The sequence below is a fragment of the Faecalibacterium sp. IP-3-29 genome (genome assembly GCF_023347335.1).
In the GTDB taxonomy this organism is placed as follows: Bacteria; Bacillota; Clostridia; order Oscillospirales; family Ruminococcaceae; genus Faecalibacterium; species Faecalibacterium duncaniae.
The window spans coordinates 1,032,950-1,260,261 of sequence record NZ_CP094471.1; the positions used below are offsets into that span (position 1 = coordinate 1,032,950).

At 57.3% G+C, this 227,312-nt stretch carries 221 protein-coding genes, 3 tRNA genes, 3 pseudogenes and 1 riboswitch (2 of these 228 running past the window's edge); of the genes and pseudogenes, 164 read left to right on the forward strand and 63 right to left on the reverse strand.

Annotated elements, in window-relative coordinates; translation table 11 throughout:
* From MTP40_RS04935 to MTP40_RS04955, 5 genes are all read left to right on the forward strand, one after another.
* A protein-coding gene (locus MTP40_RS04935; protein ID WP_157774374.1) for a carbohydrate ABC transporter permease crosses the window boundary here: on the forward strand, positions 1-150 show its 3' end. Its footprint begins 648 nt before the window's first position; only the last 150 of its 798 coding nucleotides appear in the window; its start codon lies beyond the left edge, outside the window; its stop codon occupies positions 148-150.
* Complete coding sequence (locus MTP40_RS04940; protein ID WP_249259929.1) at positions 150-890, forward strand: carbohydrate ABC transporter permease; 741 nt, start codon at positions 150-152, stop codon at positions 888-890. The genes MTP40_RS04935 and MTP40_RS04940 overlap by 1 nt, the downstream gene beginning before the upstream one ends.
* A 168-nt stretch (positions 891-1,058) precedes the next feature.
* A complete protein-coding gene (locus tag MTP40_RS04945; protein ID WP_249259930.1) occupies positions 1,059-1,364 on the forward strand; it encodes a type II toxin-antitoxin system RelB/DinJ family antitoxin in 306 nt (101 codons plus the stop codon).
* Entirely contained in the window at positions 1,361-1,681 is a 321-nt protein-coding gene (locus MTP40_RS04950; RefSeq protein WP_112149144.1) for a type II toxin-antitoxin system RelE/ParE family toxin, read from the forward strand. The genes MTP40_RS04945 and MTP40_RS04950 overlap by 4 nt, the downstream gene beginning before the upstream one ends.
* Before the next feature lie 13 nt (positions 1,682-1,694).
* Positions 1,695-3,218 carry a recombinase family protein gene (locus tag MTP40_RS04955; protein WP_249259931.1) on the forward strand — a complete coding sequence of 508 codons (1,524 nt, stop codon included), beginning with the start codon at positions 1,695-1,697 and terminating at the stop codon, positions 3,216-3,218.
* A 324-nt stretch (positions 3,219-3,542) separates the two neighbouring features.
* Here the strand turns inward: MTP40_RS04955 and MTP40_RS04960 are convergent.
* Together MTP40_RS04960 and thiT are read right to left on the reverse strand one after the other, a co-directional pair.
* Positions 3,543-3,618: transfer RNA gene (locus tag MTP40_RS04960), tRNA-Ala, on the reverse strand.
* Positions 3,619-3,763: 145 nt separating this feature from the next.
* Positions 3,764-4,336: an energy-coupled thiamine transporter ThiT gene (gene thiT / locus MTP40_RS04965; RefSeq protein WP_005932129.1), complete on the reverse strand. Its 573-nt coding sequence runs from the start codon at positions 4,334-4,336 to the stop codon at positions 3,764-3,766.
* A gap of 88 nt (positions 4,337-4,424) precedes the next feature.
* Positions 4,425-4,527, reverse strand: a riboswitch (TPP riboswitch).
* 110 nt (positions 4,528-4,637) lie between these two features.
* Between thiT and MTP40_RS04970 the strand changes: the two genes are divergently transcribed.
* Entirely contained in the window at positions 4,638-4,883 is a 246-nt protein-coding gene (locus MTP40_RS04970; RefSeq protein ID WP_005932131.1) for a sporulation transcriptional regulator SpoIIID, read from the forward strand.
* 36 nt (positions 4,884-4,919) lie between these two features.
* Here MTP40_RS04970 and sigG read toward each other — a convergent pair whose 3' ends face one another.
* From sigG to MTP40_RS04985, 3 genes are all read right to left on the reverse strand, one after another.
* Positions 4,920-5,684, reverse strand: coding sequence for an RNA polymerase sporulation sigma factor SigG (gene sigG / locus MTP40_RS04975; protein WP_097770583.1), 765 nt, complete (start codon positions 5,682-5,684; stop codon positions 4,920-4,922).
* 234 nt (positions 5,685-5,918) lie between these two features.
* Positions 5,919-6,620 carry a sigma-70 family RNA polymerase sigma factor gene (locus MTP40_RS04980; RefSeq protein WP_442900441.1) on the reverse strand — a complete coding sequence of 234 codons (702 nt, stop codon included), beginning with the start codon at positions 6,618-6,620 and terminating at the stop codon, positions 5,919-5,921.
* A gap of 164 nt (positions 6,621-6,784) precedes the next feature.
* Positions 6,785-7,693, reverse strand: coding sequence for a sigma-E processing peptidase SpoIIGA (locus MTP40_RS04985; protein ID WP_249259932.1), 909 nt, complete (start codon positions 7,691-7,693; stop codon positions 6,785-6,787).
* 325 nt (positions 7,694-8,018) lie between these two features.
* Between MTP40_RS04985 and MTP40_RS04990 the strand changes: the two genes are divergently transcribed.
* From MTP40_RS04990 to MTP40_RS05020, 7 genes are all read left to right on the forward strand, one after another.
* Positions 8,019-8,095: transfer RNA gene (locus MTP40_RS04990), tRNA-Asn, on the forward strand.
* A gap of 472 nt (positions 8,096-8,567) precedes the next feature.
* Complete coding sequence (locus tag MTP40_RS04995) at positions 8,568-10,925, forward strand: peptidase domain-containing ABC transporter (protein ID WP_249259933.1); 2,358 nt, start codon at positions 8,568-8,570, stop codon at positions 10,923-10,925.
* Between the two features lie 110 nt (positions 10,926-11,035).
* Entirely contained in the window at positions 11,036-11,443 is a 408-nt protein-coding gene (locus MTP40_RS05000) for a microbial anti-inflammatory protein (RefSeq protein WP_249259934.1), read from the forward strand.
* Positions 11,444-11,899: 456 nt separating this feature from the next.
* A complete protein-coding gene (locus MTP40_RS05005) occupies positions 11,900-12,265 on the forward strand; it encodes an endonuclease domain-containing protein (protein WP_097770588.1) in 366 nt (121 codons plus the stop codon).
* 179 nt (positions 12,266-12,444) lie between these two features.
* A complete protein-coding gene (locus tag MTP40_RS05010) occupies positions 12,445-12,900 on the forward strand; it encodes a hypothetical protein (protein WP_154276424.1) in 456 nt (151 codons plus the stop codon).
* Between the two features lies 1 nt (position 12,901).
* Positions 12,902-14,014, forward strand: a complete 1,113-nt coding sequence (locus tag MTP40_RS05015; RefSeq protein ID WP_117477314.1) for an HlyD family secretion protein — start codon at positions 12,902-12,904, stop codon at positions 14,012-14,014.
* A 36-nt stretch (positions 14,015-14,050) separates the two neighbouring features.
* Complete coding sequence (locus tag MTP40_RS05020; protein ID WP_207697840.1) at positions 14,051-15,553, forward strand: Ig-like domain-containing protein; 1,503 nt, start codon at positions 14,051-14,053, stop codon at positions 15,551-15,553.
* Between the two features lie 78 nt (positions 15,554-15,631).
* On the opposite strand, the gene MTP40_RS05025 is transcribed toward MTP40_RS05020, so the two are convergent.
* The gene (locus tag MTP40_RS05025) at positions 15,632-15,892 is read right to left on the reverse strand and encodes a type II toxin-antitoxin system Phd/YefM family antitoxin (RefSeq protein WP_249258069.1); all 261 of its coding nucleotides are present in this window, start codon (positions 15,890-15,892) and stop codon (positions 15,632-15,634) included.
* 144 nt (positions 15,893-16,036) lie between these two features.
* Between MTP40_RS05025 and MTP40_RS05030 the strand changes: the two genes are divergently transcribed.
* Together MTP40_RS05030 and MTP40_RS05035 are read left to right on the forward strand one after the other, a co-directional pair.
* Positions 16,037-17,032, forward strand: a complete 996-nt coding sequence (locus MTP40_RS05030; RefSeq protein WP_005932167.1) for an SPFH domain-containing protein — start codon at positions 16,037-16,039, stop codon at positions 17,030-17,032.
* Positions 17,032-17,232, forward strand: a complete 201-nt coding sequence (locus MTP40_RS05035) for a PTS ascorbate transporter subunit IIC (RefSeq protein WP_005932170.1) — start codon at positions 17,032-17,034, stop codon at positions 17,230-17,232. The genes MTP40_RS05030 and MTP40_RS05035 overlap by 1 nt, the downstream gene beginning before the upstream one ends.
* 147 nt (positions 17,233-17,379) lie before the next feature.
* Here MTP40_RS05035 and MTP40_RS05040 read toward each other — a convergent pair whose 3' ends face one another.
* From MTP40_RS05040 to aroF, 3 genes are all read right to left on the reverse strand, one after another.
* Positions 17,380-18,480 (reverse strand): FAD:protein FMN transferase, encoded by a 1,101-nt coding sequence (locus MTP40_RS05040; RefSeq protein WP_249259935.1) that lies wholly within the window; start codon positions 18,478-18,480, stop codon positions 17,380-17,382.
* Entirely contained in the window at positions 18,477-18,899 is a 423-nt protein-coding gene (locus MTP40_RS05045; RefSeq protein WP_156066302.1) for a DUF3783 domain-containing protein, read from the reverse strand. The genes MTP40_RS05040 and MTP40_RS05045 overlap by 4 nt, the downstream gene beginning before the upstream one ends.
* Positions 18,900-19,015: 116 nt before the next feature.
* The gene (gene aroF / locus MTP40_RS05050; RefSeq protein ID WP_035393988.1) at positions 19,016-20,029 is read right to left on the reverse strand and encodes a 3-deoxy-7-phosphoheptulonate synthase; all 1,014 of its coding nucleotides are present in this window, start codon (positions 20,027-20,029) and stop codon (positions 19,016-19,018) included.
* Positions 20,030-20,240: 211 nt separating this feature from the next.
* Between aroF and ybaK the strand changes: the two genes are divergently transcribed.
* The 22 genes from ybaK to MTP40_RS05160 all read left to right on the forward strand — a co-directional run bounded on the left by ybaK (position 20,241) and on the right by MTP40_RS05160 (position 48,072).
* On the forward strand, positions 20,241-20,723 hold the full coding sequence (gene ybaK, locus MTP40_RS05055; protein WP_249259936.1) for a Cys-tRNA(Pro) deacylase: 483 nt from the start codon (positions 20,241-20,243) through the stop codon (positions 20,721-20,723).
* Between the two features lie 469 nt (positions 20,724-21,192).
* Positions 21,193-21,693 (forward strand): 5-(carboxyamino)imidazole ribonucleotide mutase, encoded by a 501-nt coding sequence (gene purE, locus MTP40_RS05060; protein ID WP_005932189.1) that lies wholly within the window; start codon positions 21,193-21,195, stop codon positions 21,691-21,693.
* 9 nt (positions 21,694-21,702) lie between these two features.
* Complete coding sequence (gene purF / locus MTP40_RS05065) at positions 21,703-23,181, forward strand: amidophosphoribosyltransferase (RefSeq protein ID WP_097772396.1); 1,479 nt, start codon at positions 21,703-21,705, stop codon at positions 23,179-23,181.
* Between the two features lie 4 nt (positions 23,182-23,185).
* On the forward strand, positions 23,186-24,232 hold the full coding sequence (gene purM / locus MTP40_RS05070) for a phosphoribosylformylglycinamidine cyclo-ligase (protein ID WP_249259937.1): 1,047 nt from the start codon (positions 23,186-23,188) through the stop codon (positions 24,230-24,232).
* Complete coding sequence (purN, locus tag MTP40_RS05075; protein WP_242885861.1) at positions 24,226-24,822, forward strand: phosphoribosylglycinamide formyltransferase; 597 nt, start codon at positions 24,226-24,228, stop codon at positions 24,820-24,822. Before purM ends, purN begins: the two co-directional genes overlap by 7 nt.
* Before the next feature lie 122 nt (positions 24,823-24,944).
* Complete coding sequence (locus MTP40_RS05080; protein ID WP_156061558.1) at positions 24,945-25,745, forward strand: IMP cyclohydrolase; 801 nt, start codon at positions 24,945-24,947, stop codon at positions 25,743-25,745.
* A 24-nt stretch (positions 25,746-25,769) separates the two neighbouring features.
* Positions 25,770-26,951 carry a phosphoribosylaminoimidazolecarboxamide formyltransferase gene (locus tag MTP40_RS05085; RefSeq protein WP_117477307.1) on the forward strand — a complete coding sequence of 394 codons (1,182 nt, stop codon included), beginning with the start codon at positions 25,770-25,772 and terminating at the stop codon, positions 26,949-26,951.
* A gap of 203 nt (positions 26,952-27,154) precedes the next feature.
* Positions 27,155-28,456, forward strand: coding sequence for a phosphoribosylamine--glycine ligase (gene purD, locus MTP40_RS05090; RefSeq protein WP_249259938.1), 1,302 nt, complete (start codon positions 27,155-27,157; stop codon positions 28,454-28,456).
* 19 nt (positions 28,457-28,475) lie between these two features.
* Positions 28,476-32,168, forward strand: coding sequence for a phosphoribosylformylglycinamidine synthase (locus MTP40_RS05095; protein WP_249259939.1), 3,693 nt, complete (start codon positions 28,476-28,478; stop codon positions 32,166-32,168).
* Between the two features lie 140 nt (positions 32,169-32,308).
* Positions 32,309-33,754: an adenylosuccinate lyase gene (gene purB / locus MTP40_RS05100; RefSeq protein WP_156075500.1), complete on the forward strand. Its 1,446-nt coding sequence runs from the start codon at positions 32,309-32,311 to the stop codon at positions 33,752-33,754.
* Positions 33,755-33,949: 195 nt separating this feature from the next.
* Positions 33,950-34,657 carry a pseudouridine synthase gene (locus MTP40_RS05105; protein ID WP_207684984.1) on the forward strand — a complete coding sequence of 236 codons (708 nt, stop codon included), beginning with the start codon at positions 33,950-33,952 and terminating at the stop codon, positions 34,655-34,657.
* A gap of 258 nt (positions 34,658-34,915) precedes the next feature.
* Positions 34,916-36,001 (forward strand): PucR family transcriptional regulator, encoded by a 1,086-nt coding sequence (locus MTP40_RS05110; protein ID WP_005932217.1) that lies wholly within the window; start codon positions 34,916-34,918, stop codon positions 35,999-36,001.
* A 104-nt stretch (positions 36,002-36,105) separates the two neighbouring features.
* Complete coding sequence (gene ftsE, locus MTP40_RS05115; protein WP_082210781.1) at positions 36,106-36,837, forward strand: cell division ATP-binding protein FtsE; 732 nt, start codon at positions 36,106-36,108, stop codon at positions 36,835-36,837.
* Positions 36,834-37,742 carry a cell division protein FtsX gene (locus MTP40_RS05120; RefSeq protein ID WP_005932223.1) on the forward strand — a complete coding sequence of 303 codons (909 nt, stop codon included), beginning with the start codon at positions 36,834-36,836 and terminating at the stop codon, positions 37,740-37,742. The genes ftsE and MTP40_RS05120 overlap by 4 nt, the downstream gene beginning before the upstream one ends.
* 18 nt (positions 37,743-37,760) lie before the next feature.
* Positions 37,761-39,068 (forward strand): murein hydrolase activator EnvC family protein, encoded by a 1,308-nt coding sequence (locus MTP40_RS05125; protein WP_179860368.1) that lies wholly within the window; start codon positions 37,761-37,763, stop codon positions 39,066-39,068.
* 157 nt (positions 39,069-39,225) lie between these two features.
* On the forward strand, positions 39,226-40,611 hold the full coding sequence (locus MTP40_RS05130) for a S41 family peptidase (RefSeq protein WP_098922759.1): 1,386 nt from the start codon (positions 39,226-39,228) through the stop codon (positions 40,609-40,611).
* 166 nt (positions 40,612-40,777) lie between these two features.
* A complete protein-coding gene (gene rsmA / locus MTP40_RS05135; RefSeq protein ID WP_249259940.1) occupies positions 40,778-41,632 on the forward strand; it encodes a 16S rRNA (adenine(1518)-N(6)/adenine(1519)-N(6))-dimethyltransferase RsmA in 855 nt (284 codons plus the stop codon).
* A gap of 451 nt (positions 41,633-42,083) precedes the next feature.
* Positions 42,084-44,114, forward strand: a complete 2,031-nt coding sequence (locus MTP40_RS05140; RefSeq protein WP_117505221.1) for a peptide ABC transporter substrate-binding protein — start codon at positions 42,084-42,086, stop codon at positions 44,112-44,114.
* A gap of 54 nt (positions 44,115-44,168) precedes the next feature.
* Positions 44,169-45,119, forward strand: a complete 951-nt coding sequence (locus MTP40_RS05145; protein WP_156070707.1) for an ABC transporter permease — start codon at positions 44,169-44,171, stop codon at positions 45,117-45,119.
* A complete protein-coding gene (locus tag MTP40_RS05150; RefSeq protein WP_097770607.1) occupies positions 45,119-46,060 on the forward strand; it encodes an ABC transporter permease in 942 nt (313 codons plus the stop codon). Before MTP40_RS05145 ends, MTP40_RS05150 begins: the two co-directional genes overlap by 1 nt.
* 22 nt (positions 46,061-46,082) lie before the next feature.
* Positions 46,083-47,138, forward strand: coding sequence for an ABC transporter ATP-binding protein (locus tag MTP40_RS05155; protein ID WP_154276438.1), 1,056 nt, complete (start codon positions 46,083-46,085; stop codon positions 47,136-47,138).
* Positions 47,131-48,072, forward strand: coding sequence for an ATP-binding cassette domain-containing protein (locus tag MTP40_RS05160; protein WP_005932252.1), 942 nt, complete (start codon positions 47,131-47,133; stop codon positions 48,070-48,072). The genes MTP40_RS05155 and MTP40_RS05160 overlap by 8 nt, the downstream gene beginning before the upstream one ends.
* Positions 48,073-48,220: 148 nt before the next feature.
* Here MTP40_RS05160 and MTP40_RS05165 read toward each other — a convergent pair whose 3' ends face one another.
* A complete protein-coding gene (locus MTP40_RS05165; RefSeq protein WP_249259941.1) occupies positions 48,221-50,236 on the reverse strand; it encodes a peptide ABC transporter substrate-binding protein in 2,016 nt (671 codons plus the stop codon).
* A 360-nt stretch (positions 50,237-50,596) separates the two neighbouring features.
* Between MTP40_RS05165 and MTP40_RS05170 the strand changes: the two genes are divergently transcribed.
* The 8 genes from MTP40_RS05170 to MTP40_RS05205 all read left to right on the forward strand — a co-directional run bounded on the left by MTP40_RS05170 (position 50,597) and on the right by MTP40_RS05205 (position 58,883).
* A complete protein-coding gene (locus MTP40_RS05170) occupies positions 50,597-51,019 on the forward strand; it encodes a hypothetical protein (protein ID WP_154276440.1) in 423 nt (140 codons plus the stop codon).
* Between the two features lie 12 nt (positions 51,020-51,031).
* Entirely contained in the window at positions 51,032-53,629 is a 2,598-nt protein-coding gene (locus MTP40_RS05175) for a translation factor GTPase family protein (RefSeq protein ID WP_249259942.1), read from the forward strand.
* 143 nt (positions 53,630-53,772) lie between these two features.
* Positions 53,773-54,663 (forward strand): NAD(P)H-hydrate dehydratase, encoded by an 891-nt coding sequence (locus MTP40_RS05180; protein ID WP_249259943.1) that lies wholly within the window; start codon positions 53,773-53,775, stop codon positions 54,661-54,663.
* A gap of 108 nt (positions 54,664-54,771) precedes the next feature.
* Complete coding sequence (locus tag MTP40_RS05185; RefSeq protein ID WP_249259944.1) at positions 54,772-55,497, forward strand: NAD-dependent protein deacylase; 726 nt, start codon at positions 54,772-54,774, stop codon at positions 55,495-55,497.
* Between the two features lies 1 nt (position 55,498).
* Positions 55,499-56,461, forward strand: coding sequence for a D-2-hydroxyacid dehydrogenase (locus MTP40_RS05190; protein WP_249259945.1), 963 nt, complete (start codon positions 55,499-55,501; stop codon positions 56,459-56,461).
* A gap of 16 nt (positions 56,462-56,477) precedes the next feature.
* Positions 56,478-57,365, forward strand: a complete 888-nt coding sequence (locus MTP40_RS05195) for an aldose 1-epimerase family protein (RefSeq protein ID WP_249259946.1) — start codon at positions 56,478-56,480, stop codon at positions 57,363-57,365.
* Between the two features lie 245 nt (positions 57,366-57,610).
* On the forward strand, positions 57,611-58,741 hold the full coding sequence (locus tag MTP40_RS05200) for a sodium ion-translocating decarboxylase subunit beta (RefSeq protein WP_097770615.1): 1,131 nt from the start codon (positions 57,611-57,613) through the stop codon (positions 58,739-58,741).
* Between the two features lie 13 nt (positions 58,742-58,754).
* Complete coding sequence (locus MTP40_RS05205) at positions 58,755-58,883, forward strand: oxaloacetate decarboxylase (RefSeq protein ID WP_097770616.1); 129 nt, start codon at positions 58,755-58,757, stop codon at positions 58,881-58,883.
* 55 nt (positions 58,884-58,938) lie between these two features.
* On the opposite strand, the gene MTP40_RS05210 is transcribed toward MTP40_RS05205, so the two are convergent.
* Together MTP40_RS05210 and dapF are read right to left on the reverse strand one after the other, a co-directional pair.
* Positions 58,939-60,126 (reverse strand): LL-diaminopimelate aminotransferase, encoded by a 1,188-nt coding sequence (locus MTP40_RS05210; protein ID WP_249259947.1) that lies wholly within the window; start codon positions 60,124-60,126, stop codon positions 58,939-58,941.
* Positions 60,127-60,302: 176 nt separating this feature from the next.
* Positions 60,303-61,142, reverse strand: coding sequence for a diaminopimelate epimerase (dapF, locus tag MTP40_RS05215; RefSeq protein ID WP_117477291.1), 840 nt, complete (start codon positions 61,140-61,142; stop codon positions 60,303-60,305).
* Between the two features lie 287 nt (positions 61,143-61,429).
* Here dapF and acpP point away from each other — a divergent pair, with 287 nt between their 5' ends.
* From acpP to mgtE, 6 genes are all read left to right on the forward strand, one after another.
* Positions 61,430-61,663 carry an acyl carrier protein gene (gene acpP / locus MTP40_RS05220; RefSeq protein ID WP_005932296.1) on the forward strand — a complete coding sequence of 78 codons (234 nt, stop codon included), beginning with the start codon at positions 61,430-61,432 and terminating at the stop codon, positions 61,661-61,663.
* A gap of 133 nt (positions 61,664-61,796) precedes the next feature.
* Positions 61,797-63,236 (forward strand): proline--tRNA ligase, encoded by a 1,440-nt coding sequence (gene proS, locus MTP40_RS05225; RefSeq protein WP_005932298.1) that lies wholly within the window; start codon positions 61,797-61,799, stop codon positions 63,234-63,236.
* A 144-nt stretch (positions 63,237-63,380) separates the two neighbouring features.
* Positions 63,381-63,752: a GntR family transcriptional regulator gene (locus tag MTP40_RS05230; protein ID WP_005932304.1), complete on the forward strand. Its 372-nt coding sequence runs from the start codon at positions 63,381-63,383 to the stop codon at positions 63,750-63,752.
* A 3-nt stretch (positions 63,753-63,755) separates the two neighbouring features.
* A complete protein-coding gene (locus MTP40_RS05235; RefSeq protein ID WP_249259948.1) occupies positions 63,756-64,598 on the forward strand; it encodes an ABC transporter ATP-binding protein in 843 nt (280 codons plus the stop codon).
* Positions 64,595-65,245: an ABC-2 transporter permease gene (locus MTP40_RS05240; RefSeq protein WP_249259949.1), complete on the forward strand. Its 651-nt coding sequence runs from the start codon at positions 64,595-64,597 to the stop codon at positions 65,243-65,245. The genes MTP40_RS05235 and MTP40_RS05240 overlap by 4 nt, the downstream gene beginning before the upstream one ends.
* 299 nt (positions 65,246-65,544) lie before the next feature.
* The gene (gene mgtE, locus MTP40_RS05245) at positions 65,545-66,924 is read left to right on the forward strand and encodes a magnesium transporter (protein WP_442900442.1); all 1,380 of its coding nucleotides are present in this window, start codon (positions 65,545-65,547) and stop codon (positions 66,922-66,924) included.
* 164 nt (positions 66,925-67,088) lie between these two features.
* Here the strand turns inward: mgtE and MTP40_RS14475 are convergent, their stop codons facing one another.
* The 6 genes from MTP40_RS14475 to MTP40_RS05280 all read right to left on the reverse strand — a co-directional run bounded on the left by MTP40_RS14475 (position 67,089) and on the right by MTP40_RS05280 (position 74,971).
* Complete coding sequence (locus tag MTP40_RS14475; protein ID WP_330220933.1) at positions 67,089-68,234, reverse strand: GNAT family N-acetyltransferase; 1,146 nt, start codon at positions 68,232-68,234, stop codon at positions 67,089-67,091.
* Positions 68,235-68,473: 239 nt separating this feature from the next.
* Positions 68,474-68,956, reverse strand: coding sequence for a YhcH/YjgK/YiaL family protein (locus MTP40_RS05260; protein ID WP_097772370.1), 483 nt, complete (start codon positions 68,954-68,956; stop codon positions 68,474-68,476).
* A 3-nt stretch (positions 68,957-68,959) separates the two neighbouring features.
* Positions 68,960-69,865, reverse strand: a complete 906-nt coding sequence (locus MTP40_RS05265) for an SPFH domain-containing protein (protein ID WP_005932322.1) — start codon at positions 69,863-69,865, stop codon at positions 68,960-68,962.
* 16 nt (positions 69,866-69,881) lie between these two features.
* On the reverse strand, positions 69,882-70,331 hold the full coding sequence (locus MTP40_RS05270) for an NfeD family protein (protein WP_005932324.1): 450 nt from the start codon (positions 70,329-70,331) through the stop codon (positions 69,882-69,884).
* A 149-nt stretch (positions 70,332-70,480) separates the two neighbouring features.
* Positions 70,481-72,337, reverse strand: a complete 1,857-nt coding sequence (locus tag MTP40_RS05275) for a glycoside hydrolase family 13 protein (protein WP_156068869.1) — start codon at positions 72,335-72,337, stop codon at positions 70,481-70,483.
* Positions 72,338-72,574: 237 nt separating this feature from the next.
* Positions 72,575-74,971, reverse strand: coding sequence for a glycogen/starch/alpha-glucan phosphorylase (locus MTP40_RS05280; protein ID WP_117535079.1), 2,397 nt, complete (start codon positions 74,969-74,971; stop codon positions 72,575-72,577).
* A gap of 331 nt (positions 74,972-75,302) precedes the next feature.
* Here MTP40_RS05280 and zapA point away from each other — a divergent pair, with 331 nt between their 5' ends.
* The 9 genes from zapA to mgsA all read left to right on the forward strand — a co-directional run bounded on the left by zapA (position 75,303) and on the right by mgsA (position 84,446).
* On the forward strand, positions 75,303-75,692 hold the full coding sequence (gene zapA / locus MTP40_RS05285) for a cell division protein ZapA (RefSeq protein ID WP_156066248.1): 390 nt from the start codon (positions 75,303-75,305) through the stop codon (positions 75,690-75,692).
* Between the two features lie 39 nt (positions 75,693-75,731).
* The gene (locus MTP40_RS05290) at positions 75,732-77,801 is read left to right on the forward strand and encodes a U32 family peptidase (protein WP_156068722.1); all 2,070 of its coding nucleotides are present in this window, start codon (positions 75,732-75,734) and stop codon (positions 77,799-77,801) included.
* Between the two features lie 166 nt (positions 77,802-77,967).
* Positions 77,968-78,414 carry a dUTP diphosphatase gene (gene dut / locus MTP40_RS05295; RefSeq protein ID WP_035394001.1) on the forward strand — a complete coding sequence of 149 codons (447 nt, stop codon included), beginning with the start codon at positions 77,968-77,970 and terminating at the stop codon, positions 78,412-78,414.
* 5 nt (positions 78,415-78,419) lie between these two features.
* On the forward strand, positions 78,420-78,974 hold the full coding sequence (locus MTP40_RS05300) for a Maf family protein (protein ID WP_156066244.1): 555 nt from the start codon (positions 78,420-78,422) through the stop codon (positions 78,972-78,974).
* A gap of 184 nt (positions 78,975-79,158) precedes the next feature.
* Entirely contained in the window at positions 79,159-80,181 is a 1,023-nt protein-coding gene (locus tag MTP40_RS05305; RefSeq protein ID WP_005932353.1) for a rod shape-determining protein, read from the forward strand.
* 66 nt (positions 80,182-80,247) lie between these two features.
* Complete coding sequence (gene mreC, locus MTP40_RS05310; protein WP_249259951.1) at positions 80,248-81,078, forward strand: rod shape-determining protein MreC; 831 nt, start codon at positions 80,248-80,250, stop codon at positions 81,076-81,078.
* 12 nt (positions 81,079-81,090) lie between these two features.
* Positions 81,091-81,624 (forward strand): rod shape-determining protein MreD, encoded by a 534-nt coding sequence (gene mreD / locus MTP40_RS05315; protein ID WP_249259952.1) that lies wholly within the window; start codon positions 81,091-81,093, stop codon positions 81,622-81,624.
* A 26-nt stretch (positions 81,625-81,650) separates the two neighbouring features.
* Positions 81,651-83,879 carry a peptidoglycan D,D-transpeptidase FtsI family protein gene (locus MTP40_RS05320; protein WP_249259953.1) on the forward strand — a complete coding sequence of 743 codons (2,229 nt, stop codon included), beginning with the start codon at positions 81,651-81,653 and terminating at the stop codon, positions 83,877-83,879.
* 162 nt (positions 83,880-84,041) lie between these two features.
* Entirely contained in the window at positions 84,042-84,446 is a 405-nt protein-coding gene (gene mgsA, locus MTP40_RS05325) for a methylglyoxal synthase (RefSeq protein WP_097770635.1), read from the forward strand.
* 78 nt (positions 84,447-84,524) lie between these two features.
* Here mgsA and MTP40_RS05330 read toward each other — a convergent pair whose 3' ends face one another.
* The 4 genes from MTP40_RS05330 to MTP40_RS05345 all read right to left on the reverse strand — a co-directional run bounded on the left by MTP40_RS05330 (position 84,525) and on the right by MTP40_RS05345 (position 87,772).
* Positions 84,525-85,037 (reverse strand): nitroreductase family protein, encoded by a 513-nt coding sequence (locus tag MTP40_RS05330; protein ID WP_249259954.1) that lies wholly within the window; start codon positions 85,035-85,037, stop codon positions 84,525-84,527.
* Between the two features lie 96 nt (positions 85,038-85,133).
* On the reverse strand, positions 85,134-86,030 hold the full coding sequence (locus tag MTP40_RS05335) for a hypothetical protein (protein ID WP_249259955.1): 897 nt from the start codon (positions 86,028-86,030) through the stop codon (positions 85,134-85,136).
* A gap of 2 nt (positions 86,031-86,032) precedes the next feature.
* Positions 86,033-86,824 carry a DUF975 family protein gene (locus tag MTP40_RS05340; RefSeq protein WP_249259956.1) on the reverse strand — a complete coding sequence of 264 codons (792 nt, stop codon included), beginning with the start codon at positions 86,822-86,824 and terminating at the stop codon, positions 86,033-86,035.
* 117 nt (positions 86,825-86,941) lie between these two features.
* Entirely contained in the window at positions 86,942-87,772 is an 831-nt protein-coding gene (locus MTP40_RS05345) for an AraC family transcriptional regulator (RefSeq protein ID WP_249259957.1), read from the reverse strand.
* A gap of 216 nt (positions 87,773-87,988) precedes the next feature.
* On the opposite strand from MTP40_RS05345, the gene MTP40_RS05350 reads away from it, so the two are divergent.
* From MTP40_RS05350 to MTP40_RS05365, 4 genes are all read left to right on the forward strand, one after another.
* Complete coding sequence (locus MTP40_RS05350) at positions 87,989-89,377, forward strand: MFS transporter (RefSeq protein WP_154276464.1); 1,389 nt, start codon at positions 87,989-87,991, stop codon at positions 89,375-89,377.
* The gene (locus MTP40_RS05355) at positions 89,378-90,133 is read left to right on the forward strand and encodes an alpha/beta hydrolase family protein (RefSeq protein ID WP_097770641.1); all 756 of its coding nucleotides are present in this window, start codon (positions 89,378-89,380) and stop codon (positions 90,131-90,133) included.
* 12 nt (positions 90,134-90,145) lie between these two features.
* Positions 90,146-92,071 carry a bilirubin reductase, long form gene (bilR, locus tag MTP40_RS05360; protein WP_154276465.1) on the forward strand — a complete coding sequence of 642 codons (1,926 nt, stop codon included), beginning with the start codon at positions 90,146-90,148 and terminating at the stop codon, positions 92,069-92,071.
* Positions 92,072-92,303: 232 nt separating this feature from the next.
* Positions 92,304-92,780 (forward strand): hypothetical protein, encoded by a 477-nt coding sequence (locus MTP40_RS05365; RefSeq protein WP_207684257.1) that lies wholly within the window; start codon positions 92,304-92,306, stop codon positions 92,778-92,780.
* 149 nt (positions 92,781-92,929) lie between these two features.
* On the opposite strand, the gene MTP40_RS05370 is transcribed toward MTP40_RS05365, so the two are convergent.
* Positions 92,930-93,289, reverse strand: a complete 360-nt coding sequence (locus MTP40_RS05370; RefSeq protein ID WP_207684256.1) for a DUF2500 domain-containing protein — start codon at positions 93,287-93,289, stop codon at positions 92,930-92,932.
* 1 nt (position 93,290) lies between these two features.
* A complete protein-coding gene (locus tag MTP40_RS05375; RefSeq protein WP_005932394.1) occupies positions 93,291-93,638 on the reverse strand; it encodes a DUF6054 family protein in 348 nt (115 codons plus the stop codon).
* Positions 93,639-93,793: 155 nt separating this feature from the next.
* On the opposite strand from MTP40_RS05375, the gene MTP40_RS05380 reads away from it, so the two are divergent.
* The 11 genes from MTP40_RS05380 to MTP40_RS05430 all read left to right on the forward strand — a co-directional run bounded on the left by MTP40_RS05380 (position 93,794) and on the right by MTP40_RS05430 (position 100,618).
* A complete protein-coding gene (locus tag MTP40_RS05380; protein ID WP_223453893.1) occupies positions 93,794-94,489 on the forward strand; it encodes a sigma-70 family RNA polymerase sigma factor in 696 nt (231 codons plus the stop codon).
* 472 nt (positions 94,490-94,961) lie between these two features.
* Entirely contained in the window at positions 94,962-95,180 is a 219-nt protein-coding gene (locus MTP40_RS05385; protein ID WP_117532980.1) for an HFLK protein, read from the forward strand.
* A gap of 114 nt (positions 95,181-95,294) precedes the next feature.
* Positions 95,295-95,822, forward strand: a complete 528-nt coding sequence (locus MTP40_RS05390) for an isochorismatase family protein (protein WP_117532981.1) — start codon at positions 95,295-95,297, stop codon at positions 95,820-95,822.
* Between the two features lie 10 nt (positions 95,823-95,832).
* Entirely contained in the window at positions 95,833-96,351 is a 519-nt protein-coding gene (locus MTP40_RS05395; protein WP_156074996.1) for an O-acetyl-ADP-ribose deacetylase, read from the forward strand.
* Positions 96,352-96,502: 151 nt separating this feature from the next.
* Entirely contained in the window at positions 96,503-96,901 is a 399-nt protein-coding gene (locus tag MTP40_RS05400; protein ID WP_207707242.1) for a hypothetical protein, read from the forward strand.
* Between the two features lie 14 nt (positions 96,902-96,915).
* Positions 96,916-97,581, forward strand: a complete 666-nt coding sequence (sfsA, locus tag MTP40_RS05405; RefSeq protein WP_207684255.1) for a DNA/RNA nuclease SfsA — start codon at positions 96,916-96,918, stop codon at positions 97,579-97,581.
* Positions 97,582-97,691: 110 nt separating this feature from the next.
* Positions 97,692-98,069, forward strand: coding sequence for a desulfoferrodoxin family protein (locus tag MTP40_RS05410; protein ID WP_055185761.1), 378 nt, complete (start codon positions 97,692-97,694; stop codon positions 98,067-98,069).
* Positions 98,070-98,580: 511 nt separating this feature from the next.
* Positions 98,581-99,042 (forward strand): DUF523 domain-containing protein, encoded by a 462-nt coding sequence (locus MTP40_RS05415; protein WP_207684254.1) that lies wholly within the window; start codon positions 98,581-98,583, stop codon positions 99,040-99,042.
* Entirely contained in the window at positions 99,027-99,569 is a 543-nt protein-coding gene (locus MTP40_RS05420) for an HAD family hydrolase (protein WP_242700850.1), read from the forward strand. The genes MTP40_RS05415 and MTP40_RS05420 overlap by 16 nt, the downstream gene beginning before the upstream one ends.
* Complete coding sequence (locus MTP40_RS05425; protein ID WP_207684253.1) at positions 99,566-100,153, forward strand: pentapeptide repeat-containing protein; 588 nt, start codon at positions 99,566-99,568, stop codon at positions 100,151-100,153. The genes MTP40_RS05420 and MTP40_RS05425 overlap by 4 nt, the downstream gene beginning before the upstream one ends.
* A gap of 12 nt (positions 100,154-100,165) precedes the next feature.
* On the forward strand, positions 100,166-100,618 hold the full coding sequence (locus MTP40_RS05430) for an aminoacyl-tRNA hydrolase (protein WP_117930484.1): 453 nt from the start codon (positions 100,166-100,168) through the stop codon (positions 100,616-100,618).
* 22 nt (positions 100,619-100,640) lie between these two features.
* On the opposite strand, the gene MTP40_RS05435 is transcribed toward MTP40_RS05430, so the two are convergent.
* Positions 100,641-101,522 (reverse strand): DUF5131 family protein, encoded by an 882-nt coding sequence (locus tag MTP40_RS05435; protein ID WP_335341488.1) that lies wholly within the window; start codon positions 101,520-101,522, stop codon positions 100,641-100,643.
* A gap of 114 nt (positions 101,523-101,636) precedes the next feature.
* Here MTP40_RS05435 and MTP40_RS05440 point away from each other — a divergent pair, with 114 nt between their 5' ends.
* The 15 genes from MTP40_RS05440 (at position 101,637) to MTP40_RS05505 (ending at position 115,889) form a co-directional block, all read left to right on the forward strand.
* A complete protein-coding gene (locus MTP40_RS05440; RefSeq protein ID WP_207684252.1) occupies positions 101,637-102,671 on the forward strand; it encodes a macro domain-containing protein in 1,035 nt (344 codons plus the stop codon).
* Between the two features lie 91 nt (positions 102,672-102,762).
* Positions 102,763-102,897: a hypothetical protein gene (locus tag MTP40_RS14430; RefSeq protein ID WP_255536305.1), complete on the forward strand. Its 135-nt coding sequence runs from the start codon at positions 102,763-102,765 to the stop codon at positions 102,895-102,897.
* Positions 102,898-102,911: 14 nt separating this feature from the next.
* A complete protein-coding gene (locus MTP40_RS05445) occupies positions 102,912-103,463 on the forward strand; it encodes an ADP-ribosylglycohydrolase family protein (protein WP_207684251.1) in 552 nt (183 codons plus the stop codon).
* A 165-nt stretch (positions 103,464-103,628) separates the two neighbouring features.
* The gene (locus MTP40_RS05450) at positions 103,629-104,456 is read left to right on the forward strand and encodes a purine-nucleoside phosphorylase (protein WP_207684250.1); all 828 of its coding nucleotides are present in this window, start codon (positions 103,629-103,631) and stop codon (positions 104,454-104,456) included.
* A gap of 10 nt (positions 104,457-104,466) precedes the next feature.
* Entirely contained in the window at positions 104,467-104,943 is a 477-nt protein-coding gene (locus tag MTP40_RS05455) for a hypothetical protein (protein ID WP_117477261.1), read from the forward strand.
* Between the two features lie 215 nt (positions 104,944-105,158).
* Complete coding sequence (locus tag MTP40_RS05460) at positions 105,159-105,623, forward strand: Hsp20/alpha crystallin family protein (protein WP_005933975.1); 465 nt, start codon at positions 105,159-105,161, stop codon at positions 105,621-105,623.
* Between the two features lie 250 nt (positions 105,624-105,873).
* A complete protein-coding gene (locus MTP40_RS05465; protein WP_156057600.1) occupies positions 105,874-106,731 on the forward strand; it encodes a YitT family protein in 858 nt (285 codons plus the stop codon).
* Positions 106,732-106,794: 63 nt separating this feature from the next.
* Positions 106,795-107,829, forward strand: coding sequence for an alcohol dehydrogenase (locus MTP40_RS05470; RefSeq protein WP_035394006.1), 1,035 nt, complete (start codon positions 106,795-106,797; stop codon positions 107,827-107,829).
* A gap of 172 nt (positions 107,830-108,001) precedes the next feature.
* Complete coding sequence (gene ade / locus MTP40_RS05475) at positions 108,002-109,741, forward strand: adenine deaminase (RefSeq protein WP_249259958.1); 1,740 nt, start codon at positions 108,002-108,004, stop codon at positions 109,739-109,741.
* 153 nt (positions 109,742-109,894) lie between these two features.
* Positions 109,895-110,173, forward strand: coding sequence for a hypothetical protein (locus MTP40_RS05480; RefSeq protein ID WP_117532994.1), 279 nt, complete (start codon positions 109,895-109,897; stop codon positions 110,171-110,173).
* Between the two features lie 68 nt (positions 110,174-110,241).
* Entirely contained in the window at positions 110,242-110,385 is a 144-nt protein-coding gene (locus MTP40_RS05485) for a hypothetical protein (protein WP_223385157.1), read from the forward strand.
* A 2-nt stretch (positions 110,386-110,387) separates the two neighbouring features.
* Positions 110,388-110,900 carry an NAD(+) diphosphatase gene (locus MTP40_RS05490; RefSeq protein ID WP_207684249.1) on the forward strand — a complete coding sequence of 171 codons (513 nt, stop codon included), beginning with the start codon at positions 110,388-110,390 and terminating at the stop codon, positions 110,898-110,900.
* Positions 110,901-111,038: 138 nt separating this feature from the next.
* On the forward strand, positions 111,039-112,232 hold the full coding sequence (locus MTP40_RS05495; protein ID WP_207684248.1) for a Fic family protein: 1,194 nt from the start codon (positions 111,039-111,041) through the stop codon (positions 112,230-112,232).
* Positions 112,233-112,262: 30 nt separating this feature from the next.
* Entirely contained in the window at positions 112,263-115,421 is a 3,159-nt protein-coding gene (locus MTP40_RS05500; RefSeq protein WP_207684247.1) for a DUF3427 domain-containing protein, read from the forward strand.
* A 12-nt stretch (positions 115,422-115,433) separates the two neighbouring features.
* Positions 115,434-115,889: a (deoxy)nucleoside triphosphate pyrophosphohydrolase gene (locus MTP40_RS05505; RefSeq protein ID WP_207684246.1), complete on the forward strand. Its 456-nt coding sequence runs from the start codon at positions 115,434-115,436 to the stop codon at positions 115,887-115,889.
* Positions 115,890-116,041: 152 nt separating this feature from the next.
* Here the strand turns inward: MTP40_RS05505 and MTP40_RS05510 are convergent, their stop codons facing one another.
* The 3 genes from MTP40_RS05510 to mobQ form a co-directional block, all read right to left on the reverse strand.
* Entirely contained in the window at positions 116,042-116,230 is a 189-nt protein-coding gene (locus MTP40_RS05510) for a hypothetical protein (RefSeq protein WP_207684245.1), read from the reverse strand.
* A 209-nt stretch (positions 116,231-116,439) separates the two neighbouring features.
* Positions 116,440-116,613, reverse strand: a complete 174-nt coding sequence (locus MTP40_RS05515) for a hypothetical protein (RefSeq protein ID WP_117554711.1) — start codon at positions 116,611-116,613, stop codon at positions 116,440-116,442.
* A gap of 14 nt (positions 116,614-116,627) precedes the next feature.
* Positions 116,628-118,205, reverse strand: coding sequence for a MobQ family relaxase (mobQ, locus tag MTP40_RS05520; RefSeq protein ID WP_370569161.1), 1,578 nt, complete (start codon positions 118,203-118,205; stop codon positions 116,628-116,630).
* A gap of 99 nt (positions 118,206-118,304) precedes the next feature.
* Between mobQ and MTP40_RS05525 the strand changes: the two genes are divergently transcribed.
* Positions 118,305-119,117 carry a PD-(D/E)XK nuclease family transposase gene (locus MTP40_RS05525; protein WP_055185675.1) on the forward strand — a complete coding sequence of 271 codons (813 nt, stop codon included), beginning with the start codon at positions 118,305-118,307 and terminating at the stop codon, positions 119,115-119,117.
* A gap of 213 nt (positions 119,118-119,330) precedes the next feature.
* Here MTP40_RS05525 and MTP40_RS05530 read toward each other — a convergent pair whose 3' ends face one another.
* From MTP40_RS05530 to MTP40_RS05550, 5 genes are all read right to left on the reverse strand, one after another.
* Complete coding sequence (locus tag MTP40_RS05530) at positions 119,331-119,648, reverse strand: DUF3847 domain-containing protein (RefSeq protein ID WP_156074980.1); 318 nt, start codon at positions 119,646-119,648, stop codon at positions 119,331-119,333.
* A gap of 93 nt (positions 119,649-119,741) precedes the next feature.
* Positions 119,742-121,052 (reverse strand): nucleotide-binding domain-containing protein, encoded by a 1,311-nt coding sequence (locus MTP40_RS05535; protein ID WP_156074979.1) that lies wholly within the window; start codon positions 121,050-121,052, stop codon positions 119,742-119,744.
* The gene (locus MTP40_RS05540; RefSeq protein ID WP_249259959.1) at positions 121,036-121,209 is read right to left on the reverse strand and encodes a hypothetical protein; all 174 of its coding nucleotides are present in this window, start codon (positions 121,207-121,209) and stop codon (positions 121,036-121,038) included. Before MTP40_RS05540 ends, MTP40_RS05535 begins: the two co-directional genes overlap by 17 nt.
* Positions 121,193-121,795 carry an SLATT domain-containing protein gene (locus tag MTP40_RS05545; protein ID WP_156074978.1) on the reverse strand — a complete coding sequence of 201 codons (603 nt, stop codon included), beginning with the start codon at positions 121,793-121,795 and terminating at the stop codon, positions 121,193-121,195. Before MTP40_RS05545 ends, MTP40_RS05540 begins: the two co-directional genes overlap by 17 nt.
* Before the next feature lie 163 nt (positions 121,796-121,958).
* Positions 121,959-122,543 (reverse strand): TnsA endonuclease N-terminal domain-containing protein, encoded by a 585-nt coding sequence (locus tag MTP40_RS05550; protein WP_197039582.1) that lies wholly within the window; start codon positions 122,541-122,543, stop codon positions 121,959-121,961.
* A 702-nt stretch (positions 122,544-123,245) separates the two neighbouring features.
* Here MTP40_RS05550 and MTP40_RS05555 point away from each other — a divergent pair.
* The 5 genes from MTP40_RS05555 (at position 123,246) to MTP40_RS05575 (ending at position 126,428) form a co-directional block, all read left to right on the forward strand.
* Positions 123,246-123,632 (forward strand): DUF6551 family protein, encoded by a 387-nt coding sequence (locus MTP40_RS05555; protein ID WP_330220936.1) that lies wholly within the window; start codon positions 123,246-123,248, stop codon positions 123,630-123,632.
* An 85-nt stretch (positions 123,633-123,717) separates the two neighbouring features.
* The gene (locus MTP40_RS05560) at positions 123,718-124,101 is read left to right on the forward strand and encodes a type II toxin-antitoxin system PemK/MazF family toxin (RefSeq protein ID WP_156074977.1); all 384 of its coding nucleotides are present in this window, start codon (positions 123,718-123,720) and stop codon (positions 124,099-124,101) included.
* Positions 124,102-124,161: 60 nt separating this feature from the next.
* Positions 124,162-124,398, forward strand: a complete 237-nt coding sequence (locus tag MTP40_RS05565) for a hypothetical protein (RefSeq protein WP_005922522.1) — start codon at positions 124,162-124,164, stop codon at positions 124,396-124,398.
* A gap of 179 nt (positions 124,399-124,577) precedes the next feature.
* Complete coding sequence (locus MTP40_RS05570; protein ID WP_156074976.1) at positions 124,578-125,111, forward strand: AbrB/MazE/SpoVT family DNA-binding domain-containing protein; 534 nt, start codon at positions 124,578-124,580, stop codon at positions 125,109-125,111.
* Positions 125,112-125,351: 240 nt separating this feature from the next.
* Positions 125,352-126,428 carry a hypothetical protein gene (locus MTP40_RS05575; RefSeq protein ID WP_347562991.1) on the forward strand — a complete coding sequence of 359 codons (1,077 nt, stop codon included), beginning with the start codon at positions 125,352-125,354 and terminating at the stop codon, positions 126,426-126,428.
* A 122-nt stretch (positions 126,429-126,550) separates the two neighbouring features.
* Here the strand turns inward: MTP40_RS05575 and MTP40_RS05580 are convergent, their stop codons facing one another.
* On the reverse strand, positions 126,551-127,030 hold the full coding sequence (locus MTP40_RS05580; RefSeq protein WP_242651645.1) for a helix-turn-helix domain-containing protein: 480 nt from the start codon (positions 127,028-127,030) through the stop codon (positions 126,551-126,553).
* A 189-nt stretch (positions 127,031-127,219) separates the two neighbouring features.
* Here MTP40_RS05580 and MTP40_RS05585 point away from each other — a divergent pair, with 189 nt between their 5' ends.
* Positions 127,220-127,576: a sigma-70 family RNA polymerase sigma factor gene (locus tag MTP40_RS05585; RefSeq protein ID WP_005934110.1), complete on the forward strand. Its 357-nt coding sequence runs from the start codon at positions 127,220-127,222 to the stop codon at positions 127,574-127,576.
* A gap of 63 nt (positions 127,577-127,639) precedes the next feature.
* Here MTP40_RS05585 and MTP40_RS05590 read toward each other — a convergent pair whose 3' ends face one another.
* Together MTP40_RS05590 and MTP40_RS05595 are read right to left on the reverse strand one after the other, a co-directional pair.
* Positions 127,640-128,440, reverse strand: coding sequence for an SDR family oxidoreductase (locus MTP40_RS05590; RefSeq protein ID WP_156061441.1), 801 nt, complete (start codon positions 128,438-128,440; stop codon positions 127,640-127,642).
* Between the two features lie 195 nt (positions 128,441-128,635).
* Positions 128,636-128,986 carry a hypothetical protein gene (locus tag MTP40_RS05595; protein WP_156070537.1) on the reverse strand — a complete coding sequence of 117 codons (351 nt, stop codon included), beginning with the start codon at positions 128,984-128,986 and terminating at the stop codon, positions 128,636-128,638.
* A gap of 87 nt (positions 128,987-129,073) precedes the next feature.
* Between MTP40_RS05595 and MTP40_RS05600 the strand changes: the two genes are divergently transcribed.
* From MTP40_RS05600 to MTP40_RS05640, 9 genes and pseudogenes are all read left to right on the forward strand, one after another.
* Positions 129,074-131,128: a TIM-barrel domain-containing protein gene (locus MTP40_RS05600; RefSeq protein ID WP_207697426.1), complete on the forward strand. Its 2,055-nt coding sequence runs from the start codon at positions 129,074-129,076 to the stop codon at positions 131,126-131,128.
* Positions 131,129-131,299: 171 nt separating this feature from the next.
* Positions 131,300-132,817, forward strand: coding sequence for a Y-family DNA polymerase (locus tag MTP40_RS05605; protein WP_249259960.1), 1,518 nt, complete (start codon positions 131,300-131,302; stop codon positions 132,815-132,817).
* Positions 132,798-133,295, forward strand: coding sequence for a hypothetical protein (locus MTP40_RS05610; protein WP_097770681.1), 498 nt, complete (start codon positions 132,798-132,800; stop codon positions 133,293-133,295). Before MTP40_RS05605 ends, MTP40_RS05610 begins: the two co-directional genes overlap by 20 nt.
* A gap of 98 nt (positions 133,296-133,393) precedes the next feature.
* Entirely contained in the window at positions 133,394-133,606 is a 213-nt protein-coding gene (locus tag MTP40_RS05615; RefSeq protein ID WP_097770682.1) for an HFLK protein, read from the forward strand.
* Positions 133,607-133,723: 117 nt separating this feature from the next.
* On the forward strand, positions 133,724-134,449 hold the full coding sequence (locus tag MTP40_RS05620) for a MerR family transcriptional regulator (RefSeq protein ID WP_249259961.1): 726 nt from the start codon (positions 133,724-133,726) through the stop codon (positions 134,447-134,449).
* Between the two features lie 333 nt (positions 134,450-134,782).
* Positions 134,783-135,448, forward strand: a pseudogene (gene sfsA, locus MTP40_RS05625) (DNA/RNA nuclease SfsA).
* A gap of 25 nt (positions 135,449-135,473) precedes the next feature.
* Complete coding sequence (locus MTP40_RS05630) at positions 135,474-135,698, forward strand: macro domain-containing protein (RefSeq protein ID WP_249259962.1); 225 nt, start codon at positions 135,474-135,476, stop codon at positions 135,696-135,698.
* A complete protein-coding gene (locus MTP40_RS05635) occupies positions 135,656-136,048 on the forward strand; it encodes a hypothetical protein (RefSeq protein WP_223385166.1) in 393 nt (130 codons plus the stop codon). Before MTP40_RS05630 ends, MTP40_RS05635 begins: the two co-directional genes overlap by 43 nt.
* Before the next feature lie 89 nt (positions 136,049-136,137).
* Positions 136,138-136,941 carry an ADP-ribosylglycohydrolase family protein gene (locus MTP40_RS05640; protein WP_249259963.1) on the forward strand — a complete coding sequence of 268 codons (804 nt, stop codon included), beginning with the start codon at positions 136,138-136,140 and terminating at the stop codon, positions 136,939-136,941.
* A 141-nt stretch (positions 136,942-137,082) separates the two neighbouring features.
* On the opposite strand, the gene MTP40_RS05645 is transcribed toward MTP40_RS05640, so the two are convergent.
* The 5 genes from MTP40_RS05645 to MTP40_RS05665 all read right to left on the reverse strand — a co-directional run bounded on the left by MTP40_RS05645 (position 137,083) and on the right by MTP40_RS05665 (position 143,856).
* On the reverse strand, positions 137,083-138,684 hold the full coding sequence (locus MTP40_RS05645; RefSeq protein ID WP_249259964.1) for a glycoside hydrolase family 36 protein: 1,602 nt from the start codon (positions 138,682-138,684) through the stop codon (positions 137,083-137,085).
* Entirely contained in the window at positions 138,677-140,062 is a 1,386-nt protein-coding gene (locus MTP40_RS05650) for a glycoside-pentoside-hexuronide (GPH):cation symporter (RefSeq protein WP_249259965.1), read from the reverse strand. The genes MTP40_RS05645 and MTP40_RS05650 overlap by 8 nt, the downstream gene beginning before the upstream one ends.
* Positions 140,053-142,434 carry a glycoside hydrolase family 2 protein gene (locus MTP40_RS05655; protein WP_249259966.1) on the reverse strand — a complete coding sequence of 794 codons (2,382 nt, stop codon included), beginning with the start codon at positions 142,432-142,434 and terminating at the stop codon, positions 140,053-140,055. Before MTP40_RS05655 ends, MTP40_RS05650 begins: the two co-directional genes overlap by 10 nt.
* Entirely contained in the window at positions 142,431-142,994 is a 564-nt protein-coding gene (locus MTP40_RS05660) for a TetR/AcrR family transcriptional regulator (RefSeq protein ID WP_249259967.1), read from the reverse strand. Before MTP40_RS05660 ends, MTP40_RS05655 begins: the two co-directional genes overlap by 4 nt.
* A 208-nt stretch (positions 142,995-143,202) precedes the next feature.
* The gene (locus MTP40_RS05665) at positions 143,203-143,856 is read right to left on the reverse strand and encodes an NAD(P)H-hydrate epimerase (RefSeq protein WP_207697417.1); all 654 of its coding nucleotides are present in this window, start codon (positions 143,854-143,856) and stop codon (positions 143,203-143,205) included.
* 202 nt (positions 143,857-144,058) lie between these two features.
* Here MTP40_RS05665 and MTP40_RS05670 point away from each other — a divergent pair, with 202 nt between their 5' ends.
* The 7 genes from MTP40_RS05670 to MTP40_RS05700 all read left to right on the forward strand — a co-directional run bounded on the left by MTP40_RS05670 (position 144,059) and on the right by MTP40_RS05700 (position 148,749).
* Positions 144,059-145,042 carry a Gfo/Idh/MocA family protein gene (locus MTP40_RS05670; RefSeq protein ID WP_249259968.1) on the forward strand — a complete coding sequence of 328 codons (984 nt, stop codon included), beginning with the start codon at positions 144,059-144,061 and terminating at the stop codon, positions 145,040-145,042.
* A gap of 90 nt (positions 145,043-145,132) precedes the next feature.
* Positions 145,133-145,672: a DUF3795 domain-containing protein gene (locus MTP40_RS05675; protein WP_112090066.1), complete on the forward strand. Its 540-nt coding sequence runs from the start codon at positions 145,133-145,135 to the stop codon at positions 145,670-145,672.
* Positions 145,673-145,734: 62 nt separating this feature from the next.
* Positions 145,735-146,505 carry an EFR1 family ferrodoxin gene (locus MTP40_RS05680; RefSeq protein WP_249259969.1) on the forward strand — a complete coding sequence of 257 codons (771 nt, stop codon included), beginning with the start codon at positions 145,735-145,737 and terminating at the stop codon, positions 146,503-146,505.
* 17 nt (positions 146,506-146,522) lie between these two features.
* Positions 146,523-147,149 (forward strand): alpha/beta fold hydrolase, encoded by a 627-nt coding sequence (locus MTP40_RS05685; RefSeq protein WP_249259970.1) that lies wholly within the window; start codon positions 146,523-146,525, stop codon positions 147,147-147,149.
* Between the two features lie 32 nt (positions 147,150-147,181).
* Positions 147,182-147,571: a C-GCAxxG-C-C family protein gene (locus MTP40_RS05690; protein WP_005934047.1), complete on the forward strand. Its 390-nt coding sequence runs from the start codon at positions 147,182-147,184 to the stop codon at positions 147,569-147,571.
* Positions 147,572-147,757: 186 nt separating this feature from the next.
* Positions 147,758-148,135 (forward strand): TnpV protein, encoded by a 378-nt coding sequence (locus MTP40_RS05695; protein ID WP_249259971.1) that lies wholly within the window; start codon positions 147,758-147,760, stop codon positions 148,133-148,135.
* A gap of 47 nt (positions 148,136-148,182) precedes the next feature.
* A complete protein-coding gene (locus MTP40_RS05700; protein WP_118265302.1) occupies positions 148,183-148,749 on the forward strand; it encodes a CPBP family intramembrane glutamic endopeptidase in 567 nt (188 codons plus the stop codon).
* Positions 148,750-148,830: 81 nt separating this feature from the next.
* Here the strand turns inward: MTP40_RS05700 and MTP40_RS05705 are convergent.
* Positions 148,831-149,028, reverse strand: a pseudogene (locus MTP40_RS05705) (helix-turn-helix domain-containing protein); the annotation flags it as partial.
* On the opposite strand from MTP40_RS05705, the gene MTP40_RS05710 reads away from it, so the two are divergent.
* Positions 149,014-149,376, forward strand: a complete 363-nt coding sequence (locus MTP40_RS05710; protein ID WP_370569210.1) for a YbaK/EbsC family protein — start codon at positions 149,014-149,016, stop codon at positions 149,374-149,376. The pseudogene MTP40_RS05705 and the gene MTP40_RS05710 sit on opposite strands and share 15 nt — an antisense overlap.
* 74 nt (positions 149,377-149,450) lie before the next feature.
* Here MTP40_RS05710 and MTP40_RS05715 read toward each other — a convergent pair whose 3' ends face one another.
* Positions 149,451-150,287 carry a hypothetical protein gene (locus MTP40_RS05715; RefSeq protein ID WP_207685018.1) on the reverse strand — a complete coding sequence of 279 codons (837 nt, stop codon included), beginning with the start codon at positions 150,285-150,287 and terminating at the stop codon, positions 149,451-149,453.
* Positions 150,288-150,576: 289 nt separating this feature from the next.
* Between MTP40_RS05715 and MTP40_RS05720 the strand changes: the two genes are divergently transcribed.
* The 4 genes and pseudogenes from MTP40_RS05720 to MTP40_RS05735 all read left to right on the forward strand — a co-directional run.
* Positions 150,577-151,359 (forward strand): ZIP family metal transporter, encoded by a 783-nt coding sequence (locus MTP40_RS05720; RefSeq protein WP_207685019.1) that lies wholly within the window; start codon positions 150,577-150,579, stop codon positions 151,357-151,359.
* A 246-nt stretch (positions 151,360-151,605) separates the two neighbouring features.
* Entirely contained in the window at positions 151,606-152,217 is a 612-nt protein-coding gene (locus MTP40_RS05725; RefSeq protein ID WP_249259972.1) for a class I SAM-dependent methyltransferase, read from the forward strand.
* An 88-nt stretch (positions 152,218-152,305) separates the two neighbouring features.
* Positions 152,306-153,148 carry a class I SAM-dependent methyltransferase gene (locus MTP40_RS05730; RefSeq protein WP_207685021.1) on the forward strand — a complete coding sequence of 281 codons (843 nt, stop codon included), beginning with the start codon at positions 152,306-152,308 and terminating at the stop codon, positions 153,146-153,148.
* Between the two features lie 20 nt (positions 153,149-153,168).
* Positions 153,169-153,345: pseudogene (locus tag MTP40_RS05735) on the forward strand (L-2-amino-thiazoline-4-carboxylic acid hydrolase); the annotation flags it as partial.
* Positions 153,346-153,359: 14 nt separating this feature from the next.
* On the opposite strand, the gene MTP40_RS05740 reads toward MTP40_RS05735, so the two are convergent.
* The 3 genes from MTP40_RS05740 to MTP40_RS05750 all read right to left on the reverse strand — a co-directional run bounded on the left by MTP40_RS05740 (position 153,360) and on the right by MTP40_RS05750 (position 157,150).
* Positions 153,360-154,493, reverse strand: coding sequence for an SLC13 family permease (locus tag MTP40_RS05740; RefSeq protein ID WP_207685022.1), 1,134 nt, complete (start codon positions 154,491-154,493; stop codon positions 153,360-153,362).
* Between the two features lie 65 nt (positions 154,494-154,558).
* Positions 154,559-155,491, reverse strand: a complete 933-nt coding sequence (locus MTP40_RS05745) for an AEC family transporter (RefSeq protein WP_207685023.1) — start codon at positions 155,489-155,491, stop codon at positions 154,559-154,561.
* Between the two features lie 267 nt (positions 155,492-155,758).
* Positions 155,759-157,150 (reverse strand): sodium-dependent transporter, encoded by a 1,392-nt coding sequence (locus tag MTP40_RS05750; protein WP_249259973.1) that lies wholly within the window; start codon positions 157,148-157,150, stop codon positions 155,759-155,761.
* 116 nt (positions 157,151-157,266) lie between these two features.
* Here MTP40_RS05750 and MTP40_RS05755 point away from each other — a divergent pair, with 116 nt between their 5' ends.
* Together MTP40_RS05755 and MTP40_RS05760 are read left to right on the forward strand one after the other, a co-directional pair.
* Positions 157,267-158,163 carry a LysR family transcriptional regulator gene (locus MTP40_RS05755; RefSeq protein WP_256469188.1) on the forward strand — a complete coding sequence of 299 codons (897 nt, stop codon included), beginning with the start codon at positions 157,267-157,269 and terminating at the stop codon, positions 158,161-158,163.
* Between the two features lie 201 nt (positions 158,164-158,364).
* Positions 158,365-159,180 carry an alpha/beta fold hydrolase gene (locus tag MTP40_RS05760; RefSeq protein WP_249259975.1) on the forward strand — a complete coding sequence of 272 codons (816 nt, stop codon included), beginning with the start codon at positions 158,365-158,367 and terminating at the stop codon, positions 159,178-159,180.
* Positions 159,181-159,325: 145 nt separating this feature from the next.
* Here MTP40_RS05760 and MTP40_RS05765 read toward each other — a convergent pair whose 3' ends face one another.
* Entirely contained in the window at positions 159,326-159,991 is a 666-nt protein-coding gene (locus MTP40_RS05765) for a Crp/Fnr family transcriptional regulator (RefSeq protein ID WP_249259976.1), read from the reverse strand.
* Positions 159,992-160,090: 99 nt separating this feature from the next.
* Between MTP40_RS05765 and MTP40_RS05770 the strand changes: the two genes are divergently transcribed.
* Positions 160,091-160,810 carry an ATP-binding protein gene (locus MTP40_RS05770; RefSeq protein WP_249259977.1) on the forward strand — a complete coding sequence of 240 codons (720 nt, stop codon included), beginning with the start codon at positions 160,091-160,093 and terminating at the stop codon, positions 160,808-160,810.
* Between the two features lie 40 nt (positions 160,811-160,850).
* Here the strand turns inward: MTP40_RS05770 and MTP40_RS05775 are convergent, their stop codons facing one another.
* Positions 160,851-161,807, reverse strand: coding sequence for a pyruvate kinase (locus tag MTP40_RS05775; protein WP_154277514.1), 957 nt, complete (start codon positions 161,805-161,807; stop codon positions 160,851-160,853).
* Between the two features lie 328 nt (positions 161,808-162,135).
* Between MTP40_RS05775 and MTP40_RS05780 the strand changes: the two genes are divergently transcribed.
* From MTP40_RS05780 to MTP40_RS05830, 11 genes are all read left to right on the forward strand, one after another.
* Positions 162,136-162,600 (forward strand): Hsp20/alpha crystallin family protein, encoded by a 465-nt coding sequence (locus MTP40_RS05780; RefSeq protein WP_249259978.1) that lies wholly within the window; start codon positions 162,136-162,138, stop codon positions 162,598-162,600.
* A 170-nt stretch (positions 162,601-162,770) separates the two neighbouring features.
* Positions 162,771-162,962 (forward strand): DUF6019 family protein, encoded by a 192-nt coding sequence (locus MTP40_RS05785; protein WP_097772334.1) that lies wholly within the window; start codon positions 162,771-162,773, stop codon positions 162,960-162,962.
* A gap of 41 nt (positions 162,963-163,003) precedes the next feature.
* Positions 163,004-163,213, forward strand: a complete 210-nt coding sequence (locus MTP40_RS05790; protein WP_238077813.1) for a pentapeptide repeat-containing protein — start codon at positions 163,004-163,006, stop codon at positions 163,211-163,213.
* Between the two features lie 263 nt (positions 163,214-163,476).
* A complete protein-coding gene (locus tag MTP40_RS05795) occupies positions 163,477-164,289 on the forward strand; it encodes a M15 family metallopeptidase (protein WP_249259979.1) in 813 nt (270 codons plus the stop codon).
* Positions 164,290-164,308: 19 nt separating this feature from the next.
* Positions 164,309-165,592: a M16 family metallopeptidase gene (locus tag MTP40_RS05800; protein WP_154276338.1), complete on the forward strand. Its 1,284-nt coding sequence runs from the start codon at positions 164,309-164,311 to the stop codon at positions 165,590-165,592.
* Positions 165,585-166,904 carry an EF-P 5-aminopentanol modification-associated protein YfmH gene (gene yfmH, locus MTP40_RS05805; protein ID WP_249259980.1) on the forward strand — a complete coding sequence of 440 codons (1,320 nt, stop codon included), beginning with the start codon at positions 165,585-165,587 and terminating at the stop codon, positions 166,902-166,904. Before MTP40_RS05800 ends, yfmH begins: the two co-directional genes overlap by 8 nt.
* A complete protein-coding gene (gene lgt / locus MTP40_RS05810) occupies positions 166,901-167,959 on the forward strand; it encodes a prolipoprotein diacylglyceryl transferase (protein WP_249259981.1) in 1,059 nt (352 codons plus the stop codon). Before yfmH ends, lgt begins: the two co-directional genes overlap by 4 nt.
* Positions 167,960-168,090: 131 nt before the next feature.
* Entirely contained in the window at positions 168,091-168,402 is a 312-nt protein-coding gene (rplU, locus tag MTP40_RS05815; RefSeq protein WP_035394408.1) for a 50S ribosomal protein L21, read from the forward strand.
* 14 nt (positions 168,403-168,416) lie between these two features.
* Complete coding sequence (gene rpmA, locus MTP40_RS05820; RefSeq protein ID WP_005923362.1) at positions 168,417-168,668, forward strand: 50S ribosomal protein L27; 252 nt, start codon at positions 168,417-168,419, stop codon at positions 168,666-168,668.
* Positions 168,669-168,850: 182 nt separating this feature from the next.
* Positions 168,851-170,134, forward strand: coding sequence for a GTPase ObgE (gene obgE / locus MTP40_RS05825; RefSeq protein WP_117503842.1), 1,284 nt, complete (start codon positions 168,851-168,853; stop codon positions 170,132-170,134).
* Positions 170,135-170,307: 173 nt separating this feature from the next.
* Positions 170,308-170,712: a Mini-ribonuclease 3 gene (locus tag MTP40_RS05830; RefSeq protein ID WP_154276336.1), complete on the forward strand. Its 405-nt coding sequence runs from the start codon at positions 170,308-170,310 to the stop codon at positions 170,710-170,712.
* A gap of 70 nt (positions 170,713-170,782) precedes the next feature.
* On the opposite strand, the gene MTP40_RS05835 is transcribed toward MTP40_RS05830, so the two are convergent.
* Complete coding sequence (locus tag MTP40_RS05835; RefSeq protein ID WP_005933941.1) at positions 170,783-170,938, reverse strand: hypothetical protein; 156 nt, start codon at positions 170,936-170,938, stop codon at positions 170,783-170,785.
* Positions 170,939-171,027: 89 nt separating this feature from the next.
* On the opposite strand from MTP40_RS05835, the gene MTP40_RS05840 reads away from it, so the two are divergent.
* The 5 genes from MTP40_RS05840 (at position 171,028) to MTP40_RS05860 (ending at position 176,076) form a co-directional block, all read left to right on the forward strand.
* Positions 171,028-172,572 carry an RsmB/NOP family class I SAM-dependent RNA methyltransferase gene (locus tag MTP40_RS05840; RefSeq protein WP_249259982.1) on the forward strand — a complete coding sequence of 515 codons (1,545 nt, stop codon included), beginning with the start codon at positions 171,028-171,030 and terminating at the stop codon, positions 172,570-172,572.
* 179 nt (positions 172,573-172,751) lie between these two features.
* Positions 172,752-173,489, forward strand: coding sequence for a YebC/PmpR family DNA-binding transcriptional regulator (locus tag MTP40_RS05845; protein ID WP_097770719.1), 738 nt, complete (start codon positions 172,752-172,754; stop codon positions 173,487-173,489).
* 159 nt (positions 173,490-173,648) lie between these two features.
* On the forward strand, positions 173,649-175,373 hold the full coding sequence (locus tag MTP40_RS05850; RefSeq protein ID WP_249259983.1) for a PASTA domain-containing protein: 1,725 nt from the start codon (positions 173,649-173,651) through the stop codon (positions 175,371-175,373).
* Between the two features lie 108 nt (positions 175,374-175,481).
* A complete protein-coding gene (locus tag MTP40_RS05855; RefSeq protein WP_005933918.1) occupies positions 175,482-175,748 on the forward strand; it encodes a type II toxin-antitoxin system Phd/YefM family antitoxin in 267 nt (88 codons plus the stop codon).
* Positions 175,741-176,076: a type II toxin-antitoxin system RelE/ParE family toxin gene (locus MTP40_RS05860; RefSeq protein WP_005933915.1), complete on the forward strand. Its 336-nt coding sequence runs from the start codon at positions 175,741-175,743 to the stop codon at positions 176,074-176,076. The genes MTP40_RS05855 and MTP40_RS05860 overlap by 8 nt, the downstream gene beginning before the upstream one ends.
* Positions 176,077-176,599: 523 nt before the next feature.
* On the opposite strand, the gene MTP40_RS05865 is transcribed toward MTP40_RS05860, so the two are convergent.
* Positions 176,600-177,499 (reverse strand): hypothetical protein, encoded by a 900-nt coding sequence (locus tag MTP40_RS05865; protein ID WP_249259984.1) that lies wholly within the window; start codon positions 177,497-177,499, stop codon positions 176,600-176,602.
* An 87-nt stretch (positions 177,500-177,586) separates the two neighbouring features.
* Between MTP40_RS05865 and MTP40_RS05870 the strand changes: the two genes are divergently transcribed.
* Positions 177,587-178,795: a hypothetical protein gene (locus tag MTP40_RS05870; protein ID WP_249259985.1), complete on the forward strand. Its 1,209-nt coding sequence runs from the start codon at positions 177,587-177,589 to the stop codon at positions 178,793-178,795.
* 246 nt (positions 178,796-179,041) lie between these two features.
* On the opposite strand, the gene MTP40_RS05875 is transcribed toward MTP40_RS05870, so the two are convergent.
* From MTP40_RS05875 to MTP40_RS05915, 9 genes are all read right to left on the reverse strand, one after another.
* Positions 179,042-180,520: a glutamate synthase subunit beta gene (locus MTP40_RS05875; RefSeq protein WP_156057727.1), complete on the reverse strand. Its 1,479-nt coding sequence runs from the start codon at positions 180,518-180,520 to the stop codon at positions 179,042-179,044.
* 13 nt (positions 180,521-180,533) lie between these two features.
* Positions 180,534-185,069 (reverse strand): glutamate synthase large subunit, encoded by a 4,536-nt coding sequence (gltB, locus tag MTP40_RS05880; protein WP_249259986.1) that lies wholly within the window; start codon positions 185,067-185,069, stop codon positions 180,534-180,536.
* A 330-nt stretch (positions 185,070-185,399) separates the two neighbouring features.
* Positions 185,400-188,207 carry a right-handed parallel beta-helix repeat-containing protein gene (locus MTP40_RS05885; protein WP_249259987.1) on the reverse strand — a complete coding sequence of 936 codons (2,808 nt, stop codon included), beginning with the start codon at positions 188,205-188,207 and terminating at the stop codon, positions 185,400-185,402.
* Positions 188,208-188,505: 298 nt separating this feature from the next.
* Entirely contained in the window at positions 188,506-190,083 is a 1,578-nt protein-coding gene (hcp, locus tag MTP40_RS05890; RefSeq protein WP_249259988.1) for a hydroxylamine reductase, read from the reverse strand.
* 114 nt (positions 190,084-190,197) lie between these two features.
* The gene (gene gdhA, locus MTP40_RS05895) at positions 190,198-191,550 is read right to left on the reverse strand and encodes an NADP-specific glutamate dehydrogenase (RefSeq protein WP_249259989.1); all 1,353 of its coding nucleotides are present in this window, start codon (positions 191,548-191,550) and stop codon (positions 190,198-190,200) included.
* A gap of 152 nt (positions 191,551-191,702) precedes the next feature.
* Positions 191,703-191,954, reverse strand: coding sequence for a DUF1653 domain-containing protein (locus MTP40_RS05900; protein ID WP_005933896.1), 252 nt, complete (start codon positions 191,952-191,954; stop codon positions 191,703-191,705).
* 12 nt (positions 191,955-191,966) lie between these two features.
* A complete protein-coding gene (locus MTP40_RS05905; RefSeq protein WP_098922632.1) occupies positions 191,967-192,311 on the reverse strand; it encodes a HepT-like ribonuclease domain-containing protein in 345 nt (114 codons plus the stop codon).
* On the reverse strand, positions 192,308-192,604 hold the full coding sequence (locus tag MTP40_RS05910; RefSeq protein WP_098922630.1) for a nucleotidyltransferase family protein: 297 nt from the start codon (positions 192,602-192,604) through the stop codon (positions 192,308-192,310). Before MTP40_RS05910 ends, MTP40_RS05905 begins: the two co-directional genes overlap by 4 nt.
* A 111-nt stretch (positions 192,605-192,715) precedes the next feature.
* Positions 192,716-193,549, reverse strand: a complete 834-nt coding sequence (locus tag MTP40_RS05915) for an Mrp/NBP35 family ATP-binding protein (RefSeq protein WP_154276326.1) — start codon at positions 193,547-193,549, stop codon at positions 192,716-192,718.
* 177 nt (positions 193,550-193,726) lie between these two features.
* Between MTP40_RS05915 and MTP40_RS05920 the strand changes: the two genes are divergently transcribed.
* The 17 genes from MTP40_RS05920 (at position 193,727) to MTP40_RS05995 (ending at position 211,893) form a co-directional block, all read left to right on the forward strand.
* A complete protein-coding gene (locus MTP40_RS05920) occupies positions 193,727-195,337 on the forward strand; it encodes a putative polysaccharide biosynthesis protein (RefSeq protein WP_249259990.1) in 1,611 nt (536 codons plus the stop codon).
* A 117-nt stretch (positions 195,338-195,454) separates the two neighbouring features.
* Positions 195,455-197,353, forward strand: a complete 1,899-nt coding sequence (locus MTP40_RS05925) for a polysaccharide biosynthesis protein (protein ID WP_117535184.1) — start codon at positions 195,455-195,457, stop codon at positions 197,351-197,353.
* 55 nt (positions 197,354-197,408) lie between these two features.
* A complete protein-coding gene (locus MTP40_RS05930; RefSeq protein ID WP_223453982.1) occupies positions 197,409-198,704 on the forward strand; it encodes a diaminopimelate decarboxylase family protein in 1,296 nt (431 codons plus the stop codon).
* Between the two features lie 28 nt (positions 198,705-198,732).
* Complete coding sequence (locus MTP40_RS05935) at positions 198,733-199,131, forward strand: hypothetical protein (protein WP_249259991.1); 399 nt, start codon at positions 198,733-198,735, stop codon at positions 199,129-199,131.
* Between the two features lie 146 nt (positions 199,132-199,277).
* Positions 199,278-199,619 (forward strand): hypothetical protein, encoded by a 342-nt coding sequence (locus tag MTP40_RS05940; RefSeq protein WP_005933882.1) that lies wholly within the window; start codon positions 199,278-199,280, stop codon positions 199,617-199,619.
* A gap of 52 nt (positions 199,620-199,671) precedes the next feature.
* Positions 199,672-199,746, forward strand: a tRNA-Gly gene (locus MTP40_RS05945).
* Between the two features lie 126 nt (positions 199,747-199,872).
* Entirely contained in the window at positions 199,873-200,106 is a 234-nt protein-coding gene (locus MTP40_RS05950; protein WP_442900443.1) for a type II toxin-antitoxin system RelE/ParE family toxin, read from the forward strand.
* A complete protein-coding gene (locus MTP40_RS14510) occupies positions 200,103-200,231 on the forward strand; it encodes a type II toxin-antitoxin system RelE/ParE family toxin (protein ID WP_442900444.1) in 129 nt (42 codons plus the stop codon). Before MTP40_RS05950 ends, MTP40_RS14510 begins: the two co-directional genes overlap by 4 nt.
* A complete protein-coding gene (locus tag MTP40_RS05955; protein WP_035394514.1) occupies positions 200,228-200,509 on the forward strand; it encodes a helix-turn-helix domain-containing protein in 282 nt (93 codons plus the stop codon). The genes MTP40_RS14510 and MTP40_RS05955 overlap by 4 nt, the downstream gene beginning before the upstream one ends.
* A 164-nt stretch (positions 200,510-200,673) precedes the next feature.
* A complete protein-coding gene (pyrH, locus tag MTP40_RS05960; RefSeq protein ID WP_005933880.1) occupies positions 200,674-201,384 on the forward strand; it encodes a UMP kinase in 711 nt (236 codons plus the stop codon).
* 87 nt (positions 201,385-201,471) lie between these two features.
* Entirely contained in the window at positions 201,472-202,026 is a 555-nt protein-coding gene (gene frr, locus MTP40_RS05965; protein ID WP_005933879.1) for a ribosome recycling factor, read from the forward strand.
* A 112-nt stretch (positions 202,027-202,138) separates the two neighbouring features.
* Positions 202,139-202,852 carry a polyprenyl diphosphate synthase gene (gene uppS, locus MTP40_RS05970; RefSeq protein ID WP_117476860.1) on the forward strand — a complete coding sequence of 238 codons (714 nt, stop codon included), beginning with the start codon at positions 202,139-202,141 and terminating at the stop codon, positions 202,850-202,852.
* 30 nt (positions 202,853-202,882) lie between these two features.
* Entirely contained in the window at positions 202,883-203,743 is an 861-nt protein-coding gene (locus MTP40_RS05975) for a phosphatidate cytidylyltransferase (RefSeq protein WP_005933875.1), read from the forward strand.
* Positions 203,744-203,759: 16 nt separating this feature from the next.
* A complete protein-coding gene (gene dxr / locus MTP40_RS05980) occupies positions 203,760-204,911 on the forward strand; it encodes a 1-deoxy-D-xylulose-5-phosphate reductoisomerase (RefSeq protein ID WP_099357205.1) in 1,152 nt (383 codons plus the stop codon).
* A 9-nt stretch (positions 204,912-204,920) separates the two neighbouring features.
* A complete protein-coding gene (locus MTP40_RS05985; protein WP_249259992.1) occupies positions 204,921-206,069 on the forward strand; it encodes a M50 family metallopeptidase in 1,149 nt (382 codons plus the stop codon).
* A 19-nt stretch (positions 206,070-206,088) separates the two neighbouring features.
* Positions 206,089-207,135 (forward strand): flavodoxin-dependent (E)-4-hydroxy-3-methylbut-2-enyl-diphosphate synthase, encoded by a 1,047-nt coding sequence (ispG, locus tag MTP40_RS05990; RefSeq protein WP_005933865.1) that lies wholly within the window; start codon positions 206,089-206,091, stop codon positions 207,133-207,135.
* 504 nt (positions 207,136-207,639) lie between these two features.
* On the forward strand, positions 207,640-211,893 hold the full coding sequence (locus tag MTP40_RS05995; RefSeq protein WP_442900448.1) for a PolC-type DNA polymerase III: 4,254 nt from the start codon (positions 207,640-207,642) through the stop codon (positions 211,891-211,893).
* 612 nt (positions 211,894-212,505) lie between these two features.
* On the opposite strand, the gene MTP40_RS06000 is transcribed toward MTP40_RS05995, so the two are convergent.
* Together MTP40_RS06000 and MTP40_RS14435 are read right to left on the reverse strand one after the other, a co-directional pair.
* Positions 212,506-214,290, reverse strand: coding sequence for a Na/Pi cotransporter family protein (locus MTP40_RS06000; RefSeq protein WP_249259994.1), 1,785 nt, complete (start codon positions 214,288-214,290; stop codon positions 212,506-212,508).
* Between the two features lie 268 nt (positions 214,291-214,558).
* Positions 214,559-214,681 (reverse strand): hypothetical protein, encoded by a 123-nt coding sequence (locus MTP40_RS14435; RefSeq protein ID WP_255536694.1) that lies wholly within the window; start codon positions 214,679-214,681, stop codon positions 214,559-214,561.
* 275 nt (positions 214,682-214,956) lie between these two features.
* Between MTP40_RS14435 and MTP40_RS06005 the strand changes: the two genes are divergently transcribed.
* Positions 214,957-216,420 carry an AAA family ATPase gene (locus tag MTP40_RS06005; protein WP_249259995.1) on the forward strand — a complete coding sequence of 488 codons (1,464 nt, stop codon included), beginning with the start codon at positions 214,957-214,959 and terminating at the stop codon, positions 216,418-216,420.
* A 565-nt stretch (positions 216,421-216,985) separates the two neighbouring features.
* On the opposite strand, the gene MTP40_RS06010 is transcribed toward MTP40_RS06005, so the two are convergent.
* Positions 216,986-217,453 (reverse strand): CBS domain-containing protein, encoded by a 468-nt coding sequence (locus tag MTP40_RS06010; protein ID WP_097770740.1) that lies wholly within the window; start codon positions 217,451-217,453, stop codon positions 216,986-216,988.
* A gap of 372 nt (positions 217,454-217,825) precedes the next feature.
* Between MTP40_RS06010 and MTP40_RS06015 the strand changes: the two genes are divergently transcribed.
* The 3 genes from MTP40_RS06015 (at position 217,826) to MTP40_RS06025 (ending at position 220,307) form a co-directional block, all read left to right on the forward strand.
* Positions 217,826-218,176: an Asp23/Gls24 family envelope stress response protein gene (locus tag MTP40_RS06015; RefSeq protein WP_156069537.1), complete on the forward strand. Its 351-nt coding sequence runs from the start codon at positions 217,826-217,828 to the stop codon at positions 218,174-218,176.
* 28 nt (positions 218,177-218,204) lie between these two features.
* The gene (locus MTP40_RS06020) at positions 218,205-219,899 is read left to right on the forward strand and encodes a DAK2 domain-containing protein (RefSeq protein WP_098922602.1); all 1,695 of its coding nucleotides are present in this window, start codon (positions 218,205-218,207) and stop codon (positions 219,897-219,899) included.
* A 270-nt stretch (positions 219,900-220,169) separates the two neighbouring features.
* Positions 220,170-220,307 (forward strand): hypothetical protein, encoded by a 138-nt coding sequence (locus MTP40_RS06025; RefSeq protein WP_005933846.1) that lies wholly within the window; start codon positions 220,170-220,172, stop codon positions 220,305-220,307.
* Between the two features lie 158 nt (positions 220,308-220,465).
* On the opposite strand, the gene MTP40_RS06030 is transcribed toward MTP40_RS06025, so the two are convergent.
* Positions 220,466-220,855, reverse strand: coding sequence for a hypothetical protein (locus MTP40_RS06030; RefSeq protein WP_156069917.1), 390 nt, complete (start codon positions 220,853-220,855; stop codon positions 220,466-220,468).
* A gap of 634 nt (positions 220,856-221,489) precedes the next feature.
* Here MTP40_RS06030 and MTP40_RS06035 point away from each other — a divergent pair.
* From MTP40_RS06035 to MTP40_RS06055, 5 genes are all read left to right on the forward strand, one after another.
* A complete protein-coding gene (locus MTP40_RS06035; protein WP_249259996.1) occupies positions 221,490-223,940 on the forward strand; it encodes a transglycosylase domain-containing protein in 2,451 nt (816 codons plus the stop codon).
* A gap of 180 nt (positions 223,941-224,120) precedes the next feature.
* A complete protein-coding gene (locus MTP40_RS06040; protein ID WP_035394385.1) occupies positions 224,121-224,561 on the forward strand; it encodes an ACT domain-containing protein in 441 nt (146 codons plus the stop codon).
* 41 nt (positions 224,562-224,602) lie between these two features.
* Positions 224,603-225,838, forward strand: coding sequence for a homoserine dehydrogenase (locus MTP40_RS06045; RefSeq protein WP_005933838.1), 1,236 nt, complete (start codon positions 224,603-224,605; stop codon positions 225,836-225,838).
* Between the two features lie 16 nt (positions 225,839-225,854).
* Complete coding sequence (gene thrB / locus MTP40_RS06050; protein ID WP_249259997.1) at positions 225,855-226,760, forward strand: homoserine kinase; 906 nt, start codon at positions 225,855-225,857, stop codon at positions 226,758-226,760.
* A 36-nt stretch (positions 226,761-226,796) separates the two neighbouring features.
* Positions 226,797-227,312: the 5' end (the start) of an aspartate kinase gene (locus MTP40_RS06055; RefSeq protein ID WP_154276317.1), read on the forward strand. Its footprint extends 684 nt past the window's final position; only the first 516 of its 1,200 coding nucleotides appear in the window; its start codon is at positions 226,797-226,799; its stop codon lies beyond the right edge, outside the window.

The following is a 227,312-nucleotide window of genomic DNA, read 5'->3' on the forward strand; positions in this document are numbered from 1 at the left end:
CAATTATATAGTATTCAGCACTTTCTACAAAACAATTTTATGAATATGAACTATGCACGACTGGAAGCGGCATCTGTTTTGGTTGTGCTTTTTGTTGGGGCCGTTGTGCTGATCGGAATGTACTTGGCAAGAAAAAAGAGGAATAACTGATGAACCCACGAAAAGAAGCTACATATAGGATGTTATCTTTGATAGCTGCTGTGATTTTTGTGCTGCCATGCGTATTTCTTGTTTTCCCGATATTTGATATAAACCCAGATGACTTGTGGCAGATGGATTCTCTGATGGAATTCATTTGCGCCTATAAAAATACCGCGATTCTTGCAATTGTCGGAGTGCTTATTCAAATTGTGATTGCACTGCCTGCAGGTTATGCGATTGCCAGAATCCCATCTCCGAAAGCGCAGACATTTTTTCTTTTGACCTGTGTTTTCTTTTTGCTTTTGCCACAGCAAGCACTTATGCTCCCTCAATATCTGGTTCTGATGAATATTGGATGGTTGGATTCTCTGAAAGGGCTATTGATAATGACGGCTTTCCAGCCTTGGATGATTTTACTCTTTTGGTTCGCAGCAAAAAGAATTGACAGTAGCCTGTTCGATTCAGCAATTTGTGACGGCGCAAGCAACTGGGGGCTTTTTAGGAAAATTTATGCTCCAATTGTACGACCGTATGTTATGATTGCGGCATTCCTTTCTATCGCTGAGAGCTGGAATCTTTTGGAACAACCCATGACATTTTTGCAGAGCAAAGAAAAGTATCCGCTCTCTATGATTTTGATGCAGCTTTCAACGGATAATGCTGAATTAAAAAATGTCCTATGTTTGCTTTTTACGATTCCGCTGATGATTTTGTTCGGTACAATGGTAAAAAAGATAATCGATACATGAAAAATAAGAATGACTAGCTTGATTTCATTTCAGCAACAGGGTGGATATTTTGATCTTTGAACAATTCTGCAATAAATATGTTGTGCAATATGGAGAAATTTAATTATAAGTTTGGAAGTTGTTGATTTGCAACGCAAAATACGTTACAATAAACTTGAGGTGATAACCATGGAAAAAACGATGACACTCAATCTCCGTGTCAACCCTACTGTCAAGCAGCAAGCCGAAGACGTGCTGAAGCAACTCGGCATCCCGATGGCAACAGCTATTGATATGTACCTGCGCCAAATCACGCTGACTGGCGGCATTCCGTTCTCGCTATCCCTGCCGAAGGCTCCTGCGGCGCTGAACGCCGATACCATGACCGATGACCAGTTCCATGCAGCCTTGCAGGTGGGCATCAAGGAGATTCAGAACGGTGATACCGTGGATGCCGCAAGCGCATTCGCACAGTTCAGGGAACAGCACAGATGAAGCAGTATGACGTGAAAATTTCCCGTTCGGCACTCAGTGATATGGAGCAGATTTACAGCTACATTGCTGACCGTCTGCTGGAGCCTGACACAGCTATGGGGCAGTATAACCGCATTGCAGAGGCCATCCAATCGCTGAACATCCTGCCGGAACGCTGTGCGCTGGTTGAAAGCGAGCCGGAGCGCACCCAAGGACTGCGGCAGATGCTGGTGGACAACTACTCGGTATTCTACATCGTGGGCGAAAATACCGTGTCGGTGGCCCGTGTGCTGTACAGTGCATCCGACCTTGTGCGCCGTCTGCGGAGAATGAAGTGAAAGGGGTGTTTGCATGACCGCCGTGATTTATGCTCGCTATTCCAGCGACAACCAGCGTGAGGAATCCATCGAAGGCCAGATTCGTGAATGTACGGCTTATGCCGAAAAAAACGGCATCACCGTGGTCAAGCACTACATTGACCGCGCCCTTTCCGCCAAAACCGATAACCGCCCGGACTTCCAGCAGATGATCAAGGACAGCGAAAAACGGCTGTTTGACATCGTGCTGGTCTGGAAGCTCGACCGCTTTGCCCGAAACCGGTATGATTCAGCGCACTATGAGTACCAGTTAGAGAGGAATCATGTCAAGCTGGTATCTGCCACGGAGCCTATCTCTGACAGCCCTGCGGGTATCATGGTCAAGAGTATGCTCACTGGCATGGCTGAGTACTACTCGGCAGAGCTTTCTGAAAAAGTTGTGCGCGGCATGACTGAGAATGTGCTGAAAGGCAAGTACAACGGCGGCACGATTCCCATTGGTTTTAAGGTGGACGAGGAGAAGTTCTTTCAAATCGACCCGCTGAAAGCTCCCTTTGTGGTAGAAGCCTTCCAGCGGTACAATGAGGGCGCGACCATGAAAGAACTAATGAACTGGCTGAACGACAGTGGCGTGACCACCAACCGCAATCAGAAGTTTACCTACAACAGTGTTCAGAAGCTGTTGACGAACAAACGGTACATCGGAGAAAACCACTTCAAGGACATCGTAATGCCCGACAGCATCCCGGCCATCGTGGACAAGGACTTGTTTGAAGGAGTGCAGCTGAAAATCAAGAAGAACAGCCGTGCTCCTGCCCGTCACAAGGCCGAGGATGATTACTTGCTCACCACCAAGCTGTTCTGCGGAATGTGCGGTGCCATGATGTTCGGCGAGTGCGGCACGGGTCGGAACAAAGTTGTTCATCATTATTATAAGTGCGCCACCGCGAAGCGTTTCAAGACCTGCAAGAAAAAGACCGTCCGTAAGGAATGGCTGGAAGATTTGGTCGTAGCTGAAACCATGAAGCTGATTCAGGACGATGCCGTGATTGATGCCATCGTTGCAGAAGTCATGGAGTTGCAGGATCAGGAAAACACCACGCTTCCTTTGCTGGAAAAGCAGATGCGCGAGGTAGAGAACGGCATTGAGAATATGCTGAACGCTATCCAGGCGGGTGTGCTGACCAACTCCACCAAATCGCGTTTGGAAAAGCTGGAAGCCCAGCAGAAAGAACTTGAAGTTCGGATTGCCGAAGAAAAAATCGCTCGGCCGCGGTTGAGCGAAAATCAAGTTCGTTTCTGGCTGACCCGGTTCCGCAAGCTCGACCCGAACGTGAAAAGCCACCGGGAAACGCTTATCAATACATTCGTGAATGCTGTTTATCTCTACGATGAAAAAGTTTTGATTGCATTCAACTACAAAGACGGCACAAAAACTATCACTTTCGATGAAATCGCCGCCCAAAATGCCCCAGAGGGCAATGGTTCGGATTTAGGTTGCTTCGCTCCACCAAGAACTCCAGTATCCGAACCGGGTACTGGAGTTTCTGTTTTGTAATAACCTTCCCGGAGGCTAGGCGGGTGGATTCGAACAGCATCGACCCGCCGAACAGTCCGGCGGGGAAAAAAGCTTTTTAGATGCGCGGCTTGCGTAATCCACCCGCGCCCATAAAAGACCGTCAGCGTAGAGATACGCTGGCGGGCCTTGGCATGGAGCTGGCGGCGCGGCGCGGAAAACACTGCAAGCGTTAAATCAGATAACGGTTTCGATTGAAATCGGGGGTGTCACTGGCCCGCCTGCATGGCGAGCGGTGCACCCCTGATCTTTTTGTCGGAACAAAAAAGAAAAGCACCATACTTCCTACGAAGTACAGTGCTTTTTTGGTGGAGAATAGCGGGATCGAACCGCTGACCTCTTGCATGCCATGCAAGCGCTCTCCCAGCTGAGCTAATCCCCCACATATTCGGTTGGTGTCCTGCGACGTGAATTATTATACCAGCCGGGCGGGCGGTTGTCAACACCCAATTTGAAAAAGTTTGCAATAACAAAAAAGCCCTGCCGGGCACAGAGCCGGGCAGGGCGCGGAACAAAGTGAGGATGGGTTAGGCCTTTGCGTGCTGGCGGTCAAAGATCTGCGGAGCCACGCGGCAGAGCAGAACGGCGGCCACCATGGTCAGCAGGGTCTCGGGCAGCATGTAGCTGCCGTTGTACACCAGGCTGTAAGTCCAGGCGGACAGGCCTTCGTTCAGGTTGCCCCAGACCAGCACACCGGACAGGAAGCTGCACATAAAGCGCAGGAAGCCTGCCATAAAGGTGCCCACGGCCACGCCGACCATCCGGTTCTTGAAGGGACGGGCAAAGAACTCGGCAGTGCCCAGTGCCATAAAGGCCACCAGGTAGTCCAGCAGGACTTCACCCAGGAAATACAGGAAGGTCGGGGTCGGGGGTGCCCAGAAGCCCAGCAGCATCTGCAGGCAGCCGTTGACAAAGCCGGTGAACAGGCCCCACTTCACGCCGTGGCGGAAGGAGACCAGCACAAAAGGCAGCATGCTCAGCAGGGTAACGCTGCCGCCGTTGGGCAGGGTGAAGAACTTGATGTTGCTCAGTACGGTGCCAATGGCAATCATCAGGGCGCACTCCACAAGAATGCGGGTCTTGGAATAGGTTTTTGACATGGGAGATTCCTCTTCTCAGATAATAGTACACAAAAACAAATGCACCTGCACAAAAAGGCAGGCGCATGGGCTTCGTTTGTGAAGAGGGTGGACCTTTCCGCAAACTACCTACGCCGGCATTACCCGGATCAGGTTCGAGGGTACTCCGCTCAGGTGCGGATCTCAGCTTTTCAGCGCCCCTGTTTTTATGTCCAGCTCCCAGTATAGCGGTCAGCGCCCAAATGTCAAGCCCCGGCGGGCATATTGGCGGCCGCTGGCTCATATTTTTTAGGGAGACCGCAAACAGGGGAGGCGTGACCGGATGAACGTGGAGCCGGAGCAGCGGGCGGCGCTGCTGGGAGAGTACATTGCAGAGCACAGTGCCACGGTGCGGGCAGCCGCCCGGGCGTTCGGGTGCAGCAAATCAACGGTGCACAAGGACGTATCCACCCGCCTGCGGGCCGTGGATGCGGCCCTGTTTGCCCGGGTGCAGGCCGTGCTGGCCCGCAACAAGGCCGAGCGCCATCTGCGGGGCGGGGCGGCGACCAGACGCAAATACAAAAAGTAGGAGAGCGGTGCAGGGAGGCCTGTGCCGCTCTCCTGTTTATTTGTGCCGGAACTGCTCTAGCGCGGCCTTTTCCAGCCGGGAGACCTGCGCCTGGCTGATGCCGATCTCCCGCGCCACCTCCATCTGGGTCTCGCCCTTGAGGTAGCGCAGCTCCATGATCCGCTTTTCGCGCGGGGTCAGCCCGGCCACGGTCTGCCGGAACTCCAACCCGCTGATCCAGCTGTCCTCGCTGTCCGGGTCGCGCACCTGATCGATGACATACATGGCATCGCCGCCATCGGTGTAAAGGGGCTCTTCCAGGCTGATGGGCTCCACCACCGATTCCAGCGCCGCGTTCACCTCCCGGCGGGAAAGCCCTGCCTGCCGGGCCACCTCGTCCACGGTGGGCTCCCGGCCCAACTGCTTTTCCAGCGTCTCCCGGGCCTGCATGGCCTTGTAGGCAGCATCGCGCAGGCTGCGGCTGACCCGCAGGGCGTTGTTGTCCCGCAGGAAGCGCCGGATCTCCCCGATGATCATGGGCACGCCGTAGGTGGAAAACCGCACCGGCTGGGCCGGGTCAAAGTTGTCGATGGCTTTGATGAGCCCGATGCACCCCACCTGAAACAGGTCGTCCAGATTCTCCCCCCGCTGCGCGAACCGCTGCACCACGCTCAGGACAAGCCGCAGGTTGCCCTCGATCATGGCCTGCCGGGCGGCGGCATCGCCTGCCCGCGCCCGGGTGAGCAGCTGCCGCTTTTCCGCTTCGGAAAGCACCGGCAGCTGGGCCGTGTCCACCCCGCATAATTCCACTTTGTTGTACATCCCCCGAACCTCCGGTTACGTTGATACCGGAAGTATGGGGTAAGAGGGCGGGGAAGATACATGGGAATTGTTAGCAGCCTCGCCCTCTCAGTCATTGCTTCGCAATGCCAGCTCTCCCAAAGGGAGAGCCTTTGGCAGGGCAACCGCAAGCAGGTGCTAAAGGCTGGGGCAGTCTTGGCTCCCCCTTTGGGGGAGCTGGCGCGTTAGCGCCTGAGAGGGTGAGCCAGCTGCCGGTTACTCCCGCTCCAGCACCTCTTTCAGCTGACGGATGATCCGCTTTTCCAGCCGGGAGATGTAGCTTTGGCTGATGCCAAGGGCATCGGCGGCTTCCTTCTGGGTGTGCTCCACGCCGTCCACAAGGCCGAAGCGCAGCTCCATGATCTGCCGCTCCCGGGGGGCCAGCTGCTCCACGGAGCGCCGGAGGGTGGCGCGCTCGGCGGCCTGCTCCAATTGCAGGCCCACAAGGTTTTCGTCGCTGCCCAGCACGTCCGAGAGCAGCAGCTCGTTGCCGTCGCCGTCGGTGTTCAGGGGCTCGTCGATGCTGGCCTCCTGCCGCCGGTTGGAGCTTTTGCGCAGGTACATCAGGATCTCGTTGCCGATGCACCGGCTGGCGTAGGTGGCCAGCTTGATGTTCCGCGCGGGCGTAAAGGTGTTCACCGCCTTGATCAGCCCGATGGTGCCAATGGAGATCATGTCCTCCTGCGGCACGCCGCTGTTCTCGTACTTTTTGGCAAGATAGACCACCAGCCGCAGGTTGTGGGTGATGAGGTCATCGCGCGCGGCGGCATCCCCCGCCATCATCCGGATCAGCAGGGCCTTTTCCTGTTCCGGTGTCAGCGGCGGCGGCAGGCTGGGCCCGCCGTTGATGTAGTGGGCGGCGGAAGGGGCAAGAAGCGAGAGGAAAAGGCGGCGTAGAAGTGAAATAAGACGATGCAAGATGGTTCCTCCTTTGACGGGTAAACCCTCTCCGTCAATGCTAACGCATTGCCACCTCTCCCGAAGGGAGAGGCTTTGGCATTTTGGTAGAGTTTGAGCAAAAGTAATTAGCAGAAGTGGCCCGATTTGCCAAGGGCTCCCACTTTGGGGGAGCTGGCACGACGCTAGTCGTGACTGAGAGGGTGAGCTTGCTGAAAATGGTCCCCGGCTTCCACCCCCACCAGCACATCCCACCCATCGGGCGGCGGGGGGAGGTCGGCGAAGGCGGCATAGAACCTCTCAGTCTCGCTTTGCTCGACAGCTCCCCTGGCAGGGGAGCCAAGAGAGGCTTTGCAAACCACAAAAGCTGCCGGGACGGCCGGCAGGATACAGTGCCCGGCCACGGTGGTGCAGGGGACAAGGCGCACCCCCAGCGCCGGGACGGGCAGGGGAGCGGCCCCGGCAAAGTGCTGCTCCAGATAAGTACCCAGGGCGGGCGGCAGGCGGCTCTGCACGGCACCGAACCGCACCAGCACCACCGCCCGGCCCGAAAGCGGCTCCTGCACCGAAAAGCCGGTGTCGCAGAAGGCCCGGACATCCAGCGCTGTGTCTGCCACGGTGAGCCGGGCGGGGAACACCCGCCCGCCGCCCCGGCCCAGAAAGCGGAGCACCCCCTGCACAGCCAGCACCACCCCGCCCGCGCCCGCCAGCAGTGCCCCCGGCGAAAGGGGTAGGTAGATGCAGCCGTTGTTGGTCTGTGCCCCGGGCAGCAGCAGCGCCCCCGCCAGCAGCAGATTTCCCGCGCAGAACCACCCAACAAGCCGGGCAAAGCATCTGACCCCGGGCCGGCCGTAGGCGGCGGCCACCGTGAGGGCGGCGGTTGACACTTTATATAAGAGCGCGGCAGCGTCCGGCGCTTCCGGGGCCAGCAGAGCCAACGAGGAAGCTGCCCCCGCCGCCCCGCCCAACAGCAGCCGCCCGGCCCGGCACTCCACCCCGGCCAGCAGCCCCGCCGCCAGCAGGAACAGCAGCGTGAGCGCAAAATTTGTCAGCAGCAGGACATCGAGGTAGATCACAGTCTTGATGGGCGGCACCTTCTTTCTGGTATTGATAGGGTAACAGAAGCGTAAGAAAAAGGATGTCGGAACACGGGCTCGCCCTCTCAGGCGCTAACGCGCCAGCTCCCCCAAAGGGGGAGCCAAGACTGCCCCGGCCTTTAGCAGCTGCTTGCGGTGGTCCTGCCAAAGGCTCCCCCCTCGGGGGAGCTGGCAAAGCCGCAAGGCTTTGACTGAGAGGGTTGAGCCCCTTTGAAAAACTTTTTTCACAAATTTCCAAAAAAGGCTTGCAAAAGGGAGCGGGAAGAGTTATAATACATCTCGCAGTCAATTGTGCGCTGCGCAATTGCGTTTTGAAAGATGTGCCTCTTTAGCTCAGTCGGTTAGAGCACCTGACTGTTAATCAGGGTGTCGCCTGTTCGAGTCAGGCAAGAGGCGCCATTAGGCGGCGAGGGCAACTTCGCCGCTTGTTTTTTAACCGGATGTTGTAACCAATCTGAGACTTTTTTCACAAAATCTTCAAAATTAATGATTTCTTAAAAAATGTCCTCTTGAAGATGCTGTCAGATTGTGGTATACTACACCCAAACCTTGGAACAGTTTTTAAACGTTCTGTGGTGATTGACTCAGATCAAAGGGTAGGCGCTCCCTTCTTTTGATAGCAGCGGACTTCTGCTTTGCCCTGGTTCTCCGCAGGGCAGGGCAAAGCAGAAGGCTATGCGCTGTTAAACCGGAGTGCAAAAAGAAAACCTTTTTCATTTGTCAGACCTACAGCCAAAACAACAGCAAACTGGGGCTTGTGCAAACAGACCGGGTGTGCTAGAATAAAAGCCGTAGTTTTGAAATAGACACAGTACATTGAAAAAGAGATCGTTTGCTTTTGGTTGTCGGTCTCTTGTAAAGGAAACATCGTATGCGTTATACCTATGTGCGGCAGCACGATTCTACGGACTGCGCGGCCGCTTCGCTCGCAATGGTGTGCCTCCATTACAAAAAGGAAATCACCATCACCCGCCTGCGGGATATGATGGGAACCGACATGAAAGGCACGAACCTCGTTGGCCTGCAGAAAGCAGCCAATGAGCTGGGCTTCAGCACGGCGGCTGTCCGTGTTGACCGCGAAAACTTTTTAAGCGATTTCACACTGCCCGCGATTGCGCAGGTCATTACCGACCAGGGCCTGACCCACTTTGTGGTCATCTTCAAAAAGACGACCATCAAGGATGACGATGCCCGCCGCAAGCATGTGGTGCAGGAAGAAGAACGCAAGGCTGATGCAAGCAAAAAGTACAAATGCAAGGATTATGTCGTCATCGGCGACCCTGCAAATGAACTGAAAAAAATCAGCCTGGATGAGTTCTATAAAAACTTCACCGGCGTGCTGCTGCTGCTGAACCCCACAGCGGAGTTCAAGGGCGGCACAGGCAAGCATAAGGTGGAGGGTAAAGAGGAAGCCAAGGCAGCCCGCAACAACATGTTGAAGCGGTACATGGATCTGCTGCTTCCCCAGAAAAAGCTGTTTGCTTACGCTATTCTCAGTTCAGTGATCCTGACACTGATCGGCATCGTGTCCACCGTCTTTAATAAGGCGATCATGGACGAGGTGCTGCCTTATGGGCTGAAAAACCTGCTCATATCGCTCATTGTCGTGTTCAGCGTGGTCAACCTGACCAGCACGCTGCTTTCGACCGTGAGACAGTGGATCCTGATCTTCCTTTCCATTAAAATCGATATCCCGTTGATGCTGGGCTACTTCGAGCATGTGTACAAACTGCCGATGAAGTTCTTTGCATCCCGTAAGACCGGCGAGATCACCACCCGCTATTCCGATGCAAGCACCATCAAATCGGTGCTGACCAGCATTGCAATGAGCGTGGTCATGGACATTGTGATGGCCGTGGGTACAGGTTTTGTTCTGTTCCGGATGAACTCCTCGCTGTTCTCCATTACCCTGTTTACCACCGTTCTGAGCCTGCTGCTCGTCATCATCTTCAAGCAGCCCTATAAGCGGATCAATGAAGAGACGATGGTACAGTCGGCGGTTCTGAACAGCCAGATGATCGAGAGCCTGCGCGGCATCGAGACCATCAAGTGCAACGCCTGCGAAGAGCGCGAGCTGGAAGCCCTTGAGCGTGAATACATCAAGAGCCTGAAGATCAGCCTGCGTTCCAGCAAGATCAGCACCGGCCAGAGCCTGATCTCCAGCGTGATCATGACCGTGTTGAACATGGTCACCACCTATGTGGGCATCACGCAGGTGCTGAATGGCCAGCTGACGCTGGGCGGCTACATGGCGTTCAGCACCCTTTCGGGCTACTTTACTTCTCCGGTGAGCGAGCTCATCAGTATGCAGATGTCCATTCAGGAAGCTTCCATCTCCATGAAGCGCCTGACGGAGATCATGGATTATGAATCCGAGCAGGACGATGACCGCGAGTACACCGAGATGGAGAGCATGGAGGGCGACATTGAGTTCAAGGATGTCACCTTCCGGTATGGCAACCGCACCCCGGCACTGGACCACATCTCCTTCACCATCCCGCAGGGGAAAAAGGTGGCGCTGGTTGGTTCCTCGGGTTCCGGCAAGTCCACCATCACCAAGCTCCTGCTCAAGTATTACGAGCCGGAGAGCGGTACCATCAGCGTGAATGGCGTTGATCTGGACGAGTACAGCAATGCATCCGTCCGCCGCTGCATTTCTTATGTCCCGCAGAACGTTGAGCTGTTCAGCAAGACGATCTTCGAGAATATCCGCATCTCCCGCCCCGAGGCTACCCTCGATCAGGTACGGGAGGCGGCCAAGAAGGCCGACGCACACGAGTTCATCCGCAAGCTGCCGCTGCAGTACAACACCTATCTGGAGGAAGCTGGCAACGGCCTGTCCGGTGGTGAAAAGCAGCGCATTGCACTGGCCCGTGCGTTCCTGAAGGATTCGAGCCTTTACATCTTTGATGAATCGACCTCCAGCCTGGACTTTGGTACAGAGAATACCATCTTTGATATGATCTATAACCAGCTGGCTGACCGTTCGATGCTGATCGTGGCACATCGCCTTTCCACCATCCGAGACTGTGACCTGATCCTGGTCATGGATCACGGCCAGATCGTGGAGCGCGGTACCCATGACGAGCTGCTGGCAAAGCAGGGCAAGTATTACGAGCTCTGGAACCTGCAGCAGGGCATCTTCCGCCGTAAGAAGGAAGAGCCTGCACCCGTTGCCCCCGCGGCAGTTGTTGAAGAAGACGACGATGGCGAGGCAATGACCTATTAAGTTGCAGCCGAGTGCGCACTCGGTTACATAAATGATCTTTGGATGGATGCGCAGCCGGAAAAAGATCGCTAAAATAAGTTTTTTCATTCATTTGAAGGGAGTAATTCATTATGATGATGCCTGCAAACTACTCTGTTATCGCAGAGAACGAAATGACCTACGTCAACGGTGGCGCTAACTTCATCGACGCTATCGGCGCTGTTACCGCTCCTATCTGGACTCTGGACAACGTTAAGACCTTCAACACCAACATCGTGACTCTGGTTGGCAACACCTTCCTGCAGTCCACCATTGACCGCACCATCGGTGTCCTGTTCAGCGGCAACACCACCTGGAAGGAAGTCGGCAACATCGGCAAGAACCTGTTCGGCACCAATGTTAAGGGCAACCCGATCGAGAAGAACAACTTTGGTGACTATGCTATGAACGCTCTGGGCATTGCTGCTGCTGTCTACAACCTGGGCGTGGCTCCCACCAAGAACACCGTCAAGGAGACTGACGTTAAGTTCACTGTCTAATTAGACGTGATCTGAAATTATGAAGCGTTGAGGAAACTGCACCGCCCTACTTGTTAGCGCGGGGCAGACAACAATGCCTCGTTATGGTGTGCCAGGAGGCGTGTGCCTCCTGGCACACCTTATTTTTATGTTGCTTATCGCGTTGCGGTAGGCAATTGTGTGTGGTAGAAGATTATGTTTATCCTTACAGGAATGCTCTTTACATAGTGACACTTTATCGCTGTGTGAGTGGCTTACCGTGAGCATCCTCACCCTCTCAGGCGCTTTGCGCCAGCTCTCCCGAAGGGAGAGCCCTTGGCATAGCGCAGTGTACGGCGGGTTTCCCTTTGCGTAGTGTGAACGCAGACTTGCCCACAGTGCAGGGAGTGAATCGTTCTGTCAAAACCTCCCACTTTGGGGGAGGTGGCAGCGCGTGTGCGCTGACGGAGAGGGTGAGCCCGGTAGAGGTATAAGCTGATGAAAAAGACGACAGTTGTCAAGAATAACGACATGCTGGATGTAGCCCGAAGACTTCGGAGGGAAATGACACCACAGGAGCAACGGCTTTGGTATGTTTTCTTGCGGAAATATCCGGTAAAATTCTACAAACAGCGGATCATTGAATCGTTTATTGTGGATTTTTATTGCGCGGATGCAAGATTGGTTATTGAACTTGACGGCTCACAGCATTATACTGAACAGGGGAAAGCTTACGATGAGGAACGAAGTGCTATCCTGCATGGCTATGGCTTGAAAGTTTTACGGTTCTCTAATCGGGATGTTAACAATCATTTTGATGCTGTATGCGAGACCATTGATAGGGAAGTACAAATTCGGATATAAAAGCAGCTGTGACCCTTTTTGTCAAGAGCTCCCACTTTGGGGGAGCTGGCAAAGCCGTTAGGCTTTGACTGAGAGGGTGAGACCGCTTTGAGGAGAGTCTTTGGCAAAACGGTAAAAAAGAATCTTTTCCCCCAGACAATTGCTTATTGCAAACAAAAAAGAAACAGGTGGACATTATTATGAGAGAGATCCAAGTTGCAGAAAACAAGACCCTGAAGCTGACCAACGTTCTGGCACGCAAGATCGATGCCAGCGAGCTGGGCAACCTGGGCGTGATCCTGACCCAGATGCAGAACTTTATCAAGAGCCACAGCGCCATGCCGGTTGGCCCTGTGATCCAGTGCGTCAAGTTTACCTCCGGCCCCAACCCGGAGCCGCAGATCTATTTTATGATGCAGGTCAACCAGCTCATCCCCCGCCTGGAGCCGGGCTACGAGCAGGACGCTGTGCTGCGGGTGAAGGGCTGCCTGTACGCCCACTTCACCGGCCCCATGGACCACAGCAGCCTTGCCAGCCAGAAGCTGAACATCTATGCCTACGAGCACGAGATCGAGCTGACCGGCACCGCCTACAGCATCTACGTCAATCAGGACAGCGAAAACGGTGTCATGGACGTTTTTATGGAGACGAAGTAATATGACCACTCGCATTCAGAATCTTTCCGACCTGCAGGACCGCCGCATTATGATGGAGAAGAAGCTGCCGGCCTTTGGCTACGCGCTCATTCTTCTGGTGGCTTTCCTCATGGTGTTTCTGGTGATCTGGAGCACCCAGAACAAGCGCACCTACGTCAGCCAGTCCACTGGCTCAGTGCAGGCGGCCAACAAGACCTATATCATGTCCAGTTACTCCGGCTCCATCACCGAGCTGAACATCTCGGAGGGCAGCTATGTCACCGAGGGCGACCTCATTGCCCACATCAAGAGCACCGATCTGGACATCCAGCAGGACAGCTACCAGAAGCAGCTGGACATCTACAAAAAGCAAAAGAGCCAGTACGAGAAGCTGCTCAAGTCCATTCAGGACGACAAGAACTACTTCAGCGAGACCGACATCGATGATCAGCCCTATTACTACCAGTACGAGAGCTACAAGAGCCAGGTCAGCCAGAAGGCGTTCGACGCTTCGCCCTATCAGGCCGCCGGTTACACCGACGAGCAGATCAAGACCATGATGGAGCAGAACCAGAGCGAGGTGGAGAGCCTGTACTACTCCACCCTGCAGTCTATTTCTGCCAACCTGACCAGCGTGCAGGCCAACATTGACAACATCGAGGCCCAGCTGGATGCCCTGAACACCGGCGCAAACGATTACTACATCTACGCTCCCACTTCCGGTGTCATCCACATGGACACCCCCTACAAGGTGGGTATGGTGCTCAGCGCAGGCTCCGCTCTGGCCACCGTTGCCAGCGAGAACAGCGACCTTGAGATCGTGGCGGCTGTCACCGTCAACGACCGGCCGCTGATCAACGTGGGCGACCCCTGCAAGATCGCCATCACCGGCCTGTCGGAGTATTCCTACGGCACCCTGACCGGCACTGTTACCTCCATCGACAGTGACGTGACCACCAACACCAGCGGGTCCTACTACAAGATGACCATCAAGCCGGACAACACCTATGTCGTGAGCACCAGCGGCGACAAGGTGGATCTCTCCAACGGCATGAGCGTCACCGCCCGTGTGGAGTACGATGAACTGACTTACTTTGACTATGTGATGGAGGCCCTGGGCGTGCTGTTCCGCTAAGCGCCCGCCGATTCCACGCCCAAGAGGTACGAAAGAATGAAACTGAACCCGAAACAGCTGGCCGCCAGCGCGGCTCTGCTGGGTGTGCTGGCCTGTGCCGCCGCCCTGCCTGCGTCGGCTGCCGGCCCTGTTACCACGCCGCTGGCCCTCACGCTGCCCAAGGTGAGCTTTCCCTGGGATAAAGTTACCGCCGAGAGCATCGAGACCGGCAGCTACGATGCCGCCCCGCTGGCGGGCACGGCCCAGCAGCTCTCCCCGGTGACCACCCCCGCCAATGCCGCCAGCAAGAACGGCGTGACCTATGTCTCTGACAACCCCAATGTTGTCTCGGTGGACAGTGAGGGCGTGGCGCAGGCTGTGGGCCTGGGCACGGCCAACATCACCGCCACCTGCGGCGGGGTGAGCTGCACCTATACCATCACCCCTCAGCCGGATGCCAGCATGATCGCCACCGAAATGGATATCACCCTTGCATCCAGCACCATTGCCGTGGGCGAGACCACCAGCCTCTCGCTGGCAGTGCTGCCCACCTCGGCGGCCAACTATATCAACGTCAGCCTGAGCTCTTCCAATGAGAAGGTGGCTACCGTCAACAACTTTGGCAAAGTGACCGGCGTTGCCCCCGGCAAGGCCACCATCACCGCCACGGACGGCAACGTGAGCTGCACGGCCACCGTTACGGTGGTTGCGGCCAACACCAGCACCGTCTCCAGCCAGTCCATCTCCCTGAACACCAACTATGTGGTGCTCAAGCCGGGCTCCTCCAAGACCATCACCGGCAAAGTATCGCCGGCCTCCGCCAGCCAGAGCCTGACCTTCAAGAGCCAGGACAAGAGCATTGCCACCGTCAGCGGTTCCGGTGTCATCACCGGCGTTGCCACGGGTGCCACCTCCGTGGTGGTCTCCAACGGCACCGCCTCCACCTCGGTCACGGTCATCGTCAACCGCACCGCCTCCACCTCCGGCAGCAGCAGCGACACCAGCGGTGAGGGCACCGAGGAAAATGTCACCACCGATGCCACCGTGGCCGCCATCCAGAACGCCGCAGGGGAGGAAGTGTCCCTCTATCAGAGCGACGTGCCCGCCATCACCGGCGAGATCCTGAGCGCCCTGCGCACCACGGGCCGCAGCCTGATCGTGCTGGGCGAGGATTATACCCTGCGGATCGATGGCACCAGCATCAAGAGCACCCAGGGCGGGTTCAGCACTGCCCTGACTTTTGCCCCCGATGAAAACGGCCTGAGCTTCCAGCTGGGCGAAAGCGGCGCGCTGCCCTGCGTGGTGCAGATCACCCTGACCGGTGAGAACGCCGCTTACAGCCGCCTGTATCTGCACAACACTGCCAGCGAAAAGTGGCAGTTTCTGAACAGTTACAAGGATGGCACCATCACCGCCGATACGGCTGGCAGCTACCTGCTGACCAACCAGAATCTGCGCTTCACCAATATCAACTGGACCTTCTTCATCGCCGCCGGTGCGCTGACCGTGGTCTGCCTGATCGTGTATATTGCCGTCAAGAAACGGTATTGGTTCTGGTAATTATAACTGTGCGTAATAAAACCTCCCGCTCATTCGAGTGGGAGGTTTTGTGTTATAACAAGGGCTGTTTCAACCAACCTATATGCCATAACGTGCTCTCAATTCCTGCAAGGCGCTGCGGGCATCCTGTGTCTGTCCGGCTTCCACCTGCTGTTCGGCAGCATCCAGTTTGGCGTAAGCGTCCAGAAGCTGCATCTTTTCTTCATAGGCTTCCATGCTCATAATGACCATATCGCCATAGCCATTTTTGGTGATATAGACAGGTTCTTTGGATTCACTGCACATCTGGGAGACAGCGGCAGTGTTTTTGAGGTCGCGGATCGGAATAATACGCGGCATGATATCAGCTCCTCTCTGTGGCTTTATTATACCATAATAATACCACACCTGCAAGAGCAGTTTGTACTTGACAATTAAAATACAATGTGATATGATTTTGATATCAGAAAGAAACTTCCGAACCCTGTAAAGGAGGGACATTTTATGGAAGAGAAGATCTTACAGACCAAGAAGAACGGCATGACCATGCTTCTGCTGACCCTGCTGGGTTATGTGGCTGCGGTTGTGGTGGGCGGCATCGGTTTTGTAATGCTGTATACTACCTTCCTGGGGTTTATCCCGCTGGCGATCGCTGTCATCTATGCCATCATCGGTATTTTCCTGTTCGCGGGCCTGAAAGTCCTCAAGCCCGAGGAAGCGCTGGTGCTGACCCTGTTCGGTGATTACATCGGCACCCTGAAGGGGGAGGGCTTCTACTGGGTCAATCCCTTCTGCACTGCCGTCAACCCGGCTGCGGGCACGGTCCTGAGCCAGAGCGGTGATGTTCAGCAGCGCCCTGTGGTGCAGGCTGACCGTGAGAAGGACGGCAAGAAGATCTCCCTGAAGGTGATGACCCTGAACAACTCCCGCCAGAAGATCAACGATTGCCTGGGCAACCCGGTGGAGATCGGCATTGCGGTGATCTGGCGGGTGACCGACACCGCCAAGGCCGTGTTCAATGTAGACAACTACAAAGAGTACCTGTCCCTGCAGTGCGACAGCGCCCTGCGCAACGTGGTGCGCATCTACCCCTACGATGTGGCCCCCAACGTGGACACCACCGGCGACGGTGTGGCCGACGAGGGCAGCCTGCGCGGCTCCTCGGAAGTGGTGGCAAAGCGCATCCAGGGCGAGATCCAGAAGAACGTCACCGCCGCCGGGATCGAGATCATCGAAGCCCGCATCACTTATCTGGCCTACGCCCCCGAGATCGCTGCGGTCATGCTGCAGCGTCAGCAGGCAAGCGCCATCATTGATGCCCGTAAGATGATCGTGGACGGTGCCGTGGGCATGGTGGAGATGGCGCTGGACCGCCTGAGTGAGAACAAAGTGGTGGAACTGGACGATGAGCGCAAAGCGGCAATGGTCTCCAACCTGCTGGTGGTGCTCTGCGGCAACCGTGACGCGCAGCCCATTGTGAACAGCGGCAGCCTGTACTGATGGCAGAGCCGAAAAAGCAGATCCCCCTGCGCCTGAATGCGAAGCTCTACGATGCCCTTGCCGCGTGGGCTGAGGATGACTTCCGCTCGGTGAACGGGCAGATCGAGTATCTGCTCACCGAGTGTGTGCGTCAGCGCAAAAAGAACGGCAAGTACGTCTCTGACCAGATCGACGTGCCGCCCGAACTGGATATCAAGTAAAAGAACGACCCTCTCAGTCAAAGCCTGTTGGCTTTGCCAGCTCCCCCGAAGGGGGAGCCTATCGCTGGCCTGGGATAAAGGCAGCATAGCCTCGCCCTTCGGGAGAGGTGGCATTGCGAAGCAATGACGGAGAGGGTCGTTCCTTATTTAATTCGTATGCTCGCTCCACCCGCTGGAAGTGATCACTTCGCCATCGGTGGTGCACCAGAGGGCTTCCACACCGTCCAGCGATTCCACGAGCTGCTTGCCCTCTTCCAGAGGCAGGCAGAACAGGCCGGTGGTCAGGCAGTCGGCCACACCGGAGTCCGGAGCCAGCACGCTCACGCCGTCAAAGTAGGCGGCGGGCCAGAGGGTGGCCGGGTCGATGAGGTGGTGGTAGCGCACACCGTCCACAACGTAGTAGCGCTGGTAGTCGCCGCTGGTCACAAGGGAGAGGTCGCTCATCCTGACGGCGGCTACAGTGGAGCTGCCGTTGGTGTAGACCTCGGAGGAGTTCCACGGGTTTTCCACGCCGCCTACCCACTGGGAGCCGTCCGGCTTGGTGCCGATGGCCCGCAGGTTGCCGCCCACGCTGATGAGGGCACTGGTCAGGCCCCGGGCTTCGGCGGCCTGTGCGGCCTGCTCCACGGCGTAACCCTTGCCCACGCTGCCCACGTCCAGCGACATGGCCGGGTCGGCCAGATAGACCGTTTTGGCATCTTCATCAATGATGAGGTTGGCGATATCGCAGTGCTGTGCGGCGGCATCCAGCTCTTCCTGCGTGGGCAGCTGGTTGTTGCTGTCGTTGTCATCGGCCAGTGCGGCCTCGCGGTAGTTGTGCCAGATGTTCAGCACACTGCCCAGCGCAATGTTCAGCTTGCCGCCGGTGGTGTCGTACATGGTCTGGGCCAGCTCCAGCATCCCGAGGATCTTGTCATCCACCGTCACCGGGGCAATGCCCGCATTGTCGTTGATGGTCTTGATGTTGGTCACGCCATCGTAATCATTATAAATGTCGTAGAGCTGGTTGTACTCCACAAGGTCGGCGTGGAGCGCGTCCATCTGGGCGGTGAACTCTTCCTCGCTGTCGCAGTAGGCGATGACCTGCGTCACGGTGTCGAACACATCATAGAACACGGTGGAGTAGCGCTGCGGGCCATCGGCGGCGCTGGACGCAGTAGAGCCGGAAGCGGAGCTGCCGCAGCCCGCCAGCAGGCTCAGGCTGAGCGCAGCCGCCAGCAGGGCGGAAAAAATACGCTTGGTCATCATGCTTTGGCGGTCTCCTTTGCGGCGGTAAAGGCGGTGTGCTCTTCCTGCAGATGTGCCAGCAGGTCACCGAACACCCAGTTCTTGCTGGTGGGGGTCACAACGGCCTTGAGGGGGATGTTCACCTGTGCCTGCTTCATCAGGTCGAGCAGGGTGTCCACATCCTTATCCTTGAAGTTGGCCAGCACCAGCGCCGGGGGATAAGCACCCGGCTCCAGCACCAGAGTGCGGGTGGTCTTGACTTCCACCTCGCCCAGCAGCTGGGCCACGGTCCTGCCTGCATCGGCAGGGGAGACCAGCAGCAGCTTCATCCCGAAAGCGGGAGCCATCCCCTCCAGAATGCCCCGGTCGGCGGCAGAAAGGTTCCAGCCCAGCGCCAGCGGGATGCCGGCATTCTGGTTGCGTGCAATATGAGCTTTCATAGAAATACCTCGTTTCAAGGGTGAATTCAAAATACACCATAGTATACCATATTTGATGACAAAAGAAAACAACCCCCTCAGTCACGCGGCAGCGTGCCGAGAGGGTCGTTCCATTCTCAGTTCATCTTCTTGCCAAAGAACTCGACTTCTTTGGTGATAAAGCCCATCAGTTCATCGAACTGGTCGGGGGTCAGGCTCTGGGCACCATCGCACTTGGCCTTGGCGGGGTTGTTGTGCACCTCAATCATCAGGCCGTCAGCACCGGCGGCCACAGCGGCCTTGGCCAGCTGGGGCACCATCCAGGCATGGCCGCAGGCGTGGCTGGGGTCCACCACCACGGGCAGGTGGGTCATTTTGTGGAGCATGACCACACCGGCAAGGTCCAGGGTGTTGCGCATACTGGTTTCAAAGGTGCGGATGCCGCGCTCGCAGAGGATAACGTTCTCGTTGCCCTCGGCCATGATGTACTCGGCGCTCATCACAAATTCTTCCAGCGTGTTGGCCAGGCCGCGTTTGAGCAGCACAGGCTTTTTCTGGCGGCCCACGGCCTTAAGCAGCTCAAAGTTCTGCATATTGCGGGCACCCACCTGGATGAGGTCTACATTCTCGAACAGGGGCAGATGCTCGGTGTTCATGATCTCGGTGACGATGGGGGAGCCGGTGGCGCGGCGGGCCAGCTTGAGCAGGTCCAGGCCCTCGCTCCGCATTCCCTGGAAGGAGTAGGGGGAGGTGCGGGGCTTGAATGCGCCGCCGCGCAGCAGGGAAGCGCCTGCATCCTTAACGCGCTGGGCGCAGTAGGTGATCTGCTCCTCGCTCTCGATGCTGCAGGGGCCTGCAATGACGGCGAAGTTGCCGCCGCCGATCTTCACGCCGTTGACATCGATCACGCTGTCGTCGGGGTGGAACTTGCGGTTGGCCTTCTTGTAAGGCTCAGACACGCGGCGGCAGGTCTCGACCACAGGGTTGGCCAGCACCCAGCTCTCGGCAATGGCCTTGGTGTCGCCGATCAGGCCCAGAATGTGGGTGTCGCTGCCCTTGGAGTCGTTGATCTGCAACCCCATATCCTGCAGCTCGTGGCAGAACTCGCGGACCTGTGCGTCAGGGGCATCCTGTTTCAGTACAATGATCATGGTGGTCGTCTCCTTATCCTTCTCACACAAACGGCACAGGAGACCGGCTCCATTGCCGTGATTTATTTTCGTGAAGTTCAGTTTCCTGAAGCATGGGCCTATGATAACACTTCAGGGAACTGAAGTCAAGAGAAATTTTGAAATTTAGGAAAGAAAGTGGTAGAATAGGGGCAGCCTGAGAGGGCAAGGAGTTTACAAGGAGCGATCATCAATGGGAAAAGAAGCAAAAACGAATGCCATGCGCATCCTGGAACGGGCCAAGGTGCCCTATACAGCCCACGAGTATGCCCACGAGGAAGGCGTGGCGGTGGACGGCGTGACCGTGGCCGCCAGCATGGGGGAGGACCCGGCCTGCGTATATAAGACGCTGGTGACCCAGGGCAGCAGCAAAAACTACTTTGTGTTCGTCATTCCGGTGGCGGCAGAGTTTGACCTGAAGGCCGCTGCCCGCAGCGTGGGCGAAAAAAGCGTAGCCATGATCCATGTGGCCGATATCAATAAGGTCACCGGCTATGTGCGCGGCGGCTGCAGCCCGGTGGGTATGAAAAAGCAGTACACCACCGTGTTTGATGAAAGCGTGCTGGCTCAAGAAAAGGTCTATGTCTCCGGCGGCCGCATTGGTACGCAGGTGTGCTGCGCACCCGCCGACCTCGTCCGGGCAGCAAGGGCAGCAACAGCGAAGATCATCTTCTAAGGTAAAACGCCCTTACTGCCAACGCAATGACGGAGAGGCTGTACAGAGCGGGGCCTGCTCAGTGCGATAAAACTTGCTTTATTATATTTTCTAAAAAAGTCATACTTAAAAAGAAATACGGTGTCGAAACTGCACAAAACTTTTGAAAGTTTTTTGACGCGGGAGAACACAAGGGAGAAATTGCCCTAAGGGCCTTTGCAAAGTGGAATTTTTGCCGTAAACTGTATGTAGTACAGGGACGGTACCCCGGCGGATGCCGGGTGCCGCCTGAAAAAGCGCAGAGCAAAAGGGGAACTTCAAAGATGAAGATGCTGTCGGGCTTCACAGAACAGAACACCATTCGTGCTGTTCAGGGGCATCGTGCAGCTTTGTGCAAAGCGCTGGGAGAGCATACGCAGAAATAAAGGCCGTGGTGCAGGTGTACCACAGCTTTTTTTTGTTTTGCAGACGGAGAAAGAGAGGTTCGGATATGATTCGGAAAGTTGCAGTGATCATGGGCTCGGACAGTGATTGGCCGGTGGTAAAGGGGGCCTGTGCCCAGCTGAAGGCGCTGGACATCCCCTTTGAGGCACACATCCTTTCGGCCCACCGCACCCCTGCCGAGGCCGCGGATTTTGCCAAAAATGCCCGGGCCAACGGCTTTGGTGTGATCCTGTGCGCGGCGGGCATGGCGGCCCATCTGGCCGGTGCCTTTGCCGCCAACACCACCCTGCCTGTCATCGGTATCCCGATGAAGGGCGGCGCGATGGACGGTCTGGACGCGCTGCTGGCCACGGTCCAGATGCCCAGCGGCATCCCGGTGGCTACCGTGGCCCTGAACGGGGCCAAGAACGCCGCCTGGCTGGCTGCCGAGATCCTGGCCCTGAGCGATGACACACTGGCCGGGAAGCTGGAGGCCGAGCGGGTGAGCATGGCACAGCAGATCGCAGCTAAGGAAGAAAAGCTGCAGAACGAACTGAAAGAGTTGTAAGGAGAACCAATGTCTGATTTTGCATATCCGCTGCACGAGGAATGCGGCGTTTTTGGCATTTACGACCGGGCGGGCACTGAGGATGTGGCCGCTGCCGCCTATTCTGCCCTGTATGCGCTGCAGCACCGCGGGCAGGAGAGCTGCGGCATTGCGGTCAACGATGACGGTGTCATCCAGGGCCACCGCGACCTCGGCCTGGTGAACGAGGTGTTCACCCCCGCCGTGCTGGGCAGTCTTTCCACCCCCACGGCCCACATGGCAACGGGCCATGTCCGCTATGCCACGGCCGGCAGCCGGGTGCGGGCCAACGCCCAGCCCATGATCGTCCGGCATGGCCGGGGCACCATGGCCCTCTGCCACAACGGCAACCTGACCAATGCCCTGGAGCTGCGCCGTCAGCTGGAGAACGAGGGTGCCATCTTCCACGGCTCCTCCGATACCGAGGTCATCTGCTACCTCATCACCCGCAACCGCCTGCGGATGGGCAGCATTGAGACCGCCATCAGCAAGACCATGGATGTGCTGGAGGGTGCATACAGTCTGGTGATCATGTCCGCCACCAAGCTCATTGCGGTCCGGGACCCCCGGGGCTACCGCCCCCTGTGCATCGGCACCCTGCCCGGCGGCGGCTACGTCTTTGCCAGCGAGAGCTGCGCGCTGGATGCTGCGGGCGCGACCCTGCTGCGGGACGTGGAGCCCGGCGAGATCGTCATTGCCGACACCAAGACCGGTGAGCTGCGGAGCATCAAGGATCACTGCGGCCGCCCGGACACCCAGATGTGCGTGTTCGAGTTCATCTATTTCTCCCGCCCGGACAGCATCATTGAGGGCAGCTCGGTGCACGAGGCCCGCAAGCAGGCAGGCCGGTTCCTGGCACAGGAGCACCCTGTGGAGGCCGATGTGGTCATCGGCGTGCCGGATTCCGGTCTGGATGCGGCGCTTGGCTACTCGCAGGAGAGCGGCATCCCCTACGGCATCGGCTTCATCAAGAATAAATACATCGGCCGCACCTTTATCCAGGGCAGCCAGAAGCAGCGCGAAAACAGCGTGCGCATCAAGCTGAACGTGGTGTCCAGCACCGTCAAGGGCAAGCGGGTGGTGCTGGTGGATGACTCCATCGTGCGCGGCACCACCTCCGCCCGCATCATCAAGCTGCTGCGGGATGCCGGTGCAAAGGAAGTCCACTTCCGGGTCTCGGCCCCCCCGTTCAAATACCCCTGCTACTTCGGCACCGACATCCCCGACCAGAAGCTGCTGGTGGCCACGGGCCGCAATGTGGAGCAGATCAATGAGATCATCGGGGCCGACACCCTGGGCTACCTGTCCACCGAGCATGTGGTGCAGCTGGCCAAGAACGCAAAATGCGGTTTCTGCACCGCCTGCTTTACCGGCGAGTATGCCGTGAAGCCGGAGGAGGTGCTTTCCACCGATATCCATGAACGCCACCTGAACGACCGTCCCAAAAACGAGAAGAAGTTAGGAGAGTAAGAAGATGGAAAAGAGCTATTCTGAGAGTTACGCAGCTGCCGGTGTGGATATCACCGCCGGTTACCGCTCCGTTGAACTGATGAAGCAGTATGTTGCCCGCACCATGAACGAGCACTGCATTGGTGGTCTGGGCGGCTTTGGCGGCCTGTTTGAGCTGGACTGCACCGGCTACAAGCACCCGGTTCTGATCTCCGGCACGGACGGCGTGGGCACCAAGCTGAAGATCGCCATGATCATGGACAAGCACGACACCATTGGCATCGACTGCGTTGCCATGTGCGTCAACGATGTGATCTGCGCCGGTGCAAAGCCGCTGGTGTTCCTGGATTACATCGCCTGCGGCCGCAACATCCCTGAGAAGATTGCCGAGATCGTCAAGGGCGTGGCCGAGGGCTGCGTGCAGGCTGATTGCTCTCTGGTGGGCGGTGAGACTGCCGAGCACCCGGGCATGATGCCGGAGGATGAGTACGATCTGGCCGGTTTCACTGTGGGCGTTGTGGACAAGGAAAAGATCCTGAACAACGAGACCATGCAGGCTGGCGATGTCATCCTCGCTCTGCCCTCCACCGGTGTTCATTCCAACGGTTTCTCGCTGGTGCGCAAGATCTTTGATATTGACAACGATCCCGATGTTCTGCACACCACCCCCGCCGAGCTGGGCGGCAAGACCCTGGGCGATGCCCTGCTGGCTCCCACCAAGATCTACGTTAAGCCGGTGCTGAAGGTGCTGGAAGAGGTGGATGTCAAGGGCATCTCCCACATCACCGGCGGCGGCTTCTATGAGAACATCCCCCGCAGCCTGAAAAAGGGCTGCTGCGCCCGCATCAAGAAGGAGGATGTCCGCACCCCGGCGCTGTTCCACCTGATGCAGGAGACCGGCCACATCTCCGAGCACGATATGTTCAATACCTTCAACATGGGCGTTGGCATGGTGCTCACCGTTCCTGCCGCACAGGCCGACAAGGCGCTGGAGATCCTCCACGCCAACGGCGAGCCCGAGGCTTACAAGCTGGGTGTCATCGCTGAAGGGGACGGTGTGGAACTGTGCTGAACGTAGCTGTGTTGGTTTCCGGCGGCGGCACCAATCTGCAGGCCCTGCTGGACAGCGAAGCCCGGGGCGAGAACCCCAATGGTAAAATTACGCTGGTGGTAGCCTCCAAGCCCGGTGTCTTTGCGCTGGAGCGGGCCGCAAAGGCCGGTGTGGAGGGTGTTGTGGTTCGCCGCAAGGACTACGCCACCAGTGAGGCCTTTGACGCAGCCCTGCTGGAAACGCTGAAAAGCCACAACATCGATCTGGTGGTGCTGGCCGGGTTCCTTTCCGTGCTGGGCCCCAGTGTCATTGAAGCCTATCCCCGCCGCATCCTGAATGTTCATCCGGCGCTCATCCCGTCCTTCTGCGGGCCCGGTATGTACGGCCTGCGCCCCCATCAGGCTGCTCTGGCCCGGGGCTGCAAGGTGACCGGTGCCACCGTCCACTTTGTCAACGAGGAGTGCGACGGCGGCCCCATTCTGCTGCAGAAGGCAGTGGAGATCCTGCCCGGCGACACCCCCGAGGTGCTGCAGAAGCGGGTGATGGAACAGGCCGAGTGGAAGCTGCTGCCCAAGGCAGTTGCCATGGTGTGCAGCGGCGAGATCGAGTAAAAACTCCTTCCGTCACGCCTGACGGTGTGCCACCTCCCTCAAGGAGGGAGGCTTGAGGCTCCCTCTCCGAGGGGGCTGTCGCCGCAGGCGACTGGGGGAGTTCCGTAATAGGAGAATTTGACATGGAAAAGATCAACCTGAACGATTATCTGGCCTCCAACGAGTACCCCGGCCGCGGCATTGCAGTGGCAATGGCTCCCGATGGCCGTCAGATGTTCATCGGCTACTTTATCATGGGCCGCAGTGAGAACAGCCGCAACCGCGTGTTCGACCCCGTGCCCGAGCGCGGCGGCATCTGCACCATGGCTGCAGACCCTGACAAGCTGGAGGACCCCAGCCTTATCATCTATAACCCCGTGCTGACCCTGGGCAAGACCCACATCGTGACCAACGGCGACCAGACCGATACCATTTTTGACCTGATGAGTCAGGGCAAGAGCTTTGCCGATGCCCTGCGCACCCGCACCTTTGAGCCGGACGGCCCCAACTACACCCCCCGCATCTCCGCTGTGGTGTACGCTGATGGCAGCTACCAGATGAGCATCCTGAAATCTGCCGACGGCAACGGCGACAGCGTCCAGCGCTATTTCTTTGATTACCCCCAGCCTGTGGCCGGTGAGGGTCATTTCATCAGCACCTACAAGCACAACGGAAACCCCATCCCCAGCTTTGAGGGTGAGCCCCTGCGCTTTGCCTGCCCCCGCACCATCGGCGATTTTGCCCATGGCCTGTGGCAGAACCTGAACCCCGACAACAAGGTCAGCCTGTTTGCACGCGTCATCGATCTGGACAGCGGCGAGACCGGCGATATGATCTTCAACAAATACGATGCTGTCAACAGCGATCTGGACGACCCCGAGGAGCCTGAACTGCTGCCCGAGGAGCTGGAGCTGCTGGCAAAGCGCGATGCCGAAGCGGAATAACGAAGACTTAAGGAGGATGCATCAATGAACGAACTCGCACTGAAGTACGGCTGCAACCCCAACCAGAAGCCCAGCCGCATCTATATGGAAGATGGCTCCGACCTGCCCGTGACTGTGCTGAACGGCAAGCCCGGCTACATCAATTTTCTGGATGCCCTCAACTCCATCCAGCTGGTCAAGGAGCTGAAGGCGGCCTGCGGTCTGCCCGCCGCCGCTTCCTTCAAGCATGTGTCCCCGGCGGGTGCCGCCCTGGGCCTGCCCCTGACCGATGTGGAGCGCAGGATGTACCACATTGCTCCGGACTTTGAGCTCTCTCCGCTGGCCTGCGCTTACGCCCGTGCCCGCGGTGCTGACCGTATGTCCTCCTTTGGCGACTGGATCGCCCTCTCCGATGTCTGCGATGTGCCCACCGCAAAGCTCATCCAGCATGAGGTCTCTGACGGCATCATTGCCCCCGGTTATGAGCCGGAGGCTCTGACCATTCTGGCCGGCAAGAAAAAGGGCAACTACAATGTGGTGGCCATTGACCCCGACTACAAGCCCGCCCCGGTGGAACACAAGCAGGTGTACGGCATCACCTTTGAGCAGGGCCGCAACGAGCTGACCATCAACGCCGACACCATGCTGACCAACTGGGTCACCGAGAACAAGAGCGTGACCGAGGAGCAGAAGCGGGACCTGATCATTGCCCTCATCACCCTGAAATACACCCAGTCCAACAGTGTCTGCTACACCGCAGGCGGCCAGACCATCGGCGTGGGTGCCGGCCAGCAGAGCCGCATCCACTGCACCCGTCTGGCGGGCCAGAAGGCCGACAACTGGCAGCTGCGCCACATGGACAAGGTGCTGAACCTGCCTTTCCGTGACGATATTGCCAAGCCCAACCGCGACAATGCCATTGATGTGTATATCGGTGACACCCCCGAGGATGTCATCGGCGACGATGTCTGGGCCGAGACCTTCACCGAGCAGCCCGCACCCCTGACCGCGGAGGAAAAGAAAGAGTACCTGAGCCATGTTACCGGTGTCTGCCTGGGTTCCGATGCCTTCTTCCCCTTTGGCGACAACATCGAGCGTGCCCGCCGCTCCGGCGTGACCGCCATTGTCCAGCCCGGCGGCTCTATCCGCGACCAGCAGGTTATTGACACCTGCAATAAGTACGGCATCGCCATGGCGTTCTGCGGCATCCGGCTGTTCCATCACTAAAAGGAAAACTGGTTCGCCCTCTCAGTCAAAGCCTGTCGGCTTTGCCAGCTCCCCCAAAGGGGGAGCCTTTGGCAGCATCCCGTTAGTAGCTGCTGGTGTTAGTGCCAGTCTTGGCTCTCCCTTTGGGAGAGCTGGCGCGAAGCGCCTGAGAGGGTGAGGACGCTGACAGAGAAGCAGAAACGAATATTTTAGGAGATGTTAAAATGGCTAAAAAAATCTTAGTGGTCGGCGGCGGCGGCCGCGAGCATGCCATCATCAAGGCACTGAAAAAGAGCCCGGACTGCGGCGAGATCTGGTGCGCTCCGGGCAACGGCGGCATCAGCTATGATGCCAAATGCAAGAACATCAAGGCTACGGACGTAGAGACCATGGTGGCCTTTGCCGCTGAGGAAAAGTTTGATTATGTGGTCGTGGCGCAGGATGACCCGCTGGCGCTGGGCATGGTGGACGCGCTGGCTGCAGTGGGCATCCCTGCCTTTGGCCCGGACAAGGCCGCTGCCCGCATCGAGGCCTCCAAGGTGTTCTCTAAGGACCTGATGAAGAAATACGGCATCCCCACCGCAGATTATGCCACCTTTGATGACCCCGCCAAGGTCATGGATTACATCAAGGCAAAGGGCAAGTACCCCGTGGTCATCAAGGCCGACGGGCTGGCACTGGGCAAGGGCGTGCTGATCTGCGAAAATGAGGAGCAGGCTGCCGACGGCGTGAAGGAGATCATGCTGGACAAAAAGTTCGGCGCTTCCGGCAACCATGTGGTGGTGGAAGAGTTCCTCACCGGCCCCGAGGTCAGTGTGCTGAGCTTTACCGACGGCAAGCTGGTCAAGCCCATGGTGTCCAGCATGGACCACAAGCGTGCCAACGACCACGACACCGGCCTGAACACCGGCGGCATGGGCACCGTGGCCCCCAACCCCTACTACACCCCGGCCATTGCTGCCGAGTGCATGGAAAAGATCTTCCTGCCCACCATTCAGGCCATGAACGCCGAGGGCTGCCCCTTCAAGGGCTGTCTGTACTTCGGCCTGATGCTCACCCCGGACGGCCCCAAGGTCATCGAGTACAACTGCCGCTTCGGCGATCCCGAGACCCAGGTGGTGCTGCCTCTGCTGGAGAGTGACCTGCTGAAGATCATGGCTGCCTGCACCGAGGGCACACTGGCCGATACCGAGGTCAAATTCTCCGAGGGTGCGGCCTGCTGTGTTATTCTGGCCTCCGGCGGCTACCCGGTGTCCTATGAAAAGGGCAAGCCCATTTCCGGCCTGACCAACGGCCAGCTGGAAGGGGAGAGTAACATCACAGTCTACCACTCCGGCACGGCACTGCGTGAGGACGGCACGCTGGTCACCAACGGCGGCCGCGTGCTGGGCGTGACAGCAACTGCGCCCCGCCTGACCGCCGCCATCACGCAGGCATACGCCGCCGCTGAGAAGATCAGCTTTGAAAAGCTGCACAAGCGCACGGATATTGGTATGAGAGCGCTGAAAGCAATCGCTGAACAATAAAAAAGAGGGGGATTCACCCATGGTCTATCGTATTTATGTAGAAAAGAAGCCCGGCTTTGATGTGGAAGCCCAGGGCCTGAAAAATGAGCTGGTGAGCCTGCTGGGCATCCAGTCCCTGAGCGGCCTGCGCCTGCTGAACCGCTATGACGTGGAGGGTATCGACGAGGCACTGTTCAACCAGTGCGCTACCACCGTGTTCAGTGAGCCGCCGGTGGACAACACCTATGCGGAGCTGCCTGAATTCGAGGGCATTTCCTTTGCTGTGGAGTACCTGCCCGGCCAGTTCGACCAGCGCGCCGATTCTGCCGCCGAGTGCATCCAGCTCATCAGCCAGGGCGAGCGCCCGCTGGTTCGCTCTGCCCGTGTCTACCTGCTGGAGGGTTCCCTGACCGAGGAGCAGGTGGCAGAGATCAAGAAGTACGTCATCAACCCGGTGGAGGCCCGCGAGGCTTCGCTGGAGACCAAAGCTACCCTGAAGATGGAGTATCCCGTGCCCACCGCTGTGGCCACGCTGGAGGGCTTCAACGAGCTGGACGAAGAGGGCCTGAAGAAGTTCATCGACGAAAAGGGCCTGGCCATGGATCTGGGCGATATTAAGTTCTGCCAGGAGTACTTCCGCTCTGAGCACCGCGACCCCACCATCACCGAGATCAAGATGATCGACACCTACTGGTCCGATCACTGCCGCCACACCACCTTCGGCACCATTCTGGATGATGTCCAGATCGACGATGCCGTGGTGCAGGCAGCGTTTGACCGCTACATGGCCATGCGCGCCGACCTGGGCCGTGAGGAGAAGCCCCGCTGCATGATGGATCTTGCCACCATCGGTGCCAAGGAGCTGAAGAAGCAGGGCATCCTCAAGAATCTGGACGAATCCGAGGAGATCAACGCCTGCACCGTCAAGATCAAGTGCGATGTGAACGGCAAGGATGAGGACTGGCTCTTCCTCTTTAAGAACGAGACCCACAACCACCCCACCGAGATCGAGCCCTTCGGTGGTGCGGCCACCTGCATCGGCGGTGCCATCCGCGACCCGCTGTCCGGCCGCAGCTATGTCTATCAGGCCATGCGTGTGACCGGCGCAGGCGACCCGCTCAAGCCTGTCAGCGAGACCCTGCCCGGCAAGCTGCCCCAGCGCAAGCTGGTGACCACTGCCGCTGCCGGTTACTCCTCCTACGGCAACCAGATCGGCCTTGCCACCGGCCAGGTAGATGAGATCTACCACCCCGGCTATGTGGCAAAGAGAATGGAGATCGGCGCTGTGGTGGGTGCGACCCCCGCTTCCCACGTCCGCCGCGAGTGCCCCGCCCCCGGGGATGTCATCGTCCTGCTGGGCGGCCGCACCGGCCGCGACGGCATCGGCGGTGCCACCGGCTCCTCCAAGGCCCACAATCTGGGCAGCCTGGACCACTGCGGTGCTGAGGTGCAGAAGGGCAATGCGCCCATCGAGCGCAAGCTCCAGCGCCTGTTCCGCCGTGAGGATGCCTGCAAGATGATCAAGCGCTGCAACGACTTTGGTGCGGGCGGCGTTTCCGTTGCCATCGGTGAGCTGGCCGACGGCCTGTATATCGACCTGAACAAGGTCACCAAGAAGTATGACGGCCTGGACGGCACCGAGCTGGCCATCAGCGAGAGCCAGGAGCGCATGGCTGTGGCCCTTGCCCCCGAGGATGTGGACAAGTTCATCGCCATTGCCACCGAGGAGAACCTTGAGGCCACCCCCGTGGCAAAGGTCACCGAGGAAAAGCGCCTGAACATGGTGTGGAACGGCGTGTCCATCGTCAACATCAGCCGTGAGTTCCTGAACTCCAACGGTGCGGAGAAGCACCAGAACGTCCATGTGGAGCAGGGCACCGTCTGGCAGCCCCAGTGGGCCGGCATCACCTTCAGCCAGAAGATGAAGAACATGGTGGGCGACCTGAACATCTGCAGCAAGAAGGGCCTTTCTGAGCGGTTCGACAGCACCATTGGTGCCGCCACCGTCCTGATGCCCTTTGGCGGTGCTTACCAGCTGACTCCCCAGAACGCCATGGTGGCAAAGCTGCCCGTGGATGGCGAGACCAACACCTGCTCCGGCATGGCCTGGGGCTACAACCCCTACCTGATGAGCGCCAACCAGTATATCGGCGCACGGATGGCCGTGGTGGACAGTGTCACCAAACTGGTGGCCTCCGGCTTCCGCTATGAGGATGCCTACCTGACCTTCCAGGAGTATTTTGAGCGCCTGGGCACCAAGCCCGAGCGCTGGGGCAAGCCGCTGGCCGCCCTGCTGGGTGCTCTGGATGCCCAGATGGGTCTGGGCATTGCCTCCATCGGCGGCAAGGACAGCATGTCCGGCTCCTTCGAACAGCTGGATGTGCCCCCCACGCTGGTCTCCTTTGCCACTGCTATCGGCAAGGCCAGCAAGGTGGTCTCCACCGAGTTCAAGAAGCCCGAGAGCACTGTTGTCCTCATCCGGCCCATTCTGGACCCCGAGACCGGCTGCCCCAACTTCTTCTCCCTGAAGGCAAACTACAAGATCGTGGAGCAGATGATCGAAGAGGGCATGGTGGCATCTGCCTGCGCCGTGGGCTACGGCGGCATTGCCGAGGCCCTGTTCAAGATGGGCCTGGGCAACCACATCGGCTTCAAGATGCGCGCTGATATGCCCACCCACCGGATGTTCGAGCCCATGTACGGCTCCATCGTGCTGGAAATGGTCTCTGATTCCCCCGCAGGCGAGCTGCTGGGCGAGACCACCAGGGAGTATACCTTTGAAAGCTGCGGCGAGACGCTGGATATGGCTGAGCTGCAGGAGATCTGGGAGAGCAAGCTGGAGCCTGTGTACCCCTACCGCAAGGCAGGCCCCACCGTGGAAAAGATCAACGGCAAGCTGAACGCCCCCGCTGCCCCCAAGATCGGTGTGGCAAAGCCCAAGGTGATCATCCCTGTGTTCCCCGGCACCAACTGTGAGTACGACACCGCCAAGGCCTTTGCCCGCGCCGGTGCCGACCCTGAGATCCTGGTCATCCGCAATCTGACCCCGGCGGACGTTACCGCCAGCTGCGAGGCACTGGTCAAGGCCATTGGCGAGAGCCAGATCGTGATGCTGCCCGGCGGTTTCTCCGGCGGCGACGAGCCGGACGGCAGCGCCAAGTTCATCGCCTCCTTCTTCCGCAGCCCTGCGGTCACCGAGGCGGTCCGCGACCTGCTGCAGCACCGCGACGGCCTGATGCTGGGCATCTGCAACGGCTTCCAGGCCCTGATCAAGCTGGGTCTGGTGCCCTACGGCGATATCCGCCCCATCACGGCCTATGACCCGACCCTGACCTTCAACACCATTGGCCGCCACCAGAGCATGCTGGTGCGCACCCGCGTTGCATCCACCGGCAGCCCTTGGCTGTCCCACTGCGATGCAGGCAGCGAGTACGAGATCGCCATCAGCCACGGCGAGGGCCGCTTTGTGGCACCCCAGAACGTGCTGGATCAGCTGGTTGCCAACGGCCAGGTGGCTACCCAGTATGTTGATCTGGAGGGCGAGCCCACCATGGATCAGCGCTACAACCCCAACGGCTCTCTGCTGGCCATTGAGGGCATCACCAGCCCGGACGGCCGCGTGTTCGGCAAGATGGGCCACTCGGAGCGCAGCGGCGAGTACCTGTACAAGAATGTCACCGGCGACAAATATCAGCCGATCTTTGAGGGCGGCGTAGACTATTTCAAGGTTTGATGGTAGAATAGAGAAAAACTCCTTCCGTCATCGCTGACGCGATGCCACCTCCCTCTCCGAGGGAGGCTGAAAGGCCCCCTCTTCGAGGGGGCTGTCGCCGGAAGGCGGCTGGGGGAGTTACTTTCAGGAGGAAACAACCAATGTCACAGCATGATCGTTATATCAGCCCCTTCTCTACCCGTTATTCTTCCGATGAGATGCAGTACATCTTCTCGGATGACAACAAGTTCCGCACCTGGCGCCGCCTGTGGGTGGCGCTGGCCCGGGCCGAGATGGAACAGGGCCTGACCAATATCACCCCCGAAATGGTGGCCGAGCTGGAAGCCCATGTGGACGACATCAACTACGAGGTCGCCATTGCGCGCGAGAAGCTGGTGCGCCATGATGTGATGAGCCACGTTTACGCCTACGGCCAGCAGTGCCCCAAGGCAGCCGGCATCATCCATCTGGGTGCCACCAGCTGCTATGTGGGCGATAACACCGATATCATCGTGATGCGGCAGGGCCTGGAGCTCATTCGCAAAAAGCTGATCGGTGTGCTGGCAAAGCTCTCCCGCTTTGCTGAGGAGTACAAGGACATGCCCTGCATGGCCTATACCCACTGCCAGCCTGCACAGCCCACCACCGTGGGCAAGCGTGCCACCCTGTGGGCCAACGAGCTGGTGATGGATCTTGCCGAGATCGACCACCGCCTTGCCACCCTGCAGCTGCGCGGTGTCAAGGGCACCACCGGCACGCAGGCTTCCTTTATGGAGCTGTTCAAGGGCGATGCAGACAAGATCCGCGCTGTGGATGCTTCCATTGCCAGGGAGATGGGCTTTGCCCCGGATGCCGTGATCCCCGTGTCCGGCCAGACCTACAGCCGCAAGGTGGATGCCTTTATCCTGAACGCTCTGGCAGGCATTGCCCAGAGCTGCATGAAGTTTGCCACCGACCTGCGCCTGCTGGCCAACTTCAAGGAGATGGAAGAACCTTTTGAGAAGAACCAGATCGGTTCCTCCGCCATGCCTTACAAGCGCAACCCCATGCGGTGTGAGCGCATCTGCGCCCTGAGCCGCTACCTGATGGTGGATGTGCTGAACCCCAGCTTCACCACCGGCACCCAGTGGTTTGAGCGCACTCTGGACGACAGCGCCAACAAGCGCGTTGCCATGGCCGAGGGCTTCCTGGCTGCCGATGCCATCCTGAACATCATGCTCAATGTCACCGATGGCATCGTGGTCTACCCCAAAGTGGTGCGCAGCCGCCTGATGGCAGAGCTGCCCTTCATGGCCAGCGAGAACATCATGATGCAGGCTGTGGAAAAGGGCGGCAACCGTCAGGAGCTCCACGAGCGCCTGCGCCAGCACGCCATTGCCGCTGGCAAGCAGGTCAAGGAAGAGGGCCTGCCCAACGATATGGTGGACCGCGTTGCAGCCGACCCCGCCTTTGGCCTGACCAAGGAGGAGATCGTGGCCGGTCTGGTGCCCGAAAACTTTGTGGGCCGTGCACCCCAGCAGGTGGAGGAGTTCATTGCAAATGTGCTCCAGCCCATCTTTGATGCCAACCCCGATGCTGTGGAACAGCACGCTTCTCTGAGCGTTTAAGGGTGTGGCCCAGTAGCTTTCTCCTCGGACACGGCTTGGGCCATTCCATCGCCCGCCCTACTGCCTGCGGCAGCAGGGTCCCACCCCAGCGGACGGTCCTCGGAGAAACTCCCGGTCCACTGAACTGCAAAATCTATCGCTGCGCTCCGCCTTTGGGCAGGGCGCAGCTTTGCTATAACCGGAAAAGGAGAACCTATGCGACTAGACAAATATCTGGCCGAGACGGCGCAATGCACCCGGAGCGAGGCAAAGACCCTGCTGAGCAGGGGACGGGTGACGGTGAACGGCGCGGTGTGCAAAAAGGGGGACACCCAGCTCAGGGAAGGGGACAGCGTGGCGGTGGACGGTGCGCCGCTTGCTTACCAGCAGTTCGTCTACCTGATGATCAACAAGCCCGAGGGCGTGGTGAGCGCTTCCACCGACAAGCGGGATACCACCGTGGTGGATCTGATCGGGGATGCCTACCCCCGGCGGGAGCTGTTCCCGGCCGGCCGGCTGGACAAGACCAGCACCGGCTTTGTTCTGCTGACGGATGACGGCGGCTTCGCCCACGAGATCCTTGCCCCGAAGCGCCATGTCTCCAAGACCTACACGGTGGTCATTGACACACCGCTGACCGAGGAGATGTGCAAGGGCTTTGCCGAGGGCGTGACGCTGGCGGATGGCACCGCCCTCTCCCCGGCAGAGGTGGAAGCCCTGACCCCGGACGGCCTGACCGTGAAAGTCAGGCTCAGGCAGGGGGTGTACCACCAGATCAAGCGGATGTTCGGTGTGTACGGCGCGGGCGTGAACGCCCTGCATCGGGATGCCATCGGCGGGCTTGCGCTGGATCCGGCCCTTGCACCGGGGCAGTGGCGGGAGCTTTCTGCGGAGGAAGTGACAGCAATTACCACCGGAGCCTGACTGCTTTTCACCTGATTTTCAAAAAAACATCACATTTTGCCGGTAAAATATTCACAAGAACCACGCAAAACAGTGCTTTTTGGGCCTGAAAATACCCCCGAAAGATAATTTCACCAAGAAAGTCAAAAATATTTTGGTGAAATATGTTGCAAAAGTAAATTCTTTTGTGTAAAATAGATAATGTAAAGCGGCGAAATTGTTAAAAACGACAATCTCGCCCCTGCGGCTTGCACAAAAGAGGAAAAGGGGTATCCATTTATGGCCAATAGAGTATTCCAGAGCGTGATCTACCAGATGAAAGACGCCATCGATCGTGTGGTCGGTGTGGTGGATGAGACCGGCGCTGTGATCTCCTGCTCGGAGCTGAACCTGATCGGAGAGGTGCGCGAGGGTTTTATGGCAGAGCGCCTGACGGCCGGTGACCGCTTTGTGCGGGATGGCTACACCTATCAGCAGTTCTCCAGCGCAAAGCATAACGACTATGCCGTGTTTGTGGAAGGCGCGGACGAGACTGCGGGCCAGTTTGCGGCCCTGCTCTCCATCAGCCTGCAGAGCATCAAGCAGTACCACGATGAAAAGTTCGACAAAGCCAACTTCATCAAGAACGTGGTGCTGGACAACATCCTGCCCGGCGATATCTACGCCAAGGCCCGTGAGCTGCACTTTGCCACCGATGTTTCCCGCGTGGTGTTCATTGTGCGCGTGACCTCCGGCGGCGACATCTCCGCTTACGATGTGGTCAGCAGCCTGTTCCCGGACAAGCAGAAGGACTTTGTGTTCAATATCAGCGAGACCGACACCGTGCTGGTCAAGGAGATCCGCAAGGGCATCGACCGCACCGATATGGAGAAGCTGGCTGCCAGCATCGTGGACACCCTGTCCGGCGAGCATTACATCAAGGCTGTGGTCGGCATCGGCACCCCCATCTCCAACGTGAAGGATCTGGCTACCTCCTTCAAGGAAGCCCAGATCGCCATGGAGGTCAGCAAGGTGTTCGACACCGAGAAGCAGATCATCCGCTACGACAACCTTGGCATTGCCCGCCTGATCTACCAGCTGCCCACCACTGTCTGCGAGATGTTCCTGCGCGAGGTGTTCAAGCAGGGCAGCATCGAGAGCCTGGATCAGGAGACCCTGTTCACCATTCAGCGCTTCTTCGAGAACAACCTGAATGTGTCTGAGACCAGCCGCGGCCTGTTTGTCCACCGCAACACGCTGGTGTATCGTCTGGAAAAGATCAAAAAACTGACCGGTCTGGATCTGCGTGAGTTCGACGATGCCATCGTCTTTAAGGTGGCGTTGATGGTCAAGAAGTACCTGTCCAACAACCCGGCCAAATATTAAGCAGACGCTTGCGGCGCAAAGCCGTCGGCGCAGAACCGGCCGCTCGAAACCGATGCTGGCCGGTTCTTTTTGGTTTGGAGAAAATTATTGGGAGCGAAAAATGCATGATAGATTTTGAACACGTTTCAAAGCAGTACAAGCACAACGCAAAGCCTGCCCTGGAGGATGTCAACTTCCATGTGGATGACGGCGAGTTTGTTTTTCTGCTGGGTCACTCAGGCGCGGGCAAATCCACCCTGCTCAAGCTGATCCTGCGCGAGGAGACCCCCACCGAGGGCCGCGTGCTGGTGAACGGGCAGGATGTTGCCCGCCTGCGCCGCCGCAAGATCCCCTACCTGCGCCGTCAGATGGGCATCATCTTTCAGGATTTCCGGCTCATCCCCACCATGACTGTTTACGAGAACATTGCCTTTGCCATGCATGTTACCAACATCGGGCATAAGCAGATCAAGGAGCGCGTGAATTACATGCTGGAGCTTGTCCACCTGGAGGACAAGGCAAAGGTCTACCCCGACCTGCTCTCCGGCGGTGAGCAGCAGCGTGTGGCTGTGGCCCGCGCCCTGGCCCACGCCCCCAAGCTGGTGATTGCGGACGAGCCCACCGGCAACATCGACCCCGAACTGAGCCTTGAGATGATGGAGCTGCTGGAGCGTGTCAGCGAGATGGGCATCACTGTGCTGGTGGTCACCCATGAGCACGAGCTGGTCCGTCATTTTGACCGCCGCGTGGTCACCCTGTCCGGCGGACACATCATCTCGGATGTGCCCACGGGCTCCATGATCCCCCACCCGCCCGTAGACCCGAAGGAACTGGAAATGGAGGTGTCGCTGGTATGATGAAGCCTTCTACGTTCGGTTTTCTTGTGGTGCGCGGCGTGCGCAACCTGGGCAAGCACTGGGCCATGACCATTGCCTGCATCGCCTCCCTGAGCGTCTGTATGACCCTGAACACCTTTGCCACGCTGGCGGAAGTCAATGTGGACAGCATGGTGAACTATCTGGGCCAGCAGAACGAAATGGTGGTCTATGTGGACCCCGAAGCCGACGATGCCACCATCCAGTCGGTAGGGGAGCGCATCACTGCCACCCCGGGCGTGAGCCGGGTGCAGTACATGTCCAAGGAGGACGTGCTCAACCAGTACCGTGGGTACATGGCGGATTACGCCGTTCTGCTGGACGAATTTGAGAATGATAACCCCTTCAAGGCCAACTACCGTGTCTCTCTGGCAGACCTGAGCCAGATGCAGGCCATGAGCCAGAACTTCCAGAGCATTCCGGGTGTGTACAGCGTTACCGCCCCCATTGAGATGACCCAGACCTTTGTGGAGGTCCAGCGGGCCGTGACCAAGGTGGGCCAGATCGTGATCCTGGTGTTGATGGCGGTCAGCATCATCACGGTGGGCAGCACCATCCGCCTGAGCGTTTTTGCCCGCCGCCGTGAGATCGAGATCATGAAGTATGTGGGCGCGACCAATCACCTTGTCACCCTGCCCTTTTTTGTGGAGGGTCTGACCATGGGCCTGATCTCTGGTGCCATCACCTCGGTAGCCGGTATCTTCGGCTATGCCTACATCGTGCAGGCCTCCAGCACGCTGGGCGGGTTGTGGCAGCTGCTCATGGGCACCGCCATGGTGCCTGTGGATGCCGTCTGGCCTACCATCCTGACGTACAGTCTGGCCGGTGGTGCGCTGGTGGGTGCGCTGGGCAGCATGTTCTCCATCCGCAAACATCTGAATGTGTAAGCGAAAGGAGCCTTCTCTGTGAAACAAGCAAAACACTCTGCGGGCTTCCGCCTGCACCTCATGTATACCCCCACCCACGCAAAACCCGCCCCCGGGCACAGCCGTGCCATGCGCGCCGCCAGCCTGTTTCTGGCAGCGGCCTGCCTGCTGCTGAGCGTTTCGGTCTACCCGGCCACGGCGGCTACCAGCATGTCCAGCCTGCAGAACAAGCTGGATAAGCTCTCCCAGTCCATTGTACAGCACAAAAAGGAACTGTCCAATGCAAAAAAGAAGGAGCAGGCCGCCAAGGCGCTGGAATCGGAGCTGAAGGAAAAGGTCACGGTGGTTCAGAGCCAGATCAGCGTGCTGAAGGGCCAGATCGCCGAGGTGCAGAACAGCATCGGCCTGAAGGAACAGGAGATCGCCGCCAAGGAGCAGCAGATCACCGAAAAAGAAGCGGAGATCGCCGACCAGTGGGGGGATTTCAAGCAGCACATGGCCGCCATGCAGGAGCTGCGGGACGGCGGCAGCGTTGCCATGCTGTCCGCGGTGAACGACCTGTATGAACTGCTGACCTTCAACGAGGTCATGCAGGACATCTCCATCAAGGACACCGAGATCCTGGACAACATGAAGAACGCCAAGGAAGCGCTGGAAAGCGATAAGCTGACGCTGGAATCCCAGCGCAGCGAGCTGCAAAGCAAAAAGGCAGATCTGGATGCCCAGAACAGCCAGATGCGTGCCAAGCAGAACGAGCTCAACTCCAGCGTGGCCGCCGCCCAGATGAGCGCTGCCGAGGCGCAGCAGGCCCAGAAGGACGCGCAGGCCGCCATTGAATCGGACGAGATGAACTATGAGGCCGTCAAGAAGCAGATCCAGAAGATGATCGCCGCGGCCGCTGCCTCCAAGCCCACCCTGAGCTTTACCGGCTTCATCTGCCCGCTCAAGAGCTATAGCCGCATTTCCAGTGAGTACGGCTGGCGCAAGAACCCCGTTACGGGGGTCAACAAGCTCCACGCCGGTACCGACTTTGCCGCCCCGGGCGGCACGCCCATCTATGCAGCCGCCAGCGGTTATGTGCAGGTGGCGGGCTGGTCCAGCGGCGGCTACGGCAACTATGTCATCATCTACCACGGCAAAATGTCCGATGGCAACCAGTACAGCACCCTGTACGGCCACATGCGGTCGGTCGCCACCTCGGCGGGCAAGTATGTCCAGCAGGGCGAGATCATCGGCTATGTGGGCAGCACCGGCAACTCTACCGGCAACCACCTCCATCTGGAGGTCTGGAAGGGCGGCTCCAAGGCCAATGCCGTCAACCCCCGTGGTTATATCCCCATGAAATAATCTGCATTGTATCAAAGGAGGCCGTCAGGGCTTATGAAGGAAGAAAAACGCAAGCGCATCCTGCGCGTGGGCTGTCTGATCCTGGCAGGGATCTTTGCACTTTCCATGCTGGGCAGCGTGGTTATGATGCTGCTGGTCTGACAGAGGAGGGAAGAAGATGAACCGTAAGATATCGGTCGGCATGGCGGTCAGCATCGTCATCCTGGCCATGACCGTTACCTTTTCCATTACCATGCTGGTGGCGATGCGCCTGTTTGACAGCACCGTTTCCAGCGTGAAGGAAAAGGAGAGCATGTACAACAAGATCGCTGAGGTGGACCGCTATGTCCGCAGCAACGATTACTATCCCATCGACGAGACCACCCTCTACGACCGCCTGACGGCTGGCTACCTGCTGGGCACCGGCGATAAGTACGCCCGCTATTTCAGCGCCACCGCCTATACGGAGCTGATGAACACCCAGAACGGCACCCTGATCGGCATTGGCGTGGAGCTGGCTGTGGATCAGTCCGGCTATGCCAAGGTCATCAAGGTCTACGATGAATCCCCCGCCAAGGAGGCAGGCATTCAGGTCGGCAACTACATCACCGCTGTGGACGGCACCGATGTCAAGAGCATGAGCAGCGTGGATGCCATCCAGACCCGCCTGCGCGGCGAGAGCGGCACCACCGTCAATGTGACCTGGCTGGACAGCGAGGCCTCCGAGCATACCGCTGACCTGACCCACTCCGGCTACAGTTCCACCACCGTGGATTACCAGATGGTGCAGGGCAATGTGGGCTACATCCGGATCCGCCAGTTTGATTCCACCACCCCCAGCGAGCTGGATTACGCCATCCGCAGCCTGAGCGCCAACGGCGCGGGCAGCCTGGTGTTTGACCTGCGCGATAACGGCGGCGGCCTGCTGGACGATGCCATCCAGTGCATCGACCTGATCGCCCCGGAGGGCACGCTGGCCTTTGCTGAGGACAAGAACGGCACCCAGACCCTGCTGGGCACCAGCACCAGCGAATCCCAGATCGGCCTGCCCGTTGTCTGCCTGGTCAACGGCAGCACCGCCAGCGCGGCGGAGCTCTTTGCCAGCAGTCTGCGCACCCTGAATGGTGCCCGTCTGGTGGGCACCACCACGCAGGGCAAGGGCACCATCCAGAGCAGCCCCCAGCGCCTGTCCGATGGCAGTGCCGTGGTGGTCACCGTGGCAAAGCTGGTCTGCGGCGACGGCAGCTGCTTTGACGGCACCGGCCTGACCGTGGATGTGGAGCGCCCCCTGACTGCGGACGAGCAGACCGCATACTATGATTACACTGTGGAGAACGATCCCCAGATCCAGCGTGCCGTGAGCACTGCCCAGCAGATGAGCGGCACCACCACCGTGAGCGGTGTCAACGAGGCTGCCTCCAGTGAAGCTGCCGACAGCGCCGCCGCTGAGAGCGTGGCGGAAGGGGACGCTGAGGCTGCATCTGCCGAGAGCACCCCGGCAGAGACCGCGCCCGCCGAAAGTGAAGCAGCAGGGGAGAGCACTGCATCCAGTAGTCAAGAATAAGAGAACAACCCTCTCCGTCAGCGCTGACGCGCTGCCACCTCTCCCGAAGGGCGAGGTCTTGGCAATTCATGCAAAGTTTGCGGTTTTGTCAAAAGCTCCCCCTTTGGGGGAGCTGGCGAGCGAAGCGAGACTGAGAGGGTTATTTTGGAAAAGAAAGGATAGAGCCATGCCCGAACTGACCGACCTGTCTTATGTGCGCGCCCTGTGCGAAAAATATGATTTTGCCCTTTCCAAGGGCTTTGGCCAGAACTTCATCGTCAACCCCGGCCTTCCCCCCAAGATCGTGGATGCCAGCGGCGTGGACAAGCGTTACGGCGTGCTCGAGATCGGCCCCGGCATCGGCGTGCTGACCCGGGAGCTGGCAAAGCGGGTGGCAAAGGTGGTCTCCATCGAGGTGGACGAGCGCCTGCCCCCCCTGCTGGCCGAGACCATGGCCGGTGTGGACAACTTCAAGCTGGTATTGCAGGATGTGCTCAAGGTGGATCTGAAAGCCCTGATCGCGCAGGAGTTCCCCGGGATGCCGGTGGCGGTCTGCGCCAACCTGCCCTACTATATCACAAGCCCCATTGTGATGAAGCTGCTGGGTGACCGCCTGCCCATCGAGAGCCTGACTGTGATGGTGCAGAAGGAAGCGGCCGATCGTCTGGCCGCCGCCCCGGGTACCCGGGCCTCCAGCGCCATCAGCTGCGCGGTGAGCTATTACGCGACCTCTAAGATGATGTTCACCGCCGCCCCGGGCAGCTTTTACCCGGCCCCCAAGGTGACCAGCGCCGTGGTGCGGATGGAGATCCGCCCCACCCCCGCCGTGCAGGTGGAGGACGAGGAGGGCTACTTTGCCCTTGTCCGCGCGGCCTTTGGCCAGCGGCGCAAGACTGCGGCCAATGCCATTGCCAGCGGCCTGGGGATGCCCAAGGATGCCGTGACCGCTGCCATTGAAGCCGCCGGTTTCGATGCCCGCATCCGTCCCGAGGCCCTGACGCTGGAGGATTTTGCAAAGATCCAGAGCACACTGGCCCGGTGACTTGTTTTAATAATTCGGTTTTCCAAAAGCAGGGGCTCTTCGCAAAGCGTGGAGCGCCTGCTCTTTTAGAATATAAAGCAAAAATACAGTGTCTTTTTGACGAGAACAATTCCGGTTGTTTTGTCTGTGGCATTGTTTGTTAAATTTCCTGCACGCTTTACCATGTAAAAGCAAATATATTTCATCGTTTTTGTGCGGCAGACTTTGCTTTTTGAAGAAAAAGCTGTGTGTGCTCCATTGACATCTTTTTATTTCAATGGTACAATATATGACGTGTTAAGGTTTTGCGGGAGGAGCACAGGTGCAGACAGAGGGGTCTGTTTCTGCGCTCTTTTGTATTCCCTGGCAATACAGGATTCAAAAAACCTCCGCAGAATAGTGGGAAAACAGCAGGACATCCCGCCCTGCACCATGCACTGAAGCACGGAATTATTATAGGGAGGAAAACACAATGAACAACAACTACGAGTCTCATGCAATCAGCCGCCGCAGCTTTCTGAAGGCTTCCGGTGTCGTTGGTGCCGCCGGCATTCTGGCCGCCTGCGGCGGCAACTCTGGCAGCAGCTCCACCGCTGCTTCCTCTGGTGCTACCAGCGCTCCCAACACCACCGGCGCTACCCCGCTGAAGGAGTTCATCTCCTGGGAGAGCACCAACCGTGAGCTGGAGAGCTGGAACATGCTGTACAGCCAGATGGCTTCCGACATGAATGTCACCACCAACCTGTGGGAAGGCCTGCTGAGCTTTGACTGCTACGGCAAGGCTGTGCCTTCCGTGGCCAAGGAGTGGAGCCACAATGAGGACTCTTCTGTTTGGACCTTCAACCTCCGCGACGATGTGGACTGGGTGGATGTGAACGGCGAGGTCAAGGCTCACCTGACCAGCAAGGACTTCCTCGTGGGTCTGGAGTGGGTGCTGAACGCAGCCAAGAACCAGGCCAACAACACCTCCATGCCCAACGAAACCCTGGCCGGTGCTGCTGATTACTATCAGAAGACCAGCGATATGGGCGATGCTGCTGCCGACCTGACCTACCAGGATATGCTGGACGCAGGCGTGGGCGTTGAGGCTCCGGATGATTATACCCTGGTCTTCACCTGCAAGGATCCCTGCCCTTACTTCGATACCGTTGCTGCCTACACCAGCTTCTACCCCGCCTCTGAGGATCTGATCAACGAGCTGGGCGTTGAGGGCTTCCGTGCCTGCGATTACACCAACATGTGGTACAATGGTCCCTATGTGGTGGAGGAGTTCATCAGCCAGAACACCAAGAGCTACATCCCCAACCCCAACTACTTTGGTGCAAACGATGTGTCCCGCTTCGACCGCTTCACCGTTACCATGATCAGCGACGGCACCGTTACTTTCCAGCTGTACCAGAACCGTGAGCTGGACGAGATGGATGTGGGCGAGAGCACCCTGACCACCATCCAGGCTGATCCCAACAGCGAGTACAATGATCAGCTGTGCGAGAAGCGCCCCAAGAAGTTCAGCTACCAGATGCACTTCAACTACCAGAAGAACAACGAGGACGGCACCCCCGACGACAACTGGAACAAGGCGATTGCCAACACTGCTTTCCGTCAGTGCTTCTACAAGGGCCTGGAGATGACCAACTGGTATGCACGTACCAACAAGATCAACCCCCTGAAGTGCGAGAACGATTACTACACCATGCCCGGTGTCTGCTACAACACCCAGGGCCAGGAGTACTCCACCCTGGTTGCCAAGGAGATGGGCTTCGACAAGGAAGCATACGATGGCAAGACCATGATCCGCCTGCGCGCCAACAACGGCGACATCGCTGACCTGAAGAAGCAGGCCATGGACGAGCTGAGCGCCATCGGCGTTACCTTCCCTGTCCACGCTGCTTACTACATCATCGCCGCCAACTCCACCGCTCTGGACAACGCAACCGTGCTGAAGCAGTGCTTCACCGACAGCTTCGGCGATGACTTCATCGTGCTGGACATCAAGACCTTTGTTTCTTCCCTCACTCAGGAAGTCCGCAATCCTCAGCTGCAGAGCTTCGTCATCAACGGCTGGGGCGCTGACTTCGGCGATCCCGTCAACTTCGTTGGTCAGGAGATCCTGCACGACGACAACGCCTACTACAGCTGGTACTACTCCAACATCGCCAAGGTCGTGGAGGCCGGCCCCGCTGACTGGCAGAAGGATCTGGTGGCCTGCTACGAGGAGTTCACCGATCTGGTCAACACCGCAAAGGCCATCGTTGATGATACCGATGCCCGCTACGCTGCCTTCGCAAAGGCTGAGGCCAGCATGCTGAACAACGTTCTGGCCTGCCCCTGCTACTTCGAGGTTGCCTGGACTCTGACCCACGCCAACGAGTACAGCAAGATCAACGCTGTGTATGGTCCCTGCAACTACAAGGCTGTGAACTGGGAGACCAGCGAAGAGGCTTACACCACCGAGCAGTACGAGGAGTTCGCCGCTGCATTCGACGCAGCTACCAAGGCTTAAGTTCCCCGTTTCCCCGCCCGAAAGGGTAGAAATAAAAGTTAAGGGTTCGATAACATGTTAAAATACACGGTTAAGCGGCTGCTCCAGTCGCTTGTCACAATCTTTCTGATCGCAACAGCAGTTTTCCTGATGATGCGCTGCCTGCCGACGGACTACTACTTCACTGAGGAACAGCTCATGAAGTTTACCGATCAGCAGAAGACCGCCGCTCTGGAAGCAGCTGGCCTGACCGATCCCATCCCCACCCAGCTGGTCAAGTTCTATAACAACCTGCTGCATCTGGATTTCGGCACTTCCCGCCGCATTCAGAACGGTGCCCCGGTGGTCAAGGTCATTGGTAAAAAGTTTGGTGTCTCCATGCGTCTGGGCCTCATCGCCTCCGGCATCTCTTTGGTGGTCGGTGTGCTGATGGGCATCCTGCAGGCGGCATTCAAGGACAAGGTATTCGACTGGATCGGCACGGCCTACACCGTGTTCGTCAACGCGGTCCCTTCGCTGGTGTCGTATTCTCTGGTGCTGGTCTTTGGTTCCAAGTACCTGGGATTCCCCACGCTGTATTCCACCCGCAATGTGAGTGCTTCCAGCGTGCTGCCCATCACCTGCCTTTCGCTGGCATCCATTGCAGGCTATGCCCTGTGGACCCGCCGCTACATGGTGGATGAGCTGACCCGCGACTATATCAAGCTGGCCCGTGTCAAGGGCCTGAGCTCCCGCGAGATCATGTTCAAGCATGTTCTGCGCAACGCCATGGTCCCCATGGTGCAGTATATCCCCCAGTCCATCCTGCTGACGGTGGGCGGCTCCCTGCTGATGGAACGGTTCTTCTCCGTTCCCGGCATGGGCCCCCTGCTGACGGATGCCATCCAGCGCTATGACCTGAACGTCGTTCAGACCCTGGTCATCCTCTACGCTGTGCTGGGCATCGTGGGCGTGTTCCTGGGCGATGTGCTGATGATGGTGGTTGACCCCCGTATTACTCTGACCGGAAAGGAGGAGGCTCGCTGATGGCTAAGGCATCGGATTTTGAGGGCAAGAAGCCCGAAGAACTGTTCTACTTTGTGGATTATTCCCCGGAAGAAGCTGAACGCATCGGCTACTCCAACTATTCCTATTGGGGTTCTGTCATCCAGAACTTCCTCAAGCAGAAGGTCGCTGTCTTCTGCCTGATCCTGTTCCTGGCGTTGACGGTGTTCTCCTTCATTGCGCTGGGCATCGGCAAGTATCACTACACTACCCTGATCTCTGATTCCAGCAAGGCTTTCATCAAGCCCAACAGTGAGTACTGGTTCGGTACCGACAACCTGGGCCGTGACTACTGGTGCCAGGTGTGGTACGCCACCCAGGTTTCCATCCGTCTGGCTCTGGTGGTCGCCGTGGGCGAGAGCATCGTGGGCGTGATCTTCGGCCTGATCTGGGGCTATGTGCGCAGCCTGGACCGCTTCTTCACGGAGCTGTACAACCTGATCGACAACGTGCCCTATATCATCTATATGACCCTGATCGCCCTGATGGTGGGCCAGAGCTTCTGGATCATGGCCATCTCCATGATCGCCATCAACTGGCTTTCTATGGCACGCCGTGTCCGCAACATGGTGTTCATGTTCCGTGACCGCGAGTACAACCTCGCGTCCCGCTGCCTGGGCACCCCGCTGTGGCGCGTGCTGACCAAGAACATCCTGCCGTATCTGGTCTCCGTTATCATCCTGCGTATGGCACTGTCCATTCCGGGCACCATCAATCTGGAATCCACGCTGTCCTACCTGGGCCTGGGCCTGGGCATCGACACGCCTTCTCTGGGCCTGATCCTGAGCAAGGTGCGCGGCTTCTTCCTGGATTATCCGTACCTGCTGGTTTTCCCTGCATCCATCGTGTCCATCATTTCCATTTCTTTCTATATCATGGGCAACGCTTTGTCGGATGCGGCTGATCCGCGCAACCACGTTTGATAGATTGGAGAGAGAGACGTAAATGGATAGACAACCGATTATCTCTGCCAAAGACGTGGAGATCACTTTCAGCCTGCGCGGTCGTAAGCTGAACGCCATCCGCAAGTGCTCGCTGGACCTGTACGAAGGCGAGACCCTTGCCATCGTGGGCGAGTCCGGCTCGGGCAAGTCCGTATTCACCAAGAACTTTGTGGGTATGCTGGATGCCAACGGTAAGATCACCGGCGGCTCCATCATGTTTGAAGGCCGCGATATGACCAAGTTCACCGAGAAGGATTGGCTGGGTGTCCGCGGCAAGAAGATCGCCATGGTCATGCAGGATCCTATGACCAGCCTGAACCCGCTGAAGAAGATCGGCAAGCAGATCCAGGAGAGCATTGAGCATCACCAGGGTCTGAAGGGCGAGGAAGCCAAAAAGGCTGCCATCGAGATGCTGGGCAAGGTGGGTATCCCCGACCCCGAGCGTCGGTACGAGCAGTACCCCCACGAGTTCTCCGGCGGTATGCGTCAGCGTGTCGTCATTGCCATTGCAGCGGCCTGCCGCCCGCAGATCCTGATCTGCGACGAGCCCACCACTGCACTGGACGTGACCATTCAGGCACAGATCCTGCAGCTGATCCGCGACCTGCAGAAGGAGCTGGGCATGTCCGTTATCTACATCACCCATGACCTGGGCGTTGTGGCAAACGTGGCAGACCGTGTGGCCGTGATGTACGCCGGCCAGATCGTGGAATACGGCACCGTGGAGGAGATCTTCTACGACGCATGGCATCCCTACACCTGGGCTCTGCTGCAGGCTCTGCCGCAGCTGGGCACTAAGGGTGAGGCCCTGCCCAGCGTGGATGGTACTCCCCCGAACCTGTTCAACGAGATCAAGGGTGACGCATTTGCGCCCCGCAACAAGCATGCGCTGGCAATCGACTTTGTGCAAGAGCCTCCGTTCTTCCAGGTGTCCGAGACCCACGCCGCAAAGACCTGGTATCTGGACCCGCGCGCTCCCAAGATCGAGCGGCCGCACTCCATCCAGAACCTGCGTGAGAAAATGGGAAAGATGGGAGGCGCCAACTTAAATGGCTGAACGCGAAAAGCTGATTGAGCTGAAAGACCTTCAGATCACCTTTGGCTCCGGTAAGAAGAAATTTGTTGCTGTCGATCATGTCAACTTTGACATCTATAAGGGCGAGACCTTCTCGCTGGTCGGCGAGTCCGGCTCCGGCAAGACCACCATTGGCCGTGCCATCTGCCGCATCAACCCGACCTCCGGCGGTGACATCTTCTTCAAGGGCCAGAAGATCAACGGCAAGATCTCCAAGGAACTGGACAAAGAGGTCATCCGTAAGATCCAGATGATCTTCCAGGACCCCATGGCTTCGCTGAACGAGCGCGCCAAGGTCGAGTATATCATTGCCGAGGGCCTGCTGAACCATCATCTCTACAAGGATCAGGAAGACCTGCATGAAAAGGTGATGAACGCCCTGCATGAGGTCGGCCTGCTGCCGGAGTTTGCCTCCCGCTTCCCCCACGAGTTCTCGGGCGGCCAGCGTCAGCGCATCGGCATTGCCCGTGCACTGGTCATGGAGCCGGAGTTCATCGTGGCCGATGAGCCCATCTCTGCACTGGATGTCTCCATCCGTGCACAGGTACTGAACCTGCTGAACGAGATGAAGAAGAGCCGCGGCCTGACCTACCTGTTCATTGCACATGACCTGTCGGTGGTCCGGTTCATCTCGGATCGTATCGCCGTTATCAGCAAGGGCCGTATCGTGGAGCTGGCTGAGGCGGAGGAGCTGTTCCTCCATCCGCTGCATCCCTACACCAAAGCCCTGCTGAGCGCGGTTCCCATCCCTGACCCCAGCCTCGAAAAGCACAAGAAGCTGCTGGTCTATGACCCCTCGATCCACGATTACAGCGTGGATAAGCCGGTCTGGGAAGAGATCGCAAACGGCCACTTTGTGTATGGCAACCAGCGTGAGCTGGAAGGCTACCGCAAGGAGTATGAAAGCCAGCTGTAAGCTGAACCGCTTTCCTGTATTTTAACACAATGACCCCGCCGCGCTGGGAGTTTTCCCGCGCGGCGGGGTTTTGTGCTGTCAGGGAGAAAAAATAGAACCGGACGCTTCAAAAACGTCCGGTTCTGCTTTTTGCTATGGGTTCACTCGATCAGGCCTGAGTGGCTGCATCGAATGCGGCAGCAAACGCATCGTACTGTTCGGTGGTGTAAGCCTCCTCGCTGGTCTCCCAGTTCACAGCCTTGTAGTTGCAGGGACCATACATTGCGTTGATCTTGCTGTACTCGTTGACGTGGGTCAGGCACCAGGTGATATCATAGACGGTGGGGAAGATCAGATTCTCGTCCAGGAAGTAAGCCTCAGCCTTGGCAAATGCAGCGTAGCGTGCATCGGTGTCGTCAACGATGGCACGGCCCTCGTTCACCAGATCGGTGAACTTCTCGTAGGCGGCAACCAGATCCTTCTGGTAGCTGGCGGGGCCATTGTTCACAATGCCTGCGATGTTGGTCATGTTGCAGCTGTAGTAAGCATTGTCGTCGTGAACGATGATCTGGGTCAGGAAGTTGATGGGATCGCCGAAGTCAGCGCCCCAGCCCATGTGGACGAAGCTCTGCAGCTTGGGAGCCACGACTTCCTTCATGGTGGAGGACACGAAGGTGTTGATATCCAGCACGATGAAGTCATCGCCGAAGCTGTCGGTGAAGCACTGCTTCAGCACGGTTGCGCTGTCCAGAGCGGAGGTGGAGCCAGCCAGAATATAGTAGGAGCAGTGAACAGGGAAGGTGACACCAATGGCGCTCAGCTCTTCCATGGCCTGCTTCTTCAGCTCGGTGATGTCGCCGTTGTTGGCGCGCAGGCGCTTCATGGTCTTGCCATCGTAAGCCTCGCCGTCCAGACCCATCTCCTTGGCCACCAGGTTGGTGTAGTCGGTGCCGTCAGAGGTGTAGCACAGGCCCTTCATGGTGAAGAAGTCGTTCTCGCACTTCAGGGGATTGATGGGGTTGTAACGGGCGAAGAACTTGTTCAGCACCATGCCCTTGGAGAAGCACTGACGGAAGGCCTTGTTGGCAATGGCCTTGTTCCAGTTCTCATCGGGGGTGCCATCGGTGTTCTTCTTGTCGTAGTTGAAGATGAAGCAGTAGCTGAACTTCTTGGCACGCTTCTCGCACAGCTGCTGATTGTACTCGTTGGAAGGATCGGACTGAATGGTGGTGATGTTGCTCTCGCCCAGGTCCACCTCGTCCAGCTCGCGGTTCTGATACAGCTGCAGGCTGATGGAACCGTCGCTGATCATGGTGACAGTGAAGCGCTCAAAGCGGCTGACGTTGGCAGCATCGTAGTAGTTGGGGTTGGGGATGTAGCTCTTGGTGTTGCCCTGGATGTACTCCTCCACCACATAGGGTCCGTTGTACCACATGGTGGTGTTGTCGCAGCTCCGGAAGCCATCGACACCCAGCTCCTCGATCAGAGCAGGAGCCACGGGGTAAAAGCTGTTGTAGGCGGCAACGGTATCAAAGTAGGGGCAGGCGCTGGGGCAGGTGAACACCAGAGTGTAATCATCCGGAGCCTCAATGCCCACACCGGCAGCCAGCATGTCCTCGTAGGTCATGTCAGCAGCAGCGTCACCGGCTTCCTTGGTCAGCTCGTAGTACTCGTAAGCACCCACAATGGTATCGTTGGGCATGGAGGTGTTGTTGGCTTCGTTCTTGATGGCGTTCATCACCCATTCAAAACCAACCAGGAAGTCCTTGCTGGTCAGGTGAGCCTTCACCTCACCGTTGCAATCCACCCAGTCCACGTCGTCCCGCAGGTGGAAGGTCCAGACGGTGGCATCCTCATTGTGCTCCCAGCTGGAAGCGATGGCGGGCACCACCTTGCCGTAGCGGTCAAAGCTCAGCAGGCCGTCCCACAGGTTGGTGACCACGTTGGCATCCTCAGCCTTCTGGGTGTACAGCATGTTCCAGCTTTCCAGCTCACGGTTGCCGCTCTCAAAGGAGATGAACTCCTTCAGGGGGGTAGCGCCGGTGGAGTTGGGGGCAGCAGCGCCGCTGGCGGCAGCACCATTGCCGGTGTTGTTGGACTTTTCGCCGCAGGCTGCCAGCAGGCTGGCGGCACCCACAGCACCTGCACCCTTCAGGAAGGTGCGGCGATCAAAATTGAAGCTCATTGGATGATCCTCCCAGATCTTGCGCGGACAGAGCCGCGCGTTTTTCCTTTTCCTAAACGCAGTGAGGCTGTCTGCCTTTCCAAAAAGTGCACAGGAAAGACAAAAGTCGCACCACTGTATATTTTAGCACTTTACTGGAAAGAAGTCAATCCGCCAAAGCATAGAATTGAAAACAAAACGGTGACAAACGCTTTCATGGGAAAAGAATTTGGAAAAAATTACTATAAAATGGAAAGAACTGTATATCTGTGAAGAACAGGCGAAAGAGAGAAACTGTTCACAGTGTGCGCACAAAACAGCTATCTTTTTTCACAAAAACATGATACAATAAAGTGTATCTGTATCAATAAGGAGCGCACCATGAAGAAACTGACCTCGATGTACAAACGCTACATGTTCCACCCCATTTTATATAAGACCGTGACCCGCACCTCCATCGTGGCCGTGCTGATGCTGCTGTGGCAGCGCTATGTCAGCGATGGCACGTTTACCATCTGGGAGGCCCCGGGCTTTCTGTGCGGCGTGGTGCTGCTCATCTGGGCCTGGGTGGACTACCTGCGGCTGGATGGCGTGACCATCCACCATCTGCTGGAGGAATTCAAGGGGATGGGCAAGCGGCAGAAAAAGATCCACTCCACCCGCTCCATCATCGACTATGCGGATGAGAAGATCGTCTCCTTTGAGGAGCTGGAACCCGAGGAGCGCACCTATTGCAGCCTGCTCTCCAATCTGGTGCTGGGCCTGCCGCTGGTCGCTGCTGCGCTGATCGCCAGCGCACTGTAAGGGGGCCGCGGCATGGAACAAGAGCACAAGCAGCTGGTCATCGGCATTCTGGCCCATGTGGACAGCGGCAAGACCACCCTTTCCGAGGCCCTGCTCTACGGCACCGGCACCATCCGCAAGCTGGGCCGGGTGGACCATAAGGATGCCTTTCTGGACACCGACGCGCTGGAAAAGGCGCGCGGCATTACCATTTTCTCCAAGCAGGCCCTCTTCACGGCGGGCAATACCGATTTTACCCTGCTGGACACCCCGGGCCATGTGGATTTTTCCACGGAGACCGAGCGGACACTGCAGGTGCTGGATTATGCGGTGCTGGTCATCAGCGGCACCGATGGCGTGCAGAGCCATACCGAGACGCTCTGGCGGCTGCTGCGGCGGTACCGCATCCCCACCTTTGTGTTCGTGAACAAGATGGACCTGCCCGGCCCGGGCAGGGAAGCGCTTCTGACCCAGCTGAACCGTCGGCTGGGGGATGGCTTTGTGGATTTTGGGGCAGAGCAGGCCGACCGGGACGAGGCGCTGGCTCTCTGCGATGAGCGGCTGATGGAGACGATGCTGGACCGGGGAATCCTGACCGATACCGACCTCATCCCCGCCATTGCCCGGCGGCATGTGTTTCCCTGCTGGTTTGGCTCAGCCCTGAAGCTGCAGGGTGTGGATGCGCTGGTGGAGGGCCTTGACCGCTATACCCGCCCGGCCCCCGCGCTGGAGGCCTTCGGGGCCAAGGTGTTCAAGGTGAGCCAGGATGAGCAGGGGAACCGCCTGACCTGGCTGCGGGTGACCGGCGGCGCGCTCAAGGTGAAAGCCCAGCTCACCGGAGAGGTCGACGGGGAGCCATGGGCCGAAAAGGCCAACCAGCTGCGGCTCTACTCCGGCGCAAAGTTTACGCTGGCAGAGTGCATCGGCCCCGGCCAGGTGTGCGCCGTTACCGGCCTGACCAAAGCCCGCCCGGGCGAGGGTCTGGGGGCGGAACGGGACAGCGACCTGCCGGTGCTGGAGCCGGTGCTGAGCTATCAGGTGCTGCTGCCCGAGGGCGCAGACGTGCACGCCGCGCTGGGAAAGCTCCATCGACTGGAAGAGGAGGAGCCCCAGCTCCATGTGGTCTGGAACGAGACCCTGGGCGAGATCCATGTCCAGCTGATGGGCGAGATCCAGCTGGAGGTGCTGAAAAGCCTGCTGGCCGAGCGGTACGGGCTGGAGGTCAGTTTCGGCCCCGGCGGCATCCTGTATAAGGAGACCATCACCGAAGCCATGGAGGGCGTGGGCCACTACGAGCCTCTGCGCCATTATGCGGAAGTCCACCTCAAGCTGGAGCCGCTGCCCCGGGGCAGCGGGATGCAGTTTGCCGCCGACTGCCGGGAAGAGGTGCTGGACAAGAACTGGCAGCGGCTGGTGCTGACGCATCTTGAGGAAAAGCAGCATCTGGGTGTGCTCATCGGGGCTCCTCTGACCGATGTGAAGATCACCCTCATTGCGGGCCGCGCCCACCTCAAGCACACCGAGGGCGGCGATTTCCGGCAGGCGACCTACCGCGCCGTCCGGCAGGGCCTGATGATGGCAGACCAGATCCACAAGACCCAGCTGCTGGAGCCGTGGTATGCCTTCCGGCTGGAACTGCCCTCTGACAACGTGGGACGCGCCATGAACGATATCCAGAACATGGGCGGCAGCTTTGACCCGCCCGAGACCGGAGCCGACGGGGATACCACCCTGCTCATCGGCACGGCACCGGCCTCCACTATGCGCAGCTACCCCATGGAGGTGGTGGGCTACACCCGGGGCAGGGGACACCTGACCCTGACGCTGGACGGCTACCGCCCCTGCCACAATGCAGCGGAGGTCATCGAGGCCGCGGGCTATGAGCCGGAACACGACCTCGACAACCCGGCGGATTCGGTGTTCTGTGCCCACGGGGCCGGATTTGTGGTGCCCTGGGAGCAGGTGCGCAGCCACATGCATGTGGACAGCGGCTGGGGCAAGACTGCAAAGACCGAGGAAACGGTGCAGGCCCACCCCCGCCGGATGTCCGCCTACCGCGCCACCCTGGAAGAAGATGCCGAGCTGCTGAAGATCTTTGAACAGACCTATGGGCCCATCAAGCGGGACCCGCTGGCGGCGTTCCGCCCCACCCAGAAGCGGGAACGCCCTGATTTCAACGCCGAGCAGTGGGAGATCCAGCCCGAATACCTGCTGGTGGACGGCTACAACATCATCTTTGCATGGGACGAGCTGAACGCACTCTCCAAAGAGAGCCTGGAAGCGGCCCGCCACAGGCTGATGGACATCCTCTGCAACTATCAGGGCTTCAAAAAGTGCGTGCTCATCCTTGTGTTTGATGCCTACCGTGTGCCGGGCAGCCCCGGCAGCATAGAGCAGTACCACAATATCCATGTGGTCTACACCCGGGAAGCCGAGACCGCCGATATGTTCATCGAGCGTGTCACCCATGAGATCGGCAAGGGCCGCCGCGTCCGCGTGGCCACCTCCGATGGCATGGAACAGGTTATCATCCTGGGCCATGGTGCCCTCCGTGTCTCTGCCCGCATGTTCCATGAAGAGGTGCAGGAAGCGGAGAAGGAGATCCGGAGGTATTTGCAGGGAACGGATTAAACCTCTCCGTCATTGCTTGGCAAAGAGGGCGAGCTTTACGAAATGCCAAGGGCCCCCCTACTAGTGGGGGCTGTCGCCGCAGGCGACTGGGGGGTTGAGCCGCAAGCCCGACTGAGAGGTTGTATGAAAGGGTGCGTGATAAAATGACAATAACTTCCGATTTTGTCTGGCAGGCCATCCAGCCCCGCCCCAGGGACGCGCATAAAGGGACCTTTGGCTCCGTGCTGGCGGTGGCGGGCAGCGCGTCCTACCGGGGCGCGGCGGCGCTGGCCGTGGAAGGTGCCCTGCGCACAGGGGCCGGCATCGTTACGCTGGCAAGTGTAGAGCCGGTGCTGGCGGCGGTGGCCGCACGCCTGCCCGAGTGCTGCCTCTGCCCCTGCGAGGCGGGGGCAGAGGGCGGCATCTCGCCCCAGAATATCGACCGCATCCGGCGGCAGAAGGCCTCTGTTCTGCTGGCGGGCCCCGGGCTGGGCTATACGGCCCAGAGCGCGGCCCGTGCCGCCGAGACCCGGGCGCTGGTAAAAACGCTCCTGCCCGGTTTTTCCGGCAGTGCAGTGCTGGATGCGGACGGCCTGAACGCCGCCGCTGACCTGCTCCAAACGGAAAAAATGCTTCACCCTCAGGGGGAACTGATCTTAACGCCCCACCCCGGCGAGATGGCCCGGCTGACCGGACACTCTGCGGCAGAGATCAATGCGGACCGAGAAGGCATGGCGCTGCGCTATGCGAAAGCATGGAATGCTGTGGTGGTGCTGAAGGGGGCGCACACCGTCATTGCAGGGCCGGATGGCCGCTGCGCGGTCAATCCCACCGGCAACCCGGGGCTTTCCCGGGGCGGCAGCGGGGATGTGCTGGCGGGCATGATCAGTGCCCTGCTGGCCTGCGGTCTGCCTGCCTTTGAGGCCGCTGCCTGTGCCGTTTATCTCCATGGTGCAGCTGCCGACCGTGCCGCCGCCCTGCACGGGGAAACCGGGATGCTCCCGCATGATCTGCTGGATGCGCTGGGGACCCTGTTTGCCGAGAACGGGCGCTGAGCAAGGGGACGATCCCATCAAAAAAGAAACGCTTCCTTTCCTCTGGATTTGTGTTATACTGGAGCTATCCAAAACACAACGATCTGCCGGAAAGGAAGCGTTTCTTTTATGGTTCCTGCACTGGAAAAAATCATTGCCGAGAGCGACCGCATCGTCTTTTTTGGCGGCGCGGGGGTCTCCACCGAAAGCGGCATCCCCGATTTCCGCAGCGTGGACGGCCTGTACCACCAGAAGTATGATTACCCGCCCGAGACCATCCTGAGCCACACCTTCTGGGAGGAGAACCCCGAGGAGTTCTACCGATTCTACCGGGATAAGCTTATTGTGAAGGGGGCAAAGCCCAACGCTGCCCACCTGCGGCTGGCAAAGCTGGAGCGGGAGGGCAGGCTGAAAGCCATCGTCACCCAGAACATCGACGGCCTGCATCAGGCTGCGGGGGCCAAGACCGTTTACGAGCTCCACGGCAGCACCCTGCGCAACTACTGCGTGAAGTGCGGCGCGTTCTACGATGTGGACTTCATTGCCAACAGCACCGGCGTGCCCCGCTGCCCCAAGTGCGGCGGCATCGTCAAGCCGGATGTCGTTCTGTACGAGGAAGGGCTGGATGAGGAGGTGCTCTCCGGGGCTGTGTCTGCCATCCGCAAGGCGGATACCCTCATCATCGGCGGCACCAGTCTGGTGGTCTACCCGGCGGCGGGGCTCATCCGGTACTTCCGGGGCCGCCATCTGGTGGTCATCAACATGCAGCCCACCGGGGCGGATGCACAGGCCGACCTGTGCATTGCCAAGCCCATCGGTCAGGTACTGAGCGAGGACGTTTTATTGGAGGACTGAGATGAAAGCTGTCATTCTGGAAAGCTATGTCATGGAGGAAGGCGACCTCGACTGGTCGGGGGTAAAGGCGCTGGTGCCCGATACTACCAGCTATGTCCGCACGGCCTACGAGGAAATCGCCCCCCGCATTGGAGATGCGGACATCGTTCTGCTGAACAAGTGCCGCATGGATGAGGAGATCTTACAGCAGTGCCCGAACCTGAAATGGGTGGGCATCATTGCCACGGGCACCGACAACCTGGATCTGGAAGCTTGCCGCCGCCACGGCGTTGCAGTGGCCAATGTGCCGGGCTATTCTACCTACAGCGTGGCCCAGATGACCTTCAGCCTGCTGCTGGCCATCTGCCAGTGCGCGGAGCGCTACAACCGTGCCGTCAAGCAGGGATGCTGGCAGCTGGATATCCCGGAGAGCATCGGCCTGCTGCCCCAGATGGAGCTCTACGGCAAGACCTATGGCGTTTACGGCTATGGCAGCATCGGGCGGCAGTCGGCCCGCATTGCCAGAGCCTTTGGCATGGAGGTGCTGGTCTGCACCCGCACCGTCCGGCCCGAATACGCCGCTGACGGTGTGGAGTTTGTGGATTATGATACCCTGCTGAGGCGGTGCGATATCCTCAGCCTGCACTGCCCGGCCACGCCCCAGACCCGGGGCCTTGTCAACGCGGAGGCGCTGGCGAAGATGAAGCCCGGGGCCATTCTGCTCAACACGGCCCGGGGCGCACTGGTGGATGAGGAGGCCGTGGCAGCGGCTCTCCACAGCGGTCAGCTGGGCTTTTACGGGGCCGATGCCTTTGTCGCCGAGCCTCTGCCCCAGGAAAGTCCCCTGCGGGCAGAACCCCACGCTATCCTCACACCGCACATTGCGTGGACGACCCGGGAGGCTTTGCAGAACCTGATGGACATTACCACCCGGAACCTGCGCACCTGGCTGGAAGGAAACGGCGAGCACATCGTCAACAGATAAAAAGGAGAGATGAATCATGCAGGCAACCATTCACAACGAATTCCTGACCCTGACCGTGGATACCCATGGTGCCGAAGCAGTCAGCCTGAAAAATGCCGCCGGGCAGGAGATGCTCTGGCAGGCCGACCCGGCTGTCTGGAAGCGCCACGCTCCCATCCTTTTCCCCTGGACGGGCAAGCTGACCGGCGGGGCCTTTACCCATAAGGGCAAGACCTACCCCGGCGGTCAGCACGGCTTTGCCCGGGATGTGGAGCACACCCTGCTCTGCGCCGAGGGCGACACCATCCGGCTGGAGCTGCGCTCGGATGAAAAGAGCAAGGCAGAGCGCTTCCCCTTTGATTTTGTTCTGACCAGCACCTTCCAGCTGGAGGGCAGGACGGTGCACCACACCCTGACCGTCACCAACCCCGCCGATGCCGCCGAGGAGCTGCGGTTCGGCATCGGCTACCACCCGGCGTTCCGCATCCCCTTTGATGACAAGCACACCACCACCGATTACGAGTTCCGCTTCGACCAGCCGGAGAGCCCGATGATCCTGGACGCTTACCCCAACGGTCTGCTGACCGGCAAGTGCGGTTACCGGTGGAAGAACGAGCAGAGCATCCCCCTGACAGACGATCTGTTTGAAAACGACAGCTTTTGCATGGCCGGTCTGCGCAGCCGCACGCTGGGCATCTACGAGAAGGACACCGGCAAGGGAATCGTCTGTAATGTGGAGGGCTACCCCTATACCCTCATCTGGTCGGCTCCGGCAAAGCCTGTGCGCTTTGTCTGCATTGAGCCGTGGCACTCCCTGCCCGGTGCCCAGACCGATACCCAGGAGTGGAGCCGGCGCGCCGCTGCCGCCTGCCTTGCCCCCGGCCAGACCTGGGAGACCACCCTCAGCACAACGTTTGAGCGCTGAAGCAAAGTTTGGCAAAGAAATGCAGGAACCCCTTGACAGAGGGGACTGCATTCTGATTTAATTAGAATCGATAAAAGGGAGTAAAGGGCATTCCGCAGGGCCTGCGGGGTGCTGCATGGCAGCGTCATCACGGCAGAAATGCCCGATGTCATGTGTTGGCTTGAGACTTTTGTCACAGACAGAGTGCTGTGGCAGGGGTCTCTTTTTTCTTGCCCGGCACCGGAACACAAGGAGGAAAAATAAATATGGATCTTCTGAACACATTCGCCAGTCTCTTTTCCAATTTTGGGAATCTGACCTGGCAGATGGTGGTGATGTGGGGCATCGGTGCGCTGCTCATCTACCTTGCCATCGCCAAAAAGATGGAGCCGAGCCTGCTGCTGCCCATGGGCTTTGGTGCCATTCTGGTCAACCTGCCTCTCTCGGGTGCCATCACGCAGGGGGATACGGTCGGCCCGATCTCTGCATTGTTTGAAGCGGGCATGTCCAACGAGCTGTTCCCGCTGCTGCTCTTCATAGGCATCGGTGCCATGATCGATTTTGGCCCGCTGCTGGAAAAGCCGTGGCTGATGCTCTTTGGCGCGGCGGCCCAGTTCGGCATCTTTTTCACCCTGTTTCTTGCGGGCTTCTTCTTTGACCTGAAGGATGCTGCCTCCATCGCTGTCATCGGTGCGGCAGACGGCCCTACCGCCATTTTCGTGGCCAATACGCTCAACTCCCAGTACCTCGGTGCCATCATGGTGGCAGCCTACAGCTACATGGCGCTGGTGCCCATCGTGCAGCCGCCCGTGATCCGGCTGCTGACCACGCAGAAGGAGCGCCGCATTCGGATGTCCTATGAAAAGGGCAGTGTTTCCCAGCTGACCAAGATCCTGTTTCCCATCGTGGTCACGATCATTGCAGGCATGGTGGCTCCGGCCAGTGTGGCGCTGGTGGGCTTTTTGATGTTCGGCAACCTGCTGCGGGAGTGCGGGGTGCTGAATGCGCTGAGCGAAACCGCCCAGAATGTGCTGGCAAACCTCATCACCATCGTGCTGGGCCTGACCGTTGCCGGGCAGATGACCGCCGACAAGTTCGTGCGGCCCGACACCCTGCTGATCCTTGCACTGGGTCTGGTGGCCTTCGTCTTTGATACGGCAGGCGGCGTACTGTTTGCAAAGCTGCTGAACCTTTTCCGGCCGGAGGGCAAAAAGCTGAATCCCATGATCGGTGCGGCCGGCATCTCGGCCTTCCCCATGAGCGGCCGTGTGGTCAACAAGATGGGCCTGGAAGAGGACAACCAGAATTTCCTGCTGATGTATTCCATCAGCGTCAACGTTTCGGGACAGATCGCGTCCGTCATTGCAGGCGGCCTGATCCTGACCCTGATGGCTTAACGGAGGTGATCGCATGCTTCATCTTACTTCGTGGATGACCACGCTGCCGATGATGCTGATCGGGATGGTCGGCATCATCCTTGTCATCGGTATCATTGTTCTGGCAGTGATGCTGCTCAACCGGCTGACGGGCCGGAAATAAAAGAAAAAGGCGATGCAGCTGTTCAAAACTGCATCGCCTTTTTGCTTGTGTAAGATTACAGAGTCTGGATGGCGGCCTTGATGCGCTGGGCGGCGACCTTGGTCTTTTCGGCATCGCCAAAGGCGGTCAGGCGGAAGTAACCCTCGCCGCACTCGCCAAATCCGACACCCGGGGTGCCGACCACGCCGCAGTTCTCCAGCAGCCAGTCGAAGAACTCCCAGCTCTTCATGCCGCCGGGGCAGCGCAGCCAGATGTAGGGGCTGTTCTTGCCGCCGCAGTACCACACGCCGCAGGCATCCAGCGCGTCAGCAATGACCTTGGCGTTCTGGCGGTAGTAATCGAGGTTGGCCTGGATCTCAGCCATGCCGCTCTCGGTGAACACGGCGGCAGCAGCGCGCTGAACGACATAGGGCACGCCGTTGAACTTGGTGGTCTGGCGGCGCAGCCACAGCTTGTTCAGGTTCATGCCCTCGCGCTCCAGCTCGTGGGGCACGATGGTGTAGCCGCAGCGGGTGCCGGTGAAGCCTGCGATCTTGGAGAAGGAGCAGATCTCAATGGCGCACTCGCGGGCACCCTCCACCTCAAAGATGCTGCGTGCCAGAGCGGGATCGGTGATGAAGCACTCGTAGGCGGCATCGTACAGGATAACGGCGTTGTTCTTTTTGGCGTAGTCCACCCAGGCCTTGAGCTGCTCGCGGGTGTAGGCGGCACCGGTGGGGTTGTTGGGGCTGCAGATGTAGATGATGTCAGCCTTCACACTGTCATCGGGCATCCCCAGGAAGCCGTTCTCCTGGCTGGTGCGGCCGTAAATGATCTTGCGGCCGTCGGTCACGTTGTCGTCCACATAGGTGGGGTAAACGGGGTCCGGGACCAGAACGGTGTTGTCCACATCAAACAGGCCCAGCACGTTGGCCAGGTCGCTCTTGGCACCGTCGGAGATAAAGATCTCGTCCTCAGCCAGCTGGGTGCCGCGGCCTGCGTAGTAGCCCTGAATGGCCTGCTTCAGGAACGGATAGCCCTGCTCGGGGCCGTAGCCGTGGAAGCCCTCCTTGGTGCCCATCTCAGCGGCGGCATCCTGCATGGCGGTGACCACGCACTTTGCCAGAGGCTGGGTCACATCGCCGATGCCCAGGCGGATGATCTCCTTTTCGGGGTGTGCTTCCTGATAGGCGGCCACCTTGTGGGCAATGTCCACGAACAGGTAGCTTGCCTTCAGCTCGCCGTAATGATGATTCATTTTCATAAGTTGTTCCCTCACTTTATAAGATTGCCCGCCCTCTCAGGCCGCTTCGCGTCCAGCTCTCCCAAAGGGAGAGCCGATGCAGCGTCTACGCCAGCAGAAGCTGACCGTTGAGCCGCAATTGCCTCTCCCTTTGGGAGAGGTGGCATTGCAAAGCAATGACGGAGAGGGCGAGGATGTTAAACTTCCGCAACTCCCTCGTACACCGTGACAGCGCTGCCGGTCATCAGCAGCTGCCTGCCGGGCAGCACCCGGATGACCAGCTCACCGCCGCGCAGCTGCACATGGATATCCTGCCCGGCGGGGCAGATGCCCAGCTCGGTCAGAGCCGCCACGGTGGCGCAGGTGCCGGTGCCGCAGGCCCAGGTCTCGCCGCTGCCGCGTTCCCACACCCGCATCTTCAGGTGGGCGGCATCCACCACCTGCACGAATTCGGTGTTGATGCGCTCCGGGAAGTTGGCGTGATGCTCGAACGCCGGGCCGATGGCTTCCAGCTTCAGGCTGTCCACATCCTCCACCACGGTCACGCAGTGGGGGTTGCCCACGCTGATGCAGGTCACCTTCCACACTTTTCCCTCTACGGTGAGCGGCTGATCCACCAGTGGGCCTTCGCCCATGTGGATGGCAGGCAGGTCAGCCGGCAGGGTGCTGTAAGCGCCCATCTCCACCTGCCACAGCTGTGCGCCCTGCCGGGTGATGCGCTTGACACCGCTGTTGGTGTCGATGGTCAGGACAGGCTTTTCCACCCCGTGGGTGTAGAGCCACTCGGCCACACAGCGCACGCCATTGCCGCACATCTGGGCCTCGCTGCCGTCCGCGTTGAAGATGCGCATCCGGCCATCGGCCCCGGGGGTCACAGGGGCGCAGATGCAGATGATGCCGTCCGCACCCACGGAAAAATGCCGGGCAGAGAGCCGCTGTGCAAGTGCGGCAATGTCTGCGGGCACACCGGATGCACGGCAGTCCAGATAGATGTAATCATTGGCACAGCCCTGCATCTTGGTAAATGACAATTTCATGGAGCATTCTCCTTTACAGGCGGGATCTCTGCGGCCATGCTGATGCAGCATGGCTGAGAGGCTTGGTTCGTCACATATAATCATAAGAATCAAACGGGCTTCTGTCAAGCAAAAAAGAGGGCTTTGTGCAATTTTCATCGGTTTTTTCTGCCCGTAAAGGGCCGGAATGCAAAACAGGGCTTGACAAGATACGGCCCATGGGATATAAAAAGAGAGAGTGCTTTTGCGCGCCGGAGAGGGCGTGCAGGCAGAGAAGAAAGAATCATTGACAAAAGGAGACCGCGACGATGGATACTTTTGAAAAGATCCGTGCACTGCTGGCAGAGCAGCTGGATATTGACCCTGCTAAGATCACGATGGAGAGCGACATTATGAGTGATTTCGAGGCCGACAGCCTGGATATCGTGGACATGGTGATGACGCTGGAGGATGAGTTTGGCATTGAAGTGCCGGACGATGCCATCGAGAATCTGCGCACCGTGGGCGACGTGGTGGAATTTGTGGACAGCCACAAGGGCTGATAACAGCTTTGCAAAAAGGCCCCGCACCCGCAGCGCTGCACACGGCGGCGCTGCAGCGGGGCTTTTAATATGAGCTCGTGCGGAACGGCTGGAACACAGGCGTTTGGCGCACGGCTTAGGAGGATATAACAAAATGGCAAAAGACAACAAGAAGCTTGTGCAGGCGATCACCAGCCAGGAAGAAAACTTTGCACAGTGGTACACCGACATCTGCGTCAAGGCAGAGCTGGTGGAGTACTCCAGTGTCAAGGGCTTCATCATCCTGCGCCCCTATGGTCAGGCCATCTGGGAGCTGATCCAGAAGGACATGGATGCCCGGTTCAAGGCAACCGGCCACGAGAACGTGGCCATGCCCGTGCTGATCCCCGAGAGCCTGCTGCAGAAGGAAGGCGAGCTGGTCAATGGCTTCGCGCCGGAGGTGGCATGGGTCACGATGGGCGGCTCCGACAAGCTGGAAGAGCGCCTGGCGGTGCGTCCCACCAGCGAGACCATGTTCTGTGACCACTGGTCCCGCGTGCTGCACAGCTACCGTGAGCTGCCCATGAAGTACAACCAGTGGTGCAGCGTGGTGCGCTGGGAAAAGACCACCCGTCCCTTCCTGCGCAGCCGTGAGTTCTGGTGGCAGGAAGGCCACACCATCCACGAGACTGCCGCCGAGGCCGAGGCCGAGACCCAGCAGCAGCTGAACTGCTACGCGGATGTCTGCGAGCAGGATCTGGCCATCCCTGTTGTCAAGGGCCGCAAGACCGATAAGGAGAAGTTTGCCGGTGCCGAGGCTACCTATACCATCGAAGCCATGATGAAGGACGGCAAGGCCCTGCAGAGCGGCACCAGCCATTACTTCGGCGATAAGTTCAGCAAGGCTTACGACGTGACCTTTACCGGCCGCGACAACCAGCTGCATCACCCGTTCCAGACCAGCTGGGGCGTTTCCACCCGTCTGGTAGGTGCCATCATTATGACCCACGGCGATGACGACGGCCTGATCCTGCCCCCGGCAGTGGCTCCCATCCAGGTCGTGGTCGTGCCCATCGCCGCCCACAAGCCCGGCGTTTCCGAGAAGGCCGCCGAGCTGGCTGAGAAGATCAGCAAGTATGCCCGCGTCAAGCTGGACGACAGCGACAACGCCCCCGGCTGGAAGTTCTCCCAGTGGGAGATGAAGGGCGTTCCCCTGCGCCTGGAGATCGGCCCCAAGGATCTGGAAAAGAACCAGTGCGTGCTGGTCCGCCGCGACACCCGTGAAAAAATCTTCGTGAGCCTGGATGAGCTGGAGACCGCGATCCCGGCCCAGCTGGAGGCCCTGCGCAAGGACCTGTACGAGCGTGCCCTCGCCAACCGCGAGAAGCGCACCTGGGCAGCCACCACCATGGAGGAAGTCAAGGAGCTGGCCAAGGCCAACACCGGCTACATCAAGACCATGTGGTGCGGCGACCTGGCCTGCGAGATGAAGATGAAGGAAGAGGCTGGCCTGTCCAGCCGCTGCATGCCCTTTGAGCAGGAGCACATCAGCGATGTCTGCCCCTGCTGCGGCAAGCCCGCCAGCAAGATGGTCTACTGGGGCGTGGCCTACTAAGCCGCTCCACAGTCAGAGAATGATCCGATGAAAAAAGCAGCTTTCCCGTTCAAACGGGAAAGCTGTTTTTTTGTATCTGCCTATTGACAACCATGTATCTACTGTATATACTGTAAATATACAGATGCAACGGAGGCGGCAGACATGAATCTCTTCATCGATAACAAGAGCGGCGCACCCATCTACGAGCAGCTCTACACCCAGATCAAGAACCAGATTTTGAGCGGGGAACTGCAGCCGGAGGAAGCTATGCCGTCCATCCGGGGGCTGGCGCGGGATCTGCGCATCAGCGTTATCACCACAAAGCGGGCCTACGATGAGCTGGAACAGGAGGGTTTTTTGTATGCGGTGCCCGCCAAGGGCTTTTTCGTGGCGGCGAAAAACACCGAGCTGCTCCGGGAAGAAAACCTGAAAAAAATCGAAGCACACCTGACGGAAGCCGTCCGGCTGGCGGCTCCCTGCGGGCTGACCAAACAGGAACTGACCGAAATGTTGGAATTGCTGTGGGAGGAATGAACCATGAACGCATTAGAACTGCACGGCCTTGAAAAGCACTACCCGGATTTTGCGCTGGGGCCCATTGATCTCGAACTGCCCGGCGGCACAGTCTGCGGGCTGATCGGTGAGAACGGCGCGGGCAAGAGCACGACCATTAAGCTGATCCTGGACATGATCGACCGGGAGGCAGGTACCGTGAAGCTGTTCGGGCAGGAGGAAATTACTCCGCTTGCCAAGGCCGATATCGGCGTGGTGCTGGGCGGCGAGGGCATCCCTACCTGCCTGACCGCGCCGCAGGTGGGTAAAGTGATGGCGGGCATCTATCCCAATTGGGATGCCGCCGCCTACGCCGACTGGTGCCGCCGCTTTGACCTTCCGGAGAACAAGAAGTACGGTGACTACTCCACCGGCATGAAGATGAAGCAGTGCCTTGCCGTGGCACTTTCTCATCACCCCAAGCTGCTGTTGTTGGACGAAGCCACCAGCGGCTTGGACCCGGTGGTGCGGGATGAGCTCATCGATCTGCTGCTGGACTTTGTGCGGGACGAGGATCACGCGATTTTGATCTCGTCTCACATCGTCAGCGATTTGGAAAAGCTCTGCGATACCATTGCTTTTCTGCACAAGGGAAAATTGCTTCTCTGTGAGGACAAAGATACCCTGCGGGAGGAGTACGCCCTCTGGCACGGCACCGCCGGGCAATTGGAGGAGCTGGACAAGAACGCCATCGTCAGCCGTCGGGTGACAGCCTACGGAGCCGAGGCACTGGTGAAGAGGGAACTTGTCCCGGCGGGCAGCACCCTGACACCGGTGAGCATCGAAGAACTGTTTGTGTTGATGGTGAAAGGGGAGAACGCACGATGAAAGGCTTGCTGTTGAAGGATTGGTATCAGGTCAGAACCAGTATGAAAGCCATGTACCTGACGGTTGCATTTGTGCTGGTGATCTGGGTGTTCAGCACATCGAGCGCCTATGTGTTCCCGGTGAGTTATGCGGCCGTTTTTCTGGGCATCTTGCCGATAAACCTGCTTGCCTACGACCAGAGTGTCGGTTGGGTGGAGTATGGCCGGACGCTTCCGGTGAGCAAAAAGACGCTGGTGGCGGAAAAGTACCTCATTGGTCTGTTCTGCGCTGCTGCGGCTGTTGTGATCGGAGGACTGTTCGTAACGGTGATCCCTCTGCGCACCGGAACGGCCCCGGACAAGGATGTGCTGTCCCTGCTGGCGGGCAGTGTGTGTGCCATCCTGCTGATCAACGGTATTTCCCTGCCGCTGCTGTACCGCTTTGGGGCCGAAAAAGCCCGCATGATCTACGTCCTGACCTTTGCCGGACTGGGTGCCCTGCTGGGCGGCGGCGGTGCCGTGATGGATGAACTGCAGCAGAACGGCCCGGGAAGTGGGCCGCTGCCTGTGCCCCTCTGGCTGGCCGCAGTGCTTCTGCTGGCGGTACTGGCCCTGTATGCCGTGTCCTGGCGGGTGTCGGTGGCATGGTATGGAAAGTATAAGAAGTAAGCTCTTCTTTGTGCAATATAGCAATAATCCGGTAAAAAAACTGTAAAAGGGGTTGAAAAATCCGGCCCGGCGTAGTATGATAACGGGGCTGAAAGAAAAATCTTACACCAAGGAGGAGTTTGTTTCCATGTCCAGTGACCATACGGATCACCCCAAACAACGCTTCTCCTGCGATGCGGGCCGTGCAAACGTGTTAGCCGCATCCTGAACTGCATGCCCTTTGTACACCGCAGGAGTTGTAACCAGACCGATGCGGTGTATTTTTTATGCCCGGAAACGGGAAACGGAGGGACCAAACCATGCAGAAGAAAAATTATGTGCAGGAGATTCTGGACATCATCCACAGCGGTCTGCCCCAGGCAGAGCTGGCTGAAAAGCTGTCCGATTACCATGAAAATGACCTGGCCGATGCCCTGACGGCCCTGACACCGGAGGAGCGCCAGAAGGTGTACACCGCACTGGGTGTGGATACGGTGGCAGAGATCTTCTCCTATCTGGACGATGCAGAGCCTTACCTGAAGGAGCTGGACCCCGAGCGGGCCGCCCGGGTCATCTCCCACATGGATTCGGACGATGCCGTAGATGCTCTGGATGACCTGGAAGAGGACGATAAGGCAAAGATCGTCCACCAGCTGGACAAGGATGCCGCCGATGATGTGAAGCTGTTGCTCTCCTATCACGAGGACGAGATTGGCAGCTGCATGACCACCAACTACATCTGCATCCGCAGGGATATGACCATCCGGCAGGCCATGAGTGAGCTGGTGAAGCAGGCAGGCGAGAACGATAACATCTCCACCCTGTATGTGGTGGATGAGAACGGGCACTTTTATGGTGCCATCGACCTGAAAGACCTCATTGTGGCCCGTGCGGAGGAGCGCCTGGAAAAGCTGATCGCACGCTCCTACCCCTACGTCACCGACCACGAGAAGATCAGCGACTGCATCGACCGCATCGTGGACTATGCCGAGCGCTCGCTCCCTGTCCTGAACGACAGCGGGAAGCTGCTGGGCATCATCACCTCGGCGGATGTGGTCGAGCTGGTGGACGACGAGATGGGCGATGATTACGCAAAACTCGGCGGCTTGACCAGTGAAGAGGACCTGAACGAGGGTGTGTTCCAGAGTGTGAAAAAGCGCCTGCCCTGGCTGATCGCCCTGCTGTTCCTCGGGATGCTGGTGTCCTCGGTGGTGGGGGCGTTTGAATCGGTGGTGGCGGTGCTGCCCATCGTCATCTGCTTCCAGTCCATGGTGCTGGATATGGCCGGCAATGTGGGCACCCAGTCGCTGGCTGTGACCATCCGTGTGCTGGTGGACGAGAACCTGACCACTGCCAAAAAACTCCAGCTGCTCTGGAAGGAAATGCGGGTGGGCCTGACCAACGGTGCACTGCTGGCCGTACTGGCGCTGGGCTTCCTGGGCTGCTACATCCACTTCTTCAAGGCTTACGCCTGGGGTGAAGCCTTCCTGCTCTCGGGCTGTGTGGGCGTATCTCTGGTCGTGGCCATGGTGATCTCCAGCCTGGTGGGCACGGTCATCCCCATGCTGTTCCATAAGATCCACATCGACCCCGCCGTGGCTTCCGGTCCACTCATCACCACCATCAATGATCTGGTGGCTGTGGTGGTCTACTATGGCCTGGCCGCCGTGGTGCTGATCGATATGTTCCATTTGGGCTGAAATAGAGAAAGGCTGCTGCCGACAACTCCCTCAGTCACGGCTTCGCCGCGCCAGCTCCCTCTTGGAGGGAGCCTTGACGTAATGGCAATCTGTGAAAGCCTCCCTCATTGAGGGAGGTGGCATCGCGTGAGCGATGACGGAAGGAGTTTGGCAACAGCCTCTTTTTACTTATTCTGTATCCAATACCGCTGTGTCAGCGTTCCATCGGAGGAATCGAACTGCTCATCCTCCAGCACGCCGCCGTTGGCGCGGATGGTCTTTGCTGAGGCAACGTTGTAATGGTCGCAGCAGATGCGCACCTTTTCGATGCCTCGTTCTTTTGCCTTTTCCAGCGTCAGGCGAAGCATCTGGGTGGCGTAGCCGTTCTGCCGCTCCGAGGGGCGGACGCTGTACCCGATGTGCCCGCCGTAGGTCAGCAGGTAATCGTTGAGCCGGTGGCGCAGGTTGGTCATGCCCACCAGATGCTCGTGCTCATCCAGAGCCAGATACTCCGTGGCGGGCACGAGACCGGCGGGGGTTGTGGCCGGGTTTTTCAGCTTGCGGAGTTGGGCCAGCCAGGCATCGAAGTCGGCATATTTGTCCAGAGCCGAGGTGCCGTCCATCCGGGAGTTGATGGCCAGAAATTCTTCCCGGTAGGCCATTACCTGTTCCCGGTCGCCCTCATCCGGCTCCCGCAGGTGGATCTTCTGGGGTGAGGTGCGCCGGGTGGCGGTGCGGAAATCCGGAGCCTTCATCAGGCCGTGGCAGTTGCAGTAGAAGTAAAGCACACCTGCGCCCCGCAGGGAGAAGCGGGCAGAGGCATCTCCCTCGGGGTAGAGCTTGACCAGCTGCAGCTTATCGCCGGTGAGGTAGGCCAGAAACGAGATGTAATGGTTTTTCTCCATGGGGTGGTGCAGGGTGACGAAGAGCTCGTCCTCCACCCGCTCCACGGTCAGCTGATGATGCTCGTCGGCATCCTCGGCTTCGGCGATGTCCAGCGCAGGCAGGGTGATGCCGCAGCAGCTCACCACGGCCTGTCCGGTGGCGTGGAGCACATTGCCGCAGAGAGGGCAGACGTAGAGCTTGCTTCGCAGCAGGTTGGCTGCCCGGTTCCGGTTGATGATGGGTTCTCCCTGCATCAGCTCCAGCACGCTGACCCCCAGAGCCGCAGCCAGCGGTTCCAGCAGGGAGATATCGGGCAGACCCTTGGCGGTCTCCCACTTGGAAATGGTCTTGGCGCTGACAGAAAGCGTTCCGGCAAGCTCTGCCTGGGTCAAGCCCTTGGCTTCCCGCAGCTGCCGGATGGTGCTGCCTGTGACGTATGTGTTCATAGTAATAACCCTCCTGAATAACCCCCCAGTCTGCTTCGCAGACAGCCCCCGCTAATAGGGGGGCCATTGGCAAAACCGTAAGCTCCTGCTTCTCCGGGTGTGCTGCCCAGCCCCGCAGGGCCGCCCCTACTAGGGGCGGTGGCATCCCGCAGGGATGACGGTGGGGTTTGTTGCTGCCAGCTTACCATACAAAAAAACTCCACGCAACCTACGCTGCGTGGAGTTCGTGCTTTCAGGAATTATTCGGCATCAGTCTCGTCTTCCTCGTCCGGGTCCAGCTCCATGGTGAACACGGCCTTTTTCAGCTTGCCGCAGCCCTGGGCCTTCAAGCCGGATTTGTACGGCTCCCCGGCCAGATAGAGGGCAAAGCGGCCCTCGCAGAGCATTCCGGCAATGCTGGTGCCGGCGGTGCCCACGGTGGTATCAGCGGCTTCGTCAGCGGGCCGGGTGGGGCTGAACTCGCCCAGGGACACTTCAAACAGCTCGCTGCCCTCGAGGTCGGTCTCAAGGGTCAGGTGGTTGTCGTGCCGGACAAAGGGGGCCTTGTCGCTGGCCTGCGGGGTCACGGTGCTCACCATGACCACAGCCTTGTCACCATCGATGTGGGTGCGCCCGGCGGGCAGGTTGTTGATATCCCGCGCCATGATGAACTCGATGACGCTGTCCAGACTGCTGCACAGGCCCAGATAGTTGGGGAGATTGTTCAGGGTATCGTAGATCATGGATCAGTCCTCTTTCGGGTCGGTCAGAAGCTCCTTGATGCTGGGCACAACGCCGCCCAGATTTTGCAGCTCCGACGGGATGATGATCTTGGTGGCTTTGCCGTTGGCGACCTTGGCCAGTGCTTCCAGGCTGCGCAGAGCCAGCACCTTGTCGTTGGGCATGGCCTCGTTCAGCAGGCGGATGGCATCGGCGTTGGCCTTCTGCACCGCGAGAATGGCCTGCGCCTCGCCCTCAGCTTCGAGAATGCGCTGTTGTTTGACGGCATCGGCACGGAGGATGGCGGCTTCCTTTTCGCCCTCGGCGGCGGTGATGGCGGCCTGCTTCTCACCGTCGGCCTTCAGGATGACGGCGCGCTTTTCGCGCTCTGCCTTCATCTGCTTCTCCATGGCTTCCTGGATCTCGCGCGGCGGGATGATGTTCTTGACCTCCACGCGGTTGACCTTGATGCCCCACTTGTCGGTGGCTTCATCGAGGATGGCCGTGATCTTGCCGTTGATGACATCGCGGCTGGTCAGGGTGTGATCCAGCTCCATCTCACCGATGATGTTGCGCAGGGTGGTGGCGGAAAGGCTCTCGATGGCTGCGATGGGCTGGTTGACACCGTAGGTGTAGAGCTTGGCATCCATGACCTGGAAGAACACCACGGTGTCGATCTGCATGGTGACGTTATCGCGGGTGATCACAGGCTGGGGAGGAAAGTCCGCGACCTGCTCCTTCAGGCTGACCTTTTTGGCGATCCGCTCAATGAACGGGATCTTGACATGCAGGCCGGCCGACCAGGTGTCGGAGTAGCTGCCCAGACGCTCCACAACGTACACCATGGACTGAGGCACGATGACGATGTTGGTGACGACGATGAGCAGGATGACAAAGATGAGCGCGAGGATCACGAACAGCATGATAGGCATAGAGACGCTCCTTTTTTTAGTGGTTGATGGATTCGGTCAGGATGGGTTCCACGATGAGCAGGGTGCTGTGGATCTCGGTGACCCGGCAGGCCTGCCCGGGGGTCAGGGTATCGCCGGGGGTGGCGCAGCGGGCGCTCCAGTCCACGCCATCCAGCCGCACCCGGCCCGTCTGCTGGGCAGAAACGGGGGTCAATACCCGGGCCTCCCGGCCAAGGGCGCGGTCACCGTTGGTGGGGGTGGGCTGCTTGTGCAGCCGTTTGGCCAGCGGCTTGAATGCCAGCAGACAGACCGCGCTGACCGCAATGAACACCACCGCCTGCACCCGGAACGAGTGGGTGAACAGGCAGCAGAGCAGGGCTGCCGCGCTGCCTGCCGCAAACCAGACGGATACCATGCTGAAGGTCATGCCCTCCAGCGCCAGGAAACCGACGGCGGCAAGGAGCCAGAAAATGGGGTCAATGGACATCGAACATCCCTCCTTCTTCGTTTATTATATAACAAAGGCGTGGAAATGACAATATGTTGTTATTTAAGGGCGAGTGCTGCTCTGTTCAACCTCTCAGTCGCAGGCTTCGCCGCGTCAGCGAAGATGACGGAGAGGTTTAATCCGTTTCCTTATACATAATCATAGTAGCTGTGGTTCGGGTTATGCCCCACCTCTTCCACCACGATGGTGAAGCCCATGGGATTCACCTCGGTGCTCTTGCCGCTGGCAAGGGTCTCCACGATGATATGCTCGGTGCGGTTGACGATGATCTCCGCGGTCTCCACCTTGCCCACCCGCTGGTAGTGCAGGATGCCGTCCTCGGCACGCAGGACCCGCAGCTGGCCGGTGCGGAAAGCCTCGCAGGTGTGGCGGAGCTGTGCCAGCTGTGCCAGCACGGGGCGCAGGCGCTGCTCGTGGGCATCCCACCGGAAGAAAGCCCGGTTGAAGGGGTCCCGGTAGCCCTGCATGGCAATCTCGTCGCCGTAGTACAGGCAGGGCACACCCGGCAGGGTGTAGATGATGGCGTAGGCCATCCGCAGGCGGAGCAGGCCCTCCTCGTAGGCATCGCCGGTCACACAGCGGCCGCTCTGCCACGCGCGGCCCCGGCCATTGGCGGGCTCGTCAGCGATCACGGTCAGGGCACGCTCGGTGTCGTGGGTGGAGAGGAAGTTCAGGGCGGTGTCCATGGCCGGGGCAGGGTAGTGTTCGCAGATGGTCAGGATCTCCGTCATGGCCTGCTCGGCGGGCTTGCCCTTGACGAAATCCAGCACGGCGTTCTTGAAGGGGTAGTTCATCACGCTGTCCAGGCCCTTGCCCAGCAGATAGGTGCGGCGCTTATTGAAGCCGAACTTGGTGGTGGCATCCTCCCACACCTCGCCCAGCAGGAACTTTTCGGGGCTGACCCGCTTGACGGCGGCGCGCACCTTCTCAATGAATTCGTCGGGCAGCTCATCGGCTACATCCAGCCGGAAGCCTGCCGCGCCGCGCCGCAGCCAGGTGTCGATGACACCGCCCGGGCCGGTGATGAACTCCACATAGGAGGGGGTCTCCTCGTCGACCTCGGGCAGGGTCTCAAAGCCCCACCAGCTGCGGTAGCCGTCCTTGTACTGGGGGCCGAAATCGTACCAGCAGCGGTAAGGGGAGTTGGGGTCCCGGTACGCGCCGCCCTCACCATAGCGGCCCTCGCGGTTGAAGTAGCGGCTGTCGGAGCCGGTGTGGCTGAACACGCCGTCCAGCACAATGCCGATGCCGTATTTTTTGGCGGCGGTGCACAGTGCCTCAAAATCCTCGTTGGTGCCCAGCAGGGGGTCCACATTCAGGTAGTCGGCGGTGTTGTAGCGGTGGTTGGAGTGGGCCTCAAAGATGGGGTTGAGGTAGATGAAATCCACCCCCATCTCGTGCAGGTAAGGGAGCTTTTGCTGGATGCCCTTGAGGTCACCGCCGAAATAATCCTCATTCAGGTGACCACCTACCTCGTTGGGCTGCCAGAAGGGCTCGGCGTGCTTGTCGGCCTGATAGATGCGGTCGGCAAAGGGCATGGGCTTGTTCTCCACGCCTTCGCAGAAGCGGTCCGGGAAGATCTGATAGAACACCTTGCCCTTGATGCTTTCAGGGGTCTCAAAGTCCTGCTCATAGACCGTGATCTGCCAGCTTTCGCCATCCTGCCAGCTGATCACGCCGCAGTTGTCGGGGCCGCGCACGATGCGGCGGAAGTCGGTGTAGAGGTCGAAGTAATAGAAGTAGAGGCCCGGGTCATTCAGAGGCACTTCCACAGAAAAGTGGTTCTGCCTGGGGGTCTGGCCATCGAAGTTCATCCGGTAGTAGACGGGAACATCGAACTTGCCCTCTTTTTTCAGGACAAGGTGCGGGTCTACATAGCCCAGCTCCTCGGGGATGCAGAGCGACAGCCGGACAGTCTGCCCGGCGCGCACCGCACCAAAGGGCTGCTTGAAATAGGGGTCAAAACTGTTGAACAGACAAGACAAGTGGGGTCGTTCCTTTCTCAAAAAAAGCCCCGGTTCCGTAATGGCTCCGGGGCAGAGATATATTTATGCTGAACCCTTCCGTCAATGCTTCGCATTGCCACCTCCCCTAGTAGGGGAGGCCTTGGCAGAACGGTGAAGTCTGTGCGTAAAGGAAAAGCTGTAAAACTTCCCGTAACGCCAGAGGCCCCACTACTAGGGGGGCTGTCACCGTAGGTGACTGGGGGTTAACCTGTCCAATTACTTCACAGCAGAAGCGTGCCAGATGTCGCGGGCGTAATCCAGCACAGAACGGTCTGCGCTGAAGATGCCGCTGTTGGCGGTGTTCTTCAGGCTCATCTGTGCCCACTTCTCGCGGTCAGCATACAGGCGCTGCAGGTCGGCCTGAGCACGGCGGTAATCCTTGAAGTCGGCCATGACCATATAAGGATCGCTGGTGCGCAGGTTCTCGGTGACCTCGTGGAAGTCCTCGCCGTTCCAGCCGCGCTCCAGGAAGTTCAGAGCGGCATTTGCCACGTCATCGCCCATGATGAAGGCGCTGGGGTGGTAGCCCACCTGCTTGAGGTTGTTGACCTCGGGGGTCAGCATACCGAAGATCAGCTCGTTCTCCTTGCCGGCGGCATCGGCGATCTCAACGTTTGCGCCGTCCAGCGTGCCCAGCGTGATGGCACCGTTCAGCATGAACTTCATGTTGCCGGTACCGGAAGCCTCGGTGCCAGCCAGAGAGATCTGCTCAGAGACCTCGGCAGCGGGCATCAGGTGCTCGCTCAGGGAGACGCAGTACTCTTCCAGATAGACCACGCGCAGCTTGTCGCGCACGGCGGGATCATTGTTGATCAGGTCGCCCAGCTTGCAGATCATCCGGATCATCTGCTTGGCCATGTAGTAACCGGGAGCAGCCTTTGCGCCGAAGATATAGGTCTTGGGGATGAAGTCAGCGTTGGGGTTCTCCTTCAGGTACAGGTACTGAGCGGCGATGTTCAGGGCGTTCAGGTGCTGACGCTTGTACTCGTGCATCCGCTTGACCTGGCAGTCGAAGATGGAGTTGGGGTCGATGACCTGGCCGGTGCTCTTCTCGAGATAGGCGGCAAAGTTCTTCTTATTGTCCAGCTTGATCTCGTTGATGCGCTTCAGCACGGTCTTATCGTCCGCATACTTGTTCAGCTTGGAGAGGTTGGAAGCGTCGTGCTTGTACTCCTCGCCGATGGTCTCGTCCAGCAGCTTGCACAGCTCAGGGTTGGAGGCCAGCAGCCAGCGGCGGTAAGCGATGCCGTTGGTCACGTTCTTGAAAGCCTGAGGCTTGAACAGGTAGTAATCGTGGAACACGCTCTCCTTGATGATCTCACTGTGCAGCTTGGACACGCCGTTGATGCTGTTGGCGGTGTAGGCGCAGATGTTTGCCATGCGGACCTGGTTGTCGCCGATCAGGGCCATGTAGTTGATCTTGCCCTCGTCGCCGGGGAATGCCTTCTCCAGCTCCTCGCGGGCACGGCGGTTCATCTCGACCACGATCTGGTAGATGCGGGGCAGGGTCATCTTGAAGATGTCCACATTCCACTTCTCCAGAGCCTCGGCCATAACGGTGTGGTTGGTGTAGGCAAAGACCTTCTGGCAGATCTCAAAGGCCTTATCCCAGTCAAAGCCGCACTCGTCCAGCAGGATGCGCATCATCTCGGGGATGGCCAGCGTGGGATGGGTGTCGTTCAGCTGGATGGCGACCTTGTCGGCCAGATTCTCCAGCGTGCCGTAGGTGGACAGGTGGTTCTGCACGATATCGCCGATGGATGCGGCAGAGAGGAAGTACTGCTGGCGCAGGCGCAGGATCTTGCCTTCAATGTGGTTGTCGTTGGGGTACAGCACCTTGGAGATCAGCTCGGCGCTGGCGTTCTTGCTCATGGCAGTGTTGTAGTTGCCCAGAGAGAAGCTGGACATATCAAAGTCAGGAGCCTTGGCCTGCCACAGGCGCAGCTTGGCAACGCCCTTGCCGTCGTAGCCCTGCACATACATGTCGGAGGGCACAGCCATAACGCTGTTGTAGTTGGTGTGCTGGATATAGTGGAAGCCGTGATCCCAGTTCTCGCGGATCTCGCCGTCAAAGCGGACCTCGATGGCCTGATCGGGGTGGCTCTTCAGCCAGACCTGACCACCGGGCAGCCAGTTGTCAGCGCGCTCCTGCTGCCAGCCGTCCACGATCTTCTGCTTGAAAATGCCGTACTCGTACAGGATGGAGTAGCCGGTGCCGCAGATGCCGGTGGTGGCCATGCCGTCCAGATAGCAGGCAGCCAGACGGCCCAGACCGCCGTTGCCCAGGCCTGCATCGGGCTCTTCCTCAAAGATGCCCTCGATGTTGATGTCGGCATCAGCCAGCACCTTCTGGGCAACATCTTCCAGACCCAGGTTGAACAGACTCATCTTCAGGCTGCGGCCCATCAGGAACTCCATGCAGAGGTAGTATACCTGCTTGGTGCCGGTGCCAATGGCCTTGGACTGGAACTTCTTGTGGTTCTCACTCATCATCTGACGGCAGATCAGGGCAAGAGAGCGGTAGATCTGCTGCTTGGAAGCAACGCTCAGATCCACGCCGTACTCGCTGGTCAGCTTGTCCTGAAGAATTTTTGCAAATTCTTTTGTAGTCATAAGGAACTCCTATCCGCACACACACTTGTGCTGTTTTGAAATATCGTAACAGAGAATTTCTCCTCTTTCCCTCTCCCTGTTACCACAACAAGAACATTATAATCAGTTCTATTCGTAAAAGCAAGGAAAAACGCCGATTTTTGCCGTAACTGACATTTTTGTCACAATCTTTCTGGTAAATATGCAAAAAATTCAAAAATAACACTTTCTCTTGGAACGCATTTATATTATAATAAGAAGTGAACGGCTGTCCCGGCGGGGGTAAAAGCGTGCGCCGGGGCAGGAAACTCGGCCACAAACTCCGCTCAGAGTAATTATTAGTGAGGATACGATGGTTAATAAAGTGAGAGTGACCATTGCGGGCGCGCCCTATGCGATCGCAACGACGGATTCCGAAAAGTATATCGCCTCTCTGGCCAAACGGCTGGATGAGGATATCACCAAACTGCTGGACACCAACGAAAACCTTTCGGTGACCAAGGCGGCGGTGTTCTGCGCCATGGATTATCTGGATGAATACAAAAAGAGCACCGGCAGCGCCGAGAATATGCGCAGCCAGATCCAGGATTATATTGCCGATGCCGCCAGGGCAAAGCTGGCTGAGGATAAGGTGAAAACAGAAAATGAAACACTGCGGCGTGAAAACGATGCCCTGCGGGAGCAGCTGGCACGCCTGCAGGCCAAGCAGAAGGCCGACCGGGAAGCAAAGACGGAAGCGTGAATGGGGGCGCGGTGAGCGCGCCGGAACAAAGGGAGTATTATGCCAAAGATCGAGATCCTTGCCCCGGTGGGCAGTGAAGAGATGCTCCGCGCTGCGGTGTTCAGCGGTGCGGACGCGGTATATCTGGGCTTTTCGGGCTTCAATGCCCGCACAGGAGCCGGAAATTTTGATGCGGACAGCCTGAAGGAGGCGGTCCGGTTCTGCCACGCGCGGGGGGTCAAGGTGCACGTGGCACTGAACACCACCGTTTACGGCGGGGAGCTGGCCGCGCTGGCCGCTGCCGTGAAGGCTGTGGCCGAGAGCGGCGCGGATGCGGTCATCTGTCAGGATCTGGCGGTGGCGCAGCTCATCGGGCGGATCGCCCCCGACCTGCCCCGCCACGGCTCCACCCAGATGAGCGTCCACACCCTGCAGGGCGCACTGGAGCTGAAGGAGCTGGGCTTTACCCGGGTGGTGCTGGCCCGTGAGCTGAGCCTGCCCGAGGTAGAGCACATCACAAAGCACTGCGGCATCGAGACCGAGTGCTTTGTCCATGGCGCGCTCTGCATGTGCGTCAGCGGCCAATGCTATATGTCGGCCTTCCTGGGCGGCCGCAGCGGCAACCGGGGCTCCTGCGCCGGGCCCTGCCGCCTGCCCTTTGAGGCAAACCCGCTGCCCGAGGGCAAGCCGGGCCGTCTGCACCACCTTTCCCTGAAGGACAACTCTGTTATCGACAAGCTGGATCGGATGCAGGCCGTCGGCGTGGCATCGGCTAAGATCGAGGGCCGTCTGCGCACGCCGGAGTATGTGGCGGCGGCGGTCAGCGCCTGTCTGGCAGGCCGCGAGGGCCGCGCCTACGACCGTGACCTGCTGAAAAATGCGTTCAGCCGCTCCGGCTTCACCTCCGGCTACCTGGATGGAAAAATCGACGGCACCATGTTCGGCGTGCGCAGTGAAGCCGATGCAGAGCTGACCAAAAAGACCCTGCCTGCCCTGCGTGAGCTTTACCGCCGCGAGCGCAGCCGGGTGCCGGTGCAGTTCAGGCTGGAAATTGAAGAGGGCGGCGAGAAGCTGACCGTGACCGACGCGGACGGCAACAAGGCCTTTGCCTACGGCGATGCGGAACCGCAGCCTGCCCGCACCGACCCCACCGAGAGCCTGCAGCGCAGTCTTTCCAAGACGGGCGGCACCCCCTTTGCGGTGGAAAAGATCGATGTGGAGATGGACGGCGGCCCCTGGTTCGTGCCAGGCAGTGCCGTGAACGAGCTGCGCCGGGATGCGCTGGAGGCCCTGCTGAAAAAGCGGGAGGTCCTGCGCCCCTGGCCTGTATACGAGGCGGAGCCGGACGCTCTGCCCCTGCGCACCCTGCCGCCCCGCCGCACCCTGCGTGCCCGCTTTGAAACGTGGGATCAGGTGCCGGAGCAGGCCCTGAGCGGGGTGGAATATCTTATCCTGCCCATTGCTCAGGCCGACCGGGTGCCCCGGGAGTGGCGGGGAAAGACCCTTCTGGAGCTTCCGCGCGTGATGTTCGGCGCGCTGGAGGAGGACACCGCCCGCCGCATTGCCGCCACCCAGGATGCGGGTTTTGCGGGCTATGAGGTAAGCAACATCGCCCACCTGCGGCTCTGCCGTGGGCTGCCGATGACCGGCGGCTTTGGCCTGAATGTCACCAACCAGATGGCAGCACAGTTCTACGCCGACCATGGCCTGAACAGTGTGCTCATCCTGCCCGAAGTCAAGGACAGCGATATCAGCACCATTGCCCCCACCCATAACGGCAAGCCTGTGCCCACCGGTGTGCTGGTCTATGGCCACATGCCGCTGATGGTCACCCGTGCCTGCCCGCTGCAGAACATCCATGACTGCGCCCACTGCAATAAAGCAGGGGAACTGACCGACCGCAAGGCCAAAAAGTTCCCGGTGCGCTGCGGCATGGGCGTGCGGACGATCTATAACCCCGTACCTATTTATATGGGCGATAAGCCCGGTGCTCTGACTGTGGACTACGGTGTGGCCTACTTCACACTGGAATCCCGGGAAGAAGCAGCCGCCATTCTGGACAGCATCCGTGTCCACGCACCCTTTGAGGGAGAGTTTACAAGAGGACTTTATTTCAAAGGAACCAACTGAAGATGCAGTTTCCCCGGGCGGGAGCCGAGAGTTTCTCCGAGGACCGTCCGCTGGGGTGGGACCCTGCTGCCGCAGGCAGTAGGGCGGGCGATGGAATGGCCCGTTTCGTGTCCGAGGAGAAAGCTCCCGGAACACGCCCGAATATAACTTTAACAAGAGGTATACTATGGAACCAATCACCGTAAACTATAAAGTATTGGACCCCCGGGCCAAGGTGCCCGCCTATGCAACACCGGGGGCAGCGGCGGCCGACCTGTGCGCCGTGCTGGATGAGCCCCTGACGCTGGCCCCCATGCAGCGGGCACTGGTGCCCACCGGCCTTGCCATCGAGTTGCCCGGCCCCCACGCTGTGGCGCTGGTCTATGCCCGCAGCGGCCTTTCCATCAAGCACGGCCTGTGCATGGCAAACGGCGTGGGTGTGGTGGACAGCGACTATCGCGGGGAACTGAAGGTGCCCATGATCAATCTGGGCACCGAGGCCTATACCATCCAGCCCGGTGAGCGTGTGGCACAGCTCTGCATTGCACCGGTGTATACCGCCGCCTTTGCTCAGGCGGCCGAACTGGGGGATACCCAGCGCGGCGCGGGCGGCTTTGGCTCAACGGGGAAGTGAAGCGTATGAAAGATCTGATCCTGGCTTCTCAGAGCCCCCGCCGGAAAGAACTATTGAGCTTATACACGACGGATTTTACCGTCTGTGTCAGCGATTTTGACGAGGATGCCGTGACGGCGGATACCCCCGCCCGGCTGGTGGAACAGCTTGCCCGGGGCAAGTGCCTTGCTGTGGCCAAGGAACACCCCGGTTCCGTGGTGCTGGGCTGCGATACCGTGGTGGATGTGAACGGCGAGGTGTTCGGCAAACCCCACAGCCCGGACGATGCCAGACGGATGCTCCGTGCGCTGTCCGGCGCGACCCACTATGTGCACACCGGTGTCTGCGTTTCCGATGGTAGCCGCACTGAGAGCTTTGTGGATACCTGCAAGGTCACCTTTTTCCCGCTGAGCGAGGAGGAGATCGAGCGGTACGCCGCCACAGAGGAACCCTACGATAAGGCCGGTGCCTACGCCATCCAGGGCCGCGCGGCGGTCTGGCTGGATGCCATTGAGGGTGATTATTACACCATTATGGGCCTGCCCGTCAGCCGGACGGTCCGCCTGCTTGAACAGTTCTGACAGTTTGCGCGGCGGAATGCACAGAAAAATGAAAAATACGGAAAAACTTGACAAAACGCTTGAGAAAACGTTGACTTGCGGCTATAATAGAAACGTGTTATTCTGCGATAGGCGGTCAAACCCTGTGAAGTTTGGGCTGCTGTGCGTTTTGGAATAGACCGGAAATACGAAGGAGAGCTTCATTATGAGTTTTTTGTCAAAGGACGTTGGCGTTGATCTGGGTACTGCCAATACCCTGGTTTACATGAAGGGCAAGGGCATCATCATGCGGGAACCCTCGGTCGTGGCTGTGGATACCAAGACCGATGAGGTGCGCTGCGTGGGTGCTGAGGCAAAGGCTGTCATCGGCCGTACCCCCGGCAGCATCGTGGCAGTCCGCCCCCTGAAGGATGGTGTCATCGCCGATTTCGATATCACGGCAAATATGCTGGAGAACTTCCTGAAAAAGGCCTGCGGCAACAGCATGTTCTCCCGCCCCCGCGTGGTCATCTGCATCCCCTCGGGCGTGACCGAGGTGGAGCGCCGCGCTGTGCGTGAGGCGACCCTCAAGGCCGGTGCCCGTCAGGTCTCCGTCATTGAGGAGCCCATGGCTGCTGCCATCGGCGCGGGCCTGCCCATCAGCGAGCCCACCGGCAGCATGATCGTGGACATCGGCGGCGGCACCGCTGAGATCGCTGTCATCTCTCTGGGCGGCATCGTGGCCTCCCGCAGCGTCCGGATGGCCGGTGATATGTTCGATCAGGCCATCATCGCTTTCATCAAGCGCAAGTATAACCTGCTCATCGGTGAGCGCACCGCCGAGCAGATCAAGATCGAGATCGGCTCGGCCTACCCCATGGACCCCGAGATGACCATGGAGATCAAGGGCCGCAACCTGGTGGACGGCCTGCCCAAGAACATCGTCGTCCACTCTGAGGATGTGCGCGAGGCCCTGCTGGAGTGCCTGGTTAAGATCACCAGCGCCATCAAGGAGACCCTGGAGCGCACCCCGCCTGAGCTGAGTGCCGATATCATCGACCACGGCATCACCCTGACCGGCGGCGGTGCCCTGCTGCGGGGCCTGGATCAGCTGATCCAGAGCGAGACCGGCATTGATGTCCATGTTGCGGAGGACCCGCTGGATTGCGTGGCCAAGGGTGCCGGTGCGGTGCTGGATCATGTGGATGTTCTGCACGACGTGCTGGACACCGATGGAGCTCACATGTAACGATGTAACAGAGGGTGCGGACGGCTCTGGGCTGTCCGCGCCCTTTTGCAATCGGAGGAAAACCCCTTGAAAGACTTTTTCGATACCTGGAAATTCAAGATCCTGGTGGGCATCGCGGTGTTTCTGGTGGGCATCATGGCCTACGCCGGTGCCAACGGCCGCCTGACTGCCGCTCCGCAGGAGCTGCTGAGCGTGGCGGCTGCTCCATTCCAGAAAGTGGCTGCTGTGGTCAGCGGCGGTGTGGCCTCCCTGTGGGAAAAATACACCAGCATCGACGACGTGATGGCTGAGAACGAGACGCTCAAGGCCGAAAACGCCGAGCTGCGCCAGCAGATGGTGGACTACGACCGCGTCAAGGCCGAGAACCAGGCCTACAAGGCACTGGAAAGCATCCAGAGCCAGCGGCCTGAGATGAGCTATCTTTCCAGCTTTGTCATTGGCCGAGATCCGTTGGATTCCTTTTATGGCTTCACACTGGACCGCGGCACGCTGGACGGCGTGGCCGTCAACGATGCCGTGGTCAGCGACCAGGGCTACCTGCTGGGCATGGTGGTGGAGGTCGAGCCCACCAGCTGCAAGGTGATGACCATTCTTCACCCCAACTTCAACGCGGCGGGCGTGGTATCCCGCACCCGTGACAACGGCATCGTCACCGGCAGCTCCGAATATGCCGCCGATGGCCTGTGCGTGCTGACCAACCTTGCGCGCAACACCCTGACGGAGAAAAGCGACCAGGTGATCACCACCGGGCTGGGCGGGGTGTTCCCGGCTGACCTGCTGGTGGGCGTGGTACAGGAACTGGTGCCCGAGGTCAGCGGCAAATCGACCATTGCCGTCATCAAACCCGGTACCGACCCCCGCACGGTGCGCCATGCGTTCATCATTACCAGTTTCTGAGGAGGGACCCTGATGGAATCACGCCGGAAACGCAGCCGGGGCCAGATCGTCAAATGGATCTGCTATGCGCTGCTGGGCCTTCTTTGTGCTGTTTTGCAGACCACGCCCGGGCTGTTCCAGTTCGGGGCGGCAAAGCCGCTCTGGTTGCTGCCGCTGGCGCTGGCGGTCGCCGTGTTTGAGGGCGAGTTCGCCGGGGCTGTCTTTGGGGCGGTCTGCGGCCTGATGTGGGACTGGCTGGCCGGGCGCACCGTGGGCATGCTGGCGCTGGAGCTGCTGCTGCTCTGCTTTGCCGTTTCGGCGGTGACGCAGCTCTACTTCAAGAATTCGGCCGCAAATTTTGCACTCATTGCGTCTGCTGCCGCCCTGCTGGTGCTCACGTTGGACTGGCTGTTTTTCTACTACATGCCCGGTTACAGCGGCGCGGCCAGCCGCTGGCTGTGGTTCGTGCTGCCCACGGCGGCGCTCTCGGTGCCCGTCTGCTTCCCTCTGTTCGGGGTCGTGCGCCGCATCCACGAAGAATTTAAGATCGACAACGGCGTGGTGTAACGCACCCCGCGCCGGAAGGAGAATCCATGAACCAAGAAGAACGGAAAACCGCCATCCGGCGGATGCGTGTTCTCGTTGCCGCCGCCTGCATCCTGATGCTGCTGTACGGGCTGCGGCTCATCTTTTTGCAGCTGGTCAACGGGGACGATTTCAAATCCCAGGCAACCAACACCACCGACTACAAGTTTACGGTCACGGCGGCACGCGGTGACATTGTGGACAGCCGGGGGGAGCGCATTGCCACCAGCGTCACGGGCTACAACGTGGTGCTCAACAAGCTGCTGATGGGAGACGAAGATCTGGACGGGATGCTCCAGAAGATCGTCGAGCTGCTGCGTGCCAACGGTGAGAGCTGGAACGATACTCTGCTCATCAGCCAGCCGGATGCAGCGGGCAATTATACCTTTACCGCCGAAGCGGGCAGCACCAGGGATCAGAAAGCCCTTGCCGCCATGAAGGACAATCTTGGTTTACAGCAGTATGCAACGGCCAATGATGTGATGGAGAAGCTGGTGGAGGACTACGACCTTGCCAGCTATCCGCTGAGCTGGCAGCGCACGCTGGGCGGCATCCATTACGAGATGCAGCTGCAGGCGTTTTCCAATGTGAACAACTTTATCATGGCGGAAAATGTCAGCGAGGCCACCGTGGCGACCATCAAGGAGCACAGCCTCTCGCTGCCGGGTGTGGAGATCGTGGAAACGAGTACCCGCAGCTATGAGCAATCCACGGTGCTGCCCCATGTGCTGGGCCGGGTGGGCAAGATCACCGCTGAAAAGTGGAAGGTGACCGACGAAAACGGCCAGACCACCTACCCCCTGCGCGAAAAAGGCTACAACATGAACGACATCATCGGCATTTCGGGCCTGGAATCGGCTTACGAGGAAGAACTGCGGGGCAAGGATGGCGTGGAGACCATCACCCGCAACTCCGACGGTGTCATTGTGGATACGGCCCTGACCACAGTGCCCGAGCCGGGCCACACCGTGCAGCTGACCATCGACAGCCGGTTCCAGAAGGCGGTGGACAAGGCACTGGCCGAGAACATCGACATGATCAACCGGGTCTACAACACCGGCAGCATGAAAGCCGCCGCCGGTGCCGCCGTGGTGCTGGATGTGAAGGACGGCAGTGTGCTGGCCGCATCCAATTACCCCAGCTTTGACCAGAACCTGTATGCTACCCAGTACAGCGAGTACAGTGCCGACGAGAGCCTGCCCCTGTTCAACCGGGCCTTACAGGGCCTGTATACTCCGGGTTCCACCTTCAAACCCGCTGTGGCGATCGCCGCGCTGGATACCGGGCTCATTAACCGCTATTCCACGGTCAACTGTACCAGGGTCTATACCTACTATAAGGATTACCGCCCCAAATGTACACAGCACGGCCATGGCAACGGCCCCATTGATGTGGTCAACGCAATCAAGTGGAGCTGCAATATCTTCTTCTATGATGTGGGCCGCCGCCTGACCAGTGATGTCTACGATGCCTACGCCTATAAGCTGGGCCTGGGCCAGCGCACCGGCGTGGAGGTCAGCGAGGCCACAGGCCACCTGACCACCAAGAACGACTCCAACTATATGGAATCCCTGGATATCCAGGCGGCCATTGGCCAGGGCAACACGGTGGTCACGCCAGTGCAGCTGGCGACCTATGCCGCTACCATTGCCAACCGGGGAACCCGTTATCGTACCCACTTTGTCAAGGCGATTTTGGATTCCAACACTGGTGAAGTGCTGCAGGAGACCCAGCCCGAGGTCATGGATGTGATTGAGGACAAGGGGGAGACTTTTGATCTGATACAGCAGGGAATGATCGGCGTGTCTCAGACGATCTCCGCATTGGCGAACTACCCGTATACCATCGCCTGCAAGACCGGTACCCCCCAGCGCAGTGAGGGTTACTATTCCGGCAGCAGCTATAGGCATTACACCAATACCATGATGATCGCGTACGGCCCGACAGAGGATGCCCAGATCGCAATTGGCATTGTTGTGGAATACGGCGGCGGCGGTGCCCGTGCTGGTAACCTGATGGCGGATATCTTCAACGCCTACTTCGCCATGCAGGACGGCACTCTGAATGAGGATGGCACCATCGGCAAGCAGGAGACCGCCGCAGACAGCACCCCCGCTGACCAGACTGCCCCCGCCCAGACCGAAACCGGCACGGATACGGCCACAGACCCCGCCGCAGGCACCACGGATGCTGCTCAGGAGACCGCACCCGCCGGGCAGGATGCTTTAGACAATTGAAGAAGGATAAAACGCTGAAACACTGCTTTTGGTGAATCCGGGCGCTTTTTTCCGAAAAAAGTATGAAGTTTGTCTAAAAAACGGTTGTAAAAGAACGGAAACTGTGATACTATGATATATGCAAGAAAATGCCCACTGGCAAAACAAAGGAGAGGTTGACCGATGACGATTGCACTGATTGCGCATGACTCCAAAAAAGAGCTGATGGTTCAGTTCTGTACGGCGTATTGTCGGATTTTGAGCCAGCATAAATTGGTGGCTACGGGCACCACCGGCAAGCTGATCTCCGAGGCAACGGGTCTGCAGATCCAGCGCTTTCTGGCAGGTGTTCAGGGCGGTGATCAGCAGATCGCATCCCGCATTGCCTGCAATGAAGTCGATCTGCTCCTGTTCTTCCGCGATCCGATCAACGCAAAGCCCAGCGAGCCCAACGAGATGACCCTGCTGCGCCTGTGTGATGTGCATAACATCCCGCTGGCCACCAACATCGCCACCGCGGAGGTGCTCATCCACGGTCTGGAGCGTGGAGATCTGGATTGGCGGGATATCGTCCACCCGCAGAACTGAAAACTGGAATAAAACACAAGCCCCCGCATGTTGGCCGGAAAACCAACGTGCGGGGGCTTTTTTGCATCCCTGTGATGGTTACAGGAACGTGACGGTTTCAGACAGAGGCTTGCGGGAGCTGTGGTTGGGCAGGGGGCCTGCACCCTCGGCAGCGTGGCCCAGATCAAGGAGCATCACGATTTCCTCGTTTTCGGGCAGACCCAGCGCTTTTGCCAGCTTGTCCGGGTCAAAAAAGTTGACCCAGCAGCTGTCTACGCCTGCATTGGCAGCGCCCAGCAGCAGGTGGGTGGCCACGATGGCGGCATCCTCCATGCCGGAGTTCATCCGTTCGCCGGGGTAAGTAAAGGTGTGGTTCTTGTCATAGGCGACCACCAGACAGACGGGGGCACCGTAGCGGCAGGGAGTGGCAGCATCGATCTTTGCCAGCCCCTCTTCGGACTGAACGACGTAGATGCGCTGTTCCTGGGTGTTCTTGGCGGTGGGTGCCAGCCGACCGGCTTCCAGAATGGTGTGGAGTGCTGCAGCGTCTACCCTGCCTGTACCAAAATTTTTGCAGGAATACCGCTGTGCAATAAGCTGAGTGAATTCCATAACGATCTCCTCCTGACTTGGATTGGACGGAACAGAGCGCCGCTTGCAAGTGCTCTGTTATGCTGATTATACCACACTGCGCCGGTGGCGCAACCCTTAAAAGAGATCCAGCATGTTGTCCAGATAGATCGCCTCCCGGACGTGGATCTGATACTCCGGCCGGGTCAGATAATAGAGCAGAAACTCCAGCACCAGCGCGCTGCCCAGCCCGCGCCCTTCCAGCTTGAAATTGGAAAAGCCCAACGGCAGATAGCGCCTCCGGATGTCCGCAGTGCCGATGAACCCGGGGTTTTCCATCGCCTTGGAAAAGCGGTAGCCCTCCTGCGCGCCGGGGGCGGTGCACCGATGCTCGCAGATCTCCCCCAGATTTTTGCGGCTGACGGCTTCGTAGCAGCGCCTGCGCTCGGTGCAGCCGAACCAGCAGCACTCGTTGCAAAGAAATTCTACTTTGTCCTTTTCGGGCTGGGAGAGCGTATCCAGAGCATCGAAGGCCTTGTTCAGCCGGAAGTCCGGTACGACATACCGGAACTCCGGCCGCCGGACCTCTGCCTGAAACGCCTGAAGATCCGTCAGGACCTTGGTAGTGGAGGATACGAGATAAAGCTCCGGGTAATGCTGCTGCAGGTAGTTCAAAAGCAGCTCGGAGTGGACGATGACCCCATTCTGCACAGTGCCCCGCTGGGCAAACTGCTGACACACTGCGTTGCATTTCCGGTCTGAGAGGTGCTCCGGGCGGAGCAGGGAATTGCTGAATGTGAGCCGGGCAGAGATGCCGTATTCCTGGGTCAGGGCCAGAACTTCGGCGGGGGAGTGCTCCCCGGCCTCCACGCGGCCCCCACCCCAGATGCAGTCCGGCGGAGCGCCGTAGATGGAGCCGATCTCGCACCAGTCATAAAAATATTCCCGGTGCTCCCGGAACAGGGGCAGAAACAGGCGGTAGAGCTCGTAGAACTCGAACAGTCCGGGCAGGTGATAGCAGGCGGTGTGTTTCATTCTCAGATTTCCTCGGCGTCAGAAGGTGCAGCGGTGATATCCCGGTAAAAGATCGCCCAGGCCGCTTCCTCGTAGGGGTGCAGAAAGAAAAAGCCGGCGCTCAGTGGGATGGACAGCAGGATCAGCGGAACGAGGACCGTATCCGCCGAGTGGGTGAAGGCAAAGACGAGAGAGAAACCAATCAGCATGGGCAGGGTGCAGAGCAGCTCCCAGCCCAGAAAGCTGAGATCGAGGCAGAACAGCCGCCACTTGTTGCCGTCCATGATGCGCCGGGATTCAGTGATGGCTTCGTTGGCCGTCAGGCCGGGGTGCTCGGCCATGATATAGGGGGTCATGGCATAGCTGTAGGCTTTTACCACGCCGGGGATGAACAGCAGCAGCGACCAGAGCGCCACATAAAGCCCCTGCAGGAAATTCATGCAGAAGCCGTCCCACAGGCGGTGCTTCTGGGAAGCGAGGTCGGAGAGGGCAGCGTCCCTGCCGTCTGCAAGGTTCAGGTTGAACCGGGCGTAGCCCAGCCGCACCGCACCGCCCACGATGACGGTGAACACTGCCCAGGCAAGGATGCAGATTACGAGAACCGCCAGCACGCCGCCGCTGCCGGTGGAAAACAGCCCGGCAAACCCCGGGGTGTCGCCGTTGGCGTTCTGGCTCATGTTGGAGATGACCCTGCCTGAGCTGCCCACAATGTTGGCTCCCAGCACACTGGCAACCAGTCCGGCCAGAACAGCTGTCTTCCATCTGCCACGCAGGGCATCCAGCGCAAGGGCACGATAATCAGCAGAAAATTTCATAGAGCTTTCCTCCTGTCTGTAATGGAGATCGTTTGTTGAAAAACGGCAGCTGCCGTTTTATACAGAATACGTTTCAGCCTGCACAAAAATTGCAGCCGGGACTTCTTTTGCAAAGGTTCATCCCCGGGCATCCTGCCGGGTGGTGCTGAAATATTCCTTGGGGGTCATGCCGTACTCCTTTTTAAAGGCGCGGAAAAAGTGGTTATAGCCCCCGAAACCGCTGGTCTTGTACACCTCAGTAATGGGCAGGCCCTGCTCAATGAGGGTGCAGCAGCGGTCCAGCCGCGCCTTTACGATGTAGCGGTGTACGGTCTGGCCGGTCTGGCGTTTGAATTCCCGGGCAATATGCTCCCGGGAGACGAAAAACTCCTTTTCCAGACGCTCCAGCGTCAGTTCCTCGGTGAGGTGCGACTGAATAAACAGGAATACCTCATCCAGCATCAGGTGGTGGCGGCTGACCGAAGCGGTGTGGAATTCGGCATGGATGCAGGCACGCAGTGCCAGCACCACGAACATCTGCAGGATGCCGTGCTCGAACGCCGCCGCGCCGAACTGGCTGCTCTCCTGGGGGAGCACCAGCAGCTTCCGGGCAAGATTCTTCAGCAGCATATAGATCTGGCTGTCCGGCCGGACAGCCACCTGCCGGAAGGGCACCACGTTGAAGCTTTTTTCAAAGTCGGTGTCCTCATCCGACAACTGTGCCAGCATCTGGGGAGACAACTGCACCCGGATGATCTCCAGCGGGCCGTAGGCTCCGGCATATTCCAGCCTGCCGCCCTGCCCGGGCTTGAGGATGATCAGGTTCTGCTGCTGGGCGGGCAGCACCACCTCGCTGCACCGGAACACACCGCTGCCCCGCATGACCAGAAACAGGTCATAATACGCGCCCGAAAAGAATTCCCGAACCGTGCTTTGTTCAAAAAGATAACGTTTGGCTGTATAATTCACCAAAATTCCCTCCGTGGAACTGTCAGATGCGACAGTTTGTTGTACACAACTGAAAAGTACAACTGTCATAATTGCATAATACATCAATTTGCGATAGTTTTCAATCATTTTTTGGATATGCTTTGACGCAAAATTAACGTATAATACAATTGAAGAGAAGAGGCTTGTGTGAAAAGCCTCGTGGTTTCATCTGTTTTTTAAGGAGGATAAAACGAAATGGACCAGAAAAAGACCGTTCGGCCCTTCTCCATGAAGGACAAGATCGGCTATACACTGGGCGATCTGGGCTGCTGCTTCACGGAGCAGTACCGCGCCATGTATCTGTCGATCTTCTACACCTTGATCCTGCAGGTCAACCCCTTCCATGTGGGTATCCTGCTGCTGGTCACCAAGATCTGGGATGCCGTGAACGACCCCATCATCGGTGCGATCGTGGACTCCCGCAAGGCCACCAAGGGCGGCAAGTTCATCCCGTGGATCCGCGCCTTCTCGTTCCCCATGGCAGTGCTGTGCATACTTGGCTTTGTCAATGTGGGCAATATCAACTACGGCCTGCGTCTGGCCTATATGTTCGTCACCTACGTTCTGTACGAGGCACTGTACACCTGCGTCAACGTGCCCTTCGGTACCCTGTCCAGCGTGATGACCGATGATGTCAGCCAGCGCACCGCACTGTCCCGCTACCGCAGCCTGGGCGGCACCATCTTCATGACCGTCATGGTCATGATCGGCCCCCTGTTCCTGTATGTGGACAACAAGCCCGTGGCTGGCCGCTTCCTGATGCTGGCCTGCATCTGCGCTATGCTGGGCCTGCTGTGCCTGCAGATCACCTGCGTGTGGTGCAAGGAGCGCGTGGAAGTGCCCGAGCGTCCGCAGGGCGAAAAGCTGAACTACCTGCACGTGCTCAAGGAGATCTCTCACAACAAGGCTCTGCTGGGCGTGATGTTCTTCAGCCTGACCGGCATGATCGGCGCTTCTGTGGTCAACGGCCTGAACACCTATCTGTACAAGGACTTCTTCGGCAACGTCAAGATCCAGGCTGTCTCCGGCATGCTGAGCGTGCTGTACGCTGTGCTGTCCTTTGCCATCACCCAGCCTCTGGCCAACAAGTTCGGCAAGAAGGAGTGGTGCTGCATGGGTGCCGGCTTTGCCGCCATCGTGTTCGGCATCCTGTTCTTCTTCCCCGTCCATAACCCCGTGGCCTTCATCGTCATCAACGGCATCTGCTACCTGGGCGCTTCCGGTATGCAGGTGCTGATCTGGGCCATGGTCAACGACGCCATCGACTACCATGAGCTGCAGACCGGCGAGCGCAACGAGGGCATCGTCTACTCCACCTACTCCTTCTTCCGCAAGCTTGCAAGCGCCATTTCCGGCAGCCTGTCCAGCTTTGTGCTGGGTGCCATCGGCTACAACGTTACCGCTGGCGCTGTGCAGACCGCAGGCGTTGTGAACGCTATCTGGAAGAGCTACACCGGCGTCTACTTCCTGGGCTACGGCATTGCAGTTGCCATCCTGTTCTTCGTCTACCCCCTGACCAAGCAGAAGACTGCTGAGATGTTGACCGAGCTGAAGAGCCGCCGTGCCGCAAAGGAGAGCAAGTAAATGAAGATCTTACAGGTCCAGTTTCAAAACCGCAATGGCCACACCCTGCGCGGCATCGTGACCCTGCCTGATACGGAGGGCAAGGTGCCCTTTGTGGTGCACCTGCACGGCTTTGCCGGCAGCTGCAGCGGCTACAAGTCCATGTACACCCACCTGTCCCGCGCTTTGGCAGCGCAGGGCATCGGCAGCGCCCGGTTTGATTTCTACGGCAACGGCGAGAGTGACGGCGAGTTCGAGGATATGAGCTTTGACGGCCTGCACACCGATGCACAGGATATCTTTGCATGGGCAGCCCAGCAGCCCTATGTGGACAGCGAAAAGATGTTCCTCTCCGGCCAGAGCATGGGCGGCTACATTGCTGCCTCCTGCGCTCCGGTGATCCAGCCCCACGGCCTGATCCTGCTGTGCCCGGGCGCAGGGATGTGGTTCGGCTGCGCCCAGCGCGCCGACGGTGTGACCCAGACCGGCAAGGACTACGCCGACATGGAGGGTCTGTGCTACAAGATGGCCTTTAACTATGAGATGGCCAAGCACCCCGATCCCTTTACCGAGGCCAAGGGCTACAACGGCCCGGTGCTTCTGCTGCGGGCCGACGATGACCGTCTGGTGGACGAGGGCACCTGCAGCCGCTATGCCGAGGGGTACACCGCACCCGAGGTGGATACCATTGCAGGCGGCGGACACAACTTTGCCACGCTGACCGCTCGTGCCGCCGTGGAGGAAAAGACCGCCGCATTCATCAAAGCACATCTGTAAGGAGGCATTTGTATGGAAAACATGATCCTGCAGCCCATTGTAGTGGGCGGACAGACCTTTAAGAATCGCATTATGTTCCCCCCGCTGACCACCGGTTACGAGAAGAACGGCATGATCAGCGAGCAGGACATGGGCTTCTACACCCGTCTGGCAAAGGGCGGCGTAGGCTACATCGTTCTGGGCGACGTTGCACCCATCAACAGCTTTTCTCCCACCCCTAAGCTGTTTGACGACAGCCAGATCCCTGCCTTCAAGGAGCTGGCCGACAGTGTTCACGCCTACGGCACCAAGCTGGGTGTCCAGCTCTTCCACCCGGAGTACGACGTGGATGCCATCAACAGCCTGTTCATGCAGAAGAAGTTTGACGAGATGCGTCAGCGCCTGCATCACGACATGATGTTCTTTACCGATGAGGTCAGCGAGGAAATGCTGATGGCTATCATCGATAAGATGTGCGCCTGCGCGGTGCGTGCCCAGAAGGCCGGTGTGGACGTGATCCAGATCCACGGCGACCGCCTGAACGGCTGCCTGTGCTCCACCCGGATGAACCACCGCACCGACAAGTTCGGCGGCAGTCTGGAGAACCGGGTTCGCTTTGCCCGGATGCTGACCCGCGCCATCCGCAAGGCTGTGCCGGATATGATCATCGACTACAAGCTGTCCATCGTCACCCCGCAGCGCGGCAAGGGCGGCATTGACGAGGCCGATGCCGTGCAGTTTGCCCAGTGGCTGGTGGAGGACGGCGTGGATATGTTCCACGTTGCCCAGGCCAACCACACCGGCAACATGGCCGATACCATTCCTCCCATGGGTGTGCAGCCCTACGGCTTCTTTGTCAGGATCGCCGGCGACATCAAAAAGGCTGTCAACGTGCCGGTCAGCGCCGTGGGCCGTATCGTGGATGCCGAGATGGCTGAGCGCGTCATCGAGAGCGGCATGGCTGATATCGTTGCCATGGGCCGCCCGCTGCTGGCTGACCCCGACTGGGGCACCAAGATCGCTGCCGGTAAGGCCTGCGATATCCGCCGCTGCATCAGCTGCAACAAGGGCTGCACCGATGCTATCCAGAACCGCCAGTTCCTCTCCTGCGTGCTGAACGCAGAGAACGGCTACGAGAACAGCCGCAGCATCCAGCCTGCAGAGCAGAAAAAGAAGATCGCTGTCCTGGGCGGCGGCCCTGCCGGTCTGGAAGCAGCCCGTGTGGCAGCCCTGCGCGGCCATGATGTGACCCTGTTTGAAAAGACCACCTCTCTGGGCGGTCAGCTGAACATCGCCTGCGTGCCTCCCCGCAAGGAGGAGATGCGCCGCGCCACGCAGGATCTGATCCATGCAGTCTGCAACGCCGGTGTGCACCTGTGCATGGGCCAGACCCGCACTGCCGAGCAGCTGAAGGATGCCGGTTTTGAGGCAGTCATCAACGCTGTGGGTGCCCACAGCGCCGCACCCCGCATCCCCGGCATTGACGGCGTGAACGTGGCCGATGCCTGGAAGGTGCTGGCCGGTGAGCAGCAGGTGTACGGCACTGTGGCTGTCATCGGCGGCGGCATGGTGGGCTGCGAGACCGCAGAGTATCTGGCTGCCCGCGGCTGCAAGGTGTCCGTCATTGAGATGATGGACAAGATCGCAGCAGGCGAGAGCACCACCATTCTGCCCACCCTGCTGGAGAACTACAAGACCTACGGCGTGGAGCAGTACCCCAGCCACAAGGTCAAGGAGTTCCGCATGGATGCCGTTGTCTGTGAGAACAAGGACGGCGCAGAGGTGACCATCCCCTGCGATTACATCGTGCTGGCTATGGGCGCACGCTCCAACGAGTTTGACGCTGCTGCGCTGGAAGCTGCCAACATCCCGGTGTACTCCATCGGCGATGCCGCAGGCAAGGCTGCAGATATCTCCAACGCCATCCGTACCGGCTACGATACCGCCTGCCAGCTGTAAAGTAGTCTGAGATGCGCACAGCGCATCGCCAAAAGTGCAAGCCCGGAAGGTCTGTGTGCCTTCCGGGCTTGCTTTTTTTCGGGAAAAGACGTGATCATTGGCCGCCCTCTGCGATATTTTTCCGTCGGTTAAGACTGGATATAGAAATCCGACAAGAGTTGTGTTAGAATAAGGCATCCGGGAGCGCCATGCGGCGGGTGCTCCGCTTCAACATGAAAAATGGAGGCTTTTTATGAAAAAGACCTATCGCTCGTTCTTTTGTCTGCTTGCAGTGCTGCTGCTCAGTGTCAGTGCACTGCCCGCTGCCTCGGCACTGTTTTCGGAGCGGCTCTACTACTATGGTACGGTGGAAGAGATCAGCCGCAATGAGGACGGCACGGTGGAGTCCGTACTGGTGACCGCAGAGGGGCAGGAGACCTATGAAATGGTGATCACTGAGCGCACCCAGTGGCAGGACCATGACGAAAAGACCACCTCCGATCCCGCTACCCTTGCAGTGGGGGAGCAGATCTGTGTGGTGCACGACCCTGCCGTGATGATGTCGCTGCCGCCGCAGTCGGTGGCTTATACCGTCATCCGCAATTTCCCCGCAGGTACGGATCTGGAGCAGGAAGCCCGCGACGCTGCCTGCCCGGTGAAGCAGTTCTTCGCCCGGACCCGCAAGGCCATTGAGGACTGGTTCTACCAGACCATGCCCATTGCGGAGTGAATCTGACTGCATCGTAAAAAAGGAAAAACATCTGCTGTCCCACACCGGAGGCTGTCACGTCCGGCAAAGGGGCAGCAGATGTTTTTTTGTGTGTAATCCTGCCTTGTTCAACTTACGATTCATCCAGTTGGGCAGCAGTGCAGAAACACTCAGTTCCGCTGGAACCCAAGATAGCGGGTGCCCTGAAAACTCAGCTTTCCAATGTCGCCCTCCACAAGCATTCCGTAGTCCGAACCACTTACGGTAAGCTCCATGCGGTCGCCGCTCTCTACCTGAAAGGTCACATAATAGGTGGTAAACGTATGCATCATCGTGTTGTCCGTGTGGTGATGAGAGACCTCCGTGCGCTTTGCCACCACCGCTGCCGGAACGGTGAGCCGCGGCGAATGGTTGTTTTTATTCCATGTGCGGATATTTCCGATGATGGTGTATAGAATCATGCCCAGAACCACAAGGAACAGGATGGGAAACAGGATGTTGAACAACAGATCAAATCCAGCGAAAAACATCTTACTCCTCCAAAATTTCTTCCAGCAGTCCCTTTACGTCCTCCAAAAAGGATTCCTCTCCAAGGGTGTTCACTTTGAAGAACACCGCCTGACTGCCGCCTGCGGTGATGGCGGATAACCGGATCGGGCTGTCCCCGTTCTGAAACATGGTCAGCGTCAGACTCAGGCGATTACCGCCCATCACGCTGTACCGTTCAAAGACGCGGACGCTGCACCGGGCATCGCCCTCTTTGAAATCACTTCCGGCTTCCAGCTCTGCCGACCAGCTGCTGGCCGGAATTTCGTTTTCCAACTTCCAGAGCAGCTGATCAAATTTCTTGTTCTGAATGGTCTTTTCAAAGATCGCCATAATGGTTCCTCCGTTTTACCAACAAAATTCGGTCCCTTATCCTTAATACGAACGAACCCGCAGGAAAATTGCAGAATGCCATCCCTGCGCTCCGGATTCGGAGGAATACTTTGTGATCTTCCAACAGCATACAGTAGCACCAGGGGGTGCTGTGTATGCTATTAACGCTGCTGCAATTTTTCGCTACAAAATTTCTGGTGCTGGCGCTGCATCTGGAAGCGGGGAGTTTCCCAAAGCCGCTCAGCGCACGGGAGGAGATCGAAACCTTTGCGGCTCTGCGGGCGGGGGACAGGAGTGCGCGGGAGAAGATCATCCGGCACAACCTGCGGCTGGTGGCCCATGTGGCAAAGAAATACTACGCCCAGCCCGGCGACCAGGAGGACCTGATCTCAATTGGAACCATTGGGCTGATGAAGGCCGTGGATACCTTTGACACCACCCGCAAGGCGCGGTTTGCGACCTATGCCAGCAGATGCATTGAGAATGAGCTGCGGATGCATTTTCGCAGGGAGCGCAGAAATGGTGTGGTCGTTTCCCTGCAGGAAACACTGGAAGCGGGGAAAGAAGACAGCGCGTTGACTCTTTCCGATGTGCTGCAGGACGGCTTCTGCATGGAGGATGCCTGTGAGCGGCAGGACGAGGCCCGGCGGCTGCGCAGGCTGATCGAGGGCCTGCCCGCCCGGGAGCGCAAGCTGATTCTGCTGCGGTACGGGCTGGCGGGTCAGCCGCCCCTGACCCAACTGGAAACGGCACAGCTGCTCCAGATCAGCAGAAGTTATGTCTCAAGGCTCGAGACCCACGCACTGGAACAGCTGCGCAAAGGCTGGCTTCAAGAATCACCGGGAGAATAAAGGGTGCCGCCTGCGGGCGGCGTACATATCCTCTTTTGCAATGGGATTTGGTGTGGTATACTGAATTCGTAAAATTGAAAAACGAGAAGGTGCAAAATGAAATGAAAATCCGTAAGGCAAACGCGAAAAAATAGATTCCATAAGCGAGTGACCTGAAAAGGACACCACCGAGAAAAGGAAGCCTCTATGAAAAAAGCATTGGCAGTACGGGAGCAGCAATGGTATCAGACGATCACGGCATGCTGCCTTCTGTGAGTGCTAAATTGATTCGAAGGAAAGTATGTGAGAAGAATTCTGTGTTCTGTTGCGTTCTTGCGGTCGAAATGTTGCAGGATGGCAAGCCTACACTGATTTACGCAATAGTTTGCAAGAAACCTGAAGAAAATTTTGCAAAAGAGAACTTTATGGGACATTACTTCTGCTAAAATGACCTTAGAAGAAACAAAAAGAAACTTCTGAGGAGGACAAAACAATGTCAAACGGTGATTATGGTTACTTCGGCAAAGGCGATACGGGCTATGCCCAGTACATGACGGCGTTCAACCGCAACTTCGGCGGCTCGTCCGGCGGCGGTGGTGGTGGCGGAAACCACAACAACAATGGCGGTGGCGGCGGGGACGGCAGCGGATGCGGCTGCCTGATCGCTATTGCAGTGGTCGTGGTGCTGATCCTGATCATCTTGGATGGCTGAATCAATCCCTGCAGGTGAAACACAGGTTTTCCCTGTGGGGATTTTTTGAATCCGCTTGTAGAAAGCAACGGTCTATGGTAGAATGAAACCAAAGAAAAACAGGAGGGCTAACACATGGTTTTATTGGTTGTGGATACACAGAAAGGTATCGTGGATGAACGCCTGTATGCGTTTGAAAAGTTTGTCAGCAACATCAAGGAGCTGATCCGGACTGCCCGCGAACAGGGAATCGAGGTCGTCTATGTCCAGCATGACGATGGGCCCGGCACCGGTTTCTCCATCGGGGATGATGAGTTTGATATCTATTCTGAGTTTGCACCACTGCAGACCGAAAAACGGTTCGTCAAGACTGTATGCAACGCTTTCAAGAAAGAGAGCGGATTGCTGGAATATCTGACCGCAAAGGGCGAAAAAGATGTGATGGTCTGCGGCATCATGACCGACTTCTGCATCAATGCAACGATAGAAGCAGGCTTTGAGCACGATTTTCATATGATCGTCCCTGCCTATGCAAATTCCACGCAGGACAACGAGTATATGACAGGGGAGCAGAGCTACCACTATTACAATGAATTCCTCTGGCCAGATTGTTATGCCGATTGCGTGCCTATGGAGAAAGCGTTGGAACTGCTCAAAAAGTGATGTGTTTACAATGATTTTTGAAAAAGTAAAAAATCAGATTCAAGTGGTGCAGGGTGATATTACCAAACTGGACTGTGACGGCATCGTGAATGCGGCCAATCGCAGTCTGTTGGGCGGCGGTGGCGTGGATGGTGCCATCCACCGGGCAGCAGGACCGGAATTGTTGGCGGAGTGTCGTACGCTGCACGGCTGCCGCACCGGAGAAGCAAAAATCACTAAGGGCTACCGGTTGAAAGCAAAGTATATCATTCATACGGTAGGCCCGATATATTCCGGCACAGCAGAGGATGCCGCGCAGCTGGCGGACTGCTACCGCAATTCGCTGAACCTTGCCAAAGAGCATGATGTCCATAGCATTGCGTTCCCGGCAATTTCGACCGGCGTGTATGGCTACCCGCTGGAAGATGCCACGGAGATTGCAGTCAAAACAGTGGCACAGTGGCTGGAAGCACATGCGTATTACGCAATGCAGGTGATTTTCTGCTGCTTCGATGCCCGGACGGAGCGGGTATATCAGGCAAGGCTGTAACCGGAAGAGGTGTGAGAGATGGGCTTTTTCAAAAAGCTGTTTACAGGGATCGGGTTTGCGGCAGGATTTCTGTTCTTCGGATGCTTGTCAGTGATTGTGTATTCATGCAGACGTGAAACTCCCGACGGACGGTCAGAATGACAGTGGGGCGGTGGAGCAGAAACTGCATGTCCTGTTGTACAAGTCCACGCTGCCAGAAAATGACCTGAATCGGGCACTGGACGAGCTTCGGACAGAGCGCAGACGGCAAAAGGCAGAGTATCAGGGGGCACCGTTTGCGGATGTGTTTCTGGTGAACCTGATTTTATCCGATGAGGACAGTGAACGGGCCTGCATCGTGGATGTGGGGGATACGGGCATGAGCTATGTCATTCCATGGAGCAGCATCCCGAAAGACCTGCAGGAACCTCTGCACCGCTACGTATCGGAAGCGGAAGGAAAACTCTGCGGCTACTGCAAGGAAGAACTCTGCAACAGCGAAAACGGCAGGATGGTCGTGGAACTGTATCTTAGTAAACAGGATGGGCATGGCTCCCGAATCCTGTACTGAAAATGGAGTAAAGATTGAAATACAGAGAAATCGCAGACGGCATTTTTGTTGACCGTCCCAACCGCTTTATTGCCCATGTGGAAGTGAATGGAGCAGTGGAAACCGTCCATGTCAAGAACACCGGGCGGTGCAGGGAACTGCTGCTGCCCGGTGCGGCGGTGCGTCTGGAAGTGTCAGACAACCCGAAACGCAAGACAAAATACGACCTTGTGGCGGTACGCAAGCAGGAACTTGGCTGGGTCAATATGGACAGTCAGGCACCCAATAAGGTGGTAGGGGAGTGGCTTGCAAAACAGGGCTACGACTATATCAAGCCGGAATTCACCTATGGGAAGTCCCGCATCGACTTTTATATGGAAAAGGGCGAGCAAAAGTATCTGATGGAAGTCAAGGGCTGCACACTGGAAGTGGACGGTATCGGCTATTTCCCGGATGCACCCACCGAGCGGGGGGTGAAGCACCTGCACGAGCTGGCACAGGCACAGCGGACAGGATATCAGTGCGCTGTGGCCTTTGTGATTCAGATGGAAGGCATCACCGAGGTGCGGCCAAATGTCAGCACACAGCCGGAGTTTGGCACGGCACTGGCCGAAGCAAAGGCTGCAGGTGTGCAAGTGCTGTTTTTGCTCTGCCATGTAGGGCGGGATAGTCTGGAAATCGTGGAGCAGAGGGAAGGGTGAAGACGGCAGAAAAACGCTTTGCGTGATTCAGTTACAGAAATCATAAATAGGAAATGTTATCATATAGATACAAGAAACACACCGATAACATTCCAATGGAGGATTTCGATATGAAGGCAAAGTTTTACATCTGCAATCACTGTGGCAACCTCGTCACTACCATCCATAACGCAGGCGTTCCGCTGGTCTGCTGCGGGGAGAAAATGAAAGAGCTGGTTCCCAATACGGTGGAAGCCAGCGGCGAGAAGCATCTGCCGGTGGCAGAGCTTTCTGGCAGTCGTCTCACGGTCACAGTGGGCGCGGTGGAGCACCCCATGGCGGATGTTCACTATATCCAGTGGATCTTCGTGGAGACTGAGAACGGCGGGCAGATCCGCTATCTGAATCCGGGGCAGGCTCCCAACGCGGTGTTTGAACTGGGCAGTGAAAAACCGGTGGCCGTTTACGCATACTGCAATCTGCATGGGCTCTGGATGACGAAACTCTGATACAATCAATGCAAACGGGGAGTGATTTGATGTCACTCCCTGTTTTTTTTGATGAGAACTTTATGCGGTTCCTTTGGTTCGGAACTGTGTATAAATGGGATGGATAAAATGAGTAGGCACACTATATGCGTTTGTTAAACGCTGATAGCGTTCAATTTTTTGCGTGGAATCGTGAAAATGAGACCTGTGAAAAACGTAGAAAATTTGATATGGTTGCGCTGCAAACTAAGACATATTGATGCTTTTGAAACGAGAAGCCGCTGCTGCTCGATTGAGTTGCTGCAGGATCTTTCGTCCTGCCTGAATGTCAGAACGGACTATCTGCTGAACGGAGATGCACCGCATAACAACCATCTGAGGGAAAGACTGACGTTTCTTGCACAGGAATTAGAAAAGATTACGGCGGACCTCCCGGTATGGGGATAGGAAAAGCAAAATCCTCTTTTTCAATGCCCAAAAGCGTGGTAGAATAGGGAAAAGATTCAATATCTGAAAAACGGAGCGCGCAACAATGAAGATTCTGGTCAGCGCCTGTCTGCTGGGCGAAAACTGCAAATACAGCGGCGGAAACAATTACAATCAGGCGGTTTGCGATTTTGCGCGGGGGCATCAGGTGGTTCCGGTCTGCCCGGAGGTGCTGGGCGGCCTGCCCACACCGCGGTGCCCGGCGGAAATCGTGCAGGGCGTTGTCACGAACAAAGAGGGCATCAATGTGGACCGGGAGTTCCGAGCGGGCGCAGCCAAGGCCCTTGCCATCGCAAAAGAAAATGGGGTGGAGCTTGCCATCCTGCAATCCCGCAGTCCCAGCTGCGGCGTGAAGGAAATCTACGACGGAACGTTTTCTGGGACAAAGATTCCCGGACAGGGTGTTTTTGCCAAGATGCTGATGGACAAAGGCATCCGCGTTCTGGATGCCGGGGAATTGCCTAAAATTATCTTGAAAAATGAGGACGGAAAATGTCAATCAGACTGATTTGCAGCGATATTGACGGTACGCTGCTGCAATACGGCAGGAAAGAGCTGGAAGGAGAGATCGTTGAACAGATACGGGAGCTGCATCGGCGCGGTATTTTGTTCTGCCCGGCATCCGGCCGGCAGTATACCAGCCTGCGCAAGCTCTTTGCACCGGTGGCAGACTGCTGTGTGTTTCTTTGTGAGAACGGCGGCGTGATCTATAAAGACGAACAGTGCATCGCCAAGAACCCGATGCCCCGTGCACTGGCCGAAGAAATCGCCAACGACCTGTGGACCCGCAGCGACGGGCAGGGCGAAGTGATGCTCTCCGGTCAGAATACTGCATACCTGATGGAGCGGGGTCTGGGAATGCTCAAGCGTATTCAGTTCATCGGGAACAATTATCAAATCATCCATGACCCTTCCGAGGTGCCGGAGGAGATCACAAAAGTATCGGTGTATCTGCACGAAGGCGTAGAATCTTACACGGAACGGCTTGTCCCACGATGGAAAGAGGCGAACTGCGCTGACAGGAGAATTTTATGACAGAGCGTTATTGTGAGGGTGAACGGTTTGCTGACCTGTCGCTCACCGAGGAGGCTTTTGAGGATTGCGGCTTTACCGACTGCGTGTTTGTGGATTGCTCCTTTACCAAATGCGAACTGGATCATACCACGCTGAATGAGTGCAAATTCGTGCGGTGTGAGATCACAGGTCTGCGCAGCACCCATTCTTCGGTGCAGTCGCTGGATTTTGAGGACTGCCGTTTGCAGGAAATCGAGTGGGCACCACTGATGTCCAACGGTGCCTTCCCAGACCCCATTCACACGCTGAAAGAGTGCAGTCTGAAATATAACACCTTCACCGAAATGAACTTTAACCGCTTCGACTTTTCGGATGGCAACGAAATTGTCGGCTCAATGTTTGCCAAATGCGAGATGCAGCTGGCGAATTTCAAGGGCGTGGAACTTCACGAAACGGAATTCTACCAGTGTGACCTGCGCAAGGCGGATTTCCGGGATGCCGCCGGTTATAAGGTGGACATTCTGGGCAGCCGCCTGAAGGATGCGAAATTTTCGCTGCCGGAAGCGGTGAATCTGTTGGCGGATTTGAAGATCAAGCTGTCGTAAGAAGGAGGAAAAATGCGTCAACTCATCATTGCACGAAAAGATCTGCAGATGTCGCCTGGCAAGCTGGCGGCGCAGTGCTGCCACGCTTCGCTGGCATTCCTCACCGACCCCATCGGCATGGGACAGGGCGTGAAACCCATTGAGAAAGACGGAGAAATTACCGGCTATCGGGCAGAAATCATGTTGGAGAAAGCAACCTATGAAGAATGGTTCGATGGCTCTTTTACCAAAACTATCTGCGGGGCAAAGAACCGCAATCAGCTGCTGAAAGCAAAGACAATTGCCGAGGAATTGGGCCTTGTGGAAAACAAAGACTTCTTCCTTATCCGGGATGCCTGCCACACCGAGCTGGAGCCGGAAGAATTTGATGAAAACGGAGAAGGCATGACCCTGACCTGCATCGGTTTCCGCCCGCTGCCGGATGAAATTGCACACCAGATCAGCCATAAGTTCCATTTGTATTGATTCCTGATAGAACTCCTTTATTTTATAAGCATTTTCCGCAATCGCTGCAGCCGTTGCAGATCAACTTGCTGCCGCAGGTCTCGCAGTTTGCGCGGAAATGGGGCACATAGAGATCTTCCTGCGGGATGGGGTAGCCCCAGTCGTCCACGAGGTCAAAATGAATGGGCCTGCCCTGATAGTTCATGCCGGATTTACAGGCCATTCGGCTTTGCAGCTGCTTGTTTGGCAGGTGGTAGCGCCTGCCGTCCTTGATGAACACGGTACCGGTCTCGATAAAGCAGAAGGTCACATTGGCATCCACGCATTCCTGCCGGAGAGACTTGACCCAATCAAAATTGCAGGGGCGGGCACCATCATAGTTTTCGCCGCCGCAGATGACCTGCTCGATTTGCCCGGCGGAAAGGTACTGCCGGATGCTTACTGGCCCGATGAAGGGCGCGCACATGATGCCCTTGTGCTTGAAGGGTAGGTCAAACAGAATGGGAATGCGCTCATCGGCGCGGCGCTGATTTTCACAGGTGACGTTGAAAAAGATGTTGTCCCAACCGCTGCCCCAGTCCGGCGGCAGGCACTCACGTACCCGCTGCGGCCGTTTGGTGAGCAGAAAAAACACCACATCGCTGCGCTGGCGCATGATGTCCCACGCCTCAGCCCGCCACGGGTCGGCTTCTTCCAAGAAGAAATCCGAGGTCATGCAGACCCGGATCTGCTCACCACTCTGGATTTTGTAGTGTCCGGTGCGGTCTTTCTGGAGCGGATAGGAAAAGCCGCTTTTCGTTTTGTAGATCTCGGCTCCGTTCTGGTCCCGCATCCGGTCGAGAAAATACATGTAGCAGTTCTGGCAGCCCTCGCTGCACTTGACGCAGCCGTGCCATGGATTCCAGATGTCGTGCAGGAAGCTCACCTTCTTTCGGTACCTATTATTATAATAGCTGCGCGGACAGGAAACAAGAGCACCCCTTGCGCCACCCCATCGGATGTGATAGGATGAAGAAAACCATGTGAGGGAGGAACCACCATGCCGTTTCTGATGATCCGCAACGACATCACCAAGGTGGCAGCGGATGCCATTGTCAACCCGGCCAACCGGAACCTTTTGCAGGGCAGCGGCACCAGCCGTGCCATCTATCAGGCGGCAGGGGAGCAGGAGCTGACCGCCGCCTGCGAAGCCATCGGCCGTTGCGATTTGGGCAGAGCCGTGTGTACTCCGGCATTCGGGCTGTCGGCAAAGTACGTTTTCCATGCAGTCTGCCCAGCGTGGCACGACGGCGGGTTCGGCGAAGCAGAACAATTAGCCGGTGCCTACCACTCTGCGCTGAAATTAGCCGCAAAGTACCACTGCGAAAGCGTGGCTTTCCCGCTGCTGTCCAGCGGGAACTATGGCTACCCCAAAGAACAGGCCTTCCGCATTGCGGTGGACACCATCACACAGTACGTCATGGAGCACGACCTGACTGTGTATCTGGTGCTTTACGACCGGGACTCGCTGGCCGTGAGCCGGAAGCTGTTCGCCTCGGTGGAGGAGTACATTGACGACCACTATGTAGCACAGAACGATGAAGGCTACGGATTTGGCCGTCGGCGCAGAGAATCCACAGAGCGTCGGCGGAGGCTTCCGGAAGAAGATGCTGCCCTGCCGATGCTAGGTGCAGTTCCGGCACCCGCCGCGGCACCCAGGACATCCCGCAGTCTGGAAAGCCTGATGGACAACCTTGGCGAGAGCTTCACCACCCGGCTGCTGCGGCTCATTGACGAGCGGGGGCTGAAAGACTCCACCGTGTACAAGCAGTCAAACATCTCCCGGCAGCATTTCTCCAAAATTCAGTGCAACCGGGACTACAACCCCAAAAAGAAGACTGTGCTTGCCTTTGCGGTGGGACTGCATCTGTCGGAGGATGAGACCATCGACCTGCTCAAAAGCGCAGGCTATGCCTTCTCCGATGGCTCCAAGCGGGATTGGATCGTGCGGTACTGTCTGGAACAGAAAATTTATAATATCAATCAGGTCAATACCCTTTTGTTTGAATACGATCAGGAACAGCTGGGTGCGTGATTTGTCGCCTGCCCGTTGACCTTTTGCCTGCCGGTTTGTGGTATCCTTCTGTCAGAAAGACAGAACACCACAAAAACGGAGGGCATTTATTATGAAAAAGAATCTTACAGAGCTTGTTTTTATCCTCGACCGCAGCGGCTCCATGGGTGGGCTGGAGCAGGATACCATCGGCGCAGAGTGGAAAGAACAAATCGAAGCTGATTTCCAGAAGCGGCATCATAGGTAAGGGAGGAAACAGCCATGTTAGGAGCAATCTTGGGTGACATCGTGGGCAGTCCCTATGAATTTGACCACAACAATTACAAGCACAAGGATTTTCCGCTGCTGAGCGAGAAATCGCACTTCACCGATGATACCGTCATGACCGCTGCGGTGGCAGTTGGTCTGATTGACGGAAAGGGTCTGCCGGAGAGAACATTTTGTGCAGTGCAGCATGAAATGCGGTTCTGGGGCCGTGAATATCCCCATGCCGGTTACGGCGGGATGTTCCGCGGTTATGACCTGAACCGTACCTGCGATGAAATTCGGCCGACCTATCATCATGTGGAGACCTGTCAGGAAACTGTGCCGGAAGCAATCATTGCTTTTCTGGAAAGCGTCAGTTTTGAGGATGCACTTCGCAATGCGGTCTCTCTGGGCGGCGACAGCGACACCCTTGCCTGTATCACCGGCGGCATTGCCGAAGCTTTTTACGGGATGCCGCAGGAACTGCGGGACGAGACTTTGAAACGTCTGCCGGAGGATATCCGGGAAGCATATGAGCTGTTTCGGTGGAACATCGGCCAGAGATAAGACATTCGGAGAACCAAGGAGCAGATACAACACACTCGTGATGTGAAGTATCTGCTCCTTGGTTTTTAATAAGACTCGATGGAGGGTGTCTTGCATCGGCCTGAAAAATCCGATATACTGAACCCAGAGAGTATATCGAATTTTTTGGGAAAAGGAGAGAACGGTATGGAACATCTTTATGAAAAGGTACTGGAAAGTGCGGAATATATCAAGACACACACGAAAAAGCGCCCGAAGATCGCGGTGGTGCTGGGCTCCGGCCTTGGCAAGCTGACCGCGGACTTTACGGATACGGAAGAACTGTCCTACAAGGATATCCCCAACTTCCCGGTATCCACGGTGGCAGGACACAAAGGCGCATTGTTGGCTGGCAAGCTGGGGGACACGGAAGTCTACGCCATGGAAGGCCGCTTCCATTTCTATGAGGGCTACTCCATGAAGGAAGTCTGCTACCCGTTCTATGTGTTCAAGCTGCTGGGCGTGGAAAAGGTGGTGTTGACCAACGCCTGCGGCGGCATCAACCGGGAGTTTGCGCCGGGCACCCTGATGCTCCTCACCGACTTCATCAACATGATGGGCACGAACCCCCTCATCGGCCCCAACGACGAGCGCTTCGGCCCCCGCTTCCCGGACATGACCGAACCTTACAGTCTGGAACTGCGGAACCTTGCCAAGCAGACCGCCGATGAACTGGGCATTGCCTACAAGGAGGGCGTTTACATGGGCTTTATGGGCCCTTGCTATGAAACGGCGGCTGAAATTCGCGCCTTTGCGGGGATGGGAGCCGATGCCGTGGGCATGAGCACCGTGCCGGAAACCATGGTCTGCAACTACATGGGCATGAAGGTACTGGCCGTCAGCTGCATCACTAACATGGCCACCGGCATCCAGACGGTCAAGCATAGCCACGCCCGCGTGCTGGAGATCGCAAATCAGGCAGGCGATACCCTGTGCCGTTGGCTGGGCGCGGTGATCCAGAAGGTGGAAGGATAAGGAGATTCGGATGAGAGAAAACATCGTTTTTGATTATTTGCTGGCAAATGCCTGGGGTTTGCCGCTTTGCCGTGTGTCCGTGTCAGAAGATGGCTTCGTTCAATGTCAGGAGAACAGAGAAAATACACAAGGACTGCAACTGGAAAAGGCAGAAGTGGATAAAATCAAATCAATCGTTTCAGAACATACGCATATATTGGATTATGACAGTAAAGAACTTGAGTCGCCAGATGTGTTTGATGGAGTTATGAATTTTTTTGATTTTGAGGCATCTGATGGACGAAAAGTGAACTTGATGGCTTTTAATATTGGCGAAGTGAAAACCCCTGGCATGAGCTTTTCAAAAGGTCTCCTGGAGAAAGGAGAACCGGACGAAATCGTCGTTCCGGTAAAAGCAATGGAGGTAGTAAAGACATTCGAGGAAATCGCTGCTACTCTGGTGGCGAATGGAGTGGATGCCAAATGCTTAAGGCTAACATATGCCTGAAAAACGCCTAAGATTACATGAAAGATTATCAGAAAATTATCTTTCTGTGAATTTTAGCACTCTACACTTGACACTGCTAACAAATGGTGCTATAACAGTGGCGTGCTCAGGAGGAAGGGCAAAAGGAGAGCCGCAAGGCTCCCTGGAAAGCCCTTCTGAATGGACGCTTCAGATTTTTTGCCCCGACCCGAACGCCGGGATTGGAGGAATGATTTATGCTTATGCCGACTGTTTTCCATGAAAACCTGTTCGATGATTTCTTCGATCCGTTCTGGAATGACGCTGCACTGGAACGTATGATGAACCGTGAGGCGCGTGATACCTTTGGTAAGCGCGGTGCAAACATGATGAAGACCGATGTCAAACAGACGGACAACGGCTACGAAGTAGCGGTTGATCTGCCGGGCTGCAAGAAGGAAGACGTTCAGATGGATCTGAACGACGGCTACCTGACCATTCAGGCAGTGCGCAGCCACAGCAATGACGAAAAGGATCAGAAGGGTCGCTATCTGCGGCGCGAGACCTTCTCCGGCACCTGTGCACGCAGTTTCTACGTGGGCGATGTGAAGAAGGAAGACATCCATGCAAAGTTCGAGGATGGCGTCCTGCATGTTGAGCTGCCTGCTCCTCAGCAGACGAAGGCTTTGCCTGAGAACCCGAATCTGATTGAAATCGAGTAAAACGCCGGTCGTGTGCGCCAAGTCACACACGCACATAAGATGCCCCCGGAGAGCCGCAACAAGCTCTCCGGGGGCATTTTTGTTTCGCTATCTTTTCCGCAAGGGAAAAACATGGTATACTGAGAACAGCAACTCGGAATTTATGGAGGTACTTCACTATGGAATACAAACGCTTTGGCGGTAAGCTCCTTGTCCGCATCGACAAAGATGAGAAATTCGGTGAAACAAATTTGATTTTAGGGGGACAAAGATGAGTGATGTAAAAGGAAAGACCGGCGCAGTCCTGAGGGAGACGGCAGTCCTGACCGGGGCGGTGGCGATCATTGCGGCGGGCGTTTTCTTTTTTCTGGTGCCGAGCCATACATCCGTCAGCAGCATTTCCGGCCTTGGCATCGTGCTGTCCAATTTTGTGCCGCTGCCCTTGTCGGTCATTACGATGATCCTGAACGTCGTGCTTCTCATCATCGGGTTCTTTACCTGCGGCAGAGAATTTGGCGCAAAGACCGTATACACCAGTGTGCTGCTGCCGGTGTTTCTGGGGCTGTTTGAAAAGCTGTTCCCGGAGTTCGGCTCGATGACCGGCAGTCAGGAGCTGGACGTGCTGTGCTATATTCTGGTGGTCAGCATCGGGCTGAGTATTTTGTTCAATCGCAATGCATCCTCCGGCGGGCTGGATATCGTGGCAAAGATCATGAACAAGTACCTGCACATGGAATTGGGAAAAGCCATGTCTCTGTCGGGAATGTGTGTGGCGCTTTCCGCGGCCCTGGTCTACGATAAAAAGACCGTGGTGCTGAGTATCCTCGGTACTTACTTCAACGGCATCGTGCTGGACCATTTCATCTTTGATAACAGCATCAAACGCCGCGTCTGCATCATCACCGAAAAAGAGGAGGCGCTGCGTCAGTTCATCCTCCATGACCTGCACAGCGGTGCGACCATGTACGAGGCCATCGGTGCATACAATCTGGAAAAGCACAACGAGATCATTACCATCGTGGACAAGAGCGAATATCAGAAGCTGATGAACTTTATCAACCGGGAAGACCCCAAGGCTTTTGTTACCGTTTACAATGTGTCCAGCATGCAGTATCAGCCCAAGATCTAATCGGCGGAGAGCTGCGTGGTATACTCAAGTCCGGAAATATCAAAGCGCATGGAGGTAAAAAGCATGCTGACCTATACCTATGTTTCAGAGGGGACGTTTGCCCTGATGGAAAAACCAAAGCCGGTGCTGCAGCACGAGCGGGACGCCATTGTAAAGGTGACCCTTGCCAGTATCTGCTCCAGCGATCTGCACATCAAGCACGGCAGCGTGCCACGGGCGGTGCCCGGCATCACGGTAGGGCACGAGATGGTGGGCATCGTAGAAGAAGTGGGCAGTGCGGTGACCAATGTGAAACCCGGCGACCGGGTGACGGTGAACGTGGAGACCTTCTGCGGAGAGTGCTTTTTCTGCAAAAAAGGCTTTGTGAACAACTGCACCGATCAAAACGGCGGCTGGGCGCTGGGCTGCCGCATCGACGGCGGGCAGGCCGAGTATGTCCGGGTGCCCTTTGCGGATCAGGGACTGAACAAGATCCCGGACGGCGTTACCGATCGGCAGGCGCTGCTGGTGGGCGATGTGCTGGCCACCGGCTTTTGGGCGGCACGCATCTCGGAAATCACCCCCGAGGATACCGTGCTGATCCTCGGTGCAGGGCCGACTGGCATCTGCACGCTGCTGTGCGTCATGCTGCACAGCCCCAAGCGCATCATCGTCTGTGAAAAGGACGCAAGCCGCCTGCAGTTCATCCGTCGGCACTACCCGCAGGTGCTCACCGTGCAGCCGGAGGACTGCGCCGCCTTTGTGCGTGCCCACAGCGACCACGGCGGGGCCGATGTGGTGCTGGAGGTGGCAGGGGCAGACTCCACCTTCCGGCTGGCATGGGAGTGTGCACGGCCCAACGCCATTGTGACGGTGGTGGCACTGTACGATAAGGCACAGACCCTGCCGCTGCCGGAAATGTACGGCAAAAACCTCACCTTTAAGACCGGCGGCGTGGACGGCTGCGATTGTGAAGAAACGCTGCGTCTCATCGCAGAAGGCAAGATCGATACCGAACCGCTCATCACCCACACCTACCCCCTGCGCCGGATCGCAGAGGGCTACGAGCTGTTTGAAAAGAAACGGGACGGCGTGATCAAGGTGGCAGTGGAGTGCTGACGGTCTGCGCCAAGTCACACACGCACATAAGGTGGCCCCGGAGAGCTGTAACAAGCCCTCCGGGGCCATTTTTGTTCCTGGCATCTTTTCCGCAGCGGCAAGGCGTGGTAGAATAAGGGCAGAACCAATCCACAGGTGAGAAAATCGAACTTCAGAGAGAGGAGATGTTTCTATGCAGTCTGATGAGCTGAAACGCCGGATCTCGGCAGGCAGAGGAGATGCTTTGGCCGATCTGGTTTTGAAAAATGCCAGAATCGTCAATGTGTTTACCGATGAGATCGACACCGCTGATATTGCCATCAGCGGAAATTCAATCGTGGGCGTGGGCACGTATCATGGCCGGAAAGAAGTTGATCTGCACGGCAAATATGTCTGCCCGGGCCTGATCGATGGGCATATCCACATCGAAAGCTCCATGCTCTGTGGTCCGGCTTTCGAGCAGGCAGTGCTGCCCCACGGTACCACTGCGGTGGTCACAGACCCACACGAGATCTCGAACGTTGCGGGGCTGGAAGGCTTGGATTTTATGCTGGAAACGACAAAAAATCTGACCCTTTCGGTTTATTTCATGCTGCCCTCCTGTGTTCCGGCCACGGATCTGGATGAATCCGGTGCGGTGCTGAACGCAGAACAGCTCCGGCCTTACTACGGCGATCCCCGTGTGCTGGGGCTTGCGGAACTGATGAATGCCTACGGGACGGTGCGCTGTGACCCGAAGATCCTGCAGAAGATCCGCGACTGCACCGAAGCGGGAAAGATCGTGGATGGACACGCACCGCTCTTGAGCGATAAGGACCTGAATGCTTATATTGCGGCAGGCGTTCGGTCCGATCACGAGTGCTCCAACATCGAGGAAGCCATGGAAAAACTCCGGCGCGGACAATACATCATGATCCGGGAAGGAACGGCTGCCAAAAATATGGAGGCCCTGATGCCGCTGTTCCGGGAGCCTTATTGCAGCCGCTGTATGCTGGTGACGGATGATAAGCACCCCGGTGACCTGCTGGACAGCGGCCACATCGATTCCAACATCCGTAAAGCGATCCGGCTGGGCGCAGACCCGGCAGTGGCCGTCAAAATGGCAACGCTGGTCCCGGCACAGTATTTTGGGTTCAAGCAGCGCGGTGCCGTAGCACCGGGGTACCGGGCAGATCTGGTTGTGGTTTCTGATCTGGAATCCTTTACGGTCGAACAGGTTTACAAGAATGGCACGCTGGTGGCCGAGCACGGAAAAACGCTGAAACCTGCACCGCTTGACATCGACCGTGTGAGATTTTCCCACGTTATGGATTCCTTTGATCTGGATGAGATCACACTGCAGGACCTGGAACTTCGGGAAAGCGGGGAGCAGGAGCGTGTCATCTGCCTGAACCGGGGCGAGCTGCTTACGGAGGAAAAAATCATCCCGTTCCAACGGCATCCGGGCAAAGCTCCCGGTGTGGACCCGGAACACAACATCGTAAAACTGGCCGTTTTTGAGCGGCATCATCACTCCGGCCATGTGGGCATTGGCTTTTTAGGAAACTTCAGCCTGAAATGCGGAGCCGTTGCATCGAGCATCGCACATGATTCCCATAACCTGATTGTGGCAGGGGACAACGATACCGATATGATGCTGGCCGGCAACACTGTGCGGAAAAACAAAGGCGGACTTGCGTTTGTGGCAGATGGACAGGTCGTGGCAGAACTTGCGCTTCCGGTGGCCGGATTGATGAGCACCGAAAGCGCAGAGAGCGTTGCGGCGAAAATGCAGGCGCTGAACGATGCCCTCAAGGCACATGGTGTAGCGGAAGATATCGGCATCTTTATGACCCTCGCCTTCGTCAGCCTTCCGGTCATTCCAAAACTCAGACTGAATACATACGGCATCATCGATGTAGCGCAGCAGAAAGTCGTTCCGGTTGTTTTTTAATACGCGATAACAAAAATACTGCCGGAGACCGACCCGAATGGTCCGTCTCCGGCAACAGAACAGTTCGTTCCTACTCTTAGAAGCGAGCCGCATCAAGAGAAAAATTGACGGAAATTCTTATTTGATAAATCGGAATTTGAAGGAGTGTTAAATATGAAATTCCCATTTTATGACGCACCAAATACAGCTACAATAACCTGTTTCCACATATTAGAGAATGGAGAGCCTATTTTGTATGTATCACATGATGAAGATGATGGAATGTGGCAATTTCTATGTGGAAAAGCACATGAAACAGACGAAGCAAAGTTAGTATCCTTAAAATCAGTATTCGACTTAGATAATTCTGTTGGTATTCTAAAGGATATGCCTTGCGGTTACTATGCTGAAAGAAAAGCTCAAGATGATGAATGGAGTGTTAGAAAACGGTAACTATCAGCTCGGTCAATTCGCGTTTATCGAGGTGAACATTTAAGTATTAAAAACGGGAGTGAAAACAAATGATGACCATTGCACAGATCATGGAAAAGATGATCGCCTTTTCCGAAGGGAATATCCATGACATCACGCACCTGAGCTGCGTGTGGACCTATGCCAAAACGGCAGCAGGTATCCGGCTGACGAAAACAGTGTTTGGAGTGTAAAAATGATTCAGAAGCATTGCTTTGAATGCGGTACGGCATTGATTGAAAAAGAACTGGAAGAAGAGGGCATTGTGCCTTATTGCCCGAAATGCCAGCAATACCGGTTCCCGATGTACAATGTGGCGGTCAGCATGATTGTTGTGGATGAGGAGACCGGGAAAATCCTGCTCATCCAGCAGTACGGCAAGCCCTCTTATATTCTGGTGGCTGGATATGTGAACCGCGGTGAGGCAGAAGAACACGCCGTGGTGCGGGAAGTCCGGGAAGAAACCGGGTTGGAAGTAGAGCACCTCCGGTTCAACCGTACTAAGTTTTTTGAGCCGTCCAACACGCTGATGTGCAACTTTACGGCTTTCGTCAGAACCGCAAAGGCGCTGCATATCAACCACGAAGTGGACCGCTGCAAGTGGTTCACCCCACAGGCAGCCAGAGAAAACATCCGTCCCAACAGCCTTGCGGCGGAATTTTTGAATGCGTATCTGGACGAAGTGGGGAATAAGCCGATGGAGATGTGATTCGTGGCTGTGCCACGGGAATTTTGACGGAAAGTATGGAAAAAAGTTGGTTCGGCCTGTTTCGGTTGACTTTTTTATAAAGAATCGGTATATTGATACTATGTAGTATCAATAAGTATCAACTGCGAGGTGGACAGAATGGATGGGGCACAGTTTGCCAAAATGCTTTCAGATAAGCATTTGTTTGAACTCAATCAGATGGAATACAAGTACTCGACTGTCAGCGTCAAAGAATTTGCCGAATTGCTGCGGCAAAACTTTGCGCAGCCTCTGCCGTTGACTGATTTTTCTGGAAATAAGTTGTTTTACCTGCCGAACCTCGCGCAAATTTCAACAAATGGTATGAAGCAGTTGCTCTCTGTCCCGGTCAGTGGACAAAATTTCGGCTTGTCGGCGATGACCGAGGAAATTTATGCTACTTTTCAAATTGAAAGTATCCGCTCGACCCGCAGCAGTATCCGTTATATCCTCGATGGTTATGCCCCTCGTGATGAACAAGAAGCCCGCATCTATGGTATGAAGCGCGGACTGGAGTTTATCGCGAATCGTCAGAATAGGATCACCGAGGAGAATCTGCATCACCTATATCAGATCAGCACAGGGGATTATCTCCCGGATGAAGATCGATTACTGCCAAACCACTTTTATCGGCATGGCGAGGTTTTTATTGTGGGCGGTGAAGAACCCAGACCGGGACTTCCGGCAGAGCGGCTTCCCGGTGCCATGAAATGTCTTGTCGATTTTGCGAATGCCAATGACGGCATCAATGAGCTGCATAAGGCTGCCATTCTGCACTTTGCCTTTGCGTACTACCACCCCTATTTTGACGGGAATGGACGCACTGCACGACTATTTCACCTCTGGTATCTTGTTCAGCAGGGCTATCCTGCGGCACTGTTCACGCCGTTTTCCCGATACATCGCTGAAAACAAGGACGCATATTACAAAGCCTACGAACGCGTGGAGAGAAATGCTCTGATTTCCGGTTATACGGATGTGACTCCCTTTCTGTTCTACTTCTGCAATGAGGTCTATAACCGCCTGCAGGTGGATGCAGTCCCGCCGAAAACTGATCTTGAGGTATATCAAACTGCTCTTGCGGAAGGAAAAATCACAGAAAAAGAACGGCTGCTCTGGGAGTATGTTCTGTCTGCTTATGGTGCAGAGGAGTTTACCACAAAGCAGCTGGAAAAGGATTTCCGAAACGCTGCGTATGCAACCATTCGGACGTTTGTGATGAAATTCCATGAGATGGGGCTGCTTACTGCAAGAAAAGCAGGAAACAGGGTGTTCTATCGTGTCGGTGGAGCGTCTGATGTCCTATCATTGTAATGAGGCGAAAAATTCAAGGGGGAATTTGCCATGCTCCAACCCGGACTGTATGAACAGGTCATCAATAACGCACTGAGCAGCGAGCTTTCGGAGATTCCGGAGGCCCGCAAGTCCACTGCACCCATCGATACAGCAGAAGCCTCCAAAGTTCTGGCACAGTACCTGACCGACGTGGTGCAGAAGGGCCTTGAGAATGTACAGGACAACGGTGGAGGACTCGAAGCGCAGATTCAGCTGGCAAATCAGATCGTAAACACGATCCAGAACACCACACAGGAAGCTGACTTTGCTTCGCTGGGCGTTGACCAGCGGGCAGAGCAGCTTCTTGCGCTTTTACGAGACAACGACCCGCGTCTTGCCACAGGAAAAAGCGCAAAAGAGCTGGAACGACCGGAGACCTCTATTGCACAAAGCTCGTTGTTCACCGGTGCCATTCATGAGCCTCAGATGTACACCGAGCTGAAAAAGGAAATCGTGTCTGCTGACCGCATTGACATGCTGGTGTCCTTCATCAAATGGAGTGGTCTGCGGCTTATTATGGACGAGCTGCGCCAGTTCACGCAGAGTGGAGGCGAACTGCGCATCATTACGACTTCCTATATGGGGGCTACAGATGTGAAGGCCATCGAAGAACTGCGTCAGCTGCCGAACACCAAAATCAAGGTCAGTTATGACACGAAGCGTACCCGGCTCCATGCAAAAACTTATGTGTTTTACCGGGATACCGGCTTCACGACGGCGTATGTTGGTTCCTCTAACCTGTCCAATGCCGCAATTTCCAGCGGTCTGGAATGGAATGTGAAAGTCACAAAGAAGGACTTGCCGGAGACGATTGACAAAATTGCAGCCACCTTTGAAAGCTACTGGAACTCCAACGAGTTTGAATATTATGATGAAGGGCAGAAGGAACGCCTGACCCGTGCCTTAAAAGATGAAAAGTACAGCGAAACCGACAACAGTGGCATCTACACGCTGGACATTCTGCCATATTCTTACCAGCAGGAGATTCTGGATAAGCTGGATGCAGAACGCACGGTGCGAGGGTACAACCGAAACCTTGTAGTGGCTGCTACCGGAACCGGAAAGACTGTGATTTCCGCACTGGATTACAAGCGTTTCTGCAAACAGCATCCGGGTCACCCCTGCCGGCTGTTGTTCGTGGCGCATCGGGAGGAGATTCTGAAGCAGAGCCTGTATACTTTCCGGGCAGTGCTGAAAGACGCCAATTTTGGCGAGCTGTTTGTGGGCAGCCACAAGGCTGACAGCATCGACCATCTGTTTATCTCCATTCAGACTTTCAATTCGCAGGATTTTACCACGAAAACAGATGCGGATTTCTACGATTATATCGTTGTGGATGAGTTCCATCATGCCGCTGCACCGACCTACCAGAAGCTGCTGGAATACTATCAGCCGAAAATCCTGCTGGGCCTGACCGCCACCCCGGAACGCATGGACGGAAAGAACATTCTGGACTATTTCAGTGGGCGCATTGCTGCCGAAATTCGTCTGCCGGAAGCCATTGACCGGAAACTGCTTTGTCCCTTTCAATATTTCGGTGTGACCGACACGGCAGATTTGAGCAGCCTGAAATGGCGAACGGGCGGATACGACAAAAACGAACTGTCCAATCTGTACACCCTCAGCGGTTTGGTGGCAGAGCGGCGTGCCGACCTTGTGGTAAACTCGATTTTGAAATATGTGACAGACATCAACGAGGTAAAAGGTCTGGGCTTCTGCGTTTCCATTGAACATGCCAGGTTCATGGCTGATTATTTCAATGCACGTGGCATTTCGTCCATGGCATTGACAGGGGACTCTCCGGATGAGGAGCGCAACGCAGCCAAACAAAGGCTTGTTTCTGGGGAGCTTCATTTCATTTTTGTTGTGGATATTTACAATGAAGGCGTGGACATTCCGGAAGTGAACACGGTGCTGTTCCTGCGTCCCACGGAATCGCTGACCGTGTTTTTGCAGCAGCTGGGCCGCGGCCTGCGTCTGGCCGAAAACAAAGAATGCCTGACTGTGCTGGATTTTATCGGTCAGGCAAACAAAAAGTATAATTTTGAGGAGAAGTTTGCAGCACTGCTTTCCAATACTGCCCGCAGTGTAAGCCGGGAAATCAAGGAAGGTTTTCTCTCTGCGCCAAAAGGCTGCTACATTCAGCTGGAAAAAATCGCAGCAAAGTATGTGCTGGATAATATCAGTGCATCTTATGACCGCACTTCCGGCCTTGTGGCACGGGCAGCCTCCTTCACAGAAGATACCGGCCTGCCGTTGACACTGGGGATTTTTCTCGATTACTACCATCTCGACCCACGGGCGATTTACAGTAAGAAAATCTGCTTTGCCCGTCTGTGTGTCCGTGCAGGGACAGCTTCCGACTTTACGGAACTACTGGAAGAAACCATGACCAAAGCACTTGCACGCTTTGCGGTCGTGGATTCCCGCAGGTGGATTCAGTTTCTGTTGAACCTTTTGCTCAAGTTGGACGACACTGATTTTGCAGCACTATCGCCGCGAGAACAGCGAATGCTGCAAATGTTTTATGTGACCGTATGGGGCAAAGCTGCGGAACGTTGGGACGATGAGGAAGTTCTCGATAACCTATATGCTCTCTCGGACAGCCCGGTTTTGCTGCACGAATTGCAGGCACTCTTGCAATATCAGTATAATCGAATCGACTTTATCGATGAGCCGGTAGATGTTGGTTTTGACTGCCCGCTGGATTTGCACTGTACTTATACTCGTGACCAGCTGCTGGTGGCACTGGACTTTCTGAAACCTGCTACTGTCCGCGAGGGCGTGAAATGGCTGCCGGACAAGAATCTGGACGTGTTCTTTGTGACCTTGAATAAAGCGGACAAGGATTATTCGCCAACCACCATGTACAAAGATTACTCCATCAACGAGAGCCTGTTCCACTGGCAGAGCCAGAGCACGACCGCAGAAAATTCGGCTACCGGTCAACGATATATTCATCATCGGGAGAAGGGAAGCCGTGTACTGCTATTTGTCCGTGAGTTTAAGTCGGACTCCCGTTTTGGCGGTGCAGCTGCCTACACCTACTTAGGCACAGTGAACTATGTAACGCATGAAGGCTCCCGCCCAATGAATATTACTTGGAAGCTGGATCGTCCGATTCCGGCAAAGTTCCTCAAAAAGACCAATAAACTGGTGGTCGGTTAAAAGGAGAACGTTATGAAAACGATTCGTGTTGTGGCCGCTGTGATTTGCGACTCCATGCAGGAAAAGTACAAAATCTATGCTACCGCCCGCGGTTATGGCGACTACAAAGGCCAGTGGGAGTTTCCGGGCGGCAAAATCGAGCCGGGCGAAACCCCGCAGCAGGCTCTGAAGCGGGAAATCGAAGAAGAACTGGACACGGAAATCGCCGTGGGTGACCGGATTGGTACGGTCGAGTACGATTATCCGGCGTTTCATCTTTCCATGGACTGCTTCTGGTGTGAAGTGGTTTCCGGCGAGCTTGTTCTGAAAGAAGCGGAAGCTGCGCGGTGGCTGACGAAGGAGGAGTTTGATTCTGTTCCGTGGCTCCCGGCGGATCAGACCATTTTGGATGTTATCAGAAGCTCAATGCAGCCAGTGAAACCACTCCATACCAGCGAATATGACAAAGAACCTCTGCAGAGATGCTGAGGATTCCCGGAATGAAAGATGAACTGGGCCGTCCCATGACGCTGCTGGTGAAAGCCGCTATTCCGAAAAAATCGTAAAACAGAGGCCTCCGAATCTTTTCCTAATAAGAAAGAGATTCGGAGGCCTTTATTGGTTGATTTAGCTAATTCTGTTCACGCAAGCTGATGCAGGACCTGCCGGACGCTGTAACCGTCTTTCTTGAAATCGGAGAACAGAGCATCGATGCGGGTAGGCGTCACGCAGATCAGATTCATCGGTGAGGGCAGTTTTTTCAGAGCGTCCAGCGGGATCTTCTTGAAAGCAGCATGGGCGTTGTACTCCTCCGAGAAAGGCTCGACCATCGCCGGTGACCTGCAGGCTTCTGAGATTGCCAAAACCATCGTACTTGTCGTAAATGGCAAGGAAGACGTGACTGTTCTTTTCCAGTCCGATGAACTTTCTCCCGCCTTCCGAGAACATCCAGAACTTGCCGTCATCAAATTGCGGTAAAATCTGCGTTACCGTTGGGCTGCATTTTGTCAAGATAAAAAATCAAGATGCTGCTGCAAATTTAAAAATTGCCAGCTTTCGCTTCTTTTTGGATGATTTTTCGCATTTGAGTATCCAATGTGCTCTTTGCATTCGGATTGAAAAAGATGTTGACGTTGTAAGTTGTGTTTCTGACTCGCATGGTCAACAGTCCGTCAGCGGGGCGATGTTCGGTCAGAGTGATAGTTTTGCTCATTTGTGCTTCTCCTTTTACAATGTGTGTTCAGTTGCCTTTTGCTGGGGCTGTAATTTTTTCTGTTCAAGCGCCGCCTTGACTTCTTCCAGCTTTTTCAGCACCGATTCCTTCTCCGGGGTCTTACCGCCCGGTGCAGAAAGCTGCTGTTTATTCAGCACCATGTCGATATACTTGCGGATATTTTTCAGGGCGGATATATCCGGCTGCAAGGTTTCCAGTTGGGTGCGCAGCTCTGCGCTGCTGGATTGCAGCGCAGAAAATTCGGCATCCAATGCCGAAAAATTCACCGCTGTGCTGCCGTTCAGTTTCATCAGAGTGCGGACGGCTTTGTTGAAGGTGTCCACTTCCTCCTTGTGCTGGGCGGCATAAGCGTCCTTGGTCAGCTTAAAGTTTTTCTTCATAAAGGTATCGTGGACAGGTTTCAGCTTGGCATGGACGGCAGCAGCGTCCTTGATCTGGGCGATTGTCCGCATACGGTTTTCGTTCTGCTTCAACTGCCTGCGGAGAGGGGCGGCGGTCTGATTCAGGTTAGAAATTGCAGTGTCCAAATCCTCGATGGTGTTCAGGGAATGTGCTTTCAGATAGTCCACCGCCTGTTTGACTTCCTCAAAGTCCCGGACAGTGCATTTCAGTTTTGCCTTGCCAGACCAATCGCTGCGCTGCTCATTGCGAAGGTTGAAGTAGTCCACCAGCAGGTCGGACAGCGTGGGTTCTTTCGCCTTTTCCAGAGCGTCCAGAAGAAGCTGTTTCTTTTCGGTCAGGTCTGCGATCCAGCGTTGCAGCCCACGGATGGTGTTACGAATGGACTGCATCAGGCTGTTGGCGGCACGAATGTCCCGGTTCAGGTTGCCGAGAAAGGTTTCTATCCCACGTTTTTCTATCTGGTGAGCAGCGGGGCCGAGATGCACGGTCGGAATCTGCTGCACTCCCTGACGTTCAAACGAACGGAGGTCAACACGCTCCGGTCTGCCAGCGGCTTCCAGATAGCGGTTGGTGATGGTTTCCCAGCTGTGCCGCCAGACCTCGGCGTACTTCTGGTCGTTCCAGTCCACCGTGTTTTCCTTGTGGCATTTCCAGTTGCCGGATGGGAGTTGGATGCGCTCTCCATTTTCATCAAGGTCATAAACCTTGCGGGCTTTCGGGAGCCACTTGCCATGTTCGTCCATTGCCCGAATCGTCAGCAGAATGTGGGCGTGTGGGTTCCCATCGCCCTTGTCGTGGATGGCAAAGTCAGCAATCATCCCTTTGGAAACAAACTGCTCCTGACAGAATTCCTGTATCATGGAGAGATACTGTTCTTTCGGCACCTCCACCGGAAACGCCAGCACGATGCGTCGGGCAAGCTGGGAGTTCCACTGGTTTTCCACGGCTTCCACGGCATTCCAGAGGGTTGCCCGGTCTGCAAATCCGGGTGGTGCATGGGACGGCAGCATGACTTCGGCGTGGACAAGTTCTTTCTTCTTGTTGTAGAATTTCGTTTTCTGGTCGTACTCGCTGAACAGCCGTTCGCCGCTCTGGTAAGCGGCCCCGGCAACAGCGGACTGCCCTTGGCTGCGCTTGACGATGGTGATTTTGAAATGCGGACACGGAATAGGCATCACCTCCTGATGACATTTGAATCGTTCTCTTGTAAAAATCACGGAATTATGGTACTATTATTTTGGATAAGTAAGCAGAAAGCTGGTGAGCCAATGTCGGAAAGAAAATCACAACAGGAACTGGATTTTGAACGGAAACATGAAGAAGATTTGCAGCGGTTGTGTGGATTGCGGTTGATTGATGATGATTTCATGGCTGCGGTGTTTGAAGAACGTGCCTGTGCTGAGTTTCTTTTGCAGATCATCTTGAAACGGGATGATTTGACCGTCAAAGAGGTTCACGGCCAGTACAGCATCAAAAATCTGCAAGGGCGTTCAGTCCGATTGGATATTTTGGCAGTGGATCGGGAAAACCGTGCATATAATATTGAGGTGCAGCGCAGTGACCGTGGTGCGAGTGAAAAGCGCGCACGGTATAACAGTAGTCTGTTGGATGCAAACCTGACTGATGCGGGCGATGATTATGATGCGCTGAACGAAACATACGTTATCTTTATCACGGAAAATGACGTATTAAAGGCAGGCCTTCCAATTTATCATGTTGACCGTACAGTTCGGGAAACTGGAACGGCTTTCAACGATCAGGCGCACATCGTTTATGTGAACTCACAAATCAAGGACGAAACCGCATTAGGAAAACTGATGCACGACTTTTTCTGTACCAACTCAAAGGATATGAATTATTCCATTTTGGCACAGAGAGTTCGTTATTTTAAAGAAGATACGAAGGGAGTGGCAGCTATGTGCAGAGCTATGGAAAAGATGCGGGATGAAACCGAGCATGAAACATCGGTCAAACACGCATTGGCAATGTTGGCAGATGGTGTGCCTTGTGAAAAGGTGGCAAAGTACACCGACCTTTCAATTGAGGAAGTCCGGGCATTAGCTGAAAAGAAATCTGCCTAACAAAAAGATAAGCCGATTGGAAATGTTGCTGTTTCCAATCGGCTTTTTCATGCGTGTTTTATGGTAGCGGGCAAAAGGATAGCTGCAAAGCAGCGCAAGGAAAATGCAGTTTTCCTTGGGATGGAATCGGGCTGGCGCACAAACGCCAGCTTCGATTTCATCGAGCCGTCTGCAAGACCGCAATTTCACCGGAACGGTGTATAATTGCGCCCTTTATTCTAAAGGGTTTTGGACGTTGCTGCGTTCGTGAACATCATGCACCATCTTTGCAAGAGCCAGCACGACTTCCGGTTGACGGAACGAGATCTTCAAAAGCTCCATCACCTGATCATCGGTCAGCTCTCCCGGACAGACCAGAAAGCTTTCCAGCATTCCGGCACGGGTGCAAAGACGATGCACACGTTCTCTCCGATTCAGCTCTGACATCTGGCGTTCAAGGATCTTCTCCCGGTGCTGGCAAGAGCGCAGCTTCTGTTCTACTTTGGCTTTTTCGCTGCGGAGATTTTTAAGTTTTGTATTTTCGTAGTCCAATTTTCCCTCCAGATAGTAAAGAAGGACACTCTCACAAAAGAATGTCCTTCTTTGTAAAAAAGATGAAGTTTGAATGCAACTCAAGAAACGATATCAAGCTACTCCAATAGGCACACTGATATGTGCTCTGGCAACACAAATATTATTTTTCACCAGATAGCATTCAACATAGTGGCTGCCTTGAAAATCTGTATGCTCTCGATGAGTATGTAAATTTGTTTTTTCGATTTGGCCACGGATACAGTTTTTACTTTCAGCAACAGGACCCACATTCCTTACTTTCCAATATATATCATAAGGTTCGGGGCAGTCTGTTTCAGAAATGAAAAATTTCAATTGCTTATTATGTCTTAATATCTGCCTGTCACGAAGAATTGCGCTTAACATTTTTTCTCTAAAACCATTTTGCTTGACTTCACAATCAATTGACAAGGAATATCGAATGTCTACCGGGAACAGATTCTGAATAAATTGCTCTGTGTGTTCGAAAGAACGTGTTGCAAATGCTGCTTTTTCCAGAACTCGCTGTTCAACAGGATATTCGGTGCCCAATATTTCCTGTAAGGTAGCCGAAACATTGTCCTCTTGCTCTGCAACATCGATCTTTTCTAGCACATCACTGGCTTCGTCTACGAAAGCTCCATTTCCAGAGTTCAGTACCTGCTGATTACTTCCAAGCGCATACCAGTACGTTCTTTCTTTGTCTTGTTCACTCAAGTACGAAAACAGATTTTCCAGAATGTCAAAGTAATCATCAATTGATGAGTCCTTATAGAATTCGTTGTCCTCAAAGTGGTCATGGACAAGCGTGTCAATTAACAATCCACCAAATTTAAACCCCTGCTCATTTTTCCACTTGCGAAGGATATGGCAAAAATCAAAGTATATGCCGTTAGAGTTATTGTCGCTCTCTTGGCATGTGTCTTGTTCTGGAAGAGGGTCAGTATATTTCCAACTTCCACCATTGTTTGTATCCGGGTATTTGAAACGACCGTCAGCCTGTTTGAACCCCGGGACAAGTTCAACTGTATAGCGGCTAAATTCTATAACAACAACTTGTCCATCGCCACTTATATCTGTTTTAGGATAGCGCTCTTGCAAGAACTTTTTTACTTCTTGGAGTAATGCACTTTGTCCATTTGATTCATATGCATCAAATTTCTTATATGTATCAGATGGTAAGTCAAACAGAATATCAAGATCACTGCTACCTTTTATTGCTGTCTTTCTTCCTACAGAGCCAACGATATACAAATGGGAGGTATCATCGTTATCTAAATCGTAATATACACTATTTAATTTCTTGGCGATAGATTTTGAGGACTTTTCCATTTCGTCAAAGTTATCAAGTTCAATGTTTGAACAAAGGACATCAAATCCGCCAACCTTAGTTGCTAGTGCCATCGACATACTCCTTTTTCTTTATGGTTCCCTTGAGTGTGGGAGGTAGAAAACGATCTATTTCATCATTTGTATAAGTGTAATCCTTTTCGTCAAAGTTATCAAGTTCAATGTTTGAACAAAGGACATCAAATCCGCCAACCTTAGTTGCTAGTGCCATCGACATACTCCTTTTTCTTTATGGTTCCCTTGAGTGTGGGAGGTAGAAAACGATCTATTTCATCATTTGTATAAGTGTAATCCTTGTTAGTTCCGAGTGCTATTGACGCAGCTACAACAGCATCATCCGTTGTTGATGGAGCTGAAAGATACAGAGCATTAAGCGTTTCTTCAATCCCATGGAATTTTTCATCCAGTTCGTTAACAGACTTTTCCTGCATATGAATTTCTCCAATTAGATGCAGAAGTTCGTTGCGAACGACAAGAAAATGTTCTGCAGCATCTTTATGTTGCTTTTCCATTGCTTTCAAATCAAAACATTTTAGGTATGTTGTTACGGCAGTTGTAATGAACGAAAGGATAACTGTTGCAATCTTTAGTACGAAAGAATCTTGATCCGCAAAAATCGAAACTGCTCCACATGATGTTGCAGCCGCCAATATAACGTTGAAATTTTCAAGTCGCCTATAACGAGTGGCATAAATATCAGCTTGTTTTATTTGAATTTTATGTGTCCAAACGACACTCGCGTAGTTTTGCCGGACAATATCTAGCAATACTTGATACTCGTTTGTGTTATCGCTCATGAAAGCCTCCCTATATTACGAGAAATCTAAATATTGTGGAATTTGGAATCTCATTCCACATCTTATTGTGTTTTCATCAGCACATCACTTTTGCAACGAAATGTCAAATACTCCTATGATATGAAAAATGCACCCGTTCATTTGAGCGGGTGCATCTGTGTAACTACGGCAGCAAATTGGTTTGCTGAACTGGAAGACTTTCAAGAATATGCGTTTTCATAATGGTGCTGCCTGCGTACATTTCATACTTAATTCCACTGGCTGCTGCCATCTCCAGCGCGGCCTCCTTCTTTGCCTGCACGACAACATCATCGATTTTGTTGTCGCCTTTCACCTCAATCAGTTGGTAAGTGCCGTCCTTCATTTTAGCGAGGAAGTCAGGATAATACTGCCGGATACGACCTGATTCAGGATCATAGTAGTATACGGAGAGATCACCTTGGTTCGAGGTGAACATTCCGGTAAAGTACACTTCCTGTACCTTATCACTCTTGATATATTGGAAGAAGCATTCCTTTTCGGGAAGCGAATCAAAGCAGTATGTATCCGCATGGAAGCTCTTGAGCACTTCATCTGGCGTAAATCCGGGGTATTTATTCGTAATCACGAGATCATCCTTTGCGGAGAACTCATAATACGCTGCATCCTTCGGCTCACGGAGCAGTACAACATCTCTATCTTCTGTCTTCTGAATTGCGGTCACATCAAACAGTGCATGGAAAATTGTCGGGATGATAGTGTAATACAAGATATCTGCATGACTTCGTCCTAAAGAACTTTTTCCTTTATCAGACGATCACTACAGCGAAACAAAGTGGGCAGAGCATAAAAAGTTGGTGTGCAGAGAATTCTTCTTTATCATCATACATGCCGCATAAGAGCGGCAAAAATTTTTCTGACAGGTTCAGTATAATCCTTAAAGTTGACTTCAGGTCAAGAGCTTTTTTGAATTTATAACAGTCGTGTCGAAAGACATCCCGTCTGAGGGCAAAGCGAAGGTTTTGCTCTTCAGGCGGGATTTTTTTGCTTTTTGAGACTGTTGTATACAATATATAGACTAAGAGGGTGGGTGACTTGGACTACGAGTCCATAAACTTTTGCTCGAAAGTACGATACACTATTGTCACGGCAGCGGCCCAGCTCCGAAAGGGAGCGGGAGCCGCAGCCGGGCGGACCTTGAAAATTGAATATGCAGCTTCAGGTACTTCCAGATAATGATACTTCCGTAATTCGCGGCCCGGTCATAAAGAAGACGGGGTGGCCGAGAGGCCAATGAAGTTGTGCAAATCCAACACCTGAATGTTTCCCTTTCTCAGGGGTGCCGGGGGCAAATTAAGAGAAACCATACAAAACCTTTTCCAAACGCCGTTCGAGGGTAACTACGGACGGCGTTTTTATATATCAGCGAAAAGGAGTACGCAAATGAACCGTAAGACCACAAAAAAGGTGGATCACGTCGAATGCCGGTGTGGAATTTGCCTATGACGGCATCCGGGCACCCTGGAAAATCTACTGCATCGAAACGGCATACGAGCTGTACAAACAGTATGGCTGTGAGCGCTACGTCGAGATGCTTCACATCATCAACGAGGCGTGGAAGGGCAATGTAGACGCCTACCTTGCCGGTGTGATCCGGGGTGTGGCCCGCTTCATCTCCGTATACGAGGGCGAGTACAGCCGGGAGCGCCTGGTGCAGCAGCTGGCAAGGACACATCCGAAAACCATCACGCAGCTGGCTCAGAAAGACACCGGAAGTTCTGCAAACCGCCACATGCGGCAGATTCTTCGCATCTATAACGGTGCCAGCCGTGAGATGAGCCTGCCGCTGAAAAACTGACAGTTTCGTTTTACCTCCTGAACAACAGCCGTCGTGGTATCCGTCTGCGGCGGCTGTTTCTTACATAAAAAGGAGGTTGATTTTTATGTTACCGAACAATTGGAGATATCTCAGAGGGGACATCTACTATGCAGACATGGAGCCGCATATCGGCTCGGAACAGGGCGGAAAACGTCCTGTGGTGGTTCTGCAGAATAACATTGGAAACCGTCATTCGCCTACATTGATCGTTGCAACTGTTACTACCCGGACGGAAAAGAAGAAAAACCAGCCCACCCATGTGCTGGTGGATTCCAACCCTGCCTTTGAAGAACCGTCCATGATTCTTCTGGAGCAGATCTTCACGATCGATAAATCCCGCATCGAACGCTTTATGGGCTATGCCAGCAAGGCTGAAATGCTCCGCATTGATATGGTTTTGCTGGTCAGTCTGGCTCTGAATGTTCTGAGCGGAAACCGCAGCGAATAGCGGACAACCAGTAACCCGTAAAAATGAGGTGATAGCGATGTAACCGGAGGTGAGTGAGCCATGCGAAAGAGTGCCCCCATTGAAGTGGTGGTACATTACCCCAAAACGAAAGAGGGATGGGACGAACTCGGAAAACGGGTCGCAACCGCCCACGCCAACTATGTGATCGAAAAAATCGACCGTCTGAACTGCCCCACATGGCAGAAGCTCGAATTGCTGCAGGCGGTGATCGATACTACCAAAGGAACCTACAAACCCAAAGAACACCAAAAGCCCGGCTGGCAGCCGAGCCGATAAACAAAGCCCCACGCTCAACATATGCTTTTCTGCTCTGACCAGAGACGGTCAGATTCAGAGGCAGTGTTGAGCGTGGGGCTTTTTGCGTTACATAAGTTTTTGGAATTTTGCTGACAAAATAAAATCATTGATTGTTGGCGGCCAATATGGTATTCTTTTTGCAAGGGAAGGTGAAGTGCATGAATCGTCGCAGCGTGAAAATTATGAGAAGAAAAGCCGGGGGAACAGCAGGAAAGAATGCAGAAAAGTATTCGGTCAATCTCCCGGCAGTGTGGCTTCGTGCGATGGGAATCCAGAAAGATAACCGGGTAGAACTTTCTTTTGACGGTGAAAAAATCACCGTCCGACCGCTTGCATCAACAGACTCGGAACTGTTCCGCAGAAATGCAGAACAGAAAGAACATCAGCTGAAAGAATATCGGTATTATGACAGAGATACGTTGTGTACCGTGATTTTGGCAGATTTTACAGCGGAGCAGATCTGCATCGAAAACAAAGTTGACGAAATACTGGATACTGCGTTTGGTGTGAACGAAACGCCCTCATGGGAAGACTTCCTGGCCTTTCTGGCAGACCGATGCATTCCGAAAACACGAAAGGGCTTGGATTACTATCTGGATGCTGTTGGCGTTCCGGAATATGACCCGGTTCTGCTTGTTGAAAAGACGCAGGGAAGAATGGCGGAGGATCACAAATGGCTGGAAATTATTTGACGCTGCATACGGAAAGCAGCTTGAGGTGAATATTGATAGAGCAAGTATCGATACGATCCTCGACAAATATCTGTGCTATTACCCAAAACAGTTCCACTTTTTGCTGAAAGAGCGTATCGAAACCGTCCTGATAGAGCAGCAGAAAAAGCTTTTTGAAAAGTAAAAGCTCTTGCGTCCCGTGAAAAAAGAAGGTAATATAAATACAGAGCAAGACACAGAACGCAGGGAGGGATGAAAACCATGTTTTACGAGATCATGCACCGGGAAAGCTGTGTGGCACAACTCAGCACGACAGGGGAATGCAGGGTCTGCCTCGAGGATTTCATGCCCTATGATCTGGTTCTGGTGGAATCGGATGATTTTGACGAGCGCATCAATAATGTAACGAACTTTTACTATTGGTGCGCCTCCCGGATGTTGACGTTGGATCGCACCTACGCCAAGGAGATCCTGAACAGTATCGGTGCATCTCAGAGTGTTACGGACAGGGAACGAGCACAGATTGCATTATCCTACCATTGTCTGTCTTTGCTGGATGTGTTCTGGGTGAAAGAAGAAAACGAGAAGATTCGATTCGAGGATATCAACCTTTTTGCACACTCCTTAAGCAATGCGCTTGTGGATATTGCGCTGCGGGGGCACCAAATGACGGTGACAAACGCCCATCTTCTGGCAAATGACCTGTCTACGGGCGGCTTGTACCCCAAGGCGTGGGTGCGAAAAGAGGATGGCTTCTATCTTTACAAGGATGGTGGCAGGGAAGCGGTGGAACGTGAAGTGCTGGCAAGCAAAATCTGCCGGTGCTTTGACTGCCATCAGGTACTGTATGAGCAGGGGATGTTTGAAAATGAGCCGGTTTCTATCAGCAAAATCATGACATCTCAGCGATACAGTCTTGTGACCTATGCAGCCTATGACGTCTACTGCACGAACCATGATTGGAACACGCTGGATAAGATCTTAGAGTTGGATGCTCCCAGCTACTATATGATGAACATTCTGGATTATCTGGTGGGCAATACCGACCGTCATTGGGAAAATTGGGGTCTGCTGGTAGATAACGAAACCAATCAGCCCATCCGTCTGCATGACCTGATGGACTTCAACCGGGCGTTTCAGCAGTACGACACGCCAGAAGGCGCAAACTGTCTGACCGTGGGAAAACGCCATCTGAGCCAAAAAGATGCTGCAGTGGAAGCGGTGCGGAACATCGGACTGAACCAAGTCCGTCAGGTGGAGCACACCGTATTCTCCGAGCATCCGGCATGGAAAGCAACGTTTGAAGAACGACTGTGTGTTTTACGGAACGCCATGTAAGTCAGAGCGAATATCAGAATAATTGAAACAGAATGATTCCATAACGAAAGCCCGTCTGCGCTGCCACATATCGTGGCTTGCAGACGAGCTTTTTCGTTTGGCCGGAAAAAAATTACCATACCTCACATGCGAAGCATAGATGGAAAATCGGAACCAAGGTTTTCCATCAGATGGCAAAAGCACTTCTGACTGATGGTCTTTTGTCCGCTTTCCCAGCAGCGGATGCTTGTCCGGCTGACCTTTGCGTGGCCGGCAAGCTGCTGACGGCTCCAGCCTTTTGCCTCCCGGTATCTGCGGAGGAAGGCTCTTCCGCCCCGGTGCAGAAACAGGGTGTAGTCGTCCAGAATATCCTCCACCGGGATGCCGTAAAGGGCGGCGAGCTTGTCCGCAAGTTCCGGCGTAAAGCTGCGGTGAAATATGCCGCTTTCCAGATCCCGATAGAGCCATTCCTCCATGCCAACCATGGCAGCAACCTCTTTTTGCAGCAGGTCAAGACCATAGCGGCACCAACGCAGACGGTCCCATGGGTTCGGGATGTCGGCGTAAGAGTGGTACATACGGTAGAACGCCTGCGCCTCTACGGTGGTGCGGGGGCCTGCCAAACTTACCTGTAAGATGTATAGAGGGGTTAGACCACAACCCTCACATGACACCCTCTGAAGCAGAAAAAAGGAACCGCTCTCTCGGCTCCCAAAAATCCATTTTGACGTAGATACGTCATTGCGTGAAAGAGGTGGATTCTCTTTTCCATCCCAAAGTGCGCTGGGGAGAGGATAGCAAATGAGCTGCGGATGCATTTTCGCAGGGAGCGCAGAAATGGTGTGGTCGTTTCCCTGCAGGAAACACTGGAAGCGGGAAAGGAGGACAGCGCACTGACCCTTTCCGATGTACTGCAGGACGGTTTCTGCATGGAGGATGCCTGTGAGCGGCAGGACGAGGCCCGGCGGCTGCGCAGGCTGATCGAGGGCCTGCCCGCCCGGGAGCGCAAGCTGATTCTGCTGCGGTACGGGCTGGCGGGTCAGCCGCCCCTGACCCAACTGGAAACGGCACAGCTGCTCCAGATCAGCAGAAGTTATGTCTCAAGGCTCGAGACCCACGCACTGAATCAGCTGCGCAAAGGTTGGCTTCAAGAATCACCGGGAGAATAAAGGGTGCCGCCTGCGGGCGGCGTACATATCCTCTTTTAGCAGCTTTGCGGAGCAATGTGCCTGTTACCCGTATATTTTCCCCACGATCTTTCCGCGTGCTGCGGCGGGCAGGAGCTTGCACAAAAGGCTCAGGAATTTATACTGTGCGCCGGCAACATAAACGACTGCCGGATTCTTTTTCTCCACAATACCGGCGATGTACCGTCCAATGCGTGCCGGGTCCATGCCGTTTTGCTCGTCATGCTCCATCTGACTGACGCTCCGGGAGATGCGCCCACCGTATTCATCATCGCCGAGAATACTTTTCTGACGTGCTTTTGTAAATCCGGTGCAGATGTCACCCAATTCTACGACGGTAACATGGATGCCGTAGGGCTTGACTTCGTTTGCCAGAGCGTAAGAGTAAGAAGAAACGGCGGCTTTGCTTGCAGAGTAGAAGGTCTGGAACGGAATGTGTGCTACGGCGGCAACGGAGCTGATGTTCACAATATGCCCCTTCCCTTGATGGCGCATGAAGGGGAGAACTGCTTTATTTACATTGACCGTTCCGAAGAAATTTACGTCAAACTGTGCTTTGGCTTGCTCCATGGACGTAAACTCCACCGCACCGGAAATGCCAAAACCTGCACAGTTGATCACTGCATCGATTTTGGCCTCCTTTTGGATGACCTGCTGCACAGCGGCGTTGACCGCATCTTCATCGGTCACATCGACGGATAGATGGGTGACGCCCTCCATAGGGATATTTCTGCGGCTGAACTCATAGACGATGCAGCCATTCTCTTTCAGAGCGGATGCCGTGCACCGTCCGATGCCGGAGCTTCCTCCGGTAACAATGACGACCTTGTTGGTTTCTCCTGCCATGACTTTCCTCCTGAAAATGTTGATCTGATTCGAGTATACCGCATCGCAAGACGACTGTCTATACTGATAGCCGGATTGTGGAAAAGTACAGGAATCAACTTGCGTAAATTTTTACGCAGATTGGCCTCTCTTTTTTCACAGCCAATGCCAATTAGCGCTTGAAATCGAAACGCTGCGCAAGTATACTATACTATATTAGTTATATTGTAAGCTAAATCTGCGGATCCGGGTGGAGGGTGCGCTTTCTACGAAAGAACGCAGCTTTGAGGTGGTGCGCACCGGCGGCAGGAGAAAAAAGACGACCTGCGTTGGATCGATCGGTTGGAAGAAATGGATGCGGCGCTGTAAGCGGACGAGGTGCAAGAAATGAACTTCTGGAAAAAGCTGTTTGCCGGCATGGGCTTTGTGTGCGGATTTCTCGTCTTTGAAGCCATGTCGCTGGCGTATCACAACTCCAGCCGCCGCCTCCGTCTGCGCTGAAAACGACAGCAAAGACCGCATCGGCATCCACGGCAGATAGGCTGAAGCCCCAATTGCTCCAGCCAATGTCAGAGTTTCTTAATTGTCCATCAGAAATACGTTGGTACGTTTTACACTGTGACGATTCAAAAAACAGAGGAGAGATATTTTACTATGATCTACAAAAAGCAATACGGTCAACCGTTTGATACCGAAAGTGTAGTGGGTCCTTTTTTGCCCATGATGGAAACGATACCCTATCTGACCAAGGAGCCGGATGGTTTCTCCTATGCCATGGAACCGCAGGATATTCTGTATGGTCTCGGCGAAAACGTCCGTGGTATCAACAAGCGCGGGTGGGTGTACGAAAGCAAATGCTCCGATGACGGCAACCATACCGAGGGCAAATCCTCGCTGTACGGTGCTTATAATTTTATGATCGTGTCCGGCAAGGATACATTTGGCTTTTTTATCGACTACCCGGGCAAGGTCACCTTTGACTGCGGCTACACTGACCTGGATACCTTACGCATCACGGTGGCCGAGGAAAATTACGATCTCTACATCATTGAGGGCGAGAGCCTGACCGATATTGTGCACCAGTTCCGCCAGTTGGTGGGGCGCAGTTATATTCCGCCCAAATGGGCTTTTGGCAACGCCCAGAGCCGCTGGAGCTACATGAACGAGGACGAGGTCCGCGAGGTGGTGGCAAATTACCGTGCCAATCATATGCCGCTGGACGCTGTGGTTTTGGATATCGATTACATGGAGCGTTACAAGGACTTTACGGTGGATGCGCAGCGCTTCCCGCGTTTTGCAGACTTTGCCGCCGAGATGAAAGCGCAGGGCATCCATCTTGTCCCCATCATCGATGCAGCAGTCAAGGTCGAAGATGGATATGATGTGTACGAGGAAGGCGTGAAAAACGGCTACTTCTGCACGAATCAGGATGGCACCCCCTTTGTAGCCGGTGTGTGGCCGGGACGGGTACACTTCCCCGATATGCTCAACCCGGAAGCCCGTGCTTGGTTTGGCAGTCAATATAAAGTTCTGCTGGATCAGGGGATCGAGGGCTTCTGGAATGATATGAACGAGCCTGCTATCTTCTACGCAGAGGAAAGACTGAAAAAGACCTTTGCTCAAATTGAGAAATACAGCAAGCAAAACCTGGATATTTCCAGCTTTGGTGCTTTTACCGGCATGGTGGCAGAGCTTTCCAACAACGAAAACGATTATAAGCTGTTCTACCACAACACCAAACAGGGGCGTATGCGGCACGACAAGGTACATAATCTTTTTGGTTATAACATGACCCGTGCGGCAGGCGAGGCTTTCGAGCGGCTGGAGCCGGACAAGCGCATTTTGATATACTCCCGTTCTGCCTGCATCGGGATGCACCGGTATGGCGGCATCTGGACTGGCGACAACCATTCTTGGTGGAGCCACATTCTGCTTGCGCTGCACATGATGCCCTCCTTGAATATGTGCGGCTTCCTGTACGAAGGCCCCGACATTGGCGGCTTTGGCAGCAATACCACGGAGGATCTGGTGCTGCGCTGGTATGGCTTGGGCATCTTCTCCCCGCTGCTGCGGAACCACTCTGCCAACGGCACCCGTCGGCAGGAACCCTACCGCTTTAAGAACAAGGCCGCCTTTGCCGGGATTTTACAGCTGCGCTACCTGCTGCTGCCCTACATTTACAGCGAGTACATGAAGGCTGCTCTGCACGACGGCATGTACTGTATGCCGTTGGCGTTCGCCTTCCCGGAGGACGACTTTGCCCGCCGGGTGGAGGATGAGGTGATGATCGGTGAAAGCCTGTTGATCGCCCCGGTATATGAGCAAAATGCCCGAGGTCGGTATGTTTATCTGCCGGAGGAGATGCTGCAGGTGCGGGTAAAGTGCAGCGAAAGCAACCGCATCGAAACCAGCGTGCTGCCAGCAGGCCATCATTACATTCCGGTGGAGCTGGATGAAGTGGTGTTCTTTATGCGCAAGGGACACCTTCTGCCCCTTGCCAAGGACGGCAAAAAGATCCAGAGCGTTGCCGATGTGGATTTTGCAGACTTGCGCCTGCTTGCCTATGCTCCCGATGGTGCATCCTATGAATACTATACCGATGACGGCGAGACAAAGGATTATGATAAGCCGGAACATTTTGTGCATATCACGCTGGATGCGGATGGAAACGCAAAGAGCGATCGCGCTACGGTCAAAGTAGAAGGATAATCGTCAGTCATTACGCAGTTCCTACAGAGTGACAGCGTTTCAGCTTGAAATGCTGCCACTCTTTTTTGTTGTCTATATCACAGATAAAATAGCCGTTCTATCTTGAAAACAGCGTAAAGATTTATTATAATAAGATAAATAGTTGTGACTTTTGCAAAGGAGGGCTGAAGTATGGCAGCGCAGCGCACCTATCTGGCAATCGACCTGAAAAGCTTCTATGCCTCGGTGGAGTGCGTAGACCGTCATCTGGACCCCCTGACCACCAATCTGGTGGTGGCGGACGCCTCCCGCACCGAAAAGACCATCTGCCTTGCGGTGTCGCCCTCCCTGAAAGCCTACAGGATACCCGGCAGAGCACGGCTGTTTGAAGCCGTTCAGCGGGTGAAAGAGGTCAACGCTCAGCGGCTGCAAACTGCCATCCGGCAGAAAAAAGCAGTCCGGGGAGAGGACGGCAAGTACCACTTTGCCAGAACCTCTTTTGATGCCAACGCCCTGAACGCAGACCCTGCGCTGGGCTTGAGCTACATTGTTGCGCCGCCCCGGATGCAACGGTATCTGGACGTTTCCACCCAGATCTACAAGACCTACCTCAAATATGTGTCCCCGGCAGACATTTACCCCTACTCCATCGACGAGGTTTTCATTGATGTGACGGGCTATCTGCCCTATTACCAGATGAGCGCCCATGAGCTTGCCATGACCATGGTGCGGGAAGTGCTGTACAACACTGGAATCACCGCAACGGCAGGCATCGGCACCAACCTCTACCTTGCAAAGCTGGCCATGGACATTGTGGCAAAGCACATTCCGGCAGACAAAGATGGCGTCCGCATTGCAGAGCTGGACGAGCAGTCCTATCGGTATCTGCTGTGGAACCACAGACCGCTGACGGATTTTTGGATGACCGGTCCCGGCACGGTCAAGCGGCTGGAAGCTCACGGTATCTACACCATGGGGGACCTGGCACGGTTTTCTATCCACGGGGATGATCGTCTGTATGAGATTTTCGGCGTGGACGCGGAAATTCTCATCGACCACGCATGGGGTTATGAGCCCTGCGGCATGGCCGAGATCAAAAGCTACAAGCCCAGCACCAACAGCATCAGCGAGGGGCAGGTGCTGACCTGTCCCTACCCCAACGACAAGGCGAAGCTCATTGTCCGGGAGATGGCGGAGATGCTGATGTTCCGGCTCACCGAAAAGAAGCTGGTGACCGAATCCATCACCTTGGAGATAGGCTACGACCGGGAGAACGTGGACAAGGGCGGCTACCGTGGTCTGACCCAGACCGACCGCTACGGCAGAATCATCCCCAAAGCGGCCCACGGAACTGTCCGGTTCGATGCTCCCACCAATCTGGGCAGTACTCTCATCAACGAGAGCGCAAAGCTGTTTGAGCGCATCACTAACCCAGCGCTGACGGTGCGGCGCATTACCATCAACGCCAACAAGGTCACGCCGGACGAGGGCTTCTATCAGGTGGACTTTTTCACCGACACCAGGAAGCTGGAAAAGGAGAAAAAACTCCAGCAAGCCATGCTGGGCATCAAGAACAAGTACGGCAAAAACGCCGTGCTGAAGGCCAGCAGCTATGAGGAAGGTGCCACCATGCGACAGCGCAACGCGCAGATCGGCGGGCACAGCGCGGGAGGTTCGGCAGGAGGTTCGGATGGAAAACTACAAAAATAGCAAGATCGGACGGGAAACCGCCCAAAAGTACGGGGATATTCTGGAGATGGAACGCCCTCAGACCGAAGAATCTCTCCGCAAGCACCCCCGCATGACCTTGCAGAACCGTGCCAAGATATTCTCGCCCTTCTCTCCGCTACGAGGCTACGACGAGCAGCTTGCCGCAGAAAAACAGCGCACTGAGCGTGTGCCCAAGCGCATTCTGACCGAAGAAGAAATGTCGGCTCTGTCCGATCGGCTGATGCAGGTCACCAAGGGCATGACCATCACGGTGCGGTACTTCAAGGAGGATACCGCCCACCCGGAGGTTCCGGCGGTGGGCAACTACATCACGCTGACCGGAAAAGCAGACCGCATCGACCCGGTGTTCCGCACCCTTCAGGTGGGCGACACCGTAGTGCCCTTTGAGGATCTGGTGGAGGTCAGCGGGGAGGGCATCACAGACATCGATGCGTATCTGGGAATCGGAGAAGAATGACATTGCAAAGAAATTCTGAAAGAGAGCTTTATGGGATATCATCTTTGGTAAAATGACCTCAGAAGAAGCAAAACACACTTCAGACGGAGGAAAATACAATGGCAAACGGTGATTACGGCTATTTCGGCAAAGGCGACACGGGCTATGCCCAGTACATGACGGCCTTCAACCGCAACTTTGGTGGCTCGTCCGGCGGTGGCGGCGGAAATCACAACAATGGCGGCGGTGGTGGTGGAGACGGCAGCGGCTGCGGCTGCCTCATCGCCATTGCGGTGGTGGTCGTGCTGGTGCTTATTGCCATGGGAAGCTGAGGGCATCCCCACGGTGCAGAGCTGCTTGTGGTAAACGGCGGAAAAAACTAAAAAAGCACTTGACCCTGACGTTACGTCATAGCGTATACTGAGCTTGTCGCAAGGGAGGAAAACGAAATGATGACTGTCAAGGAAGTGAGCAATCTGACCGAGGTGAGCATTCGGACGCTGCAATATTACGATAAAATCGGTCTGCTGCATCCGGCGCATCGAACGCAGGCGGGATATCGCCTGTATGATGATGCTGCACTGGAACGATTGCAACAGATCTTGCTGTTCCGAGAACTGGAATTTTCACTGGAGGATATCCGAAAAATTCTGAAAAACCCGGAGTTTGACCGGGAAAAGGCGCTGGAACAGCAGATCACATTGCTGAACCTGAAAAAACAGCATCTGGAAAAGTTGATCGCTCTTGCGGAGAAGATTCGGACGACAGGAGGAAACGTTATGGACTTCAACGCATTTGACACACAGAAGATCAAGGAATACGCAGAACGTGCAAAGAAAGAGTGGGGCAAAACCACAGAGTATCAGGAATTTGAGGCAAAAAATGCCCGGCGGACGCAGAAGGAATCTGACAACATCAACGAGCAGTTGATGGGGCTCGTAGCGGCATTCGGAACGCTGCAAACCAGAGAACCGGCAGACCCCGCAGTACAGGCACAGGTGAAAAAGCTGCAGGACTTTATCACCGAGAATTACTATACCTGCACGAAGCCCATTTTGTATCAACTTGGACAGATGTACGGTGCTGGCGGCGAGTTTACAGAGAATATCAACGCTGTCGGGGGAGAGGGCGCGGCAGAATTTGCTCAGAAAGCCATTGAAATTTATTGCCGATAAGCCCAAAGTCGGTGGTAATATACGCCTACTGCAACCTGCATGGTCTGTGGATGACGAAGCTGTAAGAAATAAACGGGCTCCTGCCAGTGGTTAAACGCTTGCAGGAGCCTGTTTTGGCGTGTAGCCAGAGGATTGATGCAGCGTTGAAAATGTTCTGCTTGACCTTGTGCAGAGGATGAAGTATTATACTCGCAAGAAACCAACGTACGAGGATATTGTACCGTGGTGGATTGGCTGCAAAACCACGCCGACTACGATATGAGGGTCATCTTCTGCTGCTTTGATGCCCGGACGGCGCAGGCGTATCAGACAAAAATGAAAATGGAGTAAACATTGAAATACAGAGAGATCGCGGACGGCATTTTTCTTGACCGCCCCAACCGTTTTATTGCCCATGTGGACGTGAACGGTGCGGTGGAAACCGTCCATGTCAAAAACACCGGACGGTGAAAGGAACTGCTGCTGCCCGGTGCGGCGGTGCGTCTGGAAGTATCGGACAACCCGAAGCGCAAGACAAAATACGACCTTGTGGCGGTACACAAGCAGGAACTTGGTTGGGTCAATATAGACAGTCAGGCACCCAACAAGGTGGTAGGAGAATGGCTCTCAAAGCAGGAATTTGACCTTGTCAGGCCGGAATTTGCTTATGGCAGATCCCGCATTGATTTTTACATGGAAAAGGGCGAACAGAAATACCTGCTGGAGGTCAAAGGCTGCACATTGGAAGTGGGCGGCATCGGTTATTTCCCGGATGCGCCCACCGAACGGGGCGTGAAGCACTTGCACGAGCTAGCCCAGGCGCAGCGGGCAGGGTATCGGTGCATAGTGGCCTTTGTAATTCAGATGGAAGGCATCACCGAGGTGAGGCCGAATGTTGATACGCAGCCGGAGTTTGGCACAGCGCTGGCCGAAGCGAAAGCCGCAGGTGTGAGGGTGCTGTTCCTGCTCTGCCATGTCGGGCGGGACAGTCTGGAAATCGTGGAGCAGCGGGAAATGTGAAAAACCACATGAGGGAGGAACCACCATGCCTTTTTTGATGATCCGCAACGACACCACCAAGGTAACAGCGGATGCCATCGTCAATCCGGCGAACCGGAACCTTTTGCAGGGCGGCGGCACCAGCCGTGCTATCTATCAGGCAGCAGGGGAGCAGGAGCTGACCGCCGCCTGTGAAGCCATCGGGCACTGCGAGCCGGGCAGGGCAGTGTGTACCCCGGCATTCGGGCAGCCCGCAGTCTGGAACACCTGATGGACAACCTGGGCGAGAGCTTCACCACCCGGCTGCTGCGGCTCATTGATGAGCGGGGGCTGAAGGATTCCACCGTGTACAAGCAGTCCAACATCTCCCGGCAGCACTTCTCCAAAATTCAGTGCAACCGGGACTACAACCCCAAAAAGAAGACCGTGCTTGCCTTTGCCGTGGGGCTGCATCTGTCGGAGGATGAGACCATCGACCTGCTTAAAAGCGCAGGCTATGCCTTCTCCGATGGCTCCAAGCGGGATTGGATCGTGCGGTACTGTCTGGAACAAAAAATTTATAACATCAATCAGGTCAACACCCTTTTGTTCCAATGGAATCAGGAACAGCTGGGTGCGTGATTTGTCGCCTGCCCGTTGACCTTTTGCCTTTCGGTTTGTGGTATCCTCTTGTCAGAAAGACGAAACACCACAGATACGGAGGGTATTTTATGTTAGGAGCAATTTTGGGCGATATGGTCGGCAGTCCGTTTGAATTCGACCACAACAATTACAAGCACAAGGACTTTCCCCTGCTGAGCGAAAGATCGCACTTCACGGATGATACCGTTATGACCCTTGCAGTGGCACGGGGCTTGATGGCGGGGCAGGGAGATGCACAGAAAACCTTTGACGAAGTGCGGTACGAAATGCGGCGTTTGGGCAATGTGTATCCAGATGCCGGTTACGGCGGGATGTTCCGTCGGTGGCTGTGTGCGGAGCATCCGCAGCCCTACGGCAGCTTTGGCAATGGCTCTGCCATGCGGGTGGCTGCGGCAGGCTGGCTGTTTGACACGCTGAACAAAACGCTGGAGATGGCCAAGGCGACCGCCGAGGTTACCCACAACCACCCGGAGGGCATCAAGGGCGCACAGGCCACGGCTGCGGCCATTTTTCTGGCACGCACCGGCCGCAGCAAGCCGGAAATCAAACAATATGTGGAGCAGACCTTCGGCTATGACCTGAGCCGCACCTGCGATGAAATTCGCCCGTACTATTGCCATGTGGAGACCTGTCAACAGACCGTGCCGGAGGCCATCATTGCCTTTCTGGAAAGCAATAGCTTTGAAGATGCGCTCCGCAATGCAGTCTCTCTGGGCGGCGACAGCGACACCCTTGCCTGCATCACCGGCGGCATTGCCGAAGCCTTTTACGGGATGCCACAGGAACTGCGGGCAGGGACCTTGAAGCGTCTGCCGGAGGAGATGCGGGCAGCGTATGAGCTGTTCCGGCAGAACCTTGAGCGCAGGATGTGACACCGTCGGTGCTGCACAAACCCAAGCTGTATTTAAAAAACTGAAGATCGTACCGGAAGAACAGCAAAACACCCGCCTGCGTATTGTGTGCAAAGCACAGTACATGGGCGGGTGTGGTTTTGTTGTGGTTCGTTCGCACTGTCAGAACAGGTCGAAACATAATTTTTGTGGAGTTCCGTCCAGCAGATACCGGATATAGAGACGGTCGTTTTCCGCTTCTGCCTGCACCTGCGTGGCGTGCTCAAAGAGGGTGCGCAGACGGCGGTATTCTGCCCGCTGCGCTTCTGTATAGCGGGACGGCATATCCGAGGTAAGGAACACATTGCCAAGCAGGGCATTGACCGTGGCAAGGGTGCGTTTTTGCTCTGCCGTCAACTTGCAGTTTTCCTCCCGGAGGAAGAACACATCCGGGTCGCTGCCATAGGCACGGCCATTGAGCTGCCGCCGGAATAGCGTGTTGTTGATGGCCTGCTTTGTGGACACCCGCTCCCGGTGGAACAGGCGCATATACCACACATCGTCCCAGTCCAGCCCTACGTCACAGCTGACACGGCAGTAATCCACCAGCCCGAAAGCCGGCATCACCGGTACGCCGCAGCCGAGAATCTGCTTTTGCCCGCACCATGTGCGCAGCAGCTCCATAGCACGGTACATCCGGGCTGCCCGGCTCTCGCGGGCGTTGCCAAAGGGGGCAGCGCCGTACAGAAAATCCAGCTTGACAAGGTCGAAGCCCCAGTCGTTCAGCACCAGGTCAAACACCCGGCGCAGATAGTCCAGCACGGCCGGGTTGTCGAGATTCAGCGCATAAAAGCTGCTCCAGTTGCAGCCGCAGCACCACGGTTTGCCGTCCACTTTCAGCAGCCAGTCCGGGTGCTGCCGGAAAAGGGCAGAGTTCTTTTCGCACACAAAGGGTGCAAGCCATAGCCCGGCCTGAAAGCCAGTGGCATGAATTTCCTCCACCATGCCTTTCAGCCCGTGGGGGAATTTCTGTGCATCTGTTTCCAGCCAGTCGCCCACCTTCGGCTCCCAGCCATCATCGATCTGGAACAGGTCTCCCGGGCAAAGCAGGCTGCGACATCCGGTCAGATCCTCCCGAATGGTATCCTCGGTGATGTCCTGATAGCGGTTGTACCAACTGGAATAGCCTGCCAGCTTCTTTTCAGTCCGGGGCTTGACGCCCATAGCCTGAAACCAGCCGTCGAACACCTCGGTCTCGCAGCCCTCGGCAAAAAACAGGTCAAGGAGTGGGAAACTGCCACCGGGATGCTCCACCCCGGCGCAGTCACGCTCCAGCGTCAGCAGGGCTCTGCCGCTGTCGTAGCGGAGGATGGTGTAGCCCGGCTTCTCGTCCAGCGATGCCACCAGCCGGAACTGTGTGCCCTTGCGGAAATAGCAGTAGGAAAAGCCGTGGCTCTGCCCCTTTTGATGCCCGTAAGGTACAAAGTGATAATCGCCGTAGCGGTCAAAGGCGTATTTTTTGCGCAGAAAGCCGGGGATGTGGTCGGTGCCACGCAACTTGCCGTTCCGGTCAAGCTCCGGGCTGTAGGTCCATGTCTGGTAGCCGTTCATGAACAGACGCTCGTCTGCTTCCATCGTCCACGGCATCTCGGCACGCACCGCCTTCAGCGTCCCGGCGGGCAGGTCTGCCGTCAGATGCAGCGCACCGCCATTCTCCGTGACCGTGCAGTTGCCTGTCTGTACGCCGCCGGAAGTTTCTGCGTACCAGTGCAGCATTTCAGTCATGGTGCGTTTCCTCCCCGTGGAGCTGTGCGCTGATCTCGGCAGCGCGGGCATCGGTCAGAACAAACTTGCGGCGGAACAGCACCAGCGCACCAGCCAGCACCAGCATGGGCAGAACGGTCATCATCAGGCGCAGACCCAGCAGGGTTCCGGCACTTTGTACTGCCACCGGGCCAGTCTCCTCCGTGTTGCCCACAAGACCGATGAGGTCCAGCCCGATGCCGGTCAGGAATACCGCCACACCGGAGGCAGCCTTGACCACAAAGGTCTGCATGGAAAAGATAACGCTCTCCTCCCGGCGTCCGGTCTTGAGCTGACCGTAATCCACGCTGTTGGAAAGGAACAGGGTGGTCAGCACGGTCAGCATTCCGTTGCAGGCAAACACCACCACGCCCGGAATGCACAGCAGGGCAAGGCTATGGGAAAGGCCGGTCAGGCAGAACACCAGCAGCGTGCCGTAGCCGCACAGTGCCAGCACAAGGCTGAGCTGGAACACCTGCGTGCTGCTGAGTTTTTTGCGCAGTAAGGGGTAAAGCACCATCATGCCAAGGATCTGTGCCGCACCGCCCACGGTGGAAAACAGGGTGTAGGTGGCTTTCCAGCCTGCACCGCCAAGGTCGTATTTGAAGAAATAGATGATGAAGTTGGAGGTAAGGTACAGCGCTGAGTTGATCAGCACGATGCTGCCTACCACTACCATAGCCTGATCGTTGCGGAACAGGGCGGAGAACATCTCCTTTACGGTGGCGGTCTTCATCTCACTGGGGGTGGTTTCTTTCATGGAAATGCAGCACACCAGCTCTGTCACTGCAAAAATTGCCGCTACGATCAATGCCACCCAGCGGAAGCCAGCGCGCTCGCTGTCGCCGCCAAGGGCTCCCACCAGCAGCATGGTGAACATAGCGATGAGGGCAGAGCCAACGCCTGCACAGGTGCGCCCCACCATGGAAAGGTTCTCCCGGTCTTTTGGGGTGCGGGTCACGGCCGGGATCATGGACCAGTAGGGGATATCCATCATGGTATAGGTGATGCCCCACAGGATGTACACCACGCTGAAATAGATCATCAACGCCGCTTCGTCCAGCACCGGGGCGGCAAACAGAGCGTAGAGCACCAGCGCATTGAGCAGCGTGCCAGAAAAGATCCACGGACGGAAACGTCCCCAGCGGGTGCGGGTCTTTGCCACCAGAACCCCCATAAAGGGGTCGTTGAAGGCATCAAAGAACCGGGCAGCCATGAGCACGACGCCCACAAAGCTGGCCGAAAGCCCCAGCACATCCTGATAATAATACATGACGTAAGAAGCCGACAGAGCATATACCATATCCTTGCCCACGGCACCAATACCAAATGCGGTTTTCTGTTTCAGGGTCAGTTCCATACAGCGTCCTCCTTTTCAATGGTAAACCGCAGCACAACGGGCTGGGTCTGCGGTGCAGAAACGGTCAGCAGGGCTTCTCCGGCAGTGCCCACGGTGCGCAGATAGGTTCCGGTCATGCCGCCCTCGGCCACCGCCGTCTGCGGGCCCACAAGGGCGGCGCTGCCCTCCACCGCAAACTGCACCGGGAACTGTGCGTAGGGGGCTGGGGTGCCATTCTCGTCCAGAATGCGTACCCGGACAGCCGCCATATCGTAAGTGTCTTTTTCCCGAAGAGCCGTCCGGCTGACCTTGACTTCCAAGTGCAGCTTTGCGCTGGGGCAAAGGGTCACGCTGCGCACCACGTTGCCGTTCTGCACGGCATCGAACCGCCAGCGGGTGGCTTCGCCGCCCCAGTTGCTCACATATTTGCCGTAGAGCGCCACGCCATCTTCAAAGCTCATTTTGTAGTGCAGCATACACCAGCCGAATTTGACCTTGTAGGCCAGCGGCAGTCCCGGCAGCCCATATTTCCCGGCAGCCAGCAGGCAGTCCCGCACAGCAGCTGCCTTGGCGGGGGAAAAGTGCTCCTGCGTTTCCAGCAGCTCGCCAATGGGATCGTCCATCACAAAGGGAGGGTGGGGCAGCGCCGTCCACTCGCTTTGGCGCAGGGCGGTGACGAACACATCGTTTTTGTAGAGCTTGACCTGCTGGGCATTGCTGAAAACGTAGGCCGTGCCCAGTTGCCCGGCAGGGTTATCGCCGATGTCCATGGAAGAGCTGACCGCCAGCACCGGGTCAGTATCACCCTGACTGGCATAGACCGCTGCCGCCAATTTGGGGTTGCGGAAGCTGTCCAGCACCCCGTGGTAGCAGATGCGATCCCCGGAGCCAAAGTCCTTGTGGGTCTGGTAGTCGAACATACACCAGCCAAAGCACCCGGCGTGCTCTCCGCTGGCATAGGCGGAGTTCTGCACCCGGACGTGCCGCAAGGCGTGCTCCTGTCGATGAGGGCCATCGTCAAAGGGCTTGGTGGGGTACATGTGACCGTTGCACTCCGAGATGAGCAGCGCCTTGCCCATATCCGGGGTCACGTCCTTTTTGGGCTTTGCGCCGGGCGTTACGCCGTTGTGGGAAAAATCGTTGTAGGCGTAGACATCCTCCAGCAGATGGCTCTTTTCCAGATATCGCACACCGGAGGTGGCGCGGCTGGGGTCCAGCTGATGGGCAATTTGATTGGTGCGGGTGTAGAAGGCATCGTCGTCCACGCTCTCGTTGATGCGCACGCCCCACAGGATGATGCTGGGATGATTGCGGTTCTGCAAGATCATCTCTTGTAACATTGCACAGGCAGCGTCTTTCCATGCAGCATCTCCGATGTGCTGCCAGCCCGGCAGCTCGGTGAACACCAACAGACCCCGCCGGTCGCACTCGTCCAGAAAATATGGGCTTTGGGGGTAGTGGCTGGTGCGCACGGCGGTGCAGTGCAGTTCCTCCTGCAAAATGCGGGCATCCTCCCGCTGCAGGCTTTCCGGTGCGGCGTAGCCGATGTAAGGGTAGCTCTGGTGTCGGTTCAGACCCCGCAGGAAGGTCTTTTTTCCGTTGAGGTAAAAGCCATCCGCCCGGAACTCTGCGGTGCGGAAGCCAAAGACCACCTGTTTGCGATCGATGGGTTGTCCGGCTGCGTTCAAAAGCTCTGCCACGGCATGATGCAAAACCGGGTGCTCGGTATCCCACGGCTGTGCGTCCGGGACGGAAAACTGCATCTTCCCGGTTTCTGCCGCCTGTGCGGTCTGCTCTGCCAGCAGAGTGCCGTCTGCGGTCTCCAGTCGGATGCGGACCGCCACGGTTGCGGGTGTGAGCTCTGCCGTCCACTGCACCACGGCATCATGTAGGGTGGGCGTGTAGACGAACAAATCGGTCAGGCGGCTCTCTGCCGTAGCTTCCAGCCAGACCTCCCGGTACAGCCCGCCGTAGGTCAGGTAGTCGATGACAAAGCCAAAGGGTGGAATGGCCGGGTCTTCACGGGTATCCAATTGCACGGTCAGCAGGTTTTCACCCTCCCGGTCCACAAGGTCTGTGATCTCCACCGCAAAGCCGGTATAGCCGCCCCGGTGCTGCCCGGCAACCCTGCCGTTGACCCGCACCACCGCCTGATGGGCAGCTCCGTCAAAGCGGAGGAACAGCCGGGGCGCAGCCTGCACCGGCGGCACCCGGAACCGTTTGCGGTAGCCGCAGACCATCTCGTAATCGGCGGGGGTGGCATAGTGCAGCGGCACCTCCCGGCAGGTATGGGGCAAGCGGACGGTTTGTTGTTTTGGCACCGGCAGCCCCTTGCCAAAGGCTTCGGTCCAGTGGTGGGTAAACTCCCAATCATCGCAAAAGCTGTGTTTCATCGCGGCAGCACTCCTTCCAGTAGAATCGAGATCATTTCCTCCAGTACGGCCACATAATGCACCCCGCTTTCTGCCAGACTGCGGTCTGCCAGAAAGCTCTCGATGGATGCGGTGATCATCTGCCGCAGCACCGGCAGGGACACCGGACGCATAACCCCCTCTGCCACAGCCTGTTCCAGCAGCGCCATGGTGGGTTCCCACCCGTTTTCCAATTGACTGCGCACCCGCGCCGCCACCACCGGGTATTTCTCGTCCAGCTCCTTCATCTGCCGCAGGTCCAGCGCGGCGTATTCTGTCGGCATGGCAATGATGACCGCCTGCAGCTTCTCCTGCAAAGTACCGCTGCCCGCCAGAATTTTCTGCTTGCAGTGGTGGATCTCCGCAAAGGCGTGGTCTACCATGTCCAGCAGAAGCGCCTCCTTGGAGGGGTAAACGGTGTAGATGGTCTTTTTGCTGATGTGTAGCGGCTCTGCCACCTGCTGCATGGTGAAATGCAGCCCCTGTTGACGGAATAACTGCATCGCCTGTGTGCGCACCAGCGCATCGAGCTTTTCCTGCATGAGCGTCCTCCTTGTGGAAACTGTGTTTGCTTTTCTGGTTTCCATTCTAGTGCGGAAACCGAGCTAAATCAAGCGGTTTCCGCATTTTCTGCGTTCTGCCAAGAAAGTGCAGACATTTTGCAGCAGAATGACAAAAAGAACCCCGGCGTGCCTTGAAAGCTGCCGGGGTCTTTTGCGTGCAGGTGCTTTTCCGCAGCGGTAAGCCTCGTCAAAACTCCGGGTGCCATTCGTCCCGGATGCCAATGTCGGCACAGACGATTTTTCCGCACAGCGGCGCAGAAGATTCTGCGATATGCAAAGGCTTATAGCTGTCGAAGGTTACGGTCAAATCTGCATGGGCAGCACCCTCGGCAACCTCCCCGGTATCCGTGTTGATGCCGCTGGGCAGGTCTACGGCAAGCACAAAGGCACCGCTCTTGTGCAGACGGCGTATCAGCCCGCAGGCAGCAAGACCGGAAGGCCGAAGTGCACCATGGAACCCGGTGCCATAGAGAGCATCCACAGCAGCATCAAAGTGCTGGGTTTCCAGTACAGAGCAGTCAGTGCAGATGTGCACCGGCAGGGAGTGCAGACGCTCAAAATTGAGGATGGCATCCGCAGTTTTCGGCTCGCCCTCGGCCAGAAGAACGGTCACATTCCAACCGTCTTTTGCGGCGGTGCGGGCAATCACGAACCCATCGCCGCCGTTGTTGCCCTTTCCGCAGACCACCAGCAGCCTGCCGGAATGTGGGAACTGCTTTTGCAGTTCAGCGTAAGCCGCCAGTCCGGCATTTTCCATCATTTGCAGGTAGGGCAGACCGTGGGCATCCCCGGCACGTTCAATTTCCTTCATCTGCGCAGCCGTCACAATGCGATGTTGCATGTTGGCACCTTCTTTCTATCTCTATTATAATGGATGAGAATGTTTGGAACAAGATGAAAGATACCGGTGCATAGAATCGGTCCCCGGAGAGTTGGAACAAGCCCTCCGGGGGCATTTTTGCTTTTCACTATCTTTTCCGCAGGGGAAAACCATGGTATACTGGATGCAACGAATCCAAAGTAATAAACCGGGAGGTACCGTTATGAAGTGGGGAATCTTAGCCACCGGCACCATTGCCAAAAAGTTTGCGTCTACGGTGGAACAGATGGGCGCAGAGGGGGAGCAGCTTGTTGCCGTGGGCTCACGGCATCTGGAAAGCGCACAGGCGTTTGCACAGCAGTACGGCATCCCCCGCTGCTATGACTCCTACGAAGGCCTTGCCGCGGATCCGGAGGTGGAGGCCATCTATATCGCCCCCCCCAACACCCTGCACTACGAAAACTGCAAGCTCTGCTTGGAGCAGGGCAAGCACGTTTTGTGCGAAAAACCCTTTACCATCACCCCGGAACAGGCGCAGGAGCTGTACCGTCTGGCGGAGGAAAAGCACCTCTTTCTCATGGAGGCATTCTGGATCTGGCTGCTGCCGCTGTATGACCGCCTGCGCGAGATCCTTGCGGCGGGCACCATCGGGGAACTGAAGCAGATCACCTGTCAGTACGGCTTTGTTGCCTCCGGTGCCCGGAAGGACCGCAAGTTTGATTCCGGTCTGGGCGGCGGTGCGCTGCTGGATATCGGCATCTACAATCTGGGCTTTCTGCGCATCCTTACCGGACAGGACCCGGAGAAGGTGGAAACCAAAGAGGTGCACATCAACGAGTACGGCACCGACGATTACAGCCGCCTTGTGCTGACCTACCCCGGCGGCTGCATGGCAGAGTCTGTCCAGACCATCGGGCAGGAACTGGAGCGCAACGCCCGCATCGTTGGCACAAAGGGCAGCATCTTTCTGCCGGATTTCCAGCACGCCGAGACCATGACGCTGGAAGTGGAGGGCAAAGAGCCGGAGGTCATCCGCTGCCCAGTGGACATCAACGGCTTTGAGTACGAGATCCGGGAAGCAAGCCGCTGCGTCAAGCTGGGGCGTACCGACAGCGACCGCTACACCCCGCAGGACAGCCTTGCCCTGACCCGCCTGATGTACGACACCCGCATGAGCTGGGGCATGAAGTTTGCGGGGGAGGCGTAAGCGCACACCTTGCCGCAAAGGGCTTTTTTGGCGTGCGGAGACTATGGCATACGGAGAGCGACAACTCGGAATTTATAAGGAACTGATAATATGAAAGGATTTGAGCGAAAAAATCAATTATTTTCCCTTTGCGGATTGAATTGTGGGTTATGCCCTATGTTTTTAGGAAAGCACTGTGGCGGTTGCGGGAATGGTAATCAATCGTGCGGAATTGCTAAGTGTAGCCTTGAACATGGTAAAATTGAATATTGTTATGAATGTGAAAGTTATCCATGTGAAAAATATCGGTATATTGATAAATATGATTCTTTTATAACTCATAAACGCCAAAAAGCAGACTTGAAAATGATACAGGACATTGGTGTTGAACAGTATAATCTTCAACAACGGGAAAAAATGCAAATTCTTTCTCATTTACTTGCTAACTATAATGACGGTCGCAGAAAAAATTTCTTCTGTGTAGCAGTCAATTTATTAGAGCTTTCAGAATTACAAGAAGCTATGAAACAAATACAACAAAATGATGAATTGTCTGTCTTGTCCGTCAAAGAACAATGTTCATATATAGTTGATATACTTCAAAAAATTGCTGATAGAAGAAATATAGAGCTAAAACTTGTTAAAAAGTAGTTTGTAAATTTCAGTTTGCCGGGCAGACAGGCATCTGAATAACACAAAACGAAGGAGCAGCCATGGTACTTTATTTTACGGGAACCGGCAACAGCCGGTATCTGGCGCGGCGCATTGCCGAAGGGTTGGAGATGCCGCTTTACGACCTGAACGCCTGCATCAAGGCAGGGAATGCTGCCCCGGTGCAGACTGGCCGAGATGTGGTGCTGGTCACGCCTACCTACGCATGGCGTATCCCCCGGGTGGTGTCGGAGTGGCTGGACAAGACCGCGCTGACCGGGGCAGAGCGCATCTGGTTTGTGATGGACTGCGGCAGCGAGATCGGCAATGCAGCAGGCTATAACCGGCAGCTTGCGGTGCAAAAGCAGCTGCAGTACATGGGTACAGCTCAGATCATCATGCCGGAAAACTACATTGCCATGTTCAATGCGCCCCAAAAAGAGCAGGCAAAGAGCATCGTGGAGCAGGCAAAGCCTGAACTTCAGAAGGTGCTGACCCAGCTCAAAGCCGGGCAGGAATTTCCCCCGCCGAGAGACAACCTCTACGACCGCCTTATGAGCGGCCCGGTGAACCCGGTGTTCTATCGGTTTTTTGTAAAAGCAGAGGCCTTCCGGGCAACGGATGCCTGCATCGGCTGCGGTAAGTGCGTGGAGCTGTGCCCCCTGAACAACATCCATCTGGAAAACGGCAAACCGGTCTGGGGCAAAAACTGCACCCACTGCATGGCGTGCATCTGCTATTGCCCCAAAGAGGCCATCGAGTACGGCAAAAAGAGCAGGGGAAAGCCACGGTATCACTTTGAAGCGCTGGAAAGGAAGCAGCAGGACGTGTGAAGGAGAGCGGAAATTAGATGAAGTTTTTATACTTGCATGGGTTGGGACAAAAACCAGACAGTTGGGGCAGAGTAATAAAAGAAACGAAGGTCTCGGACAGCAGCGTCTGCTTGAGTTTGGCAGAGATGCTGGAGGACAAAGCGGCCACTTATGGGGAACTGTATGCTGCATTTTCAGGAGAGTGTGATAAGGAACATGATGAAATCGTCTTGTGCGGGCTTTCCTTGGGTGCTGTTCTGGCACTTAATTATGCGATAGACCATCCGAATAAAGTAAAGGCACTGGTGCTAATTGCAGCACAATATAAAATGCCTGAAAAGCTATTGAAGTTCCAGAATATGTTGTTTCGCTTTATGCCGAATACAATGTTCAAGCAATTTGGCCTCAAAAAAGCTGATGTGATCAGTTTGTGCGGTACGATGACGGAATTGGATTTCAGGGATTCATTATGTAAGGTGTCCTGTCCGGCATTGATCGTTTGTGGGGAAAAGGACAACGCAAACAAAAAAGCCTCAAAGGAACTTGCCAGTTATTTGAGCGATTCCCACTTCCATGAACTTCTGAAAGCAGGTCATGAAGCAAACATAGAATCTCCGGAGGAATTGGCAACAGTGTTACAGGAATTTTATGATAATGTTGAATAAACTACGATTCATCAAAGAAAGAGGACTGTAAAATGAACATCGAAGAACGGGCGGCACAGGCTGCCGCATGGAAAGCTACTGGACAGTGCAACTGTGCACAGGCGGTGCTGAAGGCATTTGAGGACAAGCTGCCGGTGGATGCCGACACCCTGATGAAGCTGGGCGCAGGCTATGCCGCCGGCATGGGCTGCATGGAGAGCACCTGCGGCGCACTGATCGGCGCTGTGATGGTGGCGGGCATCGTCACCGACGGCAAGGGCACACCCCGCATTTCCAAGGAGCTGCTGCAAAACTTTCAGGAAAAGTGCGGTGCTACCATCTGCAAGGATCTGAAGGGGATAGAGAACGGCGCACCGCTGTGCCCGTGCCCGGAGTGCGTCCGCAACGCTGTTCTGGCACTGGGCGAGGTGCTGGGAGAGTAAGATGAAGAAGATCCTGTTTGTTTGCCACGGCAGGATTTACCGGGCATGATGAAAAGTCTCATATCGTCTCATAAGCCCCGTTTTTAAGCGTTTTTTGTGCTTCAGTCTCAAATTTACCAAAGATTTACCAATATTTCTGGAGAGCCAGACTTGCAAAAAAATGAGCCAGAATGAGGAGATTAAAACATGAGCGAATTGAAACCAAGCATAACGGAAAATGGAATTGATTATATCCTTGTTGGAGATTACTACATCCTAGACCTGAAACTGCCGGAAGAACACCGCCCCATTGGAAAGTATGGACGGCTGCACCGGGAATATTTAAGGAAAATCCATCCAGCCCGATTGAACACATTGACCTTGACTGGGGAGTTATGGACATATCTTTCAGACCTGAACGAACAGGCACAGGAACGGTTAGATACCATCATGGAGCAGATGAAAATTGCCGAGGGCGTAACCGAGGAATTAAAGTGTACCCGTCAAATGGAATGGGTGCGGCGGTGCAATAATATCCACAATCGGGCAGAAGAAATTGTTTTACATGAGATAATTTATTCATAATAGTATGGTGTCAGGATTATGACAAATCAGAGGTTAAAAGGTGCGTTATGTTAAAAAGCATAGGGTTATATTTTAGAAAAATAGATTTTCTGAATTTTGCAGTTGGAGCTATAATGCCAATCATTGTATTGTTTATAGTTTATTCATCAGTCAAATCAAATATAATTCTTCAAGACACTGATTTTTTATCACTGTTGATGAATCATAAAGGGAAATTCATATTTTACTTTTTCGTGTCCTTTATTGAAGAAGTTATTTTTAGAGGAATTATTTTTGGGCTGTTGCTGCAAAAATGTAAAAATAAGTATTTGAGTTGCGTAATAGCTGCACTTATTTTTACACTACCACATATTTTTAATACCGATAATATTTCTGTTCTGGTAATGTTTATTTTTCCTTTTCTATATGGAATATTTGCCAATGAAATGTTTTACACTACAAAGAGTATTTGGATGCCCACAGGATTTCATTGGTTATGGAATTATACAATAACAAGTTTGTTTCTTGTTACAGGAACACAAAGTTTCATATATGTACATATCATAGTAGCAATGATTATAATGATACCGTTGTTTTACATTGTTATTGGGAAAACACGCCTAAGTGGCGATTGATAGCTTACAGTTTATCGCTTTATACAATATCAACTGAATAACCACAGCACGAACCGCTGCTACATGGAAGCCAACAAACCATGCAACAGCGGTCTGGGGTGTACTCTCACTGTCCTTTTTATGGGCTTCTCGAATATCCCGGATAATGAGGCTGAGGTCATCCAGAACCATGTGGCTGAAATATTCATCATCACTGATATGGGCGGCTTGCAACACTTTCAAATGGGGGTCGTCTTCGCCGGGGCGATACCGTTCAATGATTTCATGCCTGCCAGCATCGCCAAAACGCTGTCGGTTCTGCAGGGCGAAAAGCCGGTGCTCATCGTCACCGAGGGCACGGCAAAGCTGGACAACCACAAGTACAAGAGCCTGTTCCACATCAAGGCCAAAATGATCCCCTACGATGAGGTGGAGGCCTATGTGGGTCATGCACCCGACGGTGTGTGCCCCTTTGGAGTGAACGAGGGCGTGGCGGTCTATCTGGATGAGAGCCTGCGCAAGTTTGATACCGTCTACCCGGCAGCGGGCAATGGTCACACCGCCGTCAAGTTGACCTTGCAGGAGCTGGAAGCAGCCGCCGGAGCCGAGGGCTGGGTGGATGTCTGCAAAGAACCGGAAGGCGAATAAAAAGGGTCCATCCCGCAGTTGGATGGACCCTTTTGTGTTATATTTTACAATAAATCAGGCAGTTTTCCGTGTATTCACAGCGCCACATTGACCGGCAGGACATACACGCCGTCGGCGGCGTAGAAGGTGATCTGAGTAATCGTCTTGCCGATGATGGATGCAAAGTAAGGATCATCGGCATTGAAGCCCAGCTTGGTACCATGCCAGATGTTGGTCACATGATGCAGGCCGTACTCACTGCCATCGGCGGTGGTCAGAACTACGCCGTAGACCTTGTTGGCCTTGTAGTCCAGATCAAAACCGGAGATCTTCATTTCGTAGGTGGTGTGGTGACCGTTGGTATTCAGCTCCACAGTGGCGCCCTCTACGGTGGTCTCGGTGGCGTTGACCTTGCCAAACTCCCACTTGCCGCTCAGCAGGTTATACCATGCGGTGATGTAGTAGGCAGGGGTCTCACTGAGCTTGTAGTAAGCGTAGCTCTCGTTCTCAAACAGGGCATCTGCGCCGGTGTAGGTGGTGGTGGATTCCTTGCCCTTCAGGGTAACGGTAATGTCGTAGCTGTCGGCATCGGTGACCTGCTTTGCGTTCTCCAGCGCCCACGGGGTCAGTACCTTGACCGGGAAGGAAACACCGGTGATGTCGGTGCCGTCGGCGTTGACATGGTAGGAACCGGCGGCAAGCTTGCCTGAACGGGTCTTGTTCTTGGTGGCGCTGGTCACAGCGTCGATCTCAGATGCGTTGTCCACACCGGCAGCCTTGTAGAAGTCGGCGTAGGGGATGTTCATCTGGACATAGCTGGAGGTCAGGCAGTTTTCCTGTTCCACCTCTTCCGCAGCGAAGGCCGGGACTGCCACAGCGCATACCAGCATAGCGGCCGCAAGTGCACCTGCAAATACTTTTTTCAATCTCATGGTAACACACCTCTATCTCAGTTTTGAAAAAACAGTTAGCTTTACCTAACAATTGATGCAAAAAATGCAGAGGCAAAGCGCCTCAGATGGTTAGGCAAAACAAATTCATGAAGTAAAAATAGCACTCCCACCGGGCGTTGTCAAGTAGAAACCGGCAAGTTTGCAGAGGTGAATTTTTCGATGCAGGAAACGATCTGCATCCTCTATACCGCAAAGCCCTTGACCTTTTTGCCGGAGCGCAGTATACTGCTTGTGCAGTTAGTTATATTTAACCGTAAGGAGGTACTACATGATACAAGATGCATTCTGGGGGATATTGATCCCCTTTCTGGGCACAAGTCTTGGGGCGGGCTGTGTGTTCTTTTTGAAAAACTCTCTGCGTGACGGCATCCAGCGCGCCCTCACCGGCTTTGCCGCCGGAGTGATGGTGGCGGCATCGGTATGGAGCTTGCTGATCCCGGCCATGGAGCAGGCCGCGGATCTGGGCGGACTGGCGTTTTTCCCGGCAGTGGTGGGTTTCTGGCTGGGTATCTTGTTTTTGCTGCTGCTGGACCATCTCATCCCGCATCTGCACCAGAACAGTTTGCAGGCCGAAGGGCCAAAAAGCCAGCTCCAGCGCACCACCATGATGGTTCTGGCGGTGACGCTGCACAACATCCCGGAGGGTATGGCAGTGGGCGTGGTCTACGCCGGGTATCTTGCCGGAACTGCTCAGATCACCGCCGCCGGGGCGCTGGCACTTTCCCTTGGCATAGCCATCCAGAACTTCCCGGAGGGGGCCATCATCTCCATGCCCCTGCGGGCGGAAGGAATGAAAAAAGGCCGGGCGTTCTGGGGCGGCGTGCTGTCCGGCCTCGTAGAGCCCATCGGGGCAGTGCTGACGATTCTGGCGGCAGGCATCGTGGTGCCCGCGTTGCCCTATCTGCTCAGCTTTGCCGCCGGAGCCATGCTGTATGTGGTGGTGGAGGAACTGATCCCGGAAATGTCGCAGGGACAACACTCCAACGTTGGCACGGTATTTTTCGCGGTGGGCTTCAGCGTGATGATGGTGCTGGATGTGGCACTGGGGTGACGGCTGGGGGTCTTGAAAACGAAATCTCTTTTGGAATCTCCGAAAATGCATAAACTTCTTGACAGAGGAGACGGCAGGGCGTATTATTTTGGCAGAAGGACCGCTGAGAAGCGGCTTTTTATAGAACGAAAAGTTAGCTTTATCTAACTTTTGGCACGAGGAATTGCTGGCCTGTCACCCGGAACAGTGGGCGCATCTGGTAAAAAGTATTGCATTGTGAACGGTAAATAGAAAGAGGGGGGCGTTATGTCCTTTTTTGAAAACACTCGAAAGCCCGTAGGCTTTGGCGGGAAGATCATGGTTGCTATGATGAACTTTGGACACAGCGCAATGGCAGAATGGGGGCTGCGCTTTTTACAGCCTGCCCCGGATGCCATGGTGCTGGACTGCGGCTGCGGCGGTGGAGCGAACATTAAAACGCTGTTGAAACTGTGCCCCAACGGCAAGGTGCAGGGCATCGACTACTCAGCCGTCAGCGTGGAAAAAGCGCGAAAAGTCAATGCCAGAGCCATTGCGGCAGGACGGTGTACCGTGCAACAGGCAAGTGTGGCAGAGCTGCCGTTTGAAGCGGAGCAGTTTGATGTGGTGACCGCTTTTGAAACAGTCTACTTCTGGCCGGAGCTTGCACAGAATTTCAGAGAGGTTTATCGAGTGCTGAAGCCAGGCGGGGTCTTTTTCATCTGTAACGAAGCGAACGGCGAAACAACAAAAGACGACAGATGGACACAAATTATCAATGGGATGACCATCTATACGGATACTGCACTGAAAGAGTATCTGGAACAAGCAGGATTCTGTCAGATCCAAAGTCACAAAAATAAAAAGGGCTGGCTGTGCGTTACGGCGCAAAAGCGGTGAAGTAGTGCAACCGTAACACTTGGAACAGTGAAGAGCATGGCATGGTTTGCCTGCCGGAAAGCAGAATGAGGAGAACAGGAAGGAACCTATGAAATACAAAATCGAGAAAAACACCGTGCAGGAGACGCTGATTCTCCCACTGTATTCCCGGAAGCTGTGCACAGAGCTGTATCCAAACCTTTATCGGGACGAAACAGCGGTGCGCCTGATCGATGAAATCGACTACGACTTTTCAGAGGCAGAGAAAAATTCTCGCAGCCTGATGCAGCGTTTCGGTGCGCTGGAGGTGGCCATGCGGCAGAATGACCTTGCCTATGAGGTGCGGGCGTACCTGAAAAACCACCCCTGTGCGGCAGTGGTCAATCTGGGCTGCGGGCTGGATAACACCGGCAGAGCCTGCGACAACGGCAGATGCAAGATCTACAATCTGGATTTCCCGGATGTGATCGCCTTGCGGCAGCAGCTGCTGCCCGCCGGGGAGCGGGAGCAAAACATCCCCTGTGACCTGAAAGACCCCGCATGGTTTGACAAGATCGATGCCTCCGGCGGGGCGGTGTTCTTTGCCTCCGGGGTGTTCTATTACTTCCTGACCCAGCAGGTCCGGGATCTGGTGCAGGGGATGGCGGAGGCTTTCCCCGGCGGAGTGCTGGTCTTTGATGCTGCCAACCGTACGGCGGTGAAGATGATCGCCAAAACGTGGCTCAGGACGGCGAAAATCAAGGATGTGGGAGCATATTTCGCGGTTTCGGATGCGAAAAGTGAGCTTTCCCCATGGGACAGCCGTTTGCAAGTGTCCAGCCGGGGCTATATGCTGGGGTACAACGATTTGAAAGATCCTTCTGTCAGCGGCTTTTTCCGGTTTCTTGCAAGGGTCGGGGACAACGGGATGCAAATGCAGATCGTGAAGATCGGATTTGGAGACAGACAATGAAATACGCAGGGATGCCCTTTGGGATGTGTGTGCTGATGAAGGAGCTGGGTCTGTACGACCTGGCCCCCGCCCTGTGCCGTCTGGACTACACCATGAGCGAAGCAGGCGGTGTGACGAACTTTGTGCGGCAGTACACCCTTGCCTCCGGCGGACCCTACTGCGACTGCGGGTACAAAAAGGGTATAGAAAATCCATAAGTCATCTGCCACGCTCAGCGGAGCAAAAACCACACACCCAGCAGGATCGCAAGGAAAATCAGGTTGGACAGGGTGAACAGCCCGAAATACTGCTTCTTCCCCTGTGGCAGCTCCCGTGCAATCTGCCGGTAGGAGATAAGGCTGGCCATGGATGCGATCAAAGTGCCAAGACCTCCCAGATTGGTGCCGATGATGAGGGCTTGTGTCTCTGCCGTGAACCCGGACAGCAGCAGGGCGGCGGGAACATTACTGGTGACCTGCGAAGCAAGGACCGCCACCAGCACTTCCCGACCGGTCAGAAACTCCTGCAGCCAGCCAGAAAAGGCCGGAATGCGCCCCAGATTGCCAATGAAGATGAAAAAAGCCACAAAGGTCAAAAGCAGGGAATAGTCCACTGCCCGTAAGGTGTGCGGGTCTGCAAAAAGAACGCAGACGAGTACAGCGGCAAAGGCGATGCCATAGGGCAGCACCCGGATCACGGACAGCAGGCAAACGGCAAACAGAACCAGATACAGCAGGATGATCTTCTGATCCCCCTGAGACGCAGAGGAAGAAACAAGCTCATCCACGGAGAGGGCGGCAGAGGCTTTCCGGCAGACCAGCGCTGCCCAAGCCAGCAGCAGGAGCAGAGAGACTAGGGTGTAGGGCAGCATAAGAAGAACGAAGCCCCCGATGCTCATGCCGCTTTTTCCGTAAAGATAGAGGTTCTGCGGGTTGCCGATGGGGGTCAGCATACTGCCAAGGTTTGCTGCAATGGTCTGCATACAGACCACCGGGACCAGAAGGGAACGGCGGACATCCGCTCCCAGACGGCTCAGGACCACGAACGTAAAGGGAACGAAGGTCAGCAGGGAAACATCGTTGGTGATGAACATGCTTCCAAAAAAGCACAGCCCGACCAGTACCAGTGTCAGCTGAAAGGTGCTGTGGGTGCGGGACAGCAATGCCCGGCCCAGTCCATCAAAAAAGCCCTGCCGCCGCAGTCCGGCCATGACCGTCATCAGGGAAAACAGGATCGCCAGCGTGCGCAGGTCGATGTAGCCGAGATACTGCACATCCGGCGGAACAAAGAAGGCGGAGACGACGGCCAGCACAGCGGCTGCGGTGAGGACCGTTTCCTGCTGAATGAATTGTTTGAGTAGTTTCATAGAGACACATCCTTGTAGTTGTAAAGGCTGCCCTGCTACGGTGCCGGACGGCCTTTTTTCGTATTTCAGAGCAACAGTTCAAACAACCCGATCATCAGCGGCATGGTCAGGATGGAAAGCAGCGTGCTCAGGACATAGATCGCGCTGGAATGAGAAGCATCCCGGTCATAGAGCTGTGCCATGGAGGTGACCGTTGCACAGGCGGGGGTAATGGCAGAAAGGTAAACCGTCATCAGGATGGGCTTGCCGTCCGGGATCCAAAGGGATGCGTGAACTACCCAAAGCAGCAGAACGATGACCAGCGGAACACCCAGCAGACGCAGAAATACCGGTAGATAGTTGCGCGGGGTGCAGAAAACCTTTTTCAGGGGCACTTCCGCAATGGCCATGCCTGCCAGCAGCATTCCCATGGGGCCGATCATATTGCCGACACTGCTCAGTGTGCTGGTGATCGGGGCAGGCAGCGAGATGTGCAGCAGGTACAGCAGAGCACCGGCTGCAATGGCGATCAGATTGACATTGGTAAGGAGCTTGCGCCATTCCAGCCGGCCAGACCCCTGCAAGCAGGCACTGGCATGGGTCCAGAGCAGCACCAGCTGTACAATGACAAAGGCGCAGGAGTAGACAACATATTCCTCCCCCAGCAGGGCCTGTACAATAGGAATGACCAGCGCGGCGGCATTGCTGTAAATGATATTGACCTGCTCCACGGCGTCCAGCTTGAGAGCTTTGCGGAACAGCGCATTCAGAAGCAGAAATACAACGTGCATTCCAACGGCGATGCCCATGGAATAAAGCAGCCCGGTGCGGATCTCCGGTGTATCCTTGATCTGAAAGGCGTTCAGAACGACACAGGGCATGACCAGATAGACAAAGACCACAGACAGCACCTTACTGTCCAATGCCTTCAACAAGCCGGTTTTTACAACGGCATATCCCATCAGCAGAATCAGAAATAGCTGCGCGATCTGCTGCATCAATAAAAGGCTGATTTGCATTTGGATCTCCTCTTTTGCAATTCGTTTTTGCAGCACCATCCTACTCCATTGGCGGGGCATCGTCAAGAGAAAACAGAAAAAATGCGATCTGAATAAGAAAAAACGGATGGCTCCGCAGAACCATCCGCTAAAACTGGTATCATCAGTCTTTCCGATACTTATATGCACCCTCAATGGCGTGGACCAGATGATAACGGAACCGGGCCTGTTGGGGTAAATCCCTTTCTGCTCGTCCGGTTTCCCAAAAGCCCACGGGGGCTTTTCGGCTTAAGCAAGGATCCCGGTGGACTGCAAAAACAGCACCAGCATCATCACCGGAGCAACGTATCGGATCATCACCCGGTAGAGTTTCTTGCGGCGGAAGGTCTCGCCGCTGCGCTGCATCTCGTCAATGACGTAATCCGGTGTCATGACCCAGCCAATCAGGATGGTGGACAGCAGGGCAATGAAAGGCATCATAACACTGTTGCTGACATAGTCCATGATATCCAACAGCTGCCCCACCGATCCGTTGGGGAGCTGTACTTCAAAATAGAAGATGCTGTAACCCAGCGCAATGATGGCGGAAGCGGCCAGATAGATGACCGCCAGCACAAGCACCGTCTTTTTGCGGCCCGAGTGGAAGATCTCCATGCAGTTGGCGGTGATGGATTCCAGCACCGAGATGCAGGAAGTCAGGGTGGCAAAAATGGCAGTGACAAAGAACAGGATGCCAACGAACACGCCCGCCTTGCCCATGGCGTTGAATACCTTGGGCAGCGAGACGAACATCAGGCTGGGGCCTGCGCTCATGCCCTCGGTGCCGGAGAATACATACACGGCGGGGATGATCATGGCACCGGCCAGCAGGGCTACGCCGGTATCGAAGATCTCAATCTGATTCACCGCTTTGTTCAGGTCTACGTCCGGTTTGACGTAGGAACCGTAGGTGATCATAATGCCCATGGACACGCTGAGGGAGAAGAACAGCTGGCTCATGGCATCCAGCAAAATCTGCAAAAAGCGGCTGACAGTCAGCCCTTCCATGTGCGGGGTCAGGTAGTAGCGCAGACCCTCCAGACCGGTGCGCATCTGGCCGGAGGCATCCTCGTGGCGCAGGGTGAGGGCGTAACCCGCAATCACCACCACCAGTACCAGCAGAATGGGCATCATGCAGCGGGACACCCGCTCAATGCCTCCCTCCACGCCGTTGTACACGATGAAAGCAGTCACGCCCATGAACAGCAGAGCGAACACCACAGGGGAGACCGGCGAGGTGATGAAGCTGGTAAAATAACCGTCCTCAGCAGCGGCAGCAGACTGTCCGGTCAGGTAGACTGCCGCATATTTCGTGATCCACCCGCCGATGACGGCATAGTAGGTCATAATCAGAACTGGCACCAGAAAGGTCAGGATGCCGAGGAATTTCCACTTGGGACGCATGCTCTCGTAGGCACGGATGGCACTCTGCTTGGTGCGGCGGCCAATGGCGATATCCGAGGTGAGCAGCGTGAAACCGAAGGTCAGCACCAGCACCAGATACACCAGCAAAAACAAACCGCCGCCATCCTTTGCGGCAAGGTACGGGAACCGCCACAGGTTGCCGACACCCACCGCACTTCCGGCGGCAGCAAGGACAAATCCGATTTGTCCGGAGAAACTGCTTGCTTTCTTTTCCATGATTCTGAAACTCCTATCCGTATTTCCTATTGTAATATAGGATAACATGGAGTATCATATCAGTAAACAGAATAAAATTACTACGACATATAAATTTTACTTATGGAGTATTTGAGATGCGGGAACAGAAAGACCGATACGAGATATTCTTGAAAGTGTGCGAAACGGGCAGTTTTTCCAAAGCAGCGGAGGCATTGAACTATACCCAATCCGGCATCAGCCAGATGATGGCGGGGTTGGAAGAAGAACTGGGCGTGAAGCTGTTCGCCCGCATCAACCGGGGCGTGACCCTGACCGACAACGGGACACGTCTTTTGCCCTACATCCGGGAACTGGCCAACCAGAAGAACCGGCTGCGGCAGGCGGCGTTCAATATCAACCACAAGGTGGAGGGCAAGCTGCGGGTGGGCAGCATTTCCAGCATCACAACGCTCTGGATGCCGGAAGTGGTGCACTATTTCAAGGAGAACTACCCGAAGGTGAGTATAGAGATCCTGGACGGCAACTATGATGAGATCCGGGAATGGATCATCCATGGGCAGGTGGATTGCGGTTTCCTCTCATCCATTGTGGCAGACGACCTGAAATTCTACCCGCTCTGGGACGACCCGTTGTGTGCCGTGTTCCCGGAGGGGCATCCACTGGCTGCACGACCCAGCGTAACGCTGTCGCAGCTGTTTCAGTATCCGCTCATCATTGAAACGCCCGGCTGCGATAACGATATCCAGCACCTGATGCTCAAGTGCCCGGTGAAGCCGAACATTTCTTACAGCTTCCGGGACGATACCCTCATCATGGCGTTCGTGCGCAGCGGGCTGGGCGTGACCATCTCGCAGGAGCTGGTGATGCAGGCATTCGGCTGCCCCGGGGTAGTGTCCCGTCCGCTGGAGCCTGCCTGCTGCCGGACGCTGGGGCTGGCGTTTTCCAAAACTGCCAGCTCGGTGGTGAGCCGGACGCTGCTGGAATATCTGAAATCCACACGGCAGCAAAAGGATACACCGCAGATAAAATAAGAACAAATAGAGGAGAATGGTATAAGATAGAGTGAATATCAGGATGACTCCATAACGAAAGCCCGTCTGCGCTGCCACATATCGTGGCTTGCAGACGAGCTTTTTTGTTTGACCGGAGAAAAATTACCATAGCTCTTTTACAATGCGGTTTGGTGTGGTATACTGAACTTGACAACTTGGAAGTTACGGGAGGAAAGCTCAATGGAGGAACGGACATATCAGACCCGTTGCGGAACGATTCACTATTGGGTGAGTGTGTCAAACCCGGATACAATTACTCTTGTTTTTCTGCCGGGATTGACTGCGGATCATCGACTGTTTGATAAGCAGATTCAGTATTTCGAGAGCAGGTATAATGTTATCGTCTGGGATGCGCCGGCACAAGGTTCCTCATGGCCGTTTCGATTTGATTTTGATCTGTTCGATAAGGCAAAATGGCTGAACGATATCTTAAACCAAGAAGGAATCACAAAGCCTGTCATTGTTGGGCAGTCTATGGGTGGATATGTGGGACAGGCTTATGCGCAGCTTTACCCAGACAAAATGACGGGTTTTGTCTCCATTGACTCTGCACCGCTGCAACGAAGCTATGTGACGGCAGTTGAAATTTGGCTCTTGAAACGGATGGAACCGGTATATGCTCACTATCCGTGGAAATGGCTCCTGAAATCGGGGTCGGAAGGTGTTGCCACGTCTGATTACGGTAGAAACCTCATGCGTGAAATGATGCTAACCTATGACGGAAATCAGAAACGCTATGCACAAATTGCCGGACAAGGTTATCGCATTTTGGCAGCGGCCATGGAAAAGAATCTGCCGTATGAGATCAAGTGCCCGGCTTTATTGATATGCGGCACACAAGATCACGCAGGTTCGTGTATACGGTACAACAAAGCATGGCATCGCAATACGAAAATTCCTTTGACGTGGATAGAAGGAGCAGGACACAATTCCAATACAGACAAACCCGAACAGGTGAATCGTTTGATAGAGGGATTTATTGCTGATATTTTATAACAGATAATTTCCATTAGTCGACCAACAAAATCAAACCATCCCTTCAGCGGACAGCCTCAAAATGGTTGTCCGCTGTTTTTATGCCTGGACATCCCGGCAGGGGAAATCTGCCCGATAAAACCGCCCATGGCGGCGCATGGAGCGGTCAACGGGTCAACAGCTCAAAATGGTTCCGTTTGGTGATCAGCAGCCCTTCCCTTTGCAGCTTGGAAAGCTCCACCGACATGGCGGCACGCTCCACGCAGAGAAAATCCGCCAACTGCTGACGGTCAAAGGGAATGTCAAAGGAAAGGGAGGACTGCCGGATGGATTCGGCAGACAGGTAGGACAGCAGTTTTTCCCGAGTAGTGCGCTTGCTGACATGGGTGATCTTATCGTTAAAAAGCAGTATTTTGTTTGCCAGAACGCTGACCAGATTGCGGATGAGTTTCTGGTGATGGTCGCAGGCGGTGGGGCAGGAGGTGAGCAGCCGCTTGACGTTCAGCAGCAGAATTTCGCAATCCTCCTCTGCCACCACGCTGATGTTCAGGATGGCACCGGGGGTGGCGGCGTAAGGTTCGCCGAAAAAGTCTCCGGTATTGCACTTGGACAGGATGTTGCGGTGTCCCCAAAGGTCCTCCTGGATCACAAGGGTGGAGCCGGACAACATAAGCCCCATGACCTCTGTGGAATCTCCGGCGCGGAAAATGTAGGAGCCCCGGGGCCGGGTGATTTTCGCTGCACTGACACAGTGCAGGATAGACAGGATCTCATCATCGGTAAGCCCGGTAAAGAAGGGGCAGTTCCGCAGAACAGGCAGATATTTTTGCATAAAGTCTCTCCTTGTTTGAATTCAAACATACAAGTTGCCTTTAGTATACTATAATAAGGATGCAAATGCAAAAAACACCCACAACAGGAGAGTATAGATATGATTCGGAAGATTATCCATATTGACGAAGATAAATGCAACGGCTGCGGCTTGTGCGCAACCGCTTGCCACGAGGGAGCCATCGACATCATCAACGGCAAGGCAAAGCTGGTGCGGGAAAATTTCTGCGATGGCTTTGGCGACTGCCTGCCGGGCTGCCCCACCGGTGCCATCACCTTTGAAGAGCGGGAAGCCCCTGCCTACGACGAGGCGGCGGTGCAGGAGAACAAAAAGAAAAAGGAATTGCAGGAGAAGATGAAGCACCTGCACGAGGGCGGTTGCCCCGGCTCCCGGATGCGGATGCTGGAACAGTCGGAGGCTGCCGAAAGCGCAGCTGCTGCCCCCGTGCAGCCGGTTTCCCGCCTGCGCAACTGGCCGGTGCAGATCAAGCTGGCACCTGTCCATGCGCCCTACTTTGAGGGCGCAAAACTCCTGATTGCAGCGGACTGCACGGCATACGCCTACGCCAATTTCCATCAGGAGTTTATGCGCGGCAAAGTGACTCTCATCGGCTGCCCGAAGCTGGATGCTGTGGATTACAGCGAAAAGCTCACCGAGATCCTGCGCAGCAACGACATCCAGAGCGTGACCATCCTCCGCATGGAGGTGCCCTGCTGCGGCGGCTTGGAGATGGCAGCGAAAAAGGCACTTCAAGCCAGCGGAAAGTTCATTCCGTGGCAGGTGGTCACCATTTCCATTGACGGAAAAATTCTGGACTGAATGCGGCAACACAGATCGACCGAGTGTCTTTGACTTTGGGTTATTCCAAGGCGGTGCGGGCAGTGCGCACAAGATACTCCATGGCCTCCACCGGGTACTGCCCGGCGGCGGTCTCCCCGGTGAGCATCACGCTGGAAGCGCCGTCTGCTACGGCGTTGTAGATGTCGCTGACCTCGGCGCGGGTGGGGACCGCCCGGCTGCACATACTGTCCAGCATCTGGGTCACCACCATAAAGGGCACCCCGGCAGACCGGCAGACCGCCGAAAGCTGTTTCTGGCACCGGGGCAGCTCCCACAGGGGCATGGCGTTGCCAAGGTCCCCGCGGGCAATGACCACTTCATCCACAAGGGGTAGGAACTCCGGCAGGGCCTGTACCCCCGCAAGGCTCTCGATCTTGGCAAAAATGCGGATCTGCCCGGCCCCGGCCTGTTCCAGCGCCCGGCGCAGGGTGCGGATGTCCTCAGCCCCCCGCACGAAGGGCAGCATCACCCCGGTAACGCCGCAGGCTCCCGCCAGCTGCAGGTTTTGCAGGTCCTCCTCCGTCAACGTGGGGGAGGCCACCGTCAGCCCCGGTGCCGCAAGGCTTTTGCGGCTTTGCAGGGTGCCGCCCCGTACCACAGTACACTGCAGGGCAGCGCCATCGGCTTCGGCCACCTGCACAAGGAGCCTGCCGTCGTCCAGCAGGAGGTTCTGGCCCGGCCGGGCTGCATGCACCAGCGCCGCCGGGCAGGGGACACCCCCTTGCCCCAGCCGGAGGCTCTGGCCTGGTTCCAGCACAAGGGGCTGGGGCAGCGTGCCAATGCGCAGCTCCGGCCCCTGCAGGTCGATGAGCAGCTGGGGGATGCCCACGGCGTGGATGATATCCAGCCAGTCTTTGTGGGCCGAAAGGGGCCCGTGGGAAAGGTTCATGCGGATGCCCGTCATGCCAGCTTCCACCATGCGCTGCAAGGTCTCCAACTGGGCACAGGCGGGGCCGATGGTACCATAAAATTCCAAAAAAATCACCCGGTTTCGTTTTTTCTTATTGTAACACGGAATGGGACCGTTGAAAAGTGCCAAACCAGGCGGCAACGAAAAAAGGCGTGACAGCCCGCCCCAAAGGGGAAAACGGGGAGAGCCAGAACCAAGAAATTGTTGCAAAAGTATTATTTTTTCGTGAATATTAGCACTCTGCTATTGACACTGCTAAAAAATGGTGCTATAACAGTGGCGTGCTCAGGAGGAAGGGCAAAAGGAGAGCCGCAAGGCTCCCCGGAAAGCCTTTCCGAGTGGACGCTTCAGATTTTTTGCCCCGACCCGAACGCCGGGATTGGAGGAATGATTTATGCTTATGCCGACTGTTTTCCATGAAAACCTGTTCGATGATTTCTTCGATCCGTTCTGGAATGACGCTGCACTGGAACGTATGATGAACCGTGAGGCTCGTGATACCTTTGGTAAGCGCGGTGCAAACATGATGAAGACCGATGTCAAACAGACGGACAACGGCTACGAAGTAGCTGTTGACCTGCCGGGCTGCAAGAAGGAAGACGTTCAGATGGATCTGAACGACGGCTACCTGACCATTCAGGCAGTGCGCAGCCACAGCAATGACGAAAAGGATCAGAATGGCCGCTATCTGCGGCGCGAATCCTTCTCCGGCACCTGCGCACGCAGTTTCTACGTGGGCGATGTGAAGAAGGAGGACATCCACGCAAAGTTCGAGGATGGTGTCCTGCACATCGAGCTGCCTGCTCCTCAGCAGACGAAGGCTTTGCCTGAGAACCCGAATCTGATTGAAATCGAGTAAAATGCCGGTCGTGTGTGCCAAGTCACACACGCACATAAAGTGGCCCCGGAGAGCTGCAACAAGCTCTCCGGGGCCATTTTTGTTTCCTGGTATCTTTTCCGCAGAGAGAAATCATGGTATACTGAGAACGACAACTCGGAATTTATGAAATCGGAGGCATTGATATTATTATGTGGAATGAACTAGGAATCAGCGGTGGAACCGCAATCGTTATTTTAATTGCGCTGTATTTTGTTATCAAGTGGGCAGTGAAAAATGGTATTAAAGAAGCATACAGTGCTATCACCGGAAAGAAAACTGATGAAGACATCAAAAACGAAAAAGAACTGAAAGAGCTTGGATTGGATTCAGAAAATCAATAACTTCTGATTTATCAAAGAAGAAAACTGAGATCGTGGGTTCCATGTTTGCCAAGTGCGAGATGCAGATGGTGAATTTCATGGGCACAGAGCTGCACGAAACGGAATTTTACCAGTGTGATCTGCGGAAAGCCGACTTCCGGGATGCCACAGGCTATAAGGTGGATATTCTGGGCAGCCGCCTGAAAGATGCAAAATTTTCGCTGCCGGAGGCCGTGAATCTGCTGGCAGATCTGAAGATCAAGCTGTCCTGAACGAGTCCTCTGCCACGGTAGCCGGTCACCCTCTCCATTGACGGGAAAATTCTGAATGGAGGAAAGCGCTTTAACGCGGGATTTTTATAACCCCCAAAGGGAGTTCTGTTCGGACGTTCGTCCGTAACGGAACTCCCTTTTTTGAAAGACACAATTTTTTAACATCCCTTTCCGTTTACACCCCGGCGAAAGAAGTGTATAATAAAATAATGTAATTGTGCGGCTGTGCATTGCGAAATGATGTGAGAAGGGAACCGATATCGATGAACCAAAACAAGCAAGCGCCCCGGCGGAGGATGACCCGGCGGGAGTGGAGGATCCGGCGCTGCCTGCGTCTGGCACGGAACTGGGCCGTGTTTCTGGCGGCCTGCGGCGCGGCTGTTGCCCTGATGACCAGCGGCATTTTATGGCTGCTGCCCAAGGCCCACGCCCTGATCGCGGGGCCGGAGGCCTTTGTGGCCAGAAACTACGATGGCACCGAATACCAGCTGAACCTTGCCGATGCCCGGCTGGTGCTGGTGAACGGCAATCTGCCGCTGGACGCAGAGCCTGCCCCGGCCCTTGCGGTGGCGGATGATGCCACGGGCCAGCAGCTGGAAGCGGAAGCCGCAGAGCAGTACCGCGCCATGGCGGCAGCTGCGGCGGCAGACGGTGTCACGCTGGAACTGGTGACGGGCTATCAGGATGTTTCCGCACGGGAAGCGGCCTTTGATGCTGGGAAGCAGGTGTATCTGGAAAAGGGGCTTTCCGAAGGGGAGGCAGCGGCCTATGCCGCCAGCGTCTGCCCTCCGGCCAATGCCAGCGAGCAGGCCACCGGCTATGCGGCGGACATCCTCAGCCCGGACTGCACCGAAAAGACCACCCGCTTTGCCGATACCCGCGCCTACGAGTGGCTGACCGCCTACGCTGCGGAGTATGGTTTTGTCCTCCGCTGGCCGGAGGAGCGGCAGGCCGCCACCGGCATGATATACGAGCCCTGGCACTGGCGCTATGTGGGGGTGGAAAATGCCCTCGCCATCCGCGCGTCCGGACTCTCGCTGGAGGAGTTCCTTGCGCTGGAGCGCACAAAGCTGTAACAAAAAAGGAGAACGACTGTTGAGACGAACCGAGATCGCGCCCGGGGTCCATCTTTCCTGGGACCCGGCGCAGAAATTCAACCGCTGCCGGATCAGCATCCACTTTGCGTTTCCGGCACGGCGGGAGACGGCAACCGCTCACGCTCTGCTGCCTCTGTTGATGGAGCGGGGCTATGCGGATTGCCCGGATATGACCCAGATGACCAAAAAGCTTGCCCGGCTGTACGGCGCGGACCTGACCGTGGATGCCCGCCCGCTGGGTGCAAACCACAACCTCTGCGTCAGTGTGACCGGCATCAAGGACCGCTTTGCACTGGAGGGCGAGGCCCTGACCCGGGAGTATGCCGCGCTGGCGCTGGGCACGGCGTTCCATCCCTATTTTGTGGGCGGTGTGTTTGACCCGGAGGCGGTCACCATCGAAAAGCAGATGCTGAAAAAGGCGCTGGAGGATGAGATCAACGAAAAGCGCATCTACTGCCAGCGGCAGGCCAACCGGGAGTTCTTTGGGAGCAGCCCCGCCGGCATCCGGCAGGAGGGTTATCTGGACGAGGTGGACGGCCTGACCCCGGAAACGCTGACAGAGGCTTATCGTGAGATGCTCCGCACCGCCAGCATCGAGCTGCTGGTGCTGGGCTGCGGGGAAGCGGAGACCGAGCAGGTGAAGCAGGCCCTCCTGGAAGAGCTTTCCCACATCGGGCGGGCCCCGCTGCCATTGTGCGAGAACCTTGCCATGCCCCGGCAGGATGCCGTGCGCAGGGTGGAATGCTTTGACACGGTGCAGGCCAAGCTCTGCATGCTGTTCACGCTGGGCGTGCCCATGCGCCCCGACCAGATGGCGGCGGTGCGGCTTGCCATGGCGCTGTATGGCGGCAGTGTGACCAGCCGCCTGTTCCTGAACGTGCGGGAACGGGATCATCTGTGCTATTACTGCTCGTCCAGCTTCCAGAGCTTTACCGGGAGCATGGCTGTGAACAGCGGCGTGGAGCACGCCGACGCGGCCCGGGCCGAAAAAGCGATCCTGAAGGAGCTGGATGACCTGCGCAGCGGCCCCATCACGGCTGAGGAGCTTGAGGACTGCCGCCGCTCCCTGCTGAGCGGGATGGCGGGCATTGAGGATACGCTGGGCGGCATTGAGACCTGGTATTACATGGAGGTGCTGCGGGGCGGCCCGGTGCAGACCCCGGACGATGCCCGCGCGGCCCTGCAGGCTGTGACCGAGGAGAATGTCCGCACCGTCCTGCGGCAGCTGACCCTTTCGGTCAGCTATCTTCTGACCCGAGAGGAGGAGAGCGCCCATGCCTGAACAGAACACGAACCGTGCCCTGACCGAGGCTGCCGCCGATGAGTGGAAGGTGCTGCCCTCGGGCCTGACGGTGCTGGTGCGGCCCATGCCGGGCTATTCCGGCACTCATGTCATCTATGCCACCCGCTTTGGCTCCATCGACCGGGATTTCCGGGTGGACGGCAGGGAAGTGCACCTGCCCGCCGGGGTGGCGCATTTTCTGGAACACAAGATGTTTGAGGATGAGGACGGCGATGCCTTTGCAAAGTTCGCCAAGACCGGTGCCAACGCCAATGCCTTTACCAGCTTTGACCGCACCTGTTACCTGTTTACCGCCACCGAGCAGCTGGACGAAAGCCTGGATGTGCTGCTGGGCATGGTGGGCCGTCCCTACTTTACTGAGCAGACCATCGCCAAGGAGCAGGGCATCATCGGGCAGGAGATCAAAATGTATGATGACAGCGCCGACTGGCGGCTCATCACCGGCCTGTGCGAGTGCCTGTATCACAGCCACCCCATCCGCAGCGACATTGCGGGCACGGTGGAAAGCATTGCAGAGATCACGCCGGAGATGCTGTACGACTGCTGCAAGGCGTTCTATGCCCCCAACAACATGGTGCTGGCCGCCGCAGGCAGCACCAGCATGGAACAGATCCTGGCGGCCTGTGCGCGCCACGGCCTGATGGAAGCGCGCCCGGTGGAGCGGGTGCAGCGGCTCTGGACAGAGGAACCCATGACGCTGGCCGCCACTGAAAAGACCATTACAATGCCGGTGTCCAAGCCCTGCTTCGGCATCGGCTTCAAGGAGCAGCCGCTGCAGCATGACGACCTGCGCAGCGAGATCCTGTATGATCTCATCCTCTGCTGCATCTCTGGCGGCATGTCGAGGCTCTACCGGAAGCTCTATGATGAGGGCCTGACCAACCCCGGCTTTGGCGGGGAGGTGCTCCGGGTGGACGGTTGCTGCTGCATCCTGTTCACCGGCGAGAGCGATGTGCCCGACACTGTGAAGCAGCTGCTGTTGGAGGAGATCCGGCGCATCCGTGCTGAGGGTGTGGACCGGGAGATCTTTACCCTGTGCAAGAATGAAAAATACGGCCAGCTGATCGAAAATCTGGAGAACGTGGAGGACTCGGCCAGCCAGATGGCAGATTTTGCCCTCAGCGGCCAGACCGTGGCCCAGCAGATCGCCACGCTGGCGGCTCTGACGGCAGAGGATGCCGACGCGGCGCTGCAGAAGATCCTGAGCGAAGAGCGGATGGCTGTGATGTACATCCAGCCCGATGGCACGGCCGGGGAAGAGCTGGACGATGAAGAGGAGATGGAAGAATGACGAATCTGGTGCAGTTTCCGGGGCTGGGGCTGAGCTTTGAGCTTGACCGCGTGGCCTTTTCCATCGGAGGCATGAACATTTACTGGTACGGTGTCTGCATTGCCGTGGGCATGTGCCTGGCGCTGGTGTTCGCCTTCCGGCACAGTGTGGAGTTTGGTGTGGATGCCGATGCCATGGTGGATGTCATCCTCATCGGTGTGGTCATGGGTATCCTGTGTGCCCGGCTCTACTATGTGGCCCTTTCGCCCTATCAGTACCACAGCCTGAAAGATGTGCTTGCCATCCGGGATGGCGGTCTTGCCATTTACGGCGGCATCATCGGAGCCTTTTTGTTCGGAGGTTTGGCCTGTAAGTGGCGGAAAGTTCCCGTGCTGCCCATGTTTGATCTGGCGGCCATGGGCTTCCTCATCGGGCAGGGCTGCGGCCGCTGGGGCAACTTCTTCAATCAGGAGGCCTTTGGCTGCAACACCACCCTGCCCTGGGGCATGTACAGCCAGGCGACCCACGATTACCTGACGAGCAGCGTGGTCACGGTGCCCAAAGGTGTGACCATCGACCCGAACCTGCCGGTGCATCCTACCTTCTTATATGAGAGCATCTGGTGCTTTGTGGGGTTGTTTTTGCTGGTGCGATACATCAAAAAGCGCAGGTTTGCAGGAGATATCGCCCTGCGGTACCTCATCTGGTACGGCGCAGGCCGCTTCTGGATCGAAGCCCTCCGCACCGACAGCCTGCTGCTGGTGCCCAGCATCGGCCTGCGGGTGTCCCAGCTGGTGGCAGGCATTGCCGTGGTGGGCGGTGTGATCGCTGAGATCCTTCTGACAAGGAAGTTCAGGGACAAGCCCCTGATGGTAGAGCTGCCCCTGAACAGCGAGAACCGGGCACGGATGAAAAAGCTGGACGGCCCCACTGCCTTTGCGGGGACGGACGCTGCTCTGCCGGCCTCTGCATCCCGCGCGGAGTTCGTTGAGAAAACGGCAGCGTGGAATGAAACCGTAAAGAAAGCGCTGGACCGGCGCGAACACCCGGAAAAGAACGAAAAAAATCCGGAGTAAAGTGCAAAAAGCCCTTGCAAAGCGGACTTTTTTCTGCTATAATATTCTAGCCGCATGGTGTGGGCACCGGAAACGGCCCCGTGAGGGTCTGCCTTTACGACCAGCGAGTACAACGAAAAGGAATGAACAAAATGTACGCAATCATTGTTACCGGCGGTAAGCAGTACCGCGTGGAGCAGGGCGACATCGTCTACATCGAAAAGCTGGACGTTGAGGCCGACTCCGAAGTGAAGTTTGATCAGGTTCTCGCTATTGGCGAGGAGGGTTCTGTCAAGGTTGGCGCTCCCGTTGTTGAGGGCGCTTCCGTTTCTGCCAAGGTCATCAAGAATGGCAAGGGCAAGAAGCTGAACATCATCACCTATCGCGCAAAGAAGCACAGTGCTCGCCGCATGGGCCATCGTCAGCCCTACACCAAGGTTGAGATCACTGCGATCAACGGCTAAGGAGGTAAATTACAATGGCACATAAAAAGGGCGTAGGCAGCACCAAGAACGGCCGCGATTCCGCAGCACAGCGTCTGGGCACCAAGCGTGCAGATGGTCAGTTCGTTCTGGCCGGCAACATCCTGGTTCGTCAGCGTGGCACCCACATCATGCCGGGTGAGAACGTTGGCAAGGGCAGCGATGACACCCTGTTTGCTCTGGTTGACGGCACTGTCCGTTTTGAGCGCGTGGGCAAGAGCGGCAAGAAGTGCAGCGTGAAGCAGTAACTTCTGCCTGAAAAACTGCAACCCGAAGAGCCGGACCCTCGTGGCCCGGCTCTTTTTAGGTAACGAAAAAGCCTGTTCTGTTTAGAAATCAAACCTCTCAGTCCGTGCTCTGGCGCGGCCGGCTTCCCCGGGTAGGGGAGCGGAACAGAGGGAAAAGGCTTTTTAAGAATAGGAGGGGCTGTATGGCAGCACAAACCAATTTTATCGATATCGCCACCATCTGGCTCCATGCGGGCAAGGGCGGCGATGGCGCAGTGAGCTTCCATCGTGAGAAGTTCGTGGCCGCTGGCGGCCCGGACGGCGGTGATGGCGGCCGCGGCGGTGACATCATCTTTGTGGCGGATGATCATCTTTCCACCCTGATGGACTTCCGCTACAAGCGCAAGTACACTGCCCCCGAGGGCGGCAAGGGCGGCGCAAGCCTCTGCCACGGCAAGAATGCCGAAAACCTCATCATCAAGGTGCCGCTGGGCACCGTGATCAAGGATGCGGAGAGCGGGCTGGTCATCGCGGACCTGTCCGACCACACCCCCGTCACCATCGCAAAGGGCGGCCGCGGCGGCTACGGCAACGCACATTTTGCAACGCCTACCCGCCAGATCCCCAAGTTTGCCAAGCCCGGTATGCCTGGCGAGGACATCCAGGTGACGCTGGAGCTGAAGCTGATCGCTGACGTGGGCCTGATCGGCTTCCCCAATGTGGGCAAGTCCACCCTCATCTCTACCATCAGCGCAGCCAAGCCCAAGATCGCGAACTACCACTTCACCACGCTGGTGCCCACCCTGGGTGTCGTGTCGGTGGGTGAGGGTGCCAGCTTTGTCTGCGCCGACATCCCCGGCCTGATCGAGGGTGCCAGTGAGGGCATCGGTCTGGGCCACGACTTCCTGCGCCATGTGGAGCGCTGCCGCCTGCTGCTGCATGTGGTGGATGTCTCCGGCAGCGAGTGCCGTGAGCCGGTGGAGGACTTTGAAAAGATCAACGAGGAGCTGGCAAAGTTCAGCCCCGAGCTGGCACAGCGCCCCCAGATCGTGGTGGGCAACAAGTGCGACCTGGCCACCGAGGAGCAGATCGAGAGCTTCCGCAGCTATGTGGAGGGCAAGGGCCTGACCTTTGTGCCCATCTCTGCCGCCACCATGCAGGGCGTGCGGGAGCTGCCGGGCCTGGTCTACAACCGCCTGAAGGATATCCCGCCGGTGCCTGTGTTCACCCCCGAGTACAAGAAGCCCGAGCCCAAGGCCAACGACCGTGCTTATACCATCCAGCGGATGGAGGCCCATGTGTGGAGCATCGACGCGCCCTGGCTGGAGTATATCCTGGCCGGCAGCAATGTGGATGACTACGAGAGCCTGCAGTATTTCCAGCGTCAGCTGGACGAGAGCGGCATCCTGGCCGAACTGGTGGAAAAGGGCGTGCAGGAGAACGACACCATCCTCATTGGTGAATATCAGTTCGATTATATCTTCTAAAAGGTTAACTGGCTCGCCCTCTCAGGCCGCTTCGCGTCCAGCTCCCCCAAAGGGGGAGCCCTTGGCAAAAACAAGCTGTTTTGCGTGGATTGCCAAAGCCTCGCCCTTCGGGAGAGGTGGCAGTGCGAAGCACTGACGGAGAGGGTGAGGGCGCTGACAAAAGGGATTTTCTTATGAACGAACCTGAAACCATCGACCCCCGTGAGCTGAACCCGCTGGCGCTGGCCTTTGTGGGAGACAGCGTGCTGGAATTGCTGGTGCGCACCCGTCTGGCACGGCACCACCGGATGTCCGCAGGCAAGCTCAATGTGGAAAAGGTCAAGTATGTCTCGGCCCGGGCACAGTTCCGGGAGGAGCAGCTGCTGGAGCCGCTCTTCACAGAGGAGGAGCTGGCTGTGTTCAAGCGGGGCCGCAACGCCAGCAAGGCCAGTGTGGCCAAGCACGCTTCCCCTGAAGAATACCGCGCTTCCACCGGCTTTGAGTGTCTGTTGGGCTGGCTCTACCTCACCGGGCAGATGGCCCGTGTGGAAGAGCTGTTCGATGCCTTGTGGCAGCAGTTTGACCCGAACCAGAAATAAAACGCGAAAGCCCGCTGCTTTCCGCACTGGAAAACAGTGCAGGGAAGGCAGCGGGCTTTCTTATGCGGTGTTACTTCTTGTTCTTGGCACCCTCATCGTCAGCACCCTTGGTATACTGGTTGGGGTGCTTGTGCTCGTTGGTGGTCTGATTGGTGGTGCGGTTCTGGCTCTGGTTCTTGCAGTTGTTCGTGCGGTTTTCGGTGCGATTCTCGCTGTGGTCCTTCATGGTTCGTTACTCCTTTCGTGAGGGGGCTTTCCCTCACAGCCTTAGTTTTGCCGCGAACGGCGGCTTTATTCATGGGAGGATAAGCTTTCATGCCTACGGAATATTTTGAGCGCCGGGAGCGCGCTCTGCTGGGCGATCGGTTCGATGCTCTCTATGCCGCCCCGCAGGATACTGCTGCCCGGGGCGTGACGGTCTCGGCCCTGCGTGCTGCGCCGGAGCAGTTTGCCGCGCAGGCAGATTTTCCGGTGGAGCCCTCGCCCTTCTGCAAGGCGGGCTTTGTGGTGCAGGACCCCGCCTTCAAGCCCGGGCGGCACCCCTACCACCATGCGGGCGTGTTCTACTCGCAGGAGCCTTCCGCTTCCAGTGCCGCGCCCCTGCTGGGGGTCCGGCCCGGGATGCGGGTGCTGGATACCTGCGCGGCCCCCGGCGGCAAGAGCAGCCAGCTGGCGGCAGCGCTGGGCGGGCAGGGGCTGCTGGTGAGCAACGAGTTCGTTGCCGCCCGCGCCGAGGTGCTCCGGAGCAATCTGGAGCGGATGGGCGTGCCCAACGCCGTGGTGCTGAACGAGGACACCGGCCGCATTGCCGCTGCTCTGCCGGAGTTTTTTGACCGTGTTCTCGTGGATGCGCCCTGCTCCGGCGAGGGGATGTTCCGCAAGGAAGCCGTGGCTGTGACCCAGCATTGTGAAGCGCTGGTAAAGCAGTGCGCCGCACTGGGGGCACAGATCCTGGACAACGCGGCAGCCTGCCTGGCCCCCGGCGGCGAGATGATCTACTCCACCTGCACCTTTGCCCCGGAAGAGGACGAGGGACAGGTGGCGGCATTTTTGCAGCGCCACCCGGAGTTCACGCTGGCCGATGTGTTCGGCAATGTGGATTACAGCTTTGGCAGCCCGGGTGAGGCAAACCGCACCGGCGGCTTGCCGCTGGATGTGAACAAAGTGCGCCGGATCTGGCCCTGTCAGGGCGGCGAGGGGCATTTTATTGCCCGTCTGGTCAAGGCTGGCACGCCGCGGGCGCTGCCTGCCCCCGGAACCTATACGGCAGAGGAAGAGCTCTGGCTGGCTGCTGCCGCAGAGCAGAGCAAAAAGCAGAAGGGAAGCAAGGGCGGCAAGCCTGCCAAGGCCACGGATGCCCGCAGTGTCCGCCGGGAGAGCAGCCGTGCCCTGCGGGAGGCGGTGCAGGGCCGCAGCACCCGCAGCCGGGATGCCGGGGCGGGGGAGGCCACCCCGGCCCAGAGCCTTGCTGCATGGCAGGAGTTTGCCCGGCAGTATTTCCCGGCGCTGGCGGACCGCCCTGCCGTGGTGCATGGCGGCAGCGTTCTGCTGCCCGTGCCTTTCCCGCAGACGGGACTGCATGTCCTGCGGGCGGGGGTGTTCGTGGGCAGCGTGCAGAAGGGCCGCTTCGTGCCGGAGCACCACCTGTTCACGGCATTCGGCGCGCTCTGCACCAACCGCGAAGCACTGACCCTTGCCGACCCGCGGGTAACGGAGTACCTTTCCGGCCGTGAGATCGCCGCGGACACTGCCGCCGATGGCTGGTGCTGCGTGACCGTGGATGGCTGCCCCATGGGCGGCGGTAAGGTGTCGGGCGGACGGGTCAAAAACCATTACCCCAAGGCCCTGCGGCTGCTGTAAACCGGCCTGAAAAGCCGGTTTTCCAACACGAATAAGCGAAAAACACGCCCGGAGCCCTTGAATGGGATTCGTGATTGTGCTACAATAATAGAGTTAGATTTTGTGTGCTGCCACAAGCGGGCGACCACAGCCCGTCTGCCCGCAGGCGGAGATTTCGATAAAACTTTAGGAGGTTCCCCATGTCTGGACATAGCAAATGGAACAACATTAAGCGCAAGAAGGAAAAGACCGATGGTGCAAGAGCAAAGGTCTTTACCAAGATCGGCCGTGAGATCAGCGTTGCCGTCCGTGACGGCGGCCCCAACCCGGCTTCCAACAGCAAGCTGGCAGACCTGATCGCCAAGGCAAAGCGCATGAGCGTGCCCAACGATAACATCCAGCGCATCATCAAGAAGGCTGAGGGCGGTGACAAGACCGAGTTCGAGGCCATCACCTACGAGGGCTACGGCCCCGGCGGCGTTGCTGTCATGGTCGAGACCCTGACCGACAACCGCAACCGTACCGCTGCCGACCTGCGCCACTATTTCGACAAGAACGGCGGCAACCTGGGCGCTATGGGCTGTGTTGGCTTCCTGTTCAGCCAGAAGGGTGTCATTGACATCTCTCTGGAGGATAAGGATGCCGATGAGGCCATGATGGACGCTCTGGATGCCGGTGCCGAGGACTTTGATGCAGGCGAAGAGGCTGCTGAGATCACCACCGATCCCGAGAACTACTCCGCTGTGGTCAAGGCCATGGAAGAGAAGGGCTACGAGATCCTGAGCGACGACCTGGCCATGGTCCCCATGACCACCACCCGCCTGACCGACCCCGATCAGCTCAAGGCAATGGGCAAGCTGCTGGACTCTCTGGAGGACAACGACGATGTCCAGAATGTCTGGCACAGCCTGGAGAACGAAGAGGATCTGCCGGAATAAGGTGTATCTGCGCCTGCTGACTCTGTAATAGAAAATCAAAGCGCTGCCCCCCTGTGAAAAAACTCAGAGGGCGGCGCTTTTTTGCTTTGCCGATTGCGCGGCGGGGGTAAATATGGTACAATGATTTGAAACAGACCACGATGAAACGAGGTGGCGCATATGGAAGCAAAACGCATCTGCCCGTACTGCATGGGAGAACTGGAAAGCCGGGTGTCGGTGTGCCCCCATTGCGGCGGGGTACTGGCCGGGCGCAACCCGGCGGGCAGTCTGCCGGTGGGCACGCTGTTGGCCGGACGGTATACCGTGGGCGAGATGCAGAGCATCGACGGCGAGGGCATCCTGTACCGGGGCGTGGAGAACGTCGGGCGGTTCCGGGTGACCATCAAGGAGTATATGCCCCTGACACTGTCGGCGGAGCGGGGCACGGACGCGCTGCTCCGGCCCAAGCTGGGCAGCGAGGTGCTGTTCAAGACCACCCGGATGGACTTTGCCGATCTCTACCGCTCCATCCAGCGCATCACCCCCGCAAACGGTCTGGAGGCTGTGCTGGACGTGTTCGAGGAGAACAACACCGTCTACGCCGTGATGGAAAACCCCGGCGGCATCCCGCTGCAGCAGTGGCTGGATGAGCGCCCCAGCCCGGTTTCGGCCGAGACGGCCCGCAATATGCTGCAGCCTGTGTTTGACGGCGTGGCGGCCATGCATCAGGTGGGGCTGGTGCACCGGGGCATCTGCCCGGAAAACATCCGGGTGCTGGAAAACGGCCGGGCACGCCTGACGGGCTACGCCACCGTGGGGCTGCGCACGGCGGGCAGCGGCCTGCACGAGCAGCTGTATGAGGGCTACTCGGCACCGGAACAGTATTCCACCACCGAATTCGAGGGCCGTTACACCGACGAATACAGCCTTGCCGCCGTGGTCTACCGGATGGTCTGCGGGCAGAGCCCTGTTCCTGCGGCACAGCGGCTGGTGTCGGACTCCAACCCCCGCGCCCGCACGCTGGAACGGGCGGTGCCGGAGTATGTTTCGGATGTGCTCTGGATGGGCCTGCAGCTCAGGCCTGCCGAGCGCATCCAGACCGTGCCCCAGCTGTTCCGGGCACTGAGCAGCCAGGAGTATACCACGGAGCTTACCCAGACCCTGCAGCAGGCCGCGCCGCGCCCTCAGTCCACCGAGGAAGAGGAGCGGAAAAAGCATATACTCAGCCTGCGCAACCTGCTGGCGGCCATCCTGATCCTGCTGGCCATCCTGACATTGCTCATCGTGTGGGGGCTGGTGAATCAGGGGCTGCACACCGCAAAGCCTGCGGAATCCACCCCGGCCTCCGAACCGGCCAGTTCGCTGGTGACAGAGCCGGTGAATCTGGCCCCGGACTTTGTGGGGATGGACTACGATTCGCAGGTGCGCAACAACAACAGCTATGCCGGGGATTACCTGTTCTATGTGACCATGGAATACAGTGATACCGTGGAAAAGGGCAAGATCATCCGTCAGACCCCCGAAGCCGGGGAGGTCATCGAAGAGGGCAGCACCATCGATCTGGTGGTCAGCCGCGGCCCACAGATGGTGGAGATGCCCAACGTGGCAGGCTTTACCCGGGACGGCGCGGAGCAGCAGCTGGCGCAGGTGGGGCTGAATGCGAGCTTCTATCCCATTTATAACGATGGCTCCTATGTTTCGGGCTGTGTGGCCTATTGCAGCGAGGAGCCCGGTGCCATGGTGGAGGTCGGCTCGACTATCATCGTCTATATGGCGGCAGAGGTCGAGGCCGAGGTGCCCGCCACCCCGCCCGAGACCACGACCCCTTCTGCCGGTACCACACCGTCTGCCGCGCAGACGGAGCCGCCGACCGGTGGGGCCGGCACCGAATACGATACGGATTGACGCAAAGCGGCCTGCCGGAGAGGGCAGGCCGCTTTTTTGATGAGAACGCTTGAAGAAAATGAATGATTCTGATAGAATTATATTAGAATCATTTAGGGGGTGCGCATTATGATTATTAAGTCGTCTACGGCGCTTCGCAATGACTACGGTTCCATTTCAAATCTGGCGCACGGAGCGGGCGAGCCAATCTACATTACAAAAAATGGAGAGGGTGACCTTGTTGTGATGAGCATTGAAGCATTTGAACAGCGGGAAGAGGCGTTGAAACTCCGGGCAAAGCTGGAAGCAGCGGAACAGGGAAGGCTTGCTGGTGCTCCGGCTTACACGCTGGAGGATTCCAGAAAACGGCTGGAGGAGATCTATCGTCGTGGCTAAGATCGAAATTCTGGAGTCGGCACAGCGGGAACTGGAAGCAATCGCAGAGCTTCACATGAATCTGGTAGGGCCGAATTCTGCCCGAAAAATCACGGATCGAATCTTGGATTCTCTTTCGCGGTTGGAACGTTTCCCTCTGTCTGGTTCGCTTCCAAGAGATGCCGAACTGCTGAAAAGCGGATATCGCTATGTGATCGCCGGGCAGTATCTCTGCGTCTATCGGCTGATTGTGGATACTGTGTTCGTCTACCATATCGTGCATGGTGCAAGTAATTACCCTGTTTTGTTCAAACGGCTGCTGCAAGAAGAATTGAAGAGAGAAGATTGACGCAAAGCAGCCTGCCGGATAAGGCAGAGCGCTGTTGCTGTTTCTGTGTGGGTTTGTCATTTGCAAGTGGCTTGACAGAATCACCGCCTTCCTCGGGACGAAATGCAGGCTGAAAGGCCATTTTACCGGATATTCGACAATTTGCCTTAAAACATTGCCAAATGCTCCAAAATTTGTTACAATGATGCTGATGATTTGCCCGCCGTGGACAAAAAAGCAACGGATGCGTCCGGCTTTCCTGCCGGGGCAGATCTGCAGAACATATTTTTATAAGGAGGCTTTTGCAGATGAAAAAACGATTGATTAGTATGGCACTGGCAGTCAGTATGGCAGTCAGCATAATGCCTGCACCCGCTCTGGCAACAGTAGGGGGGGGGGTACAACCCTGGGAGATGATGCGATAACGCTGTCGGACGCAACGGGCGGCACTTCGAGCGGTACAGCTACATCGGTTTCAGATTTGACGGGGCTGACAGCTGCTGCTACAAACGGCGGAAATGTCCAGTTGAGCGGCGATATTACGTTAACAGGCACTCTCTCTATCAATAATAAAAAACTGAGCATTGATCTGAACGGCCACACCATTACAGCGGCAAATAACCAGAGAGCGTTTAACATCTCGAATGGCGGCACGCTGGAAATCAAGGATAGTGTGGGCAAAGGTATCATTCAGGGCAATGGTACGGTAACAGGGCACGGCGGAGCAATCTATATGGAAGGCTCCGGCAGTGCCCTGACGATCAGTGGCGGCACCATTCAGGGCTTTACCATCAGTGCGCATGGCGGTGGTGTGTATATGAGTGGCGGTACTTTTACGATGACCGGCGGTAAAATCTACAATTGCAGCTCCAGCGGTACGAATCTTTCTGGCGGCGGCGTATATATGGCCGAAGGAACCTTTGATATGAGCGGTGGTTCCATTGAAAATTGTACAGCACATGAGGGCGCAGGCGTAGAGGTGTACCCTGACCCTGGTAAGACTTGCATTTTTACCATGAGCGGTTCGGCTGAAATCAAAAATTGCAGCAATGATGGTGTATCGGTTACTTCGGCTGCTGGGGGCCAGGAATCTGAATTTATCATGAACGGTGGCACCATTCAGGGCACAAAAGGTCGTGGTGTGTGTGCGTTTGAGGATAACGCATCTATTACGTTGAATGGTGGTACAATTAAATACACAGACCCGGAGAATTTTAATGTTGATATCCGATCTGGAGCTACACTGACAGCGAACAACGGTGTTACTGTCAGTGGAAAAGTATTCAATATGAGGGGCACGATTCAGGGAGATGGAACTGCCCAATTTACCGGTACGGTAGAAAATGCAGGTACGGGCAAGATCGAATCCGGAATATTCAATCGAATTGAAGATAGACGCCAAGGCGGCACATTTGGTAATATCCAATGTGACGAATTTGTTCACCTGATTAATACCGGTTGGCCGGAGTTCAATTCGCAACCGGGCAGTAGTTTTTCGCTGAAGTTTTTGAGCTATGTGTCTGCACCTACGATGACAAATACATTGACCATCCCCGAGGGCGTTACAGTTACTGTTGATCTGACGGGCAAGCAGGTTGCTGGAGAAGACGCCGAAAAGAAAATCATCAATTATGGTAATCTGACATTGATTGACAGTGGTACGGGTAGTACCCTGAGCATTCCCATTGAAAACTACGGAACCCTGAACGCCAACGGCGGTACCGTAACTGGTGAAGTGACCAATAAGGGCACAATCACAACGACCGGAGAAAAGGCGACCCAATTCTCTGGAGGCGTGACAAACGAGAGCGATGGTAAAATTGAGAATGGTACGTTTTCCGGCGAAGTGACCAATAATGGCGCAATTAACGATGGTACGTTTTCCGGCAAGGTGAAAAACAACGGAACCATTGGCAACGGCAACTTTACCGGTGCTGTGACCAATGAGAAAACCGGTGTGATCTCCGGCGGCAAGTTTGACGAAAGCCAGCTGACCAACAACGGCGGCACCCTGCCCCCGAAGCCGGGCGACAACAAGCCGGATGACACCAACAAGGACAATGACAAGAAGGAAGATACCGAACCGGTTGCTCCTGTTGTCAAGCGGTACGACCTGACCGTCAAGAACGCCGAAGTGACCGTGAAGGATGCTGACGGCAAGGCAGTGGAATTTACCAAGGCCGAGGATGGCACCCTGACGGCTAAAGTTCCCGAAAATGCCGAAGTGACGGTGAAATACACCGCCCCCACCGATGCGATTGTGTTTGACCTGTGGAGCATTAACAGTGATGCGAAGCTGGATGTGAACGTCAAGGAGAACCCCCTGACCTTCAAGATGCCTGCACAGGCTGTGACCATCGAGGCCATGACGCAGGATGCCACCATTGAAAGCGAAGGTCCCGGCGTGCTGGGTACCGCTGCCATGATCGGTGTTGCCGGTGCCGGTACGGCTGTGCTGGGTTATACCGGTTACATGATCGGCACGGAACTGTACCTGAACACTGTCCTGCCTGCCGGTGCAGCTATCCCCCAGAACACCACCGAACTGGCAAAACTCCTCTGGACCGAAGCTGGCAAACCCGCCCCTGCCGCTGTGATGGCTGAGGATGCCACCGACGAGCAGAAGGCTCTGACTTGGGCTGTTGAAAGCCAGCTCATCTCCGCCGATAAGCCCGCAGACGCTTCTGTGGGCCGGTGGGAAGTGATCCGGGGGTGGAATAGGGTGAAAGAGATGAAGTGATCCTTCGTACAACCTCTCAGTCGCCTGCGGCGACAGCTCCCCTACTAGGGGAGTTGGCAAAGCTGTTAGGCTTTGACTGAGAGGGCAAGGCAACTGCCCGGAGAGGGTTCGCCCGCTCCCCTTCACGAAGAGAGAAACCCCAAGAAAATAACGCAGAAAGCCCCATCGGTACGAAAAATACCGATGGGGCTTTCCGCTTGTTTAGGATAGGAAAGAGAATGGTTCAGTAATGGCCGGGATGCGGGCTTACAGGTTGGTATAGCCCATGAGGTAGCGGTCTACCTCGGCGGCGCAATCGCGGCCCTCCCGCAGGCCCCAGACCACAAGGCTCTGGCCCCGGCGCATATCGCCGCAGGCGAACACCTTGTCCACGTTGGTGCGGAAGTGGTCGGTGTCCACACAGCCGCGGCCGGTCAGGCTGACACCGAAGGCATCGGCCACATAGCTCTCACAGCCCACGAAACCGGCGGCAATGAAGGCCAGCTCACAGTTGTAGGTGAACTCCTCGCCGGTGGGCACCATGTTGGTGCGGCCGGTCTCGGGGTCACGCTCGGGCTTGAGATAGGAGATGACGGCAGCGGTCAGGTTGCCTGCATCGTCCTTGAGGAATTCTTTGACCGTGGTCTGGTAGACACGGGGGTCCTTGCCGAACTTTGCCATGCACTCGGTCTGGCCGTAGTCCACCTTGAGCACCCGGGGCCACTCGGGCCAGGGGTTGCTGGCGGCACGCTCCTTGGGAGGCTGCGGCATCATTTCCAGAGCCACCAGATCAGTGCAGCCCTGCCGCAGGGCCGTGCCCTGGCAGTCGTTGCCGGTGTCGCCGCCGCCGATGACCAGAACGTTCTTGCCCTTGGCATCAATGGCCCTGCCGTCGGCAAATTTGCTGTCCAGCAGGCTCTTTGTCACGCTGGTGAGGTAATCCACGGCAAAATGCACGCCATTGGCATCCCGGCCCGGAACGTTCAGGTCACGGGCCTTTTTGGCACCACAGCAGAGCACCACGGCATCGTAGCTGTTCAGGATGCTCTCGGCATCCACGGCACCGCCCACATCCATGCTGGTGCGGAACTCCACGCCCTCGGCCTGCATGATCCTGATGCGGCGCTCGATGACGGATTTGTCCAGCTTCATGTTGGGGATGCCGTACATCAGCAGGCCGCCCACGCGGTCGGCGCGCTCAAACACGGTGACGGCGTGGCCCCGGATGTTCAGGTACTCGGCCACCGAAAGACCGGCCGGGCCGCTGCCGATGACGGCCACGCTCTTGCCGGTGCGGGCCGGGGGAGGGGCGGCGTGGAGCCAGCCCTTGGCGTAGCCCGTTTCCACGATGGCGTGCTCGTTCTCGCGCACGGTCACGCTGCTGCCGGTCACATCACCGCAGGTGCAGGCGGCCTCGCACAGGGCGGGACAGACCCGGCTGGTGAACTCCGGGAAGCGGTTGGTGGCCCGCAGACGGTGGAGTGCCAGCTCCCACTTGCCCTGATAGACCAGGTCGTTCCACTCGGGGATCAGGTTGTTCAGCGGGCAGCCCGATGCCATGCCGCCGATCATCATGCCGGCCTGGCAGAAGGGCACGCCGCAGTCCATGCAGCGGGCGGCCTGGGTCTGCTGTTCCTCGCGGGAGAGCCAGACGTGAAACTCGTTGAAATTTTCAATGCGCTCCAGCGGCGGGACATCCGTGCTGGTCTTGCGCGTGTAATCCATAAATCCAGTGATCTTGCCCATGATCCGGCCCTCCTTACTTCTTCTTCTGCACAGCGTAGAATGCTTCGATCTGTGCCTGTTCGCCGTCCAGGCCGCGCTCCTCCATGGAAGCGATGATCCGGAGCATCCGGTCGTAATCGTAGGGGAGGACTTTCTTGAACTTGGGCAGGTACTCGCTGAAGTTGTCCAGGATCTCCTTGCCGCGGGGGGAGCCGGTGGCTTCCACATGCTCACGGATGAGCTCCTTCAGGGCAGCAACATCGTACTTGTGCTCCACAGGCTCCAGGCTCACGGTCTCCTTGTTGACCCGCTGGTAGAAATCCCAGTTCTCGTCCAGAACGTAGGCCACGCCGCCGGTCATGCCGGCTGCGAAGTTCTTGCCGGTCTGGCCCAGGACCACGACAGTGCCGCCGGTCATGTACTCGCAGCCGTGGTCGCCCACGCCCTCGACAACGGCGGTCGCGCCGCTGTTGCGGACGCAGAAGCGCTCACCGGCCACGCCGGAGACGAAGGCCTTGCCGCTGGTGGCACCGTAAAGGGCCACATTGCCGGTGATGATGTTTTCCTCGGGCTTGTAGCCGATGCCCTCGGGCGGGCGGACGATGATCTTGCCGCCGGACAGGCCCTTGCCCATGTAGTCGTTGCAGTCGCCGGTCAGGCTGAGGGTCAGGCCCTTGGGGATGAACGCGCCAAAGCTCTGGCCGCCTGCGCCGATGCACTCGGCGGTGTAGACATCGTCGGGCAGGGAGCTGCCGTACTTGCGGGTGATCTCGCTGCCAAAGATGGCACCCAGGGCGCGGTCGGTGTTGGAGACCTCCAGCCGGACGCTCTGGGGTGCCTTGCTGCCCAGCTTGAACTTCTTCATCAGCACCTTCATGTCGAGGGTGTTCTCAAGGTGGAAGTCATAGGTGTCGGCAGGCACAAAGTGGACGTTGCTGTTTGCAATGGCCGGGTTGTGCAGGATGCAGTCCAGATTCATCTTGGCGGCACGGCTGCCGGCAGCGCTGGGCTTGACATGGAGCAGGTCGGTGCGGCCCACCAGCTCGTCGATGGTGCGCACGCCCAGCTTGGCCATGTACTCCCGCAGCTCCTGCGCCACAAAGGTCAGGTAGTTGATGATATACTCGGGCTTGCCCTTGAACCGCTTGCGCAGCTCGGGGTTCTGGGTGCAGATGCCCATGGGGCAGGTGTCCAGGTTGCAGACACGCATCATCACGCAGCCTTCGCACATCAGCAGGGAGGTGCCGAAGCCGAACTCCTCAGCGCCCAGCATACAGCTGATGGCAACATCGCGGCCGGAGAGCAACTTGGAGTCGCTCTCAATGCGGACGCGGCTGCGCAGGCCGTTCAGGATCAGGGTCTGGTGGGTCTCGGCGATGCCCAGCTCCCAGGGCAGGCCCGCATTCTTGATGGAGGTGCGGGGGGCTGCACCGGTGCCGCCGTCGTAACCGGAGACGAGGATGACCTGCGCGCCGCCCTTGGCAACACCGGCGGCAATGGTGCCGACACCGGCCTCGCTGACCAGCTTCACGTTGATGTTGGCGTGGCGGTTGGCGTTCTTCAGGTCATAGATCAGCTCGGCCAGATCCTCGATGGAGTAGATGTCGTGGTGGGGCGGGGGAGAGATCAGGCCCACGCCGGTGGTGCTGTGGCGGGTCTTGGCGATCCAGGGGTAGACCTTGGCACCGGGCAGGTTGCCGCCCTCGCCGGGCTTTGCACCCTGTGCCAGCTTGATCTGGATCTCCTCGGCGGAGACCAGATATTTGCTGGTCACGCCGAAGCGGGCCGAGGCTACCTGCTTGATCTTGGAGTTGCTCTCGCTCTGGTAGCGCTCCTCGGGCTCACCGCCCTCGCCGGTGTTGCTCCGGCCGCCCAGACGATTCAGGGCGATGGCGATGGTCTCGTGGGCCTCGCTGCTCAGGGCACCGTAGCTCATGGCAGCGGCTTTGAACCGCTTGACGATGGAGCTGACGGGCTCCACCTCCTCAAGGGGGATGCCGCCGTTGGGGTCATAGCTGAAGTCCAGCAGGCTGCGCAGGTGCATGCCCTCGGCACCCATGTTGTCCACGGTGCGGGTGAAGTCCTTGAAGGCCTTGTAGTCGCCCGTGAAGCAGGCTTTCTGGAACAGATGGATGGTCTGCGGGGTGAAAAGGTGCTCTTCCTTGCCGCTGCGGAACTTGTGGGCACCGCCGTCGGCCAGCTCCATGTTGATGTCCAGACCCAGCGGGTCAAAGGCGGCGTTGTGGGCAGCTTCCACATCCGCCTGAATGTCCTCCAGACCGATGCCGCCCACACGGCTGACCGTGCCGGTGAAGTACTTGTCGATGACATCCTTGGAGATGCCGACCGCCTCAAAGATCTGGCTGCTCTGGTAGCTCTGGATGGTGGAGATGCCCATTTTGGAGGCGATCTTCACAATGCCGTTCAGCACAGCCTTGTTGTAGTCGTCCACGGCGGCGTAGTAATCCTTGTCCAGCAGACCCTCGTCGATGAGCTGGGCAATGGTGTCGTGGGCCAGATAGGGGTTGACGGCACAGGCACCGTAGCCCAGCAGGGTGGCAAAGTGGTGCACCTCGTGGGGCTCGGCGCTCTCAAGGATGAGGGCCATGGCCGTGCTCTTCTTGGTGCGGATGAGGTACTGGGACACGGCAGAAACAGCCAGCAGGCTGGGGATGGAGACGTGGTACTCGTCGATGTCGCGGTCAGAGAGGATGATGATGTTGGCACCGTCCTTGTAGGCGCGGTCCACCTCCAGGAACACGCGGTCGATAGCCTTTTCCAGGCTGGTGTTCTTATAGTAATTGATGGAAACCGTGGCGGTCTTGAAGCCGGGCACGTTCATGTGCTTGATCTTGAGCAGATCCGTGCTGGTCAGGATGGGGTTCTGCACCTTGAGCACCTTGCAGTTCTCGGGCTTGTCCTCCAGCAGGTTGCCGTGGGCACCCACATAGACGCTGGTGGAGGTGACCACCTTCTCACGGATGGCATCGATGGGCGGGTTGGTGACCTGTGCGAACCGCTGCTTGAAGTAGTTGAACAGCGGGGGATGCTGGTCGCTCAGGACAGCCAGCGGGGTGTCTGTGCCCATGGCTCCGGAAGGCTCGGCACCGGCCCGGGCCATGGGCAGGATCAGCTCCTTGATTTCCTCGTATTTGTAGCCAAAGACCTTCTGCAGGCGGGTCAGCTCCTCGCCGGTGTAGCTGGGGACTTTGATGTTGGGGATCTTCAGGTCCTTCAGCCGGACCAGATTCCGGTCGATCCACTCGCCGTAGGGCTCGCGGCTGGCGTAGTATTCCTTCAGCTTCTCGTCATCCACGACCTCGCCCTTGACGGTATCCACCAGCAGCATCTTGCCGGGGCGCAGGCGGTCTTTCATCAGAATGTTGTCCGGGGCGCAGGGCAGCACGCCCACCTCAGAGGACAGGATCATCCGGCCGTCCTTGGTGATATAGTAGCGGCTGGGGCGCAGACCGTTGCGGTCCAGCACCGCGCCCACCACGTCGCCGTCGGAGAAGAGGATGGCGGCAGGGCCGTCCCAGGGCTCCAGCATGGTGGCGTAATACTGGTAGAAATCACGTTTTTTCTGGCTGATGTTCTTGTTGTTCTCCCAGGGCTCGGGGATGGTGATCATCACCGCCAGAGGCAGATCCATGCCGTTCATCACCATGAACTCCAGCGCGTTGTCCAGCATGGCGGAGTCCGAGCCAGAGGTGTTGATGATGGGCAGGATCTTGTTCATGTCGTCCTGCAGGATGGGGCTCTCGATGCTCTCCTCACGGGCCAGCATGGCATCGGTGTTGCCCTTGATGGTGTTGATCTCGCCGTTGTGCAGGATGAACCGGTTGGGGTGGGCACGCATCCAGCTGGGGTTGGTGTTGGTAGAAAAGCGGCTGTGCACCATGCCGATGGCGGATTCGTAATCCTCGTCCTGCAGGTCAAGGTAGAACAGGCGCAGATCGTGCACCAGGAACATGCCCTTGTAGACGATGGTGCGGCTGGACAGGCTGGGCACATAGGTGCCGTTGCTGGCCTGCTCGAACACCCGGCGGACGATGTAGAGCCTGCGGTCAAAATCAATGCCCTTGCTCACACGGGCAGGCTTTTTGATGAAGCACTGCCAGATGGAGGGCATACAGTCCCGGGCCTTCTGGCCCACGGCATCGGGGTCTACCGGCACCCTGCGCCATGCCAGAAACTCAAGTCCCTCCTTGCGGGTGACCAGCTCAAACAGCTTCATGGCCTGTGCCCGCAGGTGCTCGTTCTGGGGGAAGAAGAACATGCCGACACCGTATTCCCGCTCGTTGCCCAGGCTGATGTTCAGCTCATCGGCCACCTTGGAGAAGAACTTGTGGCTGATCTGCAGCATGATGCCCACGCCGTCACCGGTCTTGCCCTCGGCATCCTTACCGGCGCGGTGCTCCAGCCGTTCCACGATGCTCAGGGCATCGCTGACCGTCTGGTGGCTCTTGCGGCCCTTGATGTCCACCACAGCGCCGATGCCGCAGGCATCGTGCTCGAACTGAGGGTCATACAGGCCAAGAGGCGTGGCGTTTTCCGTAAATTGATCCATTGCCTTTCCCATCCTTATCTCTCAAAATATCCTCTGGGCCGCGGCACAATCCGCAGCCGATCTTACACAGAAAACAAAAAAGCGTTCCAGAAGGGCAAACTTCACCCTTCTGGAACGCCTTTGTTCCGTTAGCTTTATTATAATGATTCGTGAAGATTGTTCAAGTGGGAGGTGCAACAAACTTTAGTACACCAAAGCCCGCACTTCTTGTGCGCTTTGATGGAATGATGAACGCATTTCATCAAAACCTTGAAAAAACCGCCGCATCCGGCTGCCGGTCTGGGGCAGGGGATGCGGCGGTTTGCGTATGATTGCGGGGCGTTTCTGTCCTTAGTGCTTTGCGGCGCGCTGTTTGCGGTCGAAGAACCACCCGCATACCAACAGACCGATGCCAAAGATCAGAAGCACGGCAGCCAGCCAATCGGTGGTACCGGTCTGGATCAGGGTCACGGTCGTGGTGTTCTGCGTGGGCGTTTCCTCCGGCTGGGCCAACGACGCGGACGTGTCAGTCTGAGCCGGTTTCTCCGCAGGCAGCTCGCCGGGGGCCTCGGTTTCCTCGGTTTCCTCGGGGATCTCGGGTTCCTCAGGCTCCTCGGGGGTCTCGGGGGTCTCCGGCCCCTCAGGCTCCTCGGGGATCTCGGGGGTCTCCGGGTCTACGGGAACGACCGGAACATAGGGGGTGTCCGGGCTGTTCTTCAGGTTGGTAAAGACGACCTTGGCGGTGTCGTTCTGGGGCACAACGCCGGTCTCTGCAGGGTTGAGATTCAGCAGGGTCCAGCCGTCCTGAGCGGTTTCGGTGATGGTATAGCCGATGCCTGCGGGCAGGTTCGAGAGCGTGATGCTCTCGCCGCTTTTCAGGGTGAAGGATGCCTTGCCGTTTTTGAACGGGACACCGCACCATTTGTCGTCGATCGTGGTGATGGTATCATCGTCCAGCGTGAGCTCAAAGGTGAACGCGGTGTCATAGTCGCTCGGCAGCAGTTCCCCGAGCGTCTCTTTGCAGACGGTCAGGCTGCCGATGCTGCCGTGTGCGGCCTTGAGGGACAGGGGGCCGGTGTAAGAATTGACGGGTGCGACGAGAACCATGTGCAGATCCGCTTCGTCCCCGTGGGCGTTCCAGCGGGTGGTTTCATAGTCGTCGTACCAGCCGGTAATGAAATCATAGCAGTCCGGTTCGCCGTCCAGCGCCCAGCCTTTGCCGGTATCGCCAAAGGTGATGGTGGCACCGTCTGCGTTGTAGATGTCGTCACCAGAAAGCCTTGCGTGATTGTTGTACAGCTCTACATCGTCTGAAAGAATCGCAGTGCCAGAGTTCACAAGTCCGCCGCCTACAGAACCGGCATGGTTATAGCGTACACTGCCGGCCAGCAGGTTCAGCGTCGCATGCTCATCGTTTTGGATACCGCAGTTGCTGTTGTATTCCACCTGCAGATTGGCACCCTTTTCCACGGTGAAGAGATTGCAGTTGACGATACCGGACACCGTATTGTAGTTGGCAGTGACATTTGCACCGCTTTCTATCAGAAAAGCACCCTGCTTCAGATCACCCATCACTTGATTGTAGATGCCATGGGCACCGTTGTGGTTGGCGGTGACATTTGCACCGGACTCAATCGTCAGATAGGAATCGTAACTGTTGTAGATACCGAGCTTAGCATTGTTGTCCACTGAAACATTGGCACCATTCTGGATGTGCAGCTTACAGCTGTTCACGATGGCAGCCAGGCCCTTGTTCTGACATACGGAGACGTTTGCACCACTTTCAATGGTCAGGTCGGCGCCTGCATACACATACAAACCGCCAGAGCCGTAGCCCGGGTCATTTGTGCCGTTGCCGTCGCAGATGACCTGCGAACCGCCTTGGATCACGCCAATGCCGCCGACACCAAGGCCGGAACCGCCATTGTCGCGGATATCAAGGGTAGAACCGGAATCCACGTCAAGGCCATCAACGAAAACAGCGTAGCCATACCATGCGCCGGTGTTTCCGGTGGCGGTCAGGGTCGAGGATTCCATGGTCAGCTTACCGCCATAGCAGCCAATGCCGAAGCCGTAGCCATCAGGATCGGATTTGCCGTTGTCCATCACCACGACATTTGAACTGGACAGTGTGATGTCGATCGGATTGATCGTCATGGCCGCATGGGCACAGCCTGTGATCTCAAGATAAGAGTTGTTGATCTTGATCTCACGGTTAGGTTGTCCTTTAAATTCCGAGTCATCGGCGTAGATACCACTTGCACGATAATTAGAGACACCACGGATCACGGCGTATGATCCATCCAGATACAGGTTGCTCTTCTGATACAGATAGATGCCGCTGCCGCAGCTTCCATCCGGGATCAACGTAAAGTTGACGTTGTTCAGTCTCAGATTCGAGTTGCTGATCAGGTTGGCCGTTCCTCCTGCGCCACCTTCATGGGTATGAGTATGCGCATAGATATTCAGCGTAAGATCTTTAAACGTGATATCACTGTGCGATGCATACATACCGTTCTGGTTCAGCGTCAGCGTGCGGGTACCGCCGCCGGAAATGGTCAGGGTCTTGTTATCGAACGTAAGACCTTCATACAGCTCAATGTTCGCCAGCAGGTCGATCTGATCACCATCCGTCGCGGCAGTGATTGCATCGTCCAGTGTGGAGTAGTAGTACGTATCGTCGATCTTGTCAATCTTGCACACAGCCTGGGTTGTGGGGCTTGTGGTGCTGTCGTCGTCGTCCGCAGGGTCATCGCCACCCGATTCCTCGTCAGGAGTTTTGGGGGTGAGATTCCCTGCGGGCAGGTCATCCGCTGCTGCTTTATCGCGGTCCGCGTCCGCAGGGTCATCGCCACCCGATTCCTTGTCAAGAGTTTTGGGGGTGGGATTCCCTGCGGGCAGGTCATCCGCTGGTGCTTCATCGTTGTCCGCATCCGCAAGGCTTTTCTCCGAGCCCGTCTCCGAAAGGTCGGGAACAGGAGGTTCCTGTTCCTGCGAATCATCAAGGGAGTAGGGGACGGTGGAAAGGTCACTCCAGTCCAGAATGGTGCCGTCCGAATCCGTGATGGTGGGGTCGGGGCTCAGTGCAAGTACACTCAGCGGCAGAACATGAAGCAGCAATCCGATGGTAAGTATCACTACGAACCATCTCTTTTTCATAATTTTTTCTCCTCCTCTTTCTAAAATATAGTACATTTTGTGTACTGCTAATATAGTAGCATCGGATGTTCGGAAATACAAGAGGTTCAAACGAATTTGAAACCGAAAGATCCAAATTTTTGAAGCGGCGGGGAACCGCGCCGGAGTTTCTCCGGAAAATGATTCCTGCACAGGAGTGAAAGCTTGTCCCTACGCCGGAAATTCCCAGAAATTATGAAAAAGTTTCGACACAAGAAAAACTCCCGGGAAATCCCGGGAGTATAGCAGAAACGAAGCAAGAAATTCCCTGCGGCGGCAGTCAGCGTCCCAGAATGGCCCGCAGGTCCTCTTCCGGGGTCGTAATGGCTTTCAGGTCATAGCGGCGCTGCAATTCCTGCACCACCCCCGGAGAGAGAAAGGCCGGGAGGGTGGGGCCGAGGCGGATGTTCCGGATGCCCAAAGCCAGCAGGGCAATCAGGATGCAGACTGCCTTCTGCTCGAACCAGCAGAGCACCAGCGAGAGCGGCAGGTCGTTGACGGTGCAGCCGAAGGCATCGGCCAGAGCCAGTGCGATCCGGATGGCGCTGTATGCGTCGTTGCACTGGCCCACATCCAGAAGGCGGGGCAGGCCAGTGCCGGGCACTGTGCCCAGAGGCAGATCGTTCAGCCGGAATTTTCCGCAGGCAAGGGTCAGAATGACCGTATCCGGCGGTGTCAGCCGGGCAAACTCGGTGTAGTAACGGCGGGTGGGCCGGGTACCGTCGCAGCCGCCCACCAGGAAGAAATGGCGGATCTGCCCGCTTTTCACGGCCGCAACGATCTCATTGGCGTGGGAGAGCACAGCGCTCCGCGCAAAGCCGGTGGTGACCGTTTTGCCGCCGTTCATGCCCGGGATGATGGTATCCTCCGGGTAACCGCCCAGTTCCAGCGCTTTCCGGATGACGGGGGTGAAGTCCCGGTCCTCCCCGATGTGCGGCACCCCGGGATAGGAGACCACCGAGGTGGTAAAGACCCGGTCGGCGTAGCTGGGGCGCAGCGGCATGATACAGTTTGTGGTGAAGAGGATGGGGGCGGGGATGTCCTCAAACTCCGACTGCTGGTTCTGCCAGGCGGTGCCGAAATTTCCCTTGAGGTGCGAATAGCGCTTTTTCAGCTCCGGATAACCGTGGGCGGGCAGGAGTTCCGAGTGGGTATAAACGTTGATGCCCTTGCCCTCGGTCTGGGCCAAAAGTTGCTGGGTGTCGTAAAGGTCGTGGCCGGAAATGACGATGAAAGGCCCTTTCTCGATGGTCAGAGGGACTTCTGTCGGTTCCGGTTCGCCAAAGGCACCGGTGTTGGCATGATCCAGCAGTTCCATGGTGCGGAAGCTGGCTTCTCCGGTCCTTTGCACCAGGAGCCAAAGCTCCTCCATGGATAGCCCCGAGGTGCCCACTGCCTTCAGGGCGGTACAGTAAAATTTGTCCAGCTCCGGGTCGATGCGGCCCAGCACCCGAGCATGATAGTTATAAGCGGCCATTCCCCGCAGGCTGAACAGCACAAAGCATTTCAGGCTTCGCACATCCGGGTCAGGCTCCTGCCAGAGCTGCTGCATATCATAGTCCTCGGCAATGCCCGGACAGGCAGCGTGGATCTTCTCGATCAGCTGCCCGACGGTGTGCTCGTCAAAATTTACATTGGTGATGGTGGTGAACAGCCCCTGCATCAGCAGCAAAGCCTGCTCCGGAGCCGGAGCACGGCCTTCGCCAATGAGCTGCTCCGCATACCGGATCAGGGCACCGGTCAGCCGGTCCTGCGCCGCTGCGGTCGGAGCCGATTTCCCGCACACGCCTGCCCGACCGGTACAGGCAGTCCCGTTGGCCGCCTGCTCACATTGGAAACAAAACATCTGCTCATCCATAAAAATACTCCCTTCGCTTTCTGGCAAAGGGAGTATGGACAACGGACAGAGGAAATATGCAGGAAAAAAAAGGGGGCCGCACCCCTTCGGATGCAGCCCTCTGAAAAGGAATGCTTAGTAGGTGATGCCCTGTGCCATCATGGCGGTGGCCACCTTCAGGAAACCGGCGCAGTTTGCACCGACCATCAGGTTGCCCTCGGAACCAGCGGCAACGGAAGCGTCATAGGAAGCGTGGAAGATGCCCTCCATGATGCCCTTCAGCTTTGCATCGACCTCTTCGAAGGTCCAGCTCAGACGCTCGGAGTTCTGGCTCATCTCCAGGCCGGAGGTGGCCACGCCGCCGGCGTTTGCTGCCTTTGCGGGTCCGTACAGGACACCGTTGGACAGGTAGACCTCGATGGCCTCGGGCGTGCTGGGCATGTTTGCGCCCTCGCAGACAACGGTGCAGCCGTTCTTGACCAGAGCCTCAGCGGACTCCTTGTTGATCTCGTTCTGGGTCGCGCAGGGCAGGGCGATGTCGCAGGGGACAGTCCAGACCTTGGAGCAGTCGGCAACGTAGGTTACACCGGCGTGGGTCTCGGCATACTCCTTGATGCGGCCGCGGCGGACTTCCTTCAGCTCCTTGACGTAAGCCAGATCAATGCCATTGGGGTCGTAGACGTAGCCGTTGGAATCGGACATGGTAACGACCTTTGCGCCCAGAGCCTGGGCCTTCTGGCAGGCATAGATGGCAACATTGCCGGAGCCGGAGATGACCACAGTCTTGCCCTCAAGGCTGTCGTTGCGCATACACTTCAGAGCCTCGGCGGTGAAGTAGCACAGGCCGTAGCCGGTGGCCTCGGTACGGGCCAGAGAGCCGCCGAAGGTCAGGCCCTTGCCGGTGAGCATACCGCCCTGGAAGCTGTTGGTCAGGCGCTTGTACTGGCCGAACATGTAGCCTACCTCGCGGCCGCCGACACCGATATCACCGGCGGGGCAGTCCACGAACTGGCCGATGTGGCGGTACAGCTCGGTCATAAAGCTCTGGCAGAAACGCATGACTTCCATGTCGCTCTTGCCATGGGGGTCAAAGTCAGAGCCGCCCTTGCCGCCGCCCATGGGCAGGGTGGTCAGGCTGTTCTTGAAGGTCTGCTCAAAGCCCAGGAACTTCAGGATGCCCTGGTTGACAGAGGGATGGAAGCGCAGGCCGCCCTTGTAGGGGCCGATGGCGCTGTTGAACTGGACGCGGTAGCCGCGGTTCACCTGGACCTTGCCCTGATCATCGACCCAGGGCACACGGAAGGTGATGATGCGCTCGGGCTCGACCAGACGCTCGATCAGGCCAGCCTTCTCGTACTCGGGATGCTTCTCCACCACGGGCTGGATGCTCTCCAGCACCTCGCGGACAGCCTGCAGGAACTCAGGCTCATTGGCATTGCGCTGTGCAAGGCCATCGTAAACGCGCTTCAGGTATTCATTCGTCAGCATAATAGAATACTCCTTTTCCCATGATTTACACTCGCTCTGCCCACTATCACAGAGCGCTTTATCATTATAAAGCTTTGTGCAGCGATTTACAATAGAGGAAATCGGAAAATGTTTCAGTGAAGCCAAAATAAAAATGAATCCGCTTCACAGCGTCAGTGGCCGGCGGCGCTGGGGATCTCCTGCAGTTCAAAGCGATATTCCTGCGCGGCATCGGGGTATTTTGCCCTGTCCACGGGGCTGAGGAACATGGCAAGGGGCCGCAGCCAGAGCCCGCCGTCCCCGTAGAGCTTACGGTAGACCACAAAGGGCTCCCCCGTTTCGGAATCGTTGGCGACGGCCTCCACCAGATAAAAGTCGCCCTTGAAGTGCCGGTACACCCGGCCGATCTTGAGTTCGTTCGGCATTTGCGTTCTCCTTTACATTCCAGCCAAAATGGCATTCACGGCAGTCACAAAGGGCTCCATATCCTCAAACAGGACTTCGACGATGATGCTCCAGTTGATACCGTCGTAGTCATGCACCAGCCGGTGGCGCAGCCCGGCAACCATATTCCAGGGCTGCTCCGGATAAGAGGCCTTGAACTCCGGACTGAGCTGGTAGACCTGTTCCCCGATGTTATAGAGCGGGGTCGTGACGGCCCACTGGGAAAACTCGTCCTCGAGCAGAAGCTCCGGCGTAATGCCGCGCTTGTGCATCTCGGCTTTCAGGCTTTCCCATGTGGCAACGATCTTTTTCAGGCGCTCCTTGTCCGATCTCTTCATGCGATCTTGACCCCCTCCCGCATGATGCTTTCATAGAAGGGAGTGCCGGTGTTGACCTCCCGGATCTCAAAGGCATCCACGTCCTTCTGGGTGCGCTGGCGCAGCTCCTCCCCAAAAGCAAAGATGTCCCTTGGCCGGAAGTTGGCACCGCCCACCACGATCACATCGATATCCGAAGCGGCAGTGGCTTCTCCCCGGGCATAGGAGCCGAACAGCAGGGCGTACTCGGCGTGATATTTGTGCAGCAGCTCCCGGATGACCTGCTCGATCTCAGTGCGGGAAAGCGTGTTCATGCGGACACCTCCAATCGGAAATTCTCTACCAATATTGTACCATAGAATGCCGGAAATGCAAACAAAAATCCCCCGCAGGCGGCTGGCGCTGGCGGGGGACAGGTGCATGATTTACTTCTTCAGCAGCTTCTCGCAGGCATCGGCGGCACCCTCAAGGTACTGGCCGGGGTAGGCCTCGATCATGCCGGCATCAGAGCAGGCAGCCAGCTGGGGATCGATGGGGCACTTGGCCAGCACGGGCAGGCCGTGCTTTGCAGCCACCTCATCCACATGGCTCTCGCCGAACACGCTGATCTTCTTGCCGCAGTCGGGGCAGACGATGTAGCTCATGTTCTCCACGATGCCCAGCATGGGTACCTTCATCATCTCAGCCATGTTCACGGCCTTGGCCACGATCATGCTGACCAGCTCCTGGGGGCTGGCAACGACCACGATGCCGTCCACAGGCAGGCTCTGGAACACGGTCAGGGGCACGTCGCCGGTTCCCGGAGGCATGTCCACAAACAGGAAGTCTACGTCCTTCCAGACCACATCGGTCCAGAACTGCTTGACCGCACCGGCGATCACGGGGCCGCGCCACACAACGGGGTCCTCCTCGTTCTCGACCAGCAGGTTGATGCTCATCACATCAATGCCCATCCGGCTCTGGATAGGCCAGCAGCCCTTTTCATCGGCCATGGCACGGCCATGGATGCCGAACAGCTTGGGGATGGACGGGCCGGTGATGTCGGCATCCAGGATGCCGCAGTGGTAGCCCCGGCGGGCCATGGCGCAGGCCAGCAGGGCACTGGTCATGCTCTTGCCGACACCGCCTTTGCCCGAAACAACGCCGATGACCTTTTTCACGCTGCTGTTGGGGTTGGGGGCATCGTGCTCAGGTGCGGCGGTGCGGGAAGAACATGCTGCCCCGCAGGTGGAACAGTCATGGGTACATTCTTCGCTCATACTCTAACCTTTTCTCCTTTATCTTAATTAGACAGATCGTCTTGACCAACCCATATCATACCATAAAACCGGGTGGGAAACAACCCACAGGGGCGCTCATCTTCACAAGAGTGCATATTGCCCGGGAAAGACCGCATACACTGAACCGAACGCCTGTGCGGGGGAAGGAGGAAGACCATGGGGCAGAGCTATCTGAAAAACGCCGCCCTCCTGACTGGGGCGGATGTCCTGCTGCGGCTGGCCGGGATGGGCCTGCGCATCTATCTGGCCAACGCCCTGGGCGGCGAGGGGATGGGGCTGTACCAGCTGGTGCTGGCGGTCTACTCGCTCTTTGTCACGCTGGCAACGGCGGGGGTCTCGGTGGCGGCCACCCGGCTGATGGCTGAGGAATTGGCCCGGGGCCGGGCACAGGCGCGGGGGATGCTGGTGCGCCTGGCGGGCACGGGGCTGCTGCTGGGTGCGGCGGCCATGGCGGCGCAGTACGGGCTGGCCGGGGCCGCTGCCCGGTGGTGGCTGGGAGATGTGCGGGCAGCGGGCGCGCTGCGGGTGTCGGCCTTCGGGATGCCCTGGATGGCCCTCTCGGCTGTGCTGCGGGGGTTCTTTATCGCCCGGCGGCGGGTGGAGCCCAACGTGCTGAGCCAGCTGGTGGAGCAGAGCGTGCGGATCGGAATCATCTGGTACGCGCTGGAATGGGGGAACGCGCCGGACGTGAGCGCCCGCTGCACGGCGGTGCTGGCCGCCACGGCGGTGAGCGAAGCGGTGTCGGCCTGCATCCTGCTGCTGTTTTACCGTGGGGAGGCGGTGCGTGCGTTCGGCGCAGAAAAGGCCCGACGGCCTGCGGACCCTGCCCGGCGGCTCTGGGAGATCCTGTGGCCGGTGGAGGGCGGGCGGTGCCTTGCCAGCGCCCTGCACACGGCGGAGAACATGCTGGTGCCCGCTTGCCTGACGGTCTGCCTGCTGGATGCCGGGGGCCGCAGTGCCGCGGTGGCCCAGTACGGCAGCCTGAAGGGGATGGCCCTGCCTCTGCTCACCTTTCCCTTCGGGCTGCTGGGGAGCCTTTCGGTGCTGCTGATGCCTGAGATCACCCAGGCCCACATCCGGGGCGAGCGCGCCCGGCTGGGCTGCCTGCTGGACCGGATGCTCCGGCTGACGGGCTGCTTCTCGGCGCTGGCGGGGGCGCTGTTCTGGGTGTGGGGCGAGCCGCTGGCCCTGCTGCTCTACCACAGCCGGGAGGCCGGGTTCTATCTGCGGGTGCTGGGCCCGGCCATGCCGCTGATGTATCTGGAGAGCATGGTGGACGGTGCCATGAAGGGGATGGGGGAGCAGAAGGCCGTGTTCCGGTACAGCCTGTGGGACGCGGTGCTCCGCATTGCGGGGGTGCTGCTCCTCCTGCCCAGATGGGGGATGAAGGGCTTTTTGTGGGTGATCCTGCTGTCCAGTGCCTATACCTGCCAGATGAATACGGCCCGTCTGCTGCACGTCAGCGGGCTGAAGCCCAGGCTCTGGCGGTGGCTGGGGGCTCCGGCGCTGGCGGCACTGGTCTCAGCGGGGGCGGGCGAGGGCCTGCGCACTCTGCTGGCGGGGTGGCTGGGCAGCGGAAGCACGCCCACCCGGCTGGCGGCGCTCTGCGCGGGCGGCTTTGGCATGGCGGCAGTCTGCCTTGCCGTGCAGTGGCCGCTGGGGCTGGGCGAAGAGGTGCGGGCCATCCTGCGGACGGAAAAATCCCGCAGGGAGCGGCAGAAAAGCCCGGAGAATCGGAATTGTTCTGGACACAGGGGGGAGAATTGAGTATAATACAATGGATATTATGGCAGAACAGGCGCATGGGGCTTTGGACCCTGTGGCCGGCAACGCCGGGAAAAACGGGTGCGGACAGATCCCGCCCCGATGCAAAAGAGGATTTTTGTGAAGAAAACAGAGAAGCTTGTGCCGCAGGTGTTGCTGCGCCGGATGATCCTGGTGCTGCTGGACGCGGCCATCGTGATATTCAGCTTTTACTTTGCCCTGCTGCTCCGGGCCGACGGCGCGGTGGAGGCCAGCTGGTGGCCCCACAACCGTGCCCTGCTCTACCAGAATCTGCCCTGGATCGTGGCGCTCTACCTGCTCAGCTTTCTGGCGGGCGGGCTGTACCATGTGCTCTGGAAGTATGCCGGGGAGCGTGACCTCATCCGTCTGGGCGGCATGATCGCCGTGCCCACGGGGGTGGTCTATTTCGTGAACCATTTCTGCGTCCATGGTGTGCTGTTCGATTCTGCCAACGCCATGGCCGCTGTCCTCATCTTCCTGCTGGTGGGGGGCAGCCGTCTGGCATGGCGGCTCTTCCTGAACCATCCCATCGGCGAGCGGCTGCGGGGCGTGCCCAACAAGGACCCCAACCGCCCCGTGATGATCGTGGGCGCGGGCGAGGCCGGTGCCTGGGCCATCAATGTCTGCAAATCCAACAGCAGCTACGGCCATCCCGTTGTGGCGGTGGACGATGACCTGGTCAAGCAGGGACAGACCATCCACGGCGTTCCGGTCAAGGGCACGCTGGAGCAGATCCCCCAGCTCTGCACCCAGTACAACATCCACAACATCATCATTGCCATCCCCACCCTGCGGGGCAGCAGGCTGAACCATGTCATCGACCTCTGCGTTTCCACCCACTGCCCGGTGCAGATCCTGAGCGACCCCCAGCTGGTGGGCAGCAACGGCCCCCAGCAGGGCGCGTTCCGTGAGCTGAACACCGCCGATTTCCTCTCCCGTGACGAGGTCACGCTGGACAACGAGAAGATCTCCGGCTACCTCACCGGCAAGACCGTGCTGGTAACGGGCGGCGGCGGCTCCATTGGCAGTGAGCTCTGCCGTCAGGTGATGCGCTTCCGGCCCGGCAAGCTGCTGATCTTTGATATCTACGAGAACTGCGCCTACGAGCTGCTGATGGAGCTGCAGCAGAAGTACGGCCGCGACATCCCCGTGACCGTGCTGATCGGCTCCATCCGGGATAAAAAGCGGCTGGACGAGGTATTTGAGACCTACCACCCCACCGTGGTGTTCCATGCAGCGGCCCACAAGCATGTGCCGCTGATGGAGATCAGCCCTGCTGAGGCCGTGAAGAACAACGTGCTGGGCACCAAGAACCTGCTCACCAGCGCCAGCGAGCACGACGTGGAGCGGTTCGTCCAGCTTTCCACCGACAAGGCGGTCAACCCCACCAGCGTGATGGGCTGCACCAAGCGGATCTGTGAGATGCTCATCCAGACCTTTGCGGGCAACACCGACATGAAGTGCGTGGCGGTCCGCTTTGGCAACGTGCTGGGCAGCCACGGCAGCGTGATCCCGCTGTTCGAGGCTCAGATCAAGAAGGGCGGCCCCGTCACCCTGACCGACCCCAACATCGAGCGCTACTTTATGACCATTCCCGAGGCGGCCCAGCTGGTGCTGCAGGCGGGCGCGCTGGCCGAGGGCGGCAGCATCTATGTGCTGGACATGGGCGAGCCGGTCAAGATCATGGATCTGGCCAAGCAGCTCATCCGCTTTTACGGCTACGAGCCGGGCGTGAATATGGAGATCAAGATCGTTGGCCTGCGCCCGGGCGAGAAGCTCTACGAGGAGCTGATGATGGACGAGGAGCAGGGCAAGATGCGCCGCACCGAGCACAACAAGATCTTTGTGGCATCGCCCCGGGACATCGACCTGGCCGTGTTCTACCAGCAGCTGCAGGATCTTGCCGCTGCCGCCCAGCACAACGACGAGGGCGTGGTGGATCAGCTGGAAAAGATGATCCCCACCTTTACCCCCACCAGAAAGAACCTGAAGACCTGATGCTATTGCACCGGAAACTGCCGGTGACGCTATAAAAATGAGAGGGAAGTATATTATGGAAAAGAGACCGTTTCTGACCGAAGAGCAGGCCCAGGAGATCATCCAGGACGTGCCCACCCCGTTCCACGTCTACGACGAAAAGGGCATCCGTGAGAACGCCCGCCGCATCAACAAGGCCTTCAGCTGGAACAAGGGCTTCCGGGAGTATTTTGCCGTCAAGGCGCTGCCCAACCCCATCATCCTGCAGATCCTGAAGGAAGAGGGCTGCGGCGTGGACTGCTCCTCCCTGACCGAGCTGATGCTGAGCGAGGCCTGCGGCTTTACCGGCAGCGATATCATGTTCTCCTCCAACCAGACCCCCGTGGAGGACATGAAGAAGGCATACGAGCTGGGCGCATACATCAACCTGGACGATGCCACCATGGTGGACTTCCTGGACCGTGTGGCCGGGATCCCCGAGAACATCTTCTGCCGCTACAACCCGGGCGGGACCTTCCAGCTGGGCGAGAGCGAGGAAGGCTTCCAGGTCATGGACAAGCCCGGCGATGCCAAGTACGGCATGACCGAGGAGCAGATGATCGAAAGCTACAAGAAGCTGATGGCAAAGGGCGCAAAGAACTTTGGCATCCATGCCTTCCTGGCCTCCAACACCATCTCCGATGCCTATTACCCTGAGCTGGCAGGCATCCTGTTCCAGCTGGCAGTCCGTGTGCAGAAGGCCACCGGTGCCCACATCGGCTACATCAACCTGTCCGGCGGCGTGGGCATCCCCTACCGCCCCGACCAGACCGAGAACGACATCATGGCCATCGGCGAGGGCGTGCGCCGGAAGTTTGAGGAGATCCTTGTGCCCGCAGGGATGGGCGATGTGGCCATCTTCACCGAGATGGGCCGCTTTACCACCGGCCCCTACGGTGCGCTGGTGGCAACTGCCATCCACGAAAAGCACATCTACAAGGAGTACATCGGTCTGGATGCCTGCGCTGCCAACCTGATGCGCCCCGCCATGTACGGCGCTTACCACCACATCACCGTGCTGGGCAAGGAGAACGCCCCCTGCGACCACAAGTACGATGTGGTCGGCGGCCTGTGCGAGAACAACGACAAGTTCGCCATTGACCGGATGCTGCCCAAGATCGACATCGGCGACCTGATCTACATCCACGACACCGGTGCCCACGGCTCCGCCATGGGCTACAACTACAACGGCAAGCTCCGCAGCGCCGAGGTCCTGCTCTGCGAGGACGGCTCTCACCGCCTCATCCGCCGCGCTGAGACCCCCCGCGACTACTTTGCAACGCTGGACTTCCTGCCCGCCATGAAGCCCCTGTTCGAGGGCTACGACGACTGAGTCCCCCTGAAAACCTGCGAGGTGTGATATGTTTTTTGGATTCCAGCTTACCTGCGGCCTGATGATGGTCTTTTACGGCTACTCGGTGATGAAGAATCCCCGTGTGTGGGGAGATCAGGGCCGTCAGGCGGTCAAGGCGGAGAATTTCCCGGAATACTGCCGCCAGAACGGCCTGTTCTTCCTGAAAGCGGGCCTGATCATGGCGCTCATCGGCGCGTTGGACGCACTGGTGAGCCTTTCCGGCGCGCTCTACGTCCTGCTGTATCTGTTCGGGCTGGCGTTCTCGTTCTATCCGCTGGTCAAATGGTGCCGCGAGAACGAGGGCTTCTCCTGGCCCTGGCCCCATGTGGAAAGTGAGAAGAAGCGGATCAGAAAGCTGCGCAGGGAGCAGGAACAGGAGCAGCAGAGCAACTCTGAGAAAAAATAAGAGAGAACCGGAATGCGGCGCTCTCCCTGAAGAAGGGAGGGCGCTGCTTTTGTCTGCTGAAGTTTCGACCCTTGACAGCCGGAGCCGCAGAACCTATAATGAAACCACGATGACCCCTCTTGAAACACATTTGGAGGTACAAAACCATGATCAACTATCCCAAGAATTATGCTCCTCTGGCGGAAGAGGAAATGGAGTACACCAGCGGCGGCCTGTCCATCAACTGGATGGCACTGGGCTCCACCGTTATGGGCCTGGCCACCAGCATGCTGGCCTACCTGAATGTCTCCAACATTGCCGGTGTGGCGGTCCAGCTGCAGAAGAAGGACCCCGAGAAGTACCCTGAGCCGGAAGGCACCATCAACGGCAACCTCATCATTGATTCCACCCTGACCTACTTCTCCAGCGTGGCAGGCATCGGCATGGGCCTGCTGAACATCGCTGCGGGCGTGGGCACCGTCTACCTGGGCATGAAGTCCGGTTCTTAAAAATTAGCACTGGACATTTGAGCCAAAACGTGGTATAATTCTTCCTGCATTCGCGGGCATCGTACATCGGCTAGTATATCAGCCTTCCAAGCTGAGGAGGTGGGTTCGATTCCCATTGCCCGCTCCATGCAGAAAAGGCGCTGATTCGTTCAGAATCGGCGCTTTTTATTTTGCCTGTAACCCACTTGACAATGGCAGCCTGATCCGCTATACTGAATATAGGATAAAACCACTATTTAATGGAGGCGGCGGCGTGCAGGAATACGAAATCGAATTTTATGACAAAGCCGATGGCTCCGAACCGGCGAAAGAGTTTATTCTGGCTCTGGATGCGAAAATGCGGGCCAAGGTCGTGCGCACGGTGGGGCTTCTCCGGGAGGAAGGGCCTTCACTGCGGGAGCCGTACTCCAAGCATCTGGAGGATGGCATTTTGAGATCCGCACCAAGTTCGGCTCCGACATTACCCGTGTGCTGTACTTTTTTGTGATCGGCAGAAGGATCATCCTTACGAACGGCTTTGTCAAAAAGACGCAGAAGACACCTGCTTCCGAGATCGCACTTGCAAAGCAGTACCGTGCCGATTATCTCAGCCGAAAGGAGTGCTCCAAATGACCAATTTCAATGATTTTCTCAACGAACAGATGAAAGACCCTGAGTTCAAGGCAGAGTGGGATGCCCTTGACCCCGAATTTGCTGTGATCGAGGCGATCCTTGCCGCCCGGAAGGAAAGCGGACTGACCCAGCAACAGCTTTCCGAGCGCACCGGCATTGCCCAGACAGACATCAGCAAGCTGGAGCGTGGCAACGGAAATCCTTCGCTTCGCACCCTGCAGCGGCTGGCTGCCGGGATGGGGATGCGGGTCAAGATCGAATTTGTTCCGGCAAAGTGAACCTCAAAGCAGATGGCCTGCGGGCTGTCTGCTTTTTTGATGGGGAGAGCTTGTTCACTTTACCTGTTTACTTTGAAGCGATTTTATAGTAAAATAAGATGAATAAATCAGGGGCAGGGGAAACTTTGGCCTGATGAGAGAAATGATTTAGGTGGTGTATTGATATGGCATTGAAATATCAGCGGATCCTTCTGAAGATCAGCGGCGAGGCCCTGGGCGGCGAAAAGGGCACCGGCTTTGACGAGCCGACCATGGACGCGATCTGCGGCGGCGTGAAAAAGGCCCACGACCTGGGCGTGCAGATCGGCATCGTGGTGGGCGGCGGCAACTTCTGGCGCGGCCGTTCCAGCGGCAAAATGGAGCGCACCCTGGCCGACAAGATCGGAATGCTGGCGACCGTGATGAACGCGCTGGCCGTCTCCGACAAGCTGGAGCAGCTGGGCGTGGAGACCGAGGTGTTCACCTCCATCACCATGCCGCAGGTGGCCCCCGCCTTTACCCGCAAGGATGCCCTGAAGGCCATGGCAGACGGCAAGATCGCCATCTTCGGCGGCGGCACCGGCAACCCCTTCTTCTCCACCGATACCACCACGGCCCTGCGTGCTGTTGAGGTGAGTGCGGATATCATGTTCAAGGCCACCATGGTGGACGGTGTGTACGACAAGGACCCCCATAAGTACCCCGATGCCAAAAAGTACGACACCCTGACCTTTACCAAGGTGCTGGAGGATCGTCTGGCTGTGATGGACGGCACTGCCGCCACCCTCTGCCGCGACAACAAGCTCCCCATCCTGGTCTTTGACCTGGCCGACCCGGACAACATTGCAAAGGCCGTGCAGGGCGAGAACGTGGGCACCCTGGTCTACGAGGGCTGAGCATAGCCCGCATCCCCATACCATAGAATGGAACAGGCAGCAATTACAGCGCCTGTGCAGAACAATATATAACAGGAGAAAAGGACAATGAGCAGCAACACCAAGGCATTTGAAGAAAAGATGAAGAGCTCCGTGGAGCATCTGGACCGCGAGCTGGCCGCTGTGCGTGCAGGCCGCGCCAACCCCGCCGTTCTGGACAAGGTGAGCGTGGACTACTACGGTGCCCCCACTCCCATCCAGCAGGTGGCCTCTGTGGCCGTGAGCGAGGCCCGCACCCTGACCATCACCCCCTGGGACCGCACCCTGCTGCGCGCCATCAGCAAGGCGATCATGGCCAGCGATGTGGGCATCACCCCCATTGATGACGGCTCCACCATCCGCCTGAACTTCCCGGCCCCCACCGAGGAGCGCCGCAAGCAGCTGGCAAAGGAAGTTGCCAAGCTGGGCGAGGAGGCCAAGGTGGCCGTGCGCAATGTCCGCCGTGACGCTATGGACAAGGCCAAGGCCATGAAGAAGGCCGGTGAGCTGACTGAGGACACCCAGAAGACCATGGAAGAAGAGGTCCAGAAGCTGACCGACAAGTATATCAAGAACATCGACGCAGCCGTTGAGGAAAAGCAGAAGGAGATCATGTCCGTCTGATCGCCGCGGCGAAACGAAACGTGTGAGGTGCCGTGCGCTGGAACGAGTGCGCGGCACTTTTTGCCGAAACCGGGGCAGGGAACCCCCGCCCCGCAAACGCAGGAGAATGATTATGAACCATCCCAAAGAATTTGCCGAGGGCCTTTCCATCGGCATCATCATGGACGGCAATGGCCGCTGGGCCAAGCAGCGGGGCCTGCCCCGCACCGCGGGCCACAAAAAGGGTGCCGCCGTATTTCAGGATATCGCCAACTACTGCGAGGAGCTGGGCGTTTCGTCCGTGACCTTCTACGCCTTCTCCACCGAGAACTGGAAGCGCCCGCTGGAAGAGGTCTCTGCCATTATGAAGCTGTTCGGCGAGTATCTGCTCAAGGGCTTCAACTATAAGGACCGCAACATCCGCATCAAGTTCCTGGGCGACCGGGCCGCGCTGGATGCAAAGCTCCAGAAGCTGATGAACGAGCTGGAGGAGGACTCCGCCGCCAAGACCGGCATGACCCTGAACATTGCCGTGAACTACGGCGGCCGCCCCGAGATCGTGCGGGCCGCCCGGCAGCTGGCCCAGCAGGTGGCAGCGGGCACCCTCAAGCCCGAGGACATCACCGAAGAGATGATGAGCGACCACATGTATACCGCCGGCCAGAAGGACCCGGATTTCATCCTGCGTCCCTCGGGCGAGAAGCGCCTTTCCAACTTCATGCTCTGGCAGGCCGCCTACGCCGAACTGGTGGAGATGGATGTGCTCTGGCCTGATTTCACCCGGGATGACCTGGATGCCGCCATCACGGAGTTCAACAAGCGCTCCCGCCGGTTTGGCGGCATCTGACCCTTGCAATTCCCAAAAGGAGAAATTTGAATGAAAACTCGTATCATAACCGCAATTGTGGGCATCCTCGTCCTGATCGGGGTGCTGTTCACCTTTGACACGCTGGTGTTCAATTTTGTCATTGCCGCCATTACCCTGATCGCCATCCACGAGGTCTTCAAGGCCCTGGGCTTTGGCAGAAAGGAATGGCCCATGTACGCCGTGTTTGTGCCCTACACCCTGCTGATCATGCTGTCCAGCTATCAGGTGTGGCGGCGGCTGGTCATGCCGGCCTCCTTTTTGATGGTGCTGTTCTTCGGCATCTATCTGGTGGTGCGCAACGCACAGGTGGATTTTGCAAAAGCCAGCGGTCTGGTGATGTTTTCCGGCATCGTGATCTTCTGCTTTTACTCCTTTATCCGTTTGAAGGAGCTGCTGCCGGTGGAGACCTACGGCTATGACGCGATGTTCTTTATTCTGCTCATCCTCTGCTTTGCCTGGGGCGGCGATACCTGCGCCTACTTTGCAGGCAGAGCCTTTGGCAAGCACAAACTCTGCCCCGTGGTCAGCCCCAAAAAGACCGTGGAGGGAGCCATTGGCGGCGTGCTGGGCACCATGGTGTTCGGCGTGATCGCCACCGTGATCTACTCCATTGCGGCCAACCGGATGGAGGCGTTCACCCGCACCAACATCGGCGTTTCGATGTACGTGATCATTGCCCTGCTGGCCTGCGTGGCCGCTGTGCTGGGCATCTACGGCGATCTGTTCGCCAGCGTGGTCAAGCGCCAGTGCGGCATCAAGGATTATGGCACCATCTTCCCGGGCCACGGCGGCATTCTGGACCGCTTCGACAGCGTCATGTTCATTGCGCCGTTCGTCACCATGGTGGTCATCGCTGTTTTCTATCACTGAATGCAGGAGGTAGCTTATGTCTAAAAAAATCACGCTGCTGGGTTCTACCGGTTCCATCGGCACCCAGAGCCTGGATGTCATCCGTGCCCAGGGGTATGAGGTGTTCGGCCTTTCCGCCCACAGCCATGTGGAGAAGATCCTGGAGCAGATCGAGGAGTTCCACCCCCGGTATGTCTGCATGACCGACCCCGATGCCGCCGCCCGGCTGGACGCGGCGCTGGCGGGCCGTGCCAACGCCCCCCGGCTGCTGACCGGCCCCGAGGGCCTGAAGGAGCTGGCCGCCATGGACGGCCCCGATGTGGTGCTGAACAGTGTGGTGGGCATCGCCGGTCTGGGTGCCAGCCTGACCGCCATTGAGAGCGGCCATGATCTGGCCCTTGCCAACAAGGAGAGCCTTGTTACGGGCGGTCACCTGGTGACCCAGGCCGTGGCAAAGCACGGTGTGAAGCTGCTGCCTGTGGACAGCGAGCACTCCGCCATCTTCCAGTGCCTGCAGGACAAGGAGAGCGCCAAGAGCCTGACCAAGATCCTGCTCACGGCCTCCGGCGGCCCCTTCTTCGGCATGAAGACCGAGGAACTGCGGGGCAAGACCAAGGCCGATGCCCTCAAGCACCCCAACTGGAACATGGGTGCCAAGATCACCATCGACTCTGCCACCCTGATGAACAAGGGCCTGGAGCTGATCGAGGCAGTCTGGCTGTTCGGCCTGCCCCCCGAGAAGATCCAGATCGTGGTGCAGCGCCAGAGCATTGTCCACTCTGCCGTGCAGTACAGCGATAACTCCATCATCGCCCAGCTGGGCGTGCCCGATATGCGCATCCCCATCCAGTACGCCCTGACCTACCCGGCCCGTGTGCCCGGTGTGGTGCCCGAGCTGGACTTTACCACCCTGAAGCTGCTGACCTTCGATGTGGCCGACGAGGAGACCTTCCGCTGCCTGGCTGCCTGCAAAAAGGCCATCAAGAAGGGCGGTCTGGGCCCCTGCGCCGCCAACGGTGCCAACGAGGAGGCAGTCAAGCTCTTCCTCGAGGATAAGATCGGCTTCCTCGATATCGGCCGTCTGGTGGAGGCTGTTGTGGACAGCGACAGCTTTGGCGGCGATTACACCCTGGCCGATGTGTATGAGTGCGACAAGATGGCCCGCGCCTTTGTGAGAGCGCACCTGTAAGGAGAACTGATGTCTTTTATTGTCACCTTTATTGCTGCGGTGTTCGTGTTCAGCGCCGTGATCGCCATCCACGAGTTCGGCCACTTCATGGTGGCAAAGCTCTGCGGCGTGCAGGTCAACGAGTTCTCCATCGGCATGGGGCCGGTGCTGTGCAAGCGGGTGCGCAAGGGCACCCAGTACAGCATCCGCGCCCTGCCCGTGGGCGGCTTTGTGGCGCTGGAAGGGGAGGAAAGCCCTGAGAGCAAGCAGGCGGAGGAACGGTCAAACCCCTCAGCCGCCGATGGCGGCAGCTCCCCTGATAGGGGAGCCCTTGGCATAGCGGAGACTTCCCCCGAGGAGGAAAAGCCTGCTGGTATTCCTCTGAATGAGGCCCCTGTCTGGCAGCGGGCCCTCATTATGCTGGCGGGTGCCGGGATGAACTTTGTGCTGGGCTTTGTGGTCATGGCCATCCTCATCACGGCCCAGAGCGAGCCCATCACCAGCAAGGTGCTCTATCAGGTGGAGGAAAACGCCCTCTGCGGCCAGACCGGCCTGCAGGCAGGGGATAAGATCCTTGCGGTGAACGGCCGCCGCTGCTTTGTGGCAAACGATATCCTCTATGAGCTGATGCGCACGGAGGACTACACCGCCGATTTCACCGTTCTGCGGGACGGCAAAAAGGTGGAGCTGCCCGGTGTGCAGTTCGACACCTGGCAGGATGACAAGGGCGAGACCCACATGAGCCTGGGCTTTACGGTCTACGGCATCAAAAAAACACCGCTGAACGTGCTGAAAGAGGCGGGCAACAGCGTGCTCTACTACGGGCGCATCATCTTTGCCTCCCTCTCCGACCTGCTGCGGGGGCGGGAGAGCATCAACGACCTCTCCGGCCCGGTGGGCATCGTAACGGCCATCGGGCAGGCCGCCAGCTACGGCTGGCAGGACCTGCTGGAGCTGCTGGCGCTCATCACCGTGAATCTGGGCATCTTCAACCTGCTGCCCTTCCCGGCGCTGGACGGCGGCAAGGTGGTGTTCCTGCTCATTGAGGGCGTGACCGGCCATGCCGTGCCCGAAAAGATCCAGAGCGGCCTGACCGTGGCAGCCTTTGCGCTGCTGTTCGGGCTGATGATTTTTGCAACTTACAACGATATCCTCCGGCTCATTACCGGGGCAATGTGATACGGAAAGGAAAACGACCATGCGGCAGCTGAAACGAGAAGTAAAGATCGGCAATGTGACCATTGGCGGCAACAACCCCATTGCGGTGCAGACCATGCTGAATGTCCCCGTGGAGGACATTGAGGGCAACGTTGCCCAGGCAAAGCGCTGTGAGGCGGCGGGCTGCCAGATCCTGCGTGTGACCTGCCCCAGCGCGGCGGATGCCAAGTGCATCGAGGCCGTGAAGAACGCGGTGAACATCCCCATCGTGGCGGATATCCACTTTGACTACAAGGCAGCGCTGGCCTGCGCCGACGTTGGTGTGGACAAGATCCGCATCAACCCCGGCAACATCGGCGACGACGACCGGGTCAAGGCCGTGGTGCAGGCCTGCCAGCAGAAGAACATCCCCATCCGCATCGGCGTGAACGGCGGCAGCCTGGAAAAGCACATCCTGGCAAAGTACGGCGCGCCCGTGCCCGAGGCCATGGTGGAAAGCGCCCTGTACCATGTCCGCCTGCTGGAGAAGTTCGATTTCAACAACATCGTCATCTCCATCAAGAACTCCAACGTGCCCCGCATGATGGAGGCCTACCGCCAGCTGAGCGCTGTGACCGATTACCCCCTGCATGTGGGCGTGACCGAGGCCGGTACTTACCAGATGGGCCTGCTCAAGAGCGGCATGGGCATCGGCGGGATGCTGCTGGAGGGCATCGGCGATACCATCCGCGTCTCGCTGGCCGCCGAGCCCGAGAAGGAAGTGGAAGCAGGCTACAACATCCTGCGCGCCGTGGGCTTCCCCGTGGCTGGCCCCGAGGTCATCACCTGCCCCACCTGCGGCCGCACCCAGTACCCCTGCACCGAGATCGCCAATGAGGTGGAAAAGCGCCTGCAGGGCTATAAGAAATCCATCAAGGTGGCCGTGATGGGCTGCGTGGTCAATGGCCCCGGCGAGGCCCGCGAAGCCGATATCGGCATTGCAGGCGGCAAGGGCGAGGCTGTCCTCTTCATCCACGGCCAGCCCATCAAGAAGCTGACCGGGGATAATATCCTCGACCAGTTCATGGAGGAGATCTATAAGATCTGAGAGACAACCCTCTCAGTCTCGCTGCGCTCGCCAGCTCCCCCAAAGGGGGAGCCAACGCATCTGCAAGGGGAGAGGGTGCTGACGGCTAAACCTCTCCGTCATCTTCGCTAACGCTCGATGCCACCTCCCCTAGTAGGGGAGGCCTTGGCATAGGGCTCATTTTTCGCAATGATCGCCTATCGGCTCTAAAACGCACTCCTGCCGCAAGGATAAGGCTTTGCGCCAGCAGGGCAAACAGGAGCGAAGCGCCAGACCACGAAAACGTGACGGCCTGCCAAGGGCTCCCCTATTAGGGGAGCTGCCGAGCGTCAGCGACGGCTGAGAGGTTTAACCCCGCCAGCACCCCCAAAAGGTCATGCTGCAATTGCCTCTCCCTTTGGGAGAGGTGGCATCCCGCAGGGATGACGGAGAGGGCGCAGGCGAAGCGCCTGAGAGGTTCAGAAATAACATCAAAAGGAGTAACCCATCGTGACACCACTTGTATCTCAGCTATGGCCGCAGTTCATGGCGGACCCGGATTTCGCGGCCAGTTTCGGGCGCGTGATCGTGGAGCATGCCCGGATGCTGCGGCAGGAGCGGCAGGTCGTTTTTACCCTGCGCAGTGCCGCCCCGCTGGACAAGGGGCTGTGCGCCCGGCTGCTGGCCTCCCTGCAGCCGGATTATGAGGGCTTTGAACTGAAGATCGACAACCTCTTCGGCTATGCCACGCTGGACGAAGCCGCCCTGCGGGAGCTGATGGAGGAGATGAAGCGGGACGGCATCCCCATCAACGGCTTTCTGGACCGGTGCCGGATCACCATCACCGGCCAGAACATCACGGTGGGGGTCTGCCACGGCACCAAGTTTTTGCAGGAGATGGAGTTTGAGCGCCTGCTGGCGGACCGTGTTGCCGCCCACACCGGTGTCAGGCCCAAAGTCACCCTGACAAGCGCGGTGGGCGAGGCCGAACAGCGCCAGATGGAGGAAAAGCTGGAGCGCAAGATCGCCCCGCCGGTGGTCAAGTTCGAGAAAAAGAACACCGCCCCCTCCATCAAGGTGGAGGGCCTTGACCTGACCGACAAGCCCGTGACCATTTTCCACGGCAAGATGTTCACCCCCAAGAACCTCACCCCCCTCAAGGACCTGGGCGGCGAGGGCGGCAAGTGCGTGATCTGGGGCGACGTGTTCTTTACCGAGGTCAAGGGCAACTACCGCAAGATCTACACGGTGTCCATCACCGATTACACCGGCTCCATCAACCTGAAGATCCGCGCGCAGGAAGGGGAGGACTGCTCCAAGTGGGAGAACATCCCCAAGGGCACCACCCTGCTGGTGCGCGGCGACTGCACCTACGACAAGTACGAGCACGACTACATCGTCTACCCCTACGATGTCCTGTTCGTGGAGCGGAAAAAGCGGGAGGACAACGCCCCGGAAAAGCGGGTGGAGCTTCACCTGCATACCAAGCTGTCCAGCATGGATGCCTTCTGCGACCCGGGCGGCATCGTCAAGCTGGCCCACCGGATGGGCCACCCTGCCATTGCCATCACCGACCACGGTGTCTGTCAGGGCTACCCGGAGGCCATGCTGGCCGCCGATGAGATCCACAAGAGCGACCCGGATTTCAAGCTGATCTACGGCTGCGAGGCCTACTTTGTGGATGATATGGTGCCCTGCGTCTACGGCGTGAAGGACCAGCCGCTGGACGGCGAGTTCTGCGTGTTCGACACCGAGACCACCGGCCTGGACCCCGGCGTGGAGTACCTGACCGAGATCGGCGCGGTGATCGTGCGGAACGGGGAAGTGGTGGAGGAGTTCGACACTTTTGTCAAGCCGGGCAAGCCCATCACCCCCAAGATCACCGAGCTGACCGGCATCACCAACGAGATGGTGGCCGATGCCCCCGGGGAGAAGGAAGCGCTGGAAGCCTTTCTCCGGTTCGCGGATGGCCGCATCCTGGTGGCTCACAATGCCCATGCGTTCGATATCCGCTTCCTGAAAGCTGCCGCCAAGCGCAGCGGCATTTCCTTTGAGCCGACCTATATCGACACCCTGACCATGGCCCAGGCCATGTACCCGGGCCTGCACAACTACAAGCAGGGGACCATCAACAAGCATCTGGAGCTGCCCAGCTACGAGGCCCACCGCGCCTGCGAGGACTCCGCCGCGCTGGGCCGCATCTTCTGCGTCATGCTCAGTGACCTTGCCGAGAAAGAGGTCACCACCGTGGAGGGCATCAACACCGGTCTGGGCGGCAACCGGGAGGTGCTGAAAAAGAAGTACTTCCACCTCATCATTCTGGTCAAGAACCAGATGGGCCTGAAGAACCTGTACAAGATCGTGAGCGAGGCCCACGTCAACTACTTCTTCAAAAAGCCCCGTGTGCCCCGCAGCCTGCTGAACAAGTACCGCGACGGCCTGATCCTGACCAGCGCCTGCGAGGCGGGCGAGCTTTACCGTGCCGTTGTGGAGGGGCGCTCCTACGAGGAACTGAAGAAGATCGCCTCCTACTACGACGTGCTGGAGATCCAGCCCCTGGGCAACAACGAGTATATGGTGCGGGACGGCAAGGTGGAGAGCGAGGAAGTCATCAAGGACTTCAACCGCACCATCATCCGGCTGGGCGAGGACCTGCACAAACCGGTCATCGCCACCGGCGACGTGCACTTTACCGAGCCGGAGGATGCCATCTACCGCACGGTGCTGCAGGCGGGCAACGGCTTCAAGGATGCGGACACCCAGCCCCCGCTGTTCTACCGCACCACTGAGGATATGCTGAAGCAGTTCAGCTACCTGCCCAAGGAAAAGGCCTACGAGATCGTGGTGACCAACCCCCGCAAGATCGCGGCCACCATCGACAACAACGTGCGGGCCATCCCGCGCGGCACCTACCCGCCCAGCATCGAGGGTGCGGAGCAGCAGCTGCGCGATGCCACCTGGGAACACGCCAGGCGGGATTACGGCGACCCCCTGCCCAAGATCGTGGAGGACCGTCTGAAAAAGGAGCTGGACTCCATCTGCGGCCACGGCTACGCTGTTCTGTACGTCATTGCCGTCAAGCTGGTGGCCTACTCCAACGCGGGCGGCTATCAGGTGGGCAGCCGTGGCTCGGTGGGCTCCTCTGCCGTGGCCCACTTCTCCGGCATTTCGGAGGTCAACAGCCTGCCGCCCCACTACCGCTGCCCCAAATGCAAGTACAGCGAGTTCATCACCGACGGCAGCGTGGACGACGGCTTTGACCTGCCCGATAAGGACTGCCCCCACTGCGGCACCCGGATGCTGGTGGACGGCCACGACATCCCCTTTGAGACCTTCCTGGGCTTCTACGGCGACAAGGAGCCTGATATCGACCTGAACTTCTCGGGCGAGTATCAGTCCAACGTCCACCGCTACACCGAGGAGCTCTTCGGCAAGGCCAATGTGTTCAAGGCGGGCACGGTGTCCGGCATTCAGGACAAGACCGCCTACGGCTACGTCAAAAAGTATCTGGAGGCCCGCGGCAAAACCGTCAACCACGCCGAGGAGAACCGCCTGACCCTGGGCTGCACCGGTGTCAAGCGCACCACCGGCCAGCACCCCGGCGGCATGGTGGTTGTGCCCGATACCTACGAGATCTACGATTTCTGCCCCATCCAGCACCCGGCGGATGATGTGGCGGGCGGCCTGCTCACGACGCATTTCGAGTTCAAGTACCTCCACGACACCCTGCTCAAGCTGGACGAGCTGGGCCACGATATGCCCACCTTCTACAAGTATTTTGAGGAGTACACCGGCATCCCCGTGGACAGCATCCCCATGAACGACCCCCGGGTGTACAGCCTGCTCACCAGCCCGGAGGAGCTGGGCGTGACCCCGGAGCAGATCGACAGCCAGACCGGCACCTTCGGCATCCCGGAAATGGGCACCAACTTCGTGCGCGGAATGCTGGTGGAGGCCCGGCCACGGAACTTTTCGGAGCTGATCCAGATCTCGGGCCTGTCCCACGGCACCGATGTCTGGACCGGCAACGCCGACGAGCTGATCCGCAGCGGCACCTGCACCATTGCGGAGGTCATCGGCTGCCGTGACAGCATCATGCTCTACCTGCTGCGCAAGGGGCTGGAGCCCAAGATGGCCTTTGATATCATGGAGGCTGTCCGTAAGGGCAAGGTGGCCAAGGGCGGCTTCAAGCCCGGCTGGGAAGAAGCCATGCGGGAGCACGAGGTGCCGGACTGGTACATCGAGTCCTGCCGCAAGATCAAGTATATGTTCCCCAAGGCCCACGCTGTGGCCTACCTGATGAGCGCCATCCGGCTGATGTGGTTCAAGCTCTACCGTCCGGCAGAGTTCTATGCCGTTTACTTCACCGTGCGCGGCGATGATATCGACTATGAGGCCGCTGTGGGCGGTGCGGCTGTGGCCCGCGCCCACATGGAGGCGGTGAAGCGCCGCCTGAAAGAGGAGAAGAACGCCAAGGACGAGGACGTGCTGGTCAGCCTGCAGCTGGTCAACGAGATGCTCTCCCGCGGGTATGCGTTCCTGCCCATTGAGCTGGGCAAGAGCCGCGGCAACAAGTATATCGTGGAGGATGGCAAGGTGCGCCTGCCCTTCTGTGCCCTGAAAGGCGTGGGCGGCACTGCCGCTGCCTCGCTGGAGCGGGCCACCATCGACGGGCAGGAGTATATCTCCGTGGAGGAGCTCCAGCAGGCCACCGGCGTGACCAGCGCCGTGCTGGAAAGCCTGCGCAGCGCCGGTGTGCTGGCAGACCTGCCCGAAAGCAGCCAGGTGAGCTTCTTCTGACCCCTTGACTTTTGGGGGGAGGCAGGCTCAGGCTCCGAATCGTTCATCAAGTGCAAAAAAAAAAAATCCCCTGCCAATATCCGGCAGGGGATTTTTGAGTTGTGTGGTGCAGCTGCTGCTGGCGGTGAACCCCCCAGTCGCCTTGCGGCGACAGCCCCCACTAGTAGGGGGGCCCTTGGCATGGCGTAAGGCTTTACCTTTTTGCCAAGGCCGCCCCTATTAGGGGCGGTGGCATCCCGCAGGGATGACGGTGGGGTTTGACTTCAGCAACTGCTTACGGCTGAACCCCCCAGTCGCCTGCGGCGACAGCCCCCGCTAGTAGGGGGGCCCTTGGCATGGCGTAAAGCTCGCCCTCTTTGCCAAGGCCGCCCCTACTAGGGGCGGTGGCATCCCGTAGGGATGACGGTGGGGTTTGACTTCCGGCAGCTGCTTACGGCTGAACCCCCCAGTCGCCTTGCGGCGACAGCCCCCGCTAGTAGGGGGGCCCTTGGCATGGCGTAAAGCTCGCCCTCTTTGCCAAGGCCGCCCCTACTAGGGGCGGTGGCATCCCGTAGGGATGACGGTGGGGTTTTTACCCATTCAGCCCGCTTCCCTCGCAGGGCATTGGCCCCTTTACGCTTCCTTTTCCATAGCGGCCAGCGGGGTCAGGTACTCCTTGCAGCACTCCTCGTACATGAGGGAGTATTCCTTGCTGGGGTTGTGGTGCATCAGGCTCTTGAGGGTGTGGGAATCGTAGTCATCGCCCTCGCTGGTGCCCACCAGACGGGCCGCCACGTTGGAGCAGTGGTCGGAGATGCGCTCCACATTGTTCAGCACATCCAGGAACACCACGCCGGTATCAATGGAGCAGATGCCATCCTTCAGGCGCTTGATGTGGCCGTCGCGGAGCTTCTCCACCAGAATGTCGATGACCTCTTCCAGCGGCTCCACCTGACGGGCCAGCGCGATGTCATCGTTCTCAAAGGCATCGTCGGTGCGGGTCAGGATCTGCTCCAGCGCGGAATCCAGCAGCTTCAGTTCGTTCTTGGCAATGTCGCTGAAGGAGGCCTCTTTCTCGTAGAGCTCCACAGCCTTTTCCTGAATGTTCACGGCGTAGTCGCCGATGCGCTCGAACTCGGTGACAAAGTTCAGCAGCTCGGTCACGGCGTGGCTCTCGTCGTCGCCCAGCTCCTGGTCAGTCATCTTGATGAGGTAGTTGGAGATCTCCACCTCCATCCGGTCGATGAGGTTCTCCCGCACATTGATGGCGCTCACCACGTCCTCATCCATCTTGAGCAGCAGGGGAGTGGAGAGGCTGACGTTGCGGGCGGCACGGCGGGACATCTTGACCACGGCGCTCTTGGCCTGCTGCAGGGCCACGGCCGGGCTCTTGAACAGACGCTCATCCAGCACGGGCATACTCATCTCCTGTGCTTCCTCGGCACTGTTGGGCACGGTGAGCATGGCCAGCTTGGAGAGCACACTGCTGAAAGGCAGGAACAGCAGCATGGCCGCCACACTGGAAAGGGTGTGGATGTTTGCAATGGTGCTCTTGTTCATCACGTCGCCCCACACCGGGATGCCGATGGTGTACCGCACGGCGTAAATGGCGCCCAGCAGCACAAAGCTGCCGATGATGTTGAAATACAGGTGGATCAGGGCGGCGCGCTTGCCGTCCTTGGAGGAGCCGCCGATGGTCAGCAGCGGGGTAAAGGCGGTGCCGATGTGGGCACCCAGAATGATGGGGATGGCGCTGCCAAAGGTGACAAGGCCAGTGCTGGACAAGGCCTGCAGGATACCCACCGAGGCCGAGGAGGACTGGATGATGACGGTGACGACCATGCCCACCAGCACACCCAGCACGGGGTTGGTCATGCTGACGAACAGCTCCTGAAAGGAGGCGCTCTCCCGCAGGGGGGACACGCCGGTGTCCATCAGGCTCATGCCCGTGAACAGGATGCCGAAGCCCAGCATGATCTGGCCGATGTTCTTCTTTTTGGCGTTGCGCAGGAACACATAAAAAATACAGCCGACAAATGCCACCACCGGCGCAAACGTCTTGGGCTGGATGAGGGTCAGCAGAAGGCTTTCACCCGAGATATCCGCCATGCGGATGAGCTGACCGGTGACCGTGGTACCAATGTTTGCACCCATGATGACACCCACCGACTGCGTCAGGGTCATAATGCCAGAGTTGACAAGGCCGACACAGATGACGACTGTGCCTGCGGAGGACTGGATCACGCCGGTGATGAGGGTGCCGAAAATGACACCCTTGATGGTGGAGGAGGTCAGCTTCTGCAGCACGCCCTGCATCTTGCCGCCCGCCAGCTTTTCCAGGCCGGCACCCATGATCGACATACCATAGAGGAACAGCGCAATACCGCCCAACAATGAGGTGATGTGTGTGATATCCATCTCGATACTCCTAAAAACTTCCTTTTGCTCTTAAAACAAACCAAGGACGGCCGCCCGGGGCTTCCTGCCCCGAACGCCGTCCTTTTTATTATAGCATTGAACTCCCCCGGACAACAAGCGTTATTTTACATGTTTTTTGCATTTTTACTGCATTTCCGCGCCGTTTTGTCCTTTTGTCAACTGTTCTTTTCTTATATTTTACAGGTATTTTACATTTGAACTTTCCCCGCGCGCTCCTGACATGCTTCCGGGAAGTGCCGGGAATATGTCATGCGGCCTCGTCCAGCTCCTCCATGGCCTCCCGCACCGTGTCTGCCGAGAAGAGGAACACCCCGCCCCGGGTATAAACCTCCACATGGCCGCCTACAGATCGGATCTCGTACTCACTCATGGTGTTCCCTCCTGTTCCTGCAGCCCGCCTCCGGGCCGCTCCTGTTTTGTTCGACAAGAGGAGTATACCAGATGTGGGGTACGATAAGGGGGACTTTCAGGAGTGCCTGGACAAAATATCAAAAACGACGATGCACTATACTGCTTTTCTCCCTCTTTTTTCGCATTTTTCACTCGAAAAATCGCCGGAACATACTCGTTGACGACACAACCAAAAGGTGTTACACTTTGGGTAACAAAACAACGCTGTGTAATGCAAAAGAAAGAGGTGTTTCAATGGACGAAATGAAGGAAGCAGTGGGGAACTGGCGGGAGGCAAAGCAGTTCAGCCCGGCGGACGAGAACGATTTCCTGCGGTGGCTGGACAAGGCCGACACCGAGGAGAAGCTCTTTTCCCGGCTGACCTTCTGGTTTACCTTCCGGGGCCTGCCTGCGGACCAGAACCAGCGGTATCATCTGGTGCAGGAGCGGGCCCGGGAGCTGCGGCTCTGGAACGGGCTGGAGCTCAAGCTCCGGCGCTGGCAGGACCGTGTGGCCGACGAGTACGAGCAGATCGGAAAGGAGGCGTTCGCGGCCCGCATCGGCGAGGACTACGCCGATTACATCAACAGCCTGACCGACCCGGAGGCCGCCCCGCAGCAGGCTGCCCCGGAGCCGGAGACCGCAAAGCCTGCCGGGGTGCAGGCGTGGTCGGCCCGGGAGCTGTCTGAAATGGTGCTGCCGCCCATCCGCCATGTGGTGGAGGGCCTGCTGCCCATGGGCATGGGGGTGCTGGTGGCAAAGCCCAAGCTGGGCAAGAGCTGGATGGTGCTGGACCTCTGCCTTGCCGTGGCACAGGGGGAGCCGTTTCTGGGGTTCCCCACCCGGCAGCACGGCACGCTCTACCTCGCCCTGGAGGACGGCAAGAGCCGGATGCAGACCCGCCTGCGCCGTTTGCTGGAGGGCAGGCCCGCCCCGGCCAACATGCACGTTATGTTTCAGGCCCAGCGGCTGGGCGAGGGCCTGCTGGAAACGCTGGGGGAGTATCTGGATGCCAACCCGGACATCCATCTGGTCTGCATCGATACCTTATCCAAGATCAAGCCCAAGGCAAAGCCCTTTGAAAATGCCTACGATGCCGACTACGACTACATGGGCAGGCTGAAGGCCTTTGCCGACAGCCGGGGCATCTGCGTGCTGCTGGTGCACCACACCCGCAAGAGCAAGAACCCCGAGGACAGCTTCGACAACATCAACGGTTCCACCGGCATCCTGGGCGCGGCGGATTTCACCATCGTGCTGGACAAGCAGAGCCGGATGGACGATGAAGCAGGCTTTCTGCTCACCGGCCGCGACATCGAGCAGTGCGAGCGGGTCATCCGCTTCGATAAGGCCCGCTGCCGCTGGGTCATGCAGGGCACGGCGGCCCAGCTGGCCGCGCAGCGCCGGGTGGCCGAGTATGAGGCAGAGCCCATCGTCAAGACCCTGCGGGTGCTTCTGCAGCAGGGGGATGGAACATGGAGCGGCTACTCCAAGAACCTGATGGAGATGGGCCAGCGGTACGCCCATACCGAGCTGGCACCTACCTCGCAGGCATTGGCCAAGCGCATCACCGAGCTTGAGCCGATGCTGTGGGAGAGGGATGCGGTGAAGTATTGGCGCAACCGACGTGAAAATGGAGGAATGCGGCATTGCTTCAAGCAGGAACGGCTGGAAAATACCCAAACCTGCCGTTCCGAACAAATAACTGTTAAGACTTAATTTTCGGCCTTTCCGGCTTTTTCGTCAATCAAGAATGCTGCCTTATGACGATTTGGCCGGTTTTGACGAAAATAATGAGTATAACGAGAACCCCCTCCGGTATGGTGTGTACCGAAGGGGGTTCGTTGGGGTTGGATGGCGTGCCCTCTCAGTCTCGCTGCGCTCGACAGCTCTCCCGAAGGGAGAGCCAACGCATCTGCAAGGGGAGAGGATGCTGAAGGTTAAACCTCTCCGTCATCATCGCTTCGCTCGATGCCACCTCCCCTAGTAGGGGAGGCCTTGGCATAGGGTTCATTTTTCGCAATGATCGCCTATCGGCTCCAAAACGCACTCCTGCCGCAAGGTAAGACTTTGCGCCAGCAGGGCAAACAGGAGCGAAGCGTCAGACCACAAAAACGCAACGGCCTGCCAAGGGCTCCCCTATTAGGGGAGCTGCCGAGCGTCAGCGACGGCTGAGAGGTTTAACCCCGCCAGCACCCCCAAAAGGTCATGCTGCAATTGCCTCTCCCTTTGGGAGAGGTGGCATCCCGCAGGGATGACGGAGAGGGCGCAGGCCCGGAGAGGTTTACCCTCCCGCCGCAAGGCTGCCCTTGGGGCAGGCATCCGGGGCGCTCTGGGCCTTCCGGGCCTCGGTGCGGGCCTTGTCATAGCAGTAGCGGATGATGGCCTGCCGCCGCACGATGCCGATAAAGATGCCCCGGTCGTCCACCACGGGCACAAAGTTCTGGTTCATGGCCGCTTCGATCAGCTGGTCCATGCTGGTGGTGACAGTCACGGCCTTGTAATCCCGCTTGTGGGCAAAGCTCGAGATGGGCACATCCTCGGCGGCTTCAATGTCCAGCCCGTGCTGCTGTTTCAGCCCCCAGAGGATATCCCCCTCGGTCAGGGTGCCCACATACTCGCCCTTGCGGTTGAGCACCGGAATGGATGCGTAGCGGTTGTTCTCCCATTTTTCCAGCGTCTGCCGCAGGGTGAAGTCATCGTAGACATACATCAGGTCCTGCTTGGGGGAAAGGAAAAACAAAATGTTCATCAAACAGCTCTCCAATCGTTATCCTATCGTAAACAGTGGTTCTGCCGTAAGGGCGCAGCTCCCGTTCCTCTACTTTGATTTTAGCACTTTTCCACAGGCGGATAAAGTCAAAACTCATACTTTTTAGAATTTATTCACAGTCGCACCCGGCCTTTTTGCAAAACATGCAGGAAAACCGTGCACAGGGCAGGGTTTTGTGGTATAATAGGAACACGAATCGGCTCACATTGCCCGCCCTTTGGAAATTGTGCTGTACACAGGGCGTGGGAAGTTGTATAATAGGGATACCGATTCCTTTCCCGGTATGCGGCGGGTTTGCCGCGGCAAGCCGGGCCACCCCAACAAGATTTCAAATAAAGGAGCAGAGCGACTATGATCACTTCCCGTTTCCCGCTGGGAGATGTCAGCTTTTCCGCCGAGTACTTCTCTACGCTGGTAGGCGAAGCAACCAAACAATGCTACGGCGTGGCCGCAATGACCCCCCGCGACCTGACCGACGCGGTCATGAGCGTGGTGCGCGGCAACGATTACTCTGAAAAGGGCGTTCGTGTCACACAGGAAGAGGGCCGTCTCGTGATCGAGCTGCACATTGCCGTCAGCTACGGGCTCAACATCTCCACCGCCGCGCGCAGCATTTCGCACCGCGTCAAGGACGAAGTGGAGCAGGCCACCGGCCTGAAGGTTGCCCGTGTGATCGTGTCGGTGGACGACGTGATCGCCTGATGGAACTGTATATTAAGGAGTAAGGACAATGATTTCTGGTAAGATCCTGCGCGACGCGATCATCTCCGGCGCGAACAACATCAACAACCAGCGCTCCCGTGTGGACGAGCTGAACGTTTTCCCCGTGCCCGATGGCGACACCGGCACCAACATGGGCATGACGGTGGGGGCCTCCGTGGCAGAGCTGAACGCGCTGGACGACGGCTGCACCGTGGGTGAGGCCGCCAAGACCGCTGCCTCCGCCATGCTGCGCGGTGCGCGCGGCAACTCCGGCGTGATCACCAGCCTGCTGTTCCGCGGCTTCTCCAAGGCGCTGGAAGGCAAGAAGGAAGCCGACACTGCCGACATCATCGCCGCCCTGAAAAAGGGCGTGGAGGGTGCCTACAAGGCCGTGATGAAGCCCACCGAGGGCACCATCCTGACCGTTGCCCGGGTGGCCAGCGAGGAAGCTGCCGCCTGCGGTGCCGAGGAGATCCCCGCCCTGTGGGACGTGGTGATGACCGCAGGCCAGAAGGCGCTGGAGGATACCCCCAACCTGCTGCCCGTGCTGAAAAAGGCCGGCGTTGTGGACGCAGGCGGCCAGGGCATCATGATCATCTTTGAGGGCATGGGCAAGGTGTTCCACGGCGAGCCCATGGTGGCCGGCGGCGAGGGTGCCCCCAACAAGGCCAAGCTCTCCACCGAGAACGCAGGCAAGGGCGTGTTCACCGACGACCTGATGAAGGTGGAGGACATCAAGAACGGCTACTGCACCCAGTTCCTCATCAACAAGTACGAGGGCGCAAGCGCCGCAAAGATGCGCGCCTTTGCCGAATCCAACGGCGACAGCGTGGTCTGCATCGAGGATGACGATGTCATCAACCTGCATGTCCACACCGCTGACCCCGGCAAGATCCTGAGCGAGGCCATCAAGTACGGCTACCTGACCAACTTCAAGATCGAGAACATGCACGAGCAGTTCCTGGCCCGCCAGAAGCAGGGCAAGAGCCTGGAAAAGCAGGCCTCCGCTGAAAAGGCTCCCGCACAGGCCAGCGAGTTCGTTTACGCCGCAGTGGACCCCAGCCGTGACTACGGCTTTGTGGCTGTTGCCGCCGGTGAGGGCCTGAAGGCCGTGTTCACCGACCTGGCTGCGGACGCTGTCGTCTCCGGCGGCCAGACCATGAACCCCGCCACCGAGGACATCCTTGCCGCCATCCAGAGCGTGCCCGCCAAGACCGTGTTCGTGCTGCCCAACAACAAGAACATCATCATGGCAGCGGAGCAGGCCCAGAAGCTGGCCGACCGTCAGGTGATCGTTCTGCCCACCCGCACCGTGCCCATGGGCATCACCGCGCTGCTCAACTTCGACCCCTCCGCCAACGCTGAGACCAACACCATCAACATGATGGCCGCCGCCGACAAGGTCAGCACCGGCCTCATCACCTACGCCGCCCGCGACAGCGAGTTTGACGGCAAGCGGATCCGGAAGGGCGAGATCATGGCTCTGGAGAACGGCAAGATCGTTGCCACCTCCACCGACCTGACCAAGGCCACCTACCGCCTGGCCCGCAGCATGTGCAAGAAGGACTCCAGCTTTGTCACCATCATCTCCGGCTGCGATGTCTCCGACGAGGAGGCCGAGAAGCTGACCGAGATCGTCAAGGCAAAGTGCCCCAACCACGTTGAGGTCAGCCACATCCGCGGCGGCCAGCCCGTATACTATTATATGATCAGCGTGGAGTAAAATTGCACTCCGGCTGAAACAGAACCGCAAAACAAACCCCCTGTGCCAGACCATGGCACAGGGGGTTTTTGATTGCACATTGTCGGTTTCTATGCTATACTGTAGCTAATGCTGGAAACAGCAGGAGAAAAGCGCTGTCTGCAATGCAGGTGGTCAACTTCGCGCTCCCGAATGCCTATTTTCCGGAAGGAAGCCAGGCGGATGGGAACGGAACTTTTTTGAATTGGATCCTTTCCCGGAGCCGCCTGTCGGCGAAGGGAGGGATGTCGGATGACTCTGACAGAAGTTTGCGCGGTACTGACGGTAGCAATTGCTCTTTTGAGCCTGCTCGTCTCAGTTGCGAAAGCGGCATTTGATGCTGGCTGGAAAATTTCTCACGAGAAGAACGATAAAAGCAAAAAAGATTGACCGCCCCCAGTCTCACAAACTCGGCGGTCAATCTTTTTGACTTAAAAGGGAACGTGGAGCTGGCCATATTGCGGTCAGCGCTCTTTCTGTTCATAGTATAGTTGATTTGCGATGGTTTGTCAAGTTCAAGCTGGGGGCCGCAGCCCGGACGGAGCGGTTCATCCGCCCAGGTCCTCCAGCACCTCCTGCAGGGCGGCATCTCCCGTCACTGTCATGCCCTGCTTGACACGCAGTGCGTCGTTTTCTGGCAGGAGGTTGACGTAAATGTCTGTCTGCCGGGCAAGGCGGGTGGGGGAGCCATCCGGCCCGCAGGTGTAGACGGCCACCATGCCCCCCTCGTCCCGGAGCAGGTATTGGGTGGGCTGGCCGGTGTCGGGCAGAGTCTGGGCCGCAAGGCTCGGTTCGGAGGGCACCGGCGTTTCGGCGGCGCTGTCCGCTCCCGGTGCAGGGGAGGGAAGCGCCAGCCGGGGCAGGGCCATCCAGAACAGGCTGAAGGCGATGGCAAAGGCGCACAGGGCGTAAAACAGGCAGAGAACTACTTTCCGCATGGAGAAAATCACTCCTTTCCAGCGGGTCTTTCCAGCGGTAGTATGCGCAAAAATGCCGTCCCTGAGACAGAAGTGCACAATTTTCACACCGGAATGCTGTACTTTACGGGGGGAAGTGTGCTATACTAGCAGTATCTGATTAGAAATAGGGGCGGCAGGCCCACGGCAAGGCCTGCCTTTGTCCAACCTTTCAGCCTGTAAGCAGCAGCTAACGGTGTTAAACCTCTCAGCCGTCGCTGACGCTCGGCAGCTCCCCTAGTAGGGGGGCCCTTGGCAGGCCGTCGCGTTTTCGAGGTCTGGCGCTTCGCTCCTGTTTGCCCTGCTGGCGCAAAGCCTTATCCTTGCGGCAGATGCCGGTTTTGGAGCATCAGCGATTATTGCGAAAAATGAGCCCTATGCCAAGGCCTCCCCTACTAGGGGAGGTGGCATCGAGCAAAGCGATGATGACGGAGAGGTTTAACCGTCAGAGAAGACTGAGAGGGCTGTTTTCCCCTTTTTGAGGGGAGATGGCAGGACTTTGACCAAGAGGGTTGTAAAGATACCACGTCAGGAGGCGATCCTTATCTCAAACGAATCGAGAAAGATCCACCGCGGCGCTGCACGCACGGACGTGCAGCCCACGGGGGGACGTAAAGTGAATGTGAGCAACAGCCGCAGGGAAGAGCCGCCCAAGCGCGGGCGTGCCCCCAGGGAGCCAAAGGAGCCCCGGGAAAAGGCGAAGCACCCCATCCTCAGGGCGCTGGGCCGCACGCTGGCCACCCTCATCTGCCTGGGCATCATGGTGTGCAGCCTGGCGGCAGTGGCGGCGGTGTACTACGCCGTGCAGGCCACGGCCAACGACGGCAACCTGCTGGATCTGGACAACATCGAGCTGAGCCAGTCCAGCACCGTGGTGGCCACCGACCCCGACACCGGCGCGCAGGTGGAGTATGCCACCCTGCGCTCCTCCAACAGCCACCGCGTCTGGGCAGACCTGGAACAGATCCCCACCAACCTGCAGTATGCGTTCATCTGCACCGAGGACAAGGATTTCTACAACGAGCCGGGCGTGAACTTCAAGCGCACCATCGGTGCCATGATCAACGAGTATCTGCTGCCCATCTACAGCTCCAAGCAGGGCGCTTCCACGCTGGAGCAGCAGCTCATCAAGAACCTGACCAGCGACAAGAGCGCCAGCGGCGTGGAGGGTGCGCTGCGCAAGCTGCGCGAGATCTACCGCGCCCTCTGCCTGAGCCGCGCCTACTCCAAGGAGACCATTCTGGAGGCCTACCTGAACACCATCAGCTTCACCGGCACCATTCAGGGCGTTCAGACAGCGGCCAACGAGTATTTCAACAAGGACGTGAGCCAGCTCACCCTCTGGGAGTGCGCCACCATCGCGTCCATCACCAAGAACCCCACCAACTACAACCCCTACACCAACCCCGAGAACCTGATCCACCGCCGCAACTTCATCATGTATAATATGTGGCAGCAGGGCATCATCTCGGAGGAGGATTACCGCAACGGCGCGGCCCAGCCCCTTGTGCTGGCCGAGGAGGACACCAACCAGAAGACCTCCTCCGTGACCAGCTACTTCACCGATGCCCTCTTCACCGAGGTGGTCCACGACATCATGGACAAGGAGGGCGTGGACGAATCCACGGCCCAGTCCATGCTCTACACCGGCGGCTATACCATCGAGGCCACCGTCAACCCCAAGATGCAGACGGCCATGGAGAACCTGATGCTCAACGAGGGCGACGCTTACTTCCCGGCCGGCTGGCATGAGGAAGAGGTGACCAGCATCTCGGACGATGACGTGCAGGTGATGAACGCCGATGGCACTCCCAAGACCCGCACCGGCGACGACGGCACCGTGTACTACTACCGCAATGTCCGCACCCAGGCGGCCATGGTCACGCTGGACTATGACGGCAATGTGCTGGCCATGGTGGGCGGTCTGGGCGAAAAGACCAAGAGTCTTTCCCTGAACCGTGCTTACAGTGTGACCCGGCAGACCGGCTCCACCATCAAGCCCATCGGCGCGTACGCGCTGGGCGTGGAGTACGGGCTGGTGAACTGGTCCACCATGCTCAACAACTCGCCCCTGTACCAGAAGCAGGACATGGTCATCCGGGATGAGGACTACTGCCGCAAAAACGGCCTGATGGGCCTTTCCGACAGTCAGCTCAAGGCCTACCCCAACGCATGGCGCAGCTGGCCCCGCAACTACGGCGGCAACTATGGCGACGGCAGCGACCTGCCCCTGTGGAACGGTCTGGCCCGCTCCCTGAACACCATCGCCATCCGGGTGGGCGACCTGGTGGGCGCAAGCAACATCTTCAACTTTGTTTACAACACCCTGCAGCTGACCACCCTGGACCCCGCCAACGACGTGGGCCTTGCCCAGATGGTCATGGGCAGCCAGACCCACGGCGTGACCCCCACGGCGCTGGCCGCTGCCTTCCAGATCTTCTATGACGGCGAGTACACCACCCCGCACCTGTACACCCGTGTGCTGGACCGGGACGGCAACATCTACCTGGAGAACAACGCCACCAGCTATCAGGCCCTGACCCCGCAGACAGCCTATATTATGAACCGTCTGCTCAAGAACGTGCTCTACTCCAACGTGGGCACCGCCAGCGGCCGCTACCCCAACTCCAACGGCATGGAGTCCTTTGGTAAGACCGGTACCGCCAGCGACGAAAAGGATCTGTGGTTCGTGGGCGGCACGCCCTACTACGTTACCGCTGTCTGGTGGGGCTACGACGCGCCTTACGATATGACCAACACCCTGGGCAAGAATCAGGCCAAGACCCGCACCTGTGTCACGGCGTGGAAGGCCTATATGGAGCAGGTGCAGGCAAACCTGCCCTATAAGGCATTTCCCACCAGCGACGGCGTGGTGGAGCGCGCCTACTGCACCCAGAGCGGCCTGCTGGCCGGGGCCAACTGCCCCAGCCGCGCCACCGGCTACTACCGTGCCGATGACCTGCCCGATACCTGCAACTACTCCCACAGCAGCGGCGTGGCCGCAGCGCAGAGCGCAGACACCGCCCCCGTTGTGGGTCAGGATACCACCGGGCTGGATACGGATTGAACCGGCGGCTGTCGCCGTAGGCGACTGGGGGGTTAAAAGTCACACTTTCTCAATTCCGGTGCGACAGCTTGCCACTTCACGCTCCAAAACTGGATAATCTGACAAAAAAGCATCCGGTCTCTTGCAATGCAGGGGGCCGGATGCTATTATATTCCCTGTAAGAACACTTGTGTTTGTGAGGTGAACAAGTTGGAACGCCGTTTTTATCTGGTGGACGCGGAGGTCCTGCCCGAGGTCTTCCTGAAAGTGGTCAAGGCCAAGGAGCTTCTGGCAAGCGGGGAAGTGCGCAGCATCTCGGCTGCCACCCGCAGCGTGGATCTTTCGCGCAGTGCTTTTTATAAATATAAGGACTGCATCTTTGATTCCGAAAATGGCCGCGAGGTCGTGACCGTAATGGCAACGCTCCGGGATGAAACAGGCGCGCTGCAAAGCCTGCTGGCGGGCATCAGCGCAGCCGGGGCAAGCATTGTTACCATCAACCAGTCCACGCCGGAAAATGGCGCAGCGCTGGTTGCCGTTACCATCCGCACCGATACCATGCAGATGACCCCTGAGGAGCTGACGGAGCGGTTGAGCCGCCAGCGCATGGTGGTGGGCGTGCACTGCGGGTATAACCTGTAAGAGCACCAGAACAGTCAGGAAATAGGAACGAGGGTTGAACTATGGCAAAGATCGCGATTTTAGGCTTTGGCACGGTGGGCAGCGGCGTGTACGAGGTGCTGTGCCGCAATGCCGCCGGTGTTTCCCGCCGGGCCGGTGAGCCGGTGGAGGTCAAGTACATCCTTGACCCCAAGGATTTCTCCGCCCATCCGGCGGCAAACCTCTTCATCAAGAACTTCGATACCATTCTGGAAGACCCGGAGATCCGGGTGGTGGTGGAGACCATCGGCGGCACCCGCTTTGCATACCCCTATGTCAAGGCCTGCCTCGAGAGCGGCCGCAGCGTGTGCACCTCCAACAAGGAGATGGTGGCCACCTACGGCGCGGAGCTGCTGGCGCTGGCCAAGGCACACAACTGTGCCTTCCTGTTCGAGGCCTCCGTGGGCGGCGGCACCCCCATCATCACCCCCATGCATCAGTGCCTGGCCGCCAACGTCATCACCGAGGTGGAGGGCATCGTGAACGGCACCACCAACTTCATGCTGACCAAGATGGTGCGGGAGAACCTGGGCTTTGACGAGGCCCTGAAGATCGCGCAGGAGCTGGGCTATGCCGAGACCAAAGACCCCGGCGACGATGTGGACGGCCGGGATGCCTGCCGCAAGATCGCCATCCTGTCCTCGCTGGTCTGCGGCCACCAGATCTACCCCCAGAACATCCCCACCCGGGGCATCCGGGACATCACCGTGGCCGATGTGGCTGCGGCGGAGCGGCTGAACTGCGTCATCAAGCTCATCGCGTGGATGAAGCGGGGCGACGACGGCAGCGTGGCCGCCGGTGTGGAGCCCTGCCTGGTGCCCAAGAGCCACCAGCTGGCCGGTGTGGACGATGTGTTCAACGCCGTGCTGGTCAAGGGCGATATGCTGGGCGACGTGGTGTTCTACGGCAAGGGCGCGGGCAAGCTGCCCACCGCCAGCGCCGTGGTGGCTGATGTGGTGGATGCCCTCAAGAACGGCTCCAAGGTCCACGACAGCCTGTTCTGGCAGCCTGCGGAGCCGGTGGAGGGGATGCTCACCGACCCGGCTCCCGCCGCATATTATGTGCGTGCAGCGGGCGTTGCTCCCGCCGTGGTGGAAGCCATCTACGGTAAGGGCCGTGTGGTGGATGAGCACTTTGACGGCTGCTCCTATCTGGTGGAGCAGGCCGATGCAAAGGCCATGGCCGAGGCAGCCCGCAAGGTGGAGACCGTGGGCGGCAGCGTGAAGCTGGTGCTGAAAAAGCTGCCCGAGGAAGCATGAGAAAAGGGGACGGACGATGAAGATCAAAGTTTCTGTTCCGGCCACCAGCGCCAACGTAGGCTCCGGCTTCGACGCGCTGGGTCTGGCCGTGACCCTGTACAACACCGTGACCTTTGAGGAGAGCGATAAGCTGGACATCTCGGCGGCGGACGGCACCCGCATCCCCCGCAACGAGAGCAATCTGGTGTACCGCTCGGCCAAGGGCCTGTTCGACAAGGTGGGCAAGAAGATCCCGCCCCTGAAGATCGTGCAGACCAACCCCATCCCCATGGCCCGGGGCCTGGGTTCCTCCTCGGCCTGCATCATTGCGGGCCTGCTGGGCGCGAACCGGATGCTGGGCGATGTGCTCAACACCCAGGAGCTGCTGACGCTGGCCACGGCCATTGAGGGCCACCCCGACAACGTGGCCCCGGCCCTGCTGGGTGGTTTGACCAGCAGCGTCTTTGAGGACGGCGTGGTCTACTCCGTCAAGCGGGATGTGGATCAGAGCCTCTGCTTTGCGGCCATCGTGCCGGACTACAAGCTGCTGACGGAGGCCGCCCGCGCGGCCCTGCCCAAGCAGGTGGCCCACAAGGATGCCGTGTATAACCTGTCCCGGGCCGCGCTGGTGCCTGCCGCCTTCTGTGAGGGCCGGCATGACCTGCTGGGCATTGCCACCGAGGATAAGCTCCACCAGCCCTACCGGATGCCCCTGATGCCCGGTTCCCGGGAGGTGTTCGGGCTGGCAAAGCAGTGCGGGGCAAAGGCCGTGTATGTATCGGGTGCCGGTTCCACCGTGATGGCGGTGGCCGAGCGCGCGGAGGCTGAGCGCTTCTATGCCGGGCTGCGTGCCGGGCTGGAAACGCTGGAAGGCCTGGACGGATGTGAAGCATTTACACTGTTAGAGCTGGATGCAGATAATGCCGGCGCAACTGTGGAATGATATAAATTGGGAGAAACTAGAGGAGAGTGACAAACTATGGCGTTGATCGTACAGAAGTTCGGCGGTTCTTCGGTGAAGGACCGGAACCGTATCTTCAACGTGGCCCGCATCGTGGCCAACACCCACAAGGCGGGCAATGACGTGGTGGTGGTGGTGTCCGCACAGGGCGACACCACCGACGACCTGATCGCAAAGGCTGCTGAGATCACCCACAACCCTTCGGCCCGTGAGATGGATATGCTGCTGGCCGCCGGTGAGGAGATCAGCATCGCGCTGCTGGCCATGGCTCTGAACGAGCTGGGCTGCCACGCCACCAGCCTGACGGGCTGGCAGGCGGGCTTCCGCACCGACCGTGCCTACACCAAGGCACGCATCACCCGCATGGAGACCGAGCGCATTTCCTCCGAGCTGGAGCGCAACCGCGTGGTGGTCGTGGCAGGCTTCCAGGGCCTGAACAAGCTGGATGATATCACCACCCTGGGCCGCGGCGGCTCTGATACCAGCGCCGTGGCCATTGCAGCGGCCCTGCACGCAGACCGCTGCCAGATCTAC

Bases quoted from the DNA above. Each gene is read 5' to 3' on its own strand.
- MTP40_RS04940 (WP_249259929.1), top strand. From the start codon at position 150: ATGAACCCACGAAAAGAAGCTACATATAGGATGTTATCTTTGATAGCT.
- MTP40_RS04945 (WP_249259930.1), top strand. From the start codon at position 1,059: ATGGAAAAAACGATGACACTCAATCTCCGTGTCAACCCTACTGTCAAG.
- MTP40_RS04950 (WP_112149144.1), top strand. From the start codon at position 1,361: ATGAAGCAGTATGACGTGAAAATTTCCCGTTCGGCACTCAGTGATATG.
- MTP40_RS04955 (WP_249259931.1), top strand. From the start codon at position 1,695: ATGACCGCCGTGATTTATGCTCGCTATTCCAGCGACAACCAGCGTGAG.
- thiT (WP_005932129.1), bottom strand. From the start codon at position 4,336: ATGTCAAAAACCTATTCCAAGACCCGCATTCTTGTGGAGTGCGCCCTG.
- MTP40_RS04970 (WP_005932131.1), top strand. From the start codon at position 4,638: ATGAACGTGGAGCCGGAGCAGCGGGCGGCGCTGCTGGGAGAGTACATT.
- sigG (WP_097770583.1), bottom strand. From the start codon at position 5,684: ATGTACAACAAAGTGGAATTATGCGGGGTGGACACGGCCCAGCTGCCG.
- MTP40_RS04995 (WP_249259933.1), top strand. From the start codon at position 8,568: ATGCGTTATACCTATGTGCGGCAGCACGATTCTACGGACTGCGCGGCC.
- MTP40_RS05000 (WP_249259934.1), top strand. From the start codon at position 11,036: ATGATGATGCCTGCAAACTACTCTGTTATCGCAGAGAACGAAATGACC.
- MTP40_RS05005 (WP_097770588.1), top strand. From the start codon at position 11,900: ATGAAAAAGACGACAGTTGTCAAGAATAACGACATGCTGGATGTAGCC.
- MTP40_RS05010 (WP_154276424.1), top strand. From the start codon at position 12,445: ATGAGAGAGATCCAAGTTGCAGAAAACAAGACCCTGAAGCTGACCAAC.
- MTP40_RS05015 (WP_117477314.1), top strand. From the start codon at position 12,902: ATGACCACTCGCATTCAGAATCTTTCCGACCTGCAGGACCGCCGCATT.
- MTP40_RS05020 (WP_207697840.1), top strand. From the start codon at position 14,051: ATGAAACTGAACCCGAAACAGCTGGCCGCCAGCGCGGCTCTGCTGGGT.
- MTP40_RS05025 (WP_249258069.1), bottom strand. From the start codon at position 15,892: ATGCCGCGTATTATTCCGATCCGCGACCTCAAAAACACTGCCGCTGTC.
- MTP40_RS05030 (WP_005932167.1), top strand. From the start codon at position 16,037: ATGGAAGAGAAGATCTTACAGACCAAGAAGAACGGCATGACCATGCTT.
- MTP40_RS05035 (WP_005932170.1), top strand. From the start codon at position 17,032: ATGGCAGAGCCGAAAAAGCAGATCCCCCTGCGCCTGAATGCGAAGCTC.
- MTP40_RS05040 (WP_249259935.1), bottom strand. From the start codon at position 18,480: ATGATGACCAAGCGTATTTTTTCCGCCCTGCTGGCGGCTGCGCTCAGC.
- MTP40_RS05045 (WP_156066302.1), bottom strand. From the start codon at position 18,899: ATGAAAGCTCATATTGCACGCAACCAGAATGCCGGCATCCCGCTGGCG.
- aroF (WP_035393988.1), bottom strand. From the start codon at position 20,029: ATGATCATTGTACTGAAACAGGATGCCCCTGACGCACAGGTCCGCGAG.
- ybaK (WP_249259936.1), top strand. From the start codon at position 20,241: ATGGGAAAAGAAGCAAAAACGAATGCCATGCGCATCCTGGAACGGGCC.
- purE (WP_005932189.1), top strand. From the start codon at position 21,193: ATGATTCGGAAAGTTGCAGTGATCATGGGCTCGGACAGTGATTGGCCG.
- purF (WP_097772396.1), top strand. From the start codon at position 21,703: ATGTCTGATTTTGCATATCCGCTGCACGAGGAATGCGGCGTTTTTGGC.
- purM (WP_249259937.1), top strand. From the start codon at position 23,186: ATGGAAAAGAGCTATTCTGAGAGTTACGCAGCTGCCGGTGTGGATATC.
- MTP40_RS05080 (WP_156061558.1), top strand. From the start codon at position 24,945: ATGGAAAAGATCAACCTGAACGATTATCTGGCCTCCAACGAGTACCCC.
- MTP40_RS05085 (WP_117477307.1), top strand. From the start codon at position 25,770: ATGAACGAACTCGCACTGAAGTACGGCTGCAACCCCAACCAGAAGCCC.
- purD (WP_249259938.1), top strand. From the start codon at position 27,155: ATGGCTAAAAAAATCTTAGTGGTCGGCGGCGGCGGCCGCGAGCATGCC.
- MTP40_RS05095 (WP_249259939.1), top strand. From the start codon at position 28,476: ATGGTCTATCGTATTTATGTAGAAAAGAAGCCCGGCTTTGATGTGGAA.
- purB (WP_156075500.1), top strand. From the start codon at position 32,309: ATGTCACAGCATGATCGTTATATCAGCCCCTTCTCTACCCGTTATTCT.
- MTP40_RS05105 (WP_207684984.1), top strand. From the start codon at position 33,950: ATGCGACTAGACAAATATCTGGCCGAGACGGCGCAATGCACCCGGAGC.
- MTP40_RS05110 (WP_005932217.1), top strand. From the start codon at position 34,916: ATGGCCAATAGAGTATTCCAGAGCGTGATCTACCAGATGAAAGACGCC.
- ftsE (WP_082210781.1), top strand. From the start codon at position 36,106: ATGATAGATTTTGAACACGTTTCAAAGCAGTACAAGCACAACGCAAAG.
- MTP40_RS05120 (WP_005932223.1), top strand. From the start codon at position 36,834: ATGATGAAGCCTTCTACGTTCGGTTTTCTTGTGGTGCGCGGCGTGCGC.
- MTP40_RS05130 (WP_098922759.1), top strand. From the start codon at position 39,226: ATGAACCGTAAGATATCGGTCGGCATGGCGGTCAGCATCGTCATCCTG.
- rsmA (WP_249259940.1), top strand. From the start codon at position 40,778: ATGCCCGAACTGACCGACCTGTCTTATGTGCGCGCCCTGTGCGAAAAA.
- MTP40_RS05140 (WP_117505221.1), top strand. From the start codon at position 42,084: ATGAACAACAACTACGAGTCTCATGCAATCAGCCGCCGCAGCTTTCTG.
- MTP40_RS05145 (WP_156070707.1), top strand. From the start codon at position 44,169: ATGTTAAAATACACGGTTAAGCGGCTGCTCCAGTCGCTTGTCACAATC.
- MTP40_RS05150 (WP_097770607.1), top strand. From the start codon at position 45,119: ATGGCTAAGGCATCGGATTTTGAGGGCAAGAAGCCCGAAGAACTGTTC.
- MTP40_RS05155 (WP_154276438.1), top strand. From the start codon at position 46,083: ATGGATAGACAACCGATTATCTCTGCCAAAGACGTGGAGATCACTTTC.
- MTP40_RS05160 (WP_005932252.1), top strand. From the start codon at position 47,131: ATGGCTGAACGCGAAAAGCTGATTGAGCTGAAAGACCTTCAGATCACC.
- MTP40_RS05165 (WP_249259941.1), bottom strand. From the start codon at position 50,236: ATGAGCTTCAATTTTGATCGCCGCACCTTCCTGAAGGGTGCAGGTGCT.
- MTP40_RS05170 (WP_154276440.1), top strand. From the start codon at position 50,597: ATGAAGAAACTGACCTCGATGTACAAACGCTACATGTTCCACCCCATT.
- MTP40_RS05175 (WP_249259942.1), top strand. From the start codon at position 51,032: ATGGAACAAGAGCACAAGCAGCTGGTCATCGGCATTCTGGCCCATGTG.
- MTP40_RS05180 (WP_249259943.1), top strand. From the start codon at position 53,773: ATGACAATAACTTCCGATTTTGTCTGGCAGGCCATCCAGCCCCGCCCC.
- MTP40_RS05185 (WP_249259944.1), top strand. From the start codon at position 54,772: ATGGTTCCTGCACTGGAAAAAATCATTGCCGAGAGCGACCGCATCGTC.
- MTP40_RS05190 (WP_249259945.1), top strand. From the start codon at position 55,499: ATGAAAGCTGTCATTCTGGAAAGCTATGTCATGGAGGAAGGCGACCTC.
- MTP40_RS05195 (WP_249259946.1), top strand. From the start codon at position 56,478: ATGCAGGCAACCATTCACAACGAATTCCTGACCCTGACCGTGGATACC.
- MTP40_RS05200 (WP_097770615.1), top strand. From the start codon at position 57,611: ATGGATCTTCTGAACACATTCGCCAGTCTCTTTTCCAATTTTGGGAAT.
- MTP40_RS05205 (WP_097770616.1), top strand. From the start codon at position 58,755: ATGCTTCATCTTACTTCGTGGATGACCACGCTGCCGATGATGCTGATC.
- MTP40_RS05210 (WP_249259947.1), bottom strand. From the start codon at position 60,126: ATGAAAATGAATCATCATTACGGCGAGCTGAAGGCAAGCTACCTGTTC.
- dapF (WP_117477291.1), bottom strand. From the start codon at position 61,142: ATGAAATTGTCATTTACCAAGATGCAGGGCTGTGCCAATGATTACATC.
- acpP (WP_005932296.1), top strand. From the start codon at position 61,430: ATGGATACTTTTGAAAAGATCCGTGCACTGCTGGCAGAGCAGCTGGAT.
- proS (WP_005932298.1), top strand. From the start codon at position 61,797: ATGGCAAAAGACAACAAGAAGCTTGTGCAGGCGATCACCAGCCAGGAA.
- MTP40_RS05230 (WP_005932304.1), top strand. From the start codon at position 63,381: ATGAATCTCTTCATCGATAACAAGAGCGGCGCACCCATCTACGAGCAG.
- MTP40_RS05235 (WP_249259948.1), top strand. From the start codon at position 63,756: ATGAACGCATTAGAACTGCACGGCCTTGAAAAGCACTACCCGGATTTT.
- MTP40_RS05240 (WP_249259949.1), top strand. From the start codon at position 64,595: ATGAAAGGCTTGCTGTTGAAGGATTGGTATCAGGTCAGAACCAGTATG.
- mgtE (WP_442900442.1), top strand. From the start codon at position 65,545: ATGCAGAAGAAAAATTATGTGCAGGAGATTCTGGACATCATCCACAGC.
- MTP40_RS14475 (WP_330220933.1), bottom strand. From the start codon at position 68,234: ATGAACACATACGTCACAGGCAGCACCATCCGGCAGCTGCGGGAAGCC.
- MTP40_RS05260 (WP_097772370.1), bottom strand. From the start codon at position 68,956: ATGATCTACGATACCCTGAACAATCTCCCCAACTATCTGGGCCTGTGC.
- MTP40_RS05265 (WP_005932322.1), bottom strand. From the start codon at position 69,865: ATGCCTATCATGCTGTTCGTGATCCTCGCGCTCATCTTTGTCATCCTG.
- MTP40_RS05270 (WP_005932324.1), bottom strand. From the start codon at position 70,331: ATGTCCATTGACCCCATTTTCTGGCTCCTTGCCGCCGTCGGTTTCCTG.
- MTP40_RS05280 (WP_117535079.1), bottom strand. From the start codon at position 74,971: ATGACTACAAAAGAATTTGCAAAAATTCTTCAGGACAAGCTGACCAGC.
- zapA (WP_156066248.1), top strand. From the start codon at position 75,303: ATGGTTAATAAAGTGAGAGTGACCATTGCGGGCGCGCCCTATGCGATC.
- MTP40_RS05290 (WP_156068722.1), top strand. From the start codon at position 75,732: ATGCCAAAGATCGAGATCCTTGCCCCGGTGGGCAGTGAAGAGATGCTC.
- dut (WP_035394001.1), top strand. From the start codon at position 77,968: ATGGAACCAATCACCGTAAACTATAAAGTATTGGACCCCCGGGCCAAG.
- MTP40_RS05300 (WP_156066244.1), top strand. From the start codon at position 78,420: ATGAAAGATCTGATCCTGGCTTCTCAGAGCCCCCGCCGGAAAGAACTA.
- MTP40_RS05305 (WP_005932353.1), top strand. From the start codon at position 79,159: ATGAGTTTTTTGTCAAAGGACGTTGGCGTTGATCTGGGTACTGCCAAT.
- mreD (WP_249259952.1), top strand. From the start codon at position 81,091: ATGGAATCACGCCGGAAACGCAGCCGGGGCCAGATCGTCAAATGGATC.
- MTP40_RS05320 (WP_249259953.1), top strand. From the start codon at position 81,651: ATGAACCAAGAAGAACGGAAAACCGCCATCCGGCGGATGCGTGTTCTC.
- mgsA (WP_097770635.1), top strand. From the start codon at position 84,042: ATGACGATTGCACTGATTGCGCATGACTCCAAAAAAGAGCTGATGGTT.
- MTP40_RS05330 (WP_249259954.1), bottom strand. From the start codon at position 85,037: ATGGAATTCACTCAGCTTATTGCACAGCGGTATTCCTGCAAAAATTTT.
- MTP40_RS05335 (WP_249259955.1), bottom strand. From the start codon at position 86,030: ATGAAACACACCGCCTGCTATCACCTGCCCGGACTGTTCGAGTTCTAC.
- MTP40_RS05340 (WP_249259956.1), bottom strand. From the start codon at position 86,824: ATGAAATTTTCTGCTGATTATCGTGCCCTTGCGCTGGATGCCCTGCGT.
- MTP40_RS05350 (WP_154276464.1), top strand. From the start codon at position 87,989: ATGGACCAGAAAAAGACCGTTCGGCCCTTCTCCATGAAGGACAAGATC.
- MTP40_RS05355 (WP_097770641.1), top strand. From the start codon at position 89,378: ATGAAGATCTTACAGGTCCAGTTTCAAAACCGCAATGGCCACACCCTG.
- bilR (WP_154276465.1), top strand. From the start codon at position 90,146: ATGGAAAACATGATCCTGCAGCCCATTGTAGTGGGCGGACAGACCTTT.
- MTP40_RS05365 (WP_207684257.1), top strand. From the start codon at position 92,304: ATGAAAAAGACCTATCGCTCGTTCTTTTGTCTGCTTGCAGTGCTGCTG.
- MTP40_RS05370 (WP_207684256.1), bottom strand. From the start codon at position 93,289: ATGTTTTTCGCTGGATTTGATCTGTTGTTCAACATCCTGTTTCCCATC.
- MTP40_RS05375 (WP_005932394.1), bottom strand. From the start codon at position 93,638: ATGGCGATCTTTGAAAAGACCATTCAGAACAAGAAATTTGATCAGCTG.
- MTP40_RS05380 (WP_223453893.1), top strand. From the start codon at position 93,794: ATGCTATTAACGCTGCTGCAATTTTTCGCTACAAAATTTCTGGTGCTG.
- MTP40_RS05385 (WP_117532980.1), top strand. From the start codon at position 94,962: ATGTCAAACGGTGATTATGGTTACTTCGGCAAAGGCGATACGGGCTAT.
- MTP40_RS05390 (WP_117532981.1), top strand. From the start codon at position 95,295: ATGGTTTTATTGGTTGTGGATACACAGAAAGGTATCGTGGATGAACGC.
- MTP40_RS05395 (WP_156074996.1), top strand. From the start codon at position 95,833: ATGATTTTTGAAAAAGTAAAAAATCAGATTCAAGTGGTGCAGGGTGAT.
- MTP40_RS05410 (WP_055185761.1), top strand. From the start codon at position 97,692: ATGAAGGCAAAGTTTTACATCTGCAATCACTGTGGCAACCTCGTCACT.
- MTP40_RS05415 (WP_207684254.1), top strand. From the start codon at position 98,581: ATGAAGATTCTGGTCAGCGCCTGTCTGCTGGGCGAAAACTGCAAATAC.
- MTP40_RS05420 (WP_242700850.1), top strand. From the start codon at position 99,027: ATGTCAATCAGACTGATTTGCAGCGATATTGACGGTACGCTGCTGCAA.
- MTP40_RS05425 (WP_207684253.1), top strand. From the start codon at position 99,566: ATGACAGAGCGTTATTGTGAGGGTGAACGGTTTGCTGACCTGTCGCTC.
- MTP40_RS05430 (WP_117930484.1), top strand. From the start codon at position 100,166: ATGCGTCAACTCATCATTGCACGAAAAGATCTGCAGATGTCGCCTGGC.
- MTP40_RS05440 (WP_207684252.1), top strand. From the start codon at position 101,637: ATGCCGTTTCTGATGATCCGCAACGACATCACCAAGGTGGCAGCGGAT.
- MTP40_RS14430 (WP_255536305.1), top strand. From the start codon at position 102,763: ATGAAAAAGAATCTTACAGAGCTTGTTTTTATCCTCGACCGCAGCGGC.
- MTP40_RS05445 (WP_207684251.1), top strand. From the start codon at position 102,912: ATGTTAGGAGCAATCTTGGGTGACATCGTGGGCAGTCCCTATGAATTT.
- MTP40_RS05450 (WP_207684250.1), top strand. From the start codon at position 103,629: ATGGAACATCTTTATGAAAAGGTACTGGAAAGTGCGGAATATATCAAG.
- MTP40_RS05455 (WP_117477261.1), top strand. From the start codon at position 104,467: ATGAGAGAAAACATCGTTTTTGATTATTTGCTGGCAAATGCCTGGGGT.
- MTP40_RS05460 (WP_005933975.1), top strand. From the start codon at position 105,159: ATGCTTATGCCGACTGTTTTCCATGAAAACCTGTTCGATGATTTCTTC.
- MTP40_RS05465 (WP_156057600.1), top strand. From the start codon at position 105,874: ATGAGTGATGTAAAAGGAAAGACCGGCGCAGTCCTGAGGGAGACGGCA.
- MTP40_RS05470 (WP_035394006.1), top strand. From the start codon at position 106,795: ATGCTGACCTATACCTATGTTTCAGAGGGGACGTTTGCCCTGATGGAA.
- ade (WP_249259958.1), top strand. From the start codon at position 108,002: ATGCAGTCTGATGAGCTGAAACGCCGGATCTCGGCAGGCAGAGGAGAT.
- MTP40_RS05480 (WP_117532994.1), top strand. From the start codon at position 109,895: ATGAAATTCCCATTTTATGACGCACCAAATACAGCTACAATAACCTGT.
- MTP40_RS05485 (WP_223385157.1), top strand. From the start codon at position 110,242: ATGATGACCATTGCACAGATCATGGAAAAGATGATCGCCTTTTCCGAA.
- MTP40_RS05490 (WP_207684249.1), top strand. From the start codon at position 110,388: ATGATTCAGAAGCATTGCTTTGAATGCGGTACGGCATTGATTGAAAAA.
- MTP40_RS05495 (WP_207684248.1), top strand. From the start codon at position 111,039: ATGGATGGGGCACAGTTTGCCAAAATGCTTTCAGATAAGCATTTGTTT.
- MTP40_RS05500 (WP_207684247.1), top strand. From the start codon at position 112,263: ATGCTCCAACCCGGACTGTATGAACAGGTCATCAATAACGCACTGAGC.
- MTP40_RS05505 (WP_207684246.1), top strand. From the start codon at position 115,434: ATGAAAACGATTCGTGTTGTGGCCGCTGTGATTTGCGACTCCATGCAG.
- MTP40_RS05510 (WP_207684245.1), bottom strand. From the start codon at position 116,230: ATGGTCGAGCCTTTCTCGGAGGAGTACAACGCCCATGCTGCTTTCAAG.
- MTP40_RS05515 (WP_117554711.1), bottom strand. From the start codon at position 116,613: ATGAGCAAAACTATCACTCTGACCGAACATCGCCCCGCTGACGGACTG.
- MTP40_RS05525 (WP_055185675.1), top strand. From the start codon at position 118,305: ATGTCGGAAAGAAAATCACAACAGGAACTGGATTTTGAACGGAAACAT.
- MTP40_RS05535 (WP_156074979.1), bottom strand. From the start codon at position 121,052: ATGGCACTAGCAACTAAGGTTGGCGGATTTGATGTCCTTTGTTCAAAC.
- MTP40_RS05540 (WP_249259959.1), bottom strand. From the start codon at position 121,209: ATGGCACTAGCAACTAAGGTTGGCGGATTTGATGTCCTTTGTTCAAAC.
- MTP40_RS05545 (WP_156074978.1), bottom strand. From the start codon at position 121,795: ATGAGCGATAACACAAACGAGTATCAAGTATTGCTAGATATTGTCCGG.
- MTP40_RS05560 (WP_156074977.1), top strand. From the start codon at position 123,718: ATGTTACCGAACAATTGGAGATATCTCAGAGGGGACATCTACTATGCA.
- MTP40_RS05565 (WP_005922522.1), top strand. From the start codon at position 124,162: ATGCGAAAGAGTGCCCCCATTGAAGTGGTGGTACATTACCCCAAAACG.
- MTP40_RS05570 (WP_156074976.1), top strand. From the start codon at position 124,578: ATGAATCGTCGCAGCGTGAAAATTATGAGAAGAAAAGCCGGGGGAACA.
- MTP40_RS05575 (WP_347562991.1), top strand. From the start codon at position 125,352: ATGTTTTACGAGATCATGCACCGGGAAAGCTGTGTGGCACAACTCAGC.
- MTP40_RS05585 (WP_005934110.1), top strand. From the start codon at position 127,220: ATGCATTTTCGCAGGGAGCGCAGAAATGGTGTGGTCGTTTCCCTGCAG.
- MTP40_RS05590 (WP_156061441.1), bottom strand. From the start codon at position 128,440: ATGGCAGGAGAAACCAACAAGGTCGTCATTGTTACCGGAGGAAGCTCC.
- MTP40_RS05600 (WP_207697426.1), top strand. From the start codon at position 129,074: ATGATCTACAAAAAGCAATACGGTCAACCGTTTGATACCGAAAGTGTA.
- MTP40_RS05605 (WP_249259960.1), top strand. From the start codon at position 131,300: ATGGCAGCGCAGCGCACCTATCTGGCAATCGACCTGAAAAGCTTCTAT.
- MTP40_RS05610 (WP_097770681.1), top strand. From the start codon at position 132,798: ATGGAAAACTACAAAAATAGCAAGATCGGACGGGAAACCGCCCAAAAG.
- MTP40_RS05615 (WP_097770682.1), top strand. From the start codon at position 133,394: ATGGCAAACGGTGATTACGGCTATTTCGGCAAAGGCGACACGGGCTAT.
- MTP40_RS05620 (WP_249259961.1), top strand. From the start codon at position 133,724: ATGATGACTGTCAAGGAAGTGAGCAATCTGACCGAGGTGAGCATTCGG.
- MTP40_RS05630 (WP_249259962.1), top strand. From the start codon at position 135,474: ATGCCTTTTTTGATGATCCGCAACGACACCACCAAGGTAACAGCGGAT.
- MTP40_RS05640 (WP_249259963.1), top strand. From the start codon at position 136,138: ATGTTAGGAGCAATTTTGGGCGATATGGTCGGCAGTCCGTTTGAATTC.
- MTP40_RS05645 (WP_249259964.1), bottom strand. From the start codon at position 138,684: ATGACTGAAATGCTGCACTGGTACGCAGAAACTTCCGGCGGCGTACAG.
- MTP40_RS05650 (WP_249259965.1), bottom strand. From the start codon at position 140,062: ATGGAACTGACCCTGAAACAGAAAACCGCATTTGGTATTGGTGCCGTG.
- MTP40_RS05655 (WP_249259966.1), bottom strand. From the start codon at position 142,434: ATGAAACACAGCTTTTGCGATGATTGGGAGTTTACCCACCACTGGACC.
- MTP40_RS05660 (WP_249259967.1), bottom strand. From the start codon at position 142,994: ATGCAGGAAAAGCTCGATGCGCTGGTGCGCACACAGGCGATGCAGTTA.
- MTP40_RS05665 (WP_207697417.1), bottom strand. From the start codon at position 143,856: ATGCAACATCGCATTGTGACGGCTGCGCAGATGAAGGAAATTGAACGT.
- MTP40_RS05670 (WP_249259968.1), top strand. From the start codon at position 144,059: ATGAAGTGGGGAATCTTAGCCACCGGCACCATTGCCAAAAAGTTTGCG.
- MTP40_RS05675 (WP_112090066.1), top strand. From the start codon at position 145,133: ATGAAAGGATTTGAGCGAAAAAATCAATTATTTTCCCTTTGCGGATTG.
- MTP40_RS05680 (WP_249259969.1), top strand. From the start codon at position 145,735: ATGGTACTTTATTTTACGGGAACCGGCAACAGCCGGTATCTGGCGCGG.
- MTP40_RS05685 (WP_249259970.1), top strand. From the start codon at position 146,523: ATGAAGTTTTTATACTTGCATGGGTTGGGACAAAAACCAGACAGTTGG.
- MTP40_RS05690 (WP_005934047.1), top strand. From the start codon at position 147,182: ATGAACATCGAAGAACGGGCGGCACAGGCTGCCGCATGGAAAGCTACT.
- MTP40_RS05695 (WP_249259971.1), top strand. From the start codon at position 147,758: ATGAGCGAATTGAAACCAAGCATAACGGAAAATGGAATTGATTATATC.
- MTP40_RS05700 (WP_118265302.1), top strand. From the start codon at position 148,183: ATGTTAAAAAGCATAGGGTTATATTTTAGAAAAATAGATTTTCTGAAT.
- MTP40_RS05710 (WP_370569210.1), top strand. From the start codon at position 149,014: ATGCCTGCCAGCATCGCCAAAACGCTGTCGGTTCTGCAGGGCGAAAAG.
- MTP40_RS05715 (WP_207685018.1), bottom strand. From the start codon at position 150,287: ATGAGATTGAAAAAAGTATTTGCAGGTGCACTTGCGGCCGCTATGCTG.
- MTP40_RS05720 (WP_207685019.1), top strand. From the start codon at position 150,577: ATGATACAAGATGCATTCTGGGGGATATTGATCCCCTTTCTGGGCACA.
- MTP40_RS05725 (WP_249259972.1), top strand. From the start codon at position 151,606: ATGTCCTTTTTTGAAAACACTCGAAAGCCCGTAGGCTTTGGCGGGAAG.
- MTP40_RS05730 (WP_207685021.1), top strand. From the start codon at position 152,306: ATGAAATACAAAATCGAGAAAAACACCGTGCAGGAGACGCTGATTCTC.
- MTP40_RS05740 (WP_207685022.1), bottom strand. From the start codon at position 154,493: ATGAAACTACTCAAACAATTCATTCAGCAGGAAACGGTCCTCACCGCA.
- MTP40_RS05745 (WP_207685023.1), bottom strand. From the start codon at position 155,491: ATGCAAATCAGCCTTTTATTGATGCAGCAGATCGCGCAGCTATTTCTG.
- MTP40_RS05750 (WP_249259973.1), bottom strand. From the start codon at position 157,150: ATGGAAAAGAAAGCAAGCAGTTTCTCCGGACAAATCGGATTTGTCCTT.
- MTP40_RS05755 (WP_256469188.1), top strand. From the start codon at position 157,267: ATGCGGGAACAGAAAGACCGATACGAGATATTCTTGAAAGTGTGCGAA.
- MTP40_RS05760 (WP_249259975.1), top strand. From the start codon at position 158,365: ATGGAGGAACGGACATATCAGACCCGTTGCGGAACGATTCACTATTGG.
- MTP40_RS05765 (WP_249259976.1), bottom strand. From the start codon at position 159,991: ATGCAAAAATATCTGCCTGTTCTGCGGAACTGCCCCTTCTTTACCGGG.
- MTP40_RS05770 (WP_249259977.1), top strand. From the start codon at position 160,091: ATGATTCGGAAGATTATCCATATTGACGAAGATAAATGCAACGGCTGC.
- MTP40_RS05780 (WP_249259978.1), top strand. From the start codon at position 162,136: ATGCTTATGCCGACTGTTTTCCATGAAAACCTGTTCGATGATTTCTTC.
- MTP40_RS05785 (WP_097772334.1), top strand. From the start codon at position 162,771: ATGTGGAATGAACTAGGAATCAGCGGTGGAACCGCAATCGTTATTTTA.
- MTP40_RS05790 (WP_238077813.1), top strand. From the start codon at position 163,004: ATGTTTGCCAAGTGCGAGATGCAGATGGTGAATTTCATGGGCACAGAG.
- MTP40_RS05795 (WP_249259979.1), top strand. From the start codon at position 163,477: ATGAACCAAAACAAGCAAGCGCCCCGGCGGAGGATGACCCGGCGGGAG.
- yfmH (WP_249259980.1), top strand. From the start codon at position 165,585: ATGCCTGAACAGAACACGAACCGTGCCCTGACCGAGGCTGCCGCCGAT.
- lgt (WP_249259981.1), top strand. From the start codon at position 166,901: ATGACGAATCTGGTGCAGTTTCCGGGGCTGGGGCTGAGCTTTGAGCTT.
- rplU (WP_035394408.1), top strand. From the start codon at position 168,091: ATGTACGCAATCATTGTTACCGGCGGTAAGCAGTACCGCGTGGAGCAG.
- rpmA (WP_005923362.1), top strand. From the start codon at position 168,417: ATGGCACATAAAAAGGGCGTAGGCAGCACCAAGAACGGCCGCGATTCC.
- obgE (WP_117503842.1), top strand. From the start codon at position 168,851: ATGGCAGCACAAACCAATTTTATCGATATCGCCACCATCTGGCTCCAT.
- MTP40_RS05830 (WP_154276336.1), top strand. From the start codon at position 170,308: ATGAACGAACCTGAAACCATCGACCCCCGTGAGCTGAACCCGCTGGCG.
- MTP40_RS05835 (WP_005933941.1), bottom strand. From the start codon at position 170,938: ATGAAGGACCACAGCGAGAATCGCACCGAAAACCGCACGAACAACTGC.
- MTP40_RS05840 (WP_249259982.1), top strand. From the start codon at position 171,028: ATGCCTACGGAATATTTTGAGCGCCGGGAGCGCGCTCTGCTGGGCGAT.
- MTP40_RS05845 (WP_097770719.1), top strand. From the start codon at position 172,752: ATGTCTGGACATAGCAAATGGAACAACATTAAGCGCAAGAAGGAAAAG.
- MTP40_RS05850 (WP_249259983.1), top strand. From the start codon at position 173,649: ATGGAAGCAAAACGCATCTGCCCGTACTGCATGGGAGAACTGGAAAGC.
- MTP40_RS05855 (WP_005933918.1), top strand. From the start codon at position 175,482: ATGATTATTAAGTCGTCTACGGCGCTTCGCAATGACTACGGTTCCATT.
- MTP40_RS05870 (WP_249259985.1), top strand. From the start codon at position 177,587: ATGACAAATACATTGACCATCCCCGAGGGCGTTACAGTTACTGTTGAT.
- MTP40_RS05875 (WP_156057727.1), bottom strand. From the start codon at position 180,520: ATGGGCAAGATCACTGGATTTATGGATTACACGCGCAAGACCAGCACG.
- gltB (WP_249259986.1), bottom strand. From the start codon at position 185,069: ATGGATCAATTTACGGAAAACGCCACGCCTCTTGGCCTGTATGACCCT.
- MTP40_RS05885 (WP_249259987.1), bottom strand. From the start codon at position 188,207: ATGAAAAAGAGATGGTTCGTAGTGATACTTACCATCGGATTGCTGCTT.
- hcp (WP_249259988.1), bottom strand. From the start codon at position 190,083: ATGGATGAGCAGATGTTTTGTTTCCAATGTGAGCAGGCGGCCAACGGG.
- gdhA (WP_249259989.1), bottom strand. From the start codon at position 191,550: ATGCTGACGAATGAATACCTGAAGCGCGTTTACGATGGCCTTGCACAG.
- MTP40_RS05900 (WP_005933896.1), bottom strand. From the start codon at position 191,954: ATGCCGAACGAACTCAAGATCGGCCGGGTGTACCGGCACTTCAAGGGC.
- MTP40_RS05905 (WP_098922632.1), bottom strand. From the start codon at position 192,311: ATGAAGAGATCGGACAAGGAGCGCCTGAAAAAGATCGTTGCCACATGG.
- MTP40_RS05910 (WP_098922630.1), bottom strand. From the start codon at position 192,604: ATGAACACGCTTTCCCGCACTGAGATCGAGCAGGTCATCCGGGAGCTG.
- MTP40_RS05915 (WP_154276326.1), bottom strand. From the start codon at position 193,549: ATGAGCGAAGAATGTACCCATGACTGTTCCACCTGCGGGGCAGCATGT.
- MTP40_RS05920 (WP_249259990.1), top strand. From the start codon at position 193,727: ATGGGGCAGAGCTATCTGAAAAACGCCGCCCTCCTGACTGGGGCGGAT.
- MTP40_RS05930 (WP_223453982.1), top strand. From the start codon at position 197,409: ATGGAAAAGAGACCGTTTCTGACCGAAGAGCAGGCCCAGGAGATCATC.
- MTP40_RS05935 (WP_249259991.1), top strand. From the start codon at position 198,733: ATGTTTTTTGGATTCCAGCTTACCTGCGGCCTGATGATGGTCTTTTAC.
- MTP40_RS05940 (WP_005933882.1), top strand. From the start codon at position 199,278: ATGATCAACTATCCCAAGAATTATGCTCCTCTGGCGGAAGAGGAAATG.
- MTP40_RS05955 (WP_035394514.1), top strand. From the start codon at position 200,228: ATGACCAATTTCAATGATTTTCTCAACGAACAGATGAAAGACCCTGAG.
- pyrH (WP_005933880.1), top strand. From the start codon at position 200,674: ATGGCATTGAAATATCAGCGGATCCTTCTGAAGATCAGCGGCGAGGCC.
- frr (WP_005933879.1), top strand. From the start codon at position 201,472: ATGAGCAGCAACACCAAGGCATTTGAAGAAAAGATGAAGAGCTCCGTG.
- uppS (WP_117476860.1), top strand. From the start codon at position 202,139: ATGAACCATCCCAAAGAATTTGCCGAGGGCCTTTCCATCGGCATCATC.
- MTP40_RS05975 (WP_005933875.1), top strand. From the start codon at position 202,883: ATGAAAACTCGTATCATAACCGCAATTGTGGGCATCCTCGTCCTGATC.
- dxr (WP_099357205.1), top strand. From the start codon at position 203,760: ATGTCTAAAAAAATCACGCTGCTGGGTTCTACCGGTTCCATCGGCACC.
- MTP40_RS05985 (WP_249259992.1), top strand. From the start codon at position 204,921: ATGTCTTTTATTGTCACCTTTATTGCTGCGGTGTTCGTGTTCAGCGCC.
- ispG (WP_005933865.1), top strand. From the start codon at position 206,089: ATGCGGCAGCTGAAACGAGAAGTAAAGATCGGCAATGTGACCATTGGC.
- MTP40_RS05995 (WP_442900448.1), top strand. From the start codon at position 207,640: ATGGCGGACCCGGATTTCGCGGCCAGTTTCGGGCGCGTGATCGTGGAG.
- MTP40_RS06000 (WP_249259994.1), bottom strand. From the start codon at position 214,290: ATGGATATCACACACATCACCTCATTGTTGGGCGGTATTGCGCTGTTC.
- MTP40_RS14435 (WP_255536694.1), bottom strand. From the start codon at position 214,681: ATGAGTGAGTACGAGATCCGATCTGTAGGCGGCCATGTGGAGGTTTAT.
- MTP40_RS06005 (WP_249259995.1), top strand. From the start codon at position 214,957: ATGGACGAAATGAAGGAAGCAGTGGGGAACTGGCGGGAGGCAAAGCAG.
- MTP40_RS06010 (WP_097770740.1), bottom strand. From the start codon at position 217,453: ATGAACATTTTGTTTTTCCTTTCCCCCAAGCAGGACCTGATGTATGTC.
- MTP40_RS06015 (WP_156069537.1), top strand. From the start codon at position 217,826: ATGATCACTTCCCGTTTCCCGCTGGGAGATGTCAGCTTTTCCGCCGAG.
- MTP40_RS06020 (WP_098922602.1), top strand. From the start codon at position 218,205: ATGATTTCTGGTAAGATCCTGCGCGACGCGATCATCTCCGGCGCGAAC.
- MTP40_RS06025 (WP_005933846.1), top strand. From the start codon at position 220,170: ATGACTCTGACAGAAGTTTGCGCGGTACTGACGGTAGCAATTGCTCTT.
- MTP40_RS06030 (WP_156069917.1), bottom strand. From the start codon at position 220,855: ATGCGGAAAGTAGTTCTCTGCCTGTTTTACGCCCTGTGCGCCTTTGCC.
- MTP40_RS06045 (WP_005933838.1), top strand. From the start codon at position 224,603: ATGGCAAAGATCGCGATTTTAGGCTTTGGCACGGTGGGCAGCGGCGTG.
- thrB (WP_249259997.1), top strand. From the start codon at position 225,855: ATGAAGATCAAAGTTTCTGTTCCGGCCACCAGCGCCAACGTAGGCTCC.